The 189,729-nt window shown below is 62.8% G+C and carries 153 protein-coding genes, 1 tRNA gene, 2 pseudogenes and 1 riboswitch; of the genes and pseudogenes, 95 read left to right on the plus strand and 61 right to left on the minus strand.

All coding sequences use genetic code 11. The annotated features are described in order from the left end of the window. A pseudogene (locus tag K288_RS0107170) lies at positions 1-306 on the plus strand (IS5/IS1182 family transposase); the annotation flags it as partial. A 22-nt stretch (positions 307-328) separates the two neighbouring features. On the opposite strand, the gene K288_RS44935 reads toward K288_RS0107170, so the two are convergent. The 3 genes and pseudogenes from K288_RS44935 to K288_RS0107185 form a co-directional block, all read right to left on the minus strand. After that, on the minus strand, positions 329-997 hold the full coding sequence (locus K288_RS44935) for a serine hydrolase domain-containing protein (RefSeq protein ID WP_051334408.1): 669 nt from the start codon (positions 995-997) through the stop codon (positions 329-331). Continuing rightward, positions 981-1,101 (minus strand): annotated as a pseudogene (locus K288_RS54630) (serine hydrolase); the annotation flags it as partial. The pseudogene K288_RS54630 and the gene K288_RS44935, both read right to left, overlap by 17 nt. 292 nt (positions 1,102-1,393) lie before the next feature. Next, complete coding sequence (locus tag K288_RS0107185; protein ID WP_051334409.1) at positions 1,394-1,948, minus strand: GNAT family N-acetyltransferase; 555 nt, start codon at positions 1,946-1,948, stop codon at positions 1,394-1,396. Between the two features lie 200 nt (positions 1,949-2,148). Between K288_RS0107185 and K288_RS0107190 the strand changes: the two genes are divergently transcribed. Both K288_RS0107190 and K288_RS44940 read left to right on the plus strand, forming a co-directional pair. Continuing rightward, a complete protein-coding gene (locus K288_RS0107190) occupies positions 2,149-2,535 on the plus strand; it encodes a tautomerase family protein (RefSeq protein WP_027578916.1) in 387 nt (128 codons plus the stop codon). Between the two features lie 61 nt (positions 2,536-2,596). Then, a complete protein-coding gene (locus K288_RS44940) occupies positions 2,597-3,100 on the plus strand; it encodes a GNAT family N-acetyltransferase (RefSeq protein WP_043159458.1) in 504 nt (167 codons plus the stop codon). Positions 3,101-3,217: 117 nt separating this feature from the next. Here K288_RS44940 and K288_RS0107200 read toward each other — a convergent pair whose 3' ends face one another. Together K288_RS0107200 and K288_RS0107205 are read right to left on the minus strand one after the other, a co-directional pair. Then, positions 3,218-4,066: a DUF1499 domain-containing protein gene (locus tag K288_RS0107200; protein ID WP_027578917.1), complete on the minus strand. Its 849-nt coding sequence runs from the start codon at positions 4,064-4,066 to the stop codon at positions 3,218-3,220. Positions 4,067-4,387: 321 nt separating this feature from the next. Then, the gene (locus K288_RS0107205; protein ID WP_027578918.1) at positions 4,388-6,016 is read right to left on the minus strand and encodes a fatty-acid--CoA ligase; all 1,629 of its coding nucleotides are present in this window, start codon (positions 6,014-6,016) and stop codon (positions 4,388-4,390) included. A gap of 200 nt (positions 6,017-6,216) precedes the next feature. Here K288_RS0107205 and K288_RS0107210 point away from each other — a divergent pair, with 200 nt between their 5' ends. Then, on the plus strand, positions 6,217-7,353 hold the full coding sequence (locus K288_RS0107210; protein ID WP_244443094.1) for an extensin family protein: 1,137 nt from the start codon (positions 6,217-6,219) through the stop codon (positions 7,351-7,353). A gap of 20 nt (positions 7,354-7,373) precedes the next feature. Here the strand turns inward: K288_RS0107210 and K288_RS0107215 are convergent, their stop codons facing one another. Next, positions 7,374-8,054 (minus strand): L,D-transpeptidase, encoded by a 681-nt coding sequence (locus tag K288_RS0107215; RefSeq protein ID WP_027578920.1) that lies wholly within the window; start codon positions 8,052-8,054, stop codon positions 7,374-7,376. A gap of 344 nt (positions 8,055-8,398) precedes the next feature. Here K288_RS0107215 and K288_RS0107220 point away from each other — a divergent pair, with 344 nt between their 5' ends. The 4 genes from K288_RS0107220 to K288_RS0107230 all read left to right on the plus strand — a co-directional run bounded on the left by K288_RS0107220 (position 8,399) and on the right by K288_RS0107230 (position 10,141). After that, the gene (locus tag K288_RS0107220) at positions 8,399-9,376 is read left to right on the plus strand and encodes a magnesium transporter CorA family protein (protein ID WP_027578921.1); all 978 of its coding nucleotides are present in this window, start codon (positions 8,399-8,401) and stop codon (positions 9,374-9,376) included. Between the two features lie 30 nt (positions 9,377-9,406). Beyond that, positions 9,407-9,601, plus strand: coding sequence for a type II toxin-antitoxin system HicA family toxin (locus K288_RS50410; RefSeq protein WP_084799502.1), 195 nt, complete (start codon positions 9,407-9,409; stop codon positions 9,599-9,601). Next, complete coding sequence (locus K288_RS0107225) at positions 9,601-9,807, plus strand: type II toxin-antitoxin system HicB family antitoxin (protein ID WP_027578922.1); 207 nt, start codon at positions 9,601-9,603, stop codon at positions 9,805-9,807. The genes K288_RS50410 and K288_RS0107225 overlap by 1 nt, the downstream gene beginning before the upstream one ends. Positions 9,808-9,922: 115 nt before the next feature. Beyond that, a complete protein-coding gene (locus K288_RS0107230; protein WP_027578923.1) occupies positions 9,923-10,141 on the plus strand; it encodes a hypothetical protein in 219 nt (72 codons plus the stop codon). A gap of 110 nt (positions 10,142-10,251) precedes the next feature. On the opposite strand, the gene K288_RS0107235 is transcribed toward K288_RS0107230, so the two are convergent. Both K288_RS0107235 and pdxH read right to left on the minus strand, forming a co-directional pair. Beyond that, entirely contained in the window at positions 10,252-11,004 is a 753-nt protein-coding gene (locus K288_RS0107235; RefSeq protein ID WP_027578924.1) for an SDR family oxidoreductase, read from the minus strand. Positions 11,005-11,122: 118 nt separating this feature from the next. Beyond that, entirely contained in the window at positions 11,123-11,764 is a 642-nt protein-coding gene (pdxH, locus tag K288_RS0107240) for a pyridoxamine 5'-phosphate oxidase (protein ID WP_027578925.1), read from the minus strand. A gap of 15 nt (positions 11,765-11,779) precedes the next feature. On the opposite strand from pdxH, the gene K288_RS0107245 reads away from it, so the two are divergent. The 3 genes from K288_RS0107245 to K288_RS0107255 all read left to right on the plus strand — a co-directional run bounded on the left by K288_RS0107245 (position 11,780) and on the right by K288_RS0107255 (position 14,494). Next, entirely contained in the window at positions 11,780-12,277 is a 498-nt protein-coding gene (locus K288_RS0107245) for an RT0821/Lpp0805 family surface protein (protein WP_244443082.1), read from the plus strand. 106 nt (positions 12,278-12,383) lie between these two features. After that, the gene (locus K288_RS0107250) at positions 12,384-13,349 is read left to right on the plus strand and encodes a DnaJ C-terminal domain-containing protein (protein ID WP_027578927.1); all 966 of its coding nucleotides are present in this window, start codon (positions 12,384-12,386) and stop codon (positions 13,347-13,349) included. Between the two features lie 608 nt (positions 13,350-13,957). Continuing rightward, positions 13,958-14,494, plus strand: coding sequence for a transposase (locus K288_RS0107255; RefSeq protein WP_027578928.1), 537 nt, complete (start codon positions 13,958-13,960; stop codon positions 14,492-14,494). A 143-nt stretch (positions 14,495-14,637) separates the two neighbouring features. On the opposite strand, the gene K288_RS0107260 is transcribed toward K288_RS0107255, so the two are convergent. Together K288_RS0107260 and K288_RS0107265 are read right to left on the minus strand one after the other, a co-directional pair. Then, positions 14,638-15,411, minus strand: coding sequence for an anti-sigma factor (locus K288_RS0107260; RefSeq protein ID WP_027578929.1), 774 nt, complete (start codon positions 15,409-15,411; stop codon positions 14,638-14,640). 76 nt (positions 15,412-15,487) lie between these two features. Next, entirely contained in the window at positions 15,488-15,979 is a 492-nt protein-coding gene (locus K288_RS0107265) for a sigma-70 family RNA polymerase sigma factor (protein WP_027578930.1), read from the minus strand. A 274-nt stretch (positions 15,980-16,253) separates the two neighbouring features. Here K288_RS0107265 and fabI point away from each other — a divergent pair, with 274 nt between their 5' ends. The 5 genes from fabI to K288_RS49490 all read left to right on the plus strand — a co-directional run bounded on the left by fabI (position 16,254) and on the right by K288_RS49490 (position 27,421). Beyond that, the gene (gene fabI, locus K288_RS0107270; protein ID WP_027578931.1) at positions 16,254-17,072 is read left to right on the plus strand and encodes an enoyl-ACP reductase FabI; all 819 of its coding nucleotides are present in this window, start codon (positions 16,254-16,256) and stop codon (positions 17,070-17,072) included. An 11-nt stretch (positions 17,073-17,083) separates the two neighbouring features. Further along, positions 17,084-17,683 (plus strand): histidine phosphatase family protein, encoded by a 600-nt coding sequence (locus K288_RS0107275; protein WP_027578932.1) that lies wholly within the window; start codon positions 17,084-17,086, stop codon positions 17,681-17,683. A gap of 84 nt (positions 17,684-17,767) precedes the next feature. Continuing rightward, complete coding sequence (aroC, locus tag K288_RS0107280) at positions 17,768-18,853, plus strand: chorismate synthase (protein ID WP_027578933.1); 1,086 nt, start codon at positions 17,768-17,770, stop codon at positions 18,851-18,853. 20 nt (positions 18,854-18,873) lie between these two features. Then, entirely contained in the window at positions 18,874-20,070 is a 1,197-nt protein-coding gene (locus K288_RS0107285; RefSeq protein ID WP_027578934.1) for an adenylate/guanylate cyclase domain-containing protein, read from the plus strand. A 700-nt stretch (positions 20,071-20,770) separates the two neighbouring features. Then, on the plus strand, positions 20,771-27,421 hold the full coding sequence (locus K288_RS49490; RefSeq protein ID WP_244443083.1) for a DUF4082 domain-containing protein: 6,651 nt from the start codon (positions 20,771-20,773) through the stop codon (positions 27,419-27,421). 109 nt (positions 27,422-27,530) lie between these two features. Here K288_RS49490 and clpS read toward each other — a convergent pair whose 3' ends face one another. After that, positions 27,531-27,836: an ATP-dependent Clp protease adapter ClpS gene (gene clpS, locus K288_RS0107295; protein WP_027578935.1), complete on the minus strand. Its 306-nt coding sequence runs from the start codon at positions 27,834-27,836 to the stop codon at positions 27,531-27,533. 261 nt (positions 27,837-28,097) lie between these two features. Between clpS and K288_RS0107300 the strand changes: the two genes are divergently transcribed. After that, positions 28,098-28,949, plus strand: a complete 852-nt coding sequence (locus K288_RS0107300; RefSeq protein WP_027578936.1) for a DUF1194 domain-containing protein — start codon at positions 28,098-28,100, stop codon at positions 28,947-28,949. A 94-nt stretch (positions 28,950-29,043) separates the two neighbouring features. On the opposite strand, the gene K288_RS0107305 is transcribed toward K288_RS0107300, so the two are convergent. The 11 genes from K288_RS0107305 to K288_RS0107355 all read right to left on the minus strand — a co-directional run bounded on the left by K288_RS0107305 (position 29,044) and on the right by K288_RS0107355 (position 42,488). Beyond that, positions 29,044-30,138, minus strand: coding sequence for a nitroreductase family protein (locus K288_RS0107305; RefSeq protein WP_027578937.1), 1,095 nt, complete (start codon positions 30,136-30,138; stop codon positions 29,044-29,046). A gap of 84 nt (positions 30,139-30,222) precedes the next feature. Continuing rightward, on the minus strand, positions 30,223-31,461 hold the full coding sequence (locus tag K288_RS0107310; protein ID WP_027578938.1) for a methyltransferase: 1,239 nt from the start codon (positions 31,459-31,461) through the stop codon (positions 30,223-30,225). Next, positions 31,454-32,206 carry a TlyA family RNA methyltransferase gene (locus K288_RS0107315; RefSeq protein ID WP_027578939.1) on the minus strand — a complete coding sequence of 251 codons (753 nt, stop codon included), beginning with the start codon at positions 32,204-32,206 and terminating at the stop codon, positions 31,454-31,456. The genes K288_RS0107310 and K288_RS0107315 overlap by 8 nt, the downstream gene beginning before the upstream one ends. Before the next feature lie 5 nt (positions 32,207-32,211). Then, positions 32,212-32,772 (minus strand): nucleoside 2-deoxyribosyltransferase, encoded by a 561-nt coding sequence (locus K288_RS0107320; RefSeq protein ID WP_027578940.1) that lies wholly within the window; start codon positions 32,770-32,772, stop codon positions 32,212-32,214. Positions 32,773-32,798: 26 nt separating this feature from the next. Further along, positions 32,799-34,724: a 1-deoxy-D-xylulose-5-phosphate synthase gene (gene dxs, locus K288_RS0107325; RefSeq protein ID WP_027578941.1), complete on the minus strand. Its 1,926-nt coding sequence runs from the start codon at positions 34,722-34,724 to the stop codon at positions 32,799-32,801. Between the two features lie 358 nt (positions 34,725-35,082). Next, a complete protein-coding gene (locus tag K288_RS0107330) occupies positions 35,083-36,432 on the minus strand; it encodes a hypothetical protein (RefSeq protein ID WP_152535424.1) in 1,350 nt (449 codons plus the stop codon). A gap of 126 nt (positions 36,433-36,558) precedes the next feature. Then, complete coding sequence (locus tag K288_RS0107335; RefSeq protein ID WP_027578943.1) at positions 36,559-36,828, minus strand: exodeoxyribonuclease VII small subunit; 270 nt, start codon at positions 36,826-36,828, stop codon at positions 36,559-36,561. Positions 36,829-36,920: 92 nt separating this feature from the next. Further along, the gene (locus tag K288_RS0107340; RefSeq protein ID WP_027578944.1) at positions 36,921-37,847 is read right to left on the minus strand and encodes a histone deacetylase family protein; all 927 of its coding nucleotides are present in this window, start codon (positions 37,845-37,847) and stop codon (positions 36,921-36,923) included. 185 nt (positions 37,848-38,032) lie between these two features. Continuing rightward, positions 38,033-39,697, minus strand: a complete 1,665-nt coding sequence (locus tag K288_RS0107345) for a bifunctional metallophosphatase/5'-nucleotidase (RefSeq protein ID WP_084799504.1) — start codon at positions 39,695-39,697, stop codon at positions 38,033-38,035. A gap of 46 nt (positions 39,698-39,743) precedes the next feature. Then, on the minus strand, positions 39,744-40,505 hold the full coding sequence (locus tag K288_RS0107350) for an enoyl-CoA hydratase-related protein (protein WP_027578946.1): 762 nt from the start codon (positions 40,503-40,505) through the stop codon (positions 39,744-39,746). Between the two features lie 201 nt (positions 40,506-40,706). Further along, positions 40,707-42,488 (minus strand): acyl-CoA dehydrogenase, encoded by a 1,782-nt coding sequence (locus K288_RS0107355; RefSeq protein WP_027578947.1) that lies wholly within the window; start codon positions 42,486-42,488, stop codon positions 40,707-40,709. Between the two features lie 178 nt (positions 42,489-42,666). Between K288_RS0107355 and K288_RS0107360 the strand changes: the two genes are divergently transcribed. The 5 genes from K288_RS0107360 to K288_RS0107385 all read left to right on the plus strand — a co-directional run bounded on the left by K288_RS0107360 (position 42,667) and on the right by K288_RS0107385 (position 56,700). Next, a tRNA-Gln gene (locus K288_RS0107360) sits at positions 42,667-42,741 on the plus strand. A gap of 14 nt (positions 42,742-42,755) precedes the next feature. Beyond that, positions 42,756-43,475 carry a hypothetical protein gene (locus tag K288_RS44950; RefSeq protein ID WP_084799505.1) on the plus strand — a complete coding sequence of 240 codons (720 nt, stop codon included), beginning with the start codon at positions 42,756-42,758 and terminating at the stop codon, positions 43,473-43,475. Positions 43,476-43,652: 177 nt separating this feature from the next. After that, entirely contained in the window at positions 43,653-44,204 is a 552-nt protein-coding gene (locus tag K288_RS44955) for an RNA polymerase sigma factor (RefSeq protein ID WP_051334412.1), read from the plus strand. A 53-nt stretch (positions 44,205-44,257) separates the two neighbouring features. Then, positions 44,258-45,241 carry a FecR domain-containing protein gene (locus K288_RS0107375; RefSeq protein WP_027578948.1) on the plus strand — a complete coding sequence of 328 codons (984 nt, stop codon included), beginning with the start codon at positions 44,258-44,260 and terminating at the stop codon, positions 45,239-45,241. Between the two features lie 209 nt (positions 45,242-45,450). Further along, positions 45,451-56,700: a filamentous haemagglutinin family protein gene (locus K288_RS0107385; protein WP_027578949.1), complete on the plus strand. Its 11,250-nt coding sequence runs from the start codon at positions 45,451-45,453 to the stop codon at positions 56,698-56,700. Between the two features lie 218 nt (positions 56,701-56,918). Here the strand turns inward: K288_RS0107385 and K288_RS44960 are convergent, their stop codons facing one another. Then, the gene (locus tag K288_RS44960) at positions 56,919-57,911 is read right to left on the minus strand and encodes an NAD(P)-dependent oxidoreductase (protein WP_084799506.1); all 993 of its coding nucleotides are present in this window, start codon (positions 57,909-57,911) and stop codon (positions 56,919-56,921) included. Between the two features lie 195 nt (positions 57,912-58,106). Here K288_RS44960 and K288_RS0107395 point away from each other — a divergent pair, with 195 nt between their 5' ends. The 4 genes from K288_RS0107395 to K288_RS44965 are packed head-to-tail and all read left to right on the plus strand — an operon-like array spanning position 58,107 to position 61,091. Continuing rightward, entirely contained in the window at positions 58,107-58,595 is a 489-nt protein-coding gene (locus K288_RS0107395) for a VOC family protein (RefSeq protein ID WP_027578950.1), read from the plus strand. Positions 58,596-58,621: 26 nt separating this feature from the next. Further along, the gene (locus tag K288_RS0107400; RefSeq protein ID WP_027578951.1) at positions 58,622-59,845 is read left to right on the plus strand and encodes an acyl-CoA dehydrogenase family protein; all 1,224 of its coding nucleotides are present in this window, start codon (positions 58,622-58,624) and stop codon (positions 59,843-59,845) included. A 10-nt stretch (positions 59,846-59,855) separates the two neighbouring features. Further along, positions 59,856-60,389, plus strand: coding sequence for a flavin reductase family protein (locus K288_RS0107405; RefSeq protein WP_027578952.1), 534 nt, complete (start codon positions 59,856-59,858; stop codon positions 60,387-60,389). Between the two features lie 12 nt (positions 60,390-60,401). Beyond that, a complete protein-coding gene (locus tag K288_RS44965) occupies positions 60,402-61,091 on the plus strand; it encodes a TetR/AcrR family transcriptional regulator (RefSeq protein ID WP_043159463.1) in 690 nt (229 codons plus the stop codon). On the opposite strand, the gene K288_RS0107415 is transcribed toward K288_RS44965, so the two are convergent. The 3 genes from K288_RS0107415 to K288_RS0107425 are packed head-to-tail and all read right to left on the minus strand — an operon-like array spanning position 61,059 to position 64,082. After that, on the minus strand, positions 61,059-62,048 hold the full coding sequence (locus K288_RS0107415) for a Gfo/Idh/MocA family oxidoreductase (protein WP_027578953.1): 990 nt from the start codon (positions 62,046-62,048) through the stop codon (positions 61,059-61,061). The two genes, K288_RS44965 and K288_RS0107415, sit on opposite strands and share 33 nt — an antisense overlap. Then, positions 62,045-62,941, minus strand: coding sequence for a polysaccharide deacetylase family protein (locus K288_RS0107420; protein WP_027578954.1), 897 nt, complete (start codon positions 62,939-62,941; stop codon positions 62,045-62,047). Before K288_RS0107420 ends, K288_RS0107415 begins: the two co-directional genes overlap by 4 nt. A 37-nt stretch (positions 62,942-62,978) precedes the next feature. Further along, the gene (locus tag K288_RS0107425) at positions 62,979-64,082 is read right to left on the minus strand and encodes an LLM class flavin-dependent oxidoreductase (protein ID WP_027578955.1); all 1,104 of its coding nucleotides are present in this window, start codon (positions 64,080-64,082) and stop codon (positions 62,979-62,981) included. A 103-nt stretch (positions 64,083-64,185) separates the two neighbouring features. On the opposite strand from K288_RS0107425, the gene K288_RS0107430 reads away from it, so the two are divergent. From K288_RS0107430 to K288_RS0107485, 12 genes are all read left to right on the plus strand, one after another. Next, entirely contained in the window at positions 64,186-65,163 is a 978-nt protein-coding gene (locus tag K288_RS0107430) for a LysR family transcriptional regulator (protein ID WP_027578956.1), read from the plus strand. A gap of 130 nt (positions 65,164-65,293) precedes the next feature. Beyond that, positions 65,294-66,151, plus strand: a complete 858-nt coding sequence (locus tag K288_RS0107435) for a xanthine dehydrogenase family protein subunit M (protein ID WP_343207754.1) — start codon at positions 65,294-65,296, stop codon at positions 66,149-66,151. Positions 66,152-66,171: 20 nt separating this feature from the next. Beyond that, a complete protein-coding gene (locus K288_RS0107440; protein ID WP_043159482.1) occupies positions 66,172-66,627 on the plus strand; it encodes a (2Fe-2S)-binding protein in 456 nt (151 codons plus the stop codon). Then, the gene (locus K288_RS0107445) at positions 66,624-69,014 is read left to right on the plus strand and encodes a xanthine dehydrogenase family protein molybdopterin-binding subunit (RefSeq protein WP_043159464.1); all 2,391 of its coding nucleotides are present in this window, start codon (positions 66,624-66,626) and stop codon (positions 69,012-69,014) included. Before K288_RS0107440 ends, K288_RS0107445 begins: the two co-directional genes overlap by 4 nt. 49 nt (positions 69,015-69,063) lie before the next feature. Then, positions 69,064-70,320: an ABC transporter substrate-binding protein gene (locus K288_RS0107450; RefSeq protein WP_051334413.1), complete on the plus strand. Its 1,257-nt coding sequence runs from the start codon at positions 69,064-69,066 to the stop codon at positions 70,318-70,320. A gap of 68 nt (positions 70,321-70,388) precedes the next feature. After that, positions 70,389-71,273 (plus strand): branched-chain amino acid ABC transporter permease, encoded by an 885-nt coding sequence (locus K288_RS0107455; protein ID WP_043159466.1) that lies wholly within the window; start codon positions 70,389-70,391, stop codon positions 71,271-71,273. 70 nt (positions 71,274-71,343) lie between these two features. Then, positions 71,344-72,264: a branched-chain amino acid ABC transporter permease gene (locus K288_RS0107460; RefSeq protein ID WP_201449651.1), complete on the plus strand. Its 921-nt coding sequence runs from the start codon at positions 71,344-71,346 to the stop codon at positions 72,262-72,264. Next, the gene (locus tag K288_RS0107465; protein ID WP_027578963.1) at positions 72,261-73,025 is read left to right on the plus strand and encodes an ABC transporter ATP-binding protein; all 765 of its coding nucleotides are present in this window, start codon (positions 72,261-72,263) and stop codon (positions 73,023-73,025) included. Before K288_RS0107460 ends, K288_RS0107465 begins: the two co-directional genes overlap by 4 nt. A 15-nt stretch (positions 73,026-73,040) precedes the next feature. Beyond that, positions 73,041-73,745: an ABC transporter ATP-binding protein gene (locus K288_RS0107470; protein WP_027578964.1), complete on the plus strand. Its 705-nt coding sequence runs from the start codon at positions 73,041-73,043 to the stop codon at positions 73,743-73,745. A 72-nt stretch (positions 73,746-73,817) separates the two neighbouring features. Continuing rightward, positions 73,818-74,768: a cyclase family protein gene (locus K288_RS0107475; protein WP_027578965.1), complete on the plus strand. Its 951-nt coding sequence runs from the start codon at positions 73,818-73,820 to the stop codon at positions 74,766-74,768. A 12-nt stretch (positions 74,769-74,780) separates the two neighbouring features. Further along, positions 74,781-76,088, plus strand: coding sequence for a histidinol dehydrogenase (hisD, locus tag K288_RS0107480; protein WP_027578966.1), 1,308 nt, complete (start codon positions 74,781-74,783; stop codon positions 76,086-76,088). Beyond that, on the plus strand, positions 76,085-76,855 hold the full coding sequence (locus K288_RS0107485; protein ID WP_027578967.1) for an SDR family NAD(P)-dependent oxidoreductase: 771 nt from the start codon (positions 76,085-76,087) through the stop codon (positions 76,853-76,855). The genes hisD and K288_RS0107485 overlap by 4 nt, the downstream gene beginning before the upstream one ends. A gap of 8 nt (positions 76,856-76,863) precedes the next feature. Here K288_RS0107485 and K288_RS0107490 read toward each other — a convergent pair whose 3' ends face one another. Genes K288_RS0107490 through K288_RS0107500 form a run of 3 tightly spaced genes read right to left on the minus strand, consistent with a single transcriptional unit; the run spans position 76,864 to position 81,091 of the window. After that, complete coding sequence (locus K288_RS0107490) at positions 76,864-77,484, minus strand: hypothetical protein (protein WP_027578968.1); 621 nt, start codon at positions 77,482-77,484, stop codon at positions 76,864-76,866. Between the two features lies 1 nt (position 77,485). Further along, positions 77,486-79,657 carry a hydantoinase/oxoprolinase family protein gene (locus tag K288_RS0107495; protein WP_027578969.1) on the minus strand — a complete coding sequence of 724 codons (2,172 nt, stop codon included), beginning with the start codon at positions 79,655-79,657 and terminating at the stop codon, positions 77,486-77,488. A 15-nt stretch (positions 79,658-79,672) separates the two neighbouring features. Beyond that, positions 79,673-81,091 carry a hypothetical protein gene (locus tag K288_RS0107500; protein ID WP_152535426.1) on the minus strand — a complete coding sequence of 473 codons (1,419 nt, stop codon included), beginning with the start codon at positions 81,089-81,091 and terminating at the stop codon, positions 79,673-79,675. Positions 81,092-81,375: 284 nt separating this feature from the next. Between K288_RS0107500 and K288_RS0107505 the strand changes: the two genes are divergently transcribed. Next, positions 81,376-82,209 (plus strand): phytanoyl-CoA dioxygenase family protein, encoded by an 834-nt coding sequence (locus K288_RS0107505; RefSeq protein WP_027578971.1) that lies wholly within the window; start codon positions 81,376-81,378, stop codon positions 82,207-82,209. An 86-nt stretch (positions 82,210-82,295) separates the two neighbouring features. Here K288_RS0107505 and K288_RS0107510 read toward each other — a convergent pair whose 3' ends face one another. Next, complete coding sequence (locus K288_RS0107510) at positions 82,296-83,714, minus strand: cytosine permease (protein WP_027578972.1); 1,419 nt, start codon at positions 83,712-83,714, stop codon at positions 82,296-82,298. 309 nt (positions 83,715-84,023) lie between these two features. Then, positions 84,024-84,509, minus strand: a complete 486-nt coding sequence (locus K288_RS0107515; RefSeq protein ID WP_244443095.1) for a MarR family transcriptional regulator — start codon at positions 84,507-84,509, stop codon at positions 84,024-84,026. A gap of 172 nt (positions 84,510-84,681) precedes the next feature. Here K288_RS0107515 and K288_RS0107520 point away from each other — a divergent pair, with 172 nt between their 5' ends. From K288_RS0107520 to K288_RS44980, 11 genes are all read left to right on the plus strand, one after another. Continuing rightward, positions 84,682-85,959, plus strand: coding sequence for an amidohydrolase/deacetylase family metallohydrolase (locus K288_RS0107520; RefSeq protein WP_027578974.1), 1,278 nt, complete (start codon positions 84,682-84,684; stop codon positions 85,957-85,959). Positions 85,960-86,086: 127 nt separating this feature from the next. After that, positions 86,087-88,378 carry a xanthine dehydrogenase family protein molybdopterin-binding subunit gene (locus K288_RS0107525; protein ID WP_244443096.1) on the plus strand — a complete coding sequence of 764 codons (2,292 nt, stop codon included), beginning with the start codon at positions 86,087-86,089 and terminating at the stop codon, positions 88,376-88,378. After that, positions 88,375-89,211: an FAD binding domain-containing protein gene (locus K288_RS0107530; protein WP_027578976.1), complete on the plus strand. Its 837-nt coding sequence runs from the start codon at positions 88,375-88,377 to the stop codon at positions 89,209-89,211. Before K288_RS0107525 ends, K288_RS0107530 begins: the two co-directional genes overlap by 4 nt. Then, on the plus strand, positions 89,208-90,413 hold the full coding sequence (locus K288_RS44970) for a 2Fe-2S iron-sulfur cluster-binding protein (protein ID WP_043159468.1): 1,206 nt from the start codon (positions 89,208-89,210) through the stop codon (positions 90,411-90,413). Before K288_RS0107530 ends, K288_RS44970 begins: the two co-directional genes overlap by 4 nt. Before the next feature lie 77 nt (positions 90,414-90,490). After that, entirely contained in the window at positions 90,491-91,645 is a 1,155-nt protein-coding gene (locus K288_RS0107540) for an ABC transporter substrate-binding protein (RefSeq protein WP_027578977.1), read from the plus strand. 205 nt (positions 91,646-91,850) lie between these two features. After that, entirely contained in the window at positions 91,851-92,723 is an 873-nt protein-coding gene (locus K288_RS0107545; RefSeq protein ID WP_027578978.1) for a branched-chain amino acid ABC transporter permease, read from the plus strand. Further along, positions 92,720-93,763, plus strand: coding sequence for a branched-chain amino acid ABC transporter permease (locus K288_RS0107550; protein ID WP_027578979.1), 1,044 nt, complete (start codon positions 92,720-92,722; stop codon positions 93,761-93,763). The genes K288_RS0107545 and K288_RS0107550 overlap by 4 nt, the downstream gene beginning before the upstream one ends. After that, entirely contained in the window at positions 93,763-94,545 is a 783-nt protein-coding gene (locus K288_RS0107555; protein ID WP_043159469.1) for an ABC transporter ATP-binding protein, read from the plus strand. The genes K288_RS0107550 and K288_RS0107555 overlap by 1 nt, the downstream gene beginning before the upstream one ends. Further along, entirely contained in the window at positions 94,538-95,242 is a 705-nt protein-coding gene (locus tag K288_RS0107560; RefSeq protein WP_027578981.1) for an ABC transporter ATP-binding protein, read from the plus strand. Before K288_RS0107555 ends, K288_RS0107560 begins: the two co-directional genes overlap by 8 nt. Then, positions 95,214-95,597, plus strand: a complete 384-nt coding sequence (locus tag K288_RS44975; RefSeq protein WP_084799508.1) for a Rieske (2Fe-2S) protein — start codon at positions 95,214-95,216, stop codon at positions 95,595-95,597. The genes K288_RS0107560 and K288_RS44975 overlap by 29 nt, the downstream gene beginning before the upstream one ends. A gap of 281 nt (positions 95,598-95,878) precedes the next feature. Further along, entirely contained in the window at positions 95,879-98,392 is a 2,514-nt protein-coding gene (locus K288_RS44980; RefSeq protein ID WP_244443097.1) for a spermidine synthase, read from the plus strand. 57 nt (positions 98,393-98,449) lie between these two features. Here the strand turns inward: K288_RS44980 and K288_RS0107575 are convergent, their stop codons facing one another. From K288_RS0107575 to K288_RS0107585, 3 genes are all read right to left on the minus strand, one after another. Beyond that, positions 98,450-99,073: a 2OG-Fe(II) oxygenase family protein gene (locus K288_RS0107575; protein ID WP_027578982.1), complete on the minus strand. Its 624-nt coding sequence runs from the start codon at positions 99,071-99,073 to the stop codon at positions 98,450-98,452. 151 nt (positions 99,074-99,224) lie between these two features. Then, positions 99,225-99,563, minus strand: coding sequence for a hypothetical protein (locus K288_RS0107580; protein WP_244443085.1), 339 nt, complete (start codon positions 99,561-99,563; stop codon positions 99,225-99,227). A gap of 107 nt (positions 99,564-99,670) precedes the next feature. Continuing rightward, a complete protein-coding gene (locus K288_RS0107585; RefSeq protein WP_027578984.1) occupies positions 99,671-101,722 on the minus strand; it encodes a hypothetical protein in 2,052 nt (683 codons plus the stop codon). Positions 101,723-102,121: 399 nt separating this feature from the next. Between K288_RS0107585 and K288_RS0107590 the strand changes: the two genes are divergently transcribed. The 13 genes from K288_RS0107590 (at position 102,122) to K288_RS0107650 (ending at position 114,570) form a co-directional block, all read left to right on the plus strand. Further along, positions 102,122-102,877: a peptidylprolyl isomerase gene (locus K288_RS0107590; RefSeq protein WP_343207756.1), complete on the plus strand. Its 756-nt coding sequence runs from the start codon at positions 102,122-102,124 to the stop codon at positions 102,875-102,877. Between the two features lie 3 nt (positions 102,878-102,880). Then, complete coding sequence (locus K288_RS0107595; protein ID WP_027578986.1) at positions 102,881-103,852, plus strand: HupE/UreJ family protein; 972 nt, start codon at positions 102,881-102,883, stop codon at positions 103,850-103,852. Between the two features lie 16 nt (positions 103,853-103,868). After that, positions 103,869-104,474, plus strand: a complete 606-nt coding sequence (locus K288_RS0107600) for a HupE/UreJ family protein (RefSeq protein WP_027578987.1) — start codon at positions 103,869-103,871, stop codon at positions 104,472-104,474. Further along, the gene (locus K288_RS0107605; protein WP_027578988.1) at positions 104,471-105,091 is read left to right on the plus strand and encodes a HupE/UreJ family protein; all 621 of its coding nucleotides are present in this window, start codon (positions 104,471-104,473) and stop codon (positions 105,089-105,091) included. The genes K288_RS0107600 and K288_RS0107605 overlap by 4 nt, the downstream gene beginning before the upstream one ends. A 139-nt stretch (positions 105,092-105,230) precedes the next feature. Continuing rightward, positions 105,231-105,896 (plus strand): HAD family hydrolase, encoded by a 666-nt coding sequence (locus K288_RS0107610; RefSeq protein ID WP_027578989.1) that lies wholly within the window; start codon positions 105,231-105,233, stop codon positions 105,894-105,896. 9 nt (positions 105,897-105,905) lie between these two features. Then, complete coding sequence (locus tag K288_RS0107615; RefSeq protein WP_027578990.1) at positions 105,906-106,859, plus strand: sugar-binding transcriptional regulator; 954 nt, start codon at positions 105,906-105,908, stop codon at positions 106,857-106,859. Between the two features lie 149 nt (positions 106,860-107,008). After that, positions 107,009-108,322: a sugar ABC transporter substrate-binding protein gene (locus tag K288_RS0107620; protein ID WP_027578991.1), complete on the plus strand. Its 1,314-nt coding sequence runs from the start codon at positions 107,009-107,011 to the stop codon at positions 108,320-108,322. Positions 108,323-108,385: 63 nt separating this feature from the next. Continuing rightward, a complete protein-coding gene (locus K288_RS0107625; RefSeq protein WP_051334416.1) occupies positions 108,386-109,294 on the plus strand; it encodes a sugar ABC transporter permease in 909 nt (302 codons plus the stop codon). Positions 109,295-109,297: 3 nt separating this feature from the next. Next, positions 109,298-110,128, plus strand: a complete 831-nt coding sequence (locus K288_RS0107630; protein ID WP_027578993.1) for a carbohydrate ABC transporter permease — start codon at positions 109,298-109,300, stop codon at positions 110,126-110,128. A 17-nt stretch (positions 110,129-110,145) separates the two neighbouring features. Then, positions 110,146-111,150, plus strand: a complete 1,005-nt coding sequence (locus K288_RS0107635; protein WP_027578994.1) for an ATP-binding cassette domain-containing protein — start codon at positions 110,146-110,148, stop codon at positions 111,148-111,150. 13 nt (positions 111,151-111,163) lie between these two features. Continuing rightward, positions 111,164-111,937: an SDR family oxidoreductase gene (locus K288_RS0107640; protein ID WP_027578995.1), complete on the plus strand. Its 774-nt coding sequence runs from the start codon at positions 111,164-111,166 to the stop codon at positions 111,935-111,937. A 28-nt stretch (positions 111,938-111,965) separates the two neighbouring features. After that, positions 111,966-113,615 carry an FGGY-family carbohydrate kinase gene (locus K288_RS0107645; RefSeq protein WP_027578996.1) on the plus strand — a complete coding sequence of 550 codons (1,650 nt, stop codon included), beginning with the start codon at positions 111,966-111,968 and terminating at the stop codon, positions 113,613-113,615. 19 nt (positions 113,616-113,634) lie between these two features. Beyond that, positions 113,635-114,570: a carbohydrate kinase gene (locus K288_RS0107650; RefSeq protein WP_027578997.1), complete on the plus strand. Its 936-nt coding sequence runs from the start codon at positions 113,635-113,637 to the stop codon at positions 114,568-114,570. Between the two features lie 14 nt (positions 114,571-114,584). Here the strand turns inward: K288_RS0107650 and K288_RS0107655 are convergent, their stop codons facing one another. Continuing rightward, a complete protein-coding gene (locus tag K288_RS0107655) occupies positions 114,585-115,163 on the minus strand; it encodes a DUF417 family protein (protein ID WP_244443086.1) in 579 nt (192 codons plus the stop codon). Between the two features lie 129 nt (positions 115,164-115,292). On the opposite strand from K288_RS0107655, the gene K288_RS44985 reads away from it, so the two are divergent. After that, positions 115,293-116,348 carry an AraC family transcriptional regulator gene (locus tag K288_RS44985; RefSeq protein WP_084799510.1) on the plus strand — a complete coding sequence of 352 codons (1,056 nt, stop codon included), beginning with the start codon at positions 115,293-115,295 and terminating at the stop codon, positions 116,346-116,348. 53 nt (positions 116,349-116,401) lie between these two features. Here the strand turns inward: K288_RS44985 and K288_RS0107665 are convergent, their stop codons facing one another. The 3 genes from K288_RS0107665 to K288_RS0107675 form a co-directional block, all read right to left on the minus strand. After that, positions 116,402-117,076, minus strand: coding sequence for a peroxiredoxin-like family protein (locus tag K288_RS0107665; protein ID WP_027578999.1), 675 nt, complete (start codon positions 117,074-117,076; stop codon positions 116,402-116,404). A gap of 147 nt (positions 117,077-117,223) precedes the next feature. Continuing rightward, positions 117,224-117,535, minus strand: coding sequence for a hypothetical protein (locus K288_RS54635; RefSeq protein WP_043159471.1), 312 nt, complete (start codon positions 117,533-117,535; stop codon positions 117,224-117,226). 162 nt (positions 117,536-117,697) lie between these two features. Continuing rightward, entirely contained in the window at positions 117,698-118,579 is an 882-nt protein-coding gene (locus tag K288_RS0107675) for a LysR family transcriptional regulator (protein WP_027579001.1), read from the minus strand. 172 nt (positions 118,580-118,751) lie between these two features. On the opposite strand from K288_RS0107675, the gene K288_RS0107680 reads away from it, so the two are divergent. From K288_RS0107680 to K288_RS0107700, 5 genes are all read left to right on the plus strand, one after another. Continuing rightward, positions 118,752-119,918 carry a patatin-like phospholipase family protein gene (locus tag K288_RS0107680; RefSeq protein WP_051334417.1) on the plus strand — a complete coding sequence of 389 codons (1,167 nt, stop codon included), beginning with the start codon at positions 118,752-118,754 and terminating at the stop codon, positions 119,916-119,918. Positions 119,919-120,081: 163 nt separating this feature from the next. Then, positions 120,082-120,738 carry an STN domain-containing protein gene (locus K288_RS44995; RefSeq protein ID WP_051334418.1) on the plus strand — a complete coding sequence of 219 codons (657 nt, stop codon included), beginning with the start codon at positions 120,082-120,084 and terminating at the stop codon, positions 120,736-120,738. 239 nt (positions 120,739-120,977) lie between these two features. Next, positions 120,978-121,529: an RNA polymerase sigma factor gene (locus K288_RS0107690; protein ID WP_027579003.1), complete on the plus strand. Its 552-nt coding sequence runs from the start codon at positions 120,978-120,980 to the stop codon at positions 121,527-121,529. A 36-nt stretch (positions 121,530-121,565) separates the two neighbouring features. Beyond that, entirely contained in the window at positions 121,566-122,612 is a 1,047-nt protein-coding gene (locus tag K288_RS0107695; protein WP_152535428.1) for a DUF4880 domain-containing protein, read from the plus strand. A 175-nt stretch (positions 122,613-122,787) separates the two neighbouring features. Beyond that, on the plus strand, positions 122,788-134,313 hold the full coding sequence (locus K288_RS0107700) for a filamentous haemagglutinin family protein (protein WP_027579005.1): 11,526 nt from the start codon (positions 122,788-122,790) through the stop codon (positions 134,311-134,313). Positions 134,314-134,433: 120 nt separating this feature from the next. Here the strand turns inward: K288_RS0107700 and K288_RS0107705 are convergent, their stop codons facing one another. After that, on the minus strand, positions 134,434-135,882 hold the full coding sequence (locus K288_RS0107705; protein WP_027579006.1) for a PepSY domain-containing protein: 1,449 nt from the start codon (positions 135,880-135,882) through the stop codon (positions 134,434-134,436). 2 nt (positions 135,883-135,884) lie between these two features. Continuing rightward, positions 135,885-138,038 carry a TonB-dependent receptor gene (locus tag K288_RS0107710; protein WP_244443087.1) on the minus strand — a complete coding sequence of 718 codons (2,154 nt, stop codon included), beginning with the start codon at positions 138,036-138,038 and terminating at the stop codon, positions 135,885-135,887. Between the two features lie 248 nt (positions 138,039-138,286). Next, positions 138,287-138,487, minus strand: a riboswitch (cobalamin riboswitch). Between the two features lie 504 nt (positions 138,488-138,991). Between K288_RS0107710 and K288_RS0107715 the strand changes: the two genes are divergently transcribed. From K288_RS0107715 to K288_RS0107730, 4 genes are all read left to right on the plus strand, one after another. Next, entirely contained in the window at positions 138,992-139,270 is a 279-nt protein-coding gene (locus K288_RS0107715; protein WP_244443088.1) for a copper resistance CopC family protein, read from the plus strand. 2 nt (positions 139,271-139,272) lie between these two features. After that, a complete protein-coding gene (locus K288_RS0107720; RefSeq protein ID WP_027579009.1) occupies positions 139,273-140,928 on the plus strand; it encodes a CopD family protein in 1,656 nt (551 codons plus the stop codon). Between the two features lie 151 nt (positions 140,929-141,079). Continuing rightward, a complete protein-coding gene (locus K288_RS0107725; protein WP_027579010.1) occupies positions 141,080-143,119 on the plus strand; it encodes an NAD(+) synthase in 2,040 nt (679 codons plus the stop codon). 268 nt (positions 143,120-143,387) lie between these two features. Continuing rightward, positions 143,388-143,609, plus strand: a complete 222-nt coding sequence (locus K288_RS0107730) for a hypothetical protein (protein WP_027579011.1) — start codon at positions 143,388-143,390, stop codon at positions 143,607-143,609. Positions 143,610-143,664: 55 nt separating this feature from the next. On the opposite strand, the gene K288_RS0107735 is transcribed toward K288_RS0107730, so the two are convergent. Beyond that, positions 143,665-144,081 (minus strand): DUF3775 domain-containing protein, encoded by a 417-nt coding sequence (locus K288_RS0107735; RefSeq protein ID WP_027579012.1) that lies wholly within the window; start codon positions 144,079-144,081, stop codon positions 143,665-143,667. 284 nt (positions 144,082-144,365) lie between these two features. Between K288_RS0107735 and K288_RS0107740 the strand changes: the two genes are divergently transcribed. Next, positions 144,366-144,824, plus strand: coding sequence for a CDP-archaeol synthase (locus K288_RS0107740; protein WP_244443098.1), 459 nt, complete (start codon positions 144,366-144,368; stop codon positions 144,822-144,824). 34 nt (positions 144,825-144,858) lie between these two features. On the opposite strand, the gene K288_RS0107745 is transcribed toward K288_RS0107740, so the two are convergent. Continuing rightward, positions 144,859-145,347 carry a hypothetical protein gene (locus K288_RS0107745; protein ID WP_244443089.1) on the minus strand — a complete coding sequence of 163 codons (489 nt, stop codon included), beginning with the start codon at positions 145,345-145,347 and terminating at the stop codon, positions 144,859-144,861. A gap of 84 nt (positions 145,348-145,431) precedes the next feature. Between K288_RS0107745 and K288_RS0107760 the strand changes: the two genes are divergently transcribed. Both K288_RS0107760 and K288_RS0107765 read left to right on the plus strand, forming a co-directional pair. After that, a complete protein-coding gene (locus tag K288_RS0107760; RefSeq protein ID WP_152535429.1) occupies positions 145,432-146,304 on the plus strand; it encodes a Crp/Fnr family transcriptional regulator in 873 nt (290 codons plus the stop codon). Then, entirely contained in the window at positions 146,297-146,680 is a 384-nt protein-coding gene (locus K288_RS0107765; protein ID WP_152535430.1) for a hypothetical protein, read from the plus strand. Before K288_RS0107760 ends, K288_RS0107765 begins: the two co-directional genes overlap by 8 nt. Before the next feature lie 63 nt (positions 146,681-146,743). Here the strand turns inward: K288_RS0107765 and blaBJP are convergent, their stop codons facing one another. From blaBJP to K288_RS0107790, 5 genes are all read right to left on the minus strand, one after another. Continuing rightward, positions 146,744-147,631 (minus strand): BJP family subclass B3 metallo-beta-lactamase, encoded by an 888-nt coding sequence (gene blaBJP, locus K288_RS0107770; RefSeq protein WP_027579016.1) that lies wholly within the window; start codon positions 147,629-147,631, stop codon positions 146,744-146,746. A 134-nt stretch (positions 147,632-147,765) separates the two neighbouring features. Next, a complete protein-coding gene (locus K288_RS0107775; RefSeq protein ID WP_343207758.1) occupies positions 147,766-148,302 on the minus strand; it encodes a hypothetical protein in 537 nt (178 codons plus the stop codon). A 190-nt stretch (positions 148,303-148,492) separates the two neighbouring features. Beyond that, positions 148,493-150,046, minus strand: a complete 1,554-nt coding sequence (locus K288_RS45000; protein WP_084799515.1) for a L,D-transpeptidase family protein — start codon at positions 150,044-150,046, stop codon at positions 148,493-148,495. Between the two features lie 71 nt (positions 150,047-150,117). Continuing rightward, the gene (locus K288_RS54640; protein WP_027579018.1) at positions 150,118-151,323 is read right to left on the minus strand and encodes a peptidase M15B and M15C, D,D-carboxypeptidase VanY/endolysins; all 1,206 of its coding nucleotides are present in this window, start codon (positions 151,321-151,323) and stop codon (positions 150,118-150,120) included. A gap of 284 nt (positions 151,324-151,607) precedes the next feature. Next, on the minus strand, positions 151,608-152,489 hold the full coding sequence (locus K288_RS0107790) for a LysR substrate-binding domain-containing protein (protein ID WP_027579019.1): 882 nt from the start codon (positions 152,487-152,489) through the stop codon (positions 151,608-151,610). A gap of 97 nt (positions 152,490-152,586) precedes the next feature. Between K288_RS0107790 and K288_RS0107795 the strand changes: the two genes are divergently transcribed. Continuing rightward, a complete protein-coding gene (locus tag K288_RS0107795) occupies positions 152,587-153,522 on the plus strand; it encodes an AEC family transporter (RefSeq protein WP_027579020.1) in 936 nt (311 codons plus the stop codon). A gap of 45 nt (positions 153,523-153,567) precedes the next feature. Here K288_RS0107795 and K288_RS0107800 read toward each other — a convergent pair whose 3' ends face one another. The 4 genes from K288_RS0107800 to K288_RS45005 all read right to left on the minus strand — a co-directional run bounded on the left by K288_RS0107800 (position 153,568) and on the right by K288_RS45005 (position 160,647). Beyond that, positions 153,568-154,761, minus strand: coding sequence for a serine hydrolase domain-containing protein (locus tag K288_RS0107800; RefSeq protein ID WP_244443090.1), 1,194 nt, complete (start codon positions 154,759-154,761; stop codon positions 153,568-153,570). Between the two features lie 91 nt (positions 154,762-154,852). Continuing rightward, positions 154,853-156,307 carry a GntP family permease gene (locus K288_RS0107805; protein ID WP_027579022.1) on the minus strand — a complete coding sequence of 485 codons (1,455 nt, stop codon included), beginning with the start codon at positions 156,305-156,307 and terminating at the stop codon, positions 154,853-154,855. A gap of 4 nt (positions 156,308-156,311) precedes the next feature. Continuing rightward, positions 156,312-157,331: a patatin-like phospholipase family protein gene (locus K288_RS0107810; RefSeq protein WP_027579023.1), complete on the minus strand. Its 1,020-nt coding sequence runs from the start codon at positions 157,329-157,331 to the stop codon at positions 156,312-156,314. Between the two features lie 688 nt (positions 157,332-158,019). Beyond that, positions 158,020-160,647: an MMPL family transporter gene (locus tag K288_RS45005; RefSeq protein ID WP_051334421.1), complete on the minus strand. Its 2,628-nt coding sequence runs from the start codon at positions 160,645-160,647 to the stop codon at positions 158,020-158,022. A gap of 347 nt (positions 160,648-160,994) precedes the next feature. On the opposite strand from K288_RS45005, the gene K288_RS0107820 reads away from it, so the two are divergent. From K288_RS0107820 to K288_RS0107830, 3 genes are all read left to right on the plus strand, one after another. After that, positions 160,995-162,944 (plus strand): PAS domain-containing sensor histidine kinase, encoded by a 1,950-nt coding sequence (locus K288_RS0107820; RefSeq protein WP_051334422.1) that lies wholly within the window; start codon positions 160,995-160,997, stop codon positions 162,942-162,944. A 69-nt stretch (positions 162,945-163,013) separates the two neighbouring features. Beyond that, the gene (locus K288_RS0107825) at positions 163,014-163,412 is read left to right on the plus strand and encodes a response regulator (protein ID WP_027579025.1); all 399 of its coding nucleotides are present in this window, start codon (positions 163,014-163,016) and stop codon (positions 163,410-163,412) included. Between the two features lie 22 nt (positions 163,413-163,434). Continuing rightward, complete coding sequence (locus K288_RS0107830) at positions 163,435-164,100, plus strand: response regulator (RefSeq protein WP_027579026.1); 666 nt, start codon at positions 163,435-163,437, stop codon at positions 164,098-164,100. A gap of 17 nt (positions 164,101-164,117) precedes the next feature. Here K288_RS0107830 and K288_RS45010 read toward each other — a convergent pair whose 3' ends face one another. Both K288_RS45010 and K288_RS45015 read right to left on the minus strand, forming a co-directional pair. After that, positions 164,118-164,879 (minus strand): lysophospholipase, encoded by a 762-nt coding sequence (locus K288_RS45010; RefSeq protein ID WP_244443091.1) that lies wholly within the window; start codon positions 164,877-164,879, stop codon positions 164,118-164,120. Between the two features lie 724 nt (positions 164,880-165,603). Beyond that, entirely contained in the window at positions 165,604-166,188 is a 585-nt protein-coding gene (locus K288_RS45015; protein WP_244443092.1) for an AraC family transcriptional regulator, read from the minus strand. A gap of 952 nt (positions 166,189-167,140) precedes the next feature. On the opposite strand from K288_RS45015, the gene K288_RS0107845 reads away from it, so the two are divergent. The 4 genes from K288_RS0107845 (at position 167,141) to K288_RS45020 (ending at position 172,096) form a co-directional block, all read left to right on the plus strand. Beyond that, on the plus strand, positions 167,141-167,869 hold the full coding sequence (locus K288_RS0107845) for a response regulator (protein ID WP_027579028.1): 729 nt from the start codon (positions 167,141-167,143) through the stop codon (positions 167,867-167,869). A gap of 179 nt (positions 167,870-168,048) precedes the next feature. Continuing rightward, positions 168,049-168,474 (plus strand): hypothetical protein, encoded by a 426-nt coding sequence (locus tag K288_RS0107850; RefSeq protein ID WP_027579029.1) that lies wholly within the window; start codon positions 168,049-168,051, stop codon positions 168,472-168,474. Positions 168,475-168,599: 125 nt separating this feature from the next. Further along, positions 168,600-169,514 carry a cytochrome c peroxidase gene (locus K288_RS0107855; protein WP_343207759.1) on the plus strand — a complete coding sequence of 305 codons (915 nt, stop codon included), beginning with the start codon at positions 168,600-168,602 and terminating at the stop codon, positions 169,512-169,514. After that, the gene (locus tag K288_RS45020) at positions 169,511-172,096 is read left to right on the plus strand and encodes a two-component system VirA-like sensor kinase (protein ID WP_051334425.1); all 2,586 of its coding nucleotides are present in this window, start codon (positions 169,511-169,513) and stop codon (positions 172,094-172,096) included. The genes K288_RS0107855 and K288_RS45020 overlap by 4 nt, the downstream gene beginning before the upstream one ends. 36 nt (positions 172,097-172,132) lie before the next feature. Here the strand turns inward: K288_RS45020 and K288_RS0107865 are convergent, their stop codons facing one another. Next, complete coding sequence (locus K288_RS0107865) at positions 172,133-173,164, minus strand: LLM class flavin-dependent oxidoreductase (protein ID WP_027579031.1); 1,032 nt, start codon at positions 173,162-173,164, stop codon at positions 172,133-172,135. Positions 173,165-173,682: 518 nt separating this feature from the next. Between K288_RS0107865 and K288_RS0107875 the strand changes: the two genes are divergently transcribed. Together K288_RS0107875 and K288_RS0107880 are read left to right on the plus strand one after the other, a co-directional pair. Next, on the plus strand, positions 173,683-173,898 hold the full coding sequence (locus tag K288_RS0107875; RefSeq protein WP_027579032.1) for a hypothetical protein: 216 nt from the start codon (positions 173,683-173,685) through the stop codon (positions 173,896-173,898). Positions 173,899-173,919: 21 nt separating this feature from the next. Further along, positions 173,920-174,873 (plus strand): aliphatic sulfonate ABC transporter substrate-binding protein, encoded by a 954-nt coding sequence (locus K288_RS0107880; protein WP_027579033.1) that lies wholly within the window; start codon positions 173,920-173,922, stop codon positions 174,871-174,873. Positions 174,874-175,157: 284 nt separating this feature from the next. Here the strand turns inward: K288_RS0107880 and K288_RS0107890 are convergent, their stop codons facing one another. Then, a complete protein-coding gene (locus K288_RS0107890; protein ID WP_027579034.1) occupies positions 175,158-176,762 on the minus strand; it encodes a DHA2 family efflux MFS transporter permease subunit in 1,605 nt (534 codons plus the stop codon). A 4-nt stretch (positions 176,763-176,766) separates the two neighbouring features. Then, the gene (locus K288_RS0107895) at positions 176,767-177,966 is read right to left on the minus strand and encodes an HlyD family secretion protein (protein WP_027579035.1); all 1,200 of its coding nucleotides are present in this window, start codon (positions 177,964-177,966) and stop codon (positions 176,767-176,769) included. A gap of 156 nt (positions 177,967-178,122) precedes the next feature. Between K288_RS0107895 and K288_RS0107900 the strand changes: the two genes are divergently transcribed. Both K288_RS0107900 and K288_RS0107905 read left to right on the plus strand, forming a co-directional pair. Then, positions 178,123-178,815 (plus strand): TetR/AcrR family transcriptional regulator, encoded by a 693-nt coding sequence (locus K288_RS0107900; protein ID WP_244443093.1) that lies wholly within the window; start codon positions 178,123-178,125, stop codon positions 178,813-178,815. A 285-nt stretch (positions 178,816-179,100) separates the two neighbouring features. Further along, positions 179,101-179,460, plus strand: coding sequence for a hypothetical protein (locus K288_RS0107905; protein WP_027579037.1), 360 nt, complete (start codon positions 179,101-179,103; stop codon positions 179,458-179,460). Between the two features lie 23 nt (positions 179,461-179,483). On the opposite strand, the gene K288_RS0107910 is transcribed toward K288_RS0107905, so the two are convergent. The 3 genes from K288_RS0107910 to K288_RS0107920 form a co-directional block, all read right to left on the minus strand. Beyond that, entirely contained in the window at positions 179,484-180,242 is a 759-nt protein-coding gene (locus K288_RS0107910) for an SDR family NAD(P)-dependent oxidoreductase (RefSeq protein ID WP_027579038.1), read from the minus strand. Positions 180,243-180,466: 224 nt separating this feature from the next. After that, positions 180,467-181,288 carry a CHAD domain-containing protein gene (locus K288_RS0107915; RefSeq protein WP_027579039.1) on the minus strand — a complete coding sequence of 274 codons (822 nt, stop codon included), beginning with the start codon at positions 181,286-181,288 and terminating at the stop codon, positions 180,467-180,469. A gap of 424 nt (positions 181,289-181,712) precedes the next feature. Further along, positions 181,713-183,266, minus strand: coding sequence for an ABC transporter substrate-binding protein (locus tag K288_RS0107920; protein ID WP_027579040.1), 1,554 nt, complete (start codon positions 183,264-183,266; stop codon positions 181,713-181,715). Between the two features lie 160 nt (positions 183,267-183,426). Between K288_RS0107920 and K288_RS0107925 the strand changes: the two genes are divergently transcribed. Further along, positions 183,427-184,302, plus strand: a complete 876-nt coding sequence (locus tag K288_RS0107925; RefSeq protein WP_027579041.1) for an aldose 1-epimerase family protein — start codon at positions 183,427-183,429, stop codon at positions 184,300-184,302. Here K288_RS0107925 and K288_RS0107930 read toward each other — a convergent pair. Beyond that, on the minus strand, positions 184,295-185,029 hold the full coding sequence (locus K288_RS0107930; RefSeq protein WP_027579042.1) for a 3-oxoacyl-ACP reductase family protein: 735 nt from the start codon (positions 185,027-185,029) through the stop codon (positions 184,295-184,297). The two genes, K288_RS0107925 and K288_RS0107930, sit on opposite strands and share 8 nt — an antisense overlap. A gap of 98 nt (positions 185,030-185,127) precedes the next feature. Next, positions 185,128-185,367 carry a hypothetical protein gene (locus K288_RS0107935; protein WP_027579043.1) on the minus strand — a complete coding sequence of 80 codons (240 nt, stop codon included), beginning with the start codon at positions 185,365-185,367 and terminating at the stop codon, positions 185,128-185,130. A gap of 234 nt (positions 185,368-185,601) precedes the next feature. On the opposite strand from K288_RS0107935, the gene K288_RS0107940 reads away from it, so the two are divergent. The 6 genes from K288_RS0107940 to K288_RS0107965 form a co-directional block, all read left to right on the plus strand. Further along, on the plus strand, positions 185,602-185,907 hold the full coding sequence (locus K288_RS0107940) for a hypothetical protein (protein WP_027579044.1): 306 nt from the start codon (positions 185,602-185,604) through the stop codon (positions 185,905-185,907). Positions 185,908-186,011: 104 nt separating this feature from the next. Continuing rightward, the gene (locus tag K288_RS0107945; RefSeq protein ID WP_027579045.1) at positions 186,012-186,425 is read left to right on the plus strand and encodes a DUF3830 family protein; all 414 of its coding nucleotides are present in this window, start codon (positions 186,012-186,014) and stop codon (positions 186,423-186,425) included. A gap of 2 nt (positions 186,426-186,427) precedes the next feature. Next, positions 186,428-187,366: an allantoinase PuuE gene (puuE, locus tag K288_RS0107950; protein ID WP_027579046.1), complete on the plus strand. Its 939-nt coding sequence runs from the start codon at positions 186,428-186,430 to the stop codon at positions 187,364-187,366. Between the two features lie 4 nt (positions 187,367-187,370). Then, a complete protein-coding gene (gene uraD / locus K288_RS0107955; protein WP_027579047.1) occupies positions 187,371-188,255 on the plus strand; it encodes a 2-oxo-4-hydroxy-4-carboxy-5-ureidoimidazoline decarboxylase in 885 nt (294 codons plus the stop codon). A 262-nt stretch (positions 188,256-188,517) separates the two neighbouring features. After that, positions 188,518-189,360: a factor-independent urate hydroxylase gene (gene pucL, locus K288_RS0107960; RefSeq protein WP_027579048.1), complete on the plus strand. Its 843-nt coding sequence runs from the start codon at positions 188,518-188,520 to the stop codon at positions 189,358-189,360. Between the two features lie 149 nt (positions 189,361-189,509). Further along, positions 189,510-189,729: transposase family protein (locus K288_RS0107965; protein WP_027579049.1), on the plus strand; the 220-nt coding region annotated here is incomplete at its 3' end.

Genomic DNA, 189,729 nt, shown 5'->3' on the forward strand with positions numbered 1-189,729 from the left:
TACCGAGGTCACAATGCGCCACCCGATTACAAGTTCAGGGTGTTCATCTCAGGCCAGAAGCGGCGCGTGACGCCCAGGATCAAACGCGAGCTGCGCCGGCGCTCGGCCGTCGAGCCGGTCATCGGCCATCTCAAATCCGAGCATCGCATGGGGCGCAACTACTTCTGGTACCGCAAGGGCGACGCCGCCAACGCCGTCCTCGCCGCCGCCGGATACAACTTCCGCCGTCTCATCCGCTGGCTGGAGCTTTTGTTGCACCAAATCCTGGTCAGGCTCATCCTCCGATTTCAGCTCGTCCCAAGCTGAAATCAGACTTCTTCACGGGCGACTAATTCCAGCGCGTTGCGGGCTGATCGGCAAGCGGCAGCACTGCGATCCGGTCGGCGAAGTCGGCGTTGTTGAAATCCCCTGCGTACAATAGAGGATTCGCATAGAGTTTCTGCACCTGGGTCTCGCCGTAGAAACCGTAGGTGATACCCGAGGTGTGCCGCAATAGATCCCTGATCGTGATCGGGCGCTTCAACGGCTCGAGCTTGAGCGGATACTTTCCCGCTTCGTCGGAAGTATCGACACCGACTTTGGCTTCCGCAAAGGAATGAATGTATTTCGACACGGAATCGTCGAGGCCCAGCTTGCCTTCGTCGACCAGCATCATCGCCGCAACCGACGTAACGGCTTTCGACATCGAATAGATCTGGAAAATCGTGTCCGGCGTCATCGGTTGCCCCGTGTCGGGGTCCCGCACGCCGAAGCATTCGAAATGGACTGGCTCGCCGTGTTGTTGGATCAGCAGGATGCCGCCAGGAATCTTGCCGGTCGTGATCTCATTGCGAATGGTGTCGCCAAGTCGCTTCAGGGCCGCGGGTGAAAGAGTTCCTACAGCCGGCGTTTCGGTTTCGGCGCGCAGCTCAAACGCGCAGCCGAGGGCCAGGGAAATTGCCAGCGCTGCCGCGGCAAGGCAGCGCAGTGCGGTGTTTCCAGTTTGCCATCGTTTCATAGACGAGCAGCTTAAGGGTCCGCTGGATGCGCTGGCGTTCCGAAGGCGTCTGCTCCAGCAGCACGAAGAACGTCATGCTTGCGGCCGATGACCATATAGCAGCCGCCGACGTTTTCCAATTGATTGCCGAGGTCAACGGCGATGCGGGGACGAGCTTCCTGCACCCACAACGTGGATCCGCCATGCCGCTGCGATCGGATCCTTCGGGGTGGTGAACGGTCGTATCACTCGCTACGAGTTCCACGTACGACCAGCGTCCTCGTGCGAAACTGTCCGCTTAGGGGCAATCGCGTCATTCTTGGCTTATTCGCCGAATGTCTGCTTATCCCGTAACAGCGGCGGAATAGCGGATATACTGCAACCGCTGCTTGGGGCCAGGAGCGGACCTTGGTCCGATCAATCTCTCGGTGCAGGTTCGATGCGTGGCCTGAGTTGGAGAACCATAAGCAGTTCATCGTAGTATTCGCTTCCGACCTTCAGGGCCCGCCGCTCCAATCCGTATTCCTCGAAGCCCGCCGCGCCGTAAAGCCGATGCGCGGCAGCGTTTGAAGCCACCACTGTCAGACAAACGTCTTCAACGAGCGGCCGGGCGTGTTCGACGACTTGATTCACGAGGGCCGCAGCCAGTCCTGTACCACGCGCTTCCGGCCGGACATACATCCCCCACAGCACGCCCTTGTGCTGTAGCTTGACGCCATCTTGCACGCGGAAGCCAGCCAGACCGACGAGAGGCGAACTGTTCACCCAGCCGCCAAACACCGTGTTCGTCTTCAGGCGTTCCTCCCACCATGAGGTCGGTTTATCGACCTCATGCTCCCAGGAGGAGGCGAAGGCCTCGGGGTGAGCCTTTAAGCCTTCAAGGCGCAGGTCACGATAGTCAGCGGTGTCGCGCGCCTCCAAGCGGCGTATCTTGATCGAAAACGTCGGAGGTAAGGCGATGGGCTTGGCCATCGTCTCATATACGTGTCGTTAGTGTGTGCCTGCAACGGGTCACTCGCGTCATTTTCGGTCGATCCGCCGGATGTCTGCTTATCCCTGACAGCGGCGGAATAGCGGATATCCTGCAACCGTTGCTTGGGGCTAGAACCTGACATGTGCGTTGGGAGACGATATGGTCGGTCGAGTCCGACGGAAACTGGGGAAAGGCGGCTATGCCAAGCACGCGCATCACGACAGGAATTTGGGTCAGAGGGAGCGAAGCTATAGCAATTGACGCCGTTCAGAGGGCCCTGCTTACTTCGTTGAATATCCCAGACTACGATCGAGACATTGTGCTCGACGTCTACGAATCGTACCAGCGAATTATTCCAACGGGTCGATCGAACCGATACACCCGCGTCGAAATCACAATGTTTTCCGGACGGTCGCTGGACGCTAAGAAAGCGCTCTATCGCGCAGTGGTCGAAAACTTGAAAGTGCTAGGTGTTCCTCCGAGTGAAATTAAGATCGTCCTGATCGAAATTCCTCCTGAAAATTGGGGGCTGCGTGAGGGGCTGCCCGCCTCTGAAATCGATCTTGGCTTTAAAGTGAACGTCTGATGTCCCGTCCTGCTGACGGACACTGGTGCGCTTCATCGGCAATAGGATTGGTCGAGGTGGGATGGAAATCTTAGACCTTCACGACCAGCCGGATCGCTCAGCTCTCCTGGCGCTCAACAATTTAAACGCGCGAGAAACGTCTTTGCTGACAATGGAGCGGTTTGACCAGCTGGTTGGGGCAGCCGGCGTTGCTCTGTATTGTTCACCAGCAGCCGCATTGTTGTTGGCGTTTGAGGAATCGGACGACTACGATGGCCGCCATTTCCTTTGGTTTCGTGGCCGGTTCGATCGATTTATCTACATCGATCGTGTCATCGTCGCTGCATCGTTTCGGCGACACGGACTGGGGCGTTTGCTCTACGCCGACGTTTTCCGACGGGCGCAGCAACTTGGGTGCAATACGATTGTTTGCGAGGTTAACGTTGAGCCCCCGAATCCAAGCTCAGACCAATTTCACAAAGCCCTAGGCTTCGAAGAAGTCGGTCGAGCAACTATGGAGAACGGCGCTAAGACCGTGCGCTATCTTTCCGTGGCTTTGAGTGCTGGGTGCACAGCCAAGACCTAGTGCGGCACGTCGGCTTAGGGTCAGACTCGGTCATTCGGCGATGTTGGCGCGATGTCCGGTTTGCCCGAAAGCGGACGCGGCTGAGCGATTTATGCTAGCGGTGTCCGACCCGCCACTTCACTTCTTCACGGTCTTCGCCTGCACCTTCGGCGGTGCTGGCGCCTTCTTGGGCGCGGCCTTCGCGTTGTCGACGGCGGTGTTGATGTCATCGATCAGCTTCGACACGCGCGCGGCATTGCTGCCGAGGTCGGCCTCGAAATAGCGCGAGGCGGAGCGGATATCGACCCGCGAGTCCTCGCCGTCGGGCGTGACGCGGATCGCGACGTCCTCACGAAAGCCCATGATCGGCGTGCGTGCCACCGCCTCGATGCGGCCGACGCGGCGCGGCGGCGTCGGCGGGCGCTCATCGATGATGAGCCATTTACGCCGGTTCACCAGTTGCAGCGTGACCGCGTAAGCGCGGTCCACCGGCACTTCGAGCTCGACGGTCTCGATATCGGGATAGGCGCGGCGCTGCTGCTCGGAGGAGTATAGCCCGGCATAGACGGCTGAATTGGTGTCATCACTGGTGCGCAGGCGCGCCAGCGCTTCGAACCGGGGCGGATCGATCGGGTCGGTGGTGATGTCGTGGATCGGCGGCAGCCGGCGATATTGCACGGCGAGATAGGCGGGATAGGCAAGCACCAGCGCGTTGATCAGGAAGGCCAGAAGGATGCGGCCCATGCCGCGCGAACCGTTCTGCCAGATTGCGGCGAACGCGGCGAAGCCGAGCAGGATCGAAAGACCGGCGAACGCCAGTGCGCCGAAGAAGGTCGCCAGCGCCGGCTTCATCTCCAGGAAGCCGAAGCGGACGATGAGGATCGAGACCAACACCGCGACGGCGGAGAAGATCGCGAGGTTGCGTGCCCAGGTGGCGAGGCTGGACACCGGCTCCGACTGGTAGGGAACGGAAAACCTGCGGGCCATCGTCGAAAATCTGCCGCCTGAGACGTTGCCAAGCCGAGAGAGCACCCGGCTGTTGCCAGCCCGTGTGAGACCACGAACCTGCGGCAAATTCAAGGGAATTTGGGCGTGCCGTCGTGCTGACTTCCCTTCTCCCCTTGTGGGAGAAGGTGGCGCGAAGCGCCGGATGAGGGGTTGTCTCCGCGGGCAACGGCGTTCGCGGAGACAACCCCTCACCCGAATGAGTGTAGGGCCGCCATTGGCGCTGCCCTCTCCCACAAGGGGAGAGGGCGCATCAATGACGCCGCCGATCTCTTCTCCCACAAGGGGAGAACGTGCAGAGTCTTACGCCGCTGGCGTCGGGAGGCTGTAGCTCTTGAACTGATCGCGCAGCGCGGTCTTCAGGATCTTGCCGGTCGCGGTGTGCGGAATGCCGTCGACGAAGACGACGTCGTCGGGCATCCACCATTTCGCGATCTTGCCGTCCATGAATTTCAGGATCTCCTCACGCGTCGCCTGCTGGCCCTGCTTGAGCTGTATGATCAGCAGCGGACGCTCGTCCCACTTCGGATGGTGCACGCCGATCACGGCCGCTTCGGCCACGGCCGGATGGCCGACCGCGAGGTTCTCCAGGTCGATCGACGATATCCATTCGCCGCCGGACTTGATCACGTCCTTGGAACGATCGGTGATCCGCATATAGCCGTGCGCATCGACCGTCGAGACGTCGCCGGTGTCGAAATAGCCGTCTTCGTCGAGGATGTTGCTGTCGACACGGAAATAGGCCCTGGCGATCGACGGGCCCGAGACCTTGAGCCGGCCGAAGGTCTTGCCGTCCCACGGCAGTTCCTTGCCGGCATCGTCGGTGATCTTCATCTGGACGCCGAACGGCGGGTAGCCCTGCGTCTGCAGGACGTCGAGCCGCTCCTCGCCCGTGCGTTCCCCGAACGGCGGCTTCAGCGCCGCGACGGTGCCGATCGGGCTCATCTCGGTCATACCCCAGGCGTGGCGCGGTTCCACGCCCATCTTGAGGAAGGCCTCGATCATCGAGCGCGGCATCGCCGAGCCGCCGCATATCACCATCTGCAGGTGGGGCAGCTTCAGGTTGTTGGCGGCCATGTGCTGCAGCAGCATCAGCCACACCGTCGGCACGCCGGCGGTGTGCGTCACCTTCTCCGTATCCAGCAATTCATAGACCGAGGCGCCGTCGAGCTTCGGCCCGGGCATCACGAGCTTGGTGCCCATCGAGGGCGCAGAGAAAGCGATGCCCCAGCTATTGGCATGGAACAGCGGCACCACCGGCAGCATTGTATCGTTTGCGGATGTGCCCAGCGCATCCTTGTTGTTGGCCATGAGCGCATGCAGCACGTTGGAACGGTGCGAATACAATACGCCTTTGGGGTCGCCCGTGGTGCCCGACGTGTAGCACATCGCCGCTGCGGTGTTCTCGTCGAACGTCTTCCACTGGAACTTGCCGTCGGACGCCGCGATCCAGTCTTCATAGGCGACCGCGTTCTTCAGCGTCGTCTCCGGCATGTGCGCCTTGTCGGTCAGCACGATATAGCGCTCGACGCTCGGAAGCTTGTCCGCGATCTTCTCCAGCACCGGCACGAAGGTGAGGTCGGTTATGACCACGCGGTCCTGGGCGTGGTTGACGATCCAGGCGATCTGCTCCGGGAACAGGCGAGGATTGACGGTATGGCAGATCGCGCCGATCCCCATGATGCCATACCAGACTTCGAGATGGCGCCAGGTGTTCCAGGCGATGGTGGCGACGCGGTCACCGAGCTTGATGCCGTCACGCTCCAGGCTCTGCGAGACCTTCAGCGCGCGCGCATGGATTTCCGCATAGTTGGTGCGATGGATCGGGCCTTCGACCGACCGGGTCACGACCTCCTGTGTGCCGTGATACTTCGCCGCGTGCTCGATGATCCGGTGACACAGCAAAGGCCAGTCTTGCATCAAACCCAGCATACGCACGTCCCTCCTCAGTGTTCTTCTCTCGCATGACCCGCCAGCCAGAAAGTATGGCGAGCCAGCCCAATCACGAAACTGACATGAACTGTAGCGCGGAGAAAGCAAGCCGAAAATCCACTTATGGCGCGTTTGGCCGCACCGGAATGGTACTGATTACCACTGTGGCCGTATTGGTCGGGATGCTGGCCGAACCCGCAATGGCAGCCCGCAGGTCGGCCCTGTTTCCCTGGCCGGACCTGTTCGCTCCGCCCCGGCCAAGGCCGCATCGGGCCGTCCATCGGACAGCAGTGGTGCCGTTGCCAAAGCCTCGCCCGGCCGAGGCGCCAGCAACGAGGCCGCCCGAACCGCCGGCAACCGCCGAAAGGGCGCCCTCGGCCGACCATGGCAAGGCCGCCGAAAAGGCGCCACCGGCGGACCACGGCAAAACCGCTGATAAGGCTCCCGACGACAAGGCTGCCGAGCAGGCTCCTCCGCCACCCTCGGCCTGCCGGCTGGCGCTGACGGAGGAGATCGCCATTGCGCCAAGCGTCCCCGACATCCGTGGTCCGGGCGCCTGCGGCGGCGAGGATCTGGTGCGGCTGGAGGCGATCGTGCTGCCCGACAAGCGAAAGGTTTCGCTGAAGCCGGCAGCGGTCCTCCGCTGCACCATGGCCGCCACCATCGCCGATTGGGTGCGCTCCGACATCGCGCCGCTGGTCGCCGGGCTCGGCAGCACGGTCAGCGAGCTCGACAATCTCGATTCCTTCGAATGCCGCGGCCGCAACGGCGTCCCCGGCGCGCAGCTTTCCGAGCATGGCCGCGCCAATGCGCTCGATGTACGTGCTTTCAAGCTGGCGAACGGTCGCTCGATCCTGCTCACCGACCGTAGCGTGCCGCGCGATCTGCGCGAGAGCATGCTGCACTCGGCCTGCACCCGCTTCACGACCGTGCTGGGGCCCGGCTCCGACGCGTACCATGAGGACCACATCCATCTCGACCGGATGGAGCGGCGAAACAACTATCGGATCTGCCAGTGGGACGTCCTGGACCCGCTGCCGGCCGTCGCCCCGTTGTTGCCGGCCGAGCGCCCTGGGGAGGCGCCGCCGCGCCAGGTCGCAGCCAAGGACAACCCGAAGGCCGACGCCAAGAGCGGCGCCAAGACCGACAGCAAGCCGGATGGGTCCAAATCGGAAAATACGAAGTCGGAAAATACGAAGCTGGAAAACAAGAAGTCGAAAAATACGAAGTCGGACGATGCGAAGCGGGATGCCGGCGATTCCGACAGTATGGAATCAAAGCGTGCAGCGACCAAACCACAGCCAACAAAAAAGCGCCGGCAAAACCGGCGCTTTTGATCGCGTCTTCCGCGAACGAACTACTGCATCATGGCGTTGCCGCCGCCCTGCAGGGCCATCTTCGAATTGAACGGCGAGTCGCCGTGCTTCGGTTCCAGCACGACCACGACGGTGCCGAGGCCGACGCGGTCGTAGAGGTCGATGACGTCTTCGTTGGTCATGCGGATGCAGCCCGAGGAGATCGAGGCGCCGATATATTCCGGCTGGTTGGTGCCGTGGATGCGGAACAGCGTGTCCTTGCCGCCGGAGTAGAGATAGAGCGCGCGCGAACCCATCGGATTGTCAGGTCCCGGCGCGACATAGGTCGGAACGCCGAGCCGGGAGATTTCGCCGGGGGTCGGATGCCAGGCCGGCCACTCGGTCTTGCTGCCGACCTTGGCAATGCCGGACCATGCCATGGCTTCCTCGCCGACGGTGATGCCGTAGCGGATCGCCTTGCCGTCTCTCTGCACGAGGTAAAGATAGTGGTTGTCGGAGTCCACCACGATGGAACCCGGCGCCTCCTTGCGGTGGTAATCCACAATGGCGCGGCGGAACGGCTCGGCGACCGGAACTTTCGCGTAGGTGGTTTTCGCCAGCAGGTCCTTGTCGTGCTGCTTGAAATTGGCGGTGTTGACGGCCTCGTAGGTTGTGGCCTGCATGCAACCCGACAACATCAGGCCTGCGGCCAGAATTCCCAGCGTAACTTTCAGCGACGACATTTGCACTTCCGTTGAAAACCTGCGTTCGCAGCGCGGAACTGCGCCCCAAATCGCCACGATTCCATCATCTCATTGATCGCATTATTGCCGAAACCTGCCGCTATTCCCAGCGTTTAGAGACCTATCCCGCGCTGCGGGACTTCTGCTGTGGCTTTTTTGCCGCAAATCCTACCGCCGGCGGCCGATTTCTGTGCAGATCAGCAACGGTTGCCAAGTCCGGGCCATGCCGGAGCCACGTCGCCGCCACGAATATGGATAGGCGATTAATGCGCCGGTCATGAAGCCCTTGCCAGAATCGCGTTTAGTCCTGTTGGGTGCGCCGGTGCCCGGTTCCGGAGTTGCTGATGCTGTCGGTGTTCGTTCCTTTCGATCTCGCGCTGAAAAAGGCCGTTTCCCCCGATCTCGCGGCGCTGCCGGAGAACACGGTCTGGATCGACATGGTCAAGCCGACACCGGAGGAGGATCGCGCCGTGGAGCGGCTGACTGGGATCGCGGTGCCGACCCGGGAGGACATGCAGGAAATCGAGATTTCCAGCCGGCTCTATATCGAGAATGGTGCGCGTTACATGACGGCGACGCTGATGTGCCATTCCGACACCGACATGCCCCGCACCACGGCGGTCACCTTCATCCTGGCGGGCCATCGACTGGTGACCGTGCGCTACGAACAGCCGAAACCATTTGCGCTGGTCGAGACCAAGCTCGGGCGGTCCTGCGCGCCCACCATCAACGGCGAGATGGTGCTGATGGAATTGCTCGATGCGGTGATCGACCGCTGCGCCGACATCCTGGAGCGTGCCGGTGCCGAGATCGACCAGGTCTCCCACGACATCTTCGAACCGGAGAGCGAGCGCCACGGCCATGCCAAGCAGTATTCGCGGATCCTGATCGAGATCGGGCGCAAGGGCGACCTGACCTCGAAAGTGCGCGAAAGCCTGGTTTCCATCGGTCGCGTCGTCACCTTCATGTCGGCGGTGATCGAAGGCGTCAAATGGTCCAAGGACATGCGCGAGCAGCTCAAGACCATGCAGCGCGACGTCGCCTCGCTGACCGACCACGCCTCCTATCTCTCCAGCAAGATCACCTTCACGCTGGACGCCATGCTCGGCGTGGTCAATCTCGAGCAGAACAACATCATCAAACTGTTCTCGGTGATGGCCGTGGTGCTGATGCCGCCGACGCTGATTGCCTCGATCTACGGCATGAACTTCAAGGCGATGCCGGAACTCGACTGGCCGCACGGCTATCCGATCGCGCTGGTGCTGATGCTGATCGCCGCGATCGTGCCGTACTGGATTTTCAAATGGAAGAAGTGGCTCTAGGAACCAGCCCGAACGGGTCGCAAGCCGAACATGAAAATTAGGGATATTCTTCGGCTATTGGAGGAAGAAGGCTGGTTTCTTGTCGCGACGCGCGGCAGCCATCGACAATACAAGCATCCCGTCCGGCCCGGCCGCGTAACAGTAGCGGGTAAGCCATCCGATGACCTTGCGCCGGGAACTCTGAACAGTATCTTGAAACAGTCGGGTCTAAAGGAGCGGGACTGATGCGCTACGCAGTCGTGATCGAGAAGGCGAACGGCAATTATTCCGCCTATGTTCCGGATTTGCCAGGCTGCGTTGCTACCGGTGATACGGTTGCGAATGTTGAGAGCGAAATCCGCGAGGCGATTCGGTTCCATCTTGAAGGATTGCGGGCGGACGGCCTTGCGGTTCCAGAGCCGACCAGCATCGCTGAATACGTCGAAACATAGGCAACAGAGCTGCCGCAATTCCTCCGCGAATCCTCCGCTAAAATTTGAGTGTTGCGCTGAACGTTTGAGCGAAACTTTGCTGCGATAACCCCCGGCCTCAAGCCGGAGGACAGCAATGGTTGAGAAGATCATAACGCCACGGCGTAACATCATCGACTTCGCGCGCTATCAGCAGGACCGCAAGGCCGGAAAGATGCAGGCACTATCGCCGCGCATCTGCCGCCACTGCGGCGCTGCCCTGCTCGATGGCGAAAACGAAGACGAGTGCTCGAGCGCGTTCAACACCAGCGCGCAACGAGTCGTAGAGAAGCCGCGGAAGTTCTACGCGGATTGATGGCCAGGACGGCCGCTTAACGAGTGCAAGCAAAGCAATCCAGAAGACGACGGCGGAAACGGTCTGGATTGCTTCGTGCCCTCGCTTGTTCCCAGCAGCAATCGCCAATCCTACACGTGCTGGCCACCATTGATGTGGATCTCGGCGCCGTTCACGTAGGAACTGGTTTCGGTGCACAGGACGTAGATGATCTTGGCGACTTCGTCGGGCGTGCCCAGGCGATGCATCGGGATCTGCTGCTCGACGATCTTCTCGGTGCCCGGTGACAGGATCGACGTGTCGATCTCGCCCGGCGCGATCGAGTTGACGCGGACGCCGACGCGGCCGAAATCGGACGCCATCTCGCGCGTCAGTGCCGCGAGCGCTGCTTTCGAGGTGGCGTAGGCCGCGCCCGCGAACGGATGCACGCGGGAGCCGGCGATCGAGGTGACGTTCACCACCGCGCCCTTGGCGGTCTTCAATTCGTTGATCAGCCCACGCGCCAGCATGATCGGCGCAAAGAAGTTGACGCGGAAGACATGCAGCCAGGTGTCGATATCGGTGTCCATGGTGCCGAGCCGCGCACCGCCCGGACCCTTGGGCGAGATCGCCGCATTGTTGACCAGCGCGTGCAGCTCGTCGTTTTCCAACCGTCTGCGGATTTCGGAGATCGCGCGCACGGTGTCGTCATGGTCGCCGAAGTCGACCTCGATGTGATCCTCGGGTCCGGCGCCCCAGGGGCAAACTTCCGGAAAGGCGTGCCGCGAGCAGGTGATGACGCGCCAGCCGGCCGAGGAGAAGCGGATCGCGGTGGCATGGCCGATGCCGCGGCTGGCGCCGGTCAGGAGTAGCGTGCGGCGCGGCGCGTTCGATGTGTTCGGCATTGGACGGTTCTCTCGTTCTTCGTCATGCCCGGCCTTGTGCCGGGCATCCACGTGTTCGGACTGGCTCGAAACTGAGACGTGGATGGCCGGGACCAGCCCGGCCATGACGGTCTGAGTCTTACGGATAAAGCCTTACTTTGGACCAGGCCTGGCCTTCGCCTTCGCGGCGGAATTCGATGCGGTCGTGCAGGCGGTAGGGGCGGTCGTGCCAGAACTCGAAGCTGACAGGCGTGATGCGCCAGCCGCTCCAGCCCGGCGGGCGCGGCACGTCGCCGATCACATATTTTGCGGCGACTTTCGCGATCGCCTGCTCGAAAGCGAAACGGCTCTCCAATGGCTGCGACTGCTTGCTGGCCCAGGCGCCGAGCTGCGCCTGCTTCGGGCGTGTCGCGAAATAGGCGTCGGCTTCGGCGTCGCTCACCGGCGACACGTTGCCGCGGATGCGCACTTGCCGGCGCAACGATTTCCAGTGGAATAGTAAAGCGGCCTTAGGATTTGCGGCGAGTTCGCGGCCTTTGGGGCTGGCAACGTGGCTGTAGAACACGAAGCCATCCGCGTCATAGCCTTTCATCAGCACCATCCGCACGTCCGGCAGCCCGTCCGGATCGACGGTTGCGAGCGCCATCGCGTTGGGATCGTTCGGCTCGGACTTGGCTGCTTCGGCGAACCATTCGGTGAACAGCGCAAATGGCTCCTCGGCGGCGGTAAAATCACCCGATGTTAACGGTGTGGGGTGTTTGATGGAGGTCGTGTCTGTCATGTCAGGAGTCCAGCGTTGCGTCCGTCGGCCTCAAAGCGCGCGTTACTCGCCCTATATAGGGCATGGGGACGCTTTGGCCTATCGGCGATCCGCCCGGCGGGGACGGTGATGACACTGGTTCTAATCGGCTTAGGGGCTGGCGGCTGCGCTCTGTCGCGTGGTGACAGTTTCGCCCGGCTGGACGACAAGGATATCACCGGCGCGCTCGGCGCGACCCATGTAAAGACATCGGCGCCGACCGAAGGCGACCTCGCCTTTGCCCGCAACGCCGCCTCCGACGTGCTGACCAAGGGCGACAAGGATTCCAGCCAGGCCTGGGAAAATCCGGAGACCGGCGCGCGCGGCTCGGTGACGCCGCTGTCGCAGGCTTACGCTGCCGAGGATGGACGGACCTGTCGGGATTTCCTGGCGAGCTACGTCAACGGCCGGACCGAGAGCTGGCTGCAGGGAGCGGCCTGCAAGGCCGGACGCGGACGCTGGGAGGTCCATAGTCTGAAACCCTGGCGGTCCTGATCACTGAAAGCAGTTGCAAAAATGCCACTGCGCCCCCAAATGACACCTAGGTGGGCGACAAGCCCGAAAAATTCAGGTCTGATTTCCCGTGAAGGAGACGTGACGGATGCGCGACCCCTATGAGGTCTTGGGGGTGCCGCGGAGCGCCAGCGCTGCCGCGATCAAGAGCGCCTATCGCAAGCTTGCCAAGAAGCATCATCCCGACAGCAACAAGAACGATCCGAAGGCTGCGGAGCGTTTTGCCGAGATCAACTCGGCCAACGAAATCGTTGGCGACGAGGAGAAGCGCAAGCAATTTGACCGCGGCGAGATCGACGCCGAGGGCAAGCCGCGCTTCCAGGGCTTCCCCGGCGGAGGCTTTGGGGGTGGCGACCCGCGTGGCCATGCCGGCCCGGGCGGGTTCGAAACCTATACGTTCCGCAGCGGCGGAGGCGGCATGGAAGGCGGCGCGGGCGGCTTCGAGGATATCCTCAACAACATGTTCGGCGCCGGTGCGCGTGCGCGCAGTGGCGCCCGCCAGTTTGAGTTCGACACCGGCGGCGTCGGCCTCGACCTCGACCTCAGCGTCGCCATGACGGTGTCGCTGGAGGAGGCGGCGAACGGCGCCGAGAAGCGCGTCCGCCTGCCGACAGGCAAGGAACTCAACGTCAAGATTCCCGCCGGCGTCAGCTCCGGCCAGCAGATCCGGCTGAAGGGGCAGGGCGAGACGGCGGCCGGCCATCGTCCCGGCGATCTCCTGATCACCGTGACGATCGCGCCGCATCCCTTCTTCAAGGTCGACGGCAACGATCTCAGGATCGAGCTGCCGATCACGCTGTACGAGGCGGTGCTGGGCGGCAAGGTCCGGGTGCCGACGCTCAGTGGCGCGGTCGAATTGTCTATCCCCAAGAACACCTCAAGCGGGCGGACGTTTCGGCTGAAGGGCAAGGGTCTGCCGAAGTCGGGCGGCGGGGGCGATCTCTATGCCACCACCCGCATCATCCTGCGCGACGGGAACGATGCCGAGCTGGAAGCATTGATGCAGAAGTGGCGCGACCAGCATCCTTACAATCCCCGCAGCGATCTTGGCTGAGGGTGCGGCCTCGAGAGGGGGACCAGCGCTATACCAAACCCCAATCGAGGCCGCGAGCGCCGATCGGCGGATCGAACGCTGGCGTGATATCGCGGGAACATCCGGTGCGATTCTGAGACGCGCCGATGTCCTTATTCCAGATTTTCGATGACGGAATTGGGACATCGGGTGAGTACGCGTGATGTAGATGCCCGCAGCGTCCGCTGAGCCTCCACGGTGGCCTTGCGCCGATTGGCGTGGGCTATCGGTGTATCGAAGATGGCTATCGTTGTGTGGAAGACACACAGGCGGGCGTTTTTGCAAAACCCGGGATCGTCCGGTCTTCAGAATTGCCGCGCACGAACTACATAAGTCGTGCGATGGCGCTTTGCGCTGTCGCAGCCCTCCTTGGGCGTTTCCTCCCTAGACTTGGGCCGCTTGCCTTCGCAAGTGGCCCTTTTTTCTTAGAGGTGGCCAGTAACGATCGTGTCGGCTCAGTCCGTAGCCCGGATGAAGCGAAGCGCAATCCGGGGCCGGTCGATCCGCGCACGATCCACTGAGTTTTCTCGCGAGAGGTTATCCGCTGGTTATGCTACAAGCAAAGCCCTCACCAGTGTAACTTCACCATCATGGTCCGGTATCGGCGTAACTTTCTCCCTGGCGGAATCTTTTTCTTCACCCTGACGCTGGATGATCGCAGCTCGTCTGCACTGGTGGACCATGCCTCGCTGCTGCGCGCGGCGTTCCGAAAGACCCGCAACGAGCGACCGTTTGCTCTCGATGCCGTCGTTGTTCTTCCCGATCACCTGCACGCCATCATGACCCTGCCTGAGGGGGATGCGGATTTCTCGGATCGATGGCGCCGAATCAAGTCTGCCTTCACCCGCAGTGTCGTGGCCGCGGGTGTCCCGCTCTCACGCGACCACCGCGGCGAATACGCTCTTTGGCAGAAGCGCTTCTGGGAGCATACGATCCGCGACGAACGCGATTTCGAGCGCTGCGCCGATTACATCCATTTCAATCCGGTCAAGCATCGACTGGTCTCTTCGCCAGCCGATTGGCCGTTTTCCTCATTACATCGCTATGCTCGTGCTGGAATATTGCCCCGGGACTGGGGAGGCTATGGCGAGGCGGACCGTGGGAACTTTGGGGAGCGAGCGGATTGACCTGCATACAGGCTTTGTAGCCCGGGTGAAGCGCAGCGTAACCCGGGGATGGCCTCTCCGTCCTGGGAGCGGAGTCGCGGGCTGCGCTACCTACCCCGGGTTGCGCTGCGCTCCACCCGGGCTACGAGCGCGATCGTGCTGGCTCAGCTGCCGCTCTTTTCCATCTGGTCGTAGACGGCTTGTGCGATCTGGGTCAGGCGGTTGCGGTCGGTGCCGCCGCTGACGACATAGCCGACGCCGCGGTCCGCCCAGAACAACGCGCCTTCATTGCCGTGCGTGGCGTAACGCATCTGCGTGGTCTCGGCCTGCGCCTTCGAGGCATAGACCGTGAAGCGCTCGCCGGAGGCGCTCTCATACATCAGGAAGGAAGCCGGCCGCCCGGTAGGGCCGGGCAACAGCCGGCCGCCAACCAGTTTCAATCCCGCCGCCGACAGTTCCGGTGCGCGCACTTCCCAGCCGCAGCGCTTGGTCAGCCAGGCCTGCAGATGGGCGCGCTCATCGCCGGGCACCTCGACCGGATGGCGGACCTCGACCACGTAAAGCCGGTGCGCGTCCATCGCATCGATCGTGAAGCTCTGCAGCGGCGAGGGCGCGGCTGCCGCGCCGTGCGCGATCCAGCCGACGCCGCCGCCAGCGATGAACGCCACCAGCGTCGCGGCAATCGCGCCATAGACCAGCTTGCGCGGCTGACGCACGAGCTGCTCGATCTCGAGCCGCTTCGGCACCGCTTCATCGGCGACTGAATCGTAGCGTGCGTGCAGCACGTCGGCCATGGCCATCCACGACCGCACCCGCTCAGCGTCATCGGGGTGCGCCGCCAGCCATGCCTCGACATCGCCGCGGCGCTCCGCCGGCAATTCGTTGTCGACATAGGCGTGCAGCTCGTCCTCGGTAACGGGAATCCTGGGGTTGCTCATCGCAGTCGTCTCTGTCTAATTCTCAAGAAAAGAAATCGCCTCAACCTGATGTCATGGCTATGCATAACGCCTGCCATCACTTCACCCGCCTCAATGCCGTCGCCCGTTCGCCTTCGAGGAAGGCTTTAACGTGGGCGCGGGCCCGCGCAAGCCGGGACATCACGGTGCCGATCGGCACGCCCTGGATGTCGGCGACCTCGCGGTAACTCAGTCCTTCCAGCATCACCAGAAGCAGCGCCGCGCGTTGCTCCTCCACGAGCGTCGCCAGCGCACGCGCAATGTCGCGGCCTTCGGCCTCGGTGCCGCTGGCGTCCGGATTGTTGTCGAGCAGCGGCATGAACTGCGGCCGCCGCGCCAGCGAGCGGCGACGGTTCTTGTTGAGGTTGGTCAGGATCGTGTAGAGCCAACTCCTGACGTCGCCGCCGAGGAACAACCTTTCCGACCGCAGCGCCCGCACCAAGGTGTCCTGCACCAAATCATCGGCGATATCGGCATCGCGCGCCAGCGCCCGCGCGTAGCGGCGCAGCGCCGGGATCATGGCTTCAACACTCTGCCGGAACGCGGTCATGACACCGGATCTTCATCCTGCTTCGCTCGGACGCCTTATCCAACATAACACCTGAGTGACGTGGCTATTCCTTAGCGCGCTTTGTAGCCCGGGTGGAGCGAAGCGTAACCCGGGATTGGCCGGTCAATGCACAATCAGTGCGCAGGCTCTCCCGGGTTGCGCTTCGCTCCACCCGGGCTACAGGATCAGGCAAAATGAGCGTGAGGGGGACTGTACCGCGGTGGAGCGCTGGTGTACCTCCGAATACCAAATCCAATGCGAGAATGGACAGCGGATGGCACAGAAATCGGGTCTGATGCAGGGCAAGCGCGGCGTGATCCTTGGCGTCGCCAATAACCGCTCGATCGCCTGGGGGATCGCCAAAGCATGCCACGACGCCGGCGCGGAGATCGCGCTCACCTGGCAGGGCGATGCCCTGAAGAAGCGGGTCGAGCCCTTGGCGAAGGAATTGAACGCTCTCCTGCTCGGCCATTGCGACGTCACTGACGCCGCGACGATCGACGCGGTGTTCGACGTCGCCAGGGAGAAGTGGGGCAAGATCGATTTCGTCGTGCATGCGATCGCCTTCTCCGACAAGGACCAACTCGACGGCCGCTACATCGAGACCACGGCGGAGAATTTCTCCAAGTCGATGCTGATCAGCTGCTACTCGCTCACCGCGATCGCGCAGCGGGCGGAGAAGCTGATGACCGACGGCGGCTCGATCATCACGCTGACTTATTACGGCGCCGAGAAGTGGATGCCGCATTACAACGTCATGGGCGTGGCGAAAGCGGCGCTGGAGGCGAGCGTGCGCTATCTGGCCGCCGATCTCGGCGAGAAGAACATCCGCGTCAACGCGATCTCGGCAGGTCCGATCAAGACGCTCGCGGCGTCCGGCATCGGCGATTTCCGCTACATTCTGAAGTGGAACGAGTACAACGCGCCGATGCGGCGCACCGTCACGATCGAGGAGGTCGGCGACAGCGCGCTCTATCTGTTGTCCGATCTCTCGCGCGGCGTCACCGGCGAGGTGCATCACGTCGATTCCGGCTATCACATTGTCGGCATGAAGCGTCCCGATGCACCTGACATCTCGCTCGCCAAGGAATAGCTGCGGCTTCGATAGCAATGCCAACAATCTACTACATCCGCCATGGCGAGACGGCATGGAACGCGGAAGGCCGGCTGCAGGGCACCCTGGACATTCCGCTGAACGATCGCGGCCGCGCGCAGGCCTCCCATGCGGGCCATGTGCTCGCTGACCTTCTCGCGCGCGACCGGCTGGATCGGGTGTCGCTGCCTTACGTCTCGAGTCCGCTTGGACGGGCGCGCCAGACCATGGAGCTGGCGCGCGGCGCGCTGGAATTGCCGCCCGGCGATTATTCGCTCGACAACCGGTTGCGGGAGATCGGCTACGGCGTCTGGGAGGGCTCGACGCTGGCGGAGATGCAACTTGCCGATCCCGAGCTCTACGCCAAGCGCCAGACAGCGAAATGGACGATGGCGCCGGAGGGCGGCGAGACCTACGCCTCGGTGCAGCTTCGGGTGCGCGAGTGGTACGACACGCTCCTGGTCGACACCGTTGCCGTCGCCCATGGCGGCACCTGCCGCGCCCTGATGGTCTCGCTCGGCATCGAAACCCCTGATAGCGCCGCGGACCTCTACATCGAGCAGGGCGCCGTCTATGTGTTTCGCGACGGCGGGCTGGTGAAGTATAGTTAACCGCTTGCTCCGTCATGCCGGGTCAAGCCTGGCCATGACGAGGGAGGCATTTGACCGACTTCTCTCGCCGCGTTACGACAAACCATGTCCCACAACACCTTCGGCCATTTGTTCCGGGTCACGACCTTTGGCGAGAGCCACGGGGTCGCGATCGGCTGCGTGGTCGACGGCTGTCCGCCGCTGATCCCGCTGACGGCCGAGGACATCCAGCACGATCTCGACCGCCGCCGCCCGGGCCAGTCCCGCTTCACCACCCAGCGCCAGGAGCCGGATGCGGTGAAGATCCTGTCCGGTGTGATGGCGCATCCGGAGACCGGCGTGCAGGTGACGACGGGCACGCCGATCGGCCTCCTGATCGAGAACACCGACCAACGGTCGAAGGATTATTCCGAGATCAAGGACAAGTTCCGTCCCGGCCATGCCGACTTCACCTATGAGGCCAAATACGGCCTGCGTGATTATCGCGGTGGCGGCCGCTCCTCGGCGCGCGAGACCGCGACCCGCGTCGCCGCCGGCGCGATTGCGCGAAAAGTCCTGCCGGAGATCAAGATCCGCGGCGCGCTGGTGCAGATGGGTCCGCACAAGATCGATCGCGACAGATGGGATTGGGATGAGATTGGCCGCAACCCGTTCTTCTGCCCGGACAAGGACAAGGCGGCGTTCTTCGAAGACTATCTCGATGGCATCAGGAAGAAGGGCTCCTCGATCGGGGCGGTGATCGAGGTCGTGGCCGAGGGCGTCCCGCCAGGCCTCGGCGCGCCGATCTATGCCAAGCTCGATAGCGACCTTGCAGCCGCGATGATGAGCATCAATGCTGTGAAGGGCGTCGAGATCGGCGCCGGGTTCGGCGCGGCCGAATTGTCGGGCGAGGAGAACGCCGACGAGATGCGCACCGGCAATAACGGCGTGCGTTTCCTGTCCAACAACGCCGGCGGCATCCTGGGCGGCATCTCCACCGGCCAGCCGGTGGTGGTGCGCTTTGCGGTGAAGCCGACTTCCTCGATCCTGTCGCCGCGGCTGACCGTGGACCGCAGCGGCACCGAGACCGATATCATGACCAAGGGCCGCCACGACCCCTGCGTCGGCATTCGCGCCGTGCCGGTGGGCGAGGCGATGATGGCCTGCGTGCTCGCCGATCATTTCCTGCGGCACCGGGGACAGGTTGGATAGAACCTGACAGCACAGAGGCCGTGATGCAGATCGACATCAGGGGGATCGCAGACTGGCTGATCGACGGCGCAAGGTCGACCCCCGTTGTCACCGACATGATCTCCGAACTGTGCGGGCGCCTGGTCGCGGCCGGCATCCCGCTGTGGCGGGTCGGCTTCTTCATCCGGACGCTGCATCCCGAAATCTATGGGCGCAACTTCATCTGGAAGCCCGGCGAGCCTGTTGTCGTCGGTTCGGTTGATTTCGACATCAAGCAAACGCCGGAGTTCATGGCGAGCCCGCTTGCGATCGTCTTTGGCGAGTACAAGGAGGTGCGCTGCCGCAGCGACGATCCCGAAAGCCGCCGATTTCCCTTCCTCGACGACATGCGCGCGGAAGGCGTAACCGATTATGTGGCGATGCCGCTGCGGTTCATCGATGGCTTCACGCACGCCTCCAGCTGGACCACCAAGCAGGCGGGCGGTTTCACCGACGAGCAACTCGCTGCATTGCGATCGGTCCTGCCGGCGCTGACGCGTCTGATCGAGGTGATCGGCCTTCGCCGCGTCGCCGCGACCCTGCTTGACACTTATGTCGGCAACCGCGCCGGCACGCGCATCCTCGATGGTCATATCCGGCGCGGGCATGGCGAGACCATGCATGCGGCGATCTGGCTGTCGGATTTGCGTGGCTTCACTGCATTATCGGATCGGCTCCCGGCCGAGACCGTCGTCGACATGCTCAACCGCTATTTCGACTGCCAGGTCGCCTCGATCCGCGCGCATAATGGCGAGGTGCTCAAATATATGGGCGATGGACTGCTCGCCGTTTTCCCGATCGACGAGTACGTCGGCGATGCGCAACAGGTCTGTTCGCACGTATTGGAAGCCGCGCAGGACACGCGCGCCAGCGTCGAGGCGCTGCAATATCCGGTCGGTGACATCGTCGAGCGTTTCCGTTTCGGCGTTGCGCTGCATGTCGGAACAATTCTCTATGGCAATATCGGCGGCGGCAACCGGCTCGACTTCACCTGCATCGGCCCCGCGGTGAATCTTGCCGCGCGACTGGAGAGGATCGCCGGCCGGCTTGGCCGCACCGTCGTGGTCTCCGAAGGCTTTGCCGGCATCTGCCGTGGCGGCTGGGATGATCTCGGCGAATTTCCGATCGCAGGCTTCTCAAAGGCCCAGCGCGTCTATGGCCTGGTAGACGAGGAGTCGCAAGTTCGCCTCCTGGACTAGCGAGCACTGCGAGGCGGACGCTGGTTCGCGTGAAGAAAACGCGTCAAAACAAGAATCTAGAGCTTCGGTTTCTGATTCAATCAGAACCAGAAAATGCTCTGTTCCTCCTCGAGAGGGTGCGACAACAGAGCAAATTGAAATTAAATATTTATTGTATTATTCTCAACGTTTAATTCGATGAAATTAAATATTCTGGCAGTGCCGTGATTGTCGCAATCATTGTGAGTAACCGTTCAAATCGTGACCGAACGGCAGATCGCATCGCACCATCGGCACAGGTTCCGGTTTGCGGTCGCTGCCTTCGGTAGCATGGCTGTGCAGCGGTCCATGATTGGCCGCCCATAAAATTCAAAGTTATCGCTTCGGCATCAAGTCCATCGCCAAGGCTGCAAAGCCGCGCGTGTGTCATGCGTATTCTCTGTCGCGAGAGGACATCATGAGGTCGTTATACGAACGTTCTGGTTTGGGTCGTATCGCTCTCGGATTACACACCTGGCCCCGCACGCTCCTGCGAAGAAATCTCCAAGCGACCGATACAGACGCAGAGAACGAGCCGCTGTCGCTGCTTGCTGCACGGAATTCGTGGGAAGCTCCGCGCTTGGGCGCCGCTGCGTCGGCACCCACTGAACCTGCGGACGCCGGATTTGCAGGGGGGACAGCAGACGTCCGAACGCCGACTTCTGCAGTTGTCGAACCTGCGATGACAAATCCCGTCGTCATCCTCGGTCACGTCCCTTCAGCGAATTCGACCCCGCACATCATCGGATCTTCTACATCTCCAGCCGTCGCGCAGATTTGTGGTTGCGGCTACTTCATTGCACCAACACGGTTGCTCGATCAGAGAGCTGCCAATGCTGCGCCGGCGCAATTGAGCAGCCAGTTGCACGGCAGCCACGTGTCTGGCGGGGCAGATTTCGTGTTGACCGGTCATGCCGGGATGATGGGAGCCTCCGTCAGTGCTGACATGTCATTGGCAAACGTTGCGCCGCTCGCAAACTGGAATGCACTGTCGGGTGGAGGACCAATCCGGGATTGGGGCGTGCTGCCAGGCGGCGGAGAGACTGGCAGCGGTACCGGGAAGACTGAAATCGGAATTCTGTCCGGCTCCGTGACGAGCGCAACGCCTGCCCCTGCTGCGCGGCAGGCTGCCACGACGGCATCGCCCAACCTGCTCGCGGCCGCCGCGGCTTCCACCAATCCGATCGTCCTCGAGAACCAGAAGCAGGGAAACCCTGAGAGCGAATGGGGTATCGACGGTGCCGGCAGCTCGAATATCGAAGGTTTTGCCACCGACATCAGCATCAATCGCGGCAACCGGATCGACTTCAAGATCAACACGAATTCGTCGAACTACCGGATCGATATCTACCGCCTCGGCTACTACGGCGGCATGGGTGCTCGAAAGGTCGCCACCATTCAACACACGGGCGTGCAGAACCAGCCTGCGCCGCTACGCGACGCGTCGACCGGCTTGGTCGACGCCGGCAACTGGGCGGTCTCAGCCTCCTGGGACGTTCCGGCGGATGCCGCATCCGGCGTCTACATCGCAAAGCTCGTACGCCAGGACGGAACATCCGGCGAGAATCATATCCCGTTCATCGTAAGGGACGACAGCAGCACCAGCGATGTCGTCTTTCAGACGTCTGACACGACCTGGCAGGCCTATAACGGCTGGGGCGGGGCAAATTTCTATGGCGGCAACGGCCCAGCGACGGGTCAAGGTGCCGGGCGCGCCTACGCCGTGAGCTACAACCGGCCGATTGCCACCCGGGGCAACGTCGGAACGTTTGCAGGGCCGCAGGACTATTTGTTCGGCGCTGAATACGCGGCGATCTACTGGCTGGAGCAGAACGGTTACGACGTATCCTACATGTCGGGCGTTGACGCAGACCGTTACGGCAGTCTGCTCCTCAACCACAATCTCTACCTCGACGTAGGTCACGACGAATACTGGTCAGGGCAACAACGCGCCAACGTCCAGGCGGCCCGCGATGCGGGCGTCAATCTCGCGTTCTGGAGCGGCAACGAGATGTATTGGCGCACGCGCTGGGGCAACAGCATCAGCAGCGGCGCCACGCCCTATCGCACCTTGATCTCCTACAAGGAGACGTGGTCACCCGGAGCGTCGATCGATCCGAGCAACGAGTGGACCGGGACGTTCCGTGACCCGCGCCTCAGCCCGCCGGCGATCGGCGGAGGAATCCCAGAGAATGCCTTGATCGGACAGATGTTCCAGGTCGATGATGTCGGCCAGGGCAACCTGCAGGCGATCAAAATTCCCTATGACGACGCCAATCTGCGCTTCTGGCGCAACACCAGCGTTGCCAATCTTCAGCCGGGACAGACAGCGACGCTGACCAAGAACTATCTCGGCTATGAGTGGGACGAAGCGGTCGACAATGGATTCGATCCCGCGGGCCTGGTGCGGCTGTCCTCGACGACGGTTCCGGTCAGCACCTATCTGCTTGACTACGGCAACACAACCGGAAGCGGGACCTCAACCCATAACCTGACGCTCTATCGCGCGGCGAGTGGCGCATTGGTCTTCGGCGCCGGAACGGTCTACTGGGCCTGGGGCCTGAGCGACAATCACGATCTGGCGGCAACGCCCACCGATCCTCGCGTGCAGCAGGCGATGATCAACCTGCTCGCCGACATGGGCATCCAGCCGGGCACGCTCCAGCCGGGGATGATTGCCACTACGGCCTCGGCGGACACGACCCGCCCAACCTCCACCATCAACGCACTGGCAAGTCTTGTTGCCGGCAACGTTGTCACGATTTCCGGTACGGCAGCGGATCTTGGCGGCGGCGTGGTTGCCGGCGTGGAAGTCTCGACAGACGGCGGAGCGAGTTGGCACCCTGCCATCGGCGACGAGACGTGGACCTACACCTGGTCGCCGCAGGTTGCCGGGACCTACACCATTTTGTCTCGTGCGGTAGACGACAGCATCAATCTTGAAGCGCCTTCGGCGGGTCGCTCGGTGACCGTCACGGCTCCGAACTACATCACGCTCTTTCCGGGCTCGGCCACCCCCGACACCGTCAACACCACGGATGCAAGCGCCGCTGAACTGGGCGTGAGGTTCCAGACGGCGATTGCCGGCACCATGAGCGGCGTCCGCTTCTACAAGAGCAGCCAGGATACGGGCACCCACACCGGCTCACTCTGGACGAGCACCGGAACCTTGCTCGCAACCGCAACCTTCACAAACGAAACTGCCACCGGCTGGCAGAGCGTGGTTTTCTCCAGCCCGGTTACGCTGACGCCCGGCGCGACCTATGTCGCTTCCTATCACACGAATGTCGGCCACTATTCCTCCAGCGCGAACTACTTCACGGGCAACGTGACGAGTGGCCCGCTGACCGCTCCCGGGAGTGGCAATGGCGTCTATACCTACAGCAGCAACAGGGCGTTCCCGACCAGCACGTTCTCGGCGACAAATTTCTGGGTTGACGTCATGTTCAACCCCTCCACGGCCAACATTGCGCCGGTGGCAGTGAATGACGCCGGCCCGACCGCGACACGCGATTTGGCCATGACGATTGCAGCATCGTCCCTGACGGCCAACGACAGCGATCCCAACGGTGATTCACTGGTCGTCACCGCGGTGAGCGGAGCGACGAACGGCACCGTCGTCCTCAACACGCAATCCAATCCGCAGAACAACACCATCACGTTTACGCCCAATGCCGGCTACACCGGTCCGGCGAGCTTCGCCTACACGATCTCCGATGGGCGCGGCGGTACGGCGTCGGCCACTGTCAACTTTACGGTGGCGCTGCCCGGAGCCGCTCCCGTCAGCCTGTTCAGCGCGTCAAGTACACCGGCGCAGACCAACCTCAATGATGGGTCCCAGCTCCAACTCGGGATGAAGTTCACGTCCTCGGTCGCCGGGCAGATCACGGCGCTCAGATTCTATCGCAGCCCGGGTGACACCGGCATCAACACCCTCGATCTCTGGACCTCGACAGGCACCCGCCTTTCCACCGCCACCTTTAGCAGCACGTCAGCCAGCGGCTGGCAGACCGTCACGCTGCCATCAGCGGTTTCGATCACCGCCAACACCACCTATATTGCTTCCTATCACACCACCGGCGCCTATGTGGCGACCAACAGTTACTTCACCGCGGCCGTCACGAATGGTCCGCTGACCGCGCCTTCCACCACGACCGCCGGCGGCAATGGTGTTTATGCCTATGGTGGCACCAGCACATCCGGCATCTTCCCGACCAACACCTACAACGCCGCAAACTATTGGGTCGATGTCGTGTTCACGCCGTCGTCTGGCGCCGGCAACCAGCCGCCGGTTGCGAACAACGACAGCGGCTATACCACCACGCAGAATACCGCGGTGACCATTGCCGCATCGGCCCTGCTTGCCAATGATACCGATCCGAATGGCGATCCGCTGACGATCACGGGCGCGAGCGGCGCGGTCAACGGCACCGTCAGCTTCAACGCCCAGACCAACGTCGTCACCTTCACGCCGACCACCGGGTACACCGGCGCGGCGTCCTTCACCTATGCCATCTCCGATGGGCGCGGCGGCACCGCGAGTGCAACGGCGAATTTGACGGTGAACCCTCCAGCCAACCAGCCGCCGGTTGCGAACAACGACAGCGGCTATACCACCACGCAGAACACCGCTCTTACCGTCGCCGCATCGGCCCTGCTTGCCAACGATACCGATCCGAATGGCGACCCGCTGACGATCACGGGCGCAAGCGGCGCGGTCAACGGCACCGTCAGCTTCAATGCCCAGACCAACGTCGTCACCTTCACGCCGACCACCGGATACACCGGCGCTGCGTCGTTCAACTATGCCATCTCCGATGGGCGGGGCGGAACCGCGAGTGCAACGGCGAATCTGACGGTGAGCCCGGCAGCCAACCAGCCGCCGGTTGCGAACAATGACAGCGGCTACAGCACCACGCAGAACACGGCTCTGACCATCGCCGCATCGGCCCTGCTTGCCAACGACACCGATCCGAATGGCGACCCGCTGACGATCACGGGCGCAAGCGGCGCGGTCAACGGCACCGTCAGCTTCAACGCCCAGACCAACGTCGTCACCTTCACGCCGACCACCGGATACACCGGCGCCGCGTCGTTCACCTATGCCATCTCCGATGGGCGCGGCGGCACCGCGAGTGCAACGGCGAATCTGACGGTGAGCCCGGCAGCCAACCAGCCGCCGGTTGCCAACAACGACAGCGGCTACAGCACCACGCAGAACACGGCTCTGACCATTGCCGCATCGGCCCTGCTTGCCAATGATACCGATCCGAATGGCGATCCGCTGACGATCACGGGCGCGAGCGGCGCGGTCAACGGCACCGTCAGCTTCAACGCCCAGACCAACGTCGTCACCTTCACGCCGACCACCGGGTACACAGGCGCGGCGTCGTTCACCTATGCCATCTCCGATGGACGCGGCGGCACCGCGAGTGCAACGGCGAATCTGACGGTGAACCCGGCAGCCAACCAGCCGCCGGTTGCGAACAACGACAGCGGCTATACTACCACGCAGAACACGGCTCTGACCATTGCCGCATCGGCCCTGCTTGCCAACGACACCGATCCGAATGGCGACCCGCTGACGATCACGGGCGCGAGCGGCGCCGTCAACGGCACCGTCAGCTTCAACGCCCAGACCAATGTCGTCACCTTCACGCCGACCGCCGGGTATACCGGCGCGGCGTCGTTCAGCTATGCCATCTCCGACGGGCGGGGCGGCACCGCGAGTGCAACGGCGAATTTGACGGTGAACCCGGCAGCCAACCAGCCGCCGGTTGCGAACAACGACAGCGGCTACAGCACCACGCAGAACACCGCGGTGACCATCGCCGCATCGGCCCTGCTTGCCAACGACACCGATCCGAATGGCGACCCGCTGACGATCACGGGCGCAAGCGGCGCCGTCAACGGCACCGTCAGCTTCAACGCCCAGACCAACGTCGTCACCTTCACGCCGACCACCGGGTATACCGGCGCGGCGTCGTTCATTTATGCCATCTCCGACGGGCGCGGCGGCACCGCGAGCGCAACGGCGAATTTGACGGTGACAACGGCGACGGTGAGCCTATTCTCGACTTCGAACACGCCGGCGAATGTGTCGAATTCAGATACGTCGCAGGTCAATCTGGGCGTGCGCTTCACGTCGTCCGTGGCCGGCACCGTCACCGGCATCAGGTACTACAAGGGAGCCAATGACACCGGCACCCACACCGGCTCATTGTGGAGCAGCACGGGCACCCTGCTTACGACCGCGACCTTCACCAATGAAACCACGAGCGGCTGGCAGACGGTGACGTTCAACAGCCCGGTATCAATTACCGCGGGCACCACTTACGTGGCCAGCTTCCACAGCAATGGCCGCTACGCGACAACCGCCAACTACTTCACCACTGCACGCGTCAACGGCCCGCTCACGGCGTCCGCCGGGAACAACGGCGTCTACACCTACGGCACCGGCAATCTGTTCCCGACCAGCACCTTCAATGCCACCAATTACTGGGTCGACGTGCTGTTCAGCCCCGCGAGCGGCGGCACCAATCAGGCACCGGTCGCGGCAAACGATTCCGGCTTCAGCGCCACTCAGAACTCCGCGCTCTCAATCCCGGCGTCGGCGTTGCTCGCCAACGATACCGATCCGAATGGCGATGCCCTGACGATCACGGGCGTCAGCAACGGCACCAACGGCACCGCAAGCTTCAACGCCCAGACCAACACCGTCACTTTCACACCCAGTTCCGGCTATACGGGACCGGCGTCGTTCAGTTACGCCATCTCCGACGGCCGGGGCGGGACGGCGAGCGCATCCGCCTCGCTGACCGTCAACGCAGCATCCGCGAGCGTCATAAGTCTGTTCAGCTCCAATCCGACACCGAGCACGGTGTCAGTCAATGATCCGAGCTCGGTAGAGCTCGGGTTCAGATTCCAGTCCTCCAGCGCCGGCGACATCACCGGGCTGCGCTTCTACAAGGGCCCGACGAACACCGGCACCCATACCGCGAATCTCTGGAGCAGCACCGGCACGCTGCTTGCCACCGCCACCTTCACCAACGAGACAGCCAGCGGCTGGCAGCAAGTCAACTTCGCCACCCCGGTCACGATCACTGCGGGAGCGACGTATACTGCGTCCTACCACACCTCAGGAAACTACTCCGCCGATCCCAACCTGTTCGCCTCGGCGGTCAGCAACGGGCCATTGACCGCACCCTCATCGGCTTCGATCGGAGGCAACGGCGTGTATGCGTATGGATCAAGCAGCCTGTTCCCGACCAACACCTACAATGCGACGAGTTACGGCGTCGATGTGCTGTTCCGTCCGCAACTTGCGGCATGACAATCGGACCTGCCGGCGTCAGGGACCGGCCGATCGTGCGGGCAGCTGACATTGCGGGGAAACCCAGTTGCCGGAAGCCTTGCAGGCAAGCCTCGCAGGCGGTCGCGCGCTATTCTTCCGGCTCGGTCGTAAACAACAGCGGATAGCCCTTGGCGCGGCCGGCATCGGTGGCGCGTGTCGCCTTTGTCTCGGCGACGTCCTTGGTGAAGACCGCAACCACGCAGACGCCGCGCTGGTGTGCGGTGAGCATCACCTTGAAGGCCTGGTCCTCGGTCATGCGGAATTCCGCCTTCAGCACCATGACGACGAATTCGCGCGGCGTGTAGTCGTCGTTGATCAGGATGACCTTGTGCAGGCGCGGCCGTTCTACCTTGGTCTTGACCTTGGTTTTCGGGGTGGTGACGGTGTCGCTCATGGCGCGGCACTTCCTGCTGCTCTGCGAACATAGTATCGCCTTCCCGGCGATCCCGGAACCGGCGGTTTTTGCACGGGCTCATTGCAGCAGCGGGACGATCGCGGGCAAACGACAAAACCCCGCCAAAATCGAGGCAAGCGCAAGGCCAAGCTTTAGATTTAGACCGACGACTAACCTGAATGTGAAGGACAAACGATGTTCGCCCTTTGCGTGACGCAGTTTGCGTGTCACCATTGTTAACATTCGACGGGAGGGCAGCTGATGCGCTGGTATGTCTCGATCGGGGTTGTGCTTGTCGCAGGCTGGCTTGTCGGCGGCGATGGGGCCGGCATTGCCGCGCCCGGGCCGGGCAACCAGGGCACCCGCCAGGTGGTGGAGAAGGACGCGAACCCCACCGTCGATGTCGAACTGATACTTGCCGTCGACGTCTCCTATTCCATGGACATGGACGAACTCGCGATCCAGCGCGAGGGCTACGCGCAGGCGATCATATCGAAGGAATTCCTGCAGGCACTGAAGGCCGGTCCGAACGGCAAGATCGCCGTGACCTATTTCGAATGGGCCGCTTCCTCCGACCAGAAGATCATCATTCCCTGGCGGCTGATCGACGGTCCGGAAACCGCCGATGCCGTTGCCGCCGAGATCATGAAGACGCCGATCCGCCGGGCGTCGCGGACCTCGATCTCGGGTGCGATCAATTTCGCCGTGCCGCTGTTCGACGAAGATCCCTATCGCGGCCTCAGGCGCGTCATCGACATTTCAGGCGACGGCCCCAACAACAACGGCGCGCCGGTCGCGACCGCGCGCGACGCGGCGCTGGAGAAGGGCATCGTCATCAACGGCCTGCCGATCATGGTGAAGGAGCCGTCCTATTCCACCATGGATATCGACAACCTCGATCAATATTACGAGGACTGCGTGATCGGCGGTCCCGGCTCCTTCGTGGTGACGATCAAGGAGCGCGAGAAATTCAAGGAAGCGATCCGCACCAAGCTCCTGATGGAAGTCGCCGGCCGCACCCCGGAACGAAACGTCGTGCCGGTGGCCGAAAAGGAGCCGCGCGTCAGCTGCATGATCGGAGAAAAGATCTGGCAGGACAGGTGGGGAAGATAGGTTTTCTTCCGTAGGGTGGGCAAAGCGCAGCGTGCCCACCATCGCGAGCACAACATGAAATGGTGGGCACGCTGCGCTTTGCCCACCCTACGTTCTACGACATCTCGCGCGTCACCTGCTCCGGTGCCCGGCGCAGCGAGTTCGGCAGAGCGGGGCCCGTGCCGAAGCGCATGATGATGTCCGGGCGCCGCTCGCCAAGCCCCATGACCGCGGCGAATTGGGAGCGGACCGCGGGCACCTCGACCGGTTGATTGACGAACGCATATTTCAGTCCGAGCGCGGTCGCCTGCAGTCCGAAACGCTGGCAGGCGCGGCCGACAGCAATCCAGTGGGCCTTGTCGCTGGCATCAGCCGCCAGGACGACAACGCCGGCCGAGCTCTCGATCTGCTCGCGGTACTTCTTGTTCTCTCCCTCTTCGGTGAAGAAGAAGCCGAGAAGCGGCCGGGCAATCCAGGCGGGCATCGCGGGATTTCCGGAGCAGCGCGAGAACAGTCCGTCCATCCTCGCCATGGCGTCGGCTTCGCTGAAGCGCAGCCAGCGTAACAGCTCCTCCATGAACGCCTTGTCGCGCATCTGTGCCGAGTTGCCTTGAACGACGTAGTCGGCGACGTCTGAGATCCCGGCCCGATCGCTTATCATGATGGTCGAGACGCCGGGCTCGCGGCATGCGCCCTCCAGCAAGCGCAGCGTCTCGGGTGAAACCGGCTTGCCGTCATAGATCGTGCGGGTACTCTGCCGAGCCGTGATCGCTTCGGCGAGCGGCGAGCTGGAGGAGGGGGATGTTTCCAGATCGATCACGATCTCGTCGCCCTCGACGATTGCATTCGCCTTGAGCCCGAGCATCGAGGCTGCCAGCACGAGATTTTCCGCGGCGCATCCCAGGCTGACGAACAGGTGGTGGTCATCCGGATCGACCGCGGGACATCTGCGCGTGAAGTCCGGCGCGATGACGATTCTGTTGGCACTCGCAGTGAAGGTCCAGGGCTGGGTGTTGTGGCTGTTGGCTGCCAGGCTCGCAAAGCGCACGAGTTCACGGTTTCTTGGCGTCGACCGCAACGGCGCTCTGACGATGCTGGCGGCCTCCTCATACGTCATCGCTGCTGCTCCTGCCTGTGACGATGGGCCTATGATCGCCGTCGCGCCAAGCCCAAGCGCGGTTTCGAACATCTGTCGTCTGTCTGACAGCATCGACCCGCTTCCAACCAATTTCGCACGTAAGCAGTTAGCCCCACTGGGAGCTGGGGCCGTTGACCGAGGTCAAGAGCTTGCCGCCTATTTCCTGAACTTGGCCACCAGTTCGACATGCGGTGTGTGGCGGAACTGGTCGACAGGTGTGACGCCTTCGATCCTGTAGCCGCCGTCGATCAGGATCTTGGCGTCGCGGGCGAAAGTCGCGGCGTTGCATGACACCGCGATCACGGTGGGCACTTTGCTCGCGGCAAGTTGTGTGGCCTGCGCCTGAGCGCCCTGGCGCGGCGGATCGAACACGACCGCATCAAAGTCGCGCAATTCCTGCGGCATCAGCGGGCGGCGGAACAGGTCGCGCGGCTCAGCCTTGACCGGCTTCAAACCCGCCGTCGAGGTCGCGGCCTTCTGCAGGCTCGCAACCGCGCCGGCGTCGCTGTCGAAGGCGGTGACCCGCGATTTCGCCGCCAGGCGCGGGGCGAACGGGCCGACACCGCAGAACAGATCGGCGATGTGCTTGGCGCGCTGGCAGTGATCGCTGACGAGTCGTGCCAAGGTCTCCTCGCCGGCGACGGTCGCCTGCAGGAACGAGCCCGGTGGCAGGATCACCTGGGCCGTTCCGATCGTCACCGCAGGAGGCGCGCGCATCAGCACCAACTCGCCATGCCGCGTCAGCCGCGCCAGGCGATGCTGTTCGGCAATGCGCGACAGCGCCGCGATCATGGTCGAGGGAAGGGCGCCCGATCCGCGGACGTCGACGTCGAGGCCGTTGAGGGTCGAGGTCACCTGGATGTCGAGCGGCTTGCCGATTGAAATCAACGGCTCGGCGATCGCCCAGGCAGCGTCGAGCGCACCGCTCAGGCCGGGATCGAGGATCGGACAGCGATCGACGGGAATGATGTCGTGCGAGCTTGCCGCGGCGAAGCCGACCTTGAGCACTTCATGCGTGCCCATTCGCGCGTGAAGCGTGATGCGGCGGCGCCCGAGGCCGTGGGCGTCGATCAGCGGGGCGACCTCGGCCGCAACCTTGGCCTGCGCCAGCGCCTCAACGACGAGGTCGCGCTTCCAGGCCTGGTAGCTTTCGTTGTCCCAATGCTGGATCGCGCAGCCGCCGCAAAGCCCGAAATGCGGGCAGAACGGCGCAATGCGCTCGGGACTGGCGTGCTCGACCTGCAGCAGCCGCCGCCGATCAGGATGGCCGGGAACGGCAGCTACCTCGACCGTCTCGCCGGCGAGCGCGTAAGGAACGTAGATCGCCTGGCCGTCCTGAAACGCGACGCCGTCGCCGCGATGGCCGACATGATCGATCGCCAGCCGTTCAGCCACGGCGCGCGCCGAGGAAGAATTCGATGTTGCCGTCGCCGCCCGTGATCGGGGACGGAAAGACCTGGATGTCGGTGCAGCCCTGCGTTGCCGCAAAGGCCGCGATATCGTCGCAGATTTCCTGATGCACCATGGCGTTGCGGATGATGCCGCGGCGCGAATGCTTTCGCTGCGCCTCGAATTGCGGCTTGATCAGCGCAAGCAGGTGCATCGGCGCCGCGGCGAGCGACAGCGCTACCGGCAAGACCAGCTTCAGCGAGATGAAGCTGACGTCGATGACGACGACATCCGGGCGCGCCGGAAGGCGCTTGCCCTCGAAGGAGCGGATATCCGTCTCTTCCATCGACACCACCCTGGGATGGCCGCGCAGCGACGGATGCAATTGGCCGTGCCCGACATCGATGGCAAACACCAGGCTCGCGCCGTTGGCGAGCAGCACCTCGGTGAAGCCGCCGGTCGAGGCGCCGACATCGAGGCAGACATGACCTTCGATGTCTACAGGGTATTGTTCCAGCGCGCCGGCGAGCTTGACGCCGCCGCGCGAGACATAGGGATGCGCAGGCTCTGCCGACAGCGTCGCGTCGGGCGCAAGCGTATCGGAGGGTTTCGCCACCTGCTTGCCATCGGCCGTCACGAGCCCGGCTTCGATCGCGGCGCGCGCCCGCGCCCGGCTCTCGAACAGGCCGCGCTCGACCAGCAGCACATCCGCGCGCTTGCGCGAAGCCTGCTCGCTTTCACTCTTCTTCATCGCCTTCAACCCGTCCTTCGCCCGTGATCCACCGCAAGGCGGACGCAGGCCTCGAAGCAGGTGAGGTCGTGCCAGATATCCGCAAGTGCCGTCCTCGGCGTCACGAGCGCGCAGCCGTGCAGGTCGAGGGCGTGCATCATCATCAGATTGTCGGGCAAGCCAAACTCTTCCACAGTGAGGCCGTGGCCATCGGCCAGGCGACCATCGGGCGACGTCGTCACTTCATATAGGCGCGCCACGCGAGTTGCATATGACGCGGGGTCGTTGGAGTAGCCGAAGCACAATTTGCCGCGCCCCGCCATGTAGCCGAGCTCATAGACCGTGCCTGCGTCGGCACTGGGGCCGCGAAACGGCGTCAAATTGGCGATGATGGCATCGGCTGCCTCCATCATCGCTTCGTTGCCCTTGAAGATGACGAGGGAAGCATCGGGCGCCGACAGATCGACCGCGTTGTCGAGCGGATAGAGCCCGTTCAGGCCGTAACGCGCGCAAAGCTCAGCCTTGCGCCGTCCGATTTCGATTGCGTCCGGCAGGAACACGTCGGGACCTGCCAGATAAATCTTCATCGCGGAATCCGCGGGAAGGCCCGTCGTCAGGCGAGCTTGACGGTCTCGGTCTTGAAATCCTTGCCGAGGGTCTCGAACACCTTGGCGACGATGCTCTTGGCGTCGAGGCCGGCGCGGGCATACATCGCCGCCGGCGTGTCGTGATCGAGGAACACGTCGGGCAGCACCATCGCACGCATGCGCAGGCCGCCGTCGAGCATGCCGTTCTCGGCGAGCAGCTGCATCACATGCGAGCCGAATCCGCCGATGGAACCTTCCTCGATGGTGATCAGGATCTCGTGCTCGCGTGCGAGCTTCAGGATCATCTCTTCGTCGAGCGGCTTCATGAAGCGCGCATCCGCGATCGTGGCGGAGAGGCCGTGGGCGGCGAGCTCGTCGGCGGCCTTCTCGCATTCGGCGAGGCGGGTGCCGAAGGAGAGCAGGGCAACCTTCTTGCCTTCGCGGATGATGCGGCCCTTGCCGACATCGAGGGGGATACCGACTTCGGGCATTTCGACGCCGCGGCCTTCGCCGCGCGGATAGCGCAGCGCGCTCGGGCGGTCGTTGATCGCTACCTGCGTTGCGACCATGTGCACAAGCTCGGCCTCGTCGGAGGCCGCCATGATGACGAAGTTCGGCAGGCAGCCCAGATAGACGTTGTCGAACGAGCCGGCATGGGTCGCGCCGTCGGCGCCGACCAGGCCGGCGCGGTCGATCGCGAAGCGCACCGGCAGGCTCTGGATCGCGACGTCATGGACCACCTGGTCATAGCCGCGCTGCAGGAAGGTCGAGTAGATCGCGCAGAACGGCTTGTAGCCTTCGGCGGCGAGGCCGGCCGCGAAGGTCACGGCATGCTGCTCGGCGATGCCGACGTCGAACGTGCGGGTCGGGAACGCCTTGTTGAAGATGTCGATGCCGGTGCCGGACGGCATCGCGGCGGTGATGCCGACGACCTTGTCGTCCCTCTGGGCTTCCTTGACGAGGCTCTGGCCGAACACGTTCTGGTAGGCCGGCGCATTCGGCTTGGCCTTGGCCTGGGTGCCGGTGGCGACGTCGAACTTGACAACGGCGTGGTACTTGTCGGCGGAGGCTTCCGCCGGCGGATAGCCCTTGCCCTTCTGGGTCACGACGTGGACCAGGATCGGGCCGGTGTCCATGTCGCGGACGTTCTTCAGGACCGGCAGCAGGTGGTCGAGGTTGTGGCCGTCGATCGGGCCGACGTAATAGAAGCCGAGTTCCTCGAACAGCGTACCGCCGTCCATCATGAAGCCGCGGGAATATTCCTCGACGCGGTTGGCGCGGTTGGCCAGCACCTTCGGCAGATGCTTGTTGATCTGCTTTGCGGCCTCGCGCAGCGAGCGGTAGGTCTTGCCGGAATAGAGCCGCGACAGATATGCGCTCATCGCACCGACCGGCGGGGCGATCGACATGTCGTTGTCGTTCAGGATCACGATCAGGCGCGAGTTCATGGCGCCGGCATTGTTCATGGCCTCATAGGCCATGCCCGCCGACATCGCGCCGTCGCCGATCACGGCGATCACGTTGTTGGTGCCGCCGGCGAGATCGCGCGCCACGGCCATGCCGAGGCCAGCCGAGATCGAGGTCGAGGAATGGGCGGCGCCGAACGGATCGTAGTCGCTCTCGCTGCGCTTGGTGAAGCCGGACAGGCCGCCGCCGGTGCGGAGCGTGCGGATGCGGTCGCGCCGGCCGGTGAGGATCTTGTGCGGATAGGCCTGGTGGCCGACATCCCAGATCAGCCGGTCGCGCGGCGTGTCGAAGGTGTAGTGGATCGCGGTGGTCAGCTCGACCACGCCCAAACCCGCGCCAAAGTGACCCCCGGTCACGGAAACCGCGTCGATGGTCTCCTGGCGGAGTTCGTCGGCAACCTGATGCAGCTGCTCGACCTTGAGCCGGCGCAGGTCGTCGGGCGTGCGGATAGTGTCGAGAAGCGGCGTCTTACTGTATGTGGTCACAGCGATATTCCAGTTCTTGGGGTCAGGGCCAGCGGCCCGACCGGCGATGGGGGCGCATCGATTGCGCCGTGAGAGTCCAGACACCGATTTGCCGCCTCGGCAGGCCGGTGCCTGATTTGAAAGCCTAGATGCACTCCGGATCGAACCACGTGACACGCGTCACGCTGGTAGCTTCACCCGTCCCGGTCATTTCCGTCGGCCCTTTCGGAGGTATCTGCTGCTGCCAAATTTGCGGCAAGCTGCCCCCAAACAGCCATAGAACGGCAAGCTTTACACCAAAGCCGACCGCAAAGCCAAGCTACCCACCCGCCGGGTTCCCGGGGGGTCCAAGCGGGGGGAACTGAAAAATCTAGGGTTTTTAACCGCGGCGGCGGGCGGAAGGTTCCAACTCAAGCAAATTCCCGCTAGCCGTTGCCTCCGCGCCGCACATCTCGATCTGCCGCCAGGCCCGCTCGCGGGCAGCCGGATCGCCAATTGCGACCTCCAGGGCCGCCTCCGGGAGCGTTATCCGCTCCTTCAGCGGCACCGGACCGCACACGATCATGAAAAAATCGTATGGGTGCGGGCGCTCATTGGCCATCACGAACTGAAAATGCACTCGGAAGAACTGCCAGCGGAAGGAATTGTAGTGCTCGGGCTTGACGATGTCGCGGAAGCGGACCGGCACGACGGTCGGATTGCGCCTGGCGTCGCCGAGTTCGATGCCGTGGCTCGAGATCGGATCGAACTGATAGAAGTTCATCACGTCCTTGCGGGCCTGGCAGTCGATCCATTCGATCGAGGGTTCCAGCGCCAATTGCCGCAAATGGTCGCGAAACTCCCGCGATACCTTATGAAACCCGACGATCGGAAGATTGCCGCCAATGGTGAACAGCACCACGCGAGGGCCGTGACGGCCCAGTGACGGGTCGAGCCTCAGCGCCCGCGCCAGGATTTCCGTCCCCAGGAATGATCCCGAGCTATGGCCGACCAGCACAATCTCATCGGCGTCGCTGCTGCGCGCGACCTGGACGAGGTGCTGCGCAAAGCGGTCGATGCGCTCGTCCCATTCCGGACGCTGTCGGTGCGAGAACTCCCAGGTCCAGATCGTGTCTGACAGGAGATAAAGCACGTAGGTGTTGTTTTCGTTGTATTTCAGCACCGTGCCGATCAGGGCGACAAAGATCGCAGTTGCCGCGGCAACGCTGAAGAGATCGGGGATGCCGATCGCGCTGAGGCCTCGTTGAAACAAGAACGCTACTGCCGCAGCGCACAACGCCTCCGCCAGCAGCACGACATGCGGATAGGTGATGAACGCCGTGAAACGCCAGTTCGCCCGCGTGAACCGCGCAATCGTGCCGGTGAAGACCAGCCCCCAATAAATCCAGACGGCATGAAACACGGTACGCCAGATCGGCGCGGCGAGGTCGCGCTGGATGAAATCCTCAAACCGCAGGAAATCGTAGGTTGTGCGGGTCTGCCAGTCGGCCGCCTTGGTCTCGATGGTCCAGGACGCGATCTCGTCGTCGGGGCCGACCTTTGGCCGGCTGATGGTCGCCGATAGCTGGTAAAGACGGCTGAATTTCCGCAGTTCGGTCCTGAACATGCGGTAATATTGCGCCAAGCCGCGCGGATCATACCCCTGGATATAAATAATATGGCGGTGCCGAACGCGCACGTACTGTCCCCAGATGAGATCGGGACTATAGCAGCCAGCGCGATGCGCCAAGAGCTATTTCGCCAACTCTGGGGAAGACCGGCGAATTTGCCTGAAGTGCTGTACGATTGCGACGCCGCGTCGCGGGCTAGATCATGATCCGGCCAGGCGGGTTCGATCGATTTTCCGGATCATGCTCTACTGCACGTCGAGCGGCTCGGTTCCGGTGGGCTGGCCGCTGGCGTCGGTTGTGATCTTGTCGACGCGCGCCTCGGCTTGCCGCAATAATTCCTCGCAGCGGCGCTTCAGCGCCTCGCCGCGTTCATAAATCGCGACCGATTCCTCAAGTGGCACCTTGCCGTCCTCAAGCCGTTTGACGATCGATTCAAGTTCCTCCATCGCGCGTTCGAAGGAGAGCTTCTTGACGTCGGTTTTGTTGTTTTCGACTTGGGTAGTGTTTTCGGCCATTACTCGCGTTTCCCGATTCGCGTTCTTAAGGCTGCGCCCCGTTCCCACCGCAGAATCAAAGCAATTTTCTGCGGAAGTATCGTGGCGTCGATTTATGCGCCCATCAATGCGGTGACATGCGCGGCCACCGACTCTTTCAGTCCCTGCAGATCATAGCCGCCTTCGAGCACGGAGACGACCCGTCCGCCGGCGTGCCGATCGGCGAGATCCAGAAGCTTGCGCGTCACCCAGCCGAAGTCGTCGGCCCTCAAATTGAGCGAGGCGAGCGGATCCCGGTAATGCGCGTCGAAGCCCGCAGAGATGATGACGAGCTCGGGGCCGAACTTTTCCAGTTGCGGCAGGATCAGGTTGTCGAACGCCGAGCGGAATTGTGCGCCGCCATCTTCAGGCGCGAGCGGCGCATTGACGATGGTATCGTGCTCGCCGCGCTCACCGCGGCTGCCGGTGCCCGGAAACAGCGGCATCTGATGCGTCGAGCAATACATCACGCTCGGATCGGCCCAGAAGATATCCTGGGTGCCGTTGCCGTGATGAACGTCGAAATCGACCACGGCGACACGGCCGATGCCGAACTTGCGCTGGGCATGGCGCGCGGCGATCGCAGCGTTGTCGAAGAAGCAGAAGCCCATCGGCCGGCTGGCTTCGGCATGATGGCCGGGCGGGCGAACCGCGACGAAAGCATTCGGATGCTCGCCGGACATCACCGCATCCGCGGCCGCAACGGCGCCGCCGACGCCGCGCATCACTGCTTCCCAGGTGCCCGGCGACATCGAGGTGTCGCCGTCGATGTAGACGAGGCCGGAGGTCGGCGCGATGTGGCGGAGCTCGCCGACATAAAGCTCGCCATGGCAGAGCATGACGGAATCAAGGCTGCCTTCCGGCGCCTCGCTGCGTGCGAGCGGCGTGAATCGCTCTTCGCCGAGCACCTCGGCGACCGCACGCAACCGGTCGGGGCGTTCGGGATGGCCTGGAGGCGTCAGGTGGTCGAGGCAGGCGGAATGCGTCAGAAGAAGGGTCATGCAGGTTTCCAGCGCATCGCTGCGCGTTCTTGCGACTAACGCCCTATTTAGGCGCTCAGCGCTTCCCGCGAAAGCCCTTCGTCGCCTTCGCAGCCCAGGAGGAGCGAAGCGTAACCCCGGGAAGCCGCACGTGATCTGAAGCCCCGGGGTTACGCTGCGCTCCACCCGGGCTAGGGGCCGGCGGGCTAATTGACCCGCTGGATCCGATTGCCCGAGGCGGGCCCGACCGGGCTGTTCGCCTGGAAATAGTCATGGAGGGCATCGACATCGTAGGGGCCGGTCAGCGGCGCCTGACCTTCCTTCAACATCGTGAAGCCGTCGCCACCGACCGATATGAAATTATTGACCGTCACCCGGTAGGTCGCTGCCGGGTCGATCGGCACGCCGTTCAGCATCATCCGCCCGGCGATGATGCGCTCGCCGTCACCCTTGCTCGCATCCCAGGCGTACGCGAACCCTTTCGACACCTGCAGGATCCGTGGCCGCTTCGGGTCGAGCCATTGCTGCTCGAGCGTATCCTTGATCTGCTTGCCGGTGAGCGTCAGCGTGATGAGCTGGTTGCGGAACGGCTGGCTCGAGAACAGGTCGGCATAGGTGACGGCGCCGCCCTCTCTCCGCGCAACATCGGTGCGCACGCCGCCCGGATTGGTGAAGGCGATCACCGCGCCGCCTTTCTCGGGCGAACTCGTCGCAGCGAGCTGGGCGTCGGCGATGATGTCGCCGAGCGCGCTTTCGCCGGCCTGGTTAGGCACGCGCGAGAGCGTCTCTGTCACCGAGCCTGCCGGACGGTTGGCGATCGGCGCGGCGAGCTTGTCATAGGCGTCGATCAGCGCAGTCTGGCTTGCGTCCTTGGCCAGCGTCTGGCTGCGGACGATGGTGTTCTCTGCCTTGGCGCTGATCACGTCGCGGGTCTTGGGATCGAGCTTGAGGTCGATCGCGGTGACCAGCGTGCCGTATTTGTCGCCGGAGGTGACGAGCCGGCCGTCGATGTCGCAGACATAGGCCTGGTGGGTGTGGCCGGAGATCACGACGTCGACCGCGCGATCAAATTTCTTCACGATGTCGACGATCGGGCCGGAGATGCCGGGGCATTCGTTGTAGTCGCCGGTCGGCGTGCCGCCTTCATGGAGCAGCACCACGATCGCCTCGACGCCGCGCGCCTTCAATTCTGGAACGAGCGCATTCACCGTCTCGGCCTCGTCGCGGAATTCGAGATCGGCCGCGCTATGCGGCGAAATGAGGGTCGGCGTGCCCTTCAGCGTCAGCCCGATGAACGCGACCGGAATGCCCTCGAACTGTCTGATCTCGTAGGGCGGAAACACGGTCTTGCCTGTGGCCTTCTCGAAGGTGCTTGCGGCGAGATAGTGGAATTTCGCGCCGGGGAAGGGATGAGGACCCCGGCACTTGTCGGTCGGATGGCAGCCGCCATTCTGCATCCGCCGCAGTTCATCCATGCCCTCGTCGAATTCGTGGTTGCCGACCGAGGCGATCTCCAGCCCCATCATCGACAGCGATTCGATGGTCGGCTCGTCATGGAACATCGCCGACAGAAGCGGGCTCGCGCCGATCAGGTCGCCGGCGGCGACGAAGATCGTGTTCTTGTGTCCCTCGCGGAGCTGCCGCACCAGCGTCGCCATGTGCTCGGCGCCGCCGGCGGGCACGACGAGCTTCTTGGTCTTGTCGCTGGGGTCGCTGATCCGGATGCCGCCTGGCGGCGCCCGCAGATAGCCGTGGAAATCGTTGATTGCGAGGATGCGCAGATCGACGGGTGAGGCGTTTTGGGCCTGGCAGGGCGCAAGGACAAATCCGCCCAGCAGCGCCAGCGCTGCAAGGATGTGACGGGTTCTCATGGAGCGAATATGGACAAGCGCGGCAACGATTTTGCGACCTTGCCGTTCAATTCTGCTTGCGCGCAAAGAACGCCTTGAAGGCGGAAACCGCTTCCTTGGAGCGCATCCGTTCGCTGAACAGATGGGCTTCCTGATCGATGCGCCGGGTCATGTCCTCTGGCGGCAGTTTTATCAGCTTGCGGGCGATCGCGACCGCGTCGGCCGGCAGCGCGCAGATCTCGCGCGCTACTTTCCGCGCTTCCGCTTCCGTATGGCCCGGAGCCACCACCGCGTTGACGAAGCCGGCGACGCGGGCGTCGTCGGCGTCCATGGTGCGGCCCATCACCAGCATCTCGAAGGCGCGCTGGTGCCCCATCGTGCGCGGCATCAAGAGGCTCGAGGCGCCCTCGGGCACCAGCCCCAGATGGATGAACGGGGTCGAGAAGGTCGCGGTGCTGCTGGCGAGCACGTAGTCGCAATGGAACAGCATGGTGGTGCCAATGCCGATCGCAACCCCGTCGACGGCGGCGATGATCGGCTTGACGTTGTGCGCCAGCGAGTAGAGGAACTTCACCGCGCCGGAGGTGCGCACCGCGTCGGGATTGGCGGTGCCGTGCTTCACGAACTCCTCGACGTCATTGCCCGCGGTGAACACGCCCGAGCCGCCGGTAATGATGAGGCAGCGGATCTCCGGATTGTTCTGCGCGGTGTCGATCGCATCGCTCATCGCGCGATACATTTGTTCGGTGATGGCGTTCTTCTTCTCGGGCCGACGCATCGTGATCACGCGCGTTGCGGCTTCGTCTGATACGATGAGGTGCCCGGTCATCAAGCAGTCCCTTGCGAAGGCGGCCACATTGCCGCCGGGGAACACCTCGCCATCTTACATGATCTCCGCCCGGCTCCCAATGTCCCTCACGGCTTTCCCACGCTCTTGTCATTCCGGGGCGCGTCCAGATCACGCAGGCCCGCAAGCCGTAGAGCGGGCACTGCGCTTCGCCTTTGCCCATTCTACGAGGCAATGTGGGGCTTACCCCAGCAACACCGCGTCTGCGCCGTTGATGGCTTCCGCACTGTCCGTCACCGTCTTCTCGAGCGACGGTGCCTGGACCGCGACGTTCTCGGCGAAGAAGCGGGCCAGCGCGATATAGCGCTGCGGGTCGCCGGCCTCGCCACCGCCCTTTACGGCGAGCGCTTCGCCGGCGAGCGTGCAGCCGCCGAGCGTCGCGCCGAACAGGCGCAGGTAAGGCGTGGCGCCGGCGAGCGCATCGTTCGGCGCCGAGGCGAGGCGCTCGAGCAGCCAGCGGCTGGTGCGCTCGAGCGCGCCGAGCGCATCGCGCAGCTTGGCGCCGGTGGTGCCGAACGCGGGATCGTTGGAGGCTTCCACCTGCTTGACGATGGCTGAGAGCTCGTCGAGCAGGGCCCAGACCGAGGCGCCGCCATTGGCCGCGAGCTTGCGCGTGACGAGGTCGATCGACTGTATGCCGTTGGTGCCCTCATAGATCGCGGTGATGCGCGTGTCGCGAGAATGCTGGGCCGCGCCGGTCTCCTCGATGAAGCCCATGCCGCCATGCACCTGGACGCCGAGATAGGCGACCTCGTTGCCGATGTCGGTGGAGAAGGCTTTCGCGATCGGCGTCAGCAGCGCACCGCGTGCCGCGGCGTCCTCGCGCACCTTCGGATCCTTGGCGCGTGTGGAGACGTCGAGTGCGACTGCGGTCGCGTAGCAGATCGCGCGCGCGGCGGCTGTCATGGCGCGCATCTGCATCAGCATGCGCTTGATGTCGGGATGTGCGATGATCGGGTCCGAACCTTCGCTTTTGCTGCCGACCGCGCGGCCCTGGCGGCGCTCCTGGGCATAGGCGAGCGCCTGCTGGTAGGCGCGGTCGGCAAGGCCGACGCCTTCGAGGCCGACCGCGAGCCGGGCCTGGTTCATCATCGTGAACATGCATCGCATGCCCTGGTTCTCTTCGCCGATCAGGTAACCGATGGCGCCGCCATGGTCGCCCATGGTCATGGTGCAGGTCGGGGAGGCGTGCATGCCGAGCTTGTGCTCGACGCCGGAGGGATAGATGTCGTTGCGCGCGCCGAGCGAGCCGTCGGGATTGACCAGGAATTTCGGGATCAGGAACAGCGAGATGCCCTTGGTGCCTGCCGGCGCATCGGGCAGGCGGGCGAGCACAAAATGAACGATGTTGTCGGTCATGTCGTGGTCGCCATAGGTGATGAAGATCTTGCTGCCCTTGATGCGGTAGGTGCCGTCACCGGCGCGCTCGGCGCGGGTGCGCAGTGCGCCGACATCGGAGCCCGCCTGCGGCTCGGTGAGCTGCATCGTGCCGGTCCATTCGCCGGAGACGAGCTTGGCAAGGTAGGTCCTCTTCAATTCGTCGCTGCCATGGGCGTCCAGCGCCTCGATCGCGGAGAGCGTCAGCAGCGGGCAGAGGCCGAACGCCGAATTCGACGCGCTCCAGATCTCGGTGCAGGCGGCGTTGATCGCGAGCGGCAGGCCCTGGCCGCCGAACGCTTCCGGGCCCGACACCGCGTTCCAGCCCGCACCCGCCCAGCGCTGATAGGCGTCGGGCCAGCCCGGCGCGGTCGTCACCTTGCCGTCCGCGAGCTTGACGCCGTTCTGGTCGCCGACCCGGTTGAGCGGCGCCAGCACGTCGCTTGCGAACTTGCCGGCTTCCTCCAGCACCGGCTGGGCGATATCGCCGTCGAAATCGCCGTAATGGCCGGCGGCAAGGGCGGCCTTCAGTCCGGCACCATGGTTGAGGGCGAGCAGGATGTCGTCGATCGGCGCGCGGTAGGTCATGGCGTTACTCCCCGAGGGAACATTGGCGCCGTCTTCCCACGAAACCATGCTTCCCTCAACCGTCCGGATGACCGAATTTGGGGGCAGAAACAGTTGAAATAGCCCGACTCCCTCTGTAGACCGGCGTTGCCAGACTAGGAGGGCTGCGGCTATGTTCCGCGCCCTCCGGACCTGGAATTGGGGCGTAGCCAAGCGGTAAGGCAGCGGATTTTGATTCCGCCATTCGGAGGTTCGATCCCTCCCGCCCCAGCCAGCAGATATTGCTGGATGTCCATTCCTTCCGGGGAAGATCAATTGACGCCCGCTGCGCCGTTCACCGCTCAAATTCGGGACAGGTGCCGGTCGTCCGCGCTCATCCTTGGTTTGGCGTTCGCGATTTTATCGTCGTTTGCGGTCGCAGACGAACGTAGCATGGAATTTGACATTCCGCCACAGGCGCTCGACCAAGCGTTGAATGTCTTCCGCAGTGCCGCCGGAGTTCAGATCTTCTACGAGACCGCGCTAACGGCTGGCCGGCGATCGCGGGAGGTCAAAGGCAGTTTTGCTCCGGGGCGCGCATTGCAGACGTTGCTCGGAGGGACGGGGCTCGTGGCCCGACGCACGGATGTTGATGCATTCGCCATCCTTCCCGGGCGGGCGGAGCCAGATCGCGCGGAGGCGCCAGCAAGCCCGCCCGACGGACGTTTCGTAGGCGCGCTGCAGAACGGCGTTCTTGATCTGCTATGCCGAAACAGTCAGACCCGGCCTGGTAGATACAAAGTGGCGCTCGAACTCTGGATTGCCCCGACCGGCGCCATTCAACGTAGCGCGATCATGGCCTCTACCGGAGACGTAGCCCTCGATACAGCCTTGCTCCGCGTGCTTCAAGGCGGCAGCATCAACGCAGCGCCGCCTGCCAGCGTGCCCCAACCGTTCATTCTCACCGTTGCGCCGCGCGCCCCGTCTGAAACGGGCGATTGTGGCGGGTCATCGCAGACCAGCAGGTAAGCGACACCGGACCGTAGCCAATTTGTCATGCAGCCTTGATAGTTCAAAATCGCTCCGTCCTGGCATCTGCCACGCTTGGAGTGGCTTGCGCCGGCGCCTGATCTCCAATGAGTGGGGGAAGTCATCGCGGGGCTGGTGAACTCGAGTTCTTGATTTGGTCCGGCGGGGCGACCGACTATGGCAGAAACGACGTGGGCATTGCTACGCAATCTGCTCACCGACAGATATACGGAGTTCAAGGTCAGGCTGACGCGGCGGTTGGGTTCGGAGGAACTCGCGAGTGAGAGCCTGCACGAGACCTGGCTACGGCTGCATCGGCCGGGACATGTTGGTTCGATCGAACGTCCGTCAGCGTACCTGTTGCGCATCGCCATCAATATTGCGACGGATCGCTTGCGCTCCGAGCGTAATCGCGCGCGCCGGTCCGAAATCGAAGCCGTGCTCGGAACAGGCGGTGGGCCTCCTGACCCGGCGTTGGAGTTACAGTCACGGCTCGAGCTTCAGATTGTTGAACGGGCGATCCGCGGATTGCCCGATCGGCCGCGGATGATACTCATCGCCTCTCGGCTTGAGGGGCTGACTCATCAAGCTATTGCCGAGCGGCTTGGAATTTCCAGGCGCACCGTCTTGTATGAGCTTAAGCGCGCTGTGGAATATCTGGATGCACAACTCGAGAATGAAGGCTATTCGTCCTCCGATTGCACTCCCAAGTCCCCCGATGCGTCTTAGGAAGGATAGAGGACGCAAGTTCGATGGTATTCACCAATGAGAACGCTTGAGCAATGACGGCCGCGGATCGCTCGAAGGGCGAGCTTGAGTCGCTGAGACGCGAAGCCTGGACCAGGCTTCTGCATCTCACGTCGGGCCACGCCAGCAAGGCAGATGTCGCAGCGCTGAAAGACTGGTGCGCGCAGAGTCCCCGTCATGCCGAGGTCTTTGCCCAGGTGAGCGGACGATGGCGCGTGGTAGGCGCGGCCATGGAAAACGTCGCGCAAACCGGGCGTCCCATGCGCGCAGGGGCGAACGCGAGCGCGCGCGCGCCGATCGGGCGTCGCGCGTTTCTGGTCGGCGCTCTGGGCGCGTCGGCGGCTGGGGCAGCCATCATGATCACGCGACCACCGATGGGATTGTGGCCGTCACTCGGCGAGTTCGCTGCCGACTACCGGACCGCGACGGGCGAGCGTCGCCATGTCGCGCTTGACGAGCGCGCATCGCTGGACATGAACACCCGAACCACCCTCAACGTCCGGGCAGCGAGCAGCGGAGGTGATCAGATCGAGTTGATCAGGGGAGAGGCTGCCTTCGCGACGCGATCCAAGCCCGTTGAAGTGCTTGCGGGTAACGGCCGTGCCTGGGCCGACGATGCCCAGTTCAGCGTCCGTCGCAACGGTTCGGACATCTGTGTGACATGTCTCGACGGCCTTGTTCATGTTCAGCAGGAAGGACGTTCTGCGACACTGCAGAAGACGCAACAGGTCATCTACGACGATCGCAACTTGGGCCCCGTGCAGAATGTCGACCCCATTATTGTGACCGCGTGGCGCGAAGGAGAGCTGTTGTTTCAGAACGAGCGGTTGGCTCGCGTTATCGAAGAGGTCAATCGCTATCGGCCGGGCCGTATCATTCTCGTGAATGATGCGCTCGGACAAAGGCGCTTCACCGCGCAATTCAAGCTCGATCGCCTTGAGGTCGTGATCACCCAGCTGAAAGCGACATTCGGAGCGCGGGTGGTGTCACTCCCGGGTGGCGTGGTCCTCGTGAGCTGAGCGTTCGGATCGGTCAGATGCGCGCGACTTCGCGCGGCGGGTGGTGGGATCGCACCAGCGTGACGGGCAGATCGAAGTCGGTCTGAAAAAAATTGGCGCGGTACGTTGCGCACTTGCCGGTGCTCACTCGTCTATGGACGTCGGAAAAGTCCGACGGTCGGCCGAAGCCATGGGGGTGGAGGCCGATCATTTGACGAGAGTGCCAATTCATGCTTCCGCCCGTTCTCGACGCCGCTCCGCGCTCTTTTCCCGCTCGTCGTCTCTCGAAGCGCGCCCTGCTATTTGCCGGCGTAAGTGCGGTCGCGCTGTTCGCGGCGAGTCACAGCGCGCTCTCCCGTCCCCTGGGCGGCCCGGCGCCAACGTCGTCCGTGGCGGCAATGGCAACCGCGCAGGCAACGGCGCAGGCAGCGCAGCAGGCGATGAATTCGCTCAAGCAGGCCACGCAATCCATCCAGGCCATGCAGGCGGCGCAGCAGGCCGCCCGCGATCTCGTGCGGACCACACCGGGCACGGTACCAAACGGCTTGCGCTCGGGTGGTCTGGTGGTAATGCCGGGTGCGACGCCGGGCGCGACCGATGGCGGTGCTGGATTGTGGCAGGGCGCGAATCTGCCGACAGAGTCCTCGAATGGCGGCCGCACGCAGGTCACGGTCAAGCAGAACGAGCAGAAGGCGATTCTGACCTGGAAGGAGTTCAACGTCGGCCGCGAGACGGATCTCTATTTCGACCAGCGCGCCGGCGGTGCTGACGCCAGCAACTGGATCGCGCTGAACCGTGTGGGTCCCGGCGCCGCACCGAGCCAGATCCTCGGCTCCATCAAGGCCGATGGGCAGGTCTACGTCATCAACCAGAACGGAATCATTTTCGGCGGCGCCAGCCAAGTCAATGTCGGGGCGCTGGTTGCGTCCTCGCTCAGCCTGTCCAACCAGCAGTTCATGGCGGGCATCAACAATCAGCTCAAGATCTTCGACGATCCGTCTGGCTCAAGCATCGCCATGCCGGCCTTCGGCTATCTCGGGCAACAGGCGCCGAATGCTGCGTCGATCAGCAATCCCAGCCAAGTGCCGGGCGCGGTGATCGGCGCACCGCCGGGCGATGTGCGGGTCGAGGCCGGCGCGCAGATCGGGATCGCGAACGGCGGCAAGGCGATGTTGTTCGCCCCGCATGTGATCAATGCCGGTCATATCAATGTGCCTGACGGCCAGGTCATCATGGCCGCCGGCGAGCAAGTGTATCTGATGACCAGCCAGGCCTTTGGCGAGAATGAGCGCAGCGTGCGCGGCCTCGATGTCGCCGTGTCAGCGCCGATGCGCTGGGTGTTCAACTATACCCAGCTACAAGGAGCGCAGGGCACCGCCCCGATCTGGGATGCGTTCACGTTCGATTTGAAGACCATTCTCTTTCCCGAGATGGCGGCACGCGTGGCGTCGGTCGGTTATCGTGTGGCGAACGACGGCATCGTGCAGGCCGACCGCGGCAACATCACGGTCATGGCGCGCGATATCGCGCAAAACGGCGGCATGTTCGCCAGCACGGCGCTCAACAATCGCGACGGCTCGATCCGCCTGCGCGCCTGGGACCAGGGCATGCTGACCTACACAGGTGAGGGGACGCGGCTCAAATACTGGTCGACCGGCGCGGTGAGGCTGGGCGTCGACAGCGTGACCAGCGTAATGCCCGATCTCAGCGATACCAGCGAGATGGCGCTGAAGGCGAAAGAGACTCGCTACACTCCCGGCCGCATCGAGCTGCACGGCCAGTTCATCGACATTCAGAAACGGGCCAGCGTCATCGTGCCGGCCGGCACGATCAGCGTCGTCGCCAGTACTTCGACGGCGTCCGTCGACGATCCGCAGCCCGGAGAAGTGAAGCGCGACGGCAGCCGAGTCTATATCGACCAGGATGCCTATTTGAGCGTCGCCGGCCTGCAAGACGTGCTGGTTCCCATGGAGCGCAACCTGGTGACCGGCGAGTTCCGCATCAACGAGCTGCGTGACTCGCCGCTCTACCGCGAGTCCTGGTTGCGCGGAAAGAAAGTAACGGTCGATCGCCGTGTAAGTGGAGTCTTCACCGACGGCCCCATGGCCGGTGTATTGTGGGGGGGTGATCCCGGCGAGTGGCAAGGCACGCCGCTCGGAGATTTTTCGGGCTGGATCGGCGTCGGGAAGACAACGCTCTCCGAGCTGTCGACGACCGGCGGCTCCATCGCCATCAAGTCGAGCGGCTCGGTCATCACGCGCCCTGGCTCGCTCATCGACGTCTCCGGCGGCTCGGTGCGCTATCTGGATGGCTGGATCAACACCACGAAACTGCTTGGCGCAGATGGGCGCATCTACGACATCAGCCAGGCGACCCCGGACCGCATCTATGTCGGTTTCGCCGGCGGCTTCACCCGCAGCAGCCCGCGCCACGGTGTCGTCGAGACCTGGACCAGTCCGCTGCTGTCGGGCAGCCGTTTCGAAAAGGGCTACACCGAAGGACGCAATGCCGGCTCGATTCGGTTCTATGCCTCGGAAGGCATCGTGCTGGAGGGCGATTATTGGGGCGGGACGATCGTCGGCGAGCGGCAGTTGGCCTCCGGCAAGCTCGCCGAAGGCGGCACGTTCAGGGTCGGGAGCGACGGCGACACGCCCCGGCTGTGGTTGATCGGTAATCTTATCATCTCGCGGTCCCCGGTCCTGTTGCCGGAAGACTTCACCGCGACGACGCCACTGGACACGTCGTGGTACGATCCCAACGATCCGGAGCCGCACCGGGCCAAAACGACGTATCTCAATCCTGAGATTATGGCTCGCTCCGGCATGGGCACTTTCCAGCTCTTCGTATCGCGCAGCGCTACGTTGGGAGCGGGCGAGAGGCTGGAATTGGCGCCGGGTACCGACGTGCTGCTCAACGGCAATACTGGCGACCGTTCGGCAGTTATCACGATCAACGGGACGATCCGCATCGCAGGAGGCACCGTCGCCCTGGATGGAGCTGGTGCCAACAGGTTCGGCGCCGGCGCCGCGATCGATGTCAGTGGCCAGTGGACCAACGATCTCACCAGTTCTGTGCGGGCGTTGCCGCCGGTGATTGACGGCGGCTCGATCCAGTTGCACGGCGATCTCAGGTTAAGCGGTGGTTCAGGACCCAGCGTGGTGTTCGATGTCTCGGGCGGCGGATGGTTGAACGCGCACGGCATCAAGCCCAAGCTGCAGGTCGGCGACGCTGGATCGATCGAGCTCTCCGTCAGCGATGCCAACCAGTTTTCGCAGCTCGATCTGCGTGGTTATGCGGCCGGCTCGGGCGGCAAACTCACGATCGGGACGAGCGGCGCGGTCCAGGTGGGCGGCGATGCCGCGACCAATCCGGCCGCACTCCATCTGCCCGACACACTGTTTGCCGAGCGCGGCTTCCGGTCCGCTTCGGTCAGCACGAGCGGCAGCATTACGGTTCCCGATGGGGCCGTCATCACCCGACTGCCGTACAGCGTCGATCTCACGGGCGTCGACATCTTCAACCTACCTTCGGACACGCAGCTCACTGCGATGGGCCGTCTCGCCTTGCTGCCGCTGACCGAACGGGTGAAGCGCGAGGCCGCCTCGCTCAGTCTCAGCGGCAGTAGCGTGACCATTGGGAAGGGGGCCGTATTGCAGGTGGATGTCGGCGGCACGGTGAATTTGCAATCGACCGGCGACGTCGTCGTGCGTGGTACGATCGAAGCGCCGGGCGGCGCCATCACCATATCGACCCCTCAGAAGGTCACCCTCGCCAACGGCGCGAGCCTGCTAGCGCGCGGCGTCCCGGTGATCGAGATTGATGCCAAGGGCCTCAGGTCAGGGACTGTCCTGAACGGCGGTTCCGTCGAATTCAAAAGTGCGCCTTCAATCAGGATCGAGCCGGGAGCGCTGATCGACGTCTCGGGCGCCAGCGGTGAAATCGATGTCATGACGGGCGGATGGCTGAGTCGAAGCGCGACCACGCTCGGTCTCGCAAGCGACGGCGGCAAAATAGCCCTCAATTTGAAGGGCGCTCAGGACCTCATCGAGGGCCGATTCCTCGGCTATGCGGGCGGCAATGGCGCCGTTGGCGGGTCGATCGATATCAGGACGATCGCGATCGCGGAGGCGGACACTGCGCTCACGCTGCCGACCACAATTTATTACAGGGACAAAAACACCGGCACGGTTAAATCGATCGGCACTACCGGGAACCTCGACATCTACAAAGAATACAGCACCGGCACCAATACTGCGTACAGGTACCTCGGCGTTCGCACCAGCATCTCCACCCTGACGACCAAACGTTCACAGAGAGGCGGATTGGTGCTCTTCGATCCCGACTTCGGCCAATTGCCGGAGTCGATCAATCAGCCGCTGGAATCGCTTCAGCCCACAATGGCGAATCAATTCGCTCTGTTGACGAAATATTTCTACACGGACGCCGCCTTGACCCAGCCTATCGTGCTGCCGTCGGCGGTTGTAAAGGTCGGCAGGATTTCGTCCGACTCGCTGAGCAATGGCGGCTTCGCCGACCTCAACGTGCAGGGCGCCAACCCGTTCATCATCGCGCCCGGCGTCAATCTGTCCTTGGAGCGGTCGATTTCAATTTCCAACACCATCAGCAGTGGCGGTGCGGGGACGGCAAATGTGCGCGCGCCCTATATCAGCCTCAGTGGAATCGCCACGTCGCCGCTGCCCGCGGCCGGCGCCGGCCAGATCGTCTTCGCGGCTGATTTGATCGATCTCTCGACCATCCTTTTCTATGGATACGCCGAGACGCAGCTCGTTGCCCGTGATATTCGTCTTGGCGGCTTGGTGGCTGATGGTTCGAGCTCCCGGACTTCGTCGCTGACCACAAATGGCCGTCTGGTCCTCAAGGCAGGGCAGATTTATCCGGCCAGCGGTGTATCGGCGTCGATCAAGGCCGGTACGGAAATTTCAATCGAAGCAAATGGAGAGGCCAATGGCCTGCCGCTATCGGCGGGTGGGCAGCTCACGCTCGAAGCCCCGGTAATCCAACAGAATGGTGTTCTGCGGGCGCCGTTCGGCAGCATCACCTTCAACGCGACCAATCGCGTCACGCTCGGCACCGGCAGCCTGACCTCCGTGTCGGGCGACGGTTTGGTGATGCCCTATGGCAACCTGAGCAACGATGAAAGTTGGACAGACCCGACCAAAACGGCGGCGAACGATCTGCCCGTCTATCTCACGCAGCCGCCGGAGAAGAGGATCCTGTTCCAGGCGCCGGCCGTGAATCTGGCTGCCGGCTCGGTGGTCGACGTCCGCGGCGGAGGTGATCTGTTCGCGTGGGAGCATGTGCCTGGTCCGGGCGGGTCGCACGACGTCCTGGCGATGCCGGGCGTTTACGCCATCGTGCCGTCTATCGCTGGCGCAACGACGCCGGCGGGTGCGCCATCCCCTGGCGATCGCATCTGGCTGGCCGGCGGCGGCGGCGTTGCAGCAGGTTGGTACACCCTGCTGCCGGCGCACTACGCGCTGCTGCCGGGAGCTTTTGCGGTCTCGCTCGTCGCGGGCTCGCAGGGAACTGGTCAGACCAACCCGTCAGTGATGACGGACGGCACCGTCATCATGAAGGGCTACCGCGGCAATGCCTTTGGTGGACAGGATCAAATCCCTTCGTCGTGGCGCGTGATGTCAGGCGCGGTTCTGCGTCAGTACAGTGAATACAACGAAACCTTCGCCAACAGCTTCTTCGCGTCCGACGCCTTCAAGCTTGCGCAATACCGTTTGACGGGTACGCAGGTCGTCACGCCGCGCCTGCCGATGGATGGCGGCTCGCTGGTGATGAAAGCGACGCAGGAACTGATCCTCAATGGTCAGATGCTATCGCAGGCTGCGGCTGGAGGCCGTGGCGGGTTGATGGATATTGCGGCGGCGAAGATCGCGATCGTCGGCGCCGGGCAAGACGCCGCCGCGCTGCGTGCGGCCGGCTATCTCGTGGTCGATTCCGCATCGCTCAGCAGCTTTGGCGCCGGCAGTCTGCTCATCGGCGGCACGCGCAGCGGTGATGCCAAAGGCTTGCTGCTCGACATCGTCGCCAGTGACATTGCCGTCCGCAACAATGAAGCAACCCAGCTCGTCGGACCCGAGATTATTCTTGCCGCGAGCGGAACGGTCGATATTGGCGCGGGCAGCGTCATTGCCGCCAAAGGTGATGCCCCGACCGGCGCCGGCGATCTCGTCATGAAGCCGCAGGTGAAAGCCGTTCTCGGCGACGTTGGCGCCCCGGACACCAATCCGGATAACGATGTGCTGCTGACGCCCTCGAAAGATTATGGTGCGCTCGTCCGTGTCTCGAATGGCGACGCGGTGCAGGTGATCCGCGAGAACGTCGATACGATGATCGGCGGCATTGTCCGTATCGGCGCCAATGCACGGCTCGACGGCGGCAAGGCGCTCTTGATCGACGCCACCCGCAACACGATTGTGACCGCCGGTGCGCAGATCTCAGGCGCGGCCTTGTCGCTGGCGAGCGGCCGCATCGGATTCGGCGGCGGCAGCCAGGGGCAGGGGCTGATCCTTGATGCGGCTTCACTGGCGCGATTGACGCAGACCCAGCATCTCACCTTGCGCAGCTACAGCAGCATCGACTTCTACACGTCGGTGAATTTCGGCGGCGTGGGCCTCAAGGCGGTAACGCTCGATGCCGCCGGCCTGGTCGGCTATGGCGATAACGCCATTGCGGTGACCGGCGATACCATCGCGCTCGCAAACAACGGTGCGAGCTTCACCCAGCCGGTCGGCGCGGGACATGGACAACTGGCACTGACCGCGAACGAACTCGTGCTCGGGATTGGCAGCAAAACCGTACGCGGCTTCGACAGCGTGGCGCTGAGCGGCACGGCGCGCATCGTCAGCGAGGACAACGGCACAGTCGATGCCGGTGCGGCGGCGCTGACCTTGGCGACGCCGGTGCTGACCGGCCGTGGCGGCAGCTCGCAATCGCTGGTGACCACTGGCGCCCTGGTCGTGGCCGGTAATGGTGCGGGCGAGGCGGATCCGGCCGATCTCGGCCTCGGCACGCGCATTGCGCTCACCGGCGGCAGCGTGACGTTTGGTGGCCGCATCGTCGCGCTAGGTGGCGCGGTCGAGATGACAGCCACGAACGGCAGCGTGGTCCTGAACGATGGCGCGCGTGTTGACGTGGGTGGCTTCGGCAAGCAGTTTTTCGACGTCGCCGAATACGGCAATGCTGGCCGCATCGCGTTGACGGCGATCGGCGGCAATGTGCATCTGAAATCCGGTGCCGCCCTGAACCTGGCAGCAGCGTCGGGCGGCGGCGATGCCGGCATGCTGGCACTGACCGCCTCCGGTGGCGGAACTATCGTGCTCGATGGTCAGATCGCAGCTCAGGCGGGTGCAGGCGGCAAGGGCGGGTCCTTCACGCTGGACATCGCGGCGCTGCCTGACTTCGCCGGCCTGAGCCAGACGCTGAACAACGCCGGCTTTGATGCCGCGCGCCAGTTCCGCATCCGCAGCGGCAACGTGGTGATCGATGGCACGACGACGGTGGCCGACTTCGCGCTCAGCGCCGACCAGGGCAGCGTCACGCTCGCCGGCACGATCGATGCGCGCAGCCGCTATGGCGGGCGCATCGCGATCAGCGGCGGGAACGGCTTGATCATGCAACCTTCGGCCGTGCTGCGGGCCGGTTCCACCACTGCGCTCGGCTCCGGCCGGGTGACGCTGGAGGCGACAGGCGGTCGCCTCGATCTGCAGGGCGGCACCGTCGATGTCGCGGGCGGCGAGGACGGGCGCGTGCGGTTGCGCGCGCTGCAGAACGCCAGCCACGACGGCATCGCCGTCGACCGGCTCAATGCTACGATCACAGGCGCGCGCGCCGCGGTGCTCGAGGGCGTGTCGGTCTATGACGCCGCTGATTCAACTCACGCCAGCAGCTTCGATGGCGTGTCGGTGGACTCGGTGATGGCCGAGGCCGTCGCCCATGCCGACAGCTTCGCCGGCCATGCGGCGAGCATTCTGCGGGTAATCCCCGGCGGCGGCAACGTCACCCTGGCTGCGGGCATTGAGGTTCGCGGCGTGGGCGATCTGACCCAGAATACAGACTGGAATCTCGCCAGCCTCGCCTCACGGGAAGGCACGCTGACCCTGCGCGCTGGTGGCAATCTGAACATCAAAGGCAATATCTCCGACGGCTTCTCCACCGCCGACCGCAGCGGCGCCTTGCTGAATGCCGCCTCCTGGGATCTGCGCCTGGTCGCGGGCGCCGACCTGACATCCGCGAACGCCGCGGCGCTCGCCCCGCTGGCGGCGCTGCCGGCGTCAAGCGGTTCGCTGATCGTCGGCGATAGCGCGGCCGGCAAGGTGATCCGTACCGGCACCGGCGACATCGACATCCGGGTCGGGCGCGACCTGCAGCTCGCCCACTACCAGTCCGTCATCTACACCGCCGGCCGTAAGGACATGACGACCTGGGCCGACTTCACCACGGCTCCGGCGAATGCCGCTTATGGCGTGCTCGGCGGCCATCTCGAAGTCGTCGCCCAGGGCAATGTCAGCTCCGCGCTGCCCACAGACTCGACGCAAAACCAGCTCTTCACCGAGTGGCTCAAGCGGCAGGGCGAGACTGACACATCGTATTTGTTCAGGCCGCATATGGGCAATGTCGCAAGCCAGGGTCCGCAGAGCTCGTGGTGGGTGGACTACGCCAAGTTCAATCAGGGTGTCGGCGCACTGGGCGGCGGCAACGTCGCGATCAACGCTGGCGGCGATCTGGTGAATCTGCTCGTGGCGCTCCCAACCAACGGGCGCCTGCGTGGTGGCCGCACGGCTGACGAGCAGAAAATTCTGGAAGTGCGCAATGGCGGCGCCATGAGCGTCGAGGCGGGCGGTGCGGTGCGCGCAGGCTATTATTACGTCGGGCGCGGTGCCGGTACCATCACGGCCGGCGAGATAACCACTGGACGCAACGTGTTGATTGCGAGGCCCAACAATCGCCAGGAGGTCGTGCCGATTGCACCGGTTCTGGCCTTGGGCGATGCAACGCTCAGCGTGAAGACCTTCGGCGATTTGCGCCTGCAAACTGTGCTTGATCCGTTGCTGCTCGGAACCGGAAACGGCGAACAGGGCGCCGCATATATGAGCGGCTACACAGACCGCACATCGCTTGAGCTCACATCGGTCGGCGGCGACGTTGTTCTGGTCAATCAAGCGCAGTACCTGTCCAGGAATCTGGACTTGTCCGATGCCCTGCGCCCTGTTGACGGCAAGTATACGCTGCTCGCGCAGCTTGCCGGCAATCTCTATCCCTCGATCACCCGCGTGAACGCTCTCAATGGTTCGGTGATAAACCAGAGCATTTTCGTCACCATGCCGGGCAGCACGCCCGAACTGCGTATCCTGGCCGAGAAGGATGTGCTTGCGGGTGAGATCGTCATGTCGCGGGCGACACCGGAGATGATCCCGTCGCCGTTCAGACCCGTCGGCGGCGGCGGCGCGTGGATCCAGATCACCAATTTCCTGGGTCTTCTTACCAATACCATTGAGCCGTCTACCTTTTACTCACCGCAGCCAAATCACAACGCCTATCTCAAAAGCGTCAGCAACCCGGCGCATCTCTTGAACGAAAACGACTATGAGCCGAGCCGCATCTACGCGCGCAGCGGTTCGATCATCGGCAATTATATGCCGAGAGTCTCTGGTCCTCCGACCATCGGCAGCATCACAACCAGCGAACAAACCTGGTTCCGCGCCGGAACGGATATCCGCAACATCGCCTATAGCCTGCGCAATCTTCACGGCACCGACGTGTCTCTGCTCGAAGCCGGCAACGACGTCATCGGCGGCCCGAAAACGGGGAATATTCGCATCGAAGGCCCCGGCGCGCTGGTCGTGAGCGCCGGACGAGACGTCTATGCCCCGGAGTTGCAAATCTTCAGCCCCGGCAACCAGCAATACGAAAGCAACAACCGCGCCAAGCTCGGCACGCAAATCCTCGGCCTTCCAGAACAAGGTGCGGCGATTACCGTGATGGCCGGGCTGAAGGGCAAGCTGCCGTCCTACGACGCCTTCATGGCGGCCTATCTCGATCCGGCGAATATCGGCTCGATGCCGGGCTACCTCGATCTTACTCCGGGCGAAGCCGTCCTGCCGGATCCGACGGCGCTCAAACCGGGTGTCACGATGAACACGGTGATAGGCAATTCTGCCGTGCCGCTGTACCTGGCGAATGAATACAGGTTGGTGAAAGGCGGTTATGACGAGGGCAAGCTGATTTCCTTCGTGGCGAGTGAGACTGGCCGCACATTGACGGCGGACAAAGCCCTCGAAGCCTACAAGCAGTTGCCGGCGGAGAAGCAGCAAGCCTTCCTGTTTGCTTCCGGCACCTGGAAGATGACGCGAGGCGGTGTGGTCGGATTTGTTGCCGACGTCACCGGCGAAAAGCTGTCGCCGCTCGATGCCTGGGCGCGATTCCAAACGCTGCCGCAATTGACCCGGGAGCGCTTCGTGCGCCAGATCTACATGCAGGGATTGCGCGAGGCCGGAACGGATCAGAACATGCCCGGCGTCAACGGCCTGCCCCGGAATGGCGGCTACAATCGCGGCTATGCGGCGATCGAGACGCTGTTTCCCGGCAATGACTGGAAGGGCGACGTGGCGATGGGCAACGCCTTGTTCCGCACCATGGCGGGAGGCGACATCGAGGTGTTGACGCCGGGCGGCGGCCTGCAAGTCGCGGCGCTCGGTACGGCCCCGGCCGCCGGGTACGGCCTCATCACAATGGGCTATGGCAACGTCAACATCTTCGCCCGCAACAACGTGACGGTGAATCGTTCCCGCGTCCTGACCTTCGCCGGCGGTGATGAGATCGTCTGGTCGACATTGGGCGACATCGACGCGGGACGCGGCGCCAAGACGACGCGTGTGCCGTCAGCGCCGGACATCCAAACCGACGTCAATGCGGTGACGAAAGTGCTGGAGAATGCCGACATCGCCGGCAGCGGCATCGGCACGGTGATCGGCTTCTCGGGGGTCGAGGAAGGCGACGTTCATCTGATCGCGCCGGAAGGGACCGTGAATGCCGGTGACGCCGGTGTGCGAGTGAGCGGCAATTTCACCCTCGCGGCCCGCTTCGTTCTCAATGTCGACAACATCCAGGTCTCGGGCCAGAGCAAAGGCGTGCCGAAGGTAGAGAGCAAATCTGGGCCCCTTACCGTCGAAACCAAGGACAAGGCCGCGGCTGACGCCGTAAAGGACGCAACCAGCCAAGCGCCGTCGGAGCGGCCGTCGGTGATCATCGTCGAGTTTCTCGGGTACGGCGGCGGCGACGGCGGTTCAAATCGCCCGGAAGAGGATGAAGGCCGGGCGCAGCGGGATCGACGAAGCTATAATCCGAACAGCGCAGTGCAGTATGTTGGAGCCGGTTCGCTGAATGACGAACAGCGGCGACAACTGATCGAGGAAGGGCGTCTCGCTTCGCAGGCAACCGGACCTTGACAAGTTTCCTTGATCGGGTCGCTCGCGCAAGGAGCACGCGGAATGTGCTCCTTGCGAGAAGTCACGGACGGCTGCGTCTCTGCGTTGGCCGGGTCGCTCGCGGCTGACCGCGTGCTTGTTAGAGCTTCGGATCTGATTGAATCAGAACCAAAGCTCCAGATTCTTGTTTTGACGCGTTTTCTTCACACGAACCGGCGTCCACTTCGCTCGAAAACGTTCTAGCTTTCGTGCGGCTCTTGAGGGTGAAGTCGTCCCAGGGATTTGGATGCTTCTTGTTGAACAGCTTCGGCGCCCTGTGCATGAGGGCTCTTGAACACCTCAAATACCGAAGCGGTGTCCTGATCAGCGAAGCCCATCGCAAGCGCTGTCTCATAGATGGGAGCAGTCGAAGCAAAGAGTGGAGCGGCGCAGCCGAGCTCGCTTACGAATTGATCAATGATCGTCATGTCCTTCTTCCAGGTCGCCACCCGCATGGTAGCTGGAGCGTAGCTTCGGCTTGCCATCATGGGCGCCCGCATCTGGAACATGCGGGAGCCTCCGGCGCCGGGACCAACGCATTCGATGACTTGGCGGAGGTCGAGGCCGGCGCTTTCGGCAATCATCATAGCCTCGGCAGCTGCCACGTTGTGAATGGCGACGAGGAGGTTTGCCACAAACTTCATTCGGCTGCCGTTGCCGTATGTGCCGAGGTCCACGCTCTGCTTGGCGAAGTCCGCAAACAGAGGCTCGCATCGCTTGATTGCGGCGGAATCACCACTCGCGTAGACGACCAGATCTCGCATTTTTGCCTGCGCTCCGGTTCCGCTGAGGGGACAGTCCAGCGCGACATGATTGCCGGCATCGAGGATCGACTTGAACTCAAGCTTATCGTCGAGAGCAAAAGTGCTCAGCTCGACGACGGTACGCGGGCTCGGCTCGAGCGCGATCGTCTGCGCGACCATCCGAGCGGCCGCAGGCGTGGGTAAGCTTGTCATGATAGTCTGACTGCGAGCCGCGAGCTGGGATACATCGTCGACAACTGCAACCCCGGCTCCTGTTGCCTCGCGACGGCGGGCCTCGTCGATGTCGTAGCCGATCACGCTCCAGCCGCGCTGCACCAAATTGGCACTGATCGCGCCACCCATGATCCCGAGGCCGACGATGCCGACGAGCTTTTCTTCAGTGCCTCGTCCGTCCATGTGTCTCTCCCTGACTGGCTGTCGGTTGCCCATCGAGCAGCCATATTGTTTATCAAGCGATAAGCACGCTGGCAGGCCAAGTCAATTTCACTGTCGTAAGCGCGCGGCATCAAACGGAGCATCGATGCGCGTTCTGTAGCGCTGCAAGAGGGCTAATTCAGCCTTGCATTCAGCGGCGAAAGACGGTATTTATCACTCGATAATCAAGAAGACAAAAGGGAGTGCGCCATGAAGGTTCTGGGATTCAACCATCTGTCCGTGGGTGCGAAGGACCTGGAAACCTCGATGCGCTTCTATCAGGAAGTGCTCGGGCTTGAGCCAATCCCGACCTACAATTTCGGCTTCAAAACGCGGTACCTGCGCTGCGGCGATCTTCAGCTCCATGTCTTTGAGTTGCAGGACCATGTTCCAGTGTACCAGCACTTCGCGATCGACGTGGACGATTTCCACGCGGTTTACGAGCGCGCCAAGGCGCTCGGCGCACTCGATTCAACCGCCTTTCGCAATTGCGTAAACGAACTGCCCGATGGGTGCGTGCAGATGTATCTGCGGGACCCCGCGGGCAACCTGATCGAAGTGGACTGGCCGGATGTGAACACGCTCGACCGCTCGAAAATTCCCGAGATGAAGCTGCTGAGCGAGTTCGCGGCGCAGGATGCCGAGGGCCTTCGCGCCTCCCTCTACCTTGACCGGCCACACATGAAGCCGAGCCGGTGAGATCGCGGCGTGTGAGGGAGAGCGCGATGGCGGACATCCTTCGGCAACCAAGCAAGAGTGAAGGTGACGCTGCCGACGAGACATATGCAGCGCTGCTCGAGCGGGCGCGAGGGCTGTTGCCGCGTCTTCGCGACCGGGCAGCGACCACCGAACAACAGCGCCACCTTCCGCCCGACACCGAACGAGCGCTGCATGAGGCCGGGCTGTTCAGGATCCTGCAGCCGAAGCGGGTAGGCGGTTCGGAGCTTGATTATGTCGCGCTGATCGATTTCGCCGAGGTCATCGCCCTGGCCGACGCATCCGTGGCGTGGAACCTGGCCAACCTTGCCAGCCATCACTGGATGCTCGGCATGTTCGATCACAGTGCTCAAGATGTCGTCTGGAAGGAGAATCCGCACGCGTTGATAGCTTCGTCGTTCGTTTTTCCCGCGGGCCGTGCTCGCAAGGTAGCGAACGGCTATCGCATCTCCGGGCGCTGGCCATTTTCTTCAGGCGTGGATTCGAGCAGTTGGAACATGCTCGCCGGCATCGTTTCAAGCGATGACGAGGCTGATGGCGTCGAGCATCGAATCTTCCTGGTTCGGTCCGCGGACTACCGCATCATCGACACTTGGGACTCCAGCGGTCTCAGGGGCACAGGATCGAACGATCTCGAGATCGCGGATCTCTTCGTCCCAGATCACATGACGCTTGCCGTGCGCGACGTAGCCGGAGGAGCGACACCCGGCAGCGCGGTGAATCCCAGCCCGCTGTATGCGCTGCCGGTATTCTCGCTGTTCCCCTTCGTGCTGTCCGGCGCAGCGTTAGGCAATGCGCAAGGCTGCCTGGATGACTACGTCGAGATCGCTCGGCATCGGGCGTCAACCTATAATCGGATGAAGATCGGAGATCTGCAGACCACGCAGATCAAGATCGCCGAAGCATCCGCCAAGATTGACGCGGCGCGGCTGATCATGCGCCGAACCTGCATCGAAGCGATGGCCGATGCAAGGCGCGGACGCATTCCGGATATTGCCGAAAAAACACGTTATCGCCGCGACGGCGCGTTTTCGGTCAACCTGTGCACCGAGGCTGTCGGACTATTGTTCACGGCAAGCGGGGCGCGCGGCCTTTACACGGCAGGGGCGCTCCAGCGTCAATTCCGCGATGCGCATGCGATCAACGCCCACATCGCCTTCAGCTTCGACGCGGCAGGTACCAATTACGGACGGGTGGCTCTCGGCCTGCCGTCCGAAAATCTAACGCTGTAGCGAGCTTCAAATGGCCACGCCGACTTCAGTTGGTTCGGGCGACGCAGTCCACCGGAGCGGGGCGCCGTTGGACGGACGCGACTTTCGAAAGGCGCTGGGGAGCTTCGGCACAGGCGTCACCATCGTCACGGCCGCCGCTGAGGGTGGCAGGCCCGTCGGCCTGACCTGCAATTCATTCGCTTCGGTCTCGCTCAACCCGCCACTCGTGCTGTGGAGCCTTCTCGTCTATTCACAGAGTATGAGCGTCTTCCAGGACGCCTCGCACTTCGCGGTCAACGTGCTCGCGAACAATCAACGGGGATTGGCTGCGCGCTTTGCGGCGAGCGCGGCTGACAAATTTGCAGGAACCGACTGGCGAAGCGGGCTGGGCGGCGCGCCCTTGCTGGCCGGCACTGTCGCGACGTTCCAGTGCCGCACGGCAGACCGGTATTACGGCGGCGATCACATCATTTTTCTTGGTGCGGTGGAGAGCTACGCCTACAACGATGCCGAGCCGTTGCTGTTTATGCGCGGCGAGTTCGGCCGCTTCAGCCCTGGTGTGTGATCCTCGCTTATCATGAACAAAAAACCGACTACCTCCGCCCGCCCCAAATCGAAGCGCCTTTCGCCGGAGGAGCGGCGTCAGGAATTCATCCGCAAGGCAACGGAATTCTTCGCTGACGAAGGTTTCAATGGCGGTACACGTGAGCTGGCGCGCCGTCTCGGCGTTACGCAGCCGCTCCTTTATCGCTATTTTCCGAGCAAGGACGACTTGATCGAGGAGGTCTACAAGAAAGTTTATCTTGAGCCACTCGAGAGCGGCTGGGAGAAGCGCCTGACGGACCGCTCGCGACCGATCCGCGAGCGTCTGTGCGAGTTCTATAACGCCTATACGGACGCCATCTTCACGCGGATCTGGCTGCGCATCTATCTGTTCTCGGGCTTGAAAGGCCTCGAGATCAATCGGGCCTATGTCAATGTGGTTCGCGACAAGATCCTGACGCGCGTGGTCAAGGAATGCCGCGCTGCAGCCGAGCTGCCTGCCCAGAAACCTACCTCGGCCGAGCTCGAGATGGCCTGGGTGTTCCACGGCGGCATCTTCTATTACGGCATCAGGAAATACATCTACGAGGCAGTGGTGCTTGAAGACAAGGACAAGATGATCGCAGATGCTGTCGACCTTTATCTCTCCGGCTTTATGCGGAGCGCCGAGCCGCGGCGGCTCTCGAGAGGATCAGACCGTCTCCAGCCTGCCGGTGAGGACTGAACGCTGCACGGCCTCGAACACCCGAACGCCGGACCGCATTTCGTCATGCGTCACAGGATAGACGCCGTCACCACGAATCGCACGGCCGAACGCCTCGAGGTTATCGCGCACCGCTGGATGCGGCGGATAGTAGCCTGCGTGTCGGTCGGAGCCCCGAACGACCCGGGTCACGTCCCAACCGGTCGGCGTTTCCGGATGAGTGCGATCTCGAATCTCCATCCAGCCCCGTGATCCGAGCAAGGCGAGCCGGCCCATGAAGGGGGTGGCGAGAATTGCAGTCAGCGCTGCGGTAGTGCCGCCCTCGAAACCAAGGGTGATCGACAGCGTGTCGCCATTTGCGAAATGGCTGCCCAGAGTAGCCAGCCGCGCCCAGACGGTCGTGGGCCTTCCGAGCAAGGCAACTGACAAATCGACAAGGTGAATGCCGGTCGCCGACAACGGTCCTGCCGGATTTACGGTTGCGGAGAGCCTCCAATTGTCCGGCGGTAGATCGAGGAACTTGTCCTGGCTGAAATTGGCTTCGACCATCAGGGCCTTGCCGAACTCGCCCGCTGCCAGCCTTTGGCGCAGTTCAATGACCGCCGGCTCGAAGCGACGCTCATGACCAATGCCGAGCTGGACCTTCGCGGCCTTCACCGCCGCGAGGGCGCGATCGGCATCCGATCCGGTGGTGCAAAGTGGCTTTTCGCAGAAGACGTGCCGGCCGCTTGCCGCAGCTGCAACGATCTGATCAGCATGCCGGTCCTGCGGCGTGCACAGGATGACCGCTTCGATGTCGCTTCGGTTTAGGGCGGCCTCGAAACTGTCGGCGGTTTCGAGTCCTCTTGCCTCGGCAGCCGCGCGGGCAGCCGGTATCGGGTCTACGCCGAGCACCGGCCGGATGATCGGGCTTTCGCTGAGATTGGCGACGATCGTCTGGCCCCACCAGCCGAGACCGATGACGGCGGCTTTGATCATGATTCTCGGCTCGCGCTCTGAACCTTTGCCAGTGCGCCGCGATACCAGTCGCCGACCTCGCTTCCTGTCATCAAGGCGACGTCGTCATGGCGAATGACATGGTCGAGAATCTGCTCGAGGTAGCCGATCCGGTGCGGCACGCCGGTGATGTAGGGATGGATCGAAATCGCCATGACGCGGGCGTTATCCGCTCCCTCCTGATACAGCCTATCGAATTGATCGACGCAGCGACGCAGGAACTGCTCTGAAGGCATATGCTGGAGGGCGTGCACGACGATGTCGTTGGTCTCAACGGTGTATGGAATGGTCGTGATCCGGCCGTATGGCGTATCGATGTCCTGCGGGAGATCGTCGATCACCCAGTCGGCGACGTATTCGATACTGTGTCGGCGCAGCAGATCAAGGGTTTCGCCCGTTTCGGTAAGACCGGGGCTCTCCCACGAACGCGGAGGTTTGCCGGCAAACTTCGTGATGATGTCGACCGTGCGCTTGATCGCATCGCTCTGGTCGTCGACCTTGTGCATCGGTCCCTGCAGGAAGCCATGGCCCATGAATTCGAAGCCGGCCTCGCGCGCCGCTGCGGCAACTCGCGGGTACGACTGGCAGACGTTTCCGTTGATGGCCAGAGTGGTGGGAATGTTGCGGTCGGTGAGCGCCTTGAACTGGCGCCAGAACCCTGCACGCATGCCGTATTCGTGCCAGGACCAGTTCGGAACGTCAGGCAGCAGTGGCTGACCCATGGGAGGGCTCAGTACCGTGCGAGGCATCGCATGCTCGATGCGCCACTCCTCCACATTGAGGATAACCCAAACGGCGAGCCGCTTTCCTCCCGGCAACTCAAGTTTCGGCCGGTCGATCAGCGCCTGGTAAGGAATTCGCTCCGACAGCGCCACAGGATGCCTCCTCTATCTTATGTCGATCTTCGCCAGTTCAGCCTACCACCGTTCGCCGTGACGTTCCCGGCTGCAAGCGAGGCAACACCTTCTCAGCCAAAAGGATCATAGAGCGACGGCCGAGCTCGCGATCCTTCCAGTCTTTGCCGGCATAGAGCAACGTTCCGAACTCACCAACCTGCTCCTGAAAGGCGAGCAACTGGTCGGCGACGCTGGAAGGGGTTCCATAGATGATCAGGCGATCACAGATCGATTCGAGGGTGACCTCGTCATCCGGCTGGTCGCGGTGTGTCTTGAACAGTTCGATGCGGCCATTCTTCTTCAACTTCGTGAAGAGCGAACGGTAGTAGTTCACATAAGGCCCGTCGGGATCGGTAGCGTAAGTCTTCGCAGTGGCTTCATCCTCGGCGACGAAGATGCTCTTGGCGACACGCCAGTTGGCCGGATCCGCCGCTCGTCCCGCGCGCTGGCAGCCCTCGACATATCTGGGCCAATGGCTCTTGACCCAGGCAGGCATCAGGAAATTCGCCGAAATCGGCTCCCACCCGCGCACGGCAGCCTCAGTGACCCCCTTGGAAAAAGGTGCAACGGCGGTAACGACGATCGGCGGATGCGGGCGCTGCAGCGGCCGCGCGATATAGCCCTGGCCGATCTCCGTCATCATGGTTCGCGCCGTGGAGATCGACCAATATTTGCCTTTGATGTCATATGGCGGTTCGCCCTGCCAGATCGCCAGCACCTGGTTGATTGCTTCCACGAACATTTCATTGCGATTGGCATCGAGATTGCCGAAGAGTTCGGCATCGGACAGAAGGCCGCCGGGGCTGATGCCGAAGATCAGTCGTCCTTCGAGCATGTGGTCCAGCATGGCGATTGTCGCTGCGACGGCAGCGGGATGTGCATTCGGCAAGTTTACCGTTCCGGTGCCGAGGCGGATCTGTTTGGTCGCAGCCGCAATCCAGGCGATGAAGGCGGCGCACGAGGTGATGTTTTCGGCGCGATCGGTCACGTGTTCGCCGACATAGGCTTCGCTGAAGCCGAGTTCGTCCGCCAACAGGAAGGCTTCGCGATCCTCCTGGAGCGACTGGCGCCAGTCCTTGTTGACCGGGTGGATCGGCATCGTGAAGAAGCCCAGTTTCATGGATGTCATCCTGATTGGAAGGCTCCGCGAGAGTAGCCATTGCCGCGCGCGAGAAAAATGATAATTCTTGCTCCATCGCATTAGCCAATCTGATACGAGAACAATGGTCTCGCTGCGGCAGCTCCGGTCCTTTATCGCCGTGCACGAGGAGGGCTCCTTCACCGCGGCCGCGCTCCGCGAGGGCGCAACCCAGTCCGGTATTTCGCAGCACGTGGCACAGCTGGAGGAGGAACTCGGCACAGCGTTGTTCGTGAGGCGCGGCCGCAACGTGGCGCTTACGGCGGCAGGACGGACCTATTACGAAGAATGCACCGCGGCGTTGAAGCGGCTCGACGTCGCTGCGCAGAAGGTTTCTGCCGACAAGCCGAGCGGACCTCTTCGCGTCGGCCTGATGCCGACCTTCACGCGGTCGCTGCTGCCGCCGGTGCTCGAGAACTTCCTTGTCGCGGCGCCAGCGGTCCAGATCAACATTACCGAGGCCTATTCCGGCGTGCTGACCGAAATGGTGCGGGCGGGGGAGCTCGACTTCGCAGCGGTACCCGCGTTTTCGGGAACGCCCGGGGTCTCCCAGCGCCTTTTGCTGCGCGACCGTGAGATGCTGGTGCGCGCGCGCTCGCGGGCGGCGGGGACTAATCGCGCCGGTCCCGTCCGACTGTCCGATCTCGGCCCTTTGAAGGTCGTCGTGCCGGGCTGGCAGAACACCCGCCGCGGCAATATCGAAACCTATTTCGCCGCGAATGGGATCGAAATCGCCCAACGGTTGGAACTCGACGCCATGATGGGTACGCTGCAATTCGTCGCAGCGAGCGACTTCGTTGCGATCCTTCCGTTCATCATGATGGTGGCGGACCTGAACGAGCTACGATTTGAAATCCGGCCGCTTGCGGATCCGCCACTTCATTCCGAATTCGTCCTGATCGAGCCGGCACGCAAGGCGATCTCCCCGGCTGCGGCACTATTTGCCAGGCTCCTCAAGGAGGAGGCGGCGCGTGCGCAGGCGCTGTTTGACCGCATGATCAAGAGCCGCCCGTCGATACCGCGGCCGGCCCGGAGGCCGCGCGGCCACAGTCGGGTCAAGTGATCGATCGATAAACAAACTTGACGTTTGGCAACTTGCAACGTCTAATCCGTCCTAGGCCGCCACAATAAGGCGGCTTGACGAAAAAACGCGGGAGGGTGGTCGGTTAATGAAAGCTCCGGCTTTCAGCTATATGCGCGCGGAGAGTGTCGAGCATGCGCTCGAGCTGCTATCACGTCATGGCGATGCGGCGAAGATCCTGTCCGGTGGGCAGAGCCTGCTCCCCGCGCTCAATCTGAGGCTTGCTGCTCCCGCTATCCTGATCGACATCGGTCGCCTGGATGAGCTGCGCGGTATCGACCTTCGTGACAACGTCGTCACGATCGGGGCGCTTACGCGTCACGTCGACCTGCTGGCCTCGGAAGAAATCCTGTCCAGCCTGCCGCTGCTGCGACAGGCCGCTGCTCATGTCGCTCATCCCGCCATTCGCAATCGCGGCACGATCGGCGGGAATCTCGCGCATGCCGATCCTGCATCCGAATTCCCCGCCTGCATGCTCGCGCTCGATGCGAGGATGGTGATCCGACGCGAGGACGGCGAACGGCGCGTCGATGCACGTGACTTTTTCCGGGGAATCTACGAGACCGCACTCGAGCCATGCGAACTGCTTGTCGCGATCGAAATTCCGCGGCCCCAATCGGGCTCGCGCACGTACTTCCATGAATTCGTCCGCCGCAGTGGTGACTACGCGATGACGGGTCTCGCCGCTCTGGCGCATCTTGACGGCGCGCAGTTCGCCGATCTGCGGCTCTCATACTTCGCCATTGGCGATCGTCCGTACCTCGCGCGCGCCACTTCTCACCTGGTTGGCGTGGCTATCACTGGCGAGCGCATCGCGGAGGCGCAGGCCGCGTTGGACGCCGAGCTTGATCCCCCGGATGACCAACAGGCCAGCGCAGCCATGCGCCGGCACTTTGCGCGGCTGCTGCTATCCCGCTGCGTGGCCAACGTCCTTGAGCGGCCGGAGCTTGCGATGGAGGCGGTGACGTGACGACCGCCCGCATTGCGCTCATGGTCAATGGCGAGAAGATCAGCGCGGAAGTGCCGGCACGTTTGAACCTGGCCGACTTCGTGCGCGACCAGCTTGGTCTCACCGGCACTCATGTGGGCTGCGAGCACGGGGTATGTGGTGCGTGCACCATGCGCGTCAATGGCGAAATCATTCGCAGTTGCCTTACGCTTGCAGTGCAGGCTGATGGCTGCGCGGTCGAAACCATCGAAGGCCTGTCTGACAGCGGCGAAATAGCCGATCTCCAGGCCGCCTTCCGCGAACGCAATGCGCTGCAGTGTGGCTATTGCACGCCGGGAATGCTGATCACGGCCCAGGATCTTCTGCTCAAGCATGCAGACCCGGAGCGGACGGAAATCCGCGAGCATCTGTCCGGCAATTACTGTCGCTGCACCGGCTATCACGCGATTGTCGATGCCGTGGAGCGTACCGCCAAGGCGAGGCAGCGCCGTCCATGAGTCGCTCCGATCAGACCGAGGGCCTGACCGCTCTGGATCGGCCGAATTCCTATATCGGCCAATCCGTGCCGCGCCCCAACCTTGACCGCCTGCTGCAGGGGCGGGGCCAGTACGTCAGTGACCTTGTGTTGCCGCGCATGGTTCATGTCGCATTTGTACGCTCGCCGCGTGCGCATGCGAGGATCGCCGCGATCGACACCGAAGCAGCCAAAGCCATGCCCGGCGTAGTCGCCGTGGTCACCGGCCGCGAACTCGCAGCCGTCGTGACTCCTTGGGTCGGGGTGTTGGCGCACTTGAAAGGTTTGAAATCCGCGCCTCAGCACGCCATGGCAATCGATCGGGTCTGCTGGCAGGGCGAGGCGGTCGTGGCGGTGCTGGCGAGCAGCCGGGCGCTCGCCGAAGATGCGGTGGAAGCGGTCGAAGTCTCCTACGAAGAGTTGCCTGCGGTCACGGATATGCGCTCGGCGCTCGATCCGGCAACGCCGGTGATCCATCCCGATCTCGGCGACAATCTTGCATTCGAACGCAATCACGACGCCGGCGCAGTGGATGCGGCGTTTGCCGAAGCCGACGAGGTGGTTGAGGCGGAGTTTGTTTTCGGCCGTCATACCGGCGTGACGCTCGAGCCGAGAGCGGTCGTTGCCGACTGGAATGTGGGCGAGAGGCGCCTCACCATCTATCAGGGCACCCAGGCGCCCCACATGGTGCAGAACATCGCGGCAAAGCATCTGGACCTCGCTGAACAGCAGGTGCGCGTCGTTTGCAAGGACGTGGGCGGATCATTTGGCATCAAGGTCCACATCTATGCCGACGAGATGGCGACGTATGGTCTTGCGAAGCTGCTTCGCAGGCCGGTGAAGTTCGTGGCCGACCGGGTCGAGAGCTTCAATACGGACATTCATGCGCGTGATCACATCTGCAAGGGACGTATCGCCGTAAATCGCAACGGTTCGATCAAGGCCTTCGAGATTGATGATCTGACCGGTATCGGCCCTTACTCAATGTATCCGCGCACCAGCGCGATCGAGGCGAACCAGGTCGTCAACCTCGTCGGCGGTCAGTACACCACGCCCAATTACCGGGCGCGGGCGCGAGTCGTTTTCCAGAACAAGAACGTCACCTGCCAGTATCGCGCGGTGGGGCATCCGATCGCCTGCTCGGTGACCGAAGGCCTTGTCGACCTTGCCGCGCGCCGCATCGGAATGGACCCGGTGCAGATCCGGCGCCTCAACCTGATCGGCGATGATGCTTATCCGTGCGCCTCGCCGACCGGGTTGCGTTTCGAGGCGCTTTCGCATCATGCGTCCCTTCAGAAGCTGCTGCAGATGATGGACTATGAGGCGCTTCGTGCGGAACAGGCGCGGCTGCGCCGACGGGGAATCCATCGCGGCATCGGACTTGCGAGTTTCATTGAGGTCACCAACCCTGGCGCCGCCTTCTATGGGGTCGGCGGGGCACGCATTTCTTCCCAGGACGGCGTGACGGTTCGGCTCGATGCCGCAGGTTCGGTGACTTGCTACACGAGCATCACCGAGCAGGGGCAGGGCTCGGAAGCGATCACTGCTCAAATCGTTGCGAGCGGGCTCGGCGTGTCGATCGACCGCGTTCGTGTCGTACTCGGAGATACCGACGCAACGCCTTATGGTGGAGGCACCTGGGCTTCGCGAGCGGCCGGCATCGGCGGCGAGGCTGCGCTGCAGTCGGCCAAGACGTTGCGTGGCAATATCCTCCAGGTTGCGGCAGCTATCCTGCAGGCACGTCCTGCGGACCTCGACATCAGCGATAATGCCGTGGTGGATCCGTCAAGCGGAGAACGCAAGATCGAGCTGTCGGAACTCGCCCGCATCGTCTTTTTCCGGCCCGACACGCTTCCGCCGGGGCTGCAGCCGGAAATGGTCGCGACAAGGCACTTCGTTCCGCGCCAATACGGTTTTGCCTTCACGAATGGAATCCAGGCTTCATGGCTGGAGGTCGATACGGCAACCGGCTTCATCAGCCTGCTCGACCATTGGGTGGTCGAGGACTGCGGCACGGTGATCAACCCCCAATTGGTGGATGAACAGGTCCGCGGCGGTGTGGTCCAAGGGCTCGGGGCCGCGCTGTTCGAACACTGCATCTATGATGAGCGGGGCCAGCTCACCAACGCCAATATGGCCGACTATCTCGTGCCCATGGCGGCCGAGATGCCGGATATCGCTGTGGGTCACGTGGTTACGCCAACAAAAGAAAGCGAACTCGGCGCCAAGGGGGCCGGAGAGGCGGGTACGGCAGGTGCGGCCGCCGCTGTCGCCAATGCAGTCAATGATGCGCTGTCGCCGTTCGGCGTCACCATCACGGAAATACCGCTGACCCCGCGCGTGATTTTATCCGCGCTTGGACGCGCATGATGTAGCCTGCACGCTCAATCAAAGAAAACACAGTCAAGGAGAGGAATGCATGACCGAGGATAACAAGTCGACATCGAAGCGCGTGAGTCGCCGCCGCGTGCTCGCTACCGCGGGCATCGGTGCACTGGCCGCCGCTTCGCCCTTTCGCATCAATCTTGCGATGGCGCAGGAGCCCGCCATCAAGATCGGCTTTCCGGTGCCGCTGACCGGGCCGTATGGCACGGAAGCTCAGGACCAGGTGCGCGCGGCCGAGGTCGCGATCGCAGAGTTCAACGAAAGCGGCGGTTTCAATGGCCGCAAGGCCGAGCTGCTAGTCCGGGACGACAAGCTCAATCCGGGCGAGGCGGCCACGCGTACCCTCGAATTGGTGGAAAAGGAGAAGGTGAACTTCGTTGTCGGCAGTCTGTCCGCCGCCGTTCAGCTCGCCATCAACAACGTCACAAAAGAGCGCGGCGTCATTTTCAATTCGATCAGCCAGTCGGATACGATCAATGAAGCCTCCGATTTCAGCAAGTTCACGTTCCATGAGGCGCTGAATCCGCATATGACCGCCGGCGCCGTCGGCCGTTACGCTTTCCCGAAATTCGGCAAGAAGGTCGCCTTTCTCACAGCGGACTATGCCTACGGCCATGAGATGGTGCGCGGCTTCCAGGAGGCCGGAAAAGCGTTCGGGATCGAGACTGTCACCGACGTTCGCCACCCGATCGGCACGACCGATTTCTCAGCGCTGTTGCCGCGGATCCAGGCGTTGAAGCCGGATATTCTGTGCATCAGCAATTTCGGCCGGGATCAGCAGATTGCGCTGAAGCAGGCCACAGACTTCGGCATGAAGAAGTCGATAAAGATCATCGCTCCCATTCTGCTCTACACCGGCAGGGTCGCTGCCGGTGCGCAGGCCTTCGACGGCGTCGTAGGGGGCACGTCCTACTATTGGGGAATCGAGGACAAGGTGGCTTCCGCGAAGGCCTTCAATGACCGCTTTCGGAAGATGCACGGCGGCAAGGTGCCCTCCGACTATGGGGCGCTCGGCTACGGCGGCGTGAAGACCCTGCTTATGGGAGCGCGTGCTGCAGGATCGCTCGATGCCGACAAGGTCATCGCAGCGGTCGAAGCATTGAAGTACGACTACTACAAGGGACCGCAATATTACCGCAAATGCGACCACCAGTCGGTGCAGTCGGTTTTCATCATCGAGTCCAAGGCGACCCCGCAGAAGGGCGATGCCGACGTCTTCAATGTCATCAGCACCGACGAGCCGAACGAGGCCAATCTGCGGACCTGCGAGACGCTTGGCCATAAGAGCTGATCCGATCTGCCGGGCGCGCCTCCGGTTGCGCCCAGCCCTTTGTCTCAATCGATCGCACCCGGGACGTCATGAGTGGATTGAGTTTCGACCTGATTGCGCTGCAGCTCTTCACCGGGCTCGCTCTCGGCGCGATCTATGTGCTGTTCGCCATTGGTCTGTCGCTGATTTTCGGCATGCTGACCGTGGTCAATTTCGCTCACGGCGCCTTCTACATGGTGGGGGCCTATGCCGGGCTCTTCCTGGTGTCGATGGGCGGCAACTTCTGGATCTGCCTTGTGGCGGTGCCGCTCCTGGTCGGCACTTTCGGCATGATCGTCGAGCGCTTTCTTGTGCGCCCGCTATACGGCCGCGGGATAGACTATCCGCTGCTGCTGACGTTCGGCCTCTCCTACATCATGGTCGAACTGATCCGGATCGCGTTCGGCACCAGCGGCTACCCGTTTGACACGCCGGAACTCCTGCAGGGCGCCGTCGACATCGGCGTCGGCTATTTCCCGCTGTACCGGCTGTTCGTCATCGGCGCGACGGCCGTGGTTCTCATCGGCTTGTGGCTGTTCCTCGAACGGACCAGTTTCGGACTGATCATCCGCGCCGGTGCGCGCGATCCGCAAATCGTGCGGGTGCTCGGGGTCGATGTGAGCAAGGTCTGGCTCATTGTTTTCGGCATCGGGACCGCGATCGCCGGATTTGCGGGCCTTCTGGCCGCGCCGCTGCAAGGCGTGATCCCCGAGATGGGGGCGACCATCCTGGCCGAGGCCTTCGTCGTGACCGTCGTCGGCGGAATGGGCTCGATCGGCGGCGCGGTCCTGGCCGGACTGCTGGTGGGGGTCGTCGTCAGCATGTCCTCGCTGTTTGCGCCTGAAATGGCCAAGGTGTCCATCTTTGCGTTGATGGCGATCGTGCTGCTGATCCGGCCGCAGGGTTTCTTTGGCCGCGCAGGGTTGATGAGCTGACACGATGATCGATATCGCTCCAACCATCGCCACTTCATCTTCCAAATCGTACGGCTGGTTCGACTTGGCCATGCGTCACCGCGTGCTCTTGGCCAGCATCTTCGTGCTGATCTTCCCGTTCGTGATGCCCTTTACGGCACTTGCGGTGAATATCCTGATCTACGGCCTGTATGCGCTGGGCTTTAACCTGCTGTTCGGTTATCTCGGCCTGCTATCATTTGGACACGCCGCGCTGTTCGGGACCGGCGCCTATCTTTGCGGCATCGCCATCGTTCATTTCGGACTTCCCTGGTACGCCGCGATTGCGGTCGGCGTTCTGAGCGCGCTGGTCATGGCAACCCTGATCGGGAGCCTCGCCATCCGCACCCGCGGTATCTATTTTGCCATGGTCACCATGGCGCTTGCCCAGTGCGTTTACTACCTGTTCTACCAGGCGGTGGACTGGACTGGCGGAGAGAACGGCCTGCGCGGCATCAACGTCCGCACGATCAACCTGTTCGGCCTCCAATTTGATTTCATCAATCCGTTGGTTCGCTACTATGTCGTCGCCAGCTTTGTCATTCTGGCGTTCTTCGTGCTGTCGCGCATTCTCGCCTCTCCCTTTGGCGCGGTGATCGAAGCGGTGCGCGAGAACGAGGCAAGGGCGCGCGCATCTGGATATAATGTGATTGCCACGCGTCTGATCACGTTCGTCCTTTCCGGCGGCTTCTGCGGTCTTGCGGGAGCGCTATCAGCATTGCATCTGTCGATCGTTCCGATCGAAAGCCTTCACTACGAGACCTCCGGCACCGCCGTGATGATGACGCTGCTAGGCGGCATGGGAACATTCTTCGGTCCTTTTGTCGGGGCGGCGGTGTTCCTGTTGCTCGAGAATCTCGTCTCGCTTTGGACCGTGCACTGGCAGCTGATCGTCGGCGCGGTGTTCGTCGTTTGCGTGCTGTTCTTCCCGGAGGGGATCTGGGGCACGATCCTGAAGAGGATCAAGCCATGACCGCGAGCGCAGCATCTCCGATCATCCTGCGCACCACCGGCGTGAGCAAGATGTTCGGCAACTTCGTCGCGCTGAATAATATCAGCGCCGAATTTGAGCGCGGCGTGATCACCTCCATCATAGGTCCGAACGGGGCGGGCAAGAGCACATACTTCAATGTGCTCTCGGGTGCGTTCCGGCCGACGACAGGAAAAGTCGAGTTCGAGGGCCGTGACGTCAGCAACCTTTCGCAGCATCGATTTGCCCATCTCGGGATCGCCAAGTCGTTCCAGATCACCAACATCTTCCCGCACCTGACGGTGCATGAAAATGTCAGGGTGGCCCTGCAAGCCCTGGTGTCCAGATATGACATCTGGCGTGCGCGGAGCACACTGCCGGGCCTCACTGAGCGCGCCGACGAACTCCTCGCGCTGGTCGGTTTGAAGGACCGTCGCGCGCGCCGGGCCCGCGATCTTGCGCATGGCGAGCAGCGCGCGCTGGAAATCGGCATGGCGCTAGCGGCTGATCCGCGTCTGCTGTTGCTTGACGAGCCGACCGCCGGCATGAGCCCCGAAGAAACTCGGATCATGATGGACCTGATCGTTCGCCTCGCCGGCGAGCGAACCGTCATCCTCGTCGAACACAAGATGAAGCTCGTGATGGGCATCAGCCACCGCGTGCTCGTTCTGCATCATGGCGAACTGCTGGCGCAGGGAACACCGGCCGAGGTACGCCAGAACGAGCAGGTCAAACGTGTCTATCTGGGCCAGCGGGAGCACTAGACCATGCCGGAGCCGATGCTGCGAATCCGCGACCTCAACGGATGGTATGGTCCGAGTCATGTGCTGCAGGACATCTCCCTCGAGGTGGATCGAGGGGAGATCGTCTGCCTGATCGGCCGCAACGGCGCCGGAAAGACCACAACGTTGAAGACCATCATGGGCCTGCTCGATCGGCGCAGCGGATCGGTGATCTTCAAGGAAGAAGAGATCCTGGCGGCGCCGGCGCACGTCCGCTTCGCGCGAGGTCTCGCTTATGTGCCGGAGGAACGGCGGATCGTGCAAGGTCTCTCGGTGCGGGAGAACCTGCGGCTGGGGCTCGTTGCCTCGAAGGCCAAGCATGAAGAGACCCGGCGTATCGAAGACATCGCGCGAATATTTCCACGGCTTGCCGAGCGGCTGGAACAGGAGGCGGTCACCATGTCGGGCGGCGAGCAGCAGATGCTTGCGATTGCCCGGGCGATGATCGCGCGGCCGGATCTGGTAATGCTCGATGAGCCTTCCGAGGGCATCATGCCGGTTCTGGTGGACGAGATGTTCGACCTGTTTCGCCGCATGAAAAGCGAGGGCACGACGATCCTGCTGGTCGAGCAGAACGTCGAACTCGCTCTCGCCATCGCCGACCGCGCCTATGTGCTCGATCAGGGCATGATCGTACATCAGGCGAGCGCGCAGGCGCTGCTTGCCGATGACGAAATCAAGGAACGCTACTGCTCCGTATGAGCAGTGGCACCTTGGGCGGCATGACGCCGCCGGAACGCCAACCAATCAACAAGAAACACGAGGAACCAATCGATGAAAGTTGATCGCGCCGCCATATACGAAGCAGCAAAGACCCTGTCGAATTGGGGACGCTGGGGCAAGGACGACCAGATTGGCACGCTCAACAACGTGACGCCGCAGGACGTTATCGACGCCGGGCGGCTGATCAAGAAGGGCAGGGTATTCGCGCTCGGCCTGTCGCTCAAGGAGCCGATCCAGTCCGGCCTGTTCGGTGGTCGATGGAATCCGATTCACACGATGCTCGCGACCGGGACGGATGCAGCCGCGGGCAACCAGGATACTCCGTCGCCTTACCTTCGATATGCGGACGATGCGATTAACCTGCCCTGTCAGGCATCGACGCAATGGGACGCGCTCTGCCACATCTTTCTGGATGACAAGATGTACAATGGCTACGATGCGCGATTGGTCGATGCACGCGGCGCACGCAAGCTCGGCATCGAGAATGTGCGCGACAAGATGGTCGGCCGTGGCGTGCTGCTCGACGTGGCCCGCTGGAAGGGCGTCGAATCCCTCGACGACGGATACGCGATCACAAATGCGGACCTCGACGGCTGCGCTGCCGCACAGGGTGTCACAATCCGCAAGGGTGACTTCGTGCTGGTTCGGACCGGCCACCAGGAACGGTGCCTCAAGAAGAAAGACTGGTCGGGTTATGGCGGCGGCGACGCACCTGGCGTGGCATTCGAGACCTGTTATTGGATTCGCGGGAAGGACATTGCGGCGATCTGCACTGATACCTGGGGCTGCGAGGTTCGTCCCAACGAAACCAAGGATGCGAACCAGCCCTGGCATTGGGTCGTGATCCCGGCGATCGGCATTTCAATGGGCGAGATCTTCTATTTGAAGGAACTCGCCGAAGATTGCGCCGCCGATAAGGTGTATGAATTCTTCTTCACCGCCCCGCCGCTGCATCTGCCGGGCGGTGCTGGATCGCCGATCAATCCCCAGGCAATCAAGTAAGCGCGAGGTTCCATGGCCATCTATCTGAAACGAAGCCGCGACGCTGCGCAGCGCGCGGAGGACGATTCCAAGGTGCGCGTCACCGTCGAAACGATCCTGGCCGACATTGAGCGGCGCGGCGACGCTGCGGTACGCGAGCTTTCCATCAGGTTCGACCAATGGGACCGCAGCGATTATCGCCTGACTGACGCCGAAGTCCGTCAATGCGTGTCAGAGCTGTCACAGCGGAACCTGGACGATATCAAATTTGCCCAGGAACAGGTACGAAACTTCGCTGAACACCAGCGCGCTGCCCTGAAAGACATTGAGGTCGAGACGTTGCCGGGCATCGTGCTCGGTCACAAGAACATCCCGGTGAATTCGGTCGGCTGCTATGTGCCGGGTGGCAAGTATCCACTGCTTGCCTCCGCGCACATGTCGGTCATCACGGCCAAGGTCGCTGGCGTGCAGCGCATCGTCACCTGCGCGCCGCCTTTCATGGGAAAACCTGCGCCAGCGATCGTCGCCGCCCAGCATCTCGCCGGCGCCGATGAGATTTACTGTCTTGGGGGCATCCAGGCGGTGGGCGCTATGGCGCTGGGGACGGAGTCGATCGCGGGCGTGGATATGCTCGTCGGCCCCGGCAATGCCTTTGTCGCGGAAGCCAAGCGGCAGCTATTCGGACGGGTCGGTATCGACCTGTTCGCCGGTCCGACCGAGACGCTGGTGATAGCCGATGAGACCGTTGACGCGGAGATGTGCGCCACCGATTTGCTCGGCCAGGCGGAGCACGGGCCGAATTCGCCGGCCATCCTATTGACCAATTCGGAAAAGCTGGCGCGGGAGACGATGGCCGAGGTAGAGCGGCTGCTGAAAATCCTGCCGACGGCGGCGATCGCCGCAAAGGCATGGGAGGATTATGGGGAGGTGATTGTCTGCGCCACCGAGGAAGAGATGGTCGAGGAGGCCGATCGGATCGCCTCCGAGCATGTTCAGGTCATGACGCGTGATCCGGACTACTTCCTGCGCAACATGACCAACTATGGTGCGCTGTTCCTTGGTCCGAGAACGAACGTAGCGTATGGCGATAAGGTGATTGGCACCAACCATACCTTGCCGACGAAGAAGGCGGCGCGCTACACCGGTGGCCTCTGGGTCGGCAAGTTCCTGAAGACCGTCACCTACCAGCGAGTAACGACCGACGGTGCGTCCGCGATGATCGGTGAGTACTGCTCGCGACTTTGCATGCTTGAAGGTTTCGCGGGACACGCGGAGCAGGCCAATGTGCGCGTGCGTCGTTATGGCAGGCGAAATGTTCCTTATGCCGGGGCGGCGGAATGACCATCGTGCTTCCGCAGACGCCGTCGTTCCAGCTCGAGGGACGGCGTGCGCTGGTCACTGGCGCCGGGCGCGGCCTCGGCCTCGCGGCCGCGACGGCGCTCGCCCGAGCAGGTGCCGAGGTTACGCTCTGCGCGCGCAGCCGCAGCGAACTCGAAGCTGTAGCCGAGACCATGCGTGCCGAGGGGCTGGCGGCCGATACGCTCGTTCTCGATGTCACTGACATAACGAGTTTTGCGGCCGCAATTGAGGCGCGGCAGCCCTACCATGTTTTTGTCAACAATGCTGGAACGAACCGCCCGAAGCCGTTCACCGATGTCACGGTGGAGGATTTCGACGTCGTCATGGGCTTGAATGTGCGCGCGGCGTTCTTTGCCGCCCAGGCAGTTTGCCGTCGCATGATCGCCGCTGAGATCGCCGGCTCCATCATTCATGTCTCGTCTCAGATGGGGCACGTCGGGGGCGAGCGCCGTTCGATCTATTGCGCTTCGAAATGGGCGATGGAGGGGTTCTCCAAGTCCATGGCTCTTGACCTCGCGCCTCACGGCATCCGCGTGAATACATTGTGCCCCACGTTCATCGAGACCCCGTTGACGCGCCCGTTCTTCGAGGATGCCACGTTCCGCGCGAGCGTCCTTGCCAAGATCAAGCTGGGACGCATCGGAACTGTTGAAGACGTGATGGGAGCGGTGGTCTTTCTTGCGAGTGACGCTTCGGCGTTGATGACGGGCTCGTCGTTGCTGGTCGACGGCGGGTGGACTGCCGACTAGCGCGCCTGTTACGGCGGCAAGCGTGTCACATAGTCCAGCGCTTTGGGATGACAGGGCAGGTCGAGCAGGGTTTGCGAAAAAGACCCGGCTGCGATCTCGGCGAGCATGGCAATGCCAGTACGCCACTGCCACCGGCCTAGCTGGAGCAATGTGACCTGATGGCGGCGAGCGATGGGTAGTGCAGATCGAGCAGCTTCCGCATGATGGTAAAGTTCATGCGCGATGAATACGTCCTGAGCCGTTGCCCGGCCAAGAAACTGCTTGGCCAGGTCATCGACGAGCGCTCGCTCAAGCGGGGCTATACCACGTGCATAGAGCACAATACGCAATGGCCGCGACCGATACTCGGCAAAACGCCATATGGAGCCGACCAAGGGATCATCGTCAGCGACAATGACAGGGACTTGAAGCTCGCGTGCAATTTCACGAGGACCTAGGCCCGGGAAACGTTCTTGCAGACTCCTTGCGGTCGCTGCGCCGTCGACAAGCGCATCGGAGACGGCGGCGAGTTGCGTGCGATCATCCAGACGAACCGCATAACGGTCAGTCTTGAGCATCAGCAGTCCAAGCGTCTCCGGTGACGCGGCTGCGATCTTTCCGAAGGACGAGCTTGCGCCGTCAAGCTCCATCTTAGAGGCCTCGAGACGGTGGCACGCCGATCAGCGCTATGGAAGCATCCGCGGTCAGTCCATCGAGTTCTCCGCGGGTGACTGCCATGGCCTGATCGATCGAGTTCACGCCGGACAAATCGATCAGCTGTCCGCCGACGATCACGAAAATATCGGGCGTGATCGTACTGTCGCCATTATAGATGGTTGTATCCTCCCACAGCCGCCTCAGGCCATCGAGCGCCGTCTGCGCAGTGACCCGGCGTACCACGCTATGGCTGCGCTGCACCCGAATCACGCCGTCGAGATCAATCGCGCGAACCGGGCTGCGGCGCTTCCTGAAGATGCCCCAGATCCGCTCTTCCACCGCGCCCTGGAAAACGCGGATGCGCGGCGTGGCGGCTGCAAGCGCAACGCGTTCCGGACTGACGCCCATCGCCTTCGCCGCTATTTCCCGCGCTTCGGTTTCTCCGACCTCGTCCCTTCGTTGACGGGCGCGCATTTCCGAAGCACCCATCGCAGTCGCCCGGACACGATGGGTGTTCGGATCGACCTCGATCGTCACTTCGACACCCTCGGGGGCAGCTCCGAGCTTGACCACGGCTTCGACAGCCTCGCGGCGGATACGTTTGATGTCCTCAGGCGTTACATTGGGTATGATACGCTCCACCACGTCGCGGACCAACGCCAGCGCGACGCCGATCGAGGAAATCACTTCGGCATCCCTGGAAATTTCGTGGTGAAGGCCAGTCCGGACGGATGTGTGCGGGATCAAGGCCGCCGCGCCGCCACCCTCGCCAACGAGCAGCGCCTGATCGCGATCCAGCTTGTATTCGGTGATCAGATCGTCGACGACGGGAATGACCTTGTCGGTAGCGATATCGAGTATGGCTCGCGCGGTGTCCTCAATCGGCTTGCCGATGAAGGCTGCAAGCGCCGCCATGGCGCGCCTGGCCGACTCCGCGTTGCCGCTCGCGTGGAAACCGGGCTTGGCGTAGCCAAGAATGTTGGCAGCACAGGTGTTGGTGATGGCATAGCGAGTGCCGGTAGCCGAACGCAGCGCGACATAGTCGGCGGGATCGTCAGCCTTAGGCTGGAAGAGCTCGATCTTGGGATCGACGATGTCTTCAGGATCGGCAAAAGCGGCGTAGGGAAGCCCGGCGATATGGGCACTCCGGGGGCCGACATCGACCAGTTTTCCGTCGCGGGCGCGGACCATGCTGCCGCCGGCGATACCGATCACGCGAACGTCGAGCGAACTGACGTAGGTCTCGTGGCCGCCAACCCGCGCATATTTGACGGTCGGGCGCCCATTCCGGATTACGCCGATATTGGTGCTGGTGCCGCCGACCTCGAAGTATATGCCGTCGGAGACGCGCAAATACATCAACGCCCCCGCGACGCTCGCCGCAGGGCCGGACAGCATCGTCATCACCGGACGGCGTCGCATCTCCTTGATATCCATCACGCCGCCGTCGCCGCGCATGATCATCAGGGGCGCCAGAATGCCAGCTTCGCGAACGCTGGCTTCGGTCATCGAAGCGGTATCGATCATCTTTGGCAGGATGCTCGCGTTTATAACGGCCGTGCGTGTTCGTGTAGTCAAACCATAGAGCTTGGTGATCTCGTTGCCGCAGGTTGCGGCCAAACCGGCCTCGACGACCAGGCGACGGACGGTCTCCTCTCCCTCGTTGTCATCGACGCCGAACGCGGAACTGGCCACGACGACCTTCACGCCTTCGGCTTTGAGCTCGTCGATCGCCTTGTTGATTGTCTCGTCGCTCAGGGTTTCCTTCATGAGAAAACGGTTGGCGGGCGTGAGATGACGACCAGGCGCGAGTTCAATCGGCTTCATCGCGCTCTGAGCCTTGGCCAGCAGTGACTCCACGCGGGTCGACATCCCGATCACGCCCACGCCTGCGACATCACCCTCGAGTAACGCATTGGTCGCTTGAGTGGTCGAATGGGCCAGAAAGATAACCTCGCGGGGGTCGACAGAAGATTGCTCCAGCACGTTGCGAAAGACATCAACGACGCCTTTCGCAACGCCCCGCGGGTCGGAATGAGTGGTCAGCACCGAGAACCGGCCGACCACCTCATGAGTCGCATTGTCTATCAACACAGCTTTGGTGAACGTCCCGCCGACATCAATGCCGATGCGATAGGCGCGGGAAGGTGTGGTCGGTTCTGTCAACTTACTGTTGTCCTCTTAGCTGAGAGATCCAAGCATCAGGTAGCAGATCAACGAATTGACGGCGACCATCAGACATCCGAAGGGGAGGGCCGTTCTCAGGAAGTCCCCATGGCTGACCTTTGTCTGTCCGATTGTCCAAAGCGTCCACGAGTTGGTCGGGTCCATGCTCCCCTGCAGGATCGTAGGCGCAAGCCAGATCGAGTAGAGATAGGGAATCGGGATGTCCTTGTTCGCGAGCACGATAGCCAGCAAGGCAGCGCCGGTGCCGATGACGACGAGTGGACCGCGGTAGATGCTCCCGATGCCTCCAAGCAAACCGAAGAAGATTGCAGCCTGAAGCGGCGTGTGCGGCAGGACTGGGCCGAACAGTGGTTTCAGTGCATTGGCGACCTCAGGGGTCTGACCGGCAACGATGATCATGCCGCAGATCGTCCATAACGCGGCCATGGTCGCGATGTCCGGAAACGCATCGGAGAACGTCTTGTTGAAGAGATTGATGCTGCCCTGAAACGTTCGATCGCGTCCCGTCAACACGAGTGCGAGCACGATCGAGACCAGGAAGGTCGGGATGATCTCCCATTTCAGGATCATGATCATGAGCACGGGAAAGATCGGCACGATGTACGTGTAGTAAGGCGTCCTCCTGCGCACTGCCGGTTCATCAGCCTTGGCTATGTCGATGGAAGACAACCGACGGACACCACCGTTGCGCAGGTAGATAAACTCCAGGAGCCACGCAGCCAGGATGTAGACGCACATTCCGGCGATCCAGTACGTCAAATAGGGCGCTTCGTATTTGAGGTCGGGAAACAGTTTTTGAAATGTTCCGAACTGAACGAGATTGATGAAGGTGCCAGCACCGATTCCCATCGTGAAGGCGGGCGCTGCGACGTAAGGCGGGATGCCCTGGCCGAGCATAATCGGCAGCGCGATAATTCCGATCGCAATTGCGGCGCCCACGCCGTACATCGACGTGAATAACAACGCGGTAACGAGCGTGATCGTCATCGCCGTGACAAGCGGCCGATCGCCCGCCAATTCGACCGCAGAGCGGATTACGCTTTCGGCAATACCTGTCTGGATCAGCACCTGCGCGAACCAGGCGCCGAACACGATGATGATCACCGCGCTTGCGTAGGCGACGCCGCCGGCCTGAAGGATCTTCTTCTGAATATCGTCGATACCAATACCAGCGATCGCCGACCACAGCACTGCCAGTATCAGCAGCATGATGATCGGACTCTGCCCCCGGATAATCAAGACAACGACGGCTAGAAATGCAACGAGCAACGCAATGCCGGTCCCAACGTCCATGGTCGCTTCCCTTCCCCGTTTCGCTGGCGATTTTGATGTCGGCCGTTTTTTGAGAAATAAGTCTTGCACAACTGGCAGAGGCTGGCGAGGCCAAGGTGCGCGTGCATGGAATGGATGCAATGTTCGTATATCGAGGGCATTTGCGCCGCACCATTGGGTCGCGCACCCATTGCATGTGATTGAGAGCGTGCCTGAGCGTGCCGCTAATGCGGTCGCTGCTGGCGTTCCCTGCCGGTGTCCGACCTCACTGATGTCGACGTGACGATCAACGAATGACTTGTGCAGTGCACCGACCTGGATGGCTGGTACGCAGTCTGCGCTTCTTGACTTGGCCCAATCCCAAGCTCACCTTCGCTGAAAAAGCTGTTGCTGGTTGCAATGAAAAAGAAGACTGGAGGATACAAATGACGAAATTGCTGAGCGAGAGCGAGATCGCTGACTATCGCGAGCGCGGCTACCATTTTCCGGTTGATGCGTTGAGCGAGAGCGAAGTTGCAGAATTTCGCGGCAAGCTCGAGGATTATGAGGCGAGGACTGGCGGTCCGATCAAGGGCGAGATGCGCCATCGTAGCCATGTGCTCTTTCCCTGGATCAACGAAATGATCCGCCATCCCAAAATCCTGGATGCGGTCGAGGATTTGTTGGGTCCGGATATCCTCTGCTGGAATACGAGCTTCTTCATCAAAGAGCCGCATGATCCCGGATTCGTATCCTGGCACCAGGATGCGACCTATTGGGGATTGAGTTCATCCGATGTGGCGACCGCCTGGATCGCGATGTCGCCAGCCAACAAAATATCCGGCTGTATGAAGTTTGTGGCCGGGACCCATAAGCAACAGGTCCAGCACGAGGATACGTTCGACCAGAACAACCTTCTGACCCGTGGTCAGGAAATTGCTGTGAAAGTCGACGAGTCCGACGCGGTCTTTGTCGAATTGAAGCCCGGACAGGCGTCCTTGCATCATGTGCTGTTGTTCCATGGATCGGAACCGAATCGGTCCGATGACCGGCGCATTGGTCTCGCGGTCCGCTACATCCCGACCCGGCTGAAGCAGGCGGTGGGGCAAAGGGATTGGGCGACGCTGGTCCGCGGCAAAGACACCTACCGTCACTTCGAGCCGGAACATGTGCCGAAACGCGATCTCGAACCCGAGGCACTGGCGTTCCACAAGGCGGTGACCGAAGAACAGGTCCGCGTGCTCTATCGTGGTACTGATAAAACGGCTTACCGTGCCTGACTTCCGCTCGGGCGATCGTTCACGGAGCTGAATGGACCGCGCCTCAACGCGGCGCGGTCGACGTCATATGATGATCCCTCATCCCTTCACTGGCTGACGCTGGTAGCGGCAACGGACGCGGTGACGGTCGCGCGCCTGCTGAGCGCCAGATACACCGCGGCCGACACGCCGATGCCAAACAGCCAGCTCAGATCCGCGCCGCCGAGGAGACCGGTCGAGATCGGTCCCTGCAGCGCGCTGACGAGGCCGTCTTGCACCGACCAGCCGGCAACGAGACCTGCCAGGAAGGCGATCATCCCGCTCCAGTTGATGTCGCCATAGGCGCTGGTCTCCGGTGAGCGATAGAGTTCGGCGACGTCGATCTGGCCCTTTCGCTTGATGTAGAAATCGGCCAGCACGACGCCGGCCCACGGGCTCATCCACAACAAAAGGCTGATCATCCAGTTGTCGAATGCCTTTGCAAAGGATGGCGCGAAGATGAAGTAGAGCGTGACCAGATAGCCGGCGATGCCGACGATGATCGCGAGCGAGACGCGTGAGAGCTTGAGGCCGGCGCTGAGCGCGGCCAGCGCCGCGGAATAGACATTGAGGATGTTGGTCGCGATCGGTCCGTGCAGCACCATCAGCAGGACGAGAATGCTGGTCGGGCCCCCGAACACCGCGCTGACCATCTTTGCCGGATCGGTATCCAGCGTCGTGCTGGCGATTGTCGCGCCCAGGATGGCGAGCCACACGCTCGGGACGAACATGCCGACATAGCTGTACCAGAACACGGAGCTCGACGGCACGCTCTTCGGCACGAAGCGCGAATAGTCCGATGCCCAGGTGACCCAGGAGATGCCCCAGCCGACGCCGATCGCGGTCATTAACAATGTCAGCATCGCCAGATGCGCGCCGCCCGAAAGCGAGGTTGTGAGCCCCCAATTGACGACGCCCGGACGCGTCCATGCCAGCACGCTCATCAGGATCATGATCGCGACGGTTGCGGGCACCGTATATTTCTCGAAGGTCCGGATCGCGTAGAAGCCGTACACGCCGATTCCGACCTGCAGCACCATCACCAGCGTGATGACGATGATCTCGATCAGCCAGGTGTCGGGAATGCCGAACTGGCCGAGAACGGCGACGGCGATCTTCACGGGGAAGTAGGTGTTCACGCCGATCCAGCACAGCGTCATCAAAAACATCAGGATGCTCGGCAGATAGGCGCCACGAACGCCGAAGGCCGAGCGGCTCAGCACCATCTGGTTGACCCCGGTCTTGTGCCCCATCACGGTAAAGGACGCGAAGATCGCGCAGCCGATGATGTTGCCGAGCACGATCACCGCGATCGTTTCCAGGAGGCCGAGTTTGAGGATGATGCCGAGCGCGCCGAGCGCCCAGTTGACGGGCGCGATATTGGCGCCCGCCCAGATCCACATCTGCTGCGGTCCGGTAGAGTCCCGGTCAGCGTCGGGAATAGGCTCGATGCTATGAATATCGGCGCGAAGCTCGGAATCCGTCATGACATCCCCCGTCTAATACGAAGCACACTTCGTAATCGGCGGGCGCGGCAACAATCATGCCATGGAAGCAGAGCGTGTCAGCGAAGCTCACTGCAGGGCGTGCCGCGGCGGTCGGGTGTTCGAGAAATTGACGCTGTCTTTTCAAGGTCGAGGTGGTATCGGCGCCGGTCCGTGTCGACACGCTAGCCGGTTGTTGGACCGCCTTGTCATGACCGTCCGCGCGTCGAAGCACCGTGCCGCAACAACCAGCGCGCGATCACAGATTGTGCAGCCTGCGCCAAAAAGACAGCCAGCCGCTCCCGGTTTCAGCTACTCGAATAGGGCAGCAGAGTTGTCACGATCGGCGTTGCCCGCAACGATGCGTTGCATCATTTCGATGAACAAGACGCGCTCCTTCTCAGCCAGGCCGCGGAGTGTCGCGCGATGTGCGGCCCGCGCCGATGCTTCAATCCTGGCGAGCAGGGCCGTTCCGGCTGATGTCAGCCGGCAGAGCCGGGCACGCCTGTCGTCCTTGTTGACGGCTCTTTCCACCAGATTGCGGGCGGCAAGTCGCTTCAGCGCCCCCGTCGTCGTGGTCCGATCCAGCGCGATATCGGCGGCCAACGTGGTCTGATCGGCGGTTCCGCGCACCGCGAGCGCCGACAGCAGGCTGTATTGCAGCGGCGTTATCTCGAATTCGCCGCAAGCCTCCTGGAACAACGCGACGTGGATTTGGTGCAGGCGCCGGATCAGGAACCCTGGCCGCTGTGACAATGGCCATGGGCGATGCCTGGTCTCATCGCGACCCTTCTTCACTTGCTGCAACGCACAGCCTCCAGCCTTGGAACGTGGCGCGGGTAGCCCGATTCGAGTGCACGCGCCATACGAGATAATGGCATGAAGCTTGCTTTTTGAAAAATACGAAGCATGCTTCGTATTTCCGCGAGAGCGGGATCAACCCGCCGGCGAGAGCTTAAGGAGAACGGTCATGTCCATCAGCGCCAGCTTCGACCTGCTATTGCGTGGCGGCCGCGTGATCTGTCCGGCCTCCGGCATCGACGGCATCCGGGATGTTGCCATTCGCAACGGCAAGATCGCGGCGGTGCAGGCGGACATCCTGCCAACCAGCGCGAGGGAAGTGATCGATGTCGCCGGCAAGCTGGTGTTGCCGGGGCTGATCGACACACATGCGCATGTCTATCAATACGTCACCGGACGGTTCGGCATGAATGCGGACATGGTCGGCGTGCAGTCGGGCGTGACGACGCTGGTCGATCAGGGCGGTCCGTCCTGCATGACGCTGCCGGGCTTTCGTCACTTTGTCGCCGAGACTGCGAAGTCCCGGGTCTATGCTTTCCTGTCGGCCTATCTCGTTGGCGGGCTCGAAGGACATTACTATCCGCAGCTCTATAGCCCCGAGGGTGTCGATATCGACGCCACGGTGAAGGCGGCGACAGCCAATCGTGACATCGTTCGCGGCATCAAGGCGCATGCTGAGATCGGTGGCTTTGCGCGCTGGGGCATTCGCGTCATCGAAATGTCGGTCGAGATCGGTCGCCGCGCCGATCTGCCGGTCTATGTTCACTTCGGTCAGCTCTGGGGCCTGCCGGAAAGCGGCGCCAACGGCGAGGATGCCGACACCATCCTGACGCGTGTAATCCCGTTGTTGCGCGAAGGGGATATTCTCGCCCATCCGTTCACGCGTCATCCCGGCGGCTTCGTCAATCGCGAGGGCGAGGTGCATCCGGTGATCCAGGCGGCGCTCGACCGCGGCCTCAAGGTCGACGTCGGTCACGGCAGTCACTTCTCCTATCGGCTCGCCAAGAAGGCGATCGCCGCCGGCATCGTTCCGACCACGCTCGGCGCCGATATCCACGGCTACAACACCCATGTGCCTGCGCCGGCCGGCACGCCGGATCAACATGAGGATGAAGAGAACCATCCGTTTGCGGGGCAGGCGAAGTTCAGCCTGGTGCAGGCGATGAGTTCGATGATGGCGCTTGGGCTGTCGCTGGAGCAGGTGGTGCCGATGGTGACATCGAACCCGGCGAAGATGCTCGGCCGCGACGCGGAGATCGGCGCGCTCAAAGTCGGCAGGGATGCCGATGTCTCGGTGCTCACGGAGCAGACCGGACGTTTCGTCCTTCGCGACAACGAAAAGAATGAAGTCATTGCCGAACGGCTGCTGCAGCCGGCGTTCTGCTTGCGCACCGGCACGCGCTACGACGCGGTGGCGCCGATCCTGCCGCAAGCGGTTGCGGCGTAAGGAGGCTGTACAGTCCGATCGGGGAGACGCCACCGTGCGCAACGAGCGTGACTTTTCCTCCGCACGAGGGGCCGGCGCCGGGCAGGGCGTCGGCGCACGGCTGCCGCGCAAGGAGGACGACCGGCTGATGCGCGGCCGCGGCCAGTTCGTGGCCGACATTCGTCTCGCCGGGCTGCAGGATGTTGCGTTCGTGCGCAGCCCGCTGGCGCATGCGCGAATTCTTGGCATTCGTGTGCCCGAGCGTTACCGCGCAAGCGTGTTCACCGCCGCCGATCTCGTCGGCGTCAAGCCGATCCGCGCGGTGTCGGCGTTGCCGGGCTTCAAGATTTCGGAACAGCCGGTGCTCGCCACGGGAAAAGTTCGCCAAGTGGGCGAGCTCGTTGCGATGTGCGTGGCGCCGACGCGCGCCGAGGCCGAGGACATCGCGGCTTCCGTGATGCTCGATCTCGAAGAGCTTCCCGCCATCTCCGACATGCTGAAGGCGCGCAAGCCCGGTACAGCGCTGGTGCACGAGCATTGGGGCGACAACATTTTCCTCGAGACCAATTATGAGGTCGACATATCGGCCGCGCTGGATGCGCCGATCAAGGTGACGCGCGAGATCTCGACCGCACGGCAGTGCATGTCGCCGCTCGAAGGCCGCGGCGTCGTCGCAACCTTCGATCACCGGCTCGATCAGCTCACGCTCTATTCGGCGGCGCAGATGCCGCATGTCACCCGTAGCGGCCTTGCCGAATGCCTTGGCATGGAGGAGGGACGGATCCGCTTGATCTCGCCCGATGTGGGCGGCGGTTTTGGCCACAAGGGAATTCTGCTGCCCGAGGAAGTCTGTCTCTCCTGGCTGACCATGCGCTGCGGCCATCCGGTGCGCTGGACGGAGGATCGTCGAGAGCATCTCACGGCGAGCTCGAATTGCCGGGAGCATCATTACAAGATCACGGTCTATGCCAACAGCGACGGAACGCTGCGCGGCATCGATTGCGAGGCGACGGTCGATTCCGGCGCCTACTCTTCCTATCCGTTCTCGGCATGCCTCGAGGCGGCGCAGGTCGCAAGCATCCTGCCCGGTCCCTATCGGATGCCGGCCTATCGCTGCCGAACCTTTTCGGTCGCCACCAACAAGTGCCCGATCCTGCCCTATCGTGGCGTCGCGCGCACCGGCGTCTGCTTTGCGCTGGAACTGATGCTGGATCTGGTCGCGGCCGAAGCCGGACTCGAACCCGGCGAGGTGCGGCTGCGCAACCTCATCCCACCGGAGCAGATGCCGTTCGACAACATCACCAGGAAGCATTTCGACAGCGGCGATTATCCCGAGGCGATGCGGCGGGCGTTGGCAGCGATCGATATCGATGCCGTGCGCGCGCGCCAGCGCGAGGGAGAGCCTGATGGACGGCGCATCGGCGTCGGCGTCTCCATCTATTGCGAGCAGGCGGCACACGGCACCTCCGTCTATGCCGGCTGGGGCATTCCGATGGTGCCGGGTCACGAGCAGGCGTCCGCGCGGCTAACGCCGGACGGTGGTCTCGAACTGCGCGTCGGCGTTCACTCGCACGGGCAGAGCATGGAGACGACGCTCGCCCAGGTCGCTCACGAGATGCTCGGCATCGATGTCGCGAGCGTGCGTATCATCCTTGGCGACACCGCGATGACGCCTTATTCGACCGGCACCTGGGGTTCGCGTTCGATGGTGATGGCGGGTGGCGCAGTCGCAACCGCGTGCCGCGAAATCGGCGAGCGCGCGAGGCGCATCGGTGCCAAGCTGCTGCAGCACGACCCGGCATCGGTGGTGTTGCAGAATGGCGAGGTGCGTGGCGTCAACGGCAGCGTGACGTTGAAGGAGATCGCCTATACCTGGTATCGCCGCCCGCAAGATCTGCCTGCTGATGTCGATCCTGGCGGGCTCGAGGTTACCGCGGGCTACAAGCCGCAGCGCGACAGCGGCACCTTCAGCTATGCCGCTCACGCCGCAGTCGTCGCCGTCGATCCCGATCTGGGAGAGGTCGAAATCCTCGACTATGTCATCGTCGAGGATGGCGGCGTGCTGGTCAATCCGATGGTGGTGGACGGCCAGATCTATGGCGGCCTCGCGCAGGGCATCGGTACTGCGCTCTATGAGGAGATGCCGTTCGATGCATCCGGCCAGCCGCTCGCCACGACGCTCGCCGATTATCTCTTGCCCGGCCCGACCGAGGTGCCTGCGGCGCGCCTCGACCACATGGAGACGCCGTCGCCCTATACGCAGTTCGGGGTAAAGGGCATCGGCGAAGGCGGCGCCATCGCGCCGCCGGCCGCGATCGCCAATGCCGTCAATGATGCGCTGAGACCGCTTGGCGTCGAGATGATGCAGTCGCCGATCACGCCGCACCGCATCGTCGAGGCTGTGCTCGCCGCTCGCGGTGCAGAAAGGACGGCGGCATGAAACCCGCGCCTTTCGGCTATGAGCGTCCACGCGATCTGCCGGCAGCGCTTTCGCTGTTGGCCGAAGCCAATGGGTCGGCAAAGATCATCGCCGGCGGGCAATCGCTCGGTCCGATGCTGAACCTGCGGCTGGTCCAGCCGGAACTTGTCGTCGACATCACCTGCCTTGCCGAGCTCAAGCAAGCCGAGCGACGCGGCGACGAACTCGTGCTGGGAGCCTGCATCACGCACGCCGACATCGAGGATGGGCGAACGCCGGATGTGACGCGTGGCGCCATGCGGGGCGTCGCCGCCAATATTGCCTATCGGGCGGTGCGCAACCGCGGAACGATCGGCGGCTCGCTCGGCCATGCCGATCCTGCCGCGGATTGGGTCTCGGCGCTTGCGGCATTCGGCGCGCGGCTGACGCTGCGCAGCCTCGCGGGTGCGCGCACCGTCGCAATGGAAGATTTCATCCTTGGCGCGCTGGAATCCATTTTGCGTCCCGGCGAGATCGTCGAGAGCATCCATGTTCCGGCGCGGCCGGCATCGGCGCATTGGGGCTACGTCAAGAGCTGCCGCAAGACCGGCGAGTTCGCGCATGCGCTTAGCGCGGTGCTGATCGATCCGAGCGCCGGGACGGCGCGCGTGGTGATGGGCGCGATCGACACCGCGCCGATCGTGATCACCGATGCCGCGGAATTGTTCGGCGGGCGTATCGCCGGCGATTACCAGGAACGCTTTGACGCGCGGGTTGCCGACGCTCTGCTCCGCAAGGCAGGCATCGACAATGCCGCCGATCGACATATCCATGTGAGCGTGCTCAGGCGCGCCGTCCGCGAGGCGGCCGCATGAGCACGATCGCGCTCAACGTCAACCGACGTGCCGTGCAGGCTGTCGCAGAGCCGCGCACGAGCCTGGCCGACTTCGTCCGCGACAAGCTCGATCTGACCGGCACGCATCTTGGTTGCGAGCATGGCGTTTGCGGCGCCTGCACGGTGCTGCTCGACGGCGTGCCCGCGCGTTCATGCATCACCTATGCCGTGGCCTGCGAGGGCGCCGATATCACCACCATCGAGGGCCTCGATGACGACGACATCACGACCGAGCTTCGCGCCGCCTTCACGCGCGAGCATGCCCTGCAGTGCGGCTATTGCACGCCGGGCATGCTGGTCTCCGCGTGCGACCTGGTGTTGCGTCTGACTGCCGCCGACGAGCGCCAGATTCGCATCGGCCTGAGCGGCAATCTCTGCCGCTGCACCGGTTATGTCGGCATCGTGCGTGCGGTGCAGTCCGTGATCGAGGCACGGCGCGCCCGCAATATCGCGCCCGAACCGGACGGCGGCCGAAAGGTCCTGGGGCCGGCAGGCTCGGCGCGAAGCGGGCGGGAGGGCGCGAGCCAGCCGCCGCGGCCAATCGAGGCTGAACCCGCCTATGCATCCGAGGCGGCGGCAGCGCCGGCCGAGATACCGGACTTCACGCCGGCCAACAGGCTCGAGCGGGAGTTCGCGCTTGCGCACCCGCCAAAGGACGTCTTTGCGATGTTCGACGACATCGCCGCCGTTGCGGCGTGCTTACCGGGTGCGTCGTTAACGGCAACACCGAGCCCCGGGCGGGTTGAGGGCGCCATTCGCATCAAGCTTGGTCCGATCGCCGCGATCTTCCTGGGTACGGCCCGCATCGAGCGCGATGCCAACAACCTTTCTGGCCGCATCGTCGGCATAGGCTACGATCGACGCAGCCGGTCGGCGACGCAGGGCGAGATTCGTTACCAGTTGGCGCCGATCGAGGACGGTGCGGCGACCCGCGTCGATCTCTCCATCGGATACACGCTGACCGGAATGCTGGCGCAGGTCGGACGGCCCGGCTTGGTGCGCGACCTCGCCGAGCGGCTGATCGCGGAGTTTGCCGCCAATCTCGACCGCCGCATGTCGGGGGCGTCGTTGGGGCAGGGAGCTGCGACGGAGTTGCAGGGGTTGTCGATGATTTCAGGAGTCTTGCGCGCGCGCGTCGCGCGCTGGCTGGGTCGGCTCGTCAAACGAGACGGAGCGGCGTGATGGTTTGGCGTCTCCCCATGTCGCGGGGTGGCGAGGTTGGGACTGCGCGGAGATCAACAGAGGGATTGGAGAGCCACATGATGAGGACTTCCAGGATTATGCCGGCAATTGCGCTGGCGGCGGTTTTGCTCGGTGGAGGGGCGAAGGCGCAAACCATCAAGATCGGCGTGAACGAACCGCTCACCGGCGCGTTCGCCGCGTCCGGCACCTATGTCGTCAACGGCGCCAAGATCGCCGCCGACGAGATCAACGCCAAGGGCGGCATTCTCGGCAAGAAGATCGAGCTCGTCATCGAGGACAACAAGAGCAATCCGACCGAAGCGGCCGCGGTCGCCGAGAAGCTGATCACGAGCGACAAGGTGCCGGTGCTGATGGGCGCCTGGGGCTCGAGCCTGACGCTCGCGGTGATGCCGAAGCTGATCGAGTATGAGACGCCGATGGTCGTCGAGACATCGTCGTCCAGCAAGATCACCACCACCGGCAATCCCTTCATCTTCCGCATCTCGCCGCCGTCGTCGGTCGAGGCCGCCGCCTTCAAGGGCATCGTCGACAAGCTCGCGTTGAAGAAGGTCGATTTCCTCGTCATCAACAACGACTGGGGCCGCGGCACGGCGGAAGATTTCAGCAAGATGATGAAGGAGAAGGGGATTGGCATCGGCCTGGTCGAGACCATGGACCAGGGTGCGCAGGATATGAGCGCGCAGCTCTCCAAGATCAAAAGCTCAGACTCCGAGACGGTCATCGTCACGACCGCGGTCGACCAGCTCACCTTGATCTTCAAGCAGGCCGCGGCGCTGGGCCTGAAGAAGCGCATCATCACCACTGGTGGTTCGCAGAATCCGGATCAGATCATCGCGCAGGCGGGCGCCGCGGCCAACGGCACCATGCACCTGACGACCTTCCTGCCCTGGTTTCCCGAGAAGACCCCGAACCCGGAAGCGACCAACTACTTCGTGTCGGAATGGAAGAAGCGCGGCTTCGACTTCGCCGGCTGCACCGAGAGTTTCCGCGGCTATGACGGCATCCGCACTGCGGCGGCCGCGATCGAGAAGGCTGGCAAGGCGGAGCCTGCGGCTATCAAGGCGGCGCTGTGGGACATCGACGTGAAGGGTTTGAACGGCGATATCGTATTCCGCAAATCCGGACCTGCAGGCAAGGAGAGCGGCCAGAGTCAGCCGAACGTCTACCTGATCGAGATCAGCGACGGCAAGGTCGACATGAAGACGCTGTGAGGATGAGAATAGGCGGAGCCGCCCTTCGCTCCCTCTCCCGCAAGCGGGAGAGGGCTGGGGTGAGGGTGTCTCCGCATCGGGATTCCCCCAGTGGAGAGAACCCTCACCCGGCGTTTCGCGCCGACCTCTCCTGCAAGCGGGAGAGGTCGAGCTTGTGGATCGACCGCTTAAACCAACTCGCACCATCCCTTGGTACGGAGCCGTCTTGAGCGAATTTCTGCAACATCTGATCAACATGCTCGTCCTCGGCGGCACCTATGCGCTGCTGGGGATCGGGCTGACCTTGATCTTCGGCATCATGAACGTGGTGAACTTCACGCACGGCGTGCTCTATACCTTCGGCGCCTACATCATGTTCATCGTGGTGCAACAGCTCGGGTTGAATTTCTTCCTTGCGCTGCCCGTTGCCGTGGTCGCGGGCTGGCTCCTGGGGGCGGTGATTGAACTGACCCTGCTGCGGCCGCTGCGCGGCTCCGATATCGACACCACCATGCTGGTGATGATCGGCGCCTGGATCGCGATGCAATCCGCGACGCTGTGGATCTGGGGCGGGGTCGCCAAATCGGTCGCGACGCCGTTTCCGGACGCGCCGCTTGTGCTGGGCCCCGTTTCGGTCTCCTGGCTGCGGCTGTTCGTTCTGGCGGCTGCAGCACTTCTGATCGTGGTGACATACCTGCTGATCAACCGCACCAAACTCGGCTGCGCGATGCGGGCGACGTTCCAGGACCAGGACACTGCGTCGCTGATGGGGGTCAACGTTGATCTCATCTACACCTCGACCTTTGCGATCGGTTCGAGCCTGGCCGCCGCGGCTGGCGCGCTGCTCGGGCCGGTCTATGTGATCTTTCCACAGATGGGCGATCTTGCCGCGGTCAAGGCGTTCGCGATCGTGATCCTCGGCGGGCTTGGCAACATCACCGGCGCGGTGATCGGCGGCTTCATCCTGGCATTGGCCGAGGAACTCGGCGCCGGCTACATCTCGTCGGGATACCGGGACGCGATGGGCTTCCTGATCATCATCGCGGTGCTGATCTTCAAGCCGACCGGCCTGTTCGCGCGCTCGGAGCGCGTCGGATGAAGGCAGGGATCACCATCCTCACGGTCGCAGCCTTCGCATCCGTGCCGCTCTGGCTGCGCGATCCATATCTCCTGAACGCGCTGATCACGACCGGCGTCTTCATCATCGCCGCGATGAGCCTCAATCTCCTGCTCGGGTTCACCGGCCAGCTCAGCCTCGGTCACATCGCATTCTTCGGCATCGGAGCTTATGTCAGCGCGCTGACCTCGCTTGGCTTCGATATCGGCTTTCCGGGCGGGTTCCGCCTGGTTCACGAACCATGGCCGCCGATCGCAGGATTTGTGCTGGCGATTCTGATCGCAGGATTATGCGGCTATTTCGTCGGGCTGCTTTCCTTCCGCGTCCGTGGCGCCTATTTCGTCATCGTCACGATTTCCTTTGCGGAGGTCGTGCGGCTGGTGGCGCTGAACTGGGTGGAGCTGACGCAGGGACCGCTGGCGCTGACCAATATCCCGTCGATCGCGATCGGCCTGCCGGGTCTTGGCGAACTGACGCTGCGCACCAAGCTGCAGAACTATTATCTCGTGCTCGCGGTCGCGTTCGTTGCCTATCTCCTGATCGCGAGGCTCGTGCATTCCCATTTCGGCCGTGCCATGCGCGGGTTGATGGAAAACGAGACGCTGGCGGTGTCAGTCGGCATCGATGTGACCAGGACGCTCACGCTCGCCGCGGTCATTTCGGCTGCCATCGCCGGCGCGGCCGGCAGCCTCTATGCGCACTACATCCGGATCATCGATCCCGAGGTGTTCGCCTTCATCAACACGGTGACGATGGTGATCATGGTCATCACCGGCGGCAAGGGCTCGCTGGCCGGACCTGTCGTCGGCGGCCTGATCTTCGGATTGCTTCCGGTCGTACTGCGTCCGATCATGGCGCCGGAAGCGCAATGGATCGCCTATGGCGGCGTGCTGATCGTGATCCTCTTCGTGTTGCCGCGCGGCATCGTTCCTTCGCTGGCGCAGCGGCTTGCGAAGCGGAAGCGCGAGGCGGCCACGGTGGCGCCGGTTGCCTTCTCCGAACGCGCCAAGGAGCCTGCGTGATGACCTCGCGAGCGATCGCCTTGGATGTCGAGCAGGTCGCCGTTCGTTTCGGTGGGCTCGTCGCACTCTCGGACATGAACTTCACGGTGGGCGAGGGCGAGATCGTCAGCCTGATCGGTCCGAACGGGGCCGGCAAGACCACCGCCTTCAACGTCATGACCGGTTTTTTGGACCCCGCCAATGGCAAAGTGAACTATCGCGGTACCACGCTCAACGGACTGAAGCCGCATCAGATTGCCGATCTCGGACTGATCCGCACGTTCCAACGAACCAGCGTTTTCCCGAACGATACAGTCTACGACAATCTCCTGATCGGACTGCACCGCCAGGGCAGGGTCGGATTGTTCGAAGCGATCCTCAGCCTGCCACGCGCCCGCGCCTCGGAGCGCCGGCTGCGCGAGCGCGCCGCCGAACTCCTGGAACGGGTCGGTCTCGCGCGTCGCGCTCACGATCTGGCGGGCTCGCTGTCCTATGGCGAGCAGCGCCTCGTCGGTGTGGCGCTGGCGCTGGCTGCAGAGCCATCGATGCTGCTGCTCGACGAGCCGGTCTCCGGCATGAATGCGTCGGAGACACACGCGTTCGTCGAACTCATTCGCAATATCCGCGATCGCGGCGTTACAATCCTCTTGGTCGAGCATGACATGCCGATGGTCATGAGCGTGTCGGATCGGATTGTGGTGTTGAACTACGGGAGGATCATCGCAGAGGGACCGCCGGACGTGATCCGGAACAATCCTGATGTCATCGAGGCATATCTCGGGCAGGGAGCGACGCGTGCTTGAGATCCGCGATATCGTCTGCGGCTATGGCGGCGTCACGGCGCTGCGCGGCATTTCGCTGCAGGTGAAGGCCGGTCAGCTCGTCGCCCTGATCGGCGCCAATGGCGCCGGCAAGAGCACCACGCTGCGCGCGATCTCCGGATTGGTACCGCTGCGTTCCGGACAGATGTTCTTTGACGGCAAGGATATCACCGCGGCGCGACCGCCGCGTGTGCTGGCGAGCGGGATCGCGCATTGCCCGGAAGGGAGGCGCGTGTTCCCGCACATGACGGTCGAGGAGAATCTCGAGATGGGCGCCTATCTGCGCAGCGACCCGAGGGGGATCGCCGCCGACCGCGACCGCATCTTCACCGAGTTTCCGCGCCTTGCCGAGCGACGATGGCAGGCGGCTGGTACCCTGTCGGGCGGCGAGCAACAGATGCTGGCGATCGGCAGGGCGCTGATGTCGCGGCCTCGCCTCATCATGTTTGACGAGCCGTCGCTGGGGCTCGCGCCCAACATTGTCGAGCGAACGTTTGCCATCATCTGCGGTATCCGCGATGCTGGCACGACTGTCTTGTTGGTGGAGCAGAACGCGTTTGCTGCGCTTGAGATGTGCGATCAGGCTTACCTCATCGAGAGCGGCCGCATCGTGCTGTCCGGCGTCGGCGCCGAGTTGATCGCGAACGAGCATGTGCGGAAGGCGTATCTCGGTGGCTGATCCGCCGCAGTCGTTCGGACGGTGGACGGCGATCTGTCCTGTGAGCCGGTTGATGGAAAAGACCTTCGTCTGCACCAGCATCGGCGGGAACGACCTGATGCTGATCTGGGACGGCGGCCGCGCGGTTGCTTGTGAGCGGGCGTGTCCGCACGAACAGGCCGATCTCAGTCGTGGACAGCTCTCCAACGGACGGCTGCTCTGTCCCCGTCATGCGGCGTCATTTGATCTCGACGACGGCAGCATCACCGCCGGCTGGCCAAGCCGGCCGTTGCGGATTTACCCGGTCCGGATCGCCGAGGAGCAGGTATGGATCGACGCCAAGGCTCTGCGGAATGCAGGATCCCCGCAGCCATGACTCTCCGCGTGCGACTTGGCCGGATAGCCAGACGAACCGTCACAAATCAGAATTGAGGATTTGCGAGAAAGGCACTGACCGATCTCGCGCACGGTCCTGCCATTCCCTTGGATCCGTGGCGAGAGGCCGTCGCCAGGCGGTCGCGGAACTTCGAGCTGGAAATGACCGCAATGCAATACGATCCGGACGCTGGCGCGATGGCTGCGGCAGACAAACTCGCGCCAACAGCGGATTCCGGCGCGGCCGGGCACCTCAAGCGGGTCGATCGGAACTGGGCCTTGATGCCGGTCGCAGCAGCGTCCGGCTTTGCGGGCCTCGGCTATGAGATCGTGTGGACGCGGCAACTCAGCCTCGCACTCGGGACCGAAATGATGGCGGTGCTGGGCGCGATCGCCGGATTTTTCTGCGGACTGGCGCTCGGTGCTTTTGCCCTCGATGGCCTGATCCGGCGGGCACGGTCGCCGTACATCGTCTATGCGGCGCTCGAGGCGGTGATCGGGCTTTGGGGGCTGGCGAACGTCTGGCTCCTGCCGCTCGCGGGCCGGGCTTTGCCGCCCATGCTTGGCACGGAGCCCGGGCCGGCCCTGCTATGGGCGGCCAGCTTTGCGCTGCCGACGCTTGTCCTGCTTCCCGCAACCGTGGCGATGGGCGGAACGCTGGCCGCGCTCGAACGGATGGTCAGCGAAGCTCGCGGCGATGTTCGCGTCAGTGCAGGCGTCTACGGCGCGAATACGGCCGGCGCGGTGGCAGGCACCCTGGCTTCGACCTTCGCGTTGATCCCTGCGCTCGGATTTTCCGGAACACTGGTTTGCCTCGCCATCGTGAACCTGGCATGCGCGTTGGGCGCGCTCGCAATCGCGCCGAATTCGAGCCCGCGTACGGCAGACCTCGACATTGTCGGGCGCCGTCGGATCGGAAGTTTGCGGCTCACGGTCACCCTGTTCGCGACCGGCCTGCTCGGGATCGCGTTCGAGGTCCTCGTCGTTCGTCTGGCAGCCCAGGCGATGCAGGACACGGTGTACACCTTCGCGGGGCTGCTTGCGGCGTATCTGCTCGGTACCGCTGCGGGAAGCCTCATCTGGCAGCGGGCCGGATGTCATGACCACGACGAAAGCCTCGGCTTGCTGCTCGCCGGGACGGCGCTCGCCTGTCTGGCGACGGCGTTCCTTGCCCCTCACATCGTCCGCTTTTCGCAGGCTACCGTCGAAGCCAGCATCATCGGCGAACTGGCTGTCGCGATGGCGCTGTTTCTGGTGCCCTCGGCAGCGATGGGCGCGCTGTTCGGCCTGCTCGCGCAACGCGTACGGGATCAGCGCGGATCGCTGGGATGGGCGGTCGGCATCAACAGCCTCGGCGCCTCGATAGCACCGCTGCTGGCGGCGCTGTTCCTGATCCCGACCTTCGGCGTATGGATGGCGCTCATTGCGGTTGCGCTGGGCTATCTTCTCCTGCTGCCGCCGAGCCGGACAGCGCTCGTCTGGTCGGCGGCGCCGGTGATCGTCGCCCTCGTCCTGTGGGTGCGTCCCCCGCCCTCCCTGACGAGAGTCCCGCCCGGCGGCACGCTGCTTGCCGTCCGTGAAGGGCCCATGGTGACGGCAAGCGTCGTCGATGATGCGTCGGGCACCCGGTATCTCGAGGTGAACGGCCACTTCCGCATGGGTGGGACGAGTTCAAGCCGATCCGACTATCGCCAGGCGATGCTGCCGCTGTTGCTGCATCCGGCGCCACATCGCGCTCTGTTCCTCGGCATCGGCACTGGCGCTACGGTGGTCGGCGGGTCGAAGATGCCGGAGGTCGCGGTACATGGCGTCGAATTGTCCCGCGAAGTGGTCGAGCTTCTGCCGTGGTTCGCCGATCCGCCAGCCGCCGTCTCGGCGCCCCGGATAACCGTCGCCGACGCGCGCCGATATGTCGCCGCGGATGCCGACCGATATGACGTGATCGTCGCGGATCTGTTTCATCCGGCGCTGGATGGCAGCGGTGCGCTCTACACCGTCGAGCATTTCGACGCCGTCAGGAAGCGACTGGCTCCCGGCGGCGTGTTTTGTCAATGGCTGCCCCTGTACCAGCTCGATCTGCCGTCCCTGCGCGCCATTATCCGCGGATTTCTCGAAATCTATCCCGAGGGCTCAGCCTGGCTCAATCACTACAGCGTACGCACCCCCATGCTCGCCCTGATCGGCCGGCGGGATGGCGGTCGTCTCGATCCCGACGCGCTGACCCTGCGACTCGGTAATCCGTCGGTCGCGCCCGTCGTGCGTCCGCTCGGGTTCGAATCTTCGATCGATCTGCTCGGACAGTATCTGGGAGGTCCGCGTGCGCTCTCCGCGTTCGCCGGCGAAGGTCCCCGCAATACGGACGACTATCCTTTCGTGACATTCGATGCGCGCCGCAACATCAGCGCGCTGACGGCGCCGCCGTGGTCCCTGCTGCTTGCCGTCATCCGATCGATGCGGCCGGACGCGGCCGAGTTGCTCGACCCGTCGCATCGCAATGCCCTGGGCGAACGTCTCGGCGCCTACTGGCACGCGCGCAATTCATTCCTAGAAGCGGGCGCTGCGCTGCCGGGAGATCCGCGCGGCATCGCGCTGGTCGAAGCGGCTTCCCCCGGGCTGCTTGATGCGCTTCGGCTCAGTCCCGAATTCGATCCGGCCTATGTCCCGCTGATGGGCATGGCGAAGTCGCTCATGGCGTCCGACCGCGACGCGGCCGCCCGCCTGCTGCGTGCGATCAACGATGCGGCGCCCACGCGCAATGAGGCAAGACAGTTGCTCGCGCGCGAATTCGGCCGCTGAGCCGCGACCGATCGCAGGAGCTATCGCTTCGCGAAAGCCGGTTTCGCGCCAAAGGAGCTACGGCGCGAAAGTGACCCGATAGCCCCAGCAATCAAGGTGGTCGGGAATGGCGTTGAACGCGATGGTGATCCGTTGCTCGCCCTGGTTTCTTGGGACCTCGTGATAGAGGTAGCTGGGGAAGAGAACCAGATCCCCCGGTTCGGCCTCTGGCAGCATGTACTTGCCGGCATTGTACGGCCCGATGGCCGCACCTCGCGTATGATGACGAAACGAGAAGTCAGAACCGCCGGGCGGCCGCACGAAAACAGTTTTGCTCGCCGGGTGCGACGGCGTCAGATAGAGGATCCCCGAGATGAAACTGTTCGCATGGGCATGCAGCGTCTGGTTTCCTCCGGTTTCGAGCATGTTGGTCCACATCTCTTTCACGGTCCAACGCAGCTTCTCGCCAAAGAGAAGCTCGCCGAAATCGACCAGCTTCGGCGTGGCCAACTCGGCGATCTCCCGAAACAGCTTGTTTTCGCGGGGGTCGGCTACCTCGGTATGAAAGAGCTGGCCCGAGCGCAGATTGCTTTCGACGCGGGCATTACGGATCGCCGCGACGGCGGCGTCCTTCAGCTCCGGACCCAACAGGCCCGGCGAACGCATCAGCGGAATCGGAAACAGCGGCTCGATATGGTCCATGTCTCAACATCCAGATATCTCGAATCCGTCGGACAATGCGCGGACGAGCATGACGCCGCGATGACAACGGACAAGTCACCGAACGTTCCGATTTGATTGTATCCGACCGACGGCTTCGGGCGGGGTCGATGGACCTTTCCCGCCATCGAGACTACTCGTCGGGCTTGAGGATCTTGAGCGTTTCGCCCGGCGGCAATTCGTGGCGGCGCTCTCGCAATTCATCTGCCGCTCGCGCGGCAAACTCCATGCACTCGTCGAACTCTCCATTGCCGGCCTCGACAATTGCCTGGTGCAAGTCACGTTCGGCGAAATAGCGGGAGAGATCGTTGGCCGGCAAGGTAGCCGCCACCGCGCGCGCTTGCCCGACCGCGGCCTCACAATCCTCTCTGTTGGGCTCGGCCGAAACGGTTTCGGCGCTGCATGGCGAGACCACGCAGCAGACCAGGCCCAAGAGCAGGCAGACCAGGACGGGTTTCAATTGGCTCAACATGCGTTCAACGAAGCAGGCACAAGACCCTCAGTGGGCCTAGCGGAAAAATCTGGCGGAGCGAAATCATTCGCTCCGCCAGATCCTATAGGCGTTGTTTCTTCCTGAACTCAGAAGAAGCGGTGGCCGTAACGATTCCACCAGCCGAAGTGCCACCAGTCATGGGGGTAGTTGTTGCCGCCCTGATGATCGTGATCGTGGTCATGATCGTTATCATCCCGGTGACCGCCAAGCTTCTCGGCGAGCTGAGCGTTCTTCTCAACCAGCAGCTTGGGCGAGCCGTGCGGCCGGATGAAGATCGGGTTGGCGTAGAACCAGACGTTCGAGTAGGCCTGAACGTCGTAGGTCACCTTCTTGACGCCGTTCGCCGTCTGCAGATGCGACGGGCAAGCGGGATCCGTGCAGCTCACCTGAACGTTGTTGACGTCGAGCAGCGGATTGCCGGCGCTGTCGCTGACGTTCGGCGTGGCGACCGGAATGTTCGTTCCGCGGGCGCGGACGTAGAACGCAGTCTTACCCGCGGTGAACGTGGTCGTGAAACGCAGGCGCAGCGAACCGTCCCGCTGATAATCGCGCTGCATGTGCTTTGCGAGAATCTGCTGGGAGATCGTGGTCGTGGGATTGTACACGACCGACGCACCGGCGACGCCGCTGGCGTTCGGTACTGCATAGCCCGGCGCACCCGGATCGATCGGACCCGTGATCTGACCGCTGATCAGATCGACATGGTCGACCGACGGCTTGTTCAACGGCTGCTTGATGCCGATCGGCAGCAGCAGCGGATTGTTGAAGCTATACGGGCTGTTGTTCTTGGCCGGGATGGTCATCTGCATTTCGAACGTGATCCGTTCGCCCGGCGTCACGACCAGCGTCTCGCCCATCGTCTTCCAGTCGCCGTCGCGGCCCTTGGCACGGAAAACCATGTCGGGACCGATGATGTCGGCATTGACGGAATAGGAGTTGCCCGAACGCATGCCGTCGATGACGGATTGCGAGCGGAAGTGCTCCTCGTTCGGGACGTAGAGCTTGGTATATTCGCCCGGGATGAAGTCGGCGGTCGTGAAGCTGTCACGCGCACCGGCCGCGCCACGATTGTGCCAGTCGGAGCTGACGTACACGAAGAAGTTGCGGCCTTCGCCGAGCAGACCGTCCCACAGGCCGCCGACCATGGCGGTGTATATGCCGCTCATGCCGTAGGTGCCGCCGCCAACCGCGCTGGTGGAGTAGGAACCGGAGCCGCCCGTGAGCGATCCCTGCGCCATGTGGCCAGGCGATTCGATGCCGAACGCCACCGTTGGACCGGCATTGTTGAAATCGCGGAAGTGCTCGATGTTGTAGCCGTTGCTGCTAGTCGGATTGAACGGACCGGCGCGCTCCGAGTGGGTCGGGATCGCGTAGGATTCCAGCGGGTGATTCTTCTGCAGCCACTGGATGCCGGCAACCGCCTTCTGATGGCCCGCCGTTCCGCTGTTGTTGACGTTGTCCTTGCCAGGCCAAACCGGCTTGTTCTTCGAATCCACCGGACCGATCGCGTCGTTGTCGGAACGGTCGAAGCGGAATTCGTATTCCGCCATCTTGTCGGCGTTGCCGTAGCCGCGCGGGTTCTGACCGGAAATGACAGCCACGTCAGTATGTTCGTGACCGGGAACGACCCACTCCAGGCCCTCGATCAGCACCTTGTTGTAGACCGGCGAGCGATTGACGATGATCGGATACTCGACTTCCTTGATTGACTGCCAGCGCCACATCTGGGCGCTGTCGCCCGTGCCGTTCGGCGTGCCCTTCAGGCTGGTGATCGTGATCCCATCGATGGTCTTGCCCAGCGTCTTATTCCAGGTCGTGGTGGTGTCGCCCGGAATGTTGGCGCTCGTATCGCTGAAGCGGCAGTCGCGGTTGCCCGAACCACCGTGGTTGCCAAGCGTGAACCAGTCGAGATCGAAGTTGTTTCCGCCCGCGGCGGCAGTGCCGGTCGCGACGGACCGGTCGATCGCATAGCCGGCGGATACCGAGCCGTCGGTGCATGTGTTGTGATTGTGCATGTCGCCAGCGACATACGGATTGTCTGGTTTGGGATCCCGCCGATCATTGGCATGCGCGGAATGTGCCAACGCAAGCGAGACCGAGGCTGCTGTCAGCAGCAATTTCTTTGAAGATTGAACCATGTAATCGCCCCTGGATGCGCTCTTACGCACGAAGAAAAATGAGAGCCACGCATCTGCTGCACCTGGCTCTCAGTTGTTCAGGCAACCAGAATTCGGAGACAGTTCGGTGAAGCTTTTATTTTTCCCGCTCGGATTTTTTTCGCACGCGCGATCGATTGCGGAGTGACAGATCGCAGGCAACGTTGCATAAGCCTGCGACGGTAAGATCCTCCGCGTGTCCTGCGGTGATCGTTTTGTGAAGTTTATGTGTCAACATTCGCGATGACAGACGCTGCGCATACTCTCGGGATATCGCCTTCCAAACCCGATGCATCCAACGAGAATTCGTCAGAATCCGCGGCGAAACACTTGCGTTCAAACCTATTCGACGTCTTCCGTTTTCTCGGACGTGAGCCGCTCGTGCATTTTGTCCTCCTCGGGGCAATCATCTTCGGCATAGACGCCGCACTGCGACCGCCGGCGAAGGATGACAAGGTCATCACGGTGACCAAGGCGATGCGCAAGTCCTTCATCGACAATTTCGACGAGGACAAGGAGCGCGTTCCCTCCGACTCCGAGCTCGAGAAGATGATCGATAGCTGGGTCGCGAGTGAGATCCTGTACCGCGAAGGCAAGGCGCTCGGGGTCGACCGCGGTGACGACATGATCCGCGATCGCATCGCCTTCAAGCTTCAACTGCTCATCTTCGACCAGGTCCGCGTGGCGCAGCCGACGGAAGAGCAGCTTCGTGCGTGGTTCGCGGACAACCATGAGCGGTTCGATGAGCCCGAGCAGGTCGGCTTCTACCTGACGCCGGCAACCGACGAGGCGACGGCACAGCGTCAGCTCGAAGACATCACAGGGCAGCGGGAATCCGAAGAGCTCCGCAATCAGACGCGCGCGATCCTTGGACGTCCCATCGCAAGCCTCTCTCCCTCTTTCGGTGAAAGCTTCCGCGATGCCCTGCTGGCGATGCCGGAGGGACAATGGAAGGTCGTGCAGTCCAAGGAAGGCTGGCATGTCGTTCGTCTGGATTCACGCCGCCCGGGCGCGCTCGCCAAGTTCGAGGATGTGCAGGAAGAGGCCGCCAAGCTCTGGTACTCCGAAGAGACGCGAAAGCAGGCGTGGGAGGCGGTGAGCCGTCTCAAGGCCAGTTACAAAGTGCAGTACGAGTGAGCCATGCGCCATCTTGCGGTTGCGCTACTCGTTCTCGCCGCGCTGGTCCTGCCACGCCAACTCGTCGCGCATGAGGCCACGCTCGGCGTGCTCGAATTCCGCGAGGTCCGGCCGGGCGCATTCGTCGGTCTCTGGACCATGGAGCCCACCATCGGAGCCGCGCGCGTCGATCTTCAAGTGCCGCCGCACTGCTTCCTTCGACTGCCGGAGCTCAATTGCGGCGACAAGGGGCTGATCGGGCCCATCACGATCACCAATCTCGGCGCCAACATGTCGGCGGTCCTGATCAAGGTGATTCCGATCGTGGGCGAGCCGCGCTCCTACACGATCTCGACCGCGAATCCCGTCGTTTCCGTGCTTGGCACCGGTGCCCCGACCCTGCAGACATGGATCGAACTGGCTAGGACCTACGTCAACTACGGCATCGACCATATCCTGCTCGGGGCCGATCACCTGTTGTTCGTGCTCGGACTTATCTGGATCGTCGGCGGCGGGTGGCGGCTGGTGAAAACAATCACGGCTTTCACGATCGGACACAGCGCCTCGCTTGCGGCGGCGGCATTCGGCCTGATCGGCGTGCCGGAGCGGCCGCTCAATGCCTGCATTGCGCTCAGCATCGTGTTTGTCGGCGTGGAGATCGTAAAGCAGCAGCGCGGCGAAATCGGGCTGACTGCGCGTTACCCCTGGGCGGTCGCGTTCACCTTCGGCCTGGTTCACGGCATAGGCTTTGCGAGCGCGCTGGCGGGACTCGGACTGGAGCGCCGACTGCTGCCCATCGCCCTGCTTTTCTTCAATATCGGCGTGGAGATCGGCCAGCTCGCCTTTGTGCTCCTGGTGCTGGCGCTGATGTGGGCACATCGGCGGCTCGACGCGGTCTTGCCGCGCTGGGGCGACGCGCTACCCGCTTATGCCATCGGCTCGGTTTCCATGTTCTGGTTTTTCGGCCGCCTGCTACGCGTGCTCGCGGCAACATGACGGAAAGCGTCGAACCATGTCTTTGCGTATCTTCCGATATCTCCCGTTCGCGATTGCAGGTCTCGTCCTGCCGCAAGCCGCTTTCGCGCACGAGCAGGTCGGCCTTGGCGGTGGGCTTGTCAGCGGGTTCTTGCATCCGCTGACAGGGATTGACCATCTGATCGCGATGGTCGCCGTTGGAATCTGGGGCGCGCAGCTCGGGGCTCCTGCCATTTGGGTGCTGCCGATCACCTTCCCGCTGGTGATGGCGATCGGCGGAGTGCTTGGAATTCTGCACGTTCCGCTGCCGATGCCCGAGGTCATGATCGCGCTCTCGGCTCTCATTCTCGGCGCCGCGGTTGCGGTGCGGATGCGGCTGCCATTCGCGGCCGCAGCCGCAGTCGTTGCCGTCTTTGCGATCTTTCACGGCTACGCGCACGGGGCTGAACTTCCGAAATCCGCAAACCCGTTAGCCTACGGCGTCGGCTTTGTCGTCTCGACCGGCCTGCTGCACCTTTGCGGCATCACGATCGGCACGTTGACCCGTTGGCCTGCCGGAGAGCGATTGATTCAAGGGCTGGGCGTGGTGATTGCCATGCTCGGCGGATACTTTCTGGCGCTGAGCCTTGGAGCTGTCGCATGAATATCAGGCTCGGCCGCGGCCTGATCGCCGCAGCGGTGCTGCTGGCCCAGGCCAGCCCGGCCGAGGCTCACATCGTCGCCGCGCGCCTCGGCGATTTCTATGCCGGTGCCTTGCATCCGTTGACGGACCTCCAGGACGTCATCCTCTGGGGCGCAATGGGTGTGCTCGGGGGGACGCTTGGCGCGGCAAGGGGACGCTGGCTCGTGCTGGTGTTTCCGCTCGGACTGCTGGCTGGGCTGGCGCTCGGGCAGGATTTCGAGATCACCTTGACGGGGTCGACGGTCGATGCCGGCATGGTTCTCGTGCTGGGCCTGCTGCTGGCGACAGCCGTGCGGATACCCACGGTCGCGCTGTGCGCGCTTGCCTTCGCCTTGGCGGTGATCAGAGGAATGGCGAATGCGACCGATCTCGGACCTGAGACCGACCGACTGCTGTTCGCGGCAGGACTTGCCTGCAGTGGCTACGCCGTGATCACGCTCGTCATGGCCCTGGTGCTGGCGTTCCGTGGAGCAGATACGAGTGTGCCGACCAGTTGGCGAAAGATCACCCTGCAGGCGTTGGGTGGTTGGATTGCAGCGATCGGACTCATGATGGTGGGATATAGTCTCGCATCGTGAGCGACCCCCGGCTCAAGCAATCTCGCGGGATGGGCTCGAAGTGCATGAGCTTTGGCTGTTCGTTGTCCTTGTAGCGATCGACCTTCCCGGGGATCACTGAGCTATTGCTCAACTCGTGAGCATATGATCCTATTGTGGGATGGAACCCAGTCACCCAAAGCCTGAGCTGGTGATCTTCGACTGCGATGGCGTCCTGGTGGACAGCGAGATATTGAGCTGCCAGTGCCTGTCAGAGGTCCTTGGAGAGTTCGGCATCGCGCTCAGCACGGACGATGCGCTCGAACTATTTCTTGGCCGCAGCACTACGGCCATCTTGCAACACTACCAGGGCGACCGACGCCTCGTTCCCGAGAGCTTTCTGGTCGCGTTGAAGACGCGGGTGCTGCAACGCTTCAGGCATTCGCTGCAGCCTGTCCTCGGAGTGGGCTCACTGATCTCAAGCCTGCAAATGCCGTTTTGCGTTGCGTCGTCCAGCGATCTCGACCGGGTTTCGCTTTCGCTGGCATTGACCGGTCTCGCACCGCATTTCGGCGACAGGGTGTACACGGCGCAGATGGTGGCGCGCGGCAAGCCGGCCCCCGACCTTTTTCTCTATGCGGCTGCGCAGATGCGCGCTGCACCGCACCGCACGCTTGTCATCGAAGACAGCGTCAGCGGCGTGACCGCGGCAAGGGCCGCCGGCATGACCGTATGGGGCTTTGTCGGCGGCAGTCATTACCAGTCTGGTGATCGGCATAGCATGCTGCGCGATGCCGGCGCGGATCGTGTCTTTGACCGGATGGCGGACTTCTGGGACGAAAGATAGCGGGCTCTCATGGCAGCACCCGACAACGAGAAATCCCGTCTTGACGACGCCGCGCGCGCCGGCTGGCTCTATTTCATCGCCGGCCATACGCAGGATGAGATCGCCAAGATGCTGCAGGTCTCGCGCGCGTCCGCGCAGCGTCTGGTGTCGCTGTGCCTTGCAGAGCGTCTGATCACCTTCCGCCTCGAACACCCTATTGCCGCGTGCATGGAATTGGCGTCGAAGCTCAAGGATCGCTTCGATCTCGTTCACTGCGAAGTGGTGCCGTCGGACCCGGCGTCGCCGCATTCCACCGCCGGCATCGCGGAACGTTGCGCCAACCTGCTGGACTCGACCCTGCGCCCGGAAACGCCGGTCATTGTCGCGTTGGGCACCGGACGCGCGGTGCGGGCCGCGGTGGAGCGTGTCACGCCGATCGAGCGACCGAATCACCAGGTCGTCTCGCTGGTCGGAAACATCTCGGCGGACGGCTCGGCGAGTTTCTTCGATACGGTGGGGCGCCTTGCCGACCGCACCGGCGCCCGCCACTATCCGATGCCTCTACCGTTCCTGATGTCGTCGGAAGACGAGCGCAACCGCATGAACCGGATCGAACCAATCGCCAAGATCCAGGCGATTGCCGCGAGAGCCGACCTGCGTCTCATCGGCATCGGTCAGATGGACCAGAAGGCCCAGGTGCATGTCGACGGCTTCGTCAGCCGCGAGGAGCTGTTCGAGATGATGCGGCTCGGCGCCATCGGCGAGGTGACGGGCTGGGCCTATGACGCCAAGGGCCGGCTCATCAAGGGCGGCACGAACAAGCGGTTGACCAGTATTCCGCCGCAGGTGCCGGCGCGGACCACCACGATCGCCGCAGCGATCGGGCAGGCCAAGGTTCCGGCCATCGGCGCCGCGCTGATCGGGCGCCTCATCAACGGCCTCATCACGGACGAAGCAACGGCCCGGGCCATTCTCGATCGGTAGCGCCGGCACGATCGTCGTGTCTTCCTGATTTTCTCTTCGGCGCTGCGGGCAGCCGGATGGCGTGTGTCAGCTTGACAAGCCTGACGGTTGGTGTGAACATACGCTCAACGCGTGGGCATATGCTCAAACGCGACGATGGGAGGTTTACCGTGAAAAACGTCCATGGCGCTCTTCTGGGCGCGGCTGCGCTTTTGCTTTCAACTCCCTCGCTCGCCCAGACCACCCTGACGATCGCCACCGTCAACAACGGCGACATGATCCGCATGCAGGGGTTGACGAGCGACTTCACCAGCAAAAATCCAGACATCACGGTCAAATGGGTGACGCTCGAGGAGAACGTGCTGCGCCAGCGCGTCACCACCGATATCGCGACCAAGGGCGGCCAATTCGACGTCCTGACCATCGGCACCTATGAGGTGCCGATCTGGGCCAAGAAGAACTGGCTGGTGCCGCTCGACAAGCTCGGCGCCGACTACGACGTCGCCGACATTTTGCCGAGGATCAAGGACGCGGTGTCCGTCTCCGGCAAGCTTTATGCGGCGCCGTTCTACGGCGAAAGCTCCATGACCATGTACCGTACCGACCTGTTTCAGAAGGCCGGGCTTACCATGCCGGAAAATCCGACCTGGGATTTCGTGATCAGTGCGGCCAAGAAGCTGACCGACAAGGAAGCCGGGGTCTACGGCATCTGCCTGCGCGGCAAGGCCGGCTGGGGCGAGAACATGGCGTTCCTCACCGCCATGGCCAATTCCTACGGTGCACGCTGGTTCGACGAGAAGTGGGTGCCGCAGTTCGACAAGCCCGAATGGAAGAAGACGCTGGCGACCTATGTCGACCTGATGAAGGAGGCGGGCCCTCCCGGCGCCAGCTCGAACGGCTTCAACGAGAATCTGGCGCTGTTCGACGCCGGCAAATGCGCGATGTGGATCGATGCAACGGTTGCGGCGTCGTTTGTGACCAATCCAAAGGACTCCAGGGTCGCCGACAAGGTCGGCTTCGCGCTCGCCCCGAACACCGGGCTCGGCAAGAACGCCAACTGGCTGTGGGCGTGGAATCTCGCAATTCCCGCCGGCTCCAAGAAGGTCGAGGCGGCCGAAAAATTTGTCGCCTGGGCGACCGGCAAGGACTACGCAAAACTGGTTGCGTCGAAGGAGGGCTGGGCCAACGTGCCGCCCGGTACGCGCTCGTCGCTGTACCAGAACCCCGACTATCTGAAAGTCGCGCCGTTCGCCAAATTGACGCTGGCGTCGATCGATGCCGCCGATCCGAACAAACCGACGGTGCAGCCGGTGCCTTACGTCGGCGTGCAGTATGCGGCGATCCCGGAATTCCAGGGCATCGGCACCTCGGTCGGGCAGCAGTTCTCCGCGGCGCTGTCGGGCTCGACCAGCGTGGACGCGGCGCTATCGGCGGCGCAGGCGTCGACGGAGCGGGAAATGAAACGCGCCGGCTACATCAAATAGGTGGCTCCCTTGGCTCATACTCCCGAGCTAAGCCCCTCGCAGCCATCCGGCGCCTTGCCCCGGATGGCTGCACCTGCCTTGCAGCCGACGGAAACGGGGACGGGGACCCGGCAGACGCAACTGCTCGCGCGGATGCTGCTGACGCCAGCCGTTGCGCTGTTGTTCATCTGGATGATCGTGCCGCTGGGGCTGACGATCTATTTCTCGCTGCTGCGTTATAATCTGCTCGACTCCGAATCCGCGCAGTTCGTCGGGTTGGAGAATTTTCATTATTTCCTGACCGATCCGGCTTTCCTCGCTTCGCTGCAGAACACACTGGTTCTGGTCGGGTCCGTGCTTGGACTGACCATCCTGCTTGGCATTCCGCTCGCGCTGTTGCTCGACCAGCCCGTCATTGGCCGCAACATCGTGCGGCTGATGGTGATCGCGCCGTTCTTCGTGATGCCGACGGTCAGCGCACTGATCTGGAAGAATCTCCTGATGCATCCGGTGTCGGGTCTGTTCGCCTGGATCGCGCAGCTATTCGGCGCGCCACCGATCGACTGGTTCAATGACGTGCCGATGCTGGCGATCATCCTGATCGTTGCCTGGCAATGGCTGCCGTTTGCGACGCTGATCCTTCTGACGGCGCTGCAATCCCTTGACGAGGAGCAGAAGGAGGCTGCCGAAATGGACGGCGCCGGCGCGCTGTCGACCTTCATCTACATCACGCTGCCGCATCTGGCGCGGCCGATCACGGTCGTGATCCTGATCGAGACGATATTTCTCCTGACCGTGTTCGCCGAGATTTTCGTCACCACCGGCGGCGGACCGGGATTGCAGACCACCAACATCGCCTTCCTGATCTATTCGCAGGCGCTGATCCAGTATGACGTCGGCGGTGCCTCCGCCGGCGGGTTGGTGGCGGTGGTAATCGCCAACATCGTGGCCTTCTTCCTGGTCAGGATCGTCGGCCGGAATTTGGAGGCCTGACGCATGGCGCGGATGGCAACAAGCAGGCATGTGGCGGTCTCGACCTTTGCGGCGTGGCTGGTCGGCTTCCTGATCTTCTTTCCGATCCTCTGGATGGTGCTGGCGAGCTTCAAGACCGAGCTCGATGCCTTCGCCATACCGCCAAAATTCCTGTTCTTTCACTGGACCACGGAAAATTATGCCACCGTGCAGGAGCGCAGCGACTATCTCCACCACGCGCTCAATTCCATCATCGTGGCCGGCGGCTCGACGCTGATCGCGCTGCTGATTGCGATTCCCGCCGCCTGGTCGATGGCGTTCTCGCCGACGAAACGCACCAAGGACGTGCTGCTCTGGATGTTGTCGACCAAGATGATGCCGCCGGTCGGCGTGCTGGTGCCGATCTACCTGATCTACCGCGATTTCGGATTGCTCGACACCTTGACTGGTCTCGTCTTCATCCTCTGCCTCGGCAATCTGCCGATCGTGATCTGGATGCTGTTCACCTACTTCAAGGAAATCCCGAAGGACATCCTCGAGGCAGCGCGGATGGACGGCGCAACGATCAGCCGCGAGCTCGTCTATGTGTTGACGCCGATGGCCGTGCCGGGGCTCGCATCAACGCTGCTCTTGAACTTCATCCTGGCATGGAACGAGGCGTTCTGGACGTTGAACCTCTCGACGCTGCAGGCCGCGCCGCTGACCGTGTTCATCGCGTCCTATTCAAGTCCGGAAGGGCTGTTCTGGGCCAAGCTGTCGGCCGCTTCCACGCTCGCGATCGCGCCGATCCTGGTGATCGGCTGGTTCAGCCAGCGCCAGCTCGTCCGCGGCCTGACTTTTGGCGCGGTCAAGTAAACGGAAAGGCTGGAGCCATGGGCCAGATCACGCTTCAGAATGTGCAGAAATCGTTCGGGCCCGTTGACATCATCAAGGGCGCCGATCTCGATATTTCGGATGGTTCCTTCGTCGTGTTCGTCGGACCCTCCGGCTGCGGCAAGACCACGCTTCTGCGCCTGATCGCCGGGCTGGAGGATGTCAGCGGCGGCAATATCCTGATCGACGGCAAGAACGTCGTCGACGTTCCGCCCGCCAAGCGCGGCTTGTCGATGGTTTTCCAATCCTATGCGCTCTATCCGCATATGAGCGTGCGCGGCAACATCGCCTTCGGGCTGAAGATGGCCGGCCTGCCGAAAGCCGAGATCAACCGCAAGGTTGAGGCCGCGGCAGCTACGCTCAATCTGACGCCGTATCTCGACAGGAAGCCGCGCGAATTGTCGGGCGGCCAGCGCCAGCGCGTCGCGATCGGGCGCGCCATCGTCCGCGAGCCGAAGGCGTTTCTGTTCGACGAGCCGCTGTCAAATCTCGACGCCGCGCTGCGCGTGCAGATGCGCCTCGAAGTCACGCGGCTGCAGAAGCAGCTCGGTACCACGGCCATCTATGTCACGCACGACCAGGTCGAGGCGATGACAATGGCGGACAAGATCGTGGTGCTGAATGGCGGCAAGATCGAGCAATACGGGACGCCGCTCGAACTCTACGAAAAGCCGGCCAATCTGTTCGTTGCCGGCTTCATCGGCTCGCCGAAAATGAATTTCATCTCCGGCGAAGTCGCGGGCCGCCATGGCGCGGCCACCATCGGTGTCCGCCCCGAGCACCTGAAAATCGCGCGCGATGGCGAGGGATGGCCGGGCAACATCATGGTTGCCGAGCATCTCGGCAGCGACACCTTTCTCTATGTCGACGCTGGCGCAATCGGGACACTGACCGCGCGCCACGTCGGCGAGCTCGATTTGAGCGCCGGCGACCGCGTCCTGCTGTCGCCGGATCCCGGCCGTCTGCATCGGTTCGATGAGAGCGGAAAATCGCTGCGGGCTTAACAGGAAGACCAAGATGTATCTGGAAAAATTCAAACTACCCGGCAAGACCGCAGTCGTGACCGGGGGCGGGCAGGGGATTGGTCTCGCCTGCGCCGAGGCGCTGGCCGAGGCCGGCGCGCGGGTCGTGATTGCCGATCGCGATGCGGCGGTCGCCGGCGAAGCCCGCGCCCATCTGAGCGGGAAGGGCTATCAGGCCGAAGTCGCGATCATGGACGTGACGGATTCACGGCGCGTCACCGAGGTTGCCGACGAACTCGTCGCCCGCTACGGCCGGGTCGATGTCCTCGTCAACAATGCCGGCATCGCGCGCAGCGAAACTCCGGCCGAAACCGTGACCGACGAGCATTGGCTGAACGTCATTGACGTCAATCTCAACGGCACCTTCTGGTGCTGCCGCGCCTTCGGCAAGCACATGCTTCAGGCGCGGACAGGCAATATCGTCAATATCGGCTCGATGTCCGGCTTCATCGTCAATAAGCCGCAGGAGCAGTGCTACTACAACGCCTCCAAGGCTGCGGTGCACCATCTGACCAAATCGCTCGCAGCCGAATGGGGTGCACGCGGCGTGCGCGTCAACGCGGTGGCGCCGACCTACATCGAGACGCCCCTGAACGCATTCGTGAAGAGCAACCCCCGCATGTACGACGCCTGGATCGGCGGCACTCCGATGGGACGAATGGGGCAGGTGGAGGAGATTGCCTCGGTGGTCCTGTTCCTGTCATCGGAAGCGGCCAGCCTCATGACCGGAAGCATCGTTCTTGTCGATGGTGGCTATACTTGCTGGTAAGCTTGCGTCAAAACTGACGGGAGCGAACATGCGGCAAGCCTTCATCGGCATCGACGTCGGAACCACCAGCACGCGCGCGGGCATCTTCGACGAAAGCGGAGCCCTGCTCGCAACTGCAAAACACCCGATCGCGGTCTGGCACGAGGCAGGCGACATTGTCGAGCAGTCGTCGTCAGATATCTGGGCGGCCAGCGTCTCGGCCGTCCGCAGCGCGATGGCGGAAGCCGCGATATCGCCCGACCTCGTGAAAGGCATCGGATTCGACGCGACCTGCTCGCTGGTCGCGCTCGATCGGCATGGCGAACCGCTGACGGTGAGTACATCCGGCGACAGGCAGCGCAATGTCATCGTCTGGATGGATCATCGCGCCATCGAGGAAGCGCGGCTGATCAACGACACTCAGGATGAGGTCCTGCGCTACGTCGGCGGCTCCATCTCGCCGGAGATGGAGATGCCGAAGCTGCTCTGGCTCAAGCGGCATTTGCGCGACAGTTTTGATCGCGCGGGGCATTTCTTCGACCTTGCTGACTTCCTCTCGTGGCGCGCGACGGGGTCGCTCGCGCGCTCGACCTGCACGGTGACCTGCAAGTGGAACTACCTTGCGCATGAAGGGCGGTGGAGCGCTCCATATTTTCAGCGCGTGGGCTTGAATGAACTCGTTGAGGACGAATATCGCAGGATTGGGACCGAGATCGTCGCTCCGGGAACGTCGCTCGGGTTTGGCCTAACGGAACAGGCGGCGCGGGATTTCGGGCTGAGACCGGGGACGCCGGTCGGCGCCTCGCTGATCGATGCGCATGCCGGCGGGCTCGGCGCGATCGGCGGCCGGGACGCATCGGGCGCTGAAGTCGATGTCTGCAACCGTCTGGCCTACATCATGGGGACCTCCGCCTGCATCATGGCGACGACGCTCGATCCCTGTTTCGTACCCGGCGTGTGGGGACCGTATTACTCCGGCATGGTGCCCGGCTTCTGGCTCAACGAGGGCGGGCAATCGGCCGCAGGTGCCGCGATCGATTATTTGATCCGCTCACATCCGGCCCATGCCGAGGCAAGCGACGTCGCAAGGCGCGACGGCGTGGACATCATCCAGTTCCTCGAAACGCGGATCATGGCCCGTGCGGCTCAGGCGAGCAAGGCGGCGTTGCTGGCGCGCGACCTTCATGTGCTGCCGGAATTCCTCGGCAACCGCTCACCCTATGCCGATCCCGATACGCGCGCCGTCATTGCCGGCCTCGATCTCGATACGGATATCTGCGCGATGGAGCGTCTGTTCGTGGCGGGATTGTGCGGGCTCGCCTATGGCCTCGCCGATGTCATCGATGCCTTCAGGGCGCAGGGGGGCAACAGCAAGCTGATCGTCATGGGCGGCGGCGCGGGAAGGAGCCCGCTGGTGCGGCAGATCATGGCCGATACGACCGGCCTCACGGTGGCGATGCCGCAAACGACGGAGCCGGTCCTGCTCGGCGCGGCCATGCTCGGCGCGGTTGCCGCCGGCGCCTATGCCTCACTCGGCGAGACCATGGCCGCGATGTCGGCGCTCGGTCGCCTGACCGAGCCGGCCGCGCCGGGCATGGAAGAATTCCACCGCCGCAAGCGGGAGGTCTACAGGTTGTTGCGCGAGCTTGATCGCGGAAGCCGTGAGGCGATGCGCGGGTTTGAGATCGACCGCGGTTAATCTGGAAAGGTCGCGAACGATGCTGCTGAGCTGTGGTGACGCGCTGATCGATTTTGTGCCGGTTAAGACCGCAGACGGTCACGAAGCGGTGCGACCGGCGGTGGGAGGCTCGTGCCTCAACGTCGCGGTCGGACTGGCGCGGCTTGGTGCGCCGACCGGCTTTGTCGGCGGCGTCTCGACCGACCTGTTCGGCCGCATGATCGCCGACCACGCCGCGGCGTCCGGTGTCGACCTTCGCTATGCCACCCGCAGCGACCGTCAGACCACGCTCGCTTTTGTCCGAATGGTCGCAGGCGAGTCGCAATATGCGTTCTATGACGCGGAAACAGCCACCCGGGAATGGACCTATGCGCAGGGCAAAATTCCGTTCGAGACCATCGAGGCCGTCCACATCGGCTCAACGACGCTGGTCAACGAGAGGGGAGCCGCGCAGACCGCCGCGATGGTCGCCGATGCCAAATCATCCGCGACGATTTCGTTCGACCCGAACTGCAGGCCCAATCTAGTCAAGGACAAGACAGCTTATCTCGCGTCCATGGACACGTTTGTCGACAGCGCGGACATCGTTCGCATGTCGGACGTTGACTTCGACTATCTCTACGGGAAAGAGGCTTGCGCGGCGAAGGCGGAACAGTTCCTGGCCAGAGGCGGCAGCCTGTTTGTCGTCACGCGCGGAATGAAGGGAGCCCAGGCCTGGCATCCGACGGCGGGCGCGGTCGAAGTCGCCGCACCCGCCGTCACGGTCGTGGACACGATCGGCGCCGGCGACAGCTTTCAGGCGGCGCTGCTGTTTGCCCTGCATAAGCAGGGCAGGCTCGGAAGGAGCGGACTGAGGGGCACCGACGCGAACGAGCTTCGTTGCGCGCTATCATTTGCATGCAGTTGTGCCGCGCTGACCTGCACGCGGGTCGGGGCAGATCCTCCCCACGGCAGCGAAGTTGCTTGGAACTGTTAGAGGCATTGGCGCCTCTAGGGCATTTCCGGTTCTGATTGCCGTATCAGACGAACCACATCCTGCCTGAGGAGGTAGAACGAGACGGCGAGCAGAACGACGTCCTTCATCAGGAAGGGCACGTTGCCGGTCATCGCGGGGAAGCCTCCGGCGGTGACGTCCCAGCCGTCCGGCATGAACGGAATGATCGTGACCGTTGCAATGAAGGTGCCTGTCGCGCCGAGGGCGCCAAGAACGCCGAGCCGCTTATCCCAGAAGCCTGCCAGCAGCAGTGACCCGAAGGTCCACTCGGAGACGCCCAGGAAATAGCTGGCGCCGGCGTGGCCGAACACGGGATACAGCCACCAGATCAGCGGCCCGTTGCTGATGAACGGGACCAGTCGTTCGAACTCGTATGGAAACCACTTCTGGTAACCGAAGAAGAAGAACATGATCACCATCGCGGCCCGGACGACGTGGTAGTCGAGGTCCTCGGCAAGCAGGCCGGACCGGTGCAGCGCGTGTACAAGCGGATTTTGCGCTTTCTTGATCCGGGCATGGATCCGACCTGACGGGCCAGTGTCGGTTTCGAGATTCGGGACGGGAAGACGGGACATGGTGACACTCCTGGATGAGGGCTGGCGAACGATCACGAGCTGGAGTGTATGGTCCCGATATGAGACCTTGAATGTTATTAAAACTCGATTATATGCTCAATCGTCTCAAACGGGGCGGATGTGTTCCTCATGGATTGGCTCAGCCGATTGTTCGAGATGATGCCAGTGCGCGGGCGACTGGACCTGCGCTGCTCCTACGGCGTGCCTTGGCGCATCGAGCAGGGACCGAGCGAGGCAAACGAAATCCCGTATCACGCGGTCGTCGGTGGCTCGGCACTGTTGGAGGGCCTGGCTGGTGGCAAGCCGCTGCGGCTGGAAGCGGGCGACATACTCCTGCTCCCGGGTAACCCCAGGCACGTCATGCACGACGGCAGCGGGGCGCGAGCAAAGCCCGCGCAAAATCACCAGCACCTCAATCTTGTGATCAGTGAGAATGCCGGCAGAGGCGAGCGGCTCGATCTGCTCTGCGGCCACTTTGCAATTGCACCGCCGCACGATCGCCTGCTGCGCAGCTATCTGCCGCCGCGCTTGGTCGTGCATGCTGGCACCCATAGCGGACAACCGGAGACCGCCACGCAGCTTGCAGGCCTTGTGTCGTTGATGCGTAGCGAGGCCGCGGACGATCAGCTTGGTGGTTGCGTGATGCTAAACGCGCTATCGACAGCGATGTTCGCGCTTGTGCTGCGTCTCGCCAGCGAGACCGAAGATGCGCCGCGCGGCATTCTTGCTTTGGCGGGTCATCCTCGCCTGGCACCAGCCGTCGCAGCGCTTTTCAACGAGCCTGCGCGCGCATGGTCGCTGCCCGACCTCGCACGCCTGTGCAACATGTCGCGGGCCACGCTCGCGCGGCAATTCCAGGAGAAACTGGGCAGATCGCCCACCGATCTCCTGACCGACATCAGGATGACGCTCGCAGCGAACGAATTGAAGAACTCGTCCCTTTCAACGGGCGCGGTGGCAGAGTCGGTGGGGTATCAATCCGAAGCAGCCTTCCAGCGCGCCTTCAAGGGCCACATGGGCATTACTCCGGCGCAGTGGCGCAGGACACAGGAGCCGTCCGGCCGCGAAGTCTTCGCAAGGCCAACAGCTCCTGTCGACGCGAAGCTGGCGAAGACCGCCGAAGCGAATACGTCTGATAAGCGAAGACCGGCGAAGGGCAGCAAAGCGCCCTCGCTGGCCGAATGATGGTTGACGCAAGGTGCCGGTCAGGTCGCGATAAGCTTGCACCTCATGCGCCGTCACACCTTGAGAGCGGCCGCTCTCTGAAGAACCGGGATCATGTCCTCAGGCTCGGGGCGGCGGGTGTAGTCGGGGTTGACCTCGGAGTAGAGGACCACGCCGTCCTGCCCGATGACGTAGCGGGCCGGCATCGGCAGGGTCCAACTCGGATCGTCGTTGAATGTCGGTAGATCGTTCTTGAGCTGCTTGTAGAGCTCGACGAGATAGTCGGGCAGGTTGAAGCGCAGTCCGAACGCCTCACCGACCTTGCCTTTGACGTCCGACAGGATCGGGAAGCTAAGCTTGTTCTGGCGCACCGATTTGCGGCTGTTCGGAGCGGTTTGCGGCGAGATCGCCACCAGCGAAGCGCCGTACCTGTCGAACTCCGGCTTGGCGGCTTCGAGGGCCTGCAGCTCCATGTTGCAATACGGGCACCAAACGCCGCGGTAGAAGCTGAGCACCAAGGGGCCACTTTTCAGAAGATCAGCAGAGCTGATGATGTTGCCCTCGGGATCCTTCAGCGAGAAGGACGGAGCGACGTCACCTGCCTTCTTGGCGCGCTGGGCCGCCGCCGACTCGATCAGTTCTGCGGTGGCGCGGTGCATCGTCTCGATGACGGAGCGAGGAACGTTGTAGGGTGGCTTTCCGGCCTCGAAATCGGCTTTGAAGGCGTCGAGCTTGGCTTGAAGCGACATGACGGTTCTCCTTTGGTCTTGTGCGGAAGACGGCGGCGCCGCCCGTTTCGTTGAAGTCATACGCAGAAAGCTAAAGGAGCCTGCCGCGCAGGGTAGCCAGACCGTCGGACTAGAAATTATTCCCGTTGGGAATAACCGCGTAACGGATCAGCACCCCCGGCAGATGATGAGCTTCCGGTCCATTTCCTGGTCGAACTGCTGCTGCTGGCGCTCCCATGCCGAGACGGCCTCCGATTGCGGGACATCGGCTTGGTGCGGCTGCCGATGGCCGACCGGAGCAAGCCACGGCAGATGCGAGGTCAGCACTGTCGAACCCGCAGTGGTGCTGACCGGCAGGTCGGGGAAGACCGCGACAACGTCTCGCCGGTAGTTCGCATTGGCCGGCGAGAGCAGGTTGACAAAGACCAGGGCTGCGGCCGCTGCAGTGATCGAGCGTTTCAGGATTGAGATGCGGGGCATGGCGACACTCCTTCAAGGAGGCTCGGGATGAGCAGCTCCGTCGCGTGTCACCGTACTCATTCACCCAAAGCGTTGAATGCTGCCCGGGCTCGAAGACATGCTCCGTCGTCTCATGAGGCGCGGCTCGATGCGCTCACGGCCCAAGATCGCTCTGCTTTTCGTTTATGCGTTGAACGCACGTTCGAAGAAATCCACGAACGCTCGTGCCTTGGTTGTCGCGGCACGGCCGGTCGGAAGCACCGCCCACAGGTCGAGGGACGGGAGACTCCATTCCGATAGGACCGCACGAACAGCACCCGATCGCAGTTCGGGGCTGAACATCCACTCCGAGGCGATGGTCAGCCCTAGATCGGCGAGCACCGCAGCTCGCACACCTTCTGCGGCGGTTACTCGCAGTCGACTTTGAACGGTGACAGCCAGCTCCGAGCTCTGGCGCCGGAACGACCAAACGCTGCCTTCTCCCTGGAGATAAACGACGGCCCGATGGTTGCTCAGTTCACTTGGCGTCGATGGCGTGCCTGCGCGATCGAAATAGGCAGGCGTGCCCAACACGAGACGCTTGCATCTTGCGATGCGGCGCGCGGTCAACATCGAATCCATCAACTTTCCCATCCGGAGAGCCACATCGATGCCCTCCTGGACGAGGTCGATTTGACGGTCGTCCAGGATGACGTCCAAGTCCAGTTCCGGATTCTGCGCCATGAATTGCGGCAACAGCGGAATGAGATGGATGCGAGCAAACGTGACGGCGGCGCAGATGCGCAATCGTCCCTTCAGGCCAGCTCCTGCTCCGCGCGCAGCGAGTTCGGCTTCGGCTGCCTCCTCCAGGGCCCGCTTCGCACGCTCGAGATAGCGTATCCCGGCTTCCGTCGGGGCAAGGCCGCGCGTCGAGCGCGTCAGGAGTTTCACTCCGAGATACTCTTCCAGTTGCGCGACTGATTTGGAGACGGCCGGTTGGCCGACTCGAAGCTGCCGGGCCGCTCCGGAGAAGGATCCCGTTTCGACCACCCGCACGAACGTCTCCATCGATGCCAGACGATCCATGCTATTCTCCGCAGGAATGAGCGATATCACTCCGCGCTATCTGCCATGCCGCGCAGGATTTGGCCATCTCTCTGCGCCTGCCCGCCGCGGCGGCCACCGCGATTGACAGCGCCCCACCGCGGCTTGAATAGAGCCCGGCAAGTGCATTACTGCATGCGGAAGGAGGCTTCGAATGCTGCGACAAACCGACTCTTCCAACTCCGCGGCTCTTCCGCGCCGCGCCCCAAGCGGGTTGCCCGGCCAGATCGTCCTGGTGCTGCAGGGCGGCGGCGCGCTCGGATCCTATCAGGCCGGCGTCTATCAGGCGCTGCAGGAAGCTGGGATCGAGCCCGACTGGATCATCGGCACCTCTATCGGCGCCATCAACGCAAGTCTCATTGTCGGAAACGAGCCGCAGCGCCGGCTCGAGCGATTGCACGAGTTCTGGAGCCGCGTGCAGCGCGTCCCGCATTGGAGCTTTCAGGGCGTATTTCGTGGATTGGCTGAGCGATGGTCGTACTGGACCACGCTGACCCAGGGCATTCCGGGTTTCTTCAAGCCGAACCCGCTCGCATATGCCGGGGACGCCTTTCCCCTGGGCGCCGATCGCGCCGGATACTACTCGACAGCGCCGCTCGAACTTACGCTTGCTGAACTGGTGAATTTCGACCTGATCAATCAGGGGAGGCCGCGCTTGACGGTCGGCGCCGCGCATGTGCGCACAAGCCAGATGCGCTACTTCGACACCCGCGAGGGCAGGCTCGATGTCAGACACATCATGGCTTCTGGCGCTCTTCCGCCCGCTTTTCCGCCCGTACGCATTGAAGGCGAACTCTACTGGGATGGCGGTATCCTCTCCAACACACCTACTGAGGCGGTGTTGGACGATAGTCCAAGAAGGGACTCGGTGATCTTCTCGGTCCATCTGTGGAATCCGGTCGGGCGCGAGCCGATGACGATGGCTGATGTCCTCAACCGCCATAAGGACGTCCAGTATTCGAGCCGGATTGCGAGCCAGATCGTGCGTCACCAGCAGGCGCACCGCCTGCGTCACGTTATCAACGAACTCGCGTCACGACTGTCCGAAAACGAGCGCAGCAAGCCGGAGGTCAGGGAGTTATTGAGCTATGGCTGCCAGACCCGCATGCATGTAGTCCAGTTGCTCGCGCCTCAGCTGGATCACGAGGACCACACCAAGGACATCGATTTCAGCCCGGCCGGGATCAAGCAACGCTGGGAAGCAGGTTATGCGCACACCAGGGCCGTGCTCGCGCGCGAACCCTGGCTGGGTCAGTTCGACCCGCTGTCCGGTGTGATCCTGCACGAGCCAAAGGAATTGACGGCACTCGCCGCCGAGTGAGTCCATGCTCGACTGGTACAACGATCTCGGTGGTCTGTTGCTGTCGACAGTATGGAGCCCCGAGCAATGCAACAAGCCCCGGCATGGCGCTTCAATTTGCAACCGGATTGCTCTAGATCGACGGCTGAACTGTGCATTCGCCGTTTTGACTCACAGGCGACCGATGGCCCGGAGGCGACCAATCAAGCTGACCAAGGCTTTCCTCGTGCTTTGCGCGCTGGCGCTTCCTCCCGTGATGGCTCTCGCGGCGGAAAATCCGGCGACGGCAGGAGCTGGCGAAACCGTCGTGCACTTCGACATTCCGGCCCAGCCGTTGGAAGACGCTCTTTATGCCTTTGGGAACGTCACCGGGATATCGATTTTCGTGGATGGTAGCGCGGTCGCGGGCCGTCGATCGACCTCAGTCCAAGGGACCTTCACGACCACGCAAGCGCTACGCATCCTGTTGGCCGGCACCGGCCTTGATGTCCGCCCGATGGGCGGCCGTGCCATCACGCTTTCTCTTTCGCAATCGGATTCCGACGCGCTGGCCTATCGGCGCTATTCGGCTGCTCTGCAGAACGCCGCGCTTCGCCGATTGTGCAGCGAGGCGGAAACGCGTCCGGGCTCATATCGGCTTGCGATGGAGTTATGGCTCGACGATATCGGCCGCGTACAGCGGATCGAGTTGTTGAGCTCGACCAGCGATCTGGCGCGCGATCGCCGGCTTCGCGAGCTGATGGAAGGCCTTTCAGTGGGTAAGCCGCCGCCCATGCTGCCACAGCCGGTCATCATGGTGATCTTGCCCAGGTCACCCCGGGAGAGCGGCGATTGCGGCTAATCCTTTCCCGCGTGGGAGAGTGAAGCGAGGGATGGGCTGGCGCGATGTTCCGAGGTGTCTCGCGACAGGAATGAAACAAAACGGTCACACTCCATGAGTATCGAAATTTCCGAGGGGCTCTGAAACACTACACAGGAGCCGAGTTGGAGCTTTGGGGCGCGGCGCCCCGAAGGGTGAGCAGTATTGCTCCGAGCAAGCAATTTCGAGCGCCAAGCCGTGTGTCCGTCAGCTAAGCCATTATGACCCAAACGAGTCACGCTCTTTTGCTTCAGGTGCTGACGGACGACTACGGCCTCCTGAAGGGACGGCTGACGCGCCGGCTTGGTTCTCCTGATATTGCGGACGAGGTGCTGCAGGAAGCCTATCTCCGTGTCGAGCGTATGCCCACGATTGGAGCGGTCCTGCATCCCCGAACCTATCTTTTTCGCATTGCGCTCAACATTGCCGCTGACCGGCGACGCTCGGAGAAACGGCGCCTGGCGCGGTCGGAGATTGAGCTCCTGCTACGGCTCGAACACGACGAACTTGATCCCGAGCGCGTCGTGGAGGCCCGTTCCTCGGTCCGCACGTTGGTGCAGGCCCTGGAAGATCTGCCGCCGCGGCGTCGCGCGATTTTCGTCGCGGCACGCGTCAACGGCATGTCCATCCCGCAGATTGCAGCCCATTTCAGCGTTTCAACGCGCTTTGTCGAGCGCGAGCTCAAGCAGGCGCTTGACCATTGCCGCGATCGCCTTGAAATAAAGTTGTCACGGAAGTTCGGACCCGGCCGCTCTGAGACGTCTAATGGGTGAGGAGCGACGGTGAAAGAGCAATCTCACATCAAGATTGTGCGCGGCCTGGCGCCGCCCCCTGATTCTCCCCCGCTTGCGGGCGAGGAAAGGGAAGGGGTGTCTTCGGGCGGAGCGCAGGCGGTGACGGATGAGGCGACAGCATGGGTCATGCTGCTGTTGTCGGGCGACGCCACCACCGAGGATGTCGAGGCATTGCAGCGCTGGCGCCAGCAGAGCCCCGCGCACGCCCGCGCGTTTGCCGAGGCCAAATTGTTGTGGGACGCGCTTGGCCCCGCAGCCAGTGATGTTGCGGGCCGCATGGATCACTCGGGTCAATTGCCCGGGGCTCGGGGCCCGACGCGCGCATCGGCTGGACATACCGGGCGTCGGGCCTTGATCGGCGGAGCGCTTGCGGCCTCGGTTGCAGCGGCAGGCTATTTGGGATCGAAGCCGCCGTTCCGATTGTGGCCGTCGATCGAGGAGATGCGGGCGAGCTACAGGACCGGCACGGGTGAGCAGCGGCAGCTTGCGCTGTCGGATGATGTATCGCTGATCCTGAACACGCAAACCAGCGTCGGCATCCGTCCCGCCCCGGAGGGCTCTCGAGGGATGGAGTTGATCGCCGGGGAGGCGGCGATCACCACCAAGAGCGCCGTGCCGTTCGTGGTTCTTGCTGCCGATGGGCATGCAACATCCACCATCGCCCGCTTTGACATGCGCCGGGATGGAACAACCGTGCGCGTCACTTGCCTCGACGGCACCGTCGACGTTGCTCGCGACGGCCGGTCCGTGACAGTTCCCGCCGGCCATTGCGTGATCTATGGAGCGCGTGGGCTGCGAGAGGTTACGCCCATCGACCTTTCGGTCGCGACCGCATGGCAGCAGGGCCAGTTGGTTTTCCGGCACGAATCTTTGGCCCGCGTCATCGAAGAGGTGAATCGATACCGGCCGGGAAGGATCGTTCTGCTTAACGAAAAGCTCGCAGAGAGGGACGTCGTCGCCACGTTCCATCTCAGCCGGATCGACGATGCGGTGGAGCATCTGGCTCGCGCATTCGGTGCAAGGGTGCGCTCCCTGCCGGGCGGACTCGTGCTGCTGAGCTGATTCCGTCGCGCATCGGAAGCGATCGTCGACGATCTCAAAAAAATCGGCAAAAAAAATCGGCCAAGGCTTGTTCGGGGTTGGCGCGAGGGTGGCGGTCTAATGGATGAGAGGGAGCGCGCGGTTCACGCCGCGAGTTCCCGTCGCAGCCACGTCCATTCGCCCAGAAAGCGCACCCATGCCCGACCAGATCGCAGCCCTTCGTCTTCGCCGCCGGCGAGCCTTCGTGCGTTCGGCGCTGCTTACGGGCGCCAGCATGGTCGTCCTGGTGGCGGCGAGTGCGGACGGCGAGGCAAGGCCCTTTGGGAGCGGCATGGCGACGACCTCGCCGGTCGCGACACAGCAGGCCGCAGCCGCGCAGGCGGCGATGGAAGCCGCGACACAGGTGAAAAATTCGCTGAAGCAGGTCAACCAGGCGCTGGACGCAATGAAGGCAGCCCAGGCTGCGGCTGCCAGCGCTGCGGCTGCATCGGGAGCTGCATCCGGTGGCAACGTGCTCACCGGTTTGCGGCCCGCCAACATGGATGCGGCAGCCGCAGCGGCTGCACAACTCCAGGGGAAGGATGCCGCGTCGCTCGGTGCCACGTCGGACTGGCAGAATGCGCGTCTGTTGCCGAATTCCACAAATGAGAAAGGCGGTGCACAGGCCAACATCGAACAGAGCGCGCCGAAAGCCATCCTCAACTGGGGCAGCTTTTCAGTTGGAAGGAATGAAAGCGTTCAGTTCCAGCAATTGAGCTCGGAGTCGATCGCGCTCAATCGCGTCATCGGTGATTCCTATAACGGCAATCAGCCGGCTCCGAGCCAGATCATGGGGGCGATCAAGGCGAACGGACAGGTTTGGATTATCAATCAGAACGGCATCATCTTCACCGGCACCAGCCAGATCAATGTTGCCGGCCTCACGGCGTCCTCGCTCAACATCTCCAACGACAGGTTCCTCAAACAGCTCGCCACCACGAGCTGGAGCCAAGCCAACGTCGAACCGCCCTTTCTTGTCGCGCCGAATGAGGTTGCAGCCGACGTCAGAGTGGAGAAGGGTGCGAGCATCACAGCCGACGGCGGCAGCATCATGCTGTTCGCACCGAACGTGACCAATAGTGGCTACCTGAACGCGCCGAACGGCCAGGTCGCGCTGGTCGCCGGTCATGCCGTGGACTTGAAGGCCAGCAATAGCAGCGGCCTGCGCGGCTTCGAATTCGAGATCAGAGACGGGACCCTGGGGTCGGGCAGCAAGCCGCCGGTCACATACGAAGGCGGCGGCATCGCGCTCAACGACGGCTTGATCGCGGCCGACCACGGCAACATCACCATGGCCGGCCTCAATGTGACGCAGAACGGCATTCTGCTGACCAGCACGACCGTGACCGCGAACGGCTCGATCACGCTGAAGGCGCATGATCAATTCACCTATGACACCCAGGCGGGCGCCGTCTACGCACGCAGTGGCGCGGTCACCTTCGGCGAAGGAAGCGTCACCACGGTTCTGCCCGATCTTGCGGACACCGGCACCATCACGGCCAAGGAATTGACCGACAAATCGACGATCGACGTCCAGGGCTGGAAAATTCACCTCAAGGGCGGCTCGCTGATCCTTGCGCCGGCAGGCGATGTTGCGCTGACGGCCAACTACAGGAGCGACATAGTCTCCGCGGAATCTCGCGAATCTCGAATTTTCCAGGATGCGGGCAGCGTGGTCGACGTATCGGGCCTGACCGACGTCGAAATTCCGATCTCGCAGAACATCATCGAAGTGGAGTTGCGCGGCGATGAGTTGAAAGATTCGCCGGTGCAGAAGAACTCCTTCCTCTACGGCAAGAAGATCGTCATCGACGCGACCAAGAGCGGCTATTTCACCGACCCGATGATGAAGGACGTGGAGTGGTTCAAGGGCGAGCCGGGCAAATGGTACGGGACGCCGCTCGCCGACATGTCGGGCTATATCGGCTTGATCAAGCACGGCATCGCTGAACTTTCGACGACTGGCGGCAAGATTTCGCTCAAATCGACCGGCGATGTCGTTCTCAACGAAGGCTCATTGCTTGCGGCGAATGGCGGCTCGATCAAGTATTTGCCGGGCTATGTCAGCACGACGAGACTGATCAGCGCGACAGGCCGGATCGTGAGTATCGACGATGCCGATCCGTCCCAAATCTATGTGGACTTCGCCGGCCAGTTCACACACGACCACGGGCATTGGAAGGTGACCGAGACCTGGGTGTCGCCGCTGGTGAGGGGCGGGTACTTCGATCCCGGTCATACCGAAGGAAAGGCAGGCGGCACGATTCAACTCGCGGCCCAGCGGGGGATGCTGCTTGGCGGAAAGATCTCGGCCGTAGCGACGCCCGGCGAAAACCAGCAAGACGTGGGGCTGAATGGCACCCTGGCGCTCGGCTATGTCTCGAACAACGACCACGAACTGCAGTATCCGCTGCAGAACGTGCTGGTCACGTCCAAGCCGGTCGCGACAGGGCCGCAGCTTGGGTTCGATGCCCCTTCGCTTGCCGCAGCCTCGCTGACGTTGTCGACCGATCTCCTCTCGCAAGGCGGGTTTGGCAAGCTCGAGGTCTACAGCAATGGCGACATCGAAGTCGCCAAGGACGCCAACCTCGTGATGCCCGATGGCGGCGGCGTCAAGCTCTACGGCAAGTCTGTGACGGTGAACGGAAATATCGTCGCTCACGGCGGCACGATCGAAATGACGACCGTGCCGCTCATCGCCGCGTACCTGGATCCGGCGCGGAACATCACGATCGGCGCCGGCGTGGTTCTCGATGTCAGCGGCAGGTGGATCAACGATTTCCTTGACCGCCAGACAACGTCGGCGCTGCCGATCCACGGCGGTTCGATTTCGCTGCAGACGCCGGGTCCGGGGGCGGTGGCGGTGAAGGACGCGAACGGCGTACCCATCGATCACGTAGCCGCCGATATTGGCGTCGTGACGTTGGCTGAAGGCAGTTTGCTGAACGCCTCGGGCGGCGGTCATGTCGCCACGATCGGCAAGCTGGCCGCTGGAAACGGCGGTTCGATTACGCTGACTGGCGGCGCGCTCAATCTCGGCGGCGCGTTCACCGGGGATGCCTTGGGCAGCGGCGGGATGCTGTCGCTGACGGCGCCGAATATTCAGATCGGCGGCGCCGCAGCCACCGGAACGCTGCTCATCGATCCGAAATTCTTCCAGCAAGGCTTCGGCAACTATGCGCTCAACGGCTACAGGAGCCTCGTCGTCGCGGAGGGCACGGTGGTCGAGGCCTCCCGCGCCGTTCCCTTCGCTGCGGTGGACTATGCCGAGAAGCCGACGGGAACGCCGATCTCGTCGATCATCAATTGGCATCCGGAGTTTCCGGCCGGCCAGCGCCAAGCGGTGGATCTTTCATTTTCTTCTACTGGTCCCTCGGGTCTCGCTCCGTTCAAACCTAATACGCCTCCCGCATTCACCAAAGTCGGCGGCAACCTGACGATCCAGCAGGGCGCGGTACTGCATGTCGATCCCGGCGCTTCGATCGCGCTCGAGGCCGGGCATCTGCTCATGGTTTCCGGCACGCTGGAAGCGCACGGCGCCGGGATTTCGCTCAGCCTCACAAGCGATGCCGGCGTCGGACAGAACGCGGACAAAACCCAGGCGATCTGGCTCACATCGGGTGGCAAGCTCGACGTCAGTGGCACCACCGTGCTCGACTTCAATCCCTATGGATGGCGGGTCGGAAAGGTGCTGGATGGCGGTACCGTGACGTTCAACGATGGCCTGCGTGGCAGCATCGTGACCGAGGCCGGTTCGCTGATCGATGTTTCCGGTGCTGTCGGCGTGGTCGATCTGCCGAACACTGCAAACGGAACGGTGGCAAGCGGTGCGAGGCAACCATACGTCCCAACCAAGGTGGCGAGCGATGGCGGCACGGTCACTTTCACGACCTTGAACGGCATGTGGCTTGGTGGTTCGTACAAGGCATCGGGCGGCGACGACACCGCGCACAGCGGCACGTTCGCGATCCTGGGAGGCAATCAGTCGTCAGGCAACTTCTACGCCAGTAGTGACAAGATCAACGTCGTCGGCGGGGCGATGTCGGCGCTGAACATGAAGCCTGGCGATGCGGTCAATTTCGGCTCCGGTACAGCCAACACGGCGAGCAACGCCGTCAGCACCTTCTCGGCAACGGATGTTACCGCGGGCGGATTCGAAATTGTGAATCTGACAACCCCCGGCACCGTCGTGCTCAACGGTGGGGTGGTGCTGACAGCAGGGCGTAAGGTAGCGATCCAGGCTCCCAAGCTCGGCGTGACAGCCGGCGCGGGGGGCGCGCTCGCGCAGATCGCCGCGAACGAGCTCGTGATCGGCGATACGCGCAGCCTGACCAATGTGACATTCACCACCGCGGCCACGTCAGGAACAGGCGAGCTGGAGGTGAGAGGCGATGTGATCGACATCGCAGCCAATGTCGCCTTGCAAGACATCAATCATGCATCGTTCAAGAGCGCGGGCGATCTGCGACTGGTCGGCGTTCCCGGCTATACGACCGCGTCAGTCGACGGCGGCAGCGTCCAGGTTCCGAACGTCATCGGAACGCTCGCAGCCGCCGGCAATCTCGACTTCGTCGCTGCTCAGGTCTATGCGACGACGCTGAGCGCGTTCACTATCAAGACCACGAAGTCGGTGGCGATCTATTCGAACGGCGGTGCGGCGCCGGTGCCGCTGTCGGCCGGCAGCAATCTCACCATCTCGGCCGCCTCGATTCTTCAGGCGGGTGTGGTGCGCGCGCCACTCGGCGCGATCACCTTCGATACCGGCACCACCGGCTCGGTCACGCTCGCGCCGGGAAGCCTCACCTCGGTTTCAGCCGAAGGGAAGGTCATTCCCATGGGCAATGTGCGCAATGGCGACACCTGGTATTTCGGCGATGTCACCAGCGCTGCGGCCCTCTACGATCTCTCCGCCCCGCCCGAGAAGAAGGTCACGATTGCCGGAAAGAACGTCGACCTGCAGAAGGGCTCGCGCATCGACGTGTCGGGCGGTGGCGACGCCACCGCCTTCGAATGGACACCGGGCACTGGCGGCTCGCGCGATGTCCTCGCCTCGAAACCCGGCGCGCCGGTCTATGCCGTGGTCCCCGGTTTCACGGGGCCTGCGCCGCACGACGCCTATGCGGAGAAGAACAATAACCTGCAAGCGGGCGACAGCGTCTACCTCGCAGGCATTCCCGGCCTGCCGGCCGGCTGGTACACCTTGCTACCGGGCCAATACGCGTTAGTGCCGGGAGCCTACCGCGTCACGCTGGCTACTGCCGATGCCAATGTCGCCTCGAATCTCTCGGTCAAGCAACCGGATGGATCCTATCTTGTGGCCGGCAAGTACGGCGTAGCCGGAACGACCATCGCTGACTCCCAGATATCGCTCTTCCAAGTCATGTCGGGCGATGTCGCCAAGACCTTTTCCGAGTATGATCAATACACGGCGAGCAGCTTCTTCAAGCAGTATGCCGCCAACAACGATCGTGCCGTGCCGCGACTCGCCGCTGATGCCGGGCAGGTGGTGCTGAACGCGGCGCAGCAGCTCGTTCTCAACGGCGCCATGAACTTCGCTGCCGGAAAGGACGGAAGAGGCGGGCTGCTCGACATCGCCTCCGAGTCGATCGCGGTGGTCGGCAAGGGTGAGGGAGCCGTCAGCGGCTACACGCTGACCTTGCAGGGCGATGTCCTGTCGAGCCTTGGCGCCGAGAGCTTGCTGATCGGCGGCGCGCGCACGCAAACCAGCGCCGGTATGCAGATCAACCCCGTGTCCAGCAAGGTGCTCGTCTCCAACGACGAGGATAGCGCCCTGGTTGGGCCGGAAGTCATGCTAGTTGCCAAATCCACAGCGGCCGGCACTGGCGTGATCACGCTCGACAGCGGCAGCGTGATCAGGGCGACCGGAGCCGTCGCGGGCAGCGACGCCTTGTTCATCGGTAACGCCAATGCCACCACGCCGGGCGGCACCGGCATGGGCGCGCTCTTCATCGCTACGACCGCGACTGACACGAGCGTGACCCGCTACGACATCGCGGCAGGGAGCGGCCCAGCCAAGGGAACGCTTGATGTCAGGGACGGAGCGCATGTCGAATCGGACAACCTGATCGTTCTGGATTCGACAGGTGACACGCTCGTCTCTGCCAAGGCATTCCTGACAGCGAAGGCGCTGCAGGCCGCATCGAGCAAGGTCAGTTTCGGGGCAGCGCCCGCCGGCACGAGTGGACTTGTTCTGTCGCCCGAGACTCTTGCCAATCTCGCCAGCGTGAAAGACCTGACGCTGAAGAGCTACAGCACGGTCGATTTTTGGGGGCCGGTCACGGTCGGCGGGTTGGGGCTTGACCAGCTCACCCTCGACGCAGCCGCGCTGGTGCAGAAGCGCTCCGGCGATGTCAGCATCACCGCCCAGAACCTCAGTGTCAGCAACACGAGCGGCGTTCTCGCACCGGGCGACGATGTCGCCAACGCCGGCACGCTGACGCTCGCCGCGGGTACGCTCACGGTCGGAGCGGGACAGAGTGCGAGCCGTGGCTTTGGCCAGGTGAATTTCGCGACCAGCCACGACATCGTGTTCACCGGGACAGGCGGCTTCACCGCCGGTACTGCGGCGAACGTCGCAAACCTCACGCTCTCGGCGCCGCGCATCACTGCGACGGGTGGTGCTCAGCAGGCCGCCACTGCGACCGGCCAGCTGACCACCACGTACGTTAGCGCGCCAGCGGACCTCGCTCCCATTACCACGTTCGGCGGCAAGCTCGTCCTCACCGGCGCCCAGGTCGTCCATGGCGGCGTCATCGTCATCCCGGCCGGCAACGTGCGGCTCGAAGCCACCGGAGCATCGGCGTCGGCGGGCGTCGTGCTGGCCGGTGGTTCGCTGATCGACGTCAGGGCGCAGAAGAAACAATTCTTCGACGTTGCCGGATATGCGAACGCTGGAACGATCGAGATTGTCGCGGCCGCAGGCGGCGCCGTGATCGCGCAGGGCGCCGTGGTCGATCTCTCGGCGCCGCTGGGCGGCAATGCCGGAACGCTGTCGGTCGAAGTGCCGCATGGCGCGTTCACGCTTGACGGGCAGGTCTACGCCACCGCGGCGGCAGGCGGCGTACAAGGCTCGTTCGAACTCGATGCCGGAAGTATTCCCGACTTCGCCGGTCTGTCGGCGAAGCTCAACGCCGGCAGCTTCTTCACCAAGCGCCATTTCCATCTCGGCAGCGGCGATGTTGTGCTTGCCGGCTTGACCCAGGTCGATGATCTCGAGGTCGTTGCCGATGCCGGCAAGATCATCGTCGGATCGGGTACGGTATTGAATGCCGACGGTGAAAAGGGAGGCAACATCCGGCTTGTGTCGTCTGGCGACCTCGTCGTCGAGGTGGGCGCGACGCTCTCTGCCCAAGGCAGCAAAGGAAAGGGTGGCCATATCGATCTTGAGACCTCGGCCGGCTATCTCGACCTCGCTGCCGGATCGATCATGAATGTCAGCGGCACGACCTACGGCGGCAAGGTGCATGTGCGCGCTGGCCGGACTGGTGAGACCACGGGCACCATCAAAGCCGTGCAGCTGAACAGTACGATCATTGGGGCGCAAGCTGCCGATGCTGAAGCTTTCTGGGTCTATGACGGCATCTCGACCATCGACCAGAACATCATCACGCAGGTTTCGAACGCCGCGAATAGCTTCATGGCGCAGGCGCCATCAAAGGTCGGTAATTTTGATCTTGCAGCCGGCATCGAGCTTACCTCGGCCGGCGACATGACGCTCGCGACGGATTGGGACCTCCACCTGCTCCGTCCGGGTGGCAACCCCGGTTACCTGACGCTGCGCGCGGCCGGCAATCTCACGCTCAAGGAGACGCTGAGCGACGGCTTCAGCGGTGCCGGTCTGGGCGCGAGCCTGCTGACGAGCCGGTCGTGGTCCTACAATCTTGTCGCTGGCGCCAACCTCGCTGCCGCCGATGTGATGGCGGTGCAGCCGGCGGCGGTGCTGAAGCCCGCCGGCAAGGGCAATCTCACGGTCGACGGCGCCGCACTGGTGCGCACCGGCACCGGCGACATCAATCTCGGCGTCGGTGGCGACCTGAGCTTCGGCCAGAAGCAAGGCACGATCTATTACAATACCGCCAACCCATCCCCGGACAATTGGAAGTACGCCTTTGAGATCGCGAACCCGAATGGGTCGATCCCCGCCGGCTGGGTGCAGCTCACGTTGTCTGCCGGAGCGCTGCTCTACAATCCGAATGGCTCCGGCCAGCCGGCTCTCACGAATTTCCTCGGCACCAATGCCGTCACGGGTGTTGGCGTATTCCTGCTCGATGGCAGGCTCAATCCTACCTATGCCGGCTACCGCAGCGCGACCGGCATGGACATGATCTACAATCCCAATATTCCGTCGGACACGCCGGTACACTTCCTCGACGCTTTCAAGGCCGACGGTACGCTTGACCCGCTCTATGCCGGCTGGAAGTTCGCCGACGGCGGCATGTTCTCGCAAACCTTCAAGGTGGGGTCATTCAGCGGCATTCCGACCACCAACGCGAATTATAACCAGGTCGCAAGATCGGTTGCGATGCCGGCTTACACCGACCTCATGGACGCGTTTATCGTCAATCCAAACCACGCGCTTACGCTCGACCTGAGACTGTTCGGCTTTGCCGTCATCCCGGGAACGACCGATATGGTCTACCAGATTCTGAAGACCGGCACTCAGTCCCACGCCACGGCGAACATTTATCAGCTTGTCGACCAGACCACCGGCAAATGGATATCGAACACAGGCAACACCCTTCTTGCCTTCTGGACCTACGCCGGCGCCAAGGCGTCGATCACTTACAGCGGCGGCAGCTTTGGCCCCTCGACTCTCGATGGGCAGATCTACACGGCCGGTCAGCTCGCTTTGCCCACGGATACGCTGAAGGTCACGCCCGCCGTCGCGGGTGCGCTGGCCGGCACAGGCACGATCAACTTCGCACAGAACGGCGGCGATCTTACCATTGCCGCCAGCGGCGACATCGTTGGGGCGCCGGTCGCGCCGCGCTCGCTTTACGACTGGCTGTTGCGCCAGGGCGGCTATGACGCGAACGGCAAGCCGCTGACTGCGTGGGGACCTGATGTCAACAAGTTCGCCTGGGGCATCGGTACGATCGGCGGCGGCGACGTCGCGATCGACGCCGGCGGCAGCATCAGCCATCTCAGCGTCGTCGCCGCAAACAGCGGCAGAGTGGTGAACGGCACCACGCTGAACACCTACGGCGGCGGCGACCTCGCGGTGCATGCCGGCGGCGACGCCAAAGGCAACTTCTTCTACGTCGCTGACGGGCAGGGAACGATCGATGTCGGCGGCTCGCTCGGCAGCGTCCCGGTGACCATCAGCGGCGCGACGGTCAATCTATCCACCATCCTGGCATTGGGAGCCGGTGGCTTCACCATCACGGCGGCGGGCAATATCGACATCGGTGCCATGTACAATCCCACCATGGTCGGCGTGCAGGGCAGTACGTCGCTTGGCAACACCAGCGGCTTCGCCAGTCCCGGCACGGTCAATGGCGCGTTCTTCTCGACCTATGCCGCGGATAGCTTCCTCGACGTACTCTCGACCGGCGGCAATGTGGTGCTGTCGTCGATGACGCCGATGGACCTTGCGAAGGTGATGCCGGAGCTCAATGCGCAAGGCAGTGGCAGTAGCGGTGCATATCTGCAGTTGTTGCCGACCTACTATCCGCCGCAGGTGAAGGCCACGTCCCTGCAGGCCGATATCACCGTCGGCGTGCCCAAGAAGCAGGACACCGGCCGGCTGATCCTTTATCCTGCGGCGAACGGCAATCTGACATTGCTGGCCGGTCATTCGATCGACCTCAGTGCCAACCCGGGCGCCGGCCTGCAAGGCACCGCGGCCGGCAACCATATTGTCGTGTCCGATGCCGATCCGGCCTTGTTGCCCGGGGTCTTCAATCCGGGCGACAAGCTCTTCGACGACGTCCTCGACTATCTAGGGGACGGTGTCTTCTCTGTTCCCGACAACTCCCTGAGGGACGAGCCGGCCAAGGATCCGGCCAAGATCCACGCCGCCTCGCTCTATCACAAGGACGACGCCGAGCCGGTGCGCATCTATGCCCTCGAAGGCAGCATTCTCGGCGGCGACCCGATCGGCAAGAACACCGACAGCAGCGTCCAGATCGTCACGCCGAAGCCGACCATCATCAAGGCCGGCTACAATATCGAGAACATCCTGTTCCTTGGTCAGAATCTGAAGCCCAATGACGTGACGATCATCGAGGCCGGCCACAACATCGTGTTCGGCACTTATAAGCTCAACGGTTACATGGGCAATTCGATCCAGATCGGCGGGCCGGGAGAGTTGGTCGTGTTGGCCGGCAACAGCATCGACCTATCCGTCAGCGACGGCATCTATTCCATCGGCAACCAGAAGAACGTCTATCTGCAGGACGGCCAGGGCGCCGCGATCACGGTCATGACCGGGATTGCTGGCGGCGTTGCCTACGACGCCTTCGCGAACAAGTATCTGAATCCGGCCAACGCCGGCAGCATTCCGAACAATTACGGTGCCGACCTCGTGGCCTTCGTCAATGGGTTCACCGGCAAGGGCAATCTCACCGTCGATGACGCTTGGACGCTGTTCCAGGCGTTGCCCGCCAGTCAACGCGAGAAGTTTGTCAGGGACATCTTCTTCAAGGAGCTCAAGACCACCGGCATAGCGGCAAAGACGGACGGAAGCCCGACCCGCGACAACTACAATGCCGGCTACGATGCGGTCGCCACCCTGTTCCCCGGCAAGGCCTATTCCGGCAACCTCAACATGCTGTACAGCCAGATCAAGACGATCGATGGCGGCGGCATCAATCTGCTGGTCCCCGGCGGCGATATCAAGGTCGGGCCTACGTTCGTCACGGCCGATATGGCCGGCACGCCGGACCAGCCGAATAAGACAAGAAAGCCTGGCGACCTTGGCCTGCTGACGCTGAAGGGCGGGACCATCAACACGTTCAGTTCTGGCTCGGTGCTGGTGAACCAGAGCCGCGTGTTTACCCTCGGCGGCGGTGACATTGTCATGTGGTCGTCGGACGGCGACCTCGATGCTGGCAAAGGTGCAAAGACAGCACTCAGTGCCCCGCCGCCGCAGATCGTCTACAACTCGGCCACCGGCAGCTTCACCACCGAGTTGTCGGGCGTGGCGACCGGCAGCGGCATCGGTACGCTGATCGGCCTGCCCGGCGTGCCGGACGGTGACGTCGTCCTGATGGCGCCGCACGGCACCGTGGACGCGGGCGATGCCGGCATCCGCGTCTCCGGCAATATCGTCATCGCGGCACAATCCATCCGCAACGCCGACAATATTCAGGTCAGCGGTACATCGCTCGGCATCCCCACGAATACGCCAAATATCGGCGCATTGACGTCTGCCAGCAATACTGCGGGAGCGTCACAGCAGACAGCTGCGCCGAAACAGAGCGGCAATGAACAGCCCTCGATCATCATCGTCGAATTCATGGGCTTTGGTGGTGGCGATGCCGAACCGGGCTCGGATAGTAGCAAGCAGCGCCCGAATGAAGGTCAACAGGGCTTCAATGACCGCCGCGGGCAGGACTACAACGACAGGAGTGCGGTCCAGATCGTGGGCTTTGGTTCGCTGAGCGAAGCCGCGGCCCAGCTTCTCACGCCGGAAGAAAGGCAGAAATTGACGCGGCCATGATAGGCGGCCTGGACAAGGTGCATCGATAACTGGCGACCAATTGAGCGGTGACGGACAGCGCGCAAACGGCGGCTTTTGGCGGATTATCAAGACGACACACAGGTCGCTCTGACATTGTCCCTAGGATCGCAGTCGCCGCCAGCCTATGACGACACCGCTAGTCGATACGATCGCTCCAATAAGCGACAGGACTACCATCACAATGTCCCATGCCGGGCGATGGCGCAACAGCAACGGAAAATCGAAACTGTGCAGCGCATTGAACAGCCAACGATATGCCCGACGGCTGTTGTCGGTTCGGCCTAGAATATCGCCATTGCGTGGATCGATATAGAACCAGCTCCGAGCCGGATCGTCGAAGCCCGCGCGCAACACTGGCAACGTGCGCTCATTGTGATGCGGATACCAATGGTCATCGAACTGCAGGAGACGCAGGCGCGTGGTCATCGCGGCGTTCGGCAACAAGTTGCTCGCGGCCGCGAAAATCTCGTCGTCGCAAAGCATCTTCGTGATGCCGGTTTCCGGATCGGCGAGCGTCTGACGGCCATCGTGGTCGGCGAGCGCCATCAGCGGATGGCCACCGAGCCACACAAAGCGGGCTTCGACTGCCCCTGCGCCGGGCATTGATTGGAAGGTCGCGACGATCTGTGGCGCGTCATGCCCAGCGTAACGAACTGTCATGTCCCGGGTCGGACCGCGGCCGGCAAAATACTCACCTGGATTGAGCGACAGCCAACCGCTGAACATCCACGTTAGGACGAAGATGCCGCCGATCAGCCCGGCAAGGTGATGCCAGGCCATCCAACCGCGATAAGGCGTGACGGTGCCCCGGGCATAACGCTGGCGCAATCGCAGCCGCAAAATGCCGATCCAGAAACCGGTCACCGCCACCACGAGGCAGATGCCTGATATCCAGAGCACCACTTGCCGCCAGGTTGCGCCGTCTCGGCGGAGGACTGTGGGATAGATCCAGTGGGGGATCGAGCCTAGCCAATTCCAGATCCGCTCGCCGCGCGTGGTATCGAGCGCCAGTTCGCCGGTCTTTGCCGAGACATAGAGTTCGGTTCCGCCTTCATCTCCGAGCGACACCAGGAGGAGCGGTCGCAAGGCATCATAGCGCGCCGTGACACTCCATTGATCGCGCTCGATTGTGCCGATCAGTCTTGGATGCACGGCATTCGAATGATGGCGCGCGATCGCCAGCGCCTGTTCGGGCGTGATGCCGTCAATCCGATGACCGTCCGTTGCCGATACGGTCTTGCGTGCGCCATCCCAGTCGAGCAGTCGATAGACGGGAATGTCGTTCAGCATGACGAGGCGAAGATCGCGCGGATAGTTCGCAACACCGGCGATCGCCATTGCGCGATCGGGCGCCACGAGCACGCGGTCCCAGGCGATCGTCGGCAGCGCCGCCCAGCGTTCGCGATCGGTGAGCTGCGGGAACGCGACGTACATCATGACGATGCCCGAGACAAACCACATCGCGAACAGAAGGCAGGTCGCAATGCCGATCCAGCGATGGGTGATGTAGAGCCACCGCCGTCCTCGCCGGATCAACGCGCGGCGCATGATCAAAACTTCACGTTGATCGACACTTCTGCCGTACGCGGCATACCGAGCAGCCATTGCCCGGCATAAGGCGACGACGTGGCATAGACGGTGTCGAAAAGATTGTAGATACGAAGCGCGACCGTGGTTTGTGCGTCAGGCTTCCAGCGCAGTCCGCCGTTGACTACGGTGTAGCCGGGGCGAAGCTGGGTATTGGCGTTATCGGAATAGGTTTGTCCCACGATCTGCACGCCGCCATAGACCGACCAGTCCGGCGCGAAATCCCAGGTCAGCCAGACGTTCGATACCTGCTGCGGCACGTTGAGGGGAACGTTGCCGGCGTAGCTGACGAGCTTGCCGCCTACCACCTGACTGAAGTTGTCGTACCTCGCCCGCAGCACTGCGAGATTGGCATCGACACGCCAGCCGCCATCGAGCGCGAGGCCGATCGACGCTTCGATGCCACGCGACGATTGCTGGCCGACTTGCAACGCCAGGCCGGCGGGGTTGTTGGGATCCGGGACAAGGAGGTTGTTCTTGACGATCTCGTATCCTGCCAGCGTCCATTCACCGCGGCCGCCCCAGAAGGACTGCTTAACTCCGACCTCGCTCTGCTTGCCGGTGGCAAGCTGGAAGGTCTTCTGCGTGGCCGACAGCGAGATGAGATTGGTGACCGGATCGACTGCTGTCGCATACTGTCCGTAAAATGCGAGATCAGAGATGGGGGTGTAGACCACCCCGGTTCGCCAGCTCGTGCCCGACAGCGAGATATCGAAATTGTTTGCCGGGGTCCTGTAATCGGTGCGGTCGACATCCGGTCGGTCAAACCGGACACCGCTCACGACAGATAGCTGATCGGTCAGCGATAGCCTGTCCTCGGCAAACAGCGCATATTGATTGACGATCGCATTGTAGCCGGGCGTCGTTGGCGTCGTCGTGGCGGCAAACGATCCCATGTCGCCGGCAAAGGGGCTGACAGAAGACGCGCCGCCATAGGGCGAATTGTTCGTGTGAGTGAAGTCCACCCGGTTGACGTCGAAACCTGCAACGAACTCGTTGGCAAGGCCCAGCAGATGGCCGCGGAACGTCGCGTCCATCCGGTTGCCGACCTGCGACTGGTCGTGGAAGATCTCGATGTAGTTCGTTCGGTTGATCAATTGTGTGGTGGGATTCCAGGTATAACTCTCGACGTCACGCCAATGCCGGCGGCTGGTCAGGTAGTAGAGTGTGTTCTGAACCTTAATGCCGTCCGTTGCATCCCATTCGGTCTTGAACTGGGTCCAGTTATCCTGATAGCGGATCGCGCTATCGAGTACGTTGTAGTTCTTGAACCGCAACGCGTCGTCGATTGCGCCGTTGATCAGCGGTGTGCCGAAATAGCGCGAGGGGCTTCGATTGCCGTAGTCGTTCGAGAGCGTGAAAGCGAGGTTTTCGGCGGCTTGCACCCGCACCGCGGCCGAGATGGCAACATTCGACGTCTCGTCGCGATCAACCCAGCCGTTCGACATGTTGCCGATGGCATTGACGCGATAGGATACGTTCGGATTGATCGGGCCGCCGCTGTCCACCGCAATGCGTCGCGTCGTATTGGTATCGAGCGACATCTCGGCATCGTTGTAAGGCGTCGTGACGGGTTTTTTGGGGATCACATTGATGATCCCGCCGATTGCACCTTCCCCATACAGCACGGAGGCTGGCCCGCGCATGACCTCGATGCGATCTGCCGACCACGTATCGAATGGAAAAGTCACGGTTCCCGCACCAACATAGAGGCGAGTGCCGTCATAAAGTGTCATCACCGAATTACTGCCGGTGAAGCCGCGCGTGCTGAACGAGAGGCCGCCATTGCCAGGGGACGGGCTTGCGGTAAAGCCGACTGCGTTCTGGGTGACCGCGTCCGTGACATTATGCTGGCCGCGTTCTGCGATGGTCTGCGACGTGATGGTTTCGACGCTGGCCGGCGTCTGCAGCGGAGTAAGGTTGAGGCGGCTGCCGCTCGCGTTCTGCTTGTTCAGGTTGAGCGCAGAGGGTGCCGAGGTGTCAGATGTTGCGATCGATGGTGTAGCGCTTCGCGTCGTAGCGGTCCGGCTTGACGGAGGCCGAGCCGCTGACGTTGAACGCTCTCGATCGAGGCGTTTGGGTTTCGCCGGCGGATTTTGGGGTTGGGTGATGCTCACCGGGGGCAAGACCTGAGGCAAATCAGGCTGCTCGGCCTTTGCCGAACAAGACTCAAGCAGCAGAACCGGGAAGAAGTATCTGAAAGCGAGCGGGGCAGCATGGCGCCGCCTTGCGATTGCAACAATGGAGAACACGAGCAGACCTCGGTATGACGTCAGTGGCACGTCACAGCGAACGAGGTCTCGCCAAACGTGCCTATGGCACGCCAGGCGAAAGCAATGTCTGTACTCCCCGACCGACATTTTCGCGTGTGACCACGGCTGACGGCAGGTCTCCTGGCTTGCGGGTCCCGACCCTTCGTCGCCTTCCCAGGACCGAGGATCCCAGTGGCGTATGACGAAAGATTCGCCGCTCACAGTTGCGGGGGCAGCCGCGGCATTGGGGACAAGTCCCGCACCGCGTTCCCTTTTGATCCCCGTTAAGGGGAACCGTCACTTCTGATCTAGGAGGTTGTCTCAGCCGAAGTCAATCCTGTCGTTGCCGGCTTTAGACGAAGCAGAAAAAGCTGTCCGGCGGCAAGGAGGTCTGCGTACTTCGACGGCCTCATTCGAGGAGACATCCGTCTAAGGATAGCGGTGGTCACCTACCGGCCGCAGCCCAGCGGCGGAGGCTGAAATGCGCTTGACATAACAAAACCAAACCGTATCATTTTTTGATTGCGTCGCGGTGAGCCGAGTCTCCCCGCCCAGTTGGCGTGGCATTGCTTGCTCTGCTCACCCGATCTTTACCCATAAGCAGTGGATAGACGACGCTGAGCTCAACGAACACATGGTCAATTGCGATATTGAGTTGGCTCGTACAGTCACGTCACTGAGCCAAGTCATGAGAATCGTCGGATGATTGCATGTCTTCTCAAGAATAGTTGTTGCGTATGAGACTCAGGATTCCATTATCGTTTGGGGCACTGCTCGTTCTCTTGCTTTCTCTCCAGGAGGCTGCGGCGCACGCCATCGTGATCAAGTCGTCGCCCGCGGCTGACGCGGTCATGCCTGCCGGCAACGTGCCGATCCATCTGCAGTTCAACAGCCGGATTGATCACGATCGTTCAAAAGTGACGCTGATCGGCGCCGGCGGGACAGAGCAGCGGCTCACACCGGCTACCGACTCGGCGCCCGACGCCCTGGATGTGGAGGCAAGAGCTCTCAGCCCTGGCGCTTGGCGTCTGCGCTGGCAGGTGCTGAGCGTCGACGGACACATCACGCGCGGCGATATTCCGTTTACCGTGCGATAGCCGTGTCGCTCTTTCTCGACATTTTCGGCTTCCTCTCCGTCGTTCTCCGCGGTCTGATTCTCACGAGCCAGACTTTCACGCTCGGTACGATTGCTTTCCTGCTTGTGCTGCTGCAACCGCTCGAGCCCTGGCTTTCCGCCGAGAGCGCCAAGATTGGCAGCCGGTGCCGGACATTTCTTCTTATCAGCTCCTCCCTCTTGGGCATCTTCACGCTTTGCTCGCTCGTACTCAACGCCGCCGCACTTGTCGGCACGCTCGAGCTGTCGTGGGGGGAGGCCGCCGGCGCCGGCTTCGTACGAGCTGACCTCGTGATCGCGGCTTGCGCCTTCCTCATCGCTCTTCTGGCGAGAACGTCGTGGAAGACATCACGACTTCTTTTTCTTGTTGGCCTCGCCGCAGTGATGCTGATCGCGCAGCTTTCGGTCACGCACGCGGCAAGCCGTCTCGAGCTGCGGTGGCCCTACCTTGCCTCAGGCGCGCTCCACATGCTTGGTGCCGCGGTCTGGATCGGAGGCCTGCCCAGCTTCCTCATTGCGCTCAACCTCTGTCACGATCCGGTTGAGTGGAAGCTGATCGGACGGCGCTATTCGGTGATGGCGATGGCTTCGGTGGCCGCCATCCTCGTCGGCGGCGTCGTGATGGCGTTCGGCTATGTCGGCTCCTTCGAAGCGATCTACGGCACTGCCTATGGCGTCATGATGAGCGCGAAGGTCTGCCTGCTGCTCATGCTGCTCGGGTTGGGCGCCTTCAACTTCTTTACCGTCGACCGGTTGCGCCGCGATGCTTCGACGCCGATCGTCCGACTGAAGCGGTTCGCCGAAGTGGAGATCGGGATCGGCGCTGCCGTGATCTTTGCCGCCGCCTCCCTGACGTCCCTGCCGCCGGGCGTCGATCTGGCCCAGGACCGGGTGAGCTGGTCCGAGATCGTCGAGCGGTTCACGCCGCAATTCCCGATCCGCCTATCAAGCCCTGATTACGACAAGCTCACCGTCGCGGAATTGCAGGCGAAAATTGCCGCGGCTGATGCGCAGCGGACGACGGCACCGCAGGCTTATGTCCCGGGTGAAGGCACGATCCTGCCGCGCAATGCGGCGGATGTCGCCTGGTCGGAATTCAATCACCATTGGGCGGGGATTTTCGTTATCCTCATCGGCCTTCTCGCCCTGATCCAGCATTTCCGTTGGGGCCGATGGGCAAGGCACTGGCCGCTGCTGTTTCTTGGCATGGCACTATTTCTGTTTTTCCGTGCCGACGAAGCGGCATGGCCGCTAGGGCAGTTCGGCTTTTTCGAATCGCTGCGTGATCCCGAGATCGCGCAGCATCGCATCTTCATCTTGCTGATCGTCCTGTTCGGCCTGTTCGAGTGGCGCGTGCAGGTCGGCGGGCTCAGGAACAGCAGGGCGGCTCTGGTGTTTCCGCTGACCACTGCGCTCGGCGGCGCATTGCTGCTCACCCATTCCCATGCCATTGCCAATATCAAGGACCAACTGCTGATCGAGATGAGCCACACACCGCTGGCGCTGTGTGGCATCCTCGCCGGATGGGCACGCTGGCTGGAGCTGCGTCTCGACGGCAAGGCAAGCCGGATCGCCTCCTGGATCTGGCCCGTGGCGTTCATCCTCGTCGGGCTGATCCTGCTCGAATATCGGGAGGCCTGAACCAAAGCGGCAAATCAACGTTTCGCGGCCATCGGTTGCTTGGCATGGCGCCATGTTCGAATAGACTGGAGCCAATTGAGATGACTTGACCTCGCGGCATCGACTGGGAAGTTGTCTTGCAGCCAGATCTCGCGGGACGGAGCCGAGCCATATGAGTTTCCATTCGATCTATCGCCACGGCTTTGCCCGGGTCGCCGCCTGCGTGGCGGTGTCCTGCGTCGCCGATCCGGCAGCGAACGCGACCGCAATCATCGAGACCGCTACCGCCTGTCACAAGCAGTCGGTGGCAACAGCGGTATTTCCCGAACTGTGTCTCTGCGGCTATGCGATCGAAGATCTGGTCATGCAGGATCCGCTGCTGGACGCGGTGGAGCGTGGGCTGACGCGCATTCGGGCGGCATCGGCCGAACTGATGACCGTGCTGATCGTCGGCGCGCCGCTGCGTCATGGAGCGCGGATCTACAATTGCGCGGTCGTCATTCACCGTGGCCGCATTCTGGGCGTCGTTCCCAAGACGTATCTGCCGACCTACCGCGAGTTCTACGAAACCCGTCACTTTGCCTCCGGCGCGGGAATGACCGGGTTGGAGATCACCATTGGCGATGCTGGCGCGCCATTCGGCGTCGACCTGCTCTTTGAGGCGGACGATGTTCCCGGCCTGACCATCGGCGTGGAGATCTGCGAGGACATGTGGATTCCGGTAACACCGGGATCGGAACTCGCCTTGGCCGGCGCGACCGTACTCGCAAATCTCTCGGGCAGTCCGATCACGATCGGCCGGGCGCTTTCGCGTGATCTCTTGTCGCGATCGTGCTCCGCGCGCTGCCTTGCCGCCTATGTCTATGCCGCCGCCGGGATCGGGGAATCGACCACCGATCTGGCCTGGGATGGCCAGACCACCGTTTTCGAGAATGGCGTGTTGTTGGCGGAGGGTGAGCGCTTCCGGCAGGACGGACAGATCACGATCGCCGATATCGATCTGGACCTGCTGCGTCAGGAGCGCTCCCTGATGAGCACTTTCGACGACAATCGAAGGCAGAAGGGTGCCGGCGCGTATCGGAAGATCGTTTACTCGCTGCGCCCTCCGATGACGGACATCGGATTTGCGAGGACGGTCGAGCGCTTCCCGTTCGTGCCGAGCGATCAGAGCCGCCTCGATCAGGACTGCTACGAGGCCTACAACATTCAGGTCGCGGGCCTGGTGCAGCGGCTGCGGGCCATCGGCACGAAGCGCGTGGTGATCGGCGTGTCGGGCGGACTGGATTCCACGCACGCCCTGATCGTTGCCGCCAAGGCGATCGATCTTCTCGGATTGCCGCGATCGAACATTCTCGCCTATACGCTGCCCGGCTTTGCGACTGGCAGCGAAAGCAAGGCCAATGCGGTGGCATTGATGCAGGCGCTGCAGGTGAGTGCCAGCGAGCTCGATATCCGCCCCGCCGCCACGCAGATGCTCCGGGACCTCGATCATCCCGCGGGGCGCGGCGAGCCGGTCTATGACATCACCTTCGAGAATGTGCAGGCGGGGCTGCGGACCGATTATCTCTTCCGCCTCGCCAATTATCGCGGAGGAATTGTCATTGGCACCGGCGACCTCTCTGAACTGGCGCTCGGATGGTGCACCTATGGTGTCGGCGACCAGATGGCACACTACAACGTCAACGCCGGCGTGCCGAAGACGTTGATCCAGCATCTGATCCGCTGGGTGATCGCGACAGGGCAATTCGACGATGAGGTCGCAAGGACGTTGAGTGCCATCCTTTCCTCGGAGATCTCGCCCGAACTGGTACCTGTTCAGGCCGGCGAGACCCCGCAGAGCACGGAAGCGGCCGTGGGACCCTACGAGCTGCAGGACTTCAATCTGTTCTATACGCTTCGGTTCGGCTTCCGGCCGTCGAAGATCGCGTTCCTCGCCTGGCATGCCTGGAACGATGTCGCCAAGGGCGAATGGCCGGCCGCGTTTCCGGCCGACCGGCGCAAAGCCTATCCGCTTGCCGATATCAGGCGCTGGCTCGAGGTCTTCCTGCGGCGGTTTTTCGCTTTCAGCCAGTTCAAGCGTTCCGCAATGCCAAACGGCCCCAAGGTCTCGGCGGGAGGCTCCCTGTCGCCCCGCGGCGATTGGCGCGCTCCCTCCGACGCCAGCGCCGCGGCATGGTTGGAGGATCTGGAACGAAACGTTCCGTCGGCCTGATGACAATGGCACCGCCGGACGCGATCTGCGTTATCATTGAGCTGGCGAAAATGCGCTGAACCAAGGTATCAGTTGCTAGATGCCGGCATGGTCTTGAGAAGGTCAACCAATGCCCAGGAGCAAGCAACGCGGTCCCTCACGGAAAACGGGTTTCTCGGCTCGAATCGGCCCGATAAGGACGTCGAGCCCCAATCACGTCGCAGGTCCGGCTCGAAAATCCGTCAAGCCATCGCTCACCAAGCCGTTTCATGTTGCGGTCGATCGGCAATTGAAATCCGAGCACGAAAGCTACGAGGCCGCCGAGAAGGCCGCGATCGAGATCAAGAAACGGCATCCGAAGCTTCATGTGACCGTGTTCGACGCCAAGGAGCAGCGCCACACGCTTGTCGAATTGCCGACGCCTGCGAACGGCCGGCCTGGCCCCAATCACAACCAACACGGCAAGCCCGCAACGCCGCGCAAGGCCGCCTCGACTGGACGCAGCCGTTGATGTGTGGTGCATTCATCGCCGCCCGGTTCGGCGCCCGCGGCATCTCCTGACCTTGCTAGAGCGGCTGTTCGAACTCCTCCACGGAATGTCCGAATTGCGACAGGGCCTCTTCCAGATAGTCGCCGAGTAACGGCATTCCCAGGAGATATTCCGCCGTGCGCTTGTTGTGCGCGTGAGCAGCCTCCGCATGAAGGTCGTCCCACTCATCGAGCTCGCCATCGCCGCGACCGAGCCACGTCAGCGTCACCAGGTCGATCTGCTCGTCCTCGTTCAGGCCGCGGATGATCGCCGTCAATTCGCCGCTGACGGGATCATCGCGATGATCCTCAAGGACCGAAAGCATGGCATCGTCGCTCGGGTTGGAGGCGGGCTCCGGGTCGGTTACCGCATCCTTGACGTCGAACTGCCGTGCCTTCGCGAGGATCGCTGCGACCTTCGCGGAGGAAATGGCAAGTTGTGGAATTTGGTTCATGGCAGATCTCCTCGCTGAGACCGTCAAGCTAGCCGTTCTGTAGTTGTACTCCTTTGATGCGGGTCAAACTCGGCGACGAACGTGGGCGCAATGTCGCAGGCGGCCGTCAGTACGTCGTCCGCTGCTCCGATATCACGGCGTCTGTTCGCAAGGCGATCGCGCCAGATCGTGGAAGCGCTGAAGGTTGAATTGGCAGGCGAGGCGCGTCTATCCTGCGGCACCCGACCTGCCGTGCGCCGGCGCAGGATACTCAGATGGACCTTTGGCCAATCCTGCAATCGCTCGTGCTCTTGACCTTCGCGAACGGCACGCCGGTCATCGCAAAGAAGATATTCGGGTCCCGTTTGGCATTCCCTCTGGATGCCGGGGTACATTTCGTCGATGGCCGCCCGTTGCTGGGGCAGTCGAAGACGATCCGGGGTGTCGTCCTTTCCGTCGCCGTCACCGCAGCGGCCGCACCGGTGCTTGGCGTGAGCGCCGCCACGGGCGCTCTGGTGTCCTGCCTTGCCATGCTTGGCGATATCTTTTCCAGCTTCATCAAGCGTCGTCTCAAATTGCCGTCCAGCGCCCAGGCCATTGGGCTCGACCAGATTCCGGAATCGCTTCTGCCGTTGGTGGTCTGTCAGAATGCGCTATCGCTGACATGGATCGACATCATCATCTGTGTCGGCATTTTCCTGATAGGGGAGCTGATGATCTCCCGCCTGTTGTACAAGCTGAACATCCGCGACCAACCCTATTGAGGCGTGAGGCGTGAGGCGGGCAGGCACCGACGCTCTAGATGCCATCCCTGCCGATGATCTTGCGGCGCAACCGCTCGCAAAACTCTTCCAGCAAGCGCTGGGTTTCTTCCATTGTTGCAAGCAGCCGGCTCGCCTGCGATCGATTGGCCGGATCGGATCGTGGGTCGTTCAATCTGCTCCTGAGGTGCTCCAGACGTTTCCGACCGGCCAACACCCGATCTTCGGCAAACTGAAGCTGCTCCAGGTCATGGCTCAGCTTGTTCTCCTCTTCGATAAGCAATTTGGTGATAGTCGACCGCTTCTCCGGCGGAAGATCATCGTTCCACAACGCCTTCAGGAAGTGATCGATATTGGCGCGGACCACGAATCTGTCGGTCGGCGTCTCGTAGGCGCGATGCTGCTCGGAAATCCGTCGCTCGATAAATTGCCGCTCGGTATCGCTCAGCTGGGTGTTCAGGAGCCGGCGGTATCGTTCGATATTCTGCGTATAGGTCAGGCGGGGATCGCTTGAGTCCGACGACATCGACCGCTTTCCCCATTCCGCCTTCAGCCTCCAAAATTATCGCGTACCAACTGAAAAAAGGCATCCTCCTTGGTGGAGGAAAGTTTGATCAGGATCAAATTTATGCGGTCCATCTTGGCGGCTGGCCCGGTCGCGCCACTGCCGGCGGCCGATAGGTACTCTTTGACGGCGATCAAAAAAGAAATCCGGCAGATCGGCTATTCATCAGCAATGGAAAGAGGTGGACGACATATGCCGACTAACGGAACTCGCATGGCGGGACCCGAAATTCATGCGACCGATCCCTGGACGCCGGGTCATCCGAAGAAGCATGTCCGGCATCAATTGTTGAGCGACGACGAGCGCGCCCAGCTTGCAAAGATCGCTGCGATCGTTCGTTTTGAAAAAGGCGAGCGCATCTATAATCAAGGCGACCGCGCCGATGCGGTGTTCAACATCATAAGCGGGGTCGTCACTGCGTATCGGATGCTTGCCGACGGACCACCCGTCATGTCCTTTCTGTATCCCGGTGACCTCTTCGGCTTGACCGAGGAGGCGCGGTACATCAATACAGCCAGGGCCACGACGCCAGTCATCGCCTACAAGATGCCGCTGCAGTCGGTGCAGCGGATTTTGAGCAGCAGCGCCAGTCTTGACGTGCAGGTCATTGTAAAGCTCTGCGACGAATTGCGTCAGGCGCAGCATCATGCGGTTCTCCTTACCCAGAAGAGAGCGGTGAAGAGGCTCGCCATGTTCCTGGAACTGCAGGAGCACCTGCAGATTGCGCGGAACGAGCCGACTTCGGAAATATACCTTCCGATGGATCGTTCGAGCATCGCCGATTATCTCGGGATTACTCTTCCGGCGCTCAGCCGCGCATTCCGAGCGCTCGTCGTGAAGAAGATGATAGCCACGCGAGGCCGACACCACGTCAAGGTTCTTGACCGGGAGGCCTTCAAGAATATCGCGGATGCGTGAGCCGTCGAGGTTTCGTGAGCCGGGCCGCGCCCGGACCGGCTTGCCCGATAGTCCCGCCGATGTGACAGATCGTGAAGCGGTCATACCTTGGGACGATGGTGGCTCGAACGCACTTGACCATATGAAAGAGGGCGACAAGTTAATTGGAGTGAACGCGATGCGTACCTTCTTGGCTTTGGGCCTGTTGGTCACCCTGACTGCATCTGCCGGTGCGATGCCAATACATCACTTTAGGCCGGAGCATGTCATCGTTCCCCACGGGCCGGTCTACACCGTTCCGGATTGGGAGCTCGAAGCGCGTCGGCCGCCGATGCACTATGACGACACGCCCAGCTACAACGATCCGTCCAAGTTTGGCGGCGGCACGGCGTTATAAACGACGGCCGGTCTACAGCGTCCGGATCATGATCCGAAATCGGACCATGATCTGGTGTGCCGGCTAGTTGCTCTTCTGCAAAGCGGCCGTCTGCTTGGCGAGCTGCTTGTCGAAATCCTGCTCGAGGCCCGCGGCGTAAATTGCCAGCTCCCCAGGCTTGACGAACGGATTCGGCGCGCCGTCCTTCATTTCCGCACGCTTCTGCTGCATGCCGTAGACTTCCGGATGCGGGCCGAGCAGCACGTCGATCTTCATCGCCTTGGCCTTGGCGAACGTCGACCGGTAGTCGTCGACGATACCGGGATGCGTCGGGTTGCCGACCAGCCTGTTGAGCGCGACTGTTCCGCTGCAGAAGAACAGCACGTCGCGGTCCTGATTGCCGTCCTTGACGGTCATCTCCCAGCTCGTGCAGCCGGGCGAGTGCCCGGGTGTCGCGTGCGCCGTCACCGTGGTGTCGCCGAGCGTGACCTTGTCGCCTTCCTTGACAGTGCGGTCCACCTTCACGGGCGGGAAGCCGATGTCGGAGTTCTTCTCGTCACCGGGATAGTATCCGCCTTCCAGCAACGGCTTGTCGCGTTCGCCTGCGACGAGCTGCGCGCCGGTCTCCTGCTTGATTTCGGCAAAGCCGCCGGTGTGATCGAAATGCGCGTGCGTGTTCAGGATGTACTTGATGTCGCCGACCTTGAACCCGAGTTTGGCGATGTTGTCCTTGATCATTCCGGTGGACTGCGGAAGCGCAGTATCCATGAGGATCAGGCCCTGCGACGTCTTGATGATGTAGACCGCGATGCCGTCGGTGCCGACATAGTAGATGTTGCCGATCAGTTGGAACGGCTCGAACGGCGTGGTCCATTTCTTGGTGACCAGCGCCAGGAAATCCTTGACGGTTTGCGCCTGCGCGCCGGTTGCGAACAGCGTCAAGGCGCACAGCGCGGCCGTGAGCGTCTTCATGATTGCCTCCCTTTTGTTTTTATAGTGCGCAATGAGATGCATTGATGCGCGATTTGAGCGGCCGGCTCAAGCATCATCTCGTTGGCGCCGATGCCGCGGGACCGCAGCTCGGTTGTCCCAACAAAGCGCATGCGTTAGCGGCGAGCGCCGAAGGCAAATGGGGAAGCGCCGGGCAGCAAGGACGAATTGATGTCGCTGTCGATGCGCCCCGACTGTTGGGTGTAGCCGACGCCAAATGACAGGCTGAGATTCGACGCCGGCTGGATTTCGATGCCGGCATGCGCGCTGTAGCCGGGCAACGTGCCGGACACGGTGTCGAAGGGGGCGAAGGGGCTGCCGATGCCGGTATTGTATTTCAACGTATCGAAACCGGCATAGACCGTGAGGGGCAATCCGCCCGCATTCTTGAAGCTGTAGCCGAACTGCACGCCTTCAGTGTAAAGCGAGGCGAAATTGCCAAAACCCGCATACTGGTTGATGCCGCTCAGACTCATGGCGCCGCGTTCGCTGCCGACGAACCAGCCGTTCGGGAAATTGTAGCGCGCATATGAAAAGCCGCCGCCGCGAGCGTCACTGGCCTCAAAGCTCGGAAAGTTGCCGTATGTGTTCGGGTTCTGGTCGCCCGTCAGATTGTCGAAGCCGAGGGGCCAGCCTGGAGTCCAATATGTCATGGGGGCAACTTGGGCATGGGCTGTCGGCCCTCCCAGACCGAGCGCCACCAAAATGAATGCGAAACCTAGTCTGCCTGAGAAAACCGACATCCGAACTACCGCCAAGTGCACGTAACTATACGCTCCGGACATCAGGAACGCCAGTTCGGCGCCGTTTGCCGTCGCGTCGTCAGATTTCGCAAGCACGGCCTCACCACGTCGAAAACGGCCCCGCGAACGGTCGGCCCCAAAAAAGCCGGCGATCGCGCGAGCGCGCGTAACGATATTCGCTCGGCGGAGCGCGTCGCCGCATCTTGATTCCTCCCTGCGGCTCGCCGCTCATGAGGACCACGAATTCCGTTCCTTTGCTGGTTTCAGAACTCGGCCCCTCGTCGGTGATGATCAACGAGGAGCGCGGAGTTATCCCCGCGATGCGATCCAGGACGTCCGGCGGAATGACAATCCGGTCGAGCGCGGCCGCTGCGCCGACCGGTTCCGTCTTCTTCGGCTCAACCTCGCGACCTTTGCGCCCGCGCGCGAGATCGTGAGGTTCGGCCGTGCCGACGGGGCTACTTTCCAACGACACAACAGTCCATCGAACGCCGCTTCCGCCGTCGGTCGCCTCAATGGCGGTGAAGACATGCGTGCCAATCGGACGATCGGGGTCCTGGATGGTGACCGGGCTCTCCAGGACGGGCTCAAAAGCCCGCCGGACATAAAGCCGCTGGTTTTTGCGACTGATCAGCACCGATACTGGCGCGAGCTCGCGCGCCGCCTGGCGTGCTGCCTCGGCCGCGGCAATCCGCGCATTCTCCGCGGCGAGGGCGGCTTCACGCGCAGCGGTGACGGCATCGAGCTTCGGTTGCAGCTCCGCCTTTGCAGCTGCCCATTGTTCCTGCAACTCGGCGATCCGGGTGACCGCCTGCGCCTTGGTGCGCTCGGCCTGTTCTTTTGACTCAGGCGAGGCGGCGGAGCCAAGCGCGGCTTCGGCGGTCGCCAATTGCGTCTCGGCCCTGCGTCTCAGGTTATCCGCAACGCGCACCGGCATCATCGCCTGTGTGGACTCGCGGTAAGCCTTCGCGGAGGCGAGCCTCGCCTGATCCGCCTTTCCGGCTGCCTCATCGGCCTCTGCGCGACGGGTGGCGGCCAAAGCGATGGCGCCCGGTTTCGGTTGCAGCAGAGCCGGGTGGGCAATCTCGGTCGGCGCCACATCGGTGGGTGCCACGATCACCCGCAGGCCGATCCGGGTGTCGTCGAACAGACGCGCTGCGAAATCGAAAGGCATGCGCACGCAGCCATGGGATGCGGGATAGCCGGGCAGGGGACCACCGTGGAGCGCGATGCCCGACCAGGTGATGCGTTGCATGTGGGGCATGTAGGCATCGTCATACAGGTTCGAATAATGCTCCGCTTCCTTTTCGATAACACTGAAGATGCCGGCCGGTGTTTCGCGTCCTCTCTGGCCGCTCGACACTGGCGCGCGCAGGATCCAGCCACGGGCGTCATAAACGGTGATCCGCTGGTCCTGGAGCGAAACGATGGCCATGATCGGTTCGCCGGCGATGCGCGACTGGACGGATTCGATCGAGCGTGTGCTCCGAGCGCCTTTGGCGCCCGCATGGTCTCCAGCCGCGATCAACGCGGCGAGGGCCGCGATGACAAGATACGCTGGCCGCCACCGTGTTGGGTTGCGCTTATGTTTCACAAAACGAGAAATCATGCGCCTTCCATCTGCGGGCCCGGCGGGTTCGATCGGAACCCCCATGGTCCTTGGGACATTCGAGCGGCGCAATTAAGGAATCCGGCGAAGCCTCGCCCGCGTGATATTGGACGCGGTTAGATCGTTCTCCCCTTCGACGCTCTTGCGTTTTTTGTGCGTTTCGCCGCGCCGCGATCGACGCGCATAACCAGTTTGGCGCGCTTTTTCATATCCGCCTCCGCGTGGCGAACTTTTGTTCCGCGCTGATGAGAGGCATATTCCCTGCCGTCGATCGGTGCCACATGCGGCGGATCTCGATCGAGATATGGTCGCCCGATACCGAACTCCTTCCCGTGTGCATCGACCCATTTCCAGAGGGCTTCACTGGCAACCCACCGCTGCGCCCGTGTCGTTCCTTTGACGCTGACGATATCGGCCGCAAGCCCGTGGCCATAGCCGCCGCGCAAGCTTCCGCCATGGTACGACCTGTTGCTTGCCGCCTTCAGGCCGCTTGCGATCGATTGTCGGTAGTCATCGCGGAACGCGCTGGTGATACCGGGCGACAGCCCGGCTTGCTCGGCAGCGTAAAGCGCATGGAACAGTTTCAGCTTGAAGCCTCGATCCATGCCTCCGATCACGTAGTCCATCATCGGCATGCGAACTCTTTCCGCCGCCTTTGGATCCTTCCACGTGAAGTCTGCATCGACGAGCCTGGTAAAGGTCCTGGTGACAGTCACCATTTTGCGCTTCTTCCGGACTTGTACTTTCCTCTGCTCATACACCTTGTTGGTGTCCTCCTTGGGCGTGCGTTGGTAGAGCGCCCACAGGTATCGGTCGACGCAGATGTCCACGACCAGGCATTCGTCGAGAATTTCGATGCGGTTTGCGGCCTCCTTGCCGCCGTCGTTCAGGACCGGGTCAGGCGTGTTCGCTGTCGCCACCTGCATGGGTGGTGTTTCGGGCGGCGCCACCATTTGCGACGAATCCGGCGGCCCGGCCTCGACGATCGGTTCCGCCTCGACCGAGGCCGCCGGCGTGTCGGTAATGATCCCCTTCACCGACTCGATGGCCGCTGCCACATCGGCGGAAGCGACGACAGCGGCGTTTCCCGCTGCGGCGGCGCTGCCGGCTGCAGTGGCGCTTTCCGCCGCGGCCGCCTGTGGTGCATCCGCGGGTTCGGCGTCGGCGGTGAGGGATGGCGCGCGGTGCTCTTCGATCGGCAGCGCGCCGGCGTTCTCGATGCTGGCCGAACTTAGGCCGCCAAGCGATGCGACGACCCAACCTGCGAGAACGATCGTTCCGCATAGCGCCGGGGCCGCCGTCGCAAATTGCCGCGGGTTCATGTCCCGTAGCCTCCAAAAGGGGCTCACTTGAGCCCAGCTGCACAGCCAAGCATGCGACAGCTTTGATTGTTTGGCTCAACTTGTGGACGCACAATGGCGGAAAGTGCAGTTTGTCAACTTTGCCAGGAACTGTTGCCGGGATGCAACGCGCCATCAAATCGGCGAGCGATTATCGTCTGGTTGGCAGGCGGCAGAGCGCCGCGCGTTCAGACAAATACAAATTAGATTGTCGTAAAGCGCGAGCAATGAGCGAGCTTCGAGGCTGTGCTTGGAGTGCTCACCTGTCACAGCGCGACGGCCCGCGCTTCGGCAAGGAATGGCTGGAGTGCCGGATTGAGATTGCTTGGCCGCCACGCGACCACGTGCTCGATGGTCGGTGCTTTCTCAAGCTTACGGTGCACCAAATTCGCAATGCCCAGTTGCCCCATGGATTGCGGCACCAGGGCGATGCCAAGGTTCTCCGCGACGAGATTCACGATCGTCTGCTGAAGTGCGACTTCGAGCCTGAACGTCGGCTCAAACCCGCCGGAACGACAATAGGCGACAATCGCCTCGCGCAGCTTCGGCGCGACGTCGGTGGGGACGGCGATCAGCGGCTCGCCAGCGAGTTGTTTGGCGCGGATCACCGCATGGTCGGCGAGCGGGTGGCTCGCGTGTACGGCCAGGCACAACCGCTCGCGATAAATCGTGTGCGTCTCGAGGCCCCGAATGGGGCCGGGGTTGAACATGATGGCTGCGTCGAACTGCCCGGCCAATACGGCATCAGTCAAAGTGGCGGGAACGACCTCGCGTAATTCGACGCGCACCCCCGGGTGATTGGCCATGTAACGCCGTGCCAGGCCCGGCAAGACGGTGTAGGCCGCATGCATCATGAAACCGATGGAAAGCTCGCCCAACTCGCCGCGCTCGGCCAAGCGCGCGTTGCGGCAGGCTTGGTCGAAACTGATCAACACCGCGCGTGCGTCTTCCAGGAAGCGCCGACCGGCGTGGGTGAGCGTCGCCCGCCGTGAGTGACGTTCGAACAGGCGGACGCCGAGCTCCTTTTCCAGAGCCGCGATCTGCCGGCTCAGCGGTGGTTGGCTGATGTGGAGGCGCTCGGCCGCGCGCCCGAAGTGGAGCGTCTCGGCCAGAGCCACGAAGTAGCGCATCTGCCTGATGTCGATCATGATACCGAAAAGGTATGGATAGGGGCGTCAATCGGTATTGGATGATATCAGAACGGCCGGATAGAGCTAACCGTCAATTTTGAAGTCAGGCTCTCCAATGCTCTCGACCCTCTCTGTCGTCCTCCCCATTTTCGCGCTCATCTTCGCAGGTTGGCTCGCTCGCCGGATCGGCGTTCTCGGCTCCCACGCGTCCACGGAGCTGAACCGCTTCGTGGTGTACCTTGCGCTTCCGGCCCTGCTTTTCGACGTCATCGCCCACGCGCAATGGAGCGATGTCTGGCAGCCGGGTTTCATCGCGGCATTCGGCGTCGGCGCTGCGCTGGTTTTCTGCCTGACAATAGCCGTTCGTCTGCGTCGCCCGCGGCACCTGGCCGACGCCGCGATCGACGGTCTGAACGCGGGCTATGCGAATGTTGGCTTTGTCGGTTTCCCGCTGGCGCTGGTGGCGCTTGGCCGCGAAGCGTTGGCCCCGACCCTCATTGCCACGATCATCACGGTCTGTGTTCTCTTTGCGATTGCCATCGTGCTGATCGAAACTGGCCTGCAAACCGAAAAGCGACGCAAACACCTTCTCACCAAGGTCGGTGGCTCGCTGCTTCGCAATCCCTTGCTTGTCGCACCTGTGCTCGGCGCGATCGTTCCGCTCGCCGGTCTCACTGTTCCTGCGCCGGCAGAAAGCTTCCTGAAGCTATTGGGTGGCGCGGCCTCACCCTGCGCGCTGATTGCGCTCGGACTGTTTCTCGCAGCAAAGCGCGAGACCACGGAGCGGGACGTCGGATCGGCAGCTCTCCTCGTCGGCTTCAAGCTTGTCCTGCAGCCGGCCATCACCTGGGTCATGGCGACAGCCGTGTTCGGCCTGTCACCGTTGCTCACTCATGTTGCCGTTCTGCTGGCCGCCCTTCCGACCGGAACGGGCCCCTTCATGCTGGCGGAGTTCTATCAGCGCGAGGCTGATATCACTTCCAATGTCATCCTGGTTTCCACCGCGGCATCGGTTCTGACCGTGAGCGGGTATCTCGCTCTGGCCGGATAGTCTCCGTCGCAAGCATCGGGGAACTCGACCGCGAGGCCATTCTTGTCAGCTCTTGCGCTTGACCGCTTCGTACGCGAGCCGTTTGAACTCGACGACAAATGGATGCCCCATCTCACGCTGTGCCATGATCAGGCCCGCGGTATTCGTCTTGGGCGAAATCCACCATTGGGTGCCACCACGTCCGCCCCAAAAGAGCTCGCCTCCCGCATCCGGATGGTCGAACGCGGAAGGCAGCAGGATCAGTGCTCCCGCGAGCCCGTGCCCCTTGCCTTGAAGTTCTCCGTAACCAGCAAACCGTATCCACGCGCCCTCAGGTAGCTGGTTGGTCATCATCAGCTTGATCGTGTCGGGCTCGAGCAAGGTCGGACCACCCGGCAGCAGGCTTCGAGCGAGCGCCACCATGTCCGGCAAGGTCGAGACCAGCCCACTGCCGCCGTTCTGCCTCGGGAAGGGGCGCAGATAAGCGCCGGGATATGGCGCGTCGTCCCTGCGAGTAAGTCCCGGCTTGTTGGGGTCGACCAGGTCGGCACCGGCATAATAGGCGACGAGGCGATCGCGATCCGACACCACAAATCCGGTGTCCGCCATGCCGAGCGGGTCCAGGATTCGCGACTGGATGAACGCACCGAAACTCTGGCCGCTTATCACTTCGACAAGACGCGCCAAGACGTCGGTGGCCACTGAGTATTCCCAGGACGTTCCGGGATGAAAGACCAGCGGCAGGTCGGCCAACACGTCCATCATCTCGGCAAGCGTGGTCGCTGGATTGATGACCTTTCGCTCCTTGTAGGCCTTAAAAATCAAGGTGCCCGGGTCGAGAAGGCCGTAGCTCAACCCCGAACTGTGGCTCATCAGATCGCGAATGGTGATCGGCCGGACAGCAGGCTCGGTCTGGTCCAATGACGTCGCGCCGGGACGCAGCACAAAGCGGTTCGCGAGCTGCGGAATAAACTGCTCGATCGGATCATCCAGTTGGAAGCGGCTTTCTTCGAACAAGAGAAGCGCGGCGCAGGATGTAATCAGCTTTGTGTTGGAGAAGACGCGGAAGATGTGGTCGAGCCGCAATGGTATCTGCGCTTCCCTGTCGGCCCAGCCAATGCACTGCACATCCACCAACTCCCTACCGACAAGCACCGCGGAAGAGAATCCAGCAAGAAGATCCCCATCGACGTACCGCTGCATGGCAGCGTGGGCGGGCCGAAAGTCGTACCCGGTGGCGGTGACTTTCATGTCTTCCATGATTGGCCTCGTGCTTCAACACATCCATGGAGCCCGCAGCCGCCTCGAACGCTTGTGCGACAGGATCAAGAAGTACCGTCGCTTTGCGGCGTCAAAACGATCCGAACACGGTGCCGATTGCGATCACGGCACAAAGAGCGATGACGGAGTTCACGATTCCAACCATCACGATGTCGAGGTAGCTGTCACGATGGGTCAGGCCGCAGATCGCGAGCAGGCTCACGACGGCGCCGTTGTGGGGCAGAATATCCAGTGTCCCCGCGCCAATCACTGCCACGCGATGCAGGATACCGGGATCGATTCCCACCTGTGCGGCAATCTCCATGTAGGTCCGACCCAGCGCATCGAGCGCGATCGTCAAGCCGCCGGAAGCCGACCCCGTCAACGCCGCAAGAATATTTGTGGCGACGGCAAGCGACACCAGCGGGCCGCCCTCGATGCCCAACACCCAGTCCCGCACCACGCCAAAGGCGGGGAGGGACGCGACAACAGCGCCGAAGCCGACGAGACTGGCGACACTCAGGGCGGGCAGCACGGACGCATTGGCACCGGCATCCATGGTTCGCCGCAGTGCTGGCAGTCGCGTCCAGTTGCAGAGGATGACCATCGCGATCGCTGCCGCCAAGGCGACGATGACCGACCAGACGCCGGCAACGGCCGATAGCGAGGTGCCACCCCAACTCTGTTCAGCCAGGAATGAAAAGTCGAGCCGCGGCAGGACCAGCAGCGACATCACGAGATTGACGGCGACAACGACGACCAGGGGAAGGATGGCGTTGAAAACCGGGGCCGCCGCTTCGCTGTGGTGCCCGTGGCGGATTTCCGCCGGATCGAATTCCCGCGCGGTTGTCGCCCGCTCGCGCACCAATTCATCGTCGGCCGCATCTTCGGGCGTTGTCGATGGCGCGTCGCCATAGCCCTCATTTGCGCGTCGCGCCGCCTTCTCGGCGCGATGAAGCCACCATAGCCCGATGCCGAGCATGATCATCGACGCGATCAACCCGAGGCCCGGCGCGGCGAAGGGTGTCGTACCGAAGAAGGGCATCGGGATGGCGTTCTGAATCGACGGTGTGCCAGGCATCGCCGACATGGTGAAAGTCGAGGTGCCGAGAATGACCGCCGCTGGCACCAGGCGATGCGGAATTGCCGCCTTGCGAAACAGCGATTGGGCCATCGGAACGATCACGAAGAACGCGACGAACAGGCTGACGCCGCCGTAAGTGACCAATGCCCCCGCAAGCACGACGGCAAGGATGACCCGGCGCTCGCCCAGCGCTCGAGTGATGAAGTTTGCGACCGCGACGACCGCACCGCTGTCGTCCATCAGCTTCCCGAAGACGGCGCCAAGCAGAAAGATCGGGAAAAATTGCGCGAGAAACTCCGCCGCGCTGCCCATGAACGTCTGCGTCCAGTTGGCGAGCAGCGGCTGACGATCGAAGGCAGCGGCAACCAGCGCGGCGACCGGCGCCAGCAGCAGAACACTCCAGCCGCGGAAGGCGAGCCAGATCAATAGACCAAGCCCGACAAGAATGCCGAGAAGCCCCATCAACTCAGCACTCCGTCAGCAGGATATCGAGATCGGCGGTTGAGCGCACGCCGAGATCGGCGGCGTGCGCGTCGAGGAATTCATCGGCGGCCCGACGCCCTTCCTCGCGCAGCTTGGATACGAACGCCCATTCGGCGTTGAGCTTGGATGACGCGCCGAACGTCGCAAGCATGTCGCTTTTGATCCGGTGCGTCTTCATCCGTGCCCAACGGGCGCCCTCGCCAGTACCGGGGTCAGCGACCTGACGGAGCAGCGCGATCATTCGAAGCTCCTTCGCGAGCGGAGAATTGAATGAAATCTCGTTGAGGCGATTGAGGATCTCCGCGGCGGTGCGTGGCTCCTCTGGCCGCTCGGTCGGGTTGATCTGCACGAGGATGGTGTCGTGCGCATCGGTCTCGCGAACCAGTGGCGTGATCGTGGGGTTGCCCGCGTAACCGCCATCCCAATAGGGCTCGCCATCGATCTCGATGGCGCGGAACATCGTGGGCAGGCAGGCGGACGCCAGCAGGACATCCGCATTTATCTCCGCGTTGCGGAAAATCCGTCCGCGCCCTGTTCGCACCCGCGTGGCGGTGACGAAGAGTTTGATCGGCGCGCGGGAAAGACGCTCGAAATCAATGGACTTGGCGAGTATCTCTCGCAGTGGATTGAAGCCGAGCGGATTGAGGTCGTAGGGCGACAGCACCCGCGACATCAAATCGGTGAAGAGATAGGCGGGAGAAGTGTCAAGCGACCATCGTCCCATGAGGTGGTCGAGAGGCGAGCGTTGCAGCGGGCTGAATGCGGCGGCGCGTGAGACGCTCCGCCAATATTTGTCCAAGGCCTCGCGTGCCGCGGCCGCACCGCCCTCTGTCCAGCCATCCGCCAGCACGGCGGCGTTCATCGCGCCAGCGGACGTCCCGGATATACCTGCAATCTGGAGCCACGGCTCTTCAAGAAGCCGGTCGAGAACACCCCAGGTGAACGCACCATGCGAGCCTCCGCCCTGGAGGGCCAGGTCTACGAGCACCGGGCTTCGGTTCATGAGCCTTCACTTCCGCGGGAAACGGAGGCTCACTATGTCGCAGCTAGCCGGAACATGCGAGACAAACTTGTGGTCGATGTTCGCTATCCGACGAACGATTTCGCATGGCCGCATGCGCAATGGGCGCCTTGTCGGAGCAACAAGCGGGAGCGGGCTGCGTCAGCACGCAGCTCCGCTTCGTACAGTCAAGGCCGGGCTGCGTTCGCCGCGACGATGGACTAGTTTGATTCAGTCCATTTGCGCCATTGGGTCGGATAAATGTCGGCGCGCATTCCGCCCGAACGGTCGACCCAGTTGGCTCCGTCCCTGCGGCAAGGAAAGGGGAGCGCACGGACCATGCCATCATAATTCAATGTACAGATTTCCAGATCCTCGTCGGAGGGAGCTGTCGAAGCGGATTGCCATTCGGCTGAAACGGAATGCATGGTCAACCTCCAGCAATGTTGCAAACGAGCACGTCAGCATTTTCGCTCGGTCACGATGGCCAGATGCAGCTTCGCCCCTTCAAGCAGCGGTCGTTCGGTCCTCCGTCCGGCTGCGATATATGAACGTAGCATGACAGAGCCGGCGTTGAATGTGAACCGGTTCGCAAAAATGCAACAAAAACCGAGGGCTGCGGGGCGTTCAGCCGCGAGGTTACTGAGCTGGACCCGACCGCAGGTCGAGCGTCCAGCATTCGGCTCCCGATTTATTCGGCCGGGCGAGGCAAGGGAGCGCCCGACCGCTGCGCTGGCGCCGCTCTGACCTGGCGCGGCGGCCCCATCAGGACCGGCTGGAACAGCACGGCTGCGGCCATGGTGCACAGCAGTGCGAGCGCCATCATCTTGCCCATGCTCGACATGCCGGGATAGTTCGATGACCACATGCTCCCGAACGCCACTCCGGTGGTCATCGCGCTGAAGATCACCGCGCGCGTGAGGCTCGACTGCAGCAAGCCTGTCTGCCCGTCGCGCCAGGCCATGATGTAGTAGATCTTGAACGCGACGCCGACTCCAAGCAGCAGCGGCAGGGCGATGATGTTTGCAAAGTTCATCGCGGTGCCGGTCAGCGTGCAGATCTCCAGCGTGACCGCGCCGGCCAGCAGCAACGGGATCAGCGTCAACAGCACGTCCGTGACGCGGCGCAACGCGATCAGGAGCAGGATCGCGATGGCGCCAAGTGCAAGCGCGCCCGCTTCGATGAAGGCGTCGATGACTGTTCTGCCCGACTGATAAAGGCTGATCGCGGGGCCGGTGGCCGATGGTTCTGCGGCCATGACTGCCGTCGCGAAGCGTCGCATCACGCTGCTATCCTGGGAGTTGCCTTTCGGCAGCGCTTCAACACGGGCCCTGCCATCGGGCAGCAGCCAGTCGCGAACGAGATCGGCCGGAAGATTCTGGATGGTCACCAGTTGCGGATCGAGGCTGTTGCGCAACTGGTTGAGATCGTGATTCAACGGTTGGACGAAAGCAGATTCGGCGCGTGCGCGCGTCGTGGCGTCAGCTTGCGCCAGGCGCGTCAGCAAACCGGAAACGCTTCGCGCGGCTTCGGCGCCGGGGCCGGTCGCAGTACCCGCGACTTTCGCAAGATGTTGCGCGGTCGCGCGGATCGCATCCACGGTGTCCTTGTCCGTTGGCGACGGATCGCGCGGCGGATTGAGCGCACCATGGAGGCGTGGCGCGGCCGCCTTGATGACGGCGATCTTCTGATCCTGATCATCCGGAACAAAGCTGTTGAGCGTGAGCGTGCGCGAGACCTCGGGCAGCGCCGCCAGCCGCTTTGCGATGCCGTCAGCTTCGCCCAGCGATGATGCCAGCACTTCGGCATCGTCACCGCTGGTCAGCGGATTACCCTGCAATTCGCGATAGGTCACGACCGATGCGGCGTGCGGGTTTTGCAGGTTGATCGGGTTGAAATCAAACGGAAGGCGCCCCAGCAGCGGCGTTCCGGCGAGGACGACAAGGATGGTGCCGACGATCACCGCAATGCGATTCCGCTGCAGGAAATCATCCAGCGGCGCGAGGCTGCTGAATCCCACTGGTGCCGATTCTCCCGGCGGCTTCAGCAGCGCCAGCATTGCCGGGACAAGGGTGATGCTGCAGAGGAAGGCGATCAACATGCCGCATCCGGCAATGAGACCGAGTTCGAAAAGGCCCCTATAGCTGGTCGGCAGGAACGAGAAGAAGGCCACCGCCGTGGCCGCGGCGGCCAAAGAGAGCGGGGCTCCCACCTTGCGCGCGGCCTGTCGCAGCGATTGCCGCAAATCGCCGCACTGATGCCGTTCGGAGCGGTAGCGGACGCTGAACTGGATGCCAAAGTCGACGCCTAACCCGATAAACAAGACAAAGAAAGCAATGGAGATCAGGTTGAAGGCCCCAACCATGACGATGCCGAGGGCAGCAGTAACGGTGAGGCCGACGATCACACTGCAAAACACCGCGGCGATGATCTTCCATGAGCGAAGCGCCAGCCATAATATGATCAGCGTTCCGAACAGGGCCGTCAACGTGTCGCGCAGCGCGCTTTGCCGGATGACCGAGAACTGGTCGTCGTTCATGGGCACCGTGCCGGTAAGCTGCACGTTGGCGCCGAACTTCTCGCCCAATTTCAGCTCGGCGGCCGCGCGTCGGATGCCGTCCGTCGCCTTGCGGCCCGGCTGCAACGCGGAGAAATCCAGGATCGGCTCCACCTCGATGAAGTGGCGCAATTGCTCGGCCTGCGGCCCTGAGCCCTGCACCAGCGCCTGCCACGAAAATGTCGCCGGCTTGCCGGCAAGCACGTCATTCAGGGTCCTGTCGGCAAGCGAGAGCGGCCACGCCAGCTGATCGAGCTTGATGTCTCCGCCCTCGACACCGTCGATCGCGTATCCAAGCGCTTTGGCGACGCCGCGCAGGGTCGGATCGGCCGCCAGTGAGCCGATCAGAAAATCGGCGCTCGACAATCCCGCGATGGACTTCTTGACGCTCGGCAGCGGTTCGAACAACAGGCCGTTACGTTGAAAGAATTCGCCACCGTCCGGCTGCACAACCGCGTGGAACAAATCCGGATGCTTTGAGAGTTCCTGCGTCAGCGCGCTTGTCGCCGCTTCGGCGTTTTCCGGCGTCGGTGCCGTGACGACGACCAGGATTCCCTTGTCCGGAAAGGCTTCGGAAAGCGCCGCCTGGCGCTGACGCCAGGCAAGGTTGTTCGAGATCAGATTATCCGTGTCCGTCGTGATCGAGAAATGCGTGACGTCATAGGCGAGAGCTGCGACCGCGAGCAGGATTCCGACGATGAGAACCCACCAGCGCCGCCGCGCACAAAAATCCACGACTGCTACAATTGCTGATTTCAACATGATCAACCGGCTTTCCCAACGCGCGCATCGCCTTCGGTCACGAACTCCGCGTCAATGCTGGACTAATCTTCGGCAGAGGTCGCAAGCGTACCTCTTCGCCCCGATATTGGCCACGATGTGGAATGGTGGGCTTCGGGCGAAGCCCGCGTCAAAGGTTGCGCGGCCAGCTGAAACCCTGTCTTCCGAGGTTCGCATGAGCGTTTCAAATTCGCACGGTGCTCGCCGATGCGGCCCAAGCTCCCAGGTACAGACAAAACACGGGAACGAGAATTCAAACCTAGGTATGATCATTCTCTCGGCCAGAAACGATAAAAGTCGGCTCGGAACGGGGCTTGATGAGGAAGAACATGGCGACCAACCGTGGTCCAAAGCAGGGTAGTTTCAAGCTGATCAGCAGCCGAAGAGGGCAATTCGCGCTCGCCGCGGCGATCATTGCGTCGGCGCTGATCTTCCTGGCCGATGCGTTGAGCCCAATCGATGGCGCCGTCGCGGTGCTGTACACGGGCGTCGTGCTGACGCTTGCGCCGCTCGGCCGCAGGTTCGTGATTGGCAGCGGCTGTATCACGGCCGTGCTCACGACGATCGCGTTCCTTATCGGGCATGCGGACGATCCGCTCGGAGGGGCGCACCTGCGTTATGCCGTAAGTCTCGTTGCGATCACAATCACCGTGCTGCTGTCGCTCAGGGACAGGTCGGCGAGAACCACGTTGGCTGAGCAGGCGAGGATCCTCGAGCTCTCGCACGACACCGTCGTCGTTCGTGACCGATCGGACATTATCCGTTACTGGAATGAAGGCGCAGAGAGGCTCTACGGCTGGACGCGCGCCGAGGCGCTGGGCAAGCGCTGCAGCGACCTCCTCGAGTCGCTCGTCCCGATCGAGGAAATAAATGCCTCTCTTGAGCAGAATGGAACCTGGTCGGGAGAAATCGTCCGAACGCGGCGAGACGGCACACGGCTCATTCTGGCCAGTCGCTGGCTCGAGCGACGAGACCCGGATGGTCGGGCTGTTGGCATCATCGAGACCAGCGCCGATCTGACCGAAAGCCGCCGCGCCCTGGCCGAAAGACTGAGCTCCGAGCAGCGTTACAGCACTATCTTCAACTCGGCGGGCTTTGCCGCCCTGGAATGCGACCTGAGCAAGGCCATGCGGCTTGTTCTGGACAGCAAAGGGCCAGGCCAGGACTGTAAATCGTGGCTATTCTCGAATCCGCAGGTCTTGCGCGCGGCTGCTAACGAGATCGGGATCTACAACGCCAACAGCGCCGCGCTCGCAATGTTTGAAGCCGATACGGTCGCCGAATTGACCGACGGCAATGTATTGCTGGGACAATTGCCCGATTCCGAACCGGCGCTGGCGCACATCTTTGCTTCGCTGGCCGCCGGCTCTTCGCTCGCGGAGATCGAGACACGGTGCGCCACTTTGCATGGGCGCATCATCGATGCGGTGCTGCGGGTATCCGTCCTGCCGGACGGACGGGACTGGTCCAGGGTGCTGCTCATGGCCTTCGATGTCACCGAGCGGAACGAAGCGCGGGCGAAGATCGAGCAGACCTCGGTCGAACTCGCGCATGCCGGGCGCGTGGCCCTCCTGGGCCAGCTTGCGGGTTCGATCGTGCATGAGGTCAACCAGCCTCTTGCGGCGATCATCAACTACGGAAAATCCGGCAAGCGCTGGCTTACCCGGCCCAATCCCGACCTCACCGAGGTGGCCGACTGTCTGGACAAAATCGTCTCAAACGGCAACCGCGCCGCGGAGGTGGTCGGAAGGGTGCGCGCGCTCGCCAAGAAGACCACGCCGCAGGCAAGCTCCGTCGATATGGGCGTCCTGGTGCAGGATGCGGTTTCCCTGCTGGCGCGGGAGGCGCGCGCTGCGGCGGCGACTATCCGCGTCGAGGAAGCCAACATTCGTGGCCCCATCGTCTGTGACCGCGTGCAGGTGCAGCAAGTTATCGTGAACCTTTTGATGAACGCGCTCCATGCGACCAGGGGAATCACCGACCGCCCCCACGAGATCCATGTGAAGATCGACGGCGCTGCCGAGAATTTCATCAAAGTGGCCGTCGAGGACAGCGGCACCGGGATCGAGGGCAACCCCGAGCGTATCTTTGAGCCGTTTTTCACCACCAAGTCCGACGGAATGGGCCTTGGACTATCGATTTGCAGGACGATCATAGAAGGGCAGGGAGGGCGCGTTTCGGCGTCCAATAATGACGGATGGGGGGCGACCGTGGGGTTCACGCTCCCATTTAACATTCCGGCGGAGGCGCGCTGGTCGAAACCTAATATCTTGATATGATGGGAAAATGGACAGAATCCGGCCATACCGGCGCAAACACCGGGCAATCTGCGCGGGAGGAGCTGTCTAGTGCCACAAGGGTCCACCATCTGCATCGTTGACGATGACGACGACGTGAGGGAAAGCATATCGAGCTTCTTTCGCTCGGTTGGCCTGCGCGTGGAGAGTTTTGGCGCGGCCGAGAACTTCCTGGAGTCATCCTCGGTCGCGAATGTCGACTGTGTCATCACGGATTTGCATATGCCGGGCATGGACGGCCTCGGCCTGCACAGGGAACTGCGGCGGCGGGGCGTCGGCGTCCCCGTGATCGTCATGACGGCCTATTCGACGCCGGAAGCGCGCGCTGAGGCAAAGAGCCTCGGAGCCGCGGCTTTCGTTGACAAGCCCGTCGATCCCGAGATTCTGCTCCACGACGTGGAAGCGATCCTGGGCGACTCTTCGCAAGGACCTCCCCCGACCTTCCAATGAACTGGTCCTGGACAGCATGAGTATGAGTGCATCACAGAGCTCGATCAGTACCGCCCTCATCTGCGTCGTCGACGACGATACCGACGTGCGCAATTCGCTCAGCAGCCTCTTGCGTGCCGTCGGCTACTCCGTGGAGACGTTCGCAGGGCCCAGCGAGTTCCTGGCATCCGATGCCGTCAACTCCGCGTCCTGCCTGATCCTGGATATCCGGTTGGGAGAAGCCGATGGGCTCGAATTCCAGGAGGAACTGGTCGAGAGCGATGCGTCCATTCCGGTGATCCTGATCAGCGGCTACGGCGACATACCAATGACCGTCCGTGCCATGAAGGCCGGCGCGGTCAATTTCCTTCCAAAGCCGTTCGAAGAGGAAGCGCTTCTCGCGGCTGTGCAAGAGGCCGTTTCCCGCGATCAGCGGCGACGCGCAGAGGCGCGGCGGGACGAAAGCGTCCGGCTGCGCTACGATTCGCTGACGCCCCGGGAACGGGAGGTCATGGGTCTTGTCACGGCGGGACTGATGAACAAGCAGGTCGCCTGGCGCCTGTCGTTGAGCGAGATCACGGTGAAAATTCACCGCGGCAACATGATGCGCAAGATGCAGGCCAAATCGCTCGCCGAGCTCGTGCGTATGGCTGATTCGCTTGGCGTTCGGCAGGCATCGACCAATCAACAGCCCGCCCGCGACAATTAGGTGTTCTTAGGCGCACTCTATCGCGTGTGCTGACGCATCCAGCGGACGACATCGTTCACGACCTCGGACTCGATGCCGTAATAGCCGTGCGGCGACAGGGATCCGCACGGCCGCTTGGTCGCGACGATCCCACCCGCCACCATGAGGACCTCCACACTGGGAGCGGCCGTCATCGCCGCGGCTATTCTTCGCGCATCGTCCGGCGGCGCCACCGTACAGCGATCGTCGCGGTTGGCGATGACGAGGGCCGGGACGTGCACCGCGTCCGGATGCGCGTCGAACACGGTCTCGTGACTGCCGCCCATACGGGAGACCGACTCTGTGAGCACCACGCCCGCAAGCGTGCCAGGCTTTGCGTGCGCCGCGCCATTCATTGCAGCAATGGAGCCCTGGCTGGTGCCAAGCAGGAACACAGGCTGCTGCGAGGGGGTGGATGCGAAGGCGATCAGGCCATCGACGATCTCGGCAAAGCGAGGAGAACTACGCTGGCCTCGCAAATTGGCACGGTCGATCGTGTCCGGAATCACCACGGCAACGCCTTGGTCCGTCCACAGAGCCCGAGAGCGCACCACGAAATTGTCCGGATGCCGGATCGCGCCGTCGTGTTCGATTCCCACGTTGCCAGCGCCTCCCGGCAGCATGACGACGGTCGCCCAGGCATCCTCGGGTTTCAGGTAGAGGACACGTTGATGGTCTCCACCCTTCAGCGGAAGGTCAACAACGCGCTCGCGGCCATCCGCACCAGCAGAGGCAGGAGACAGGACGAATGCTGCAGCCATGACAAGACAACGCAGCACAGGCGTGGCTGACATCCCGATCCTTTGGCCTCGACCAGACATTCGATCTCCGAACGAAGCGTTTCAGATGTAGCGTTCGTCGTACCGAGGAGCGACGTGCCTTTCACGCTCTAAGCAGTGAGGCGAAGCTCAGTCGCATCCAGTCTTCTGCTGACGACGCGATCATATCGCCGTTGCAGGATCGCGTTCGAGCAGCTTCCTGATTCCAGGAAAACCAAACTGCTTCGGCTTGCCAGCGAATTCAGGGGAGGTTGACGGACGTGGTGCAGGGCGGCGTCGTTTGTGCTCTCAATTCCAAACGAATGAGACGACGGCAGCCAGGAGACCAGCAGAACCGCGAGGCGTCTGAGTATGAAGTTCTTCAATCGGCGGTTCATGACTTCCACGCTCCCCATTCGCCAACTTACTGCGATGCTTCTGCATGGTGTTGTAGGAAGGGTGGGGGTTATCGTCGATTATACTGGTTGGTTAAGTCGCGCAGTTCTCGCGGATAGGCGACGGTATTGCGGGTTAACACCAAGGTTTAGTGTCCGGGCGCCGCAGCCAGCGCCTAGGTCGGCAAAGCAAAGCATACCCACCACCAAGAGTAATGCATTAGCTGGTGGACACGCTTCGCTTTGCCCACCCTGCAATCTTAAGGCGGCAATCTGATAACGAAGTGCTCCAAGACCACGGACCTCGAGTGAGCACTATAGCAACGGGCACGTTAGATCGGCCGAAGTCCTTCGACCATTCGCTCGTCAGCGCCAATTCTGTTGTATGACGGCAGCAGCGGCTCTGCCGGCCTGCCTTCCCTCCACTTCAAGGGCGTTTGTCCTACGATACGCTTGAAGACGGTGGTGAAGTGCGCTTGGGTGCTGAACCCGACACTCAGTGCGATGTCGACGATCGATTTGTCGGTCGCGCGCAGCATGTCCTGCGCGGCCGAGACACGCTGCTTCAGCAGATATTGATGCGGCGTCGATCCGGTTGCGCGGAAGAACAGTGCGGCAAAATGCATCCGGCTCAGCCGGGCTGCACCGGCCATGTCTGCCAACGTCACTTTCTCATCGAGATGCGCGGCCACGTACTCCACGACGCGCTTGAGACGCCACTTCGACAACCCGCCGTCCCGGTTGGTCTGCACAAGCGACGCCGGTGTCGTATCGGCGCTGATCATCCTCGCCACTGTGACCAGCCTGATGGCGTCTGCGTAGATTTCTCCGAATTCCGACTGATCTCGCTCCGCTGCGGCAAGCGCCTCTGAGAGCCTGCGAACCACGGGATCCTGCTCGATTCGCGCTTTCGGCATCTCCCGGATTGCCTTGCCGAAATCGAAGCTAGGCGACGCCTCCACATCCCTTCCCACTGCCGCGATATGCAGGGCGCGTTCGGTCTCAGGTGCTCCTGCATTCGGCACAACGCGTACAGAAACGCCGAGATGTTTGAGATCGATGCCAATGATCGGGGCATCCGGCCGCGACGATTGCGGGACTGCATTTGATGAGCGGTTATCCAAAAGTTCGGCTGCAGACATCGATGCAGATCGCTCTCTGAGGAGCTGCGCGGGATGGCAAGACATATCTGGCCTCCTGAAATCTCAAGCTCGACTGACGTCGACTATCGGATGACCATCAATATGGACCGCTTTGCCTCACGATGGTGTCATACATTGGTATGGACAATGAGAAGTAACGCGGACAGAGGTTTTGACGAAGACATGATGGGCGCCTGCGCCCCGCAGCGATCAATACGGTCATTCGAAAATTCGAGCGGTGATTTCATGAAGGGGCACTTTTGCAAAATCGCACGTCGAATTGTGGGGACCGCGGAAAGCCTGCCGCCAGACAAACGGCTTCGCTCAACGGGAATGAACCAGACTCCAATCAGGGGCAGGCTGATTTGAACGATTCTAAGATGGAAAGATATCGTAAGATACAGGGGGCAGAAGGGCGCCGATGCCTTGCGCGGCACTTCCTCTCGCGCGAATCGCGCTCCGGTTCAACGCGGCCACAGTATTGTGAAGGCCGCGTTGGCAATTTGTGCGTTCAACGATATTTGATGCCGGAGGCGCTCGCTGAAATGTGTGCTGTAGCGCGGAATAACGTGCTCTATATCCCGCTTGCCAGGGGGCGTCGGGAGAGACGCAAATGAATTTGAATGCCGCAATTGCCGCGGCTAACCGTAATGGTCGGCCCGAACGGAGTGAAGGAAACGGAGCCGGTGGAAACGGCTCCGATCCGCACGTACGGCCCGATCAAAATCTGAACGCGGAGCGCGGCCAGCCGACCTGCCTCGTGGTCGAGGACGACCGCACCATGCGGCACCTCGTGATGAACTATCTCGAGGAGCACGACATTCGTGCGCTGTCTGCATCGGGGCGCGACGAGGTGACCGGCCTGCTGGTTACGCGCGAACCCAATCTCGTCATCCTCGACCTGCGGCTGGGCCAGGAAGACGGTCTCGATCTGCTGCGCGAGATTCGTTCGCACTCCGACGTACCCGTGATCATCACCACCGGCCATCGCCGCGACGAGATCGACCGCGTGGTTGGCCTGGAGCTTGGCGCGGACGATTACATCACGAAGCCATTTGGCCTGAGGGAGCTGTTAGCGCGGATCCGCGCAGTGCTGCGCCGGCGGGAAACCGGACAGACCGCGCCGCGCGATCCGGAGAAAGGCCGTTATCGATTCGGTGGCTGGCAACTCGATCGGCGCAGCCGGCGTCTTTCCGATCCGAGCGGCGCGCAGGTCGGACTGACGAAGGGCGAATACGCTCTTCTGGTTGCCTTCCTCGACGCGCCACAACGGCCGCTCTCGCGCGAGCAGCTTCTGCAGGCCACCCGCGTGCACGAGGATGTCTTCGACCGCAGCATCGACGTGCAGGTGTTGCGTCTGCGCCGCAAGCTGGAGGGCGATCCGAGCACGCCGAAGGTCATCCTCACGGAACGCGGTGTCGGCTATGTGTTCGCACTGTCGGTCGAGCGGCTCTGAAAATGGTCAATCGCGCCGTGCGGCAGATGGTCGCAACTGCTGCTTCGACGCGTCGGACGTCCGGGCCGGGAGGCCCGGCTGGTTCTGTTACAACGGTAGCCCTTAATTCCGGGGCTGGAACGCTGTCGCAACATGCCAAAGGCAATCTCCCAAGGGTGAAAAATCCTTGGGAGATGTCAATGAATTTGGACAGGAAGAAATTTCCGGCCAGCCGCTGGCCGGCCGATCGGCGCATGGGCGCCGCCCGCCGGTACTCGATGCGCCCGGTGACGACGCACGCGAGTTCGGCCAGCGAGCGGCCATCCGCGAAAAATGCATTGTGGTGGCCCTCGAGGCTCGTGATGAAAGTCGTTGGGACGTTCGCCGTCTGCAGCGACGTCGCGTTCCACAGCGTCATTCTCTCGGTGATGTCCTGGACGGTGGCCCAGGTGTTGGAGGGCTGCGCCGCTTATGCGCACGGCATGTATCCTTACGTGCTGGAGCCCGACGAGCCGCGCGGCCACCATCCGCCTGGCGTGATCGAGTTGCGAAGCCTCGAAAGCCGCCCCGATGCCGAGAACAGCAACATCGCATATCTGGAGAGCCGCGGGAATCGTCGGCAATGATGCGGTTATGGTCGCTGGTCGGATATCGGCGAAGCCGAGCGGATCTTGCCGCTGCGTGTGCGTCCGCCGTGCCGGCAGTACTGCACGCGCGCCGCTGGCCGCCATGGGCTTGCGCAGCGCTCCTGTTGATTGCCACCGGTGCAGCCACCAAAACTATTCCTACCGCTCCAGTTTCGCGCCCAGTTCCCATTGCCGATCAAGAACCGATCACGCCCATTCCAGAGCCTCCCGCGACCGATCCGCTCAAGCTTGTCCTCGGAGAGCGGCTGTTTATGGACCCTCGCCTGTCGAACGACGGGAAGCTGGCGTGCTCCTCTTGTCATGACGTCTCCACTAACGGCGCCACCCGCAGTTCCGCGATGGTGCGACATGACGGTTCAAACGCTCCATTTGATACATTGACGATCTTCAACTCGGCGCTCAGCTTCCGCCTGAACTGGGAAGGCAATTACCGCACCCTCGAATCGCAGGCCGAATCGTCCCTGGAGAATCCGGCCAACATGGCCACCAGCGTGGAGGACGTCGTCTCCAGGTTGAATGCCGATCCGCAAATGGTGCGGCAATTTCGCGCCGCCTACGGGCGCGCACCGGACCGGTCGAGCCTGCTCGACGCACTGGCGGCCTTTGAAAAATCGCTCGTCACGCCGGGAAGCCGCTTTGATCGCTGGCTCGCCGGCGATACGGCCGCGTTATCAGCCGCGGAGCTTGGTGGTTACGAAATATTCAAGTCGTTCGGCTGCATCTCCTGCCACCAGGGAGTCAATGTCGGCGGCAATCTGTTCCAGCGCCAGGGGATCTTCCGTCCGCTGGTCCACGCGAAGCCTGATGTCGTCCGCGTGCCGAGCCTGCGCAATGTGGCGGCGACGGCGCCTTATTTTCATGACGGCAGCGCGGCCACGCTCGAGGAGGCCGTGCGCAAGATGGCGGCAGCCCAACTCGACCGCAGCTTGACGGATGACCAGGTAACCGCGCTCGTCGCCTTCCTGCAGACGCTGACCGGAAACTACCGTGGCATGCCCGTCAAGGGAACGCCGCAATGACGCCGCTTCGCGCCCTTGCGATCGTATTCGCGCTTGTCCTGCTGCTGACCTGGCTATCGCTGCGCGCAATCAATCCGGAGGCCGAGCAGTTCGATCGCGCGCTCGCCGAGCTCGATCGTTTCGCGATGCTGGACAGTTCGCTCTACCGCGACGTCTTCACCGCGCGCTCCGGCACGTTGCGCAACTACGATCCGCTGGTCCGTGAGATCAATGCCCTGCACAAATCGCTCGATCGCCTGCGACAGTCGGCGGCGATCGACACCGATACGAGCGACGCGGTGGGGCGCCTGGAGGCATCGCTCGCGCGGCAGGAGGAACTCGTCGAACGATTCAAGAGCGACAATGCACTGCTGCACAATTCACTGACGTTCTTCGAGCGCTTCAGCCTCCACGCGACGTCGGCCGATCTCGGACCTTCGATCAGCGCCGCCGCGGCGGCGATGCTGCAGCTCACCCTCGACACGTCGGATACGGCGGTGCGCGAGGTCAAGGATCGACTGGACAGCCTCGCCGATCAGGCCCGCCCGTTCGACGGCGATGTCATCGGACCACTGCTGGCGCATGGACGGCTGCTCCAGGGCCTGTTGCCCGCGGTCGATGGCGTGCTGAAGGAGATGCGGGCGATCCAGCCGAGGCCCGAGCAGGACCATCTGCGCAACCTGCTCCTGATACGGCAAAACGAGTCGAGAATGACGGCACGGGAGTTCCGTTGGCTGCTCTACGTGACGTCGCTGGTCCTTGTTGCGTTCCTGGTCCACCTCGGCCTCCGTGTGCGTTCGCATGCCAAGACGCTTGAGCGCCGCGCTGCGTTCGAGCATGTGATCGCGGGCATTTCGATGCGCTTCATCGACGTGCTGCCGGAGAACCTGGATGGCGAGATCGAGCGGGCGCTCGCCGACTTGATGCTGTGCACCGGCTGCGATCGTACCTATGTCGTGTGGGCGGGGGCGACGCCCCGGCTGTACGGCTGGTCCAGGGCGGGCAGGGACTTTCCACCCGGCTGGCCGGAAGCCGCGCCCGCAGTTGCGGCTCGATTCGCACCCACCGTGGACGGGGTGATCCACGTCCCCAACGTCAATTCATTACCGGTCGGGGCGGACCGAAGAGCGTTGGCGGACGTTGGCCTCGGTGCATGGGCTTGCGTGACGGGCGTCGACCAGGAGGGCACCAGCGTTGCGCTGGGTTTCGACACGGTCGGCCGCGCGTGCCGGGTCACTGAGTCCATCGAACTCAGTCTTTTGCGCATGGCGCTCGATATCATCATGTACGCCGTCGGGCGGCACGCGATGGAGCGGGAACGATGGCGCCTTGAGGAGCGCCTGCAGCAGGCGCGCCGCATGGAGCGGATTGGTACGTTCACCAGCGGGATCGCCCATAACTTCAACAATATCCTCGGAGGGATCCTGGGCCATTCCGAAGTCATCGAGGAACAGCTCGGCCAGAACAACCGCTTCGCGCAAAATCTCCGTGCGATCCGCCGCGGCGCAGAGCGGGCACGCGACCTCGTCGAGCAGATCCTCCTGTTCGGACGGCACCGCGACGCGCGCCGCCGGCCGCTCAGTGCGCATAGCCTCGTGACGGAGGCCGTCTCGCTGCTGAATGTCTCGCTGCCGACCAACGTTGATCTCGCGATCCGCGAGCCGCTGGCAACCGCCATCGTCTCGGGCGAGCCTGCGCAGCTGCAACAGGTGATCCTCAATCTCTGCAACAATGCCGCGCAGGCGATCGGCGATCATGGCCGTGTCGAGATAGCGATGGATATCCGCGAAATCGCCGAGGCCCGTTCGCTCAGTCACGACACGCTGCAGCCTGGCCGCTATGTCTGTATCGTGGTCACGGATACCGGCCGCGGCATGGACGATGCGACACTGGCGCGGATATTCGAGCCGTTTTTCACCACCCGTTCCTCCGGAAACGGCTTGGGACTGGCGACGGTGCGCGAAATCGTACATGAGCATAGCGGGGCGATGAACGTGCAGAGCGTGCCCGGCAAGGGCAGTCGCTTCGAGGTCTGGCTGCCTTGCGTGGCGATGGCCGCGCCGATCTCGGACGTCAGACCGGCGACGCTGCCGGTTGGAAGGGGCGAGACCGTGCTGATGGTCACCAGCGATCAGGCGCGATTGCTGCGAGACGAGGAAACGCTGGCGGCGATCGGCTATGAGCCGGTGGGATTCGCCACGACCGCCGCGGCGTGCGCCGCATGCAGCACCAAGCCCGACCGGTTCGACGCGGCAATCGTCGGCTATTTCGGATCGGCGACGGCGTCGGTGGCGGCAGCGGCGGCGCTGCACGCGGCCGCGCCACATCTTCCGATCGTGTTGGCGGCGAGATCGACCGAAGAAATCGGAGCCGACACTCTGGTGGCCGCCGGCATCAGCGACGTCGTGCATTGGCCGCTTGTCACATCGGAAGTCGCGGCTGCGCTCAGCAACTGCTCGGCGCGCAGGGAGCCGGAAACAAAGCCGCAGGTCCGCTCATTGCGTGCGTCGCATGTCGAGCCCGTGGACTCCGGTGGTCCATCGCTGTCGTCACGGCTACGGCGTCCGATCGGCCCGCGGCGGCAGCCCTTTGCCAAGTCTTAGAGCGTCGGTTCTGATTGAATCAGAACCGAAAGTGCTCTAGGCGACCATATCGCGGACCAGCGGCACCACCTTGCGACCATAGAGCTCGATGCTGCGCATCAGTCTTTCGTGCGGCAATGGGCCCGCCGAGTATTTGAGCTGGAAGCGCGCGACGCCGAGCGCCTTGACGGTAGCGGCGATCTTGCGCGCGACCGTCTCAGGCGAACCGACATAGAGCGATCCATGCTCGGCCTCGCGTATGAACTCGTCGCGGCCCATCGGCGGCCAGCCGCGCTCCCTGCCGATGCGGTCGCGCATGGCCTTGTAGTCGGCGAACAGCTCCTCGCGCGCCTGCTCATCGCTGTCGGCGACATAACCCGGCGAATGCACCCCGATCGGCTTGACCGGGCGGGCGAGTTGTTTGAAGGCGCGGTGGTAGAGTTCGACATAGGGCGCGAACCGTTTTGGATCGCCGCCGATGATCGCGAGCATCAACGGCAGATCATAGCGCGCGGCGCGCACCACGGACTCCGGGCTGCCGCCGACGCCGATCCAGGTTTTCAGCCGGCCGTGCTCGATCGGTGGAAACACGAGCTGGTTGTTCAGCGGAGCGCGCAGCTTGCCCTGCCAGGTCACCGGCTCCTGCTTCAATAGTTCGACGAACAGGTCGAGCTTCTCCTCGAACAGCGCCTCGTACTGGTTGAGGTCGAAGCCGAACAGCGGAAAGGACTCGGTGAACGAGCCACGGCCGAGGATCACCTCGGCGCGGCCGTTCGATGCCGCGTCGACGGTCGCAAAACGCTGAAAGACGCGGATCGGATCGTCCGAGCTCAACACCGTCACGGCGGAGCCGAGCCGGATCCGCTTGGTGCGCGCCGCGATTGCCGCCAGCACCACTTCGGGCGCGGAGATCGCGAAGTCGGCGCGGTGGTGCTCGCCGAGGCCGATGAAATCGATCCCGAGTTCATCGGCAAGCACCGCCTCGTCAATGACGTTGCGGATCACCTGCGCATGCGGCAGCGGCGCGCCGGCGGCGTCACGGGTGACGTCGCCAAAGGTATCAAGCCCAAATTCCAGCGATGTGGTCATTGTCATATTCCGTTTTGGCGCGGCTTAGCGAGCGCGTCGCGAGCTTCCAATCTTCAGAGGAGGGGGAGGAGGGCCCGCCCCGGACGGGCAGGCGTCAGTTGGTTTCACACCGAAATAGTGACGGGTCGGTGACCGGCAAAGGCCATGCGGCGAAACGCTTGGTTTCCGCTCTTGCCCTCCTGGCAGGGACCGATGACGTTGCGGTTCGGTCTGCCGACGAGATCGTTCTGCTCGTCTCCGGTCCTGCGCATAGAAGAGCGGCGGCGTCACGGCCGCAAATTTGGATAGCCATTTCATTGACCAAGGCGGGTTTCCGCCGGATATTCGATACAGCAGGTTGTGCTGCTCGGGGTTGCCGTATGAGAGCAAGAGACAGGAAAGTGGTGGGCGATATGCGCAAGCGCATGACCCGTCGCTGTGTCTCGGCGGCGACCGGAGCCTGTTGCTGATTCCCGCCTAGTTACCGACCTCAACCATGAATCAGACGGGAGCGCCGTATCAGCGGCGAATGAGCACGCATGTCCAAAGCCTATGTCATCGAAGTTTTCAACCAGACCGCCGGCATCGTCGTGGGCGACGAGCACGGCTTTCGGTTCTTCTCCTCCGAACGCGCCTTCGACAGCCTCGAGGGCGGTCATTTCGGTTCGGCGCGCGCCGCAGAGCGCGCGGCACGGGCGCTGATCGAGCGGCGGCGGCACTCCGACAATCGAACGGCACTCACGGCGGCATTCTGATCGAACAGGAAAGGACGGATCATGACCACAAGACGAACCATTCTCGGCGGCGCACTGATCCTCGCGGCGCTCGCGATCGCGCCTGTTCATGCAGAGGACAGGCCGAAGGAAATCCGCATCGGCACGCAGAAGGGCGGCTTCTTCCCGGCGGTGCGGCAGCGCCACACCGTGGAGGATGCCTTCAAGCCGCTTGGCATCGAGGTCAAGTGGGTCGACTTCCAGTTCGGGCCGCCACTCCTGGAAGCGATCAATGTCGGCAGCGTCGACTTCGGCTTTGTCGGCGATTCTCCGCCGATCTTCGCGCAGGCCGGCGGCGCCAAGATCCGCTACGTGGCCGCGGTGAAGTCGGACGGTCGCACACAGGCGATCATCGTGCCGCAGGATTCGCCGATCAAGACGCTTGTCGATCTCAAGGGCAAGCGCGTCGCTTTCGGCAAGGGATCGAGCGCGCACAATCTCCTGGTCGCAGCGCTCGAGAAGGCCGGGCTGTCGTGGAGCGACATCACGCCGGCGCCGCTCGCGCCTGCGGATGCGACGGCCGCGTTCGTGAAGGGATCGGTCGACGCCTGGTCGATCTGGGACCCTTATCTTGCGCTCGCCGAACTGAAAGAGAAGGCGCGCGTGATCGCATTCGACAAGGACGTCCACAAGCCGAACGCGTTCTACATCGCGGGCTCCGATTTCGTGGAGAAATATCCGTCGGTCGTCGCGCGGCTCAACACGGTGTTCGCATCCGAAGGTAAGTGGGCGGACACGCATCACGAGGAGGTTGCGAAGGCCCAGGCCGAGGCCACGGGCGTCGATATCGAGGCCATCAGGCGCTTCGTCGACAGGTCGAACTACCAGGTCGTTCCCGTCGACGATGAGATCGTGAGGAGCCAGCAGGCGGTCGCGGACCGGTTCGTGCGGCTTGGCCTCATTCCGAAGCCGGTCAGGATTTCCGACATCGTCTGGAAATGGACGCCGGGTTCATAACATGTCTGGCGAGCCGCTGCTGCCGGTCGACAAGCAACTGATCGGCTGGAGCCTCTGCATCGGCGTGGTGGCACTGGTGATCCTGGTCGCGATCAGCCACTTCGTGCCGATCGCGGCGTAGCCGCGAGGTCACCTCTCCCGCTCGCGGGAGAGGTCGGGGCGCATAGCGCGCCGGGTGAGGGCTCTCTCCACACGGGGAGCCTCGATCGCGGAAGCACCCTCACCCCAACCCTCTCCCGCAAGCGGGAGAGGGAGCGCAGCGTCCAGCGTGGATCGATTTGCTTTCAGTGTGCGCCGCCCGCCGTCGCGCCGCCCTTCGGCTTGCCAGTCAAGAGGATCGCGATGCCGGCGAGCACGAGCACGAAGCCGAGCACGGCGAAGGCATCGCTATATCCCATCACCAGCGCCTGGCGCTTGACGGCGTTGCCGAGCGCGATGATCGCCTGATGTCGCGCGGCTGCCGGATCGGACATGCCGTGGGCCATGAAGTAGTTCGTCATCTCGGCAATGCGCTGGCGCACTTCGTCGCGTGCGAGGTCGACCGATTGGCCGATGATGTTGGAGTGGAATTGCTCGCGCTTGGTGGCGATGGTCGCGAGCAGCGCGGTGCCGATCGCGCCGCCGAGATTGCGCATCATGTTGGAGATGCCCGAGGCTGCCGCCGCGTCCTGCGGCGCGACGCTGCCGAGGCTCACGGCGCTCAGCGGCGCCAGCATCAAGGCCTGGCCGATGGCGCGCACGATGTTGGGAACGAAGAGCTGGTCGCCGGCATAGTCGAGCGACATCTGCGTGTTCATGAAGCAGCTCGCCGCAAACAGCGCCATCCCCACGGCAGCAATGTAGCGGGCGTCGAAGCGCTGCATCAGCTTCGGCACCAGCGGGATCAGGATGAGCTGGGGCAGGCCGGTCCACGCCAGCACCTCGCCGATCTGCTCGGCGTTGTAGAGTTGCACCTGGCCGAGATAGGCCGGCAGCAGATAGACCGAGCCGAACAACGCAAAGCCGACGAACACCGCGGAGATCGTGCCGAAGCCGAAGCTGCGCTGCGCGAGCAGCCGCAGCCGGATCAGCGGCTTCTCCACCACGAGTTCGATGATCACGAACAGCGACAGGCTGACCGCGGCGACAATTGCGAGTTTCACGATGAAGGGCGAGCCGAACCAGTCGTCCTTGTTGCCTTCCTCGAGGACGGTCTGCAGCGCGGAGAGGCCGATTGCCATGGTCGCGATCCCGAACCAGTCGCCCTCGCGCAGCAGGCCAAGTTGCATCGGCTGCCGCTCCAGCGTGAAATAGAGCATGGTCACCATGATCGCGGTCGGCACCACGTTGACGAAGAAGATGGTCTGCCAGCCGTAGTTCTCGGTCAGATAGCCGCCGATGGTCGGTCCGATCGCCGGCGCGAAGGTCACGGCGATCGAGAACATCGCGAGCCCGATCGGCTGTTGCGCCTTCGGCAGCTTGGTGAACACCAGCGTGAACGCCATAGGGATCAGGACGCCGCCGAAAAATCCCTGCAACGCGCGCATCGTGATCATCGACGGCAGGTCATGGGTGAAGGCGCAGGCGACGGAGAAGATGGCAAATAGCGTTGCGTGGCCGATCATGATGTTGCGGAACGAGAACATCCGGCTGAGGTAGTCGGTGAGCGGGATCACCACGATCTCGCCGATCAGGTACGACGTCGAGATCCAGGAGCCGTTGTCGACCCCGGTGCCGATGCCGCCCTCGATGTTGAGCAGCGAGGCGTTGGTGATCTGGATGTTGAGGATCGCCATGAAGGCGCCGATCATGGCGGCGAGCACGGCGACCCACACCGTGGCGCTGGCCCGGTCCGGATTGATGGCCGCTCGCGGCAGGGGGCCTGTGGCCGATAATGTGAGGTCCGACATGGCATCACCTCTGGGTAATCGAGGTAGCGGGCTTCTGCGTCGCGACCGGCTGCGGCAGGGCGTCGCCGTGCGACTGCGTGTCGATCGTCGGGATCACCGACATGCCCGGGCGCAGTTCGACGGGCGTCTGGTCGAGCATGATCTTCACGGGGATGCGCTGCACCACCTTGGTGAAGTTTCCGGTGGCGTTGTCGGGCGGCAGCAGTGCGAACTCCTGGCCGCTGGCCGGCGCAAGTGAATCGACGTGGCCGTGCACGACCTGGCCCGGGAACATGTCGACGGAGATGTCCGCCTTCTGTCCCTTGCGGACGTCGGTGAGCTGGGTCTCCTTGAAGTTCGCCACCACATAGGCGCCGGTCGCCGGCACCAGCGACATCAATTGCGTGCCGGCCTGCACATACTGGCCGACGCGCAGCGTGCGGTTGCCGACCACGCCGTCGATCGGCGCCGTGATCGTGGTGTAGCCGAGGTTCAGCTCGGCCTGCTGTTCGATCGCCTCGGCGCGCGCGGTCGCCGCGATCGCTTGCGTGATCTCCGCCTTCAGCAGTTCGACCTGCCTTCGTGCGGACGCGAGATTGGCGATGTCGCGCTGGACCGCGGCTTGCGCGCTGGCGTTGCGCGATTGCGCCTGTTGCGCGTTCTGCACGCTACCATAGCCTGTCGTGGCGAGGTCGGTGTAGCGCTTGTTCTCCTGCGCGGCGAAGGTCTGAGTCGCGGTGTCGACGTCGAGCGTCGCCTGCGCAGCCTCGATCACCGCCTGCTGAACGTCGAGCTGTGCACGCTTGCTTGTGACCGCGGCGCGGGCTGCCTCGACATCGGCCTTGGCCTGGTTCAGCGCCACCTTGAAATCGCGATCGTCGATCCGCGCCAGCACCTGGCCGGCCTTCACGCGCTCGTTGTCGCCGACCAGCACTGCGCTGAGATAGCCCGAGACCTTCGGCGCGATCGTGGTGTTGTCGGCTTTGACATAGGCGTCGTCTGTGGAGACGAGGAAGCGACCCACCGTCCAGTAGTCCCAGCCATACCAGGCGGCGCCCGACAGCGCGGCGATGGCAAGGCCGGCGAAAGCGATCCGCCGCAGCTTGCCCTTGATCGACGCCGTCGCCGAGGCGGGGACGACCGGCTCCGGCGCCGGCGCGAGCCGCTGGACTTCGGCGGCCGACAGCGGGCGTTCGATCTCCAAGGACGCGGGATGCTGGCTCATGTCGATCCTCCTGACTTTCTATCCCCTTGCCAGGACTGGATAATTTCCATCGACTGGCAGGGCCTAATTAGGAAACTTGATATTTTCCAAAATAGGCGCCATATTGGGTCTGTCAATGGAATGACAGGCGTCATATTAAAGCATGGCTCGGATGGCATGACCGTCACGACAAAGCAGGGCAGCGCGGATAAAGGCGGCATGGCCCTCGAGCGCCGCAGCCGGGGCAGGCCGCCGCTGCGTTCCGACGATGAGACGCGCGCGATGATCTACGAGGCGGCGCGGCGCGAATTTGCCGCCAGCGGCTTCGCGGCGACCAGCATGGATGACGTGGCGCGCCGCGCCGGCGTCTCGACCAAGACGCTCTACCGGCTCGTTCCCGGCAAGCAGGCCCTCTTCGAGGGAATGGTCGCGGACCGGATGGACCGGTTCATTTCGGGCGTGCGGCTCCGCGCCTGCGACGGCAGCAACATCAAAGCTGCGCTACGTGAAGCTTGCCTTGCCTGCGCCGAACTGATCCTCGATGGCGAGGTGATTGCGCTGCAGCGTCTGATCCTCGCCGACAGCGACAAATTCCCTGATATCGCGGAGACCTTCTACAAGAGTGCGATGCGGCGAACGGTGACCACGCTGGCAAATTGGTTGCGGACGCAACACGATCGCGGCCTGATCACGCTTCGGGACATCGATCCGGAGGCGGCGGCCGGCATGCTGCTCGGCATGATCGTCTTCGCACCGCAGCGCGCCGTATTGTTCGGTCGTGAGGCGCCGCCCGATCGTGCCGAACTCGAGCGCCGCGCTGAGGCCTGTGCGACGCTGTTTCTCGAAGGGTGTGCCGTGACCAGAGCATGATGCAGAAAAGTGGGTATCGGTTTTCCGAAAAGATCATGCTCAAACAAAAAGATAGAGCATGATCCGGAAAAGTGGATTCCGGTTTTCCCTCTTAACAAACGCGAAGTACTTGCGCGGAGATCATGCTCAAACAAAAAGCCGGAGGGCGATGATACTTGGAGGAAAATCATCCCGGCTCTCAGCTATTCCTGTGGAGAGCTGTTCCAATCGGGTCCATGCGTGGAACTTCGTTGCGGGTTCCCGGTTTGTCAAAGTTGGGGGCGGGCGTCGCGTCACGGCACGGACATGGCTCGCACAAATTTGGTTTGGACTTCGGTCCTGACAATTCTCCTCGTCGTCCCTGCGGGAACCCTGATGGCCCGCGATGATGGACGTTATTCAAACTCTCCACTCAAACCTTGGTTCGATAGCCTCAAGAGCAGGCTCGGGCCTTGCTGCTCAGATGCCGACGGTGTCGCGGTGGCCGATCCGGATTGGGAATCGAAGGATGGGCACTACCGGGTTCGCCTGGAGGGACAATGGATTATGGTTCCGGATGAGGCCGTGATCACCGAGCCGAACCGTGCCGGCCGGACCATGGTGTGGCCGATGAAGGGCACGACGGGAATCACGATCCGCTGCTTCCTCCCGGGCAGCATGACGTAGAGCTTGGAGCTGGCGGCAAACGTCTAGAACGACTCCGCCCAGGGGCGCAGGTCGAGTTCGAGCGTCCAGGCGCTGCGGTGCTGATGGTGGAGCACCCAATAGGCCTCGGCGATCGCGGCGATGTTGAGAAGGCCGTCCGCCCCGCGCTCTTCCTTCAATTGTGGGCGAAAACTCAGGAGCCGATCGCCCTCGATGCCGCCATCGATCACGACATGGCCGACATGGATGCCCTGGGGGCCGAATTCCCGGGCGATGCTCTGCGCCATCGCGCGCAATGCGGCCTTGGCGGCGGCGAAGGGCGCAAAATGGGCCTTGCCGCGCAGCGAGCCACTCGCTCCCGTGAACACCAGCGTGCCGCCGCCACGCGAAAGCAGCGCGGGGATCACCGCCTGCGCCAGGTGAAAGCCGCCGAGCGCATGCTCGCGCCAATGTGACTCGAACTGCTCCTCGCTCACCTTCAGGAAGGGCGCCCACCGGTTCGAGCCGGCATTGTGCACCGCCATCGCAAGCGGCGCGAGCTTTTGCGCCGCCTCGACGAAGCGCGCGACATCGGCGGGCTTGGAGACGTCACCAACGACATGCGCGACCTTGGCGCCGGCGGCCGCAAGCTCCGCCGCGGTCGCCGTGAGCTTCTCGGCATTGCGGCCTGCGATTGCGACCGGGTATCCGCCCGCGGCGAACCGGCGCGCGATCGCCGCGCCCACCCCCTGGGACGCGCCGACGCCCGCAATCAGCACGCTGCCTTGCGGAGCCGTCGGTTCGAGAACGGATGGGCTGGCCATGCTGGATTTCCCCGCTTTGAATGACAGGTATAATATGAGCAAACGGTGATATAGGCGGGCGTCTCGTCAATACGAAGCCCCGCCGATCACCTTTTTGGGAAGCTCTAAAGCATGATCCGGAAAAGTGGATACCGGTTTTCCCTCGCGACAAACGCGAAGCGTTTGCGCGGAGATCATGCTCAAATAAAAAGATAGAGCGGGATGATGTCCCGCCAGTATCCCGTTTACGCTGCGATCTTGCGGTAGGCAGCCGTGGCGCGCCGGAGCAGCCGCCCTTTTTCCTTCTTGTCCAGCACCTCGAGCGGTTTCCGCTGCCGGCCAGCAGGGCTCGGCCTGACCCGTTGTTGCAACTCGGCCACGAGCGCCGTCGCAGCCTCGGCGTCGTGGAGCTCGCCGAGGATCTGCTGCGCCTTGCGGAGCTGCTTCACGATCGCGCGCCATGGCGCAAAATCACCCTTCGGCAGCACATCTTCGGAGAACTCGATAGCATAGCGCAGCCGTTTGCTGGCCAGGCGGACGCGGTGCTGTTTGCGCCCGGCCATTCCCTGCAGGCCACGGCTCTTCTTGACGAGCTTTTCATGCCAGCCGGCGAGCCGGCTCGCGTGGTATTCGGAGGCCGGCGAGGCGCGGAGCCGCACCAGGCGGCGGTCGCTCATATCAGACCATGGGCCATGGTTGACCCAAGCGACGATATCCTTGAACCACCGCCGATAGCGATCTGACATCAGCGCCCGCCTCAACTGGCGCTGGCTCTCGGCCCGCGCTGTCCTGAACAGCCGTTCGCGCGGAGCATTCTCGATTGCGACGTCGAGGTCGCGCGTGGCGCCAAGATATCCGTTAAGCCATTTCAGCTCGGACTTCAGGCGCGTCCATTCGGCATCCTCCACCATGGGCTCGAAGAACGCGATCGCCGCGCGCAAGCGGGTCAGCGCCACGCGCGTCTGATGTACCGCAACGATGTCGCCGTTACGGGCGCCGCGATGGTGAGCCTTGACGTCTTCGAGGCAGGCAGATGCCACGAGACGAAACACGGTCGCGCAGGGCATTTCCCCGCTCAGCTGTGCCTGGGTTCGCTTGGGGCGGAATATACGCCCCTTCGCGGACCTTTTCGATCGCTTCATAAGTGGCTCACGTCCCGGATGGAATCCGCGAATCCTTGTCCAACGGTTCCCGCCTCAGGCGGTTTTTGAACGCAAGCTGTTAAATAGGCATTGCGCCAGATCAAGCAGCAATGCGTCGCACCAGCGAAGCCGTTGGTGCGGCGCGTTAGCCGGCCGCGGATCCATTCACACCAGCGCGAGACGACAGGGGCATGACGACTTGAATAAGGCCGTCATGCCTGGTGGCATGGCAGCGTGCCGCGCTTCCTCTCCTGCATGCAGGGAAGGGCCGGGGTTGGGGTGTCTCCACGGGCGAGACGCAGCGACCTTCCCGCAACCGGGAGAGGTCAAGCCAACAGGCGGCTGATGCTTATTTCTCGATCCAGGCGTCGCGAAAGCCGTCATTGACGCCGATCGCTGTCGTGATGAGGTTTTTCACCTTGCAGCGCATGATGGTCGGAAACTGCAATTCCAGCATCCAGGCGACCGGCACGTCCTCGACCAGGATCTTCTGCGCCTTCTCGTAGATTTCCTTGCGCTTGGAGTCGGGCGTTGCGACCGCGCCTTCGGCGAACAGCTTGTCGATCTCGGGGTTCGAATATCCCTCGACATTGTTGAACATCTGGCCCTTGGCGATCGCGCTGGAGACGTAGTTGCGCCCGACGCCGAGCGCTGGATCGCCGTACTGATAGAGATAGGTGAAGGCGATGTCGTAATCCCAATCGCTGATCTTCTGGTTGCCGCCGGGCACATCGGTCGCGATCGTCTCGATGTTCATGCCGACGTCCTGCAGGTTCTGCTTCACAGCTTCTCCCCAGCGTTGCCAGGTCTCGCCATAGGCGAGCGGCAGCAGGCGGACCTTTTCGCCATTGTAGCCGGCCTCCTTCAACAGCGCCTTGGCCTTGGCCGGGTTGAAGTCATATTTCGGCACGTCGTCGGTATAGAACTTGATGGCCGAGGAAGACGGGCCGGTTGCGACCTTGCCGAGCCCGTTCCAGATCACGTCCTTGGCGAAGTTGCGGTCGATCGCGTACATAATCGCCTGACGCACTTTCTTGTTCGCGGTCGGACCCTGGCGATTGTTCAGCCACAGCCAGGCCAGCGGGCTGAAGAACTCCCAGCCGGCGCCGGTCACGCAGGTGTCCTTGAGCTTCGACAGGCGCGGTACGTCGAAATTCTCCACGGAGCCGCCGGGCAGCACGTCGACCTTTCCGGTCTCGTACGCGACCGAACGCGCCGCGGCGTCGGGAATGATTTGCCAATAGATCTCATCGAGATAGGGCTTGCCCTTCTCATGGTAGTTCGGGTTCTTGATGAGGTGGATGAAGGAGCCCTTCTTCCACTCCTTGAACATGAAGGGACCAGTGCCAACAGGCGCATTGTTATAGGGATTGGTCTTGAAGTCGGTGCCCGCATAGAGATGCTTCGGGATCATCGGCATCGAGCCGACCTCGAAAATGCCGAGGAACGGACCGAATGGCTCCTTGAGCGTGAACACCACGGTGAGGTCGTCGGGCGCCTCGACCTTCTCGACCTGCAACAGATTGTTGCGGGCGCGCGCATGGGTCTGCTTCAACATGTCGATCGAGAACAGCACGTCGGCGGACGTGAATGGCTTGCCGTCATGCCAGGTCACGCCGGGCTTGAGCTTGAAGGTGTAGACCTTGGCGTCCGGGCTGACGGTCCAGCTTTCCGCGAGGCCGGGCAGCGGCTCCAGTTTCGGGCTGTAGCGCAACAATCCTTCGAAGATATTGCCCGCCACCATCTGGGTCGGGCCGTTCTGGATCATCGCCAGCATCAGGCCGGGTGGTTCGGGCTGGATCACGGTGTTGATCACGCCTCCCATCTTTGGCGATTCCTGCGCCAGCGCGGTGCCGACGCTTGCGGTGGTAAGGAGGAAGGCAACCAGCAGCCGTTTGAACATGACCCGTCTTTCTCGCGTGGGAACAGCCGCAATTCGCTCGGGAACAGCGGCTTTCCAGGCGAGGCTCACATAACCGCGATTGTCGCGGCAAGATGAAAGTCTCGACATCGTCAGCTTAAAAAATATACAGAGACGAGCGCGCTATCCCGCGAGGTCAGACGTGAGCATGGACACACACATCATCCGCAGCGACGGTGTAACCGCGGCGATCAAGGCCGCCGGCGCCGAGCTCTGTTCGCTGAAGAACGCAGACGGGCTGGAGCTGTTGTGGCAGGCCGGGCCGGAATGGCCGCGGCATGCGCCGCTGTTGTTTCCAATTGTGGGGCGGCTGAAGAACGATGAGCTGCGCCACAAGGGAAAGACCTACCCGATGACGCAGCACGGCTTCGCGCGTGATCAGCGGTTTCAATGGATCTCGCGCGAGGCCGCGTCCTGCAAGCTGGTCCTGGTCGACAATGACGCGACCCGCGCCCGCTATCCCTTCGCCTTCCGCCTCGAGGTGACCTATGCGGCGCAAGGCGCCGATCTGGAGGTGACGTTCGAGATATCTAACCCGGGTGATGAGGCGCTACCGGCCTCGCTCGGCGGACACCCCGCGTTCGGCTGGCCGCTGCTTCCGGGCCTCCCGAAGGAAGCCTACACGCTGACCTTCTCGAATGACGAGCCGGCGCCGGTCCGGCGGCTCGACGGCGGCCTGATGCGGCCGGATCCGCAGCCATCCCCCGTCAAGGGAAGGACGCTCGCACTCTCCGAGCGGCTGTTCGACGATGACGCTGTGATCCTCGACCAGCTCGCAAGCTCCTCGGTGCGCTATGCTGCCGATCGCGGGCCGTCGATCGAAGTATCGTGGGACGGCTTTCGCGAACTCGGCATCTGGTCAAAGCCCGGCGGCGCGCCGTTCCTGTGCATCGAGCCCTGGCACGGCTTCGCCAGCCCGGCGGATTTCGACGGCGAGTTCACAGGCAAGCCCGGCCTGATGCAGATCGCGCCCGGCGCGAGCCGGTCGCTCAGCTATCGAATTCGCATCGCTAGTTGAACGCCATGCCGCCGCTCATCGCGACGGTCTGGCCGGTCATGTAGGCGTTGCCGATCAGCATCATGACGGCCTGCGCGACTTCGTCGGAGGTGCCGAAACGGCCGAGCGGAATCCGGCCGACCAGATTGGGTTGGCCCTTCATCATGTCGGTCTCGATCAGCGAGGGCGCGACCGCGTTGACGGTGATGCCTTCCTTGACGAGGCGTGCGGCATAGCCGCGCGTCAATCCCTCGACGCCGGCCTTCGATGCATTGTAGTGCGGCCCGATAGCGCCGGCGCCTCTTGCTGCGCCCGAGGAGATGTTGACGATGCGGCCCCATTTTTTCGCGCGCATCGCCGGCAGCACCGCCTGCGTGCACAGGAACACCGATTTCAGGTTCACCGCGATGGTCGAATCGAAATCGGCTTCAGTGAGATCGTCGACACCGCGCGTGATCGCGATGCCGGCATTGTTGACGAGGATGTCGATCGCGCCGAGCTTAGCCGTGGCGCGCTGCACCATCTGCGCAACCGCCGCGCCTTGCGAAACGTCTGCCGCGAGTGCGATCGCCTTTCCGCCCGCGGCCGTGATCTCCTTCGCCAGCGCATCTGCCTCGCCCGCGCGCTCGCGATAATTGATCGCCACGGCCGCGCCCTGGTCGGCCAGCGCGCGCACGATCGCCGCGCCGATGCCGCGCGAACCTCCGGTCACGATCGCCACATGGCCGCGCAATGTCGCTGTCGTCATCATTCTCTCCGTTCAGAGGGCTGCGAGACCATGTTACACAATAAAAGGCCGGCCGCGACTGACGCGGCCGGCCTTTATTACGTTCAACCTCGATCGGCTCAGTGGCCGGCCGGTGCCGACCAGCCACCGGTGAAGTAGCTCTGCGGGTAGCCGTACATCTCCGGCGACGGAGCGGGCCAGGACGCATAGGAATTGAAGGGCTGCGGCTGCTGGCGCACCACGACGCGGTCCGCTACGCGGCTCGACTTGACGTGGTGATGCCGCTGCGCTGCGGCAGCGAACTGTACGGACGATGCAATAATTAAAGCTGACCCAAGGATGGTGAGGAACGTCTTCATGTGGTTCTCCCGGCTTTATCGCGCTTTGTCGGCGAGGCCTGTGCGGCTCAGCGCAAATGGGAGATAGCGATGTGCGCAGACGGTTATAACGGTTGTGCCCATCACGAAGCGGCGAGCAAATTTCTTGGTCACGGCTAAATATTCAGCAGGTATTACAGGCGGTTCGCGCTATCATGGGATTGCCGGTGCCGGGTCCGGTTCAATAAGGCAAACGATTCCCAGCGAGTGAGGCCGATGAAGAAGTTTTTACCAGTTCTGTTGTTGGTCGCCGCGCCGGTCTCGCTGGCCCTGGCCCAGACTCAACTGGTGCCCAAGGACGTCAAGGGTGCGACAAAAGGCGCGGTCGCGCGAGCGGACGATTGCGCACCGATCGGCCGCACCGCGAAGGGCGAACTGGTCTACTCCATGAAATGCGAGAATGTGCCGGCGCCGCCTCCACCTCCGCCGCAAGCCGAGGTCAAGGAGGCGCCGCCGCCCGAGCCCGAGGTGCAGCGCAGCGGCCTGTTCGGCTGGTCGTATGATCGCAGGAAAGGCGACTAAGCGCCCCCTGGAACGGTCCTTGCTTCCGATGCCGCGCGCTGCAATGCGGTAGCGAGGGGTTGTTCCCAAGCCACGCAAGAGCAGAGAGCCAAGAGAAGAGATCGATGAGCAAACTGATTGTCCATGCCGGTGACTTCAAATTCGACGCGCGCTTTGAGGAGGCGCTCGCGCCGAAGACGGTTGCGGCGTTTCGCAAGGCGATGCCGTTCGAGAGCCAGGCGATCCATGTCCGCTGGAGCGGCGAGGGGGTCTGGATGCCGCTCGGCGACCTCGACTTCGGTGTCTCCTACGAGAACCACACCAGTTATCCGGCGCCCGGCCAGATCATCCTCTATCCCGGTGGCATCAGCGAGACCGAGATCCTGCTCGCCTATGGCGGCGTGCATTTCGCGAGCAAGATGGGTCAGCTCGCCGGCAACCATTTCATCACGCTGACGTCGGGGCTCGAGAACCTCGTCACCTTCGGCAAGACCGTGCTCTGGAAGGGCGCGCAGAAGATTCGTTTCGAGGAAGTGTAGTCGTGACTGACGCAACATATCCGCGTGATCTCCGCGGCTATGGCCGCAATCCGCCCGATCCGAAATGGCCCGGCAATGCCCGCATCGCCGTGCAGTTCGTGGTGAATTTCGAGGAGGGCGGCGAGAACAACATCCTGCATGGTGACAGCGCTTCCGAGGCGTTCCTGTCGGATGTGCTCGGCGCGCAGCCCTGGGTCGGCCAGCGCCACGCCAATATCGAATCGATGTTCGAATACGGGTCGCGCGCCGGCTTCTGGCGGCTGTGGCGCTTGTTCGGCGAGCGCAAATTGCCGACAACCGTGTTCGGCATCGCGATGGCGCTGAAGCGCAACCCCGAGATCGTTGCCGCGATGCAAGAATCAGGTTGGGACATCGCGAGCCACAGTCTGCGATGGGTCGAGCACAAGGACATGTCGGAGAGCGAGGAGCGCGCCGAGATCGCGGAAGCGATCCGCGTGCACACCGAGGCGACCGGCGCGCGGCCGCTCGGCTGGTACACCGGACGATCCTCGATCAATACGCTTCGGCTTTTGATGGAGGCGGGCGGCCTGTCTTATCTCTGCGATGCTTATGCCGACGATCTCCCGTACTGGATCAAGGCGCAGGGCATGGAGCCGCATCTGGTCATTCCCTACACGCTCGATGCCAACGACATGCGCTTCGTCAACCCGCAGGGATTTGGCGGCGGAGATCAGTTCTTCACCTATCTGAAGGACAGCTTCGATGTGCTCTACGCCGAGGGCGAGACGTTGCCGAAGATGATGTCGGTCGGCCTGCATTGCCGCCTCGTCGGCCGCCCCGGCCGCGCCGCGGCGTTGATGCGCTTCCTCGACTATATCGGAAAGCACGACCGCGTCTGGGTGCCGACGCGGCTGCAGATCGCCGAGCATTGGCACATCAATCACAAGCAGCTCGCCGAACAGGCGTTCAGCATCGGATAGGCCGATGTCGCTCACCCTTGCCGATCTCAACAACAAGACCCGCGACGAATTCGTCGCAGCGCTTGCAAACAACTTCGAGCACTCGCCATGGCTCGCCGAGCACGTGGCGTTGCTGCGGCCGTTCGCCGGCATCAATGCGTTGTTCGCGGCGATGAAGGCCGCGGTCGAGCGCGCGCCGGCTGAACTGCGGCTCGCCTTGATCAAGGCGCATCCTGATCTTGCCGACAAGACCCAGCGCGCCGCGGGCCTCACCGCGGAATCCGATGCCGAGCAGAACAGCGCCGGCCTCGACCGATTGTCGGATGCCGAATACGACGAGTTCGAGCGCGTCAACAACGCCTATCGCTCGAAATTCGGCTTCCCCTATGTCGTCTGCGTGCGCCGCCACACCAGGGATTCGATCCTGCGCGATTTCGAGCGGCGGCTGCCGAACGATGTGCCGGCCGAGATGCTGCGATCGGTCGAGGAAATCTGCCGCATCGCCGCGCTGCGGCTCGATCAGCTCGTGACGGCCGAGGATCGCCTTCCGGTGCACGGCCGCCTGTCGACGCATGTGCTGGACACCCATAGCGGCACGCCGGCCGCCGGCATCGCGATCGAATTGATCGAGTTGTCCGATCTCGGCTTAAACCGCGTGGTGACGCGCGCGGTGACCAACGCCGACGGCCGCACCGATCAGCCGCTGATCGGCGGCCGCCCGGTGCCATCAGGAAAGTATGAGCTCGTGTTCAGCGTCGGCGACTATTTTGCGAGCCGGCAAGTGCCGCTCTCCGATCCACCTTTCCTCGACCGTATCCCCCTGCGCTTTGCCGTGAGCGAACCCGAGGGCCATCTCCACGTGCCGCTCCTGGTGACGCCCTGGAGCTACGCCACATATCGCGGAAGCTAAGTTGTAGGGTAGGCAAAGCGAAGCGTGCCCATCATTGCTGGCGGAGAACGGACGGTGGGCACGCTTCGCTTTGCTCACCCTACCAATTATGCCGCTGATCAAAGCCGCGGCAAGAATGGCCAAGATTGTGGCAGCGGAGGCAGCTCACACCAACTCACTTTGCCGTGCCCGAAGCTTGCCCGGTGGCACAAACGTTGCTCATTATTGATGGGTCGGACGCAATGTCCGATCTGGATTTACCGGCTGAACGGGAGGCTTTCACGTGCCGCTGATCAAGAACCGCTACGGCAAGGGCCGCGTCCGCGTGATGCGCATTCATCGCGATGGCGACAGGCACGAGGTCAGCCAGCTCAACATCAAGGTGATGCTCGAAGGCGATTTCGCCCGCACCTATACCCATGCGGACAATTCCAACACGGTGTCGACCGACACCATCAAGAACGTCGTCAACGTCGTCGCTCGCGAGAACACCGGACTCTCGGCGGAAGAGTTCTGCCAGGTACTGGCGCAGAAATATTTCGACACCTATCCGCAGGTGTCATCCCTGTCGATCATATCGCACGAGACCAAGTGGGACAGGCTGAGCTTCGGCGGCAAGCCGCATCCGCACAGTTTCGTGTTCGACGGCAACGGCAAGCCGACCGTCGAACTCGCCGCTGTCAGGGGCGCACCGATGGCGCTCGCCTCGGGCGTCGACGGCTTTGCCTTCATGAAATCGACCCAGTCCGGCTGGGAGAATTACGTCAAGGACCGCTACACCACGCTTCCCGAGACCCACGACCGCATCTGCGCGACCAACATGGTGGCGTCCTGGAAATGGTCGGGCAAGCCCGCGAGCTATCCGGCGAAGAACGCGAAGATACTCGACACGCTCCTCGAGGTGTTCTCGACCACCTACAGCGCGAGCGTGCAGGACAGCCTCTACCGGATGGGCGAGGCGGCGCTTGCCGCGGTGCCGGAGATTTCCGAGATCAGCATGGCTTGCCCGAACATCCATTTCATCCCGATGAATCTCTCCGCCTTCGGCCTCGACAACAACAACCAGGTGTTCCTGCCGACCGACGAGCCGCACGGCCAGATCGAGTGCACGGTGGGGCGGGGGTAGCGGCTCTCGTGCGCACCGACGTATCCGCGATGGACACTGCGCTCCCTCCCCCGCAAGCGCAGGGGAATCGCATATGGATTTGCGGCGGCTATTGCATTGGAATGCAAGAAGGATTCTGAAGACGACTCCCGGATCATGGAGGGGGTCGGATGCAGAAGTTCAGGAAGGCGTTTGGGCGATTGCCGGACCCGCGCGCAACCAATGCGAAGCACGAGCTGTTGGAGGTGTTGTTCATCGCGTTGGCGGCGGTGCTGTGCGGAGCGAGCAGTTGCGCGGAGATGGAAGAGTTTGGCCGGTCGAAGGAAGAGCTGTTGCGGCTCCTGCTGCGCCTGGAGCACGGCATCCCGAGCCACGACACGTTCAGCCGGG

This window comes from Bradyrhizobium sp. Ai1a-2 (assembly GCF_000426245.1).
Lineage (GTDB): Bacteria > Pseudomonadota > Alphaproteobacteria > Rhizobiales > Xanthobacteraceae > Bradyrhizobium.

Excerpts from the sequence above, each read along its gene's own strand:
- K288_RS0107320 (WP_027578940.1), bottom strand. The coding sequence starts at position 32,772 with ATGAAGATTTATCTGGCAGGTCCCGACGTGTTCCTGCCGGACGCAATC.
- K288_RS0107800 (WP_244443090.1), bottom strand. The coding sequence starts at position 154,761 with ATGGAAGACATGAAAGTCACCGCCACCGGGTACGACTTTCGGCCCGCC.
- K288_RS0107705 (WP_027579006.1), bottom strand. The coding sequence starts at position 135,882 with ATGCGCCGCGCGTTGATCCGGCGAGGACGGCGGTGGCTCTACATCACC.
- K288_RS0107690 (WP_027579003.1), top strand. The coding sequence starts at position 120,978 with ATGACCCAAACGAGTCACGCTCTTTTGCTTCAGGTGCTGACGGACGAC.
- K288_RS44975 (WP_084799508.1), top strand. The coding sequence starts at position 95,214 with ATGTGCGGAAGGCGTATCTCGGTGGCTGATCCGCCGCAGTCGTTCGGA.
- K288_RS0107395 (WP_027578950.1), top strand. The coding sequence starts at position 58,107 with ATGAAGGTTCTGGGATTCAACCATCTGTCCGTGGGTGCGAAGGACCTG.
- K288_RS54635 (WP_043159471.1), bottom strand. The coding sequence starts at position 117,535 with ATGCCCCGCATCTCAATCCTGAAACGCTCGATCACTGCAGCGGCCGCA.
- blaBJP (WP_027579016.1), bottom strand. The coding sequence starts at position 147,631 with ATGAAGACGCTCACGGCCGCGCTGTGCGCCTTGACGCTGTTCGCAACC.
- K288_RS0107865 (WP_027579031.1), bottom strand. The coding sequence starts at position 173,164 with ATGACCACATCGCTGGAATTTGGGCTTGATACCTTTGGCGACGTCACC.
- K288_RS0107610 (WP_027578989.1), top strand. The coding sequence starts at position 105,231 with ATGGAACCCAGTCACCCAAAGCCTGAGCTGGTGATCTTCGACTGCGAT.
- hisD (WP_027578966.1), top strand. The coding sequence starts at position 74,781 with ATGGCCATCTATCTGAAACGAAGCCGCGACGCTGCGCAGCGCGCGGAG.
- K288_RS45020 (WP_051334425.1), top strand. The coding sequence starts at position 169,511 with ATGACGCCGCTTCGCGCCCTTGCGATCGTATTCGCGCTTGTCCTGCTG.
- K288_RS45010 (WP_244443091.1), bottom strand. The coding sequence starts at position 164,879 with ATGGCTGCAGCATTCGTCCTGTCTCCTGCCTCTGCTGGTGCGGATGGC.
- K288_RS0107185 (WP_051334409.1), bottom strand. The coding sequence starts at position 1,948 with ATGGCCAAGCCCATCGCCTTACCTCCGACGTTTTCGATCAAGATACGC.
- K288_RS49490 (WP_244443083.1), top strand. The coding sequence starts at position 20,771 with ATGACAAATCCCGTCGTCATCCTCGGTCACGTCCCTTCAGCGAATTCG.
- K288_RS0107465 (WP_027578963.1), top strand. The coding sequence starts at position 72,261 with ATGACCGCGAGCGCAGCATCTCCGATCATCCTGCGCACCACCGGCGTG.
- K288_RS44950 (WP_084799505.1), top strand. The coding sequence starts at position 42,756 with ATGTCCATTCCTTCCGGGGAAGATCAATTGACGCCCGCTGCGCCGTTC.
- K288_RS0107575 (WP_027578982.1), bottom strand. The coding sequence starts at position 99,073 with ATGGACCATATCGAGCCGCTGTTTCCGATTCCGCTGATGCGTTCGCCG.
- K288_RS0107265 (WP_027578930.1), bottom strand. The coding sequence starts at position 15,979 with ATGACCGCGTTCCGGCAGAGTGTTGAAGCCATGATCCCGGCGCTGCGC.
- K288_RS44935 (WP_051334408.1), bottom strand. The coding sequence starts at position 997 with ATGAAACGATGGCAAACTGGAAACACCGCACTGCGCTGCCTTGCCGCG.
- K288_RS0107635 (WP_027578994.1), top strand. The coding sequence starts at position 110,146 with ATGGGCCAGATCACGCTTCAGAATGTGCAGAAATCGTTCGGGCCCGTT.
- K288_RS0107250 (WP_027578927.1), top strand. The coding sequence starts at position 12,384 with ATGCGCGACCCCTATGAGGTCTTGGGGGTGCCGCGGAGCGCCAGCGCT.
- K288_RS0107230 (WP_027578923.1), top strand. The coding sequence starts at position 9,923 with ATGGTTGAGAAGATCATAACGCCACGGCGTAACATCATCGACTTCGCG.
- K288_RS0107735 (WP_027579012.1), bottom strand. The coding sequence starts at position 144,081 with ATGAACCAAATTCCACAACTTGCCATTTCCTCCGCGAAGGTCGCAGCG.
- K288_RS0107405 (WP_027578952.1), top strand. The coding sequence starts at position 59,856 with ATGGCCACGCCGACTTCAGTTGGTTCGGGCGACGCAGTCCACCGGAGC.
- K288_RS0107675 (WP_027579001.1), bottom strand. The coding sequence starts at position 118,579 with ATGGATCGTCTGGCATCGATGGAGACGTTCGTGCGGGTGGTCGAAACG.
- K288_RS0107550 (WP_027578979.1), top strand. The coding sequence starts at position 92,720 with ATGAAGGCAGGGATCACCATCCTCACGGTCGCAGCCTTCGCATCCGTG.
- K288_RS0107475 (WP_027578965.1), top strand. The coding sequence starts at position 73,818 with ATGAAAGTTGATCGCGCCGCCATATACGAAGCAGCAAAGACCCTGTCG.
- K288_RS0107940 (WP_027579044.1), top strand. The coding sequence starts at position 185,602 with ATGAAGAAGTTTTTACCAGTTCTGTTGTTGGTCGCCGCGCCGGTCTCG.
- K288_RS0107520 (WP_027578974.1), top strand. The coding sequence starts at position 84,682 with ATGTCCATCAGCGCCAGCTTCGACCTGCTATTGCGTGGCGGCCGCGTG.
- K288_RS0107600 (WP_027578987.1), top strand. The coding sequence starts at position 103,869 with ATGTCTTTGCGTATCTTCCGATATCTCCCGTTCGCGATTGCAGGTCTC.
- K288_RS45005 (WP_051334421.1), bottom strand. The coding sequence starts at position 160,647 with ATGTTGAAATCAGCAATTGTAGCAGTCGTGGATTTTTGTGCGCGGCGG.
- K288_RS0107200 (WP_027578917.1), bottom strand. The coding sequence starts at position 4,066 with ATGGCCCGCAGGTTTTCCGTTCCCTACCAGTCGGAGCCGGTGTCCAGC.
- K288_RS44985 (WP_084799510.1), top strand. The coding sequence starts at position 115,293 with ATGGATTGGCTCAGCCGATTGTTCGAGATGATGCCAGTGCGCGGGCGA.
- K288_RS0107850 (WP_027579029.1), top strand. The coding sequence starts at position 168,049 with ATGAATTTGGACAGGAAGAAATTTCCGGCCAGCCGCTGGCCGGCCGAT.
- K288_RS0107455 (WP_043159466.1), top strand. The coding sequence starts at position 70,389 with ATGAGTGGATTGAGTTTCGACCTGATTGCGCTGCAGCTCTTCACCGGG.
- K288_RS44955 (WP_051334412.1), top strand. The coding sequence starts at position 43,653 with ATGGCAGAAACGACGTGGGCATTGCTACGCAATCTGCTCACCGACAGA.
- K288_RS0107900 (WP_244443093.1), top strand. The coding sequence starts at position 178,123 with ATGACCGTCACGACAAAGCAGGGCAGCGCGGATAAAGGCGGCATGGCC.
- K288_RS0107430 (WP_027578956.1), top strand. The coding sequence starts at position 64,186 with ATGGTCTCGCTGCGGCAGCTCCGGTCCTTTATCGCCGTGCACGAGGAG.
- K288_RS0107540 (WP_027578977.1), top strand. The coding sequence starts at position 90,491 with ATGATGAGGACTTCCAGGATTATGCCGGCAATTGCGCTGGCGGCGGTT.
- K288_RS0107400 (WP_027578951.1), top strand. The coding sequence starts at position 58,622 with ATGGCGGACATCCTTCGGCAACCAAGCAAGAGTGAAGGTGACGCTGCC.
- K288_RS0107655 (WP_244443086.1), bottom strand. The coding sequence starts at position 115,163 with ATGTCCCGTCTTCCCGTCCCGAATCTCGAAACCGACACTGGCCCGTCA.
- K288_RS0107790 (WP_027579019.1), bottom strand. The coding sequence starts at position 152,489 with ATGATCGACATCAGGCAGATGCGCTACTTCGTGGCTCTGGCCGAGACG.
- K288_RS0107225 (WP_027578922.1), top strand. The coding sequence starts at position 9,601 with ATGCGCTACGCAGTCGTGATCGAGAAGGCGAACGGCAATTATTCCGCC.
- K288_RS0107235 (WP_027578924.1), bottom strand. The coding sequence starts at position 11,004 with ATGCCGAACACATCGAACGCGCCGCGCCGCACGCTACTCCTGACCGGC.
- K288_RS0107415 (WP_027578953.1), bottom strand. The coding sequence starts at position 62,048 with ATGATCAAAGCCGCCGTCATCGGTCTCGGCTGGTGGGGCCAGACGATC.
- K288_RS0107910 (WP_027579038.1), bottom strand. The coding sequence starts at position 180,242 with ATGGCCAGCCCATCCGTTCTCGAACCGACGGCTCCGCAAGGCAGCGTG.
- K288_RS0107510 (WP_027578972.1), bottom strand. The coding sequence starts at position 83,714 with ATGACGGATTCCGAGCTTCGCGCCGATATTCATAGCATCGAGCCTATT.
- pdxH (WP_027578925.1), bottom strand. The coding sequence starts at position 11,764 with ATGACAGACACGACCTCCATCAAACACCCCACACCGTTAACATCGGGT.
- K288_RS0107315 (WP_027578939.1), bottom strand. The coding sequence starts at position 32,206 with ATGAAGAAGAGTGAAAGCGAGCAGGCTTCGCGCAAGCGCGCGGATGTG.
- K288_RS0107915 (WP_027579039.1), bottom strand. The coding sequence starts at position 181,288 with ATGCCCTGCGCGACCGTGTTTCGTCTCGTGGCATCTGCCTGCCTCGAA.
- K288_RS0107385 (WP_027578949.1), top strand. The coding sequence starts at position 45,451 with ATGCTTCCGCCCGTTCTCGACGCCGCTCCGCGCTCTTTTCCCGCTCGT.
- K288_RS0107525 (WP_244443096.1), top strand. The coding sequence starts at position 86,087 with ATGCGCGGCCGCGGCCAGTTCGTGGCCGACATTCGTCTCGCCGGGCTG.
- K288_RS0107345 (WP_084799504.1), bottom strand. The coding sequence starts at position 39,697 with ATGAGAACCCGTCACATCCTTGCAGCGCTGGCGCTGCTGGGCGGATTT.
- K288_RS50410 (WP_084799502.1), top strand. The coding sequence starts at position 9,407 with ATGAAAATTAGGGATATTCTTCGGCTATTGGAGGAAGAAGGCTGGTTT.
- fabI (WP_027578931.1), top strand. The coding sequence starts at position 16,254 with ATGGCACAGAAATCGGGTCTGATGCAGGGCAAGCGCGGCGTGATCCTT.
- K288_RS0107830 (WP_027579026.1), top strand. The coding sequence starts at position 163,435 with ATGAGTGCATCACAGAGCTCGATCAGTACCGCCCTCATCTGCGTCGTC.
- K288_RS54640 (WP_027579018.1), bottom strand. The coding sequence starts at position 151,323 with ATGAACCCGCGGCAATTTGCGACGGCGGCCCCGGCGCTATGCGGAACG.
- K288_RS0107595 (WP_027578986.1), top strand. The coding sequence starts at position 102,881 with ATGCGCCATCTTGCGGTTGCGCTACTCGTTCTCGCCGCGCTGGTCCTG.
- K288_RS0107450 (WP_051334413.1), top strand. The coding sequence starts at position 69,064 with ATGACCGAGGATAACAAGTCGACATCGAAGCGCGTGAGTCGCCGCCGC.
- K288_RS0107460 (WP_201449651.1), top strand. The coding sequence starts at position 71,344 with ATGCGTCACCGCGTGCTCTTGGCCAGCATCTTCGTGCTGATCTTCCCG.
- K288_RS0107810 (WP_027579023.1), bottom strand. The coding sequence starts at position 157,331 with ATGAACCGAAGCCCGGTGCTCGTAGACCTGGCCCTCCAGGGCGGAGGC.
- K288_RS0107945 (WP_027579045.1), top strand. The coding sequence starts at position 186,012 with ATGAGCAAACTGATTGTCCATGCCGGTGACTTCAAATTCGACGCGCGC.
- K288_RS44965 (WP_043159463.1), top strand. The coding sequence starts at position 60,402 with ATGAACAAAAAACCGACTACCTCCGCCCGCCCCAAATCGAAGCGCCTT.
- K288_RS0107440 (WP_043159482.1), top strand. The coding sequence starts at position 66,172 with ATGGTCAATGGCGAGAAGATCAGCGCGGAAGTGCCGGCACGTTTGAAC.
- K288_RS0107875 (WP_027579032.1), top strand. The coding sequence starts at position 173,683 with ATGTCCAAAGCCTATGTCATCGAAGTTTTCAACCAGACCGCCGGCATC.
- K288_RS44970 (WP_043159468.1), top strand. The coding sequence starts at position 89,208 with ATGAGCACGATCGCGCTCAACGTCAACCGACGTGCCGTGCAGGCTGTC.
- K288_RS0107905 (WP_027579037.1), top strand. The coding sequence starts at position 179,101 with ATGGCTCGCACAAATTTGGTTTGGACTTCGGTCCTGACAATTCTCCTC.
- K288_RS0107765 (WP_152535430.1), top strand. The coding sequence starts at position 146,297 with ATGCGTGAGCCGTCGAGGTTTCGTGAGCCGGGCCGCGCCCGGACCGGC.
- K288_RS0107935 (WP_027579043.1), bottom strand. The coding sequence starts at position 185,367 with ATGAAGACGTTCCTCACCATCCTTGGGTCAGCTTTAATTATTGCATCG.
- K288_RS0107650 (WP_027578997.1), top strand. The coding sequence starts at position 113,635 with ATGCTGCTGAGCTGTGGTGACGCGCTGATCGATTTTGTGCCGGTTAAG.
- K288_RS0107375 (WP_027578948.1), top strand. The coding sequence starts at position 44,258 with ATGACGGCCGCGGATCGCTCGAAGGGCGAGCTTGAGTCGCTGAGACGC.
- K288_RS0107820 (WP_051334422.1), top strand. The coding sequence starts at position 160,995 with ATGGCGACCAACCGTGGTCCAAAGCAGGGTAGTTTCAAGCTGATCAGC.
- K288_RS0107505 (WP_027578971.1), top strand. The coding sequence starts at position 81,376 with ATGACGAAATTGCTGAGCGAGAGCGAGATCGCTGACTATCGCGAGCGC.
- K288_RS44960 (WP_084799506.1), bottom strand. The coding sequence starts at position 57,911 with ATGGGCAACCGACAGCCAGTCAGGGAGAGACACATGGACGGACGAGGC.
- K288_RS0107215 (WP_027578920.1), bottom strand. The coding sequence starts at position 8,054 with ATGTCGTCGCTGAAAGTTACGCTGGGAATTCTGGCCGCAGGCCTGATG.
- K288_RS0107700 (WP_027579005.1), top strand. The coding sequence starts at position 122,788 with ATGCCCGACCAGATCGCAGCCCTTCGTCTTCGCCGCCGGCGAGCCTTC.
- K288_RS0107190 (WP_027578916.1), top strand. The coding sequence starts at position 2,149 with ATGCCAAGCACGCGCATCACGACAGGAATTTGGGTCAGAGGGAGCGAA.
- K288_RS0107585 (WP_027578984.1), bottom strand. The coding sequence starts at position 101,722 with ATGGTTCAATCTTCAAAGAAATTGCTGCTGACAGCAGCCTCGGTCTCG.
- K288_RS44995 (WP_051334418.1), top strand. The coding sequence starts at position 120,082 with ATGGCCCGGAGGCGACCAATCAAGCTGACCAAGGCTTTCCTCGTGCTT.
- K288_RS0107255 (WP_027578928.1), top strand. The coding sequence starts at position 13,958 with ATGGTCCGGTATCGGCGTAACTTTCTCCCTGGCGGAATCTTTTTCTTC.
- uraD (WP_027579047.1), top strand. The coding sequence starts at position 187,371 with ATGTCGCTCACCCTTGCCGATCTCAACAACAAGACCCGCGACGAATTC.
- K288_RS45015 (WP_244443092.1), bottom strand. The coding sequence starts at position 166,188 with ATGCCGAAAGCGCGAATCGAGCAGGATCCCGTGGTTCGCAGGCTCTCA.
- K288_RS0107920 (WP_027579040.1), bottom strand. The coding sequence starts at position 183,266 with ATGTTCAAACGGCTGCTGGTTGCCTTCCTCCTTACCACCGCAAGCGTC.
- K288_RS0107470 (WP_027578964.1), top strand. The coding sequence starts at position 73,041 with ATGCTGCGAATCCGCGACCTCAACGGATGGTATGGTCCGAGTCATGTG.
- K288_RS0107485 (WP_027578967.1), top strand. The coding sequence starts at position 76,085 with ATGACCATCGTGCTTCCGCAGACGCCGTCGTTCCAGCTCGAGGGACGG.
- K288_RS0107895 (WP_027579035.1), bottom strand. The coding sequence starts at position 177,966 with ATGAGCCAGCATCCCGCGTCCTTGGAGATCGAACGCCCGCTGTCGGCC.
- clpS (WP_027578935.1), bottom strand. The coding sequence starts at position 27,836 with ATGAGCGACACCGTCACCACCCCGAAAACCAAGGTCAAGACCAAGGTA.
- K288_RS0107645 (WP_027578996.1), top strand. The coding sequence starts at position 111,966 with ATGCGGCAAGCCTTCATCGGCATCGACGTCGGAACCACCAGCACGCGC.
- K288_RS0107775 (WP_343207758.1), bottom strand. The coding sequence starts at position 148,302 with ATGACATATTGGACTCCAGGCTGGCCCCTCGGCTTCGACAATCTGACG.
- K288_RS0107355 (WP_027578947.1), bottom strand. The coding sequence starts at position 42,488 with ATGACCTACCGCGCGCCGATCGACGACATCCTGCTCGCCCTCAACCAT.
- K288_RS0107300 (WP_027578936.1), top strand. The coding sequence starts at position 28,098 with ATGCGCTGGTATGTCTCGATCGGGGTTGTGCTTGTCGCAGGCTGGCTT.
- K288_RS0107745 (WP_244443089.1), bottom strand. The coding sequence starts at position 145,347 with ATGTCGTCGGACTCAAGCGATCCCCGCCTGACCTATACGCAGAATATC.
- K288_RS0107340 (WP_027578944.1), bottom strand. The coding sequence starts at position 37,847 with ATGACCCTTCTTCTGACGCATTCCGCCTGCCTCGACCACCTGACGCCT.
- K288_RS0107305 (WP_027578937.1), bottom strand. The coding sequence starts at position 30,138 with ATGCTGTCAGACAGACGACAGATGTTCGAAACCGCGCTTGGGCTTGGC.
- K288_RS0107795 (WP_027579020.1), top strand. The coding sequence starts at position 152,587 with ATGCTCTCGACCCTCTCTGTCGTCCTCCCCATTTTCGCGCTCATCTTC.
- K288_RS45000 (WP_084799515.1), bottom strand. The coding sequence starts at position 150,046 with ATGGGGGTTCCGATCGAACCCGCCGGGCCCGCAGATGGAAGGCGCATG.
- K288_RS0107930 (WP_027579042.1), bottom strand. The coding sequence starts at position 185,029 with ATGACGACAGCGACATTGCGCGGCCATGTGGCGATCGTGACCGGAGGT.
- K288_RS0107335 (WP_027578943.1), bottom strand. The coding sequence starts at position 36,828 with ATGGCCGAAAACACTACCCAAGTCGAAAACAACAAAACCGACGTCAAG.
- K288_RS0107580 (WP_244443085.1), bottom strand. The coding sequence starts at position 99,563 with ATGTTGAGCCAATTGAAACCCGTCCTGGTCTGCCTGCTCTTGGGCCTG.
- K288_RS44940 (WP_043159458.1), top strand. The coding sequence starts at position 2,597 with ATGGAAATCTTAGACCTTCACGACCAGCCGGATCGCTCAGCTCTCCTG.
- K288_RS44980 (WP_244443097.1), top strand. The coding sequence starts at position 95,879 with ATGCCGGTCGCAGCAGCGTCCGGCTTTGCGGGCCTCGGCTATGAGATC.
- K288_RS0107530 (WP_027578976.1), top strand. The coding sequence starts at position 88,375 with ATGAAACCCGCGCCTTTCGGCTATGAGCGTCCACGCGATCTGCCGGCA.
- K288_RS0107680 (WP_051334417.1), top strand. The coding sequence starts at position 118,752 with ATGCTGCGACAAACCGACTCTTCCAACTCCGCGGCTCTTCCGCGCCGC.
- K288_RS0107630 (WP_027578993.1), top strand. The coding sequence starts at position 109,298 with ATGGCGCGGATGGCAACAAGCAGGCATGTGGCGGTCTCGACCTTTGCG.
- K288_RS0107805 (WP_027579022.1), bottom strand. The coding sequence starts at position 156,307 with ATGGGGCTTCTCGGCATTCTTGTCGGGCTTGGTCTATTGATCTGGCTC.
- K288_RS0107350 (WP_027578946.1), bottom strand. The coding sequence starts at position 40,505 with ATGACCGGGCACCTCATCGTATCAGACGAAGCCGCAACGCGCGTGATC.
- K288_RS0107210 (WP_244443094.1), top strand. The coding sequence starts at position 6,217 with ATGGCAGCCCGCAGGTCGGCCCTGTTTCCCTGGCCGGACCTGTTCGCT.
- K288_RS0107615 (WP_027578990.1), top strand. The coding sequence starts at position 105,906 with ATGGCAGCACCCGACAACGAGAAATCCCGTCTTGACGACGCCGCGCGC.
- K288_RS0107490 (WP_027578968.1), bottom strand. The coding sequence starts at position 77,484 with ATGGAGCTTGACGGCGCAAGCTCGTCCTTCGGAAAGATCGCAGCCGCG.
- K288_RS0107725 (WP_027579010.1), top strand. The coding sequence starts at position 141,080 with ATGAGTTTCCATTCGATCTATCGCCACGGCTTTGCCCGGGTCGCCGCC.
- K288_RS0107205 (WP_027578918.1), bottom strand. The coding sequence starts at position 6,016 with ATGCTGGGTTTGATGCAAGACTGGCCTTTGCTGTGTCACCGGATCATC.
- K288_RS0107665 (WP_027578999.1), bottom strand. The coding sequence starts at position 117,076 with ATGTCGCTTCAAGCCAAGCTCGACGCCTTCAAAGCCGATTTCGAGGCC.
- K288_RS0107220 (WP_027578921.1), top strand. The coding sequence starts at position 8,399 with ATGCTGTCGGTGTTCGTTCCTTTCGATCTCGCGCTGAAAAAGGCCGTT.
- K288_RS0107260 (WP_027578929.1), bottom strand. The coding sequence starts at position 15,411 with ATGAGCAACCCCAGGATTCCCGTTACCGAGGACGAGCTGCACGCCTAT.
- K288_RS0107605 (WP_027578988.1), top strand. The coding sequence starts at position 104,471 with ATGAATATCAGGCTCGGCCGCGGCCTGATCGCCGCAGCGGTGCTGCTG.
- K288_RS0107425 (WP_027578955.1), bottom strand. The coding sequence starts at position 64,082 with ATGAAACTGGGCTTCTTCACGATGCCGATCCACCCGGTCAACAAGGAC.
- K288_RS0107640 (WP_027578995.1), top strand. The coding sequence starts at position 111,164 with ATGTATCTGGAAAAATTCAAACTACCCGGCAAGACCGCAGTCGTGACC.
- K288_RS0107555 (WP_043159469.1), top strand. The coding sequence starts at position 93,763 with ATGACCTCGCGAGCGATCGCCTTGGATGTCGAGCAGGTCGCCGTTCGT.
- K288_RS0107890 (WP_027579034.1), bottom strand. The coding sequence starts at position 176,762 with ATGTCGGACCTCACATTATCGGCCACAGGCCCCCTGCCGCGAGCGGCC.
- K288_RS0107435 (WP_343207754.1), top strand. The coding sequence starts at position 65,294 with ATGCGCGCGGAGAGTGTCGAGCATGCGCTCGAGCTGCTATCACGTCAT.
- K288_RS0107445 (WP_043159464.1), top strand. The coding sequence starts at position 66,624 with ATGAGTCGCTCCGATCAGACCGAGGGCCTGACCGCTCTGGATCGGCCG.
- aroC (WP_027578933.1), top strand. The coding sequence starts at position 17,768 with ATGTCCCACAACACCTTCGGCCATTTGTTCCGGGTCACGACCTTTGGC.
- K288_RS0107880 (WP_027579033.1), top strand. The coding sequence starts at position 173,920 with ATGACCACAAGACGAACCATTCTCGGCGGCGCACTGATCCTCGCGGCG.
- K288_RS0107625 (WP_051334416.1), top strand. The coding sequence starts at position 108,386 with ATGGCTGCACCTGCCTTGCAGCCGACGGAAACGGGGACGGGGACCCGG.